Source organism: Agromyces sp. Y782 (genome assembly GCF_059445405.1).
This window is the reverse complement of the sequence record NZ_JCAIUG010000001.1, coordinates 1,134,371-1,359,814: the sequence shown is the minus strand read 5'-3', so window position 1 is coordinate 1,359,814 and position 225,444 is coordinate 1,134,371. Positions and strand designations below refer to the sequence as shown.

208 protein-coding genes, 5 tRNA genes and 2 pseudogenes (1 of these 215 running past the window's edge) are annotated in these 225,444 nt (G+C 69.1%); 134 read left to right on the top strand and 81 right to left on the bottom strand.

The features are described from left to right. From AC1C2S_RS06310 to AC1C2S_RS06300, 3 genes are all read right to left on the bottom strand, one after another. Positions 1-419 carry the 5' portion of a carbohydrate ABC transporter permease gene (locus tag AC1C2S_RS06310; protein ID WP_495351675.1) on the bottom strand. The gene continues 394 nt to the left of window position 1, outside the view, so the window shows 419 of its 813 coding nt (coding positions 1-419); its start codon is at positions 417-419; its stop codon lies off the left edge, out of view. A gap of 2 nt (positions 420-421) precedes the next feature. Next, on the bottom strand, positions 422-1,252 hold the full coding sequence (locus AC1C2S_RS06305) for a carbohydrate ABC transporter permease (RefSeq protein WP_495351674.1): 831 nt from the start codon (positions 1,250-1,252) through the stop codon (positions 422-424). Positions 1,253-1,368: 116 nt separating this feature from the next. Next, positions 1,369-2,670, bottom strand: coding sequence for an ABC transporter substrate-binding protein (locus AC1C2S_RS06300; RefSeq protein ID WP_495351673.1), 1,302 nt, complete (start codon positions 2,668-2,670; stop codon positions 1,369-1,371). A 375-nt stretch (positions 2,671-3,045) separates the two neighbouring features. On the opposite strand from AC1C2S_RS06300, the gene AC1C2S_RS06295 reads away from it, so the two are divergent. Beyond that, on the top strand, positions 3,046-3,504 hold the full coding sequence (locus tag AC1C2S_RS06295) for a hypothetical protein (RefSeq protein ID WP_495351672.1): 459 nt from the start codon (positions 3,046-3,048) through the stop codon (positions 3,502-3,504). A 107-nt stretch (positions 3,505-3,611) separates the two neighbouring features. On the opposite strand, the gene ku is transcribed toward AC1C2S_RS06295, so the two are convergent. Continuing rightward, a complete protein-coding gene (gene ku / locus AC1C2S_RS06290) occupies positions 3,612-4,535 on the bottom strand; it encodes a non-homologous end joining protein Ku (RefSeq protein WP_495351671.1) in 924 nt (307 codons plus the stop codon). 154 nt (positions 4,536-4,689) lie between these two features. On the opposite strand from ku, the gene AC1C2S_RS06285 reads away from it, so the two are divergent. Beyond that, on the top strand, positions 4,690-7,203 hold the full coding sequence (locus AC1C2S_RS06285) for an ATP-dependent DNA ligase (RefSeq protein WP_495351670.1): 2,514 nt from the start codon (positions 4,690-4,692) through the stop codon (positions 7,201-7,203). 46 nt (positions 7,204-7,249) lie between these two features. Here the strand turns inward: AC1C2S_RS06285 and AC1C2S_RS06280 are convergent, their stop codons facing one another. Genes AC1C2S_RS06280 through AC1C2S_RS06270 form a run of 3 tightly spaced genes read right to left on the bottom strand, consistent with a single transcriptional unit; the run spans position 7,250 to position 9,438 of the window. Continuing rightward, positions 7,250-8,233, bottom strand: coding sequence for a DNA topoisomerase IB (locus tag AC1C2S_RS06280; RefSeq protein WP_495351669.1), 984 nt, complete (start codon positions 8,231-8,233; stop codon positions 7,250-7,252). A gap of 13 nt (positions 8,234-8,246) precedes the next feature. After that, positions 8,247-8,513 carry a DUF7218 family protein gene (locus tag AC1C2S_RS06275; protein WP_495351668.1) on the bottom strand — a complete coding sequence of 89 codons (267 nt, stop codon included), beginning with the start codon at positions 8,511-8,513 and terminating at the stop codon, positions 8,247-8,249. 13 nt (positions 8,514-8,526) lie between these two features. After that, entirely contained in the window at positions 8,527-9,438 is a 912-nt protein-coding gene (locus AC1C2S_RS06270; RefSeq protein ID WP_495351667.1) for an SDR family oxidoreductase, read from the bottom strand. Positions 9,439-9,717: 279 nt separating this feature from the next. Between AC1C2S_RS06270 and AC1C2S_RS06265 the strand changes: the two genes are divergently transcribed. The 3 genes and pseudogenes from AC1C2S_RS06265 (at position 9,718) to AC1C2S_RS06255 (ending at position 10,675) form a co-directional block, all read left to right on the top strand. Continuing rightward, positions 9,718-9,882 (top strand): hypothetical protein, encoded by a 165-nt coding sequence (locus tag AC1C2S_RS06265; RefSeq protein WP_495351666.1) that lies wholly within the window; start codon positions 9,718-9,720, stop codon positions 9,880-9,882. A 74-nt stretch (positions 9,883-9,956) separates the two neighbouring features. Then, positions 9,957-10,256, top strand: a pseudogene (locus AC1C2S_RS06260) (DUF7882 family protein); the annotation flags it as partial. Positions 10,257-10,444: 188 nt separating this feature from the next. Then, positions 10,445-10,675 carry a hypothetical protein gene (locus AC1C2S_RS06255; protein ID WP_495351665.1) on the top strand — a complete coding sequence of 77 codons (231 nt, stop codon included), beginning with the start codon at positions 10,445-10,447 and terminating at the stop codon, positions 10,673-10,675. A 43-nt stretch (positions 10,676-10,718) separates the two neighbouring features. On the opposite strand, the gene AC1C2S_RS06250 is transcribed toward AC1C2S_RS06255, so the two are convergent. Both AC1C2S_RS06250 and AC1C2S_RS06245 read right to left on the bottom strand, forming a co-directional pair. After that, a complete protein-coding gene (locus AC1C2S_RS06250) occupies positions 10,719-11,042 on the bottom strand; it encodes a DUF7882 family protein (protein WP_495351664.1) in 324 nt (107 codons plus the stop codon). Between the two features lie 9 nt (positions 11,043-11,051). Further along, positions 11,052-11,192 carry a hypothetical protein gene (locus AC1C2S_RS06245; protein WP_495351663.1) on the bottom strand — a complete coding sequence of 47 codons (141 nt, stop codon included), beginning with the start codon at positions 11,190-11,192 and terminating at the stop codon, positions 11,052-11,054. Between AC1C2S_RS06245 and AC1C2S_RS06240 the strand changes: the two genes are divergently transcribed. The 9 genes from AC1C2S_RS06240 to AC1C2S_RS06200 all read left to right on the top strand — a co-directional run bounded on the left by AC1C2S_RS06240 (position 11,191) and on the right by AC1C2S_RS06200 (position 20,257). After that, positions 11,191-12,198, top strand: a complete 1,008-nt coding sequence (locus AC1C2S_RS06240; protein WP_495351662.1) for a LacI family DNA-binding transcriptional regulator — start codon at positions 11,191-11,193, stop codon at positions 12,196-12,198. The genes AC1C2S_RS06245 and AC1C2S_RS06240 overlap by 2 nt on opposite strands. Positions 12,199-12,389: 191 nt before the next feature. Next, positions 12,390-14,054 carry a glycoside hydrolase family 13 protein gene (locus AC1C2S_RS06235; protein WP_495353204.1) on the top strand — a complete coding sequence of 555 codons (1,665 nt, stop codon included), beginning with the start codon at positions 12,390-12,392 and terminating at the stop codon, positions 14,052-14,054. Positions 14,055-14,132: 78 nt separating this feature from the next. Further along, a complete protein-coding gene (locus AC1C2S_RS06230) occupies positions 14,133-15,491 on the top strand; it encodes an ABC transporter substrate-binding protein (RefSeq protein ID WP_495351661.1) in 1,359 nt (452 codons plus the stop codon). Between the two features lie 111 nt (positions 15,492-15,602). Then, positions 15,603-16,583 carry a carbohydrate ABC transporter permease gene (locus AC1C2S_RS06225; protein ID WP_495351660.1) on the top strand — a complete coding sequence of 327 codons (981 nt, stop codon included), beginning with the start codon at positions 15,603-15,605 and terminating at the stop codon, positions 16,581-16,583. Beyond that, positions 16,580-17,539, top strand: coding sequence for a carbohydrate ABC transporter permease (locus AC1C2S_RS06220; RefSeq protein ID WP_495351659.1), 960 nt, complete (start codon positions 16,580-16,582; stop codon positions 17,537-17,539). Before AC1C2S_RS06225 ends, AC1C2S_RS06220 begins: the two co-directional genes overlap by 4 nt. Positions 17,540-17,602: 63 nt before the next feature. After that, positions 17,603-18,001 carry an MmcQ/YjbR family DNA-binding protein gene (locus tag AC1C2S_RS06215; RefSeq protein ID WP_495351658.1) on the top strand — a complete coding sequence of 133 codons (399 nt, stop codon included), beginning with the start codon at positions 17,603-17,605 and terminating at the stop codon, positions 17,999-18,001. Between the two features lie 157 nt (positions 18,002-18,158). Continuing rightward, positions 18,159-18,231, top strand: a tRNA-Arg gene (locus tag AC1C2S_RS06210). Between the two features lie 372 nt (positions 18,232-18,603). After that, positions 18,604-19,971 carry a hypothetical protein gene (locus AC1C2S_RS06205; protein ID WP_495351657.1) on the top strand — a complete coding sequence of 456 codons (1,368 nt, stop codon included), beginning with the start codon at positions 18,604-18,606 and terminating at the stop codon, positions 19,969-19,971. Beyond that, on the top strand, positions 19,964-20,257 hold the full coding sequence (locus tag AC1C2S_RS06200) for a GNAT family N-acetyltransferase (RefSeq protein WP_495351656.1): 294 nt from the start codon (positions 19,964-19,966) through the stop codon (positions 20,255-20,257). The genes AC1C2S_RS06205 and AC1C2S_RS06200 overlap by 8 nt, the downstream gene beginning before the upstream one ends. A gap of 327 nt (positions 20,258-20,584) precedes the next feature. On the opposite strand, the gene AC1C2S_RS06195 is transcribed toward AC1C2S_RS06200, so the two are convergent. Further along, positions 20,585-21,049 carry a MarR family winged helix-turn-helix transcriptional regulator gene (locus tag AC1C2S_RS06195; RefSeq protein WP_495351655.1) on the bottom strand — a complete coding sequence of 155 codons (465 nt, stop codon included), beginning with the start codon at positions 21,047-21,049 and terminating at the stop codon, positions 20,585-20,587. A gap of 279 nt (positions 21,050-21,328) precedes the next feature. On the opposite strand from AC1C2S_RS06195, the gene AC1C2S_RS06190 reads away from it, so the two are divergent. The 3 genes from AC1C2S_RS06190 to AC1C2S_RS06180 all read left to right on the top strand — a co-directional run bounded on the left by AC1C2S_RS06190 (position 21,329) and on the right by AC1C2S_RS06180 (position 24,144). Continuing rightward, positions 21,329-22,450 (top strand): sensor histidine kinase, encoded by a 1,122-nt coding sequence (locus tag AC1C2S_RS06190; protein ID WP_495351654.1) that lies wholly within the window; start codon positions 21,329-21,331, stop codon positions 22,448-22,450. Then, positions 22,447-23,130, top strand: a complete 684-nt coding sequence (locus AC1C2S_RS06185) for a response regulator (protein ID WP_495351653.1) — start codon at positions 22,447-22,449, stop codon at positions 23,128-23,130. The genes AC1C2S_RS06190 and AC1C2S_RS06185 overlap by 4 nt, the downstream gene beginning before the upstream one ends. A gap of 147 nt (positions 23,131-23,277) precedes the next feature. Next, positions 23,278-24,144 carry a CPBP family intramembrane glutamic endopeptidase gene (locus tag AC1C2S_RS06180; protein ID WP_495351652.1) on the top strand — a complete coding sequence of 289 codons (867 nt, stop codon included), beginning with the start codon at positions 23,278-23,280 and terminating at the stop codon, positions 24,142-24,144. A 107-nt stretch (positions 24,145-24,251) separates the two neighbouring features. Here the strand turns inward: AC1C2S_RS06180 and AC1C2S_RS06175 are convergent, their stop codons facing one another. Next, a complete protein-coding gene (locus AC1C2S_RS06175; RefSeq protein ID WP_495351651.1) occupies positions 24,252-25,157 on the bottom strand; it encodes an oxidoreductase in 906 nt (301 codons plus the stop codon). Between the two features lie 62 nt (positions 25,158-25,219). On the opposite strand from AC1C2S_RS06175, the gene AC1C2S_RS06170 reads away from it, so the two are divergent. After that, positions 25,220-25,804, top strand: coding sequence for a TetR/AcrR family transcriptional regulator (locus AC1C2S_RS06170; protein ID WP_495351650.1), 585 nt, complete (start codon positions 25,220-25,222; stop codon positions 25,802-25,804). A gap of 108 nt (positions 25,805-25,912) precedes the next feature. Here AC1C2S_RS06170 and AC1C2S_RS06165 read toward each other — a convergent pair whose 3' ends face one another. The 3 genes from AC1C2S_RS06165 to AC1C2S_RS06155 all read right to left on the bottom strand — a co-directional run bounded on the left by AC1C2S_RS06165 (position 25,913) and on the right by AC1C2S_RS06155 (position 28,262). Further along, positions 25,913-26,716 (bottom strand): winged helix-turn-helix domain-containing protein, encoded by an 804-nt coding sequence (locus AC1C2S_RS06165; RefSeq protein WP_495351649.1) that lies wholly within the window; start codon positions 26,714-26,716, stop codon positions 25,913-25,915. A 497-nt stretch (positions 26,717-27,213) separates the two neighbouring features. Then, entirely contained in the window at positions 27,214-27,846 is a 633-nt protein-coding gene (gene upp, locus AC1C2S_RS06160; RefSeq protein WP_495351648.1) for a uracil phosphoribosyltransferase, read from the bottom strand. 32 nt (positions 27,847-27,878) lie between these two features. Further along, positions 27,879-28,262 (bottom strand): hypothetical protein, encoded by a 384-nt coding sequence (locus tag AC1C2S_RS06155; protein ID WP_495351647.1) that lies wholly within the window; start codon positions 28,260-28,262, stop codon positions 27,879-27,881. Between the two features lie 147 nt (positions 28,263-28,409). On the opposite strand from AC1C2S_RS06155, the gene tadA reads away from it, so the two are divergent. Next, on the top strand, positions 28,410-28,880 hold the full coding sequence (gene tadA, locus AC1C2S_RS06150; RefSeq protein ID WP_495351646.1) for a tRNA adenosine(34) deaminase TadA: 471 nt from the start codon (positions 28,410-28,412) through the stop codon (positions 28,878-28,880). Between the two features lie 257 nt (positions 28,881-29,137). Here tadA and AC1C2S_RS06145 read toward each other — a convergent pair whose 3' ends face one another. Next, the gene (locus tag AC1C2S_RS06145) at positions 29,138-30,100 is read right to left on the bottom strand and encodes a cation diffusion facilitator family transporter (protein WP_495351645.1); all 963 of its coding nucleotides are present in this window, start codon (positions 30,098-30,100) and stop codon (positions 29,138-29,140) included. A 79-nt stretch (positions 30,101-30,179) separates the two neighbouring features. On the opposite strand from AC1C2S_RS06145, the gene proC reads away from it, so the two are divergent. Further along, entirely contained in the window at positions 30,180-31,031 is an 852-nt protein-coding gene (gene proC / locus AC1C2S_RS06140) for a pyrroline-5-carboxylate reductase (RefSeq protein WP_495351644.1), read from the top strand. Continuing rightward, on the top strand, positions 31,028-32,665 hold the full coding sequence (locus tag AC1C2S_RS06135; protein WP_495351643.1) for a beta-N-acetylhexosaminidase: 1,638 nt from the start codon (positions 31,028-31,030) through the stop codon (positions 32,663-32,665). Before proC ends, AC1C2S_RS06135 begins: the two co-directional genes overlap by 4 nt. A gap of 120 nt (positions 32,666-32,785) precedes the next feature. Here the strand turns inward: AC1C2S_RS06135 and AC1C2S_RS06130 are convergent, their stop codons facing one another. Continuing rightward, entirely contained in the window at positions 32,786-33,040 is a 255-nt protein-coding gene (locus tag AC1C2S_RS06130; protein WP_495351642.1) for a hypothetical protein, read from the bottom strand. 170 nt (positions 33,041-33,210) lie between these two features. Between AC1C2S_RS06130 and AC1C2S_RS06125 the strand changes: the two genes are divergently transcribed. Further along, on the top strand, positions 33,211-33,333 hold the full coding sequence (locus AC1C2S_RS06125) for a hypothetical protein (protein WP_495351641.1): 123 nt from the start codon (positions 33,211-33,213) through the stop codon (positions 33,331-33,333). Between the two features lie 18 nt (positions 33,334-33,351). Here AC1C2S_RS06125 and AC1C2S_RS06120 read toward each other — a convergent pair whose 3' ends face one another. From AC1C2S_RS06120 to AC1C2S_RS06110, 3 genes are read right to left on the bottom strand one after another with little or no spacing between them, the layout of a single operon-like run. After that, the gene (locus tag AC1C2S_RS06120; protein ID WP_495351640.1) at positions 33,352-34,293 is read right to left on the bottom strand and encodes a TAXI family TRAP transporter solute-binding subunit; all 942 of its coding nucleotides are present in this window, start codon (positions 34,291-34,293) and stop codon (positions 33,352-33,354) included. Further along, complete coding sequence (locus tag AC1C2S_RS06115; RefSeq protein WP_495351639.1) at positions 34,290-35,708, bottom strand: sensor histidine kinase; 1,419 nt, start codon at positions 35,706-35,708, stop codon at positions 34,290-34,292. Before AC1C2S_RS06115 ends, AC1C2S_RS06120 begins: the two co-directional genes overlap by 4 nt. 2 nt (positions 35,709-35,710) lie before the next feature. Beyond that, a complete protein-coding gene (locus tag AC1C2S_RS06110) occupies positions 35,711-36,367 on the bottom strand; it encodes a response regulator transcription factor (protein ID WP_495351638.1) in 657 nt (218 codons plus the stop codon). 112 nt (positions 36,368-36,479) lie between these two features. On the opposite strand from AC1C2S_RS06110, the gene AC1C2S_RS06105 reads away from it, so the two are divergent. Continuing rightward, entirely contained in the window at positions 36,480-38,630 is a 2,151-nt protein-coding gene (locus tag AC1C2S_RS06105; protein ID WP_495351637.1) for a TRAP transporter permease, read from the top strand. Positions 38,631-38,675: 45 nt separating this feature from the next. After that, on the top strand, positions 38,676-39,692 hold the full coding sequence (locus AC1C2S_RS06100; protein ID WP_495351636.1) for a TAXI family TRAP transporter solute-binding subunit: 1,017 nt from the start codon (positions 38,676-38,678) through the stop codon (positions 39,690-39,692). Between the two features lie 60 nt (positions 39,693-39,752). Here AC1C2S_RS06100 and rlmC read toward each other — a convergent pair whose 3' ends face one another. From rlmC to AC1C2S_RS06060, 8 genes are all read right to left on the bottom strand, one after another. Then, a complete protein-coding gene (gene rlmC, locus AC1C2S_RS06095; RefSeq protein ID WP_495351635.1) occupies positions 39,753-40,877 on the bottom strand; it encodes a 23S rRNA (uracil(747)-C(5))-methyltransferase RlmC in 1,125 nt (374 codons plus the stop codon). A gap of 77 nt (positions 40,878-40,954) precedes the next feature. After that, complete coding sequence (locus AC1C2S_RS06090) at positions 40,955-41,677, bottom strand: response regulator (RefSeq protein WP_495351634.1); 723 nt, start codon at positions 41,675-41,677, stop codon at positions 40,955-40,957. Next, positions 41,674-44,166, bottom strand: a complete 2,493-nt coding sequence (locus AC1C2S_RS06085; protein WP_495351633.1) for an ATP-binding protein — start codon at positions 44,164-44,166, stop codon at positions 41,674-41,676. The genes AC1C2S_RS06090 and AC1C2S_RS06085 overlap by 4 nt, the downstream gene beginning before the upstream one ends. A gap of 14 nt (positions 44,167-44,180) precedes the next feature. Then, positions 44,181-44,786 carry a potassium-transporting ATPase subunit KdpC gene (kdpC, locus tag AC1C2S_RS06080; RefSeq protein ID WP_495351632.1) on the bottom strand — a complete coding sequence of 202 codons (606 nt, stop codon included), beginning with the start codon at positions 44,784-44,786 and terminating at the stop codon, positions 44,181-44,183. 117 nt (positions 44,787-44,903) lie between these two features. Then, entirely contained in the window at positions 44,904-47,108 is a 2,205-nt protein-coding gene (gene kdpB / locus AC1C2S_RS06075; protein ID WP_495351631.1) for a potassium-transporting ATPase subunit KdpB, read from the bottom strand. A 1-nt stretch (position 47,109) separates the two neighbouring features. Further along, positions 47,110-48,783, bottom strand: a complete 1,674-nt coding sequence (kdpA, locus tag AC1C2S_RS06070) for a potassium-transporting ATPase subunit KdpA (RefSeq protein WP_495351630.1) — start codon at positions 48,781-48,783, stop codon at positions 47,110-47,112. Beyond that, a complete protein-coding gene (locus AC1C2S_RS06065; protein WP_022891167.1) occupies positions 48,783-48,872 on the bottom strand; it encodes a potassium-transporting ATPase subunit F in 90 nt (29 codons plus the stop codon). The genes kdpA and AC1C2S_RS06065 overlap by 1 nt, the downstream gene beginning before the upstream one ends. Continuing rightward, complete coding sequence (locus tag AC1C2S_RS06060) at positions 48,869-49,006, bottom strand: hypothetical protein (RefSeq protein ID WP_495351629.1); 138 nt, start codon at positions 49,004-49,006, stop codon at positions 48,869-48,871. Before AC1C2S_RS06060 ends, AC1C2S_RS06065 begins: the two co-directional genes overlap by 4 nt. A 231-nt stretch (positions 49,007-49,237) precedes the next feature. On the opposite strand from AC1C2S_RS06060, the gene AC1C2S_RS06055 reads away from it, so the two are divergent. Continuing rightward, positions 49,238-49,657: a hypothetical protein gene (locus AC1C2S_RS06055; RefSeq protein ID WP_495351628.1), complete on the top strand. Its 420-nt coding sequence runs from the start codon at positions 49,238-49,240 to the stop codon at positions 49,655-49,657. Positions 49,658-49,712: 55 nt separating this feature from the next. Here AC1C2S_RS06055 and AC1C2S_RS06050 read toward each other — a convergent pair whose 3' ends face one another. After that, a complete protein-coding gene (locus AC1C2S_RS06050) occupies positions 49,713-50,381 on the bottom strand; it encodes a potassium channel family protein (protein ID WP_495351627.1) in 669 nt (222 codons plus the stop codon). After that, positions 50,374-51,816 carry a TrkH family potassium uptake protein gene (locus AC1C2S_RS06045; RefSeq protein ID WP_495351626.1) on the bottom strand — a complete coding sequence of 481 codons (1,443 nt, stop codon included), beginning with the start codon at positions 51,814-51,816 and terminating at the stop codon, positions 50,374-50,376. The genes AC1C2S_RS06050 and AC1C2S_RS06045 overlap by 8 nt, the downstream gene beginning before the upstream one ends. A gap of 72 nt (positions 51,817-51,888) precedes the next feature. Between AC1C2S_RS06045 and AC1C2S_RS06040 the strand changes: the two genes are divergently transcribed. Further along, positions 51,889-52,329 carry an ArsR/SmtB family transcription factor gene (locus AC1C2S_RS06040; RefSeq protein ID WP_495351625.1) on the top strand — a complete coding sequence of 147 codons (441 nt, stop codon included), beginning with the start codon at positions 51,889-51,891 and terminating at the stop codon, positions 52,327-52,329. Positions 52,330-52,385: 56 nt separating this feature from the next. Here the strand turns inward: AC1C2S_RS06040 and AC1C2S_RS06035 are convergent, their stop codons facing one another. Together AC1C2S_RS06035 and AC1C2S_RS06030 are read right to left on the bottom strand one after the other, a co-directional pair. Further along, complete coding sequence (locus AC1C2S_RS06035) at positions 52,386-52,871, bottom strand: anthrone oxygenase family protein (protein WP_495351624.1); 486 nt, start codon at positions 52,869-52,871, stop codon at positions 52,386-52,388. Positions 52,872-52,922: 51 nt separating this feature from the next. Further along, the gene (locus tag AC1C2S_RS06030) at positions 52,923-53,432 is read right to left on the bottom strand and encodes a GNAT family N-acetyltransferase (protein ID WP_495351623.1); all 510 of its coding nucleotides are present in this window, start codon (positions 53,430-53,432) and stop codon (positions 52,923-52,925) included. Positions 53,433-53,550: 118 nt separating this feature from the next. Here AC1C2S_RS06030 and AC1C2S_RS06025 point away from each other — a divergent pair, with 118 nt between their 5' ends. From AC1C2S_RS06025 to AC1C2S_RS06005, 5 genes are all read left to right on the top strand, one after another. Beyond that, a complete protein-coding gene (locus AC1C2S_RS06025) occupies positions 53,551-53,649 on the top strand; it encodes a 30S ribosomal protein bS22 (RefSeq protein WP_003792170.1) in 99 nt (32 codons plus the stop codon). Positions 53,650-53,835: 186 nt separating this feature from the next. Then, positions 53,836-54,105: a glutaredoxin family protein gene (locus tag AC1C2S_RS06020; RefSeq protein ID WP_495351622.1), complete on the top strand. Its 270-nt coding sequence runs from the start codon at positions 53,836-53,838 to the stop codon at positions 54,103-54,105. A 71-nt stretch (positions 54,106-54,176) separates the two neighbouring features. After that, the gene (locus tag AC1C2S_RS06015) at positions 54,177-55,730 is read left to right on the top strand and encodes an FAD-dependent oxidoreductase (protein ID WP_495351621.1); all 1,554 of its coding nucleotides are present in this window, start codon (positions 54,177-54,179) and stop codon (positions 55,728-55,730) included. Between the two features lie 171 nt (positions 55,731-55,901). Then, complete coding sequence (locus tag AC1C2S_RS06010; protein WP_495351620.1) at positions 55,902-56,099, top strand: hypothetical protein; 198 nt, start codon at positions 55,902-55,904, stop codon at positions 56,097-56,099. Next, a complete protein-coding gene (locus AC1C2S_RS06005; RefSeq protein WP_495351619.1) occupies positions 56,096-57,733 on the top strand; it encodes a SulP family inorganic anion transporter in 1,638 nt (545 codons plus the stop codon). Before AC1C2S_RS06010 ends, AC1C2S_RS06005 begins: the two co-directional genes overlap by 4 nt. Before the next feature lie 300 nt (positions 57,734-58,033). Here the strand turns inward: AC1C2S_RS06005 and AC1C2S_RS06000 are convergent, their stop codons facing one another. After that, a complete protein-coding gene (locus tag AC1C2S_RS06000) occupies positions 58,034-58,954 on the bottom strand; it encodes a formylglycine-generating enzyme family protein (RefSeq protein WP_495351618.1) in 921 nt (306 codons plus the stop codon). Positions 58,955-59,215: 261 nt separating this feature from the next. Here AC1C2S_RS06000 and AC1C2S_RS05995 point away from each other — a divergent pair, with 261 nt between their 5' ends. Beyond that, positions 59,216-60,172, top strand: a complete 957-nt coding sequence (locus AC1C2S_RS05995) for a putative endonuclease domain-containing protein (protein WP_495351617.1) — start codon at positions 59,216-59,218, stop codon at positions 60,170-60,172. An 80-nt stretch (positions 60,173-60,252) separates the two neighbouring features. Here the strand turns inward: AC1C2S_RS05995 and aspS are convergent, their stop codons facing one another. Continuing rightward, complete coding sequence (gene aspS / locus AC1C2S_RS05990; RefSeq protein ID WP_495351616.1) at positions 60,253-61,611, bottom strand: aspartate--tRNA(Asn) ligase; 1,359 nt, start codon at positions 61,609-61,611, stop codon at positions 60,253-60,255. 102 nt (positions 61,612-61,713) lie between these two features. On the opposite strand from aspS, the gene AC1C2S_RS05985 reads away from it, so the two are divergent. From AC1C2S_RS05985 to AC1C2S_RS05955, 7 genes are all read left to right on the top strand, one after another. Further along, positions 61,714-62,358 (top strand): histidine phosphatase family protein, encoded by a 645-nt coding sequence (locus tag AC1C2S_RS05985; RefSeq protein WP_495351615.1) that lies wholly within the window; start codon positions 61,714-61,716, stop codon positions 62,356-62,358. Continuing rightward, entirely contained in the window at positions 62,358-62,951 is a 594-nt protein-coding gene (locus AC1C2S_RS05980) for a TlpA family protein disulfide reductase (protein WP_495351614.1), read from the top strand. The genes AC1C2S_RS05985 and AC1C2S_RS05980 overlap by 1 nt, the downstream gene beginning before the upstream one ends. A 3-nt stretch (positions 62,952-62,954) precedes the next feature. After that, positions 62,955-63,707, top strand: coding sequence for a cytochrome c biogenesis CcdA family protein (locus AC1C2S_RS05975; protein ID WP_495351613.1), 753 nt, complete (start codon positions 62,955-62,957; stop codon positions 63,705-63,707). Next, on the top strand, positions 63,691-65,451 hold the full coding sequence (gene resB, locus AC1C2S_RS05970; RefSeq protein WP_495351612.1) for a cytochrome c biogenesis protein ResB: 1,761 nt from the start codon (positions 63,691-63,693) through the stop codon (positions 65,449-65,451). The genes AC1C2S_RS05975 and resB overlap by 17 nt, the downstream gene beginning before the upstream one ends. 57 nt (positions 65,452-65,508) lie before the next feature. Further along, positions 65,509-66,480, top strand: a complete 972-nt coding sequence (gene ccsB, locus AC1C2S_RS05965) for a c-type cytochrome biogenesis protein CcsB (RefSeq protein WP_495353203.1) — start codon at positions 65,509-65,511, stop codon at positions 66,478-66,480. A gap of 270 nt (positions 66,481-66,750) precedes the next feature. Then, positions 66,751-72,807 carry a pullulanase-type alpha-1,6-glucosidase gene (pulA, locus tag AC1C2S_RS05960; protein ID WP_495351611.1) on the top strand — a complete coding sequence of 2,019 codons (6,057 nt, stop codon included), beginning with the start codon at positions 66,751-66,753 and terminating at the stop codon, positions 72,805-72,807. Between the two features lie 280 nt (positions 72,808-73,087). Next, positions 73,088-73,945, top strand: coding sequence for a CPBP family intramembrane glutamic endopeptidase (locus AC1C2S_RS05955; RefSeq protein WP_495351610.1), 858 nt, complete (start codon positions 73,088-73,090; stop codon positions 73,943-73,945). Between the two features lie 10 nt (positions 73,946-73,955). Here the strand turns inward: AC1C2S_RS05955 and AC1C2S_RS05950 are convergent, their stop codons facing one another. Further along, positions 73,956-74,981 (bottom strand): o-succinylbenzoate synthase, encoded by a 1,026-nt coding sequence (locus tag AC1C2S_RS05950; RefSeq protein ID WP_495351609.1) that lies wholly within the window; start codon positions 74,979-74,981, stop codon positions 73,956-73,958. Between the two features lie 64 nt (positions 74,982-75,045). Here AC1C2S_RS05950 and AC1C2S_RS05945 point away from each other — a divergent pair, with 64 nt between their 5' ends. Both AC1C2S_RS05945 and AC1C2S_RS05940 read left to right on the top strand, forming a co-directional pair. Continuing rightward, positions 75,046-75,999 carry a 1,4-dihydroxy-2-naphthoyl-CoA synthase gene (locus AC1C2S_RS05945; protein WP_495351608.1) on the top strand — a complete coding sequence of 318 codons (954 nt, stop codon included), beginning with the start codon at positions 75,046-75,048 and terminating at the stop codon, positions 75,997-75,999. 379 nt (positions 76,000-76,378) lie between these two features. Continuing rightward, positions 76,379-77,536 (top strand): AMP-binding protein, encoded by a 1,158-nt coding sequence (locus AC1C2S_RS05940; RefSeq protein ID WP_495351607.1) that lies wholly within the window; start codon positions 76,379-76,381, stop codon positions 77,534-77,536. A gap of 29 nt (positions 77,537-77,565) precedes the next feature. Here the strand turns inward: AC1C2S_RS05940 and qcrB are convergent, their stop codons facing one another. Further along, entirely contained in the window at positions 77,566-79,218 is a 1,653-nt protein-coding gene (gene qcrB / locus AC1C2S_RS05935; protein WP_495351606.1) for a cytochrome bc1 complex cytochrome b subunit, read from the bottom strand. A 127-nt stretch (positions 79,219-79,345) separates the two neighbouring features. On the opposite strand from qcrB, the gene AC1C2S_RS05930 reads away from it, so the two are divergent. Beyond that, a complete protein-coding gene (locus AC1C2S_RS05930; RefSeq protein ID WP_495351605.1) occupies positions 79,346-80,386 on the top strand; it encodes a 1,4-dihydroxy-2-naphthoate polyprenyltransferase in 1,041 nt (346 codons plus the stop codon). A gap of 152 nt (positions 80,387-80,538) precedes the next feature. On the opposite strand, the gene AC1C2S_RS05925 is transcribed toward AC1C2S_RS05930, so the two are convergent. Further along, a complete protein-coding gene (locus tag AC1C2S_RS05925; RefSeq protein WP_495351604.1) occupies positions 80,539-80,814 on the bottom strand; it encodes a DUF4229 domain-containing protein in 276 nt (91 codons plus the stop codon). Positions 80,815-80,887: 73 nt separating this feature from the next. On the opposite strand from AC1C2S_RS05925, the gene AC1C2S_RS05920 reads away from it, so the two are divergent. From AC1C2S_RS05920 to AC1C2S_RS05910, 3 genes are all read left to right on the top strand, one after another. After that, complete coding sequence (locus AC1C2S_RS05920; RefSeq protein WP_495351603.1) at positions 80,888-81,328, top strand: PLD nuclease N-terminal domain-containing protein; 441 nt, start codon at positions 80,888-80,890, stop codon at positions 81,326-81,328. Beyond that, the gene (gene menD / locus AC1C2S_RS05915) at positions 81,321-83,246 is read left to right on the top strand and encodes a 2-succinyl-5-enolpyruvyl-6-hydroxy-3-cyclohexene-1-carboxylic-acid synthase (protein ID WP_495351602.1); all 1,926 of its coding nucleotides are present in this window, start codon (positions 81,321-81,323) and stop codon (positions 83,244-83,246) included. Before AC1C2S_RS05920 ends, menD begins: the two co-directional genes overlap by 8 nt. A 161-nt stretch (positions 83,247-83,407) precedes the next feature. Further along, positions 83,408-84,262: a PPK2 family polyphosphate kinase gene (locus tag AC1C2S_RS05910; protein ID WP_495351601.1), complete on the top strand. Its 855-nt coding sequence runs from the start codon at positions 83,408-83,410 to the stop codon at positions 84,260-84,262. Between the two features lie 41 nt (positions 84,263-84,303). Here the strand turns inward: AC1C2S_RS05910 and AC1C2S_RS05905 are convergent, their stop codons facing one another. Further along, positions 84,304-85,620, bottom strand: coding sequence for an isochorismate synthase (locus tag AC1C2S_RS05905; protein WP_495351600.1), 1,317 nt, complete (start codon positions 85,618-85,620; stop codon positions 84,304-84,306). Between the two features lie 139 nt (positions 85,621-85,759). On the opposite strand from AC1C2S_RS05905, the gene AC1C2S_RS05900 reads away from it, so the two are divergent. The 6 genes from AC1C2S_RS05900 to AC1C2S_RS05875 all read left to right on the top strand — a co-directional run bounded on the left by AC1C2S_RS05900 (position 85,760) and on the right by AC1C2S_RS05875 (position 92,399). After that, on the top strand, positions 85,760-86,491 hold the full coding sequence (locus tag AC1C2S_RS05900; protein WP_495351599.1) for a class I SAM-dependent methyltransferase: 732 nt from the start codon (positions 85,760-85,762) through the stop codon (positions 86,489-86,491). A 129-nt stretch (positions 86,492-86,620) separates the two neighbouring features. Further along, entirely contained in the window at positions 86,621-87,745 is a 1,125-nt protein-coding gene (locus AC1C2S_RS05895; protein ID WP_495351598.1) for a polyprenyl synthetase family protein, read from the top strand. 34 nt (positions 87,746-87,779) lie between these two features. After that, positions 87,780-89,159 carry an FAD-dependent oxidoreductase gene (locus AC1C2S_RS05890; protein WP_495351597.1) on the top strand — a complete coding sequence of 460 codons (1,380 nt, stop codon included), beginning with the start codon at positions 87,780-87,782 and terminating at the stop codon, positions 89,157-89,159. 118 nt (positions 89,160-89,277) lie between these two features. Next, on the top strand, positions 89,278-89,934 hold the full coding sequence (locus AC1C2S_RS05885; RefSeq protein WP_495351596.1) for a prepilin peptidase: 657 nt from the start codon (positions 89,278-89,280) through the stop codon (positions 89,932-89,934). A 200-nt stretch (positions 89,935-90,134) separates the two neighbouring features. Continuing rightward, positions 90,135-91,187, top strand: coding sequence for an alpha/beta hydrolase (locus tag AC1C2S_RS05880; RefSeq protein WP_495351595.1), 1,053 nt, complete (start codon positions 90,135-90,137; stop codon positions 91,185-91,187). 237 nt (positions 91,188-91,424) lie between these two features. Next, positions 91,425-92,399: a type IV toxin-antitoxin system AbiEi family antitoxin domain-containing protein gene (locus tag AC1C2S_RS05875; protein ID WP_495351594.1), complete on the top strand. Its 975-nt coding sequence runs from the start codon at positions 91,425-91,427 to the stop codon at positions 92,397-92,399. Positions 92,400-92,702: 303 nt separating this feature from the next. Here the strand turns inward: AC1C2S_RS05875 and AC1C2S_RS05870 are convergent, their stop codons facing one another. Both AC1C2S_RS05870 and AC1C2S_RS05865 read right to left on the bottom strand, forming a co-directional pair. Next, complete coding sequence (locus AC1C2S_RS05870) at positions 92,703-93,191, bottom strand: YajQ family cyclic di-GMP-binding protein (RefSeq protein ID WP_495351593.1); 489 nt, start codon at positions 93,189-93,191, stop codon at positions 92,703-92,705. A gap of 73 nt (positions 93,192-93,264) precedes the next feature. Continuing rightward, positions 93,265-94,284, bottom strand: coding sequence for a LacI family DNA-binding transcriptional regulator (locus AC1C2S_RS05865; RefSeq protein WP_495351592.1), 1,020 nt, complete (start codon positions 94,282-94,284; stop codon positions 93,265-93,267). A 202-nt stretch (positions 94,285-94,486) separates the two neighbouring features. Here AC1C2S_RS05865 and AC1C2S_RS05860 point away from each other — a divergent pair, with 202 nt between their 5' ends. The 5 genes from AC1C2S_RS05860 (at position 94,487) to AC1C2S_RS05840 (ending at position 98,783) form a co-directional block, all read left to right on the top strand. After that, the gene (locus AC1C2S_RS05860; RefSeq protein ID WP_495351591.1) at positions 94,487-94,651 is read left to right on the top strand and encodes a hypothetical protein; all 165 of its coding nucleotides are present in this window, start codon (positions 94,487-94,489) and stop codon (positions 94,649-94,651) included. A gap of 4 nt (positions 94,652-94,655) precedes the next feature. After that, the gene (locus AC1C2S_RS05855) at positions 94,656-95,309 is read left to right on the top strand and encodes a PH domain-containing protein (RefSeq protein WP_495351590.1); all 654 of its coding nucleotides are present in this window, start codon (positions 94,656-94,658) and stop codon (positions 95,307-95,309) included. A 172-nt stretch (positions 95,310-95,481) separates the two neighbouring features. Next, positions 95,482-95,566, top strand: a tRNA-Tyr gene (locus tag AC1C2S_RS05850). Positions 95,567-95,625: 59 nt separating this feature from the next. After that, positions 95,626-96,498, top strand: a complete 873-nt coding sequence (locus tag AC1C2S_RS05845; protein WP_495351589.1) for an inositol monophosphatase family protein — start codon at positions 95,626-95,628, stop codon at positions 96,496-96,498. 998 nt (positions 96,499-97,496) lie between these two features. Beyond that, a complete protein-coding gene (locus AC1C2S_RS05840) occupies positions 97,497-98,783 on the top strand; it encodes a M23 family metallopeptidase (RefSeq protein WP_495351588.1) in 1,287 nt (428 codons plus the stop codon). 85 nt (positions 98,784-98,868) lie between these two features. Here AC1C2S_RS05840 and AC1C2S_RS05835 read toward each other — a convergent pair whose 3' ends face one another. Further along, a complete protein-coding gene (locus AC1C2S_RS05835; protein ID WP_495351587.1) occupies positions 98,869-100,551 on the bottom strand; it encodes a glycoside hydrolase family 13 protein in 1,683 nt (560 codons plus the stop codon). 262 nt (positions 100,552-100,813) lie between these two features. Between AC1C2S_RS05835 and AC1C2S_RS05830 the strand changes: the two genes are divergently transcribed. The 4 genes from AC1C2S_RS05830 (at position 100,814) to AC1C2S_RS05815 (ending at position 106,984) form a co-directional block, all read left to right on the top strand. Next, the gene (locus AC1C2S_RS05830) at positions 100,814-102,046 is read left to right on the top strand and encodes a sugar ABC transporter substrate-binding protein (protein ID WP_495351586.1); all 1,233 of its coding nucleotides are present in this window, start codon (positions 100,814-100,816) and stop codon (positions 102,044-102,046) included. 170 nt (positions 102,047-102,216) lie between these two features. Continuing rightward, entirely contained in the window at positions 102,217-103,836 is a 1,620-nt protein-coding gene (locus AC1C2S_RS05825) for an ABC transporter permease subunit (protein WP_495351585.1), read from the top strand. Continuing rightward, positions 103,833-104,831: a sugar ABC transporter permease gene (locus tag AC1C2S_RS05820; protein WP_495353202.1), complete on the top strand. Its 999-nt coding sequence runs from the start codon at positions 103,833-103,835 to the stop codon at positions 104,829-104,831. Before AC1C2S_RS05825 ends, AC1C2S_RS05820 begins: the two co-directional genes overlap by 4 nt. 242 nt (positions 104,832-105,073) lie before the next feature. After that, positions 105,074-106,984: a glycoside hydrolase family 13 protein gene (locus AC1C2S_RS05815; RefSeq protein WP_495351584.1), complete on the top strand. Its 1,911-nt coding sequence runs from the start codon at positions 105,074-105,076 to the stop codon at positions 106,982-106,984. A gap of 28 nt (positions 106,985-107,012) precedes the next feature. Here AC1C2S_RS05815 and AC1C2S_RS05810 read toward each other — a convergent pair whose 3' ends face one another. Further along, positions 107,013-109,073 (bottom strand): COG1470 family protein, encoded by a 2,061-nt coding sequence (locus AC1C2S_RS05810; protein ID WP_495351583.1) that lies wholly within the window; start codon positions 109,071-109,073, stop codon positions 107,013-107,015. An 84-nt stretch (positions 109,074-109,157) separates the two neighbouring features. Next, a complete protein-coding gene (locus AC1C2S_RS05805; protein WP_495351582.1) occupies positions 109,158-109,475 on the bottom strand; it encodes a PAAR domain-containing protein in 318 nt (105 codons plus the stop codon). 172 nt (positions 109,476-109,647) lie between these two features. On the opposite strand from AC1C2S_RS05805, the gene AC1C2S_RS05800 reads away from it, so the two are divergent. The 8 genes from AC1C2S_RS05800 (at position 109,648) to AC1C2S_RS05765 (ending at position 116,782) form a co-directional block, all read left to right on the top strand. Then, positions 109,648-110,271 carry a response regulator transcription factor gene (locus AC1C2S_RS05800; protein WP_495351581.1) on the top strand — a complete coding sequence of 208 codons (624 nt, stop codon included), beginning with the start codon at positions 109,648-109,650 and terminating at the stop codon, positions 110,269-110,271. Positions 110,272-110,409: 138 nt separating this feature from the next. Then, on the top strand, positions 110,410-111,060 hold the full coding sequence (locus AC1C2S_RS05795) for a Pvc16 family protein (protein WP_495351580.1): 651 nt from the start codon (positions 110,410-110,412) through the stop codon (positions 111,058-111,060). A gap of 1 nt (position 111,061) precedes the next feature. Beyond that, entirely contained in the window at positions 111,062-113,113 is a 2,052-nt protein-coding gene (locus tag AC1C2S_RS05790) for an ATP-binding protein (protein ID WP_495351579.1), read from the top strand. Positions 113,114-113,218: 105 nt separating this feature from the next. Beyond that, positions 113,219-113,905 carry an eCIS core domain-containing protein gene (locus AC1C2S_RS05785; protein WP_495351578.1) on the top strand — a complete coding sequence of 229 codons (687 nt, stop codon included), beginning with the start codon at positions 113,219-113,221 and terminating at the stop codon, positions 113,903-113,905. 139 nt (positions 113,906-114,044) lie between these two features. Next, positions 114,045-115,607, top strand: coding sequence for a phage tail sheath family protein (locus tag AC1C2S_RS05780; protein ID WP_495351577.1), 1,563 nt, complete (start codon positions 114,045-114,047; stop codon positions 115,605-115,607). Between the two features lie 85 nt (positions 115,608-115,692). Beyond that, on the top strand, positions 115,693-116,139 hold the full coding sequence (locus AC1C2S_RS05775; RefSeq protein WP_495351576.1) for a phage tail protein: 447 nt from the start codon (positions 115,693-115,695) through the stop codon (positions 116,137-116,139). Then, positions 116,139-116,627 (top strand): hypothetical protein, encoded by a 489-nt coding sequence (locus tag AC1C2S_RS05770; protein WP_495351575.1) that lies wholly within the window; start codon positions 116,139-116,141, stop codon positions 116,625-116,627. Before AC1C2S_RS05775 ends, AC1C2S_RS05770 begins: the two co-directional genes overlap by 1 nt. Beyond that, positions 116,624-116,782, top strand: a complete 159-nt coding sequence (locus AC1C2S_RS05765) for a DUF6760 family protein (protein ID WP_495351574.1) — start codon at positions 116,624-116,626, stop codon at positions 116,780-116,782. The genes AC1C2S_RS05770 and AC1C2S_RS05765 overlap by 4 nt, the downstream gene beginning before the upstream one ends. Positions 116,783-116,910: 128 nt before the next feature. Here AC1C2S_RS05765 and AC1C2S_RS05760 read toward each other — a convergent pair whose 3' ends face one another. Next, positions 116,911-117,036, bottom strand: coding sequence for a hypothetical protein (locus AC1C2S_RS05760; RefSeq protein ID WP_495351573.1), 126 nt, complete (start codon positions 117,034-117,036; stop codon positions 116,911-116,913). A 976-nt stretch (positions 117,037-118,012) separates the two neighbouring features. Between AC1C2S_RS05760 and AC1C2S_RS05755 the strand changes: the two genes are divergently transcribed. From AC1C2S_RS05755 to AC1C2S_RS05725, 7 genes are read left to right on the top strand one after another with little or no spacing between them, the layout of a single operon-like run. After that, a complete protein-coding gene (locus AC1C2S_RS05755) occupies positions 118,013-119,074 on the top strand; it encodes a hypothetical protein (RefSeq protein WP_495351572.1) in 1,062 nt (353 codons plus the stop codon). Positions 119,075-119,105: 31 nt separating this feature from the next. Then, positions 119,106-119,549: a phage tail protein gene (locus AC1C2S_RS05750; RefSeq protein ID WP_495351571.1), complete on the top strand. Its 444-nt coding sequence runs from the start codon at positions 119,106-119,108 to the stop codon at positions 119,547-119,549. A gap of 10 nt (positions 119,550-119,559) precedes the next feature. Continuing rightward, a complete protein-coding gene (locus tag AC1C2S_RS05745) occupies positions 119,560-120,324 on the top strand; it encodes a CIS tube protein (protein WP_495351570.1) in 765 nt (254 codons plus the stop codon). Then, a complete protein-coding gene (locus AC1C2S_RS05740) occupies positions 120,308-122,164 on the top strand; it encodes a VgrG-related protein (protein ID WP_495351569.1) in 1,857 nt (618 codons plus the stop codon). The genes AC1C2S_RS05745 and AC1C2S_RS05740 overlap by 17 nt, the downstream gene beginning before the upstream one ends. A gap of 14 nt (positions 122,165-122,178) precedes the next feature. Continuing rightward, the gene (locus AC1C2S_RS05735; RefSeq protein WP_495351568.1) at positions 122,179-122,634 is read left to right on the top strand and encodes a GPW/gp25 family protein; all 456 of its coding nucleotides are present in this window, start codon (positions 122,179-122,181) and stop codon (positions 122,632-122,634) included. Beyond that, on the top strand, positions 122,631-124,568 hold the full coding sequence (locus AC1C2S_RS05730; protein WP_495351567.1) for a putative baseplate assembly protein: 1,938 nt from the start codon (positions 122,631-122,633) through the stop codon (positions 124,566-124,568). The genes AC1C2S_RS05735 and AC1C2S_RS05730 overlap by 4 nt, the downstream gene beginning before the upstream one ends. 1 nt (position 124,569) lies before the next feature. Then, positions 124,570-125,130, top strand: a complete 561-nt coding sequence (locus AC1C2S_RS05725) for a phage tail protein (protein ID WP_495351566.1) — start codon at positions 124,570-124,572, stop codon at positions 125,128-125,130. 32 nt (positions 125,131-125,162) lie between these two features. Here AC1C2S_RS05725 and AC1C2S_RS05720 read toward each other — a convergent pair whose 3' ends face one another. After that, positions 125,163-127,508, bottom strand: coding sequence for a BTAD domain-containing putative transcriptional regulator (locus AC1C2S_RS05720; RefSeq protein WP_495351565.1), 2,346 nt, complete (start codon positions 127,506-127,508; stop codon positions 125,163-125,165). 322 nt (positions 127,509-127,830) lie between these two features. Between AC1C2S_RS05720 and AC1C2S_RS05715 the strand changes: the two genes are divergently transcribed. The 3 genes from AC1C2S_RS05715 to AC1C2S_RS05705 all read left to right on the top strand — a co-directional run bounded on the left by AC1C2S_RS05715 (position 127,831) and on the right by AC1C2S_RS05705 (position 130,242). Then, complete coding sequence (locus AC1C2S_RS05715; protein WP_495351564.1) at positions 127,831-129,921, top strand: hypothetical protein; 2,091 nt, start codon at positions 127,831-127,833, stop codon at positions 129,919-129,921. 127 nt (positions 129,922-130,048) lie between these two features. After that, positions 130,049-130,120, top strand: a tRNA-Thr gene (locus AC1C2S_RS05710). A gap of 48 nt (positions 130,121-130,168) precedes the next feature. After that, positions 130,169-130,242 (top strand) — tRNA-Met (locus AC1C2S_RS05705). 97 nt (positions 130,243-130,339) lie between these two features. On the opposite strand, the gene AC1C2S_RS05700 is transcribed toward AC1C2S_RS05705, so the two are convergent. The 4 genes from AC1C2S_RS05700 to AC1C2S_RS05685 all read right to left on the bottom strand — a co-directional run bounded on the left by AC1C2S_RS05700 (position 130,340) and on the right by AC1C2S_RS05685 (position 134,416). Beyond that, positions 130,340-131,449: a DUF8462 domain-containing protein gene (locus AC1C2S_RS05700; RefSeq protein WP_495351563.1), complete on the bottom strand. Its 1,110-nt coding sequence runs from the start codon at positions 131,447-131,449 to the stop codon at positions 130,340-130,342. 192 nt (positions 131,450-131,641) lie between these two features. Next, entirely contained in the window at positions 131,642-132,310 is a 669-nt protein-coding gene (locus AC1C2S_RS05695; RefSeq protein ID WP_495351562.1) for a GAP family protein, read from the bottom strand. Positions 132,311-132,599: 289 nt separating this feature from the next. Continuing rightward, on the bottom strand, positions 132,600-133,475 hold the full coding sequence (locus AC1C2S_RS05690; RefSeq protein WP_495351561.1) for an ABC-2 transporter permease: 876 nt from the start codon (positions 133,473-133,475) through the stop codon (positions 132,600-132,602). Beyond that, complete coding sequence (locus AC1C2S_RS05685) at positions 133,472-134,416, bottom strand: ABC transporter ATP-binding protein (protein WP_495351560.1); 945 nt, start codon at positions 134,414-134,416, stop codon at positions 133,472-133,474. The genes AC1C2S_RS05690 and AC1C2S_RS05685 overlap by 4 nt, the downstream gene beginning before the upstream one ends. A gap of 114 nt (positions 134,417-134,530) precedes the next feature. Here AC1C2S_RS05685 and AC1C2S_RS05680 point away from each other — a divergent pair, with 114 nt between their 5' ends. The 4 genes from AC1C2S_RS05680 to AC1C2S_RS05665 all read left to right on the top strand — a co-directional run bounded on the left by AC1C2S_RS05680 (position 134,531) and on the right by AC1C2S_RS05665 (position 137,778). Then, positions 134,531-135,190: a hypothetical protein gene (locus AC1C2S_RS05680; RefSeq protein ID WP_495351559.1), complete on the top strand. Its 660-nt coding sequence runs from the start codon at positions 134,531-134,533 to the stop codon at positions 135,188-135,190. After that, positions 135,183-135,470: a transcriptional regulator gene (locus AC1C2S_RS05675; RefSeq protein WP_495351558.1), complete on the top strand. Its 288-nt coding sequence runs from the start codon at positions 135,183-135,185 to the stop codon at positions 135,468-135,470. Before AC1C2S_RS05680 ends, AC1C2S_RS05675 begins: the two co-directional genes overlap by 8 nt. A 77-nt stretch (positions 135,471-135,547) precedes the next feature. Then, on the top strand, positions 135,548-137,350 hold the full coding sequence (locus AC1C2S_RS05670) for a DEAD/DEAH box helicase (RefSeq protein WP_495351557.1): 1,803 nt from the start codon (positions 135,548-135,550) through the stop codon (positions 137,348-137,350). A 47-nt stretch (positions 137,351-137,397) separates the two neighbouring features. Next, on the top strand, positions 137,398-137,778 hold the full coding sequence (locus AC1C2S_RS05665) for a DUF2809 domain-containing protein (protein WP_495351556.1): 381 nt from the start codon (positions 137,398-137,400) through the stop codon (positions 137,776-137,778). 50 nt (positions 137,779-137,828) lie between these two features. Here AC1C2S_RS05665 and AC1C2S_RS05660 read toward each other — a convergent pair whose 3' ends face one another. Together AC1C2S_RS05660 and AC1C2S_RS05655 are read right to left on the bottom strand one after the other, a co-directional pair. Further along, positions 137,829-139,370: a glycosyltransferase gene (locus AC1C2S_RS05660; protein ID WP_495351555.1), complete on the bottom strand. Its 1,542-nt coding sequence runs from the start codon at positions 139,368-139,370 to the stop codon at positions 137,829-137,831. Positions 139,371-139,459: 89 nt separating this feature from the next. Then, positions 139,460-140,557: an alpha/beta hydrolase gene (locus AC1C2S_RS05655; RefSeq protein WP_495351554.1), complete on the bottom strand. Its 1,098-nt coding sequence runs from the start codon at positions 140,555-140,557 to the stop codon at positions 139,460-139,462. Positions 140,558-140,773: 216 nt separating this feature from the next. Between AC1C2S_RS05655 and AC1C2S_RS05650 the strand changes: the two genes are divergently transcribed. Together AC1C2S_RS05650 and cls are read left to right on the top strand one after the other, a co-directional pair. Next, positions 140,774-141,742 carry a metallophosphoesterase gene (locus AC1C2S_RS05650; protein ID WP_495351553.1) on the top strand — a complete coding sequence of 323 codons (969 nt, stop codon included), beginning with the start codon at positions 140,774-140,776 and terminating at the stop codon, positions 141,740-141,742. A 127-nt stretch (positions 141,743-141,869) separates the two neighbouring features. Continuing rightward, positions 141,870-143,342 carry a cardiolipin synthase gene (cls, locus tag AC1C2S_RS05645; RefSeq protein ID WP_495351552.1) on the top strand — a complete coding sequence of 491 codons (1,473 nt, stop codon included), beginning with the start codon at positions 141,870-141,872 and terminating at the stop codon, positions 143,340-143,342. A 151-nt stretch (positions 143,343-143,493) separates the two neighbouring features. Here the strand turns inward: cls and AC1C2S_RS05640 are convergent, their stop codons facing one another. After that, on the bottom strand, positions 143,494-145,116 hold the full coding sequence (locus AC1C2S_RS05640) for a stealth family protein (RefSeq protein WP_495353201.1): 1,623 nt from the start codon (positions 145,114-145,116) through the stop codon (positions 143,494-143,496). 236 nt (positions 145,117-145,352) lie between these two features. Here AC1C2S_RS05640 and AC1C2S_RS05635 point away from each other — a divergent pair, with 236 nt between their 5' ends. The 16 genes from AC1C2S_RS05635 (at position 145,353) to AC1C2S_RS05560 (ending at position 161,967) form a co-directional block, all read left to right on the top strand. Beyond that, a complete protein-coding gene (locus AC1C2S_RS05635) occupies positions 145,353-145,973 on the top strand; it encodes a DJ-1/PfpI family protein (protein ID WP_495351551.1) in 621 nt (206 codons plus the stop codon). Continuing rightward, a complete protein-coding gene (locus tag AC1C2S_RS05630; protein WP_495351550.1) occupies positions 145,973-146,461 on the top strand; it encodes a MarR family winged helix-turn-helix transcriptional regulator in 489 nt (162 codons plus the stop codon). Before AC1C2S_RS05635 ends, AC1C2S_RS05630 begins: the two co-directional genes overlap by 1 nt. A gap of 98 nt (positions 146,462-146,559) precedes the next feature. Then, complete coding sequence (locus AC1C2S_RS05625) at positions 146,560-148,014, top strand: NtaA/DmoA family FMN-dependent monooxygenase (RefSeq protein ID WP_495351549.1); 1,455 nt, start codon at positions 146,560-146,562, stop codon at positions 148,012-148,014. Between the two features lie 62 nt (positions 148,015-148,076). Further along, positions 148,077-149,714, top strand: coding sequence for a TIGR04028 family ABC transporter substrate-binding protein (locus AC1C2S_RS05620; protein ID WP_495351548.1), 1,638 nt, complete (start codon positions 148,077-148,079; stop codon positions 149,712-149,714). A gap of 106 nt (positions 149,715-149,820) precedes the next feature. Beyond that, positions 149,821-150,759 carry an ABC transporter permease gene (locus tag AC1C2S_RS05615; RefSeq protein ID WP_495351547.1) on the top strand — a complete coding sequence of 313 codons (939 nt, stop codon included), beginning with the start codon at positions 149,821-149,823 and terminating at the stop codon, positions 150,757-150,759. A gap of 449 nt (positions 150,760-151,208) precedes the next feature. Next, positions 151,209-152,015, top strand: a complete 807-nt coding sequence (locus AC1C2S_RS05610) for an ABC transporter permease (RefSeq protein ID WP_495351546.1) — start codon at positions 151,209-151,211, stop codon at positions 152,013-152,015. After that, positions 152,012-153,733 (top strand): dipeptide ABC transporter ATP-binding protein, encoded by a 1,722-nt coding sequence (locus tag AC1C2S_RS05605; protein WP_495351545.1) that lies wholly within the window; start codon positions 152,012-152,014, stop codon positions 153,731-153,733. The genes AC1C2S_RS05610 and AC1C2S_RS05605 overlap by 4 nt, the downstream gene beginning before the upstream one ends. Then, positions 153,730-154,755, top strand: coding sequence for a putative FMN-dependent luciferase-like monooxygenase (locus AC1C2S_RS05600; RefSeq protein ID WP_495351544.1), 1,026 nt, complete (start codon positions 153,730-153,732; stop codon positions 154,753-154,755). The genes AC1C2S_RS05605 and AC1C2S_RS05600 overlap by 4 nt, the downstream gene beginning before the upstream one ends. Positions 154,756-155,000: 245 nt before the next feature. Beyond that, positions 155,001-155,597: a CMD domain protein gene (locus tag AC1C2S_RS05595; RefSeq protein ID WP_495351543.1), complete on the top strand. Its 597-nt coding sequence runs from the start codon at positions 155,001-155,003 to the stop codon at positions 155,595-155,597. Further along, positions 155,594-156,268, top strand: coding sequence for an alkylhydroperoxidase domain protein (locus tag AC1C2S_RS05590; RefSeq protein ID WP_495351542.1), 675 nt, complete (start codon positions 155,594-155,596; stop codon positions 156,266-156,268). The genes AC1C2S_RS05595 and AC1C2S_RS05590 overlap by 4 nt, the downstream gene beginning before the upstream one ends. Positions 156,269-156,426: 158 nt before the next feature. Further along, positions 156,427-157,785 carry an aminotransferase class V-fold PLP-dependent enzyme gene (locus AC1C2S_RS05585; RefSeq protein ID WP_495351541.1) on the top strand — a complete coding sequence of 453 codons (1,359 nt, stop codon included), beginning with the start codon at positions 156,427-156,429 and terminating at the stop codon, positions 157,783-157,785. 102 nt (positions 157,786-157,887) lie between these two features. Further along, positions 157,888-158,739, top strand: coding sequence for a hypothetical protein (locus AC1C2S_RS05580; protein WP_495351540.1), 852 nt, complete (start codon positions 157,888-157,890; stop codon positions 158,737-158,739). Between the two features lie 97 nt (positions 158,740-158,836). Next, positions 158,837-159,580: a hypothetical protein gene (locus tag AC1C2S_RS05575; RefSeq protein ID WP_495351539.1), complete on the top strand. Its 744-nt coding sequence runs from the start codon at positions 158,837-158,839 to the stop codon at positions 159,578-159,580. A gap of 103 nt (positions 159,581-159,683) precedes the next feature. Further along, a complete protein-coding gene (locus tag AC1C2S_RS05570; protein WP_495351538.1) occupies positions 159,684-160,610 on the top strand; it encodes a bile acid:sodium symporter family protein in 927 nt (308 codons plus the stop codon). 47 nt (positions 160,611-160,657) lie between these two features. After that, positions 160,658-161,416, top strand: a complete 759-nt coding sequence (locus AC1C2S_RS05565) for a hypothetical protein (RefSeq protein WP_495351537.1) — start codon at positions 160,658-160,660, stop codon at positions 161,414-161,416. A gap of 50 nt (positions 161,417-161,466) precedes the next feature. Next, positions 161,467-161,967, top strand: coding sequence for an FBP domain-containing protein (locus tag AC1C2S_RS05560; protein WP_495351536.1), 501 nt, complete (start codon positions 161,467-161,469; stop codon positions 161,965-161,967). A gap of 71 nt (positions 161,968-162,038) precedes the next feature. Here the strand turns inward: AC1C2S_RS05560 and AC1C2S_RS05555 are convergent, their stop codons facing one another. Together AC1C2S_RS05555 and AC1C2S_RS05550 are read right to left on the bottom strand one after the other, a co-directional pair. Next, positions 162,039-162,809: an SGNH/GDSL hydrolase family protein gene (locus AC1C2S_RS05555; RefSeq protein ID WP_495351535.1), complete on the bottom strand. Its 771-nt coding sequence runs from the start codon at positions 162,807-162,809 to the stop codon at positions 162,039-162,041. A gap of 112 nt (positions 162,810-162,921) precedes the next feature. Continuing rightward, on the bottom strand, positions 162,922-163,116 hold the full coding sequence (locus AC1C2S_RS05550; RefSeq protein WP_495351534.1) for a DUF1918 domain-containing protein: 195 nt from the start codon (positions 163,114-163,116) through the stop codon (positions 162,922-162,924). A gap of 196 nt (positions 163,117-163,312) precedes the next feature. Here AC1C2S_RS05550 and AC1C2S_RS05545 point away from each other — a divergent pair, with 196 nt between their 5' ends. Continuing rightward, the gene (locus AC1C2S_RS05545; RefSeq protein WP_495351533.1) at positions 163,313-164,785 is read left to right on the top strand and encodes a GH1 family beta-glucosidase; all 1,473 of its coding nucleotides are present in this window, start codon (positions 163,313-163,315) and stop codon (positions 164,783-164,785) included. 52 nt (positions 164,786-164,837) lie between these two features. Here the strand turns inward: AC1C2S_RS05545 and AC1C2S_RS05540 are convergent, their stop codons facing one another. Continuing rightward, the gene (locus tag AC1C2S_RS05540; protein ID WP_495351532.1) at positions 164,838-166,415 is read right to left on the bottom strand and encodes a PucR family transcriptional regulator; all 1,578 of its coding nucleotides are present in this window, start codon (positions 166,413-166,415) and stop codon (positions 164,838-164,840) included. A 273-nt stretch (positions 166,416-166,688) separates the two neighbouring features. Between AC1C2S_RS05540 and gabT the strand changes: the two genes are divergently transcribed. The 9 genes from gabT to AC1C2S_RS05495 all read left to right on the top strand — a co-directional run bounded on the left by gabT (position 166,689) and on the right by AC1C2S_RS05495 (position 177,317). Beyond that, positions 166,689-168,092 carry a 4-aminobutyrate--2-oxoglutarate transaminase gene (gabT, locus tag AC1C2S_RS05535; protein ID WP_495351531.1) on the top strand — a complete coding sequence of 468 codons (1,404 nt, stop codon included), beginning with the start codon at positions 166,689-166,691 and terminating at the stop codon, positions 168,090-168,092. Positions 168,093-168,115: 23 nt separating this feature from the next. Beyond that, positions 168,116-169,429 (top strand): Glu/Leu/Phe/Val family dehydrogenase, encoded by a 1,314-nt coding sequence (locus AC1C2S_RS05530; protein WP_495353200.1) that lies wholly within the window; start codon positions 168,116-168,118, stop codon positions 169,427-169,429. A gap of 64 nt (positions 169,430-169,493) precedes the next feature. Further along, positions 169,494-170,963, top strand: a complete 1,470-nt coding sequence (locus tag AC1C2S_RS05525) for an NAD-dependent succinate-semialdehyde dehydrogenase (RefSeq protein WP_495351530.1) — start codon at positions 169,494-169,496, stop codon at positions 170,961-170,963. A gap of 165 nt (positions 170,964-171,128) precedes the next feature. Next, the gene (locus AC1C2S_RS05520) at positions 171,129-172,493 is read left to right on the top strand and encodes a flavin monoamine oxidase family protein (protein ID WP_495351529.1); all 1,365 of its coding nucleotides are present in this window, start codon (positions 171,129-171,131) and stop codon (positions 172,491-172,493) included. After that, positions 172,493-173,374, top strand: coding sequence for a universal stress protein (locus AC1C2S_RS05515; RefSeq protein ID WP_495351528.1), 882 nt, complete (start codon positions 172,493-172,495; stop codon positions 173,372-173,374). Before AC1C2S_RS05520 ends, AC1C2S_RS05515 begins: the two co-directional genes overlap by 1 nt. 19 nt (positions 173,375-173,393) lie before the next feature. Next, positions 173,394-174,947 carry an APC family permease gene (locus tag AC1C2S_RS05510; protein WP_495351527.1) on the top strand — a complete coding sequence of 518 codons (1,554 nt, stop codon included), beginning with the start codon at positions 173,394-173,396 and terminating at the stop codon, positions 174,945-174,947. 198 nt (positions 174,948-175,145) lie between these two features. Continuing rightward, the gene (locus AC1C2S_RS05505; RefSeq protein ID WP_495351526.1) at positions 175,146-175,592 is read left to right on the top strand and encodes an FAS1-like dehydratase domain-containing protein; all 447 of its coding nucleotides are present in this window, start codon (positions 175,146-175,148) and stop codon (positions 175,590-175,592) included. Beyond that, positions 175,592-176,047 carry a MaoC family dehydratase gene (locus AC1C2S_RS05500; RefSeq protein WP_495351525.1) on the top strand — a complete coding sequence of 152 codons (456 nt, stop codon included), beginning with the start codon at positions 175,592-175,594 and terminating at the stop codon, positions 176,045-176,047. The genes AC1C2S_RS05505 and AC1C2S_RS05500 overlap by 1 nt, the downstream gene beginning before the upstream one ends. Before the next feature lies 1 nt (position 176,048). Continuing rightward, complete coding sequence (locus AC1C2S_RS05495; protein ID WP_495351524.1) at positions 176,049-177,317, top strand: UDP-N-acetylmuramate dehydrogenase; 1,269 nt, start codon at positions 176,049-176,051, stop codon at positions 177,315-177,317. Between the two features lie 105 nt (positions 177,318-177,422). On the opposite strand, the gene AC1C2S_RS05490 is transcribed toward AC1C2S_RS05495, so the two are convergent. Continuing rightward, entirely contained in the window at positions 177,423-177,821 is a 399-nt protein-coding gene (locus tag AC1C2S_RS05490) for a hypothetical protein (protein WP_495351523.1), read from the bottom strand. 2 nt (positions 177,822-177,823) lie between these two features. Continuing rightward, positions 177,824-179,539 carry a PspC domain-containing protein gene (locus tag AC1C2S_RS05485; protein WP_495351522.1) on the bottom strand — a complete coding sequence of 572 codons (1,716 nt, stop codon included), beginning with the start codon at positions 179,537-179,539 and terminating at the stop codon, positions 177,824-177,826. Positions 179,540-179,681: 142 nt separating this feature from the next. On the opposite strand from AC1C2S_RS05485, the gene AC1C2S_RS05480 reads away from it, so the two are divergent. Together AC1C2S_RS05480 and AC1C2S_RS05475 are read left to right on the top strand one after the other, a co-directional pair. Further along, positions 179,682-180,914 carry an ATP-binding protein gene (locus AC1C2S_RS05480; RefSeq protein ID WP_495351521.1) on the top strand — a complete coding sequence of 411 codons (1,233 nt, stop codon included), beginning with the start codon at positions 179,682-179,684 and terminating at the stop codon, positions 180,912-180,914. Then, a complete protein-coding gene (locus AC1C2S_RS05475; protein WP_495351520.1) occupies positions 180,907-181,575 on the top strand; it encodes a LuxR C-terminal-related transcriptional regulator in 669 nt (222 codons plus the stop codon). The genes AC1C2S_RS05480 and AC1C2S_RS05475 overlap by 8 nt, the downstream gene beginning before the upstream one ends. 70 nt (positions 181,576-181,645) lie before the next feature. On the opposite strand, the gene AC1C2S_RS05470 is transcribed toward AC1C2S_RS05475, so the two are convergent. The 9 genes and pseudogenes from AC1C2S_RS05470 to AC1C2S_RS05430 form a co-directional block, all read right to left on the bottom strand. After that, positions 181,646-181,915, bottom strand: a complete 270-nt coding sequence (locus tag AC1C2S_RS05470; protein WP_495351519.1) for a hypothetical protein — start codon at positions 181,913-181,915, stop codon at positions 181,646-181,648. Positions 181,916-181,999: 84 nt separating this feature from the next. Further along, positions 182,000-182,098 (bottom strand): annotated as a pseudogene (locus tag AC1C2S_RS05465) (RNA-binding S4 domain-containing protein); the annotation flags it as partial. A 14-nt stretch (positions 182,099-182,112) separates the two neighbouring features. Further along, positions 182,113-183,816 (bottom strand): long-chain-fatty-acid--CoA ligase, encoded by a 1,704-nt coding sequence (locus tag AC1C2S_RS05460; RefSeq protein WP_495351518.1) that lies wholly within the window; start codon positions 183,814-183,816, stop codon positions 182,113-182,115. A gap of 60 nt (positions 183,817-183,876) precedes the next feature. Then, complete coding sequence (locus tag AC1C2S_RS05455; RefSeq protein ID WP_495351517.1) at positions 183,877-184,515, bottom strand: response regulator; 639 nt, start codon at positions 184,513-184,515, stop codon at positions 183,877-183,879. Beyond that, a complete protein-coding gene (locus tag AC1C2S_RS05450) occupies positions 184,512-185,792 on the bottom strand; it encodes a sensor histidine kinase (RefSeq protein ID WP_495351516.1) in 1,281 nt (426 codons plus the stop codon). The genes AC1C2S_RS05455 and AC1C2S_RS05450 overlap by 4 nt, the downstream gene beginning before the upstream one ends. 21 nt (positions 185,793-185,813) lie before the next feature. Continuing rightward, positions 185,814-186,623 (bottom strand): ABC transporter permease, encoded by an 810-nt coding sequence (locus AC1C2S_RS05445; RefSeq protein WP_495351515.1) that lies wholly within the window; start codon positions 186,621-186,623, stop codon positions 185,814-185,816. Then, positions 186,620-187,537 carry an ABC transporter ATP-binding protein gene (locus AC1C2S_RS05440; RefSeq protein ID WP_495351514.1) on the bottom strand — a complete coding sequence of 306 codons (918 nt, stop codon included), beginning with the start codon at positions 187,535-187,537 and terminating at the stop codon, positions 186,620-186,622. The genes AC1C2S_RS05445 and AC1C2S_RS05440 overlap by 4 nt, the downstream gene beginning before the upstream one ends. A gap of 79 nt (positions 187,538-187,616) precedes the next feature. Further along, positions 187,617-188,903, bottom strand: coding sequence for an RNA polymerase sigma factor (locus AC1C2S_RS05435; protein ID WP_495351513.1), 1,287 nt, complete (start codon positions 188,901-188,903; stop codon positions 187,617-187,619). 30 nt (positions 188,904-188,933) lie between these two features. Further along, on the bottom strand, positions 188,934-189,272 hold the full coding sequence (locus AC1C2S_RS05430) for a YciI family protein (RefSeq protein ID WP_495351512.1): 339 nt from the start codon (positions 189,270-189,272) through the stop codon (positions 188,934-188,936). Between the two features lie 176 nt (positions 189,273-189,448). On the opposite strand from AC1C2S_RS05430, the gene AC1C2S_RS05425 reads away from it, so the two are divergent. After that, positions 189,449-189,790, top strand: a complete 342-nt coding sequence (locus AC1C2S_RS05425) for a YciI family protein (protein WP_495351511.1) — start codon at positions 189,449-189,451, stop codon at positions 189,788-189,790. A gap of 4 nt (positions 189,791-189,794) precedes the next feature. After that, entirely contained in the window at positions 189,795-190,172 is a 378-nt protein-coding gene (locus AC1C2S_RS05420) for a YciI family protein (RefSeq protein ID WP_495351510.1), read from the top strand. Positions 190,173-190,192: 20 nt separating this feature from the next. On the opposite strand, the gene AC1C2S_RS05415 is transcribed toward AC1C2S_RS05420, so the two are convergent. Continuing rightward, the gene (locus tag AC1C2S_RS05415; RefSeq protein ID WP_495353199.1) at positions 190,193-190,939 is read right to left on the bottom strand and encodes a LysE/ArgO family amino acid transporter; all 747 of its coding nucleotides are present in this window, start codon (positions 190,937-190,939) and stop codon (positions 190,193-190,195) included. 78 nt (positions 190,940-191,017) lie between these two features. Between AC1C2S_RS05415 and AC1C2S_RS05410 the strand changes: the two genes are divergently transcribed. Beyond that, positions 191,018-191,962 (top strand): LysR family transcriptional regulator ArgP, encoded by a 945-nt coding sequence (locus AC1C2S_RS05410; RefSeq protein ID WP_495351509.1) that lies wholly within the window; start codon positions 191,018-191,020, stop codon positions 191,960-191,962. Between the two features lie 6 nt (positions 191,963-191,968). Here the strand turns inward: AC1C2S_RS05410 and AC1C2S_RS05405 are convergent, their stop codons facing one another. After that, complete coding sequence (locus AC1C2S_RS05405) at positions 191,969-193,186, bottom strand: pyridoxal phosphate-dependent aminotransferase (RefSeq protein ID WP_495351508.1); 1,218 nt, start codon at positions 193,184-193,186, stop codon at positions 191,969-191,971. A gap of 216 nt (positions 193,187-193,402) precedes the next feature. Continuing rightward, positions 193,403-194,191: a GntR family transcriptional regulator gene (locus tag AC1C2S_RS05400; RefSeq protein WP_495351507.1), complete on the bottom strand. Its 789-nt coding sequence runs from the start codon at positions 194,189-194,191 to the stop codon at positions 193,403-193,405. Positions 194,192-194,230: 39 nt separating this feature from the next. Here AC1C2S_RS05400 and AC1C2S_RS05395 point away from each other — a divergent pair, with 39 nt between their 5' ends. The 7 genes from AC1C2S_RS05395 to AC1C2S_RS05365 all read left to right on the top strand — a co-directional run bounded on the left by AC1C2S_RS05395 (position 194,231) and on the right by AC1C2S_RS05365 (position 201,582). After that, complete coding sequence (locus AC1C2S_RS05395) at positions 194,231-195,454, top strand: MFS transporter (protein WP_495351506.1); 1,224 nt, start codon at positions 194,231-194,233, stop codon at positions 195,452-195,454. A gap of 120 nt (positions 195,455-195,574) precedes the next feature. Continuing rightward, the gene (locus AC1C2S_RS05390) at positions 195,575-195,733 is read left to right on the top strand and encodes a hypothetical protein (protein WP_495351505.1); all 159 of its coding nucleotides are present in this window, start codon (positions 195,575-195,577) and stop codon (positions 195,731-195,733) included. A gap of 27 nt (positions 195,734-195,760) precedes the next feature. Beyond that, positions 195,761-196,333 (top strand): TetR/AcrR family transcriptional regulator, encoded by a 573-nt coding sequence (locus AC1C2S_RS05385; protein WP_495351504.1) that lies wholly within the window; start codon positions 195,761-195,763, stop codon positions 196,331-196,333. Continuing rightward, positions 196,323-197,312 (top strand): SDR family NAD(P)-dependent oxidoreductase, encoded by a 990-nt coding sequence (locus AC1C2S_RS05380; RefSeq protein WP_495351503.1) that lies wholly within the window; start codon positions 196,323-196,325, stop codon positions 197,310-197,312. Before AC1C2S_RS05385 ends, AC1C2S_RS05380 begins: the two co-directional genes overlap by 11 nt. Next, positions 197,309-198,127: an SDR family NAD(P)-dependent oxidoreductase gene (locus AC1C2S_RS05375; RefSeq protein ID WP_495351502.1), complete on the top strand. Its 819-nt coding sequence runs from the start codon at positions 197,309-197,311 to the stop codon at positions 198,125-198,127. The genes AC1C2S_RS05380 and AC1C2S_RS05375 overlap by 4 nt, the downstream gene beginning before the upstream one ends. Before the next feature lie 542 nt (positions 198,128-198,669). Next, complete coding sequence (locus AC1C2S_RS05370; protein WP_495351501.1) at positions 198,670-199,923, top strand: FAD-dependent oxidoreductase; 1,254 nt, start codon at positions 198,670-198,672, stop codon at positions 199,921-199,923. Between the two features lie 525 nt (positions 199,924-200,448). Continuing rightward, positions 200,449-201,582 carry an LPXTG cell wall anchor domain-containing protein gene (locus tag AC1C2S_RS05365; protein ID WP_495351500.1) on the top strand — a complete coding sequence of 378 codons (1,134 nt, stop codon included), beginning with the start codon at positions 200,449-200,451 and terminating at the stop codon, positions 201,580-201,582. Between the two features lie 107 nt (positions 201,583-201,689). On the opposite strand, the gene AC1C2S_RS05360 is transcribed toward AC1C2S_RS05365, so the two are convergent. The 3 genes from AC1C2S_RS05360 to dgt all read right to left on the bottom strand — a co-directional run bounded on the left by AC1C2S_RS05360 (position 201,690) and on the right by dgt (position 206,155). Continuing rightward, a complete protein-coding gene (locus tag AC1C2S_RS05360) occupies positions 201,690-202,106 on the bottom strand; it encodes a DUF7144 family membrane protein (RefSeq protein WP_495351499.1) in 417 nt (138 codons plus the stop codon). Between the two features lie 173 nt (positions 202,107-202,279). Then, on the bottom strand, positions 202,280-204,541 hold the full coding sequence (locus AC1C2S_RS05355) for an esterase-like activity of phytase family protein (protein WP_495351498.1): 2,262 nt from the start codon (positions 204,539-204,541) through the stop codon (positions 202,280-202,282). 96 nt (positions 204,542-204,637) lie between these two features. Beyond that, a complete protein-coding gene (gene dgt, locus AC1C2S_RS05350; protein ID WP_495351497.1) occupies positions 204,638-206,155 on the bottom strand; it encodes a dGTP triphosphohydrolase in 1,518 nt (505 codons plus the stop codon). A gap of 240 nt (positions 206,156-206,395) precedes the next feature. Between dgt and AC1C2S_RS05345 the strand changes: the two genes are divergently transcribed. The 6 genes from AC1C2S_RS05345 (at position 206,396) to AC1C2S_RS05320 (ending at position 209,622) form a co-directional block, all read left to right on the top strand. After that, positions 206,396-206,468 (top strand) — tRNA-Trp (locus AC1C2S_RS05345). 40 nt (positions 206,469-206,508) lie between these two features. After that, positions 206,509-206,784, top strand: coding sequence for a preprotein translocase subunit SecE (gene secE / locus AC1C2S_RS05340; RefSeq protein WP_495351496.1), 276 nt, complete (start codon positions 206,509-206,511; stop codon positions 206,782-206,784). A gap of 66 nt (positions 206,785-206,850) precedes the next feature. Continuing rightward, a complete protein-coding gene (nusG, locus tag AC1C2S_RS05335) occupies positions 206,851-207,801 on the top strand; it encodes a transcription termination/antitermination protein NusG (RefSeq protein WP_495351495.1) in 951 nt (316 codons plus the stop codon). Positions 207,802-208,038: 237 nt separating this feature from the next. Beyond that, entirely contained in the window at positions 208,039-208,467 is a 429-nt protein-coding gene (gene rplK / locus AC1C2S_RS05330) for a 50S ribosomal protein L11 (protein ID WP_495351494.1), read from the top strand. Between the two features lie 135 nt (positions 208,468-208,602). Beyond that, positions 208,603-209,292, top strand: a complete 690-nt coding sequence (gene rplA, locus AC1C2S_RS05325; protein WP_495351493.1) for a 50S ribosomal protein L1 — start codon at positions 208,603-208,605, stop codon at positions 209,290-209,292. Positions 209,293-209,397: 105 nt separating this feature from the next. Further along, positions 209,398-209,622 (top strand): hypothetical protein, encoded by a 225-nt coding sequence (locus tag AC1C2S_RS05320; protein ID WP_495351492.1) that lies wholly within the window; start codon positions 209,398-209,400, stop codon positions 209,620-209,622. Between the two features lie 23 nt (positions 209,623-209,645). Here the strand turns inward: AC1C2S_RS05320 and AC1C2S_RS05315 are convergent, their stop codons facing one another. Then, entirely contained in the window at positions 209,646-209,915 is a 270-nt protein-coding gene (locus AC1C2S_RS05315) for an acylphosphatase (protein WP_495351491.1), read from the bottom strand. A 207-nt stretch (positions 209,916-210,122) separates the two neighbouring features. On the opposite strand from AC1C2S_RS05315, the gene AC1C2S_RS05310 reads away from it, so the two are divergent. Continuing rightward, positions 210,123-210,434, top strand: a complete 312-nt coding sequence (locus AC1C2S_RS05310) for a hypothetical protein (protein WP_495351490.1) — start codon at positions 210,123-210,125, stop codon at positions 210,432-210,434. A 25-nt stretch (positions 210,435-210,459) separates the two neighbouring features. On the opposite strand, the gene AC1C2S_RS05305 is transcribed toward AC1C2S_RS05310, so the two are convergent. After that, positions 210,460-211,989 carry an APC family permease gene (locus tag AC1C2S_RS05305; RefSeq protein ID WP_495351489.1) on the bottom strand — a complete coding sequence of 510 codons (1,530 nt, stop codon included), beginning with the start codon at positions 211,987-211,989 and terminating at the stop codon, positions 210,460-210,462. Positions 211,990-212,168: 179 nt separating this feature from the next. On the opposite strand from AC1C2S_RS05305, the gene AC1C2S_RS05300 reads away from it, so the two are divergent. Continuing rightward, complete coding sequence (locus tag AC1C2S_RS05300) at positions 212,169-212,525, top strand: iron chaperone (RefSeq protein ID WP_495351488.1); 357 nt, start codon at positions 212,169-212,171, stop codon at positions 212,523-212,525. Between the two features lie 47 nt (positions 212,526-212,572). Here AC1C2S_RS05300 and AC1C2S_RS05295 read toward each other — a convergent pair whose 3' ends face one another. Continuing rightward, on the bottom strand, positions 212,573-213,022 hold the full coding sequence (locus tag AC1C2S_RS05295) for a MarR family winged helix-turn-helix transcriptional regulator (protein WP_495351487.1): 450 nt from the start codon (positions 213,020-213,022) through the stop codon (positions 212,573-212,575). A 192-nt stretch (positions 213,023-213,214) separates the two neighbouring features. Here AC1C2S_RS05295 and AC1C2S_RS05290 point away from each other — a divergent pair, with 192 nt between their 5' ends. Then, positions 213,215-215,059: a flavin-containing monooxygenase gene (locus tag AC1C2S_RS05290; RefSeq protein ID WP_495351486.1), complete on the top strand. Its 1,845-nt coding sequence runs from the start codon at positions 213,215-213,217 to the stop codon at positions 215,057-215,059. Between the two features lie 123 nt (positions 215,060-215,182). Further along, on the top strand, positions 215,183-216,772 hold the full coding sequence (locus AC1C2S_RS05285; protein ID WP_495351485.1) for an amidohydrolase: 1,590 nt from the start codon (positions 215,183-215,185) through the stop codon (positions 216,770-216,772). 132 nt (positions 216,773-216,904) lie between these two features. On the opposite strand, the gene AC1C2S_RS05280 is transcribed toward AC1C2S_RS05285, so the two are convergent. From AC1C2S_RS05280 to AC1C2S_RS05265, 4 genes are all read right to left on the bottom strand, one after another. Continuing rightward, positions 216,905-218,269, bottom strand: a complete 1,365-nt coding sequence (locus AC1C2S_RS05280; protein WP_495351484.1) for an NAD-dependent succinate-semialdehyde dehydrogenase — start codon at positions 218,267-218,269, stop codon at positions 216,905-216,907. Positions 218,270-218,407: 138 nt separating this feature from the next. Continuing rightward, positions 218,408-218,833, bottom strand: a complete 426-nt coding sequence (locus AC1C2S_RS05275) for a DUF4143 domain-containing protein (RefSeq protein WP_495351483.1) — start codon at positions 218,831-218,833, stop codon at positions 218,408-218,410. Positions 218,834-218,892: 59 nt separating this feature from the next. Beyond that, the gene (locus tag AC1C2S_RS05270; protein ID WP_495351482.1) at positions 218,893-219,642 is read right to left on the bottom strand and encodes a PDC sensor domain-containing protein; all 750 of its coding nucleotides are present in this window, start codon (positions 219,640-219,642) and stop codon (positions 218,893-218,895) included. Continuing rightward, positions 219,623-220,393, bottom strand: a complete 771-nt coding sequence (locus AC1C2S_RS05265) for a FadR/GntR family transcriptional regulator (protein ID WP_495351481.1) — start codon at positions 220,391-220,393, stop codon at positions 219,623-219,625. The genes AC1C2S_RS05270 and AC1C2S_RS05265 overlap by 20 nt, the downstream gene beginning before the upstream one ends. 166 nt (positions 220,394-220,559) lie before the next feature. Between AC1C2S_RS05265 and AC1C2S_RS05260 the strand changes: the two genes are divergently transcribed. Both AC1C2S_RS05260 and AC1C2S_RS05255 read left to right on the top strand, forming a co-directional pair. Then, positions 220,560-221,846 carry a CaiB/BaiF CoA transferase family protein gene (locus AC1C2S_RS05260; protein ID WP_495353198.1) on the top strand — a complete coding sequence of 429 codons (1,287 nt, stop codon included), beginning with the start codon at positions 220,560-220,562 and terminating at the stop codon, positions 221,844-221,846. Further along, entirely contained in the window at positions 221,843-223,060 is a 1,218-nt protein-coding gene (locus AC1C2S_RS05255; RefSeq protein WP_495351480.1) for an acyl-CoA dehydrogenase family protein, read from the top strand. The genes AC1C2S_RS05260 and AC1C2S_RS05255 overlap by 4 nt, the downstream gene beginning before the upstream one ends. Before the next feature lie 21 nt (positions 223,061-223,081). On the opposite strand, the gene AC1C2S_RS05250 is transcribed toward AC1C2S_RS05255, so the two are convergent. The 3 genes from AC1C2S_RS05250 to AC1C2S_RS05240 are packed head-to-tail and all read right to left on the bottom strand — an operon-like array spanning position 223,082 to position 225,319. After that, entirely contained in the window at positions 223,082-223,696 is a 615-nt protein-coding gene (locus tag AC1C2S_RS05250) for a response regulator (protein WP_495351479.1), read from the bottom strand. Further along, a complete protein-coding gene (locus tag AC1C2S_RS05245; protein ID WP_495351478.1) occupies positions 223,693-224,841 on the bottom strand; it encodes a sensor histidine kinase in 1,149 nt (382 codons plus the stop codon). Before AC1C2S_RS05245 ends, AC1C2S_RS05250 begins: the two co-directional genes overlap by 4 nt. 13 nt (positions 224,842-224,854) lie before the next feature. Further along, a complete protein-coding gene (locus AC1C2S_RS05240) occupies positions 224,855-225,319 on the bottom strand; it encodes a DUF6069 family protein (RefSeq protein ID WP_495351477.1) in 465 nt (154 codons plus the stop codon). Positions 225,320-225,444: the final 125 nt, after the last annotated feature.

Sequence of the window (225,444 nt, the reverse complement as noted above, 5' to 3'; positions counted from 1 at the left end):
ATGAAGATCATGCCGAGGCTCGTGTCGTACAGCTTCGTCGAAACGTAGGCCTTGAACAGCGGTGTGAGGAAGACCTGCAACGGCAGCAAGGTGCCGAGATAGATCAGCCAGAACCAGAGCGTCGGCCGCCTCGTCGGCATGATCACAACGGCGAAGCCGGCGAGGGCGGCGGCGAGCACCGCTGCACCGGCAGAGACGAGTGAATAGATCAAGCTGTTCAGCATGCCGAGGCCGAGGCCCGACTCGTTCCAGGCGATCGCCAGATTGTCGAAGAATCCGAAGCCGCTCGGGAGCCACGTCGGTTCACCGGTGTAATCGCTCGCCGGCACGAACGCATTGACGATCATGAGGTAGACGGGAATCAACCAGAGCACCGCCATGACGGTGATGAAGACGTTTCGACTGATGCGTCCGATCACGGTCAGCTCCTCTTCAATTGGCGGCGCAGGTATACCCACGACGTGGCGACGACGATGACGGCGAGAACGACGGCGACGGCAGCGCCGTAACCGTAGTCGCTGACGATGAACGTTTGGCGATACATCGTGACGGCGAGGGTCTCCGAGACTCCGCCGGGCCCGCCTTTCGTGAGCAGCCAGATCAGGTCGAAAACGCGCAGGCTGTTTGCAATCGAAATGCCGATCACCACGATGGTGACGGGTCGAAGCTGCGGCAGGACAACATGCCAGAACAGGCGCATACCCCTGGCGCCGTCGAGTTGACCGGCTTCAACGGTTTCCGGCGGAATCGCTTGGAGGCCGACGAGAAAGAGAATGACGGTGACCCCGGTGGCCTGCCACGTGTTGGCGATGATCATCACGATCGTGTTCGATGGCCACTCGAGCAACCAGCCCGAAGCCGATGGGGCGAACCCGAAGAACGAGATCGCTTGATTGAGCGCGCCGTCGGATCGAAGGATGAAGCCCCAGATGACGGCGGTCGCCGCGCCGGAGAGCGCGTAGGGGAGCACGAAGGCGAGTCGAATCCATCGACCGCCGCGCATCGAATTGGTGAAAGCGGCGATCAGAAGACCGAGCCCGACGGGGAGGATGAGCGTGCCCACGGTCCACATCACCGTGTTGAGAAGCGACTGGAAGAACGTTGGATCTTGGAACAGGCGTACGTAGTTGTCGAGTCCGATGAAGGACGAGGTGAAACCGTTGTCCGCTGTCAGGCTCTGGTACAGGGTCGCGATGAATGGGATGAGCAGCAGGATGCCCACGAGTGCGAGGGCGGGAAGGAGGAACGGCACCGACCGAATGTGACCGAAAGGGTTCGGGCGGTGGCGCTTCGGCCCGCGCCCGACGGGGCGGGAAGCTTGAATGCTCCCCGCCCCGGTCGTGGTTCGCTCAGCGGTGGAAGTGCTCACTACTCAGCGGCCTTCCATTTCGCCCACTCGGAATCGGCGAGTGTCTGCAGCTTCTCGAGCGTGGGCATGATGTTCTCGTCTGTCGGATTCACCATGAAGCTCGCGAGGTATTGCACGCCACCTTCGATCAGGGGCGGCGGGCTGGCCTCCCAGAATCGCACCAGTTCGGTGGGCTTCTGCGCGGTGACCTGCTCGCTGACGGATGCCAGCACCGGATCGTCGGTCACCACCTCGGGGTTCGCCGAGGTGTCCTTGATCGCGTTCGCCCATACCGACTGCACATCCGGGCTCAGCCAATCGCCCATCGCTTCGACGGCGGCTTCCTTGTTCGCCGACTTCTCGGCCACGGAGATGACGCCGGATTCGGTGATGACAGACGGCTTCACGCCGTCTTTCACGACGGGGAGGAGATAGGCCCCGTAGTCGGCCTCGTTCATGCCGTTCGTCACGAAGATGCCGTTGCGCCAGGTGCCCATGGGCACTTGCGCGACCTTGCCCTCCTGGAAGAGGGCCGGCTCGTTGTCCCAGGCGATGTCGGGCGCCGTGAAGTAGCCCTTCGCGTAGAGATCGCCCCACGTGCGGAGTGCCTCTTGTGCCGGCTCGTCGGTGTACTTCGCTTCGCCGTTCATCAACTTCGCGTAGAACTCGGGGTCGGACTTCGACAGGATCTCCTCGAACCAGATGAACGATGTCCAGCCGGCCTCCTGCGTGGCGAACAACGGGGTCGCACCGGCGGCCTTGATCTTGTCGTTGTTCGACAAGAATTCATCCCACGTCGTGGGCGGCTGGATTCCGACGTCTGCGAAGACGTGCTTGTTGTAGAAGATCACCCAGAAGCTCTTGTACATGGGCATGCCGTAGACCTTGCCGTCGTACGAGAAGTCGGCTTCGGAGTCGGGGTTCACCCACCCCTCGTCGACGGCCTTGTCCCACTCGGCAGAGAGATCGGCGAGTCCGCCCGAGCGAGCGAGGTCTTGCAGGCGGTAGCCGTTCCACCACTTGACAAGATCGGTCGTGCTGTCGGTACGGAGTGACGACCGGATGACCTGTTGGTAGTTTTCCGTCGACGGAACGTTGCGCGGGTCGATGCCGAGATCGCCAAGCGACTCGAGCGCATCGCCCGCGGCCGTGTATGCATCGACGAAGTCGGCCCGGTCACCGTTCAGCGTCAGTGCCGAACCACCTGATGCACCCTGTGGAGTGCTGGCCGAACCCTGCGAACAGGCTCCCAATCCGGCGACGAGTGCGGCGGCTATTGCAAGCGCGCCGAGATGCTTGAGACGTATCTGATTGCGTGTCATGGATGCTGCATCCTCCTTGATGGCCTACGTAACTACCGCTGTGGTGTGTGACTCGAATCCGCCCGCATCTTTCGAAGCGGGCGAAGTTTGGTAACGATATCACATCCGATGTACCCTGGGATGTTTGCGGTGAGCGAGCCAGCGAGGCAGCGCCAGACGGCATCGTGGGGAACAGCGTTGCCGGCGATCTCTCGCAGTCGGTCTCGCAGGCCGCGGTCGTGTGACCATCGACGCTGCGCCACCCGCCAGACCCGCCAGACCCGCCAGACCCGCCAGACCGGCCGGACCGGCCGGACCGGCCGACGCCGTGTCGGAGCCTCTCGCTAGACTCTCCGGGTACCTAGATCAGGGGGAATTGCAACCATGCAACGAATCATGACATCCACAGCGCCGTCGTCCAGACTGCTGAAAACCGCGGCGCTCGTCTTCGCCGGCGCGCTCTTGCTCTCGGGCTGTGCCTCAGGTGGCAATGGCGAAGCCGAGGCGTCGGCAGACCCGTGCGAGGTGGTGCGCGTCGAGGTGCGCGACATCTCCAACGGTGCGCAGAACGCGATCCTCACGGCCACCGACCCGGTCGAGCTGCAGGAGTACCTCGACGGGCTCTCCGAGCGCGTCGATGCACTCGACGAAGAGGCCGCCGACGATTCGGCGCTCGCCGAGTCTCTCGATGCGCTTCAAGAGAAGCTCGACGACGCGAGCGACTGGGCAGCGACGCTGCCGACCGAGGCCGACGTCGAGGCCGGGGCAGAAGTCGACGCCGATGCTCAGGCTGCGCAGACCGAGGGCATCCAGACCGCTGCAGCCGAGGTCACCGAGGTGTGCGCCGCCGAGTGACCCTCGTCGGCTGAATTGTGCCGGCCGAGTCACGCCGCTCACGCGTGCGCGGCTCGCCGGCGCACAACTCGGTCAACCCACGCACGTGATGAGCGCGCGGCATCCGTTCACTCGGAGGCCGCGCGCTTTCGCGTGCCCGATGCCTTCGTGTCGGCCTTCTCCTTCGCGGACTTCGAACCCTTGCTCGAACCCTTGCTCGAACTCGTGCCCGAGCCCTTGCTCGACCCCTTGCTCGACCCGCCGCCGTCGCGCTTCGCCGCGATCGATTGGCGCAGCGCCTCCATGAGGTCGATGACCTCGCCGCCCGTATCCTCTTCGGGCTCTTCGCCGAACGTCGCGGCGGTGTCGACGCCCTCGCCCTGCTCGAGCTTCGCCTCGATGAGCGTGCGCAGCTCCTGCTGGTACTCGTCGACGTACTGCTCGGGGGCGAAGTCGGAGACGAGGCTCTCGACGAGCTGCTTCGAGAGGTCGAGCTCCTTCGCCGAGATCTTCACCGGCTCGTCGAGCGACGCGAATTCGGCCGCGCGCACCTCGTCGCTCCAGAGCAGCGTCTGCACCATGAGCACGTCGCCGTGCACGCGCAGCGCCGCGAGGCGGGTCTTCTGGCGCAGCGCCATCTGCACGATCGCCGTGCGATCGGTCGATTCGAGCGTCTCGCGCAACAGCACGTACGCCTTCGACGAGACCGAGTCGGGTTCGAGGTAGTAACTGCGGTCGAACATGATCGGGTCGATCTGATCGCTCGGCACGAACTCGACGACCTCGATCTCGCGGCTGCGTTCGGCCGGCAGCGACTTCAGGTCTTCGTCGGTGATCACCACCGTCTGCTCACCATCGTCGTAGGCCTTGTCGATGTTCTTGTAATCGACGACCTTGCCGCAGACCTCGCACTTGCGCTGGTAGCGGATGCGCCCACCGTCTTCGTCGTGCACCTGGTGCAGTGACACGTCGTGGTCTTCGGTGGCGCTGTACAACTTGACGGGCACATTGACGAGGCCGAATGTGACCGCCCCCTTCCAGACGGCTCGCATGCCTCCAGTACACACCAGCCGTACGTCCTCGCGATAGCCCCGCATCACCCTCTCGTCAGCGCCGACCGGCATCGAGAGTGCGGAATCTGCTGGAATTCCCGGCTGAGAGCGACATTTCCTGCACTCTCGATGGCGGCTGCGACAGGATGGGGGAATGGCCGATGGCGCGCGGCAGCTCGTCGAGGTCGATGGCCGCCGCCTGCGGCTGACGAACCTCGACAAGGTCATGTATCCCGAGACGGGCATGACGAAGGGCGAGGTGATCTCCTATTACGCGGAGATCGCCGCCGTCATGGTGCCCCTCGTCGCCGGGCGGCCGGTGACACGCAAGCGGTGGGTCCACGGCGTCGGCACCGCGGATGCCCCTGAGCAGCCGTTCTTCGAGAAGAACCTCGCCGAGCACGCCCCCGATTGGGTGCGCCGCGGTGTGCAGCACCATTCCGACGGTGACAAGTCGTACCCGATCGCCGGCGATCGCGCGACGCTCGTGTGGCTCGCGCAGCAGGCGGCGCTCGAGCTGCACGTGCCCCAATGGCGCTTCGACGCCGACGGTGAGCCGGCGAATCCCGATCGCATGGTGTTCGACCTCGACCCCGGCGAAGGCATGGGGCTCGCCGAGTGCGCAGAGGTCGCCCGCCTCGTGCGCGACCTCATCTCGGGCATGGGCCTCGAGGTGATGCCGGTGACGAGCGGGAGCAAGGGCATCCACCTGTATGCGGCGCTCGACGGCTCGCAGAGCTCCGACCAGGTCTCGGCGGTCGCGCACGAACTCGCGAGAGCGCTCGAGGCCGACCACCCCGAACTCGTCGTCTCGAGCATGCGCAAGACTCTCCGCACCGGGCGTGTGCTCATCGACTGGAGCCAGAACAACGGCAAGAAGACCACGATCGCGCCGTACTCGCTTCGCGGACGACCGCGGCCGACGGTCGCGGCGCCGCGCAGCTGGGAAGAGCTCGAGGACTCCGAGCTTCGTCAGCTTGAGGCATCCGAAGTGCTCGCAAGGGTCGCCGAGTCGGGCGACCCGATGCGGGTCGTCGTCGAGCGCTCCCACGACGGCCCGCTTTCGGACTACCTCTCCATGCGCAAGACGGGCGTCACACCCGAGCCCATGCCCGCGTCGGCCTGGGGGAAGCCGCCCGGGGGAGCGCCGCGGTTCGTGATCCAGGAGCACTACGCGAGGCGCCTGCACTTCGACCTGAGGCTCGAGCGCGACGGCGTGCTGAAGAGCTGGGCGGTGCCGAAAGGCGTGCCCGAAGGTTCGGGCACCAACCATCTCGCGGTGCAGACCGAAGACCACCCGATGGAGTACGCGACGTTCGAGGGCACCATCCCCAAGGGCGAGTACGGCGCGGGGTCGATGACGATCTGGGACGCAGGCACCTACGCCACCGAGAAGTGGCGCGACGACGAGATCATCATCGATGTCGACGGGCAACCCGGCGGGCCGCTCGGCGGCGTGGTGCGCCTGGCCCTCATTCGCACCGATGGTCAGGGCGAGAAGAGTTCGTGGCTGCTGCATCGGATGAAGGACCAGACGGCCGCGCGACCGGCCCGGGAGGGCGGTTCGGGGGGTCCCGATGCGCGTCCATCGGTTCCTGAGGCTGTCGAAGGGTCGTCGGGCGCTCCGTCCGCGTCCGCGCCCGCGCCCGGGCCCGCGGTCGCCGAAGCTGCCGCGACCGACGCGCCTCGACCGACGGGCAGGGTCGGCCCGATCACCCAACGCCCGATGCTCGCGACCGCTGCCACCCTCGGCATGCTGGCAGGCGAGGAGTGGGCGCTGGAGTGGAAGTGGGACGGCATCCGCGTGCTCGCGCGCGCCGAGGCGGGAGGCGTGCGACTGCTCAGCCGCAATGGGGTCGATATCACCGCCCGCTACCCCGAACTCGCGTCGCTGCCCGACGTCGTCCGAGGCGACGCGCTCGTCGACGGCGAGATCGTCGCGCTCGACGCGGAAGGCCGCCCCGACTTCGGTCGGTTGCAGCATCGGATGAACCTCACGAAGCCTCGCGAGATCGAACGGGTCGCGGCATCCGTGCCGGTTCGTCTGCTGCTGTTCGACGTGCTCGAGGTCGGCGGCCGACCGGTCATCGACGAGCCGTACCGCGAGCGCCGCGCGCGACTCGCGGGCCTTGTGCGCATGAAACGCGGCGTACCGGTCGAAGTGCCGGCTCCCGCGACCGGCGCACCGGCGGATGCCCTCGAAGAGAGCCGCCGACTCGGTCTCGAGGGGCTCGTCGCGAAACGGCCGGACTCCCGGTATCGCCCGGGAGCCCGCAGCGCCGACTGGCTGAAACTCAAGCTCACCCTCACTCAAGAGGTCGTGATCGGCGGTTACCGCCGCGGGGTCGGCACGCGCACCGGCCGCATCCGCTCGCTGCTCATCGGCATCCCCGGCGACGACGGGCTCGAGTACGCGGGGCGCGTGGGTTCAGGACTCGGCGAGCTCGCCCTCGACCGCCTGCTCGCGGCGCTGCAGCCGCTCGAGCAGGCGGAGTCGCCGTTCGTACAGGTGCCCGCGGCAGACACGCGCGACGCGGTCTGGGTGCGCCCGGCCCTCGTCGGTGAGATCGAACTCGGCGACTGGACGAGCACCGGGGTTGCGCGGCATCCGCGCTGGCGGGGCCTGCGGCCCGACAAGTCGCCGGCCGACGTCGTGCGCGAAGCGTGAGCCGCGGCGGGTCGGCTGGTCACCGACGGCCGCCGTCGTGCATCCGTCAGGCGTCGTCGTCGCCCGCCGGCCCGAGCAGCTCGAGCAGTCGGCGTTCGCGATTCGCCCCGGATGCCACGACAGCCCCCTGCTCATAGGCGACGAGCACCCGCGGGTCGACGTAGCTGCCCCGAGCGATCGCGGGCGTGTTGCCGAGCACGCGTGATGCCTCTTCGATCGCCTCGCGGATCGCGGCGGTGCGAGCCCGGGCGGTCGCCGCCGGCCCGAGCTCGGCGAGGCGGTCCGCCGCCGCGACGGTGCCCCTGAGGGTGCGGAAGTCCTTTGCGGTGAAGTCGCCGCCCGTTCGGTCACGGATGTCGTCGTTCACGTCGACCGGTACTGCGGCGCGCATCGCCCGCCCGGCGGACCAGGCGTAGAGACGGGCGGCGGCCGAGCGTTCGCCCGCTCGCTCGACGAACGCGGCGAGCGAGGCATCCGTCACCCGCAGGTCTTGTGCGAGGCCGCCTTTCGCGCGGAAACGGAACCGCACGGTCTCGCGGTCGTCGAGCACGGCGTTGCGCACGAGCAGGGTCGTGAGGCCGCGGTTGCGGAAGCCGGCGAGCGACTCCTCCGAGCCGATGCGGATGGCGCCGAGGTCGAGGGTGCGGAAGGCAGCGGCGAGCACCCGCTCGCGAGGCAGTCCGTCGAGCGCGAGGTCACGAGCGACTGTTCGCCGGGCCCTGGGCAGCACCTCGGCGAGGGCGGTCATCCGCAGGAACTTCTCGGCGTCCTGACGCTCGCGCCACGCGGGGTGGTAGAGGTACTGCCGCCGGCTCGCCGCATCGACACCGACCGCGAGGATGTGCGCGTTCGGAGCGTCGGAGATCCAGACCTCCTGCCAGGCGGGTGGGATCGCGAGATCGGCGATTCGTGCGCGTTCGGCCCGGCCGGCGGCGCCGCCGTCGCGGTGAACGTAGGCGAAGCCGTGCCCCCGCCTGACCCGAGTGAATCCGGGTGAGACGTAGGGCTCGACCCGCTTGAGGCGCGGCATCGGCGTCGGGCGGTCAGTGGTTGCGCAGCGCCGAGATGAGTTCGGCCTTGCGCTTGCCGCTGTAACCCGTGAGGCCGAGTTCCTTCGCGCGCTTCTTCAGCGCGTCGACGGTCCAATCCTCGTAGTCGCCGCTTTGGCCGCCCTTGCGGCCGACCGCGCTGCGGCCCTGCGCCGCCGCGGCGTTCGAGATGCGAGCGGCCTTCTCCTTCGAGGCGCCGTCGTCGCGAAGCTCCTCGTAGAGCTCGGGATCCTTCAGCGATGCGTTCCTGCGTCCTGGCATGGTGCGTCTCCTCTCACAGCCCACGACCGCCGGTGACGGGCAGTATCGCCCCCGAGACGTACGACGCTTCGTCCGAGGCGAGGTACACGTAGGCGCCGGCGAGTTCCGCAGGCTGCCCTGCCCGACCGAGCGGTGTGTTGTGCCCGAACTCCGGCAGCGCGTCGGGCCAGCCCGTCGCGGGGATGAGCGGCGTCCAGATCGGTCCGGGGGCGACGGCATTGACTCGGATGCCGCGTGGTCCGAGTTCCTCGGCGAGGGCCTTCGTGAACGCCACCAATGCCGCCTTGGTCATCGCGTAGTCTACGAGCGCCGACGACGGATCGAAGCCCTGGATGGACGTCGTCGTGATGATGCTCGACCCGGCGTCCATGAGCGGCACCGCGGCACGTGCGAGGAAGACCGGTGCGAAGAGGTTCACGCGCATCACGGTCTCGAAGTCGTCGGTCGGAATCGTGTCGATGCCGCTGCGTTCGCGCTGGTGGGCGGCATTCAGCACGAGCAGGTCGATGCCATCGAAGGCCTGATGGGTCTGAGCGACGAGCTCTTTGCTGTGGTCCTCGTTCCGGAGGTCGCCCGCCAGCAGCAGCGGGTCGGATCCGGCATCCGAGATCCATTTCGCGGTCTCGTCCGCGTCCTCCTGTTCACTGGGCAGATAGGCGATGGCGACCCTCGCACCCTCTCGAGCGAAGGCGATCGCGACGGCCCGCCCGATGCCGGAGTCACCACCGGTGATGAGCGCCCGCCGCCCCTCGAGCCGTCGATTGCCGCGATAACTCTGCTCACCGTGATCGGGCAGGGGAATCATCCGTTCGGTGAGGCCGGGTGGTTCCTGCTCCTGCTTCGGGAACCGGTCAGTCGTGTGCTTCGTCGTCGGATCGATGAGCAGATCGTTGCTCAGGTGATCGGTCGGGCGATCGTTCGTCATGGGACCTCCTCAGATCACAGCCACCGTACGCGCGCTCCACTGTTTGCGTCAGGGGATTGACAGGCGTGCAGCCGCGGCCAGCACCGACGGGGCCGGCTGCCGCTGGCGGCCTTCAGGTATCACGCGGCGCGAAGGGGGGTCAACCCCTAGCCCCGCCACGTGACACTCCCTAGCGTCGAGAGCACGAGGCGTACCCCCGTCTCGAGGTTCTGCCCGTCGGGCACCGAACCACTCGCCGCGCTCGTCGATCACGAGCGCGGAACATATGAAGGAGAGATCATGAACATCCTCGTCGCCATCATCGCCATCGCCGCAGTCGTGCTGCTCATCACGGGCGGCGTCGTCCCCGCGCTGAACTTCCTCATCTGGGTCGGCATCGCACTGGCGGTCATCGCGGTCATCGTGTTCCTCGTTCGTTACATCAGCGGGAACCGTACGGCCTGACCCGCGACGCACTTCATCAGTACGGGCGGCCTTCGGGTCGCCCGTTCTGCGTGCCGACGTCGTATGCTGGTGGCGTGGGAACCTTGTATTACGGCGACTCCGGTACCCCGATCGGCATCGAGGACCGTGCCCTCGCGCACCTGAAAGTCGCCATCACGACCAAGCTCCGCCGAGGAGAGTCGTTCACGCTTTCGTGGCAGCACAACGATGATCAGCCTCGCGGGCGGAGTACGCTCTGGCTGCACGCCTCGATCCCGCTGCGCTTCGTGTTCGACGAACCCGTGGCGCCCGAGCTCAGCCGCCAGTGGATCGAAGCCCTGATGCGCTCGGCGAACAGCACCGGTGGTGTCCGGCTCGTGCCCGAGAATCTCGACACCGACCCGATCCCGATGAACCCCGACCAGCCGGTGCAGGTCGGCGTCGACGTTCAAGAAGTCGACGTTCAAGAAGTCGACGTGCAAGAGGTCGACGTGCAAGAAGTCGAGTCCGGCAACGAGGAGTCGCAGCCGACCTGAGCGCGCACAGCCGCCCGCTTCACAGGGGCGGAGAACGGGAGGCAACGATGGCCGAGAACACACAGCAGCCGGTAGAGGTGCGGCCGCTCGCACTGATCGAACGATGGTGGCCGCAACTCTCGATCGTGGCGAAGCACCGAGTGCTCGCCGAACTCGACGGCGTGCTCGACGTGCAGACGGCACGCGAGATCGAGGAGCTCACGGAGGCGCCGGCACCGGTTCGGCTGTCACCGGCCGAGCAGGACTACGTGCGCACGCAGATCGAACCGGTCGACTGACGCCGGGTCGTTCGCCCGAACGACCGTGCGCTCGGCGAATCGGCTACTCGCCCTCGACCTGCTCGCTCTCATCGGGTTCGGGCACGAAGTGCAGGCCGGCAGTGCTGTTGGCCGAGAGCAGCAGCTGCTCGATCCACAGCCGGTTCAGCACGGGCGGCCGGTTGCCACTGAAGACGAACTGCAGCGGGATGGACTCGTGCAACCAAATGGTCGTGCGGCCGCTGCCGTTCTCGACCCCGTGCTCCCAGGTCATGGCGAAGCTCTCGGAGCGACGGAGCTTGTTGAGGATCGCCACGCGCAAGTGGGCGAGGGTGCGATCGTCGATCTCGATCTCACGTGACGAGGAGTTGTAGATGAGCTTGCCCATGTTCGCACTCTAGCCGCCGTGCGCCCCGCGGCACAGAAAAGGCGCGGGCGTCAGGTGCCAGATCGCGAGCGAGTTCTCGTAGAGACGGTGTGCCGCGGCATCCGATCGTTTGTCGAGTTCTTGCGCGGCCTCCCGTAGCATGGCGGGCATGTCGAGGAGACTCGCGGATGTCGCGCGCAAGGTCGGAGTCAGCGAAGCCACCGTCAGCCGGGTGCTGAACGGCAAGCCGGGCGTCTCGGCGTCGACACGCGACGCCGTGCTCACCGCGCTGGACGTGCTCGGGTACGAGCGTCCGACGAAGCTCCGCGGCGAGCGGGCGCGGCTGGTGGGACTCGTCATGCCCGAGCTGCAGAACCCGATCTTCCCCGCGCTCGCCGAGGCGATCGGGGGCGGGCTCGCCCAGAACGGCTACACGCCGGTGCTCTGCATCCAGACCGCCGGTGGCATCTCCGAGTCCGACTACGTCGAGCTCCTGCTGCACCAGCAGGTGTCGGGGGTGATCTTCGCGGGCGGGGCATACACCCAGGCCGACGCGAACCACGACCACTACGAGCGCCTGCGCGAGCTGAAGCTGCCGACCGTGCTCGTGAGTGCGCCGGTCGACGGGATCGGCTTCGCGACGGTCTCGTGCGACGACGCGACCTCGATGGAGCAGGCCTTCGGGCACCTCGTGCAGCTCGGGCACGAGCGCATCGGCATCCTGCTCGGGCCGAGCGACCACATTCCCTCGCGGCGCAAGCACGAGGCCGCCCTCCGCATGGCCGAGCGGCACGGCATCGAGCTCGGCGACGACCGTGTCGTGCATTCGCTGTACTCACTGGAGTCGGGGCAGACGGCGGCGACGAAACTGCTCGCGGCCGGGGTCACCGGCATCGTCTGTGCGAGCGACCCGATGGCGCTCGGTGCGATCCGGGCGGTGCGGCGGGCCGGGCTGCGAGTGCCCGACGACGTCTCGGTGATCGGCTACGACGACTCGGCGCTCATGGCGTGCACCGAGCCGCCGCTCACCACGGTCAGGCAGCCGATCGAGGCGATGGGCAAGACGATCATCGATCTGCTGATGCGGCAGATGTCGAGCGAACGGGCGATCGGCGACGAGGTCTTCTTCGCCCCCGAGCTCGTGGTGCGCGGCTCGACGGCGCCCGTGCGGCGCTGAGCCCGCTTCACCCCGCTTGCGTGAATTCGGCAAGTAGGTGCCGCAATTCAACGCAAGGCATCGCAAACTTTTGCTGAATTGTCGAATAGTTGCATCATTCTGTTGCTCTCACTACGTTGACGTGCAAGACGCCGTCGTCTCCTTGACGTCGCGCGCCACCCCGTCGACACGAGGAGACCCGCAGCGTGACCATGCACCTCACGGACGCCACGACGGTTCCGGCAACCGTCGCGCCCGACCCCCTCTGGTGGCGCAGCGCCGTGATCTACCAGGTCTACGTGCGCAGCTTCGCCGACTCCGACGGCGACGGCACGGGTGACCTTCGCGGCGTGCGCAGCCGGCTCGGTTACCTGAAGGAACTCGGCGTCGACGCCCTCTGGTTCAACCCCTGGTACCCATCGCCCCTCGCCGACGGCGGCTACGACGTCTCCGACTACCGCGACATCCACCCGACCTTCGGCAGCCTCGAAGACGCCGAGCTTCTCATCTCGGAGGCACTCGAACTCGGCATCCGCACGATCATCGACGTCGTGCCCAACCACATCTCGAGCGAGCACCCGTGGTTTCAGGCGGCCCTCGATGCCGGCCCGGGCTCGCCCGAGCGCGAGCGCTTCTGGTTCCACCCGGGCAAGGGCACGAACGGCGACGAGATGCCCACGAACTGGGTCTCGAACTTCCAGGGCGACACGTGGACCCGCACGACGAACCCCGACGGCACGCCGGGGGAGTGGTACCTGCACCTCTTCACCCCCGAGCAGCCCGACCTGAACTGGAACCACCCCGACGTACGCCGCGAGCACGAGGACATCCTGCGCTTCTGGTTCGACCGCGGCGTCGCCGGTGTGCGCATCGACTCGGCCGGCCTCCTCATCAAGGACCCGTCACTGCCGGAGGTTCCCGAACAGCCCGCACCGGGGCAGCACCCCACCGAAGACCGCGACGAGGTGCACGAGGTGTACCGCTCATGGCGGCGCATCGCCGATTCCTACGAGGGCACCCGAGTGCTCGTCGGCGAGGTCTGGGTTCCGGATGCCGCCCGCTTCGCGGCCTACCTCCGCCCCGACGAGATGCACACGGCCTTCAACTTCGACTTCATGTCGCGGCAGTGGGACGCCGCGGAGCTGCGCGGCTCGATCGACCTCATGCTCGCCGCGCACGCGCCGGTCGGCGCCCCGAGCACGTGGGTGCTCTCGAACCACGACGTCACCCGCCCGGTCACGCGGTACGGCCGTGAGGACTCGAGCTTCGCGTTCGCGAAGAAGCGCTTCGACACCCCCACCGACCTCGAGCTCGGCACTCGCCGCGCCCGTGCCGCCGCGCTGCTCACCGCAGCTCTGCCCGGCTCGCTCTACCTCTATCAGGGCGACGAGCTCGGCCTTCCCGAGGCCGAGCTGCCCCGCGAGGTGCTCGAGGACCCGATGCACTTCCGCTCAGGCGGTGTCGACCCCGGCCGCGACGGATGCCGCGTGCCCCTGCCCTGGCGCGGCAGAGAGGCGCCCTTCGGGTTCAGCCCCGCCGGTGCATCCGCTCGCCCATGGCTGCCGCAGCCCGCTGACTGGGCCGCGCTGACCGTGCAAGCGCAGGAGGCCGATCCGGGCTCGATGCTCTGGCTCTACCGCCAAGCGCTGCGCATCCGTGGTCGTGAGCGCGCGCTCGGCGACGGTTCGCTCACCTGGCTCGAGAGCGAACCCGACGTGATCGCCTTCCAGCGTGGCGACGACTTCGTGAACGTCACCAACCTCGGCGGCGATGCGGTCGCCCTGCCCGAACACGAGAGCATCCTGCTCTCGAGCACCCCGCTCGTCGGCGGGCTGCTCCCTCCCGACTCCACGGTCTGGCTCCACCGATCCGCCTGACCGTCGAGGCCGCAGCGCTCACCACGTCGCGGCACTGCACCTCACCACACCTGAACACAGCACCGAAAGGACTGGACAATGAAGTCACCAAGAAAGGTCGTGATCGCCGGCATCGCCGCGTTCGCGATGGTGGGCGCACTCGCCGCCTGCAGCTCCGGAGGCACCGACGGCGACAAGACGGAGCTCCGCGTGGCCACGTTCCCGCCCGGCGCCGACGCCGCAGCGTACGAAGCGTTCGAAGCGCAGGAGAAGCAATTCGAGAAGCTCAACCCCGACATCGACATCATCGGCGTCGAGTACGAGTGGGAAGGGCCGACGTTCGCCGTGCAGCTCGCCGGCGGCAGCCTCCCCGACGTGTTCACCGTGCCCTTCACCGACTCGAAGACGCTGCTCGAGAACGGCCAGCTCACCGATGTGACCGACGAGATCGAGGAGCTCGGCTACACCGACAGCTTCAACCCCGTCATCCTCGACGGCGTCACCGACTCCGAGGGGCGCATCTTCGGATTTCCGCGCCAGGCCTACGCCATGGGCCTGCACTACAACCGCACGCTCTTCGAGGAGGCCGGGCTCGACCCCGACAGCCCGCCCACCACGTGGGACGAGGTCCGTGCGGCCGCGAAGACGATCGCCGAGAAGACCGGCAAGGCCGGGTACATGCAGATGACGCAGAACAACACGGGCGGCTGGCAGCTCACGGCCGCCACCGTCGCACGTGGCGGCTCGACGCAGGAGGACAACGGCGACGGCACCTACACGTCGACGATCGCGAACGACGGCACGAAGGCTGCGCTCGAGTTCCTGCAGACGCTGCGCTGGGAGGACAACTCGCTCGGGTCGAACTTCCTGCTCGACTGGGGCTCGATCAACCAGGAGTTCGCGGCCGGCAACATCGGCATGTACACCACGGGTTCCGACATCTACACGGCCCTCGTGCGCGACTTCTCGCTGAACCCCGACGACTACGGCCTCACGGTCATTCCCGTCGAAGACGGCGGCGGCACGCTCGGCGGCGGTGACATCGCGGTCGTGAGCCCCACGGTCGATGACGAGACCAAGGCCGCGGCGGTGACCTGGATCGACTGGTACTACATGCAGAAGCTCCTGACCGAGGATGCAGCGGTGCTCGACGCCGAGACACTCGCCGCGAGCGACCAGGCCGTCGGAACCCCGCTCCTGCCGGTGCTGAACCGCGAGGCCTACGAGCAGTCGCTCGTCTGGATCGAGCCGTTCATCAACGTGCCGCGCGACCAGATGACCCCGTTCATCGACGGCATCTGGGAGCAGACGCCCGTCGGTGAGCCGAAGGGCAAGACGCAGGAGATCTACGCACTGCTCGACCCCGTGGTGCAGGCGGTGCTCACCGACCAGAACGCCGACATCGACGCGCTCCTCGAGACCGCGAACACCGAGGCGCAGGCCCTGCTCGACGAGTGACCCCGACCGCTGGTCGAGGAGCGCCCGACGAAGTCGGACGCGTATCGAGACCCCCGAGTCCCGATACGCGCTTCGCGCTCCTCGACCAGCGACCCTCATGAAGGAATCCACATGACCCTCACCGCGAAACCGCCCACCGCGGCACCGGCCGCCGACAAGGACGCGCCGGCTGCGGCATCCACTCACCGAAAGCGCCCGAGGAACCTACGCACCTGGGTGCGCGGCGGCGGTCTCTCGACCCTCGTCTTCCTCGCGCCGATGCTGTTCGTGTTCGGGATCTTCAGCTGGTCGCCCATCGCGGCGTCGGTCATCATGAGCCTGCAGAAGACGAACCTGCTCGACCCGCCCGTCTGGGTCGGCCTCGACAACTTCGTCAACGTGCTGAGCGACCCACTGCTCGGCACCGCCGTGGCGAACACTCTCTACTTCGCGGGGCTCGCGCTCGTCTTCGGCTTCCCGTTGCCCATCTTCGTCGCCGTGCTGATGAGCGAGGTGCGCCGGGCCAAGGGACTCTACAGTGCGCTCGCATACCTGCCGGTGGTCGTACCGCCGGTCGTCGCAGTGCTGCTCTGGAAGGTCTTCTACGACGCGAGCCCGACCGGGCTCTTCAACACCGTGCTCGGCTGGGTCGGCATCCCGCCGCAGCCGTGGCTGCAGTCCTCGGCGACCGCGATGCCCTCGCTCGTGCTCGAAGCGACGTGGGCGGCGGCCGGTGGATCGATCATCATCTACCTGGCCGCGCTGCTCGCGGTGCCGCCCGAGCTCTACGATGCCGCAGAGGTCGACGGGGCGTCGATCTGGAAGAAGATCTGGCACGTGACCCTGCCGCAACTGCGCGGCATCCTCTTCATCATGCTGATCCTGCAGATCATCGGCACAGCGCAGGTGTTCCTCGAGCCGTACCTCTTCACCGGCGGCGGGCCGAACAACGCGACCGTGACGGTCCTGCTCCTCATCTACCGGTACGCGTTCCAGAACAGTCTCGGCGGTGACTACGGCGAGGCGACGGCGCTCAGCGTGATGCTCGCGATCGTGCTCGCCCTCCTCAGCTGGCTCTACTTCAAGCTCACGAACCGCTGGAGCGCCTCATGACGACGACCGCACGGGACATCCGTCTGCCCCGTCTCTCCCTGAAGCCCCGCGGGCCCAAGCGAACCGACGACGACCAAGGCGACCGCGGAATCGTCTCGGAGTACGAGCGCAAGAAGCGCAGCGTGAAGTTCGGCATGAGCGGCGTGCACCTCGCGCTCTTCGCCGGCCTCGTCATCGTCGGCCTCGGCCCGCTGCTCTGGCTCGCGAAGTCGGCGGTGACACCGACGCAGGACACCCTGCGCCAGCCCCTCGCGCTCTGGCCGAACGGCATCGACTGGGCGAACCTGCAGGCTGCATGGGTCGAGGTGCACATCGACCAGTTCTTCTGGAACACCATCGTGATCGCGGCGGGCTCCTGGTTCTTCCAGTTGCTCGTCGCGACGACCGCCGGGTACGCACTGTCGGTGCTGCGACCGAAGTACGGGCCGATCCTGAACGGTGCGATCCTCGCGACGATGTTCATCCCGGCCGTCGTGCTTCTCGTGCCGCTGTACCTCACGATCGTGAACCCGCCCCTGCTCGGCGACGTGTCGCTGCTCAACAACTACCTCGCGGTCTGGTTGCCGGCCGCGGCGAACGCGTTCAACATCCTGCTCGTCAAGCGCTTCTTCGACGCCCTCCCGCGAGAGGTGTTCGAGGCGGCGCGCACCGATGGCGCTGGCCCGTTCCGGTTGTTCTGGTCGATCGTGCTGCCGATGTCGAAGCCGATCCTCGGCGTCGTCTCGGTCTTCGCGATCATCGCGGCCTGGAAGGACTTCCTGTGGCCGATGCTCGTGCTGCCCGACCCCGCGGTGCAGCCGCTCTCGGTGCGGCTGCCGGCCGTGCAGGGCTCGATCGAGCTCGACGTCTTCCTCGCCGCGCTCGCGATCTCGACGCTCATCCCGGTCGCGCTGTTCCTCGTCTTCCAGGGGGTGTTCCTGCGTTCGGCCGGCCTCGGCGGCGCCGTCAAGGGGTAGTAGGTGCGATGAACGGATGCCGCGGCTCGCGCGCTGTCGGCGGTGCGGCGTAGCGTGGGCGAGGTGGAGCATCCCCGAGTCGTCGACCCGCGGCATCCGCTCGTCGAACGCGTGCGCGCCGTCTGCCTCGAGTTGCCCGAAGCGGTCGAGGTCGAGGCATGGGGTCGGCCGACCTTCAGGGCCGCGAAACCGATCTTCGTGCACGTGAGCGCCTCGATGGAGCGACCCTTCTCGATCGTGCTGAAGACCGACCCCGACGAGCACCTCGCGCTCGTGCAAGACGAGCGGTTCTTCGGGCCGCCCTACTACGACCGCAACCGCTGGGTCGCGGTCGACCTCGACCCGCCGGGCACCGACTGGGGTCTCATCGTCGAGCTCATCGAGACTTCGTATCGGCAGGTCGCGAACCGCCGGCAGGTGAGCGCGCTCGATGTGTTGCGGCCCGAGCACTCGGGCGGCTGAGACGCCCGACGACGGACCTGTTCTTCGTCTGACGGTGTCGTCGTGCAAGCCCGCAGCCGGAGCTTCCGGCATGCGCCGGTCGATTGGCGCGATCCGAACCCGTGCGTTAGAGTTACGTGGTTGCCTGATCGCGAACGAAGCGCAGGCGACATCCCATGCGCCCGTAGCTCAACGGATAGAGCATCTGACTACGGATCAGAAGGTTGGGGGTTCGAATCCCTCCGGGCGCACACTGGTTGAGACAGTATCTCTGTTCGCAGAGGCGTGGCGGCTCGCGAAAGCGGGCCGTTTTCGTTTCCCATCGTGCATCTCCCGAGCGTTTCCCCTCGTGCATCTTGCGAGCTATGGATGTGCTCAGCGCAACCCTGCCATTTGCTGGGACTTCGCTGAGTATCGGTGTGTGCGGCATGTCGATCGGGTGACGGCGGCGCGGCGCGGCGCGTAGGCTCATTGCACATCTGAGTCCCGTGATCGAGAGTTCGGATATGAGGGGTGTGCGCGTCGGGTCCGACCCGGCTTCGTTGTACCGGATGATGCTGATGCGCCAGCGTACGAAGAGTTCCGGCAATGCCGAGCGTGGGGGGCACGTTCGGCCCAGAGGCGTGCGTTCGCGCCGTGTCGCGTCGCTCACGCGTCGTGTCTACGCCCTGCTCATCGCGATGGCCGTGTCGATCGTGCTCTACCGTGCGCTCGACCCGCAATTCTCGCCGACGAGCAGCGAGCACGCGGTCGACATGATCTGGATGATGCCGGCGCTCGCCGGGGGTGCCGCCGTCGGTGCGGCACTGGTCATCGCATCGGCGTCGCGCGCGGGGCTCGCGGGCGTCGCTCACCTGGGCGTGCCGGTATTGACGCCGCAGGGCCGTTCGCTCTCCAACGGGCTCACCTGGGCGGCGATCGCCATGCTCGCCGTGCACTTCACCGCCGCGGCGTTCGACGGGCTTCCCGGTGGACACCGGCTCGCCGGAGTGGTACTCGGCGTCGTGTTCGGTGTCGGAACGTTCCATCTGCACCGCCATGCCATCGAGCACGAGGCCTACCGTACGTTCAACCTCGTCGCCATGCTGCTCGCCGCCGGAAGCCTCGCGAGCATGAGCATCACGCCGACGGGCGAATGGTGGACGCGCAACTTCAGCACCCTCGGTACATCGAACGACCTCGCTGCCGCCTGCTTCAACGTGGCCATCGTCGTGTCGGGACTCGGCATGGCGGGGTTGTCGGCTTCGCTCACCCGTGCACTCGCGCACGGGCCGTTCGGTCTGCGGGCGGGGGCTCGCGCCGCGATGCAGACGCTCATCGCACTCGTCGGCGTGGGGCTCATGGGTGTCGGCCTGGTGCCGATCAACGGTGCCACCGACCTGCACAACGCCTTCGCGCTCGGGGCCGCCGCCTCATTCGCGCTGCTGTGCGTCGGGGTGCAGATCTTTGCGTCGCGCATGCCACGGGTGTTCGTGTGCTTCTCCTACGTCTCGCTCGCGATCGAGGCCGCCGCGATGGTGTCCTACGACCAGCTCGGCATCTTCAACCTCACCGTCTTCGAACTCGTCGCCTTCACCCTGGTGTTCGCGTGGCTCATCGCCCTCGTCGTGGCGACCGCGACCGTGCACGAGCGAGGTCAACGATCAGCGGATGTCGCGGCTCCCGCCCGAGGCATCCGTCGCCGTCACCCGCGACCTGGGCGCCCGGCCGTGCGCACTCGACCGGGCTCCGTTCCTCGCGCCGGACGCCAGTCGACGCTCCAGGTCTCGAGCGCGTCACGAGGAGTCTCCGCGCCGTTGCGGATCAGGTGGAGTGAGAGTCATCGCCCTCGCCCTCGCCGCGCGTCGCGATCTCCTCGACTGTCGTCCGCTCGATCTCTTCGGCCGCCGCCGGGCCCTGCGCGTCGGCGTCGCGGGTTCCGGCGAAGCAGGCGCAACCGTCGGACCGGTCGGACCGGTCGGACCGGTCGAGTAGAGTCGCGCCATGGGTAACGACATCGTCGAAATCGTCCGCAACGACGACCGCCACCGCTACGAACTCACGTTCGGTGGGGAACGCGCCGGGTTCGCACAGTACCGGCGCAGAGACGGCGTGATCGTCTTCACTCACACCGTGGTGCTGCCCGAGTTCGAGGGTCGCGGCCTCGGCGGCAGGCTTGCGAAGTTCGCGCTCGACGACGCCGTCGAGCGGGGTGAGCGCATCGTGCCGGAGTGTCCGTTCATCGCCGCGTACCTTCGACGACACGACGAGTACGAGGCATCCGTCGACTGGCCGTGACTCGTGGGTTCGCCGTCAAGACACGGCATCGACTCGGCGTTGACCCCCCAATCGGGGCAGTATCCGTGCTCCCTTCTGGCAGCTACGATTCGAGCAGACCCGAGTCGGACCCGACCGACCTTCTCGCACTGCAACGGCGAGTCGCGTGATCGAGCGACCGCCCGATCGCCCGGGGAGAATCTCGCCGGGCTCGGTTCGGGTCGCTCGGCGGGAGGGTCTCCCTAGGAGACCGCGGTGGGGCGGGAGGTAGGGTTCCCGCCCCACCGTCATCCTGTCACTCAGCCGCCGAGCTGCGACGCCGGCCGACTCGGCTGCGCCGCCGTATCGTCATCCCGCGGCTTCGGCGGGCTGCTTCTGGTCGATGTCGAGGCGGAGTCGGTTGCAGAGTTCGGCGAGCGCGTGCAGTTCGGTTTCGGTGAGGGTGTCGCCGAACACCCGATTGATCGAGTTCATGTGCGTGATCGCGACCCGTCGGAAGAGGGCGAATCCCTCTTCGGTGATGGTGACGATCGTGCCACGGCCGTCGCTCGGGTCGTGGAGTTTCGCCACGAGTCCGCGTGACGCGAGCCGGTCGACGAGCCGGCTCACGCTCGGCTGGGTGATGAGCACGTTGCTGTTCAGGTTCTTCAGGCGCAGCCGACGGCCGGGTGCGCGCGTGATGTTGAACAGCACGTCGTATTCGTTGAGCGAGATGATCTCGCTCGGGAAGTCGGCCGCGAGTGCACGCATGATCGTGACTTGCGCACGGAACAGCGACTCCCATGCGGCGACGGTGATCGCGCGATCTGCCATGCCCGTTCCCTTCATTGTGGTTCATTCCACAATAGGGAACCGCAGGAGGAAACGGTTGAGGGCCGGTCGTAGAGGCTGACGACCGGCCCTCTCCCTTGCACCAAGAGTGTCCTGCAATCACATTCCACGCCGCCTGCCACAGCAAACAGTCGGCGCACTTCCGAATATATAACGGATCGGTAACAGGCGCTAGTTATCGTTCTGTTATTTTTCGAATTCGTCGGGTTCGGCCGCCGAGAGCTGCCAAGACCCCTCCGAGCATCCGCGTACGATGCAAGGATGTGGGTCGTTCGCTTTCTCCTGACTCATGTCAAGTGGGACGTACTGTCCGCCGTCGTTCTCGTCGGCTTGTCGTTCGTGCCGGGTGTGGCGCAGCAGGGGCTTGAGCTGGCCGGGTCGCCCGATCGACCGCTCGATCTGCTCGGTGCATCGCTCATCGTGATCCAGGGAGGCGCAGTCGCGCTTCTGCGCCGATGGCCGCACTGGTCCTTGGCTCTGACCTTCTCGGCGTTCTCGGCGTACCAATTGCTTGGATTCCCCACGACGTTCGCTGCCCTCGGTCTGCTCGTTGCCCTGGTGGGCGCAGGGGCATTGGTCGAGCGGCACCGGACGCTGACTCCGATGCTCGCCCTGGGCGGTTACGTCGCTCTCGTCGCGGCGCTGATCACGCTCGACGCCGCACTCACCGTGCTGGACGCACTGGTCTTCGGAGCGCTTCTGGCGGCCCTGTGGGTCTTCGGCTCGTGGCTCCGATCGCAGGCCGCTTTGCGTCGCAGCCGCACCGAGAGAGCTGAACGGGAGACGATCACAGCCGAACGGGCGCGCATCGCACACGAGCTGCACGACGTGGTCACTCATCATGTGACGGCGATGGTCGTGCAGGCCGAGGCCGGACAGTTTCGTCAGAAGCTCGATCAGGGGACGCTGGACCTCCTTGCATCCATCGCTGACGGGGGCAGAACGACGCTCGTCGACCTCCGTAGTCTGCTCGGGGCTCTCGAGGGGGATGCTGAGATCACGCGTGCGCCAGCCGAGCAGCAGGTCGGCGACATCGTCGCCCGGACCCGCTCGGCCGGGCAGCTGGTCGAACTCGTGGAGCGTGGCGAGCCTCGACCATTGGCAGGGGCCACAGGACTCGTGGTCGTTCGGGTCGTGCAGGAGAGCCTCACGAATGCGATGAAGCACGCGCGTGACGGTGCGGCAACGGTGGCGATCGAATACGGCGAACGTGAGATCCTGATTGAAGTGGTCAGTTCCGGCCGCAGCCGCAAGAGTGCGGCTTCGATATCGGGGGGTCGGGGGATCATCGGGATGCGTGAGCGCGTGGAACTCGTGGGCGGCGATCTGCAGGCCGAACCGGTCGGCGATCGGTTCGTGGTGCGCGTGCGGCTTCCCATATGAGCGCGGACTCGACGAGGATGCCCATCCGTGTCGTCGTCTGCGACGACCAAGAGCTCGTGCGCACCGGATTCGTCACCATCATCGATGCTCAGCCCGATCTCGTGGTCGTCGGCGAGGCGGCAGACGGCGAAGAAGCCGTCCGGGTCACCCGTCGCGAGCACCCGGACGTCGTTGTGATGGACATCCGTATGCCGGTTCTCGACGGGATCGAAGCGACGAGACGAATAGCGGGGCCGCAGGTCCAGGACGCGGCGCGCGTGCTCGTGGTCACGACGTTCTCGCTGGACTCGCTCGTCTACGACGCCCTGCGCGCGGGCGCGAGCGGCTTCCTGCTGAAAGACGCCAGGCCCGCCGAGCTGACGGCGGGCATTCGGACTGTTGCCGCGGGCAACTCCCTGATCGCGCCGGCAGTGACGCGATCGTTGATCGGACGCTACGGTGACCGGCTGCGGCCCTCGGCGCAGGACCGTTCGACCTTTGAAGCACTCACCGTACGCGAACGCGAAGTGCTGACTCTCATCGCCGATGGACAGTCGAACGCAGAGATCGCTGCACAGCTCGTCATCAGCCACGAGACGGTGAAGACCTACGTGTCACGCATCCTGACGAAGCTCGACGTGCGCGATCGGGTGCAGGCTGTCGTACTCGCGCACAGAACGGGCCTCGCTACCTGGTCCTGATTCTCCGCGCGGATCGCTGATCTCCATGACACTTGGGTCCCCCGAGCGAGGGATCCCAAGTGTCCACCCTCGTGGGATTCGCCGTATTCGCGACCGCCGTAACGTCATGCTCACACCCCGAAATCGAGTAGGGGATAAGGAGCAGGAATGACGAAGTCCACGCAGGATCTCAAGCCATCAGCCAAGCGCAGGAGCGAGGGACCTCGAACTCGATCCTGGATCAAAACGACCATTGTCGTCGTCGGCTTCGCCGTGGCGATGCTCGTCACGAACTCCATCGCCACCGAGCTCCACAACCCTGTGGCGGCGCTCATCATCGGTCCAGCCCTGGCGATTGCGATGGCATCCCTGTACATCTGGACAGGCCGGCGCGTCGAACGTCGCCAGGTGACAGATCTCGCGCCGAAAGGCGCTACCCGTCATCTGCTGATCGGGACGGGGGTCGGGTTGGCCCTGTCAGCGGTGACCGTCGGCATCCTCGCCCTTTTCGGTGCGTACACTATCACCGGCTGGGGGTCGATCGCCGGTGCGCTGGCCGTCGCCGGAACGATGTGCGCGGTCGCCGTTTCGGAAGAAGTGTTCTTCCGGGGAGTCGTGTTCCGCCTCATCCAAGGTCGATGGGGCGCAGTCGTGGCGCTCAGCGCCTCGGCGATCATCTTCGGACTCGTTCATCTGCTCAATCCGGGCGCCTCGCTTTGGGGTGCGGTTGTGATTGCGATCGAAGCCGGACTCATGTTGGGTGCTGCCTACCTCGCCACCGGGTCGCTGTGGTTGGCGATCGGCCTGCACTTCGGCTGGAACTTTGCGACGGTGGGCATCTTCGGCACCGTGACGTCCGGCTCCGAGGCGCGCGACTCCCTTGTCACCGCCGTGACAAGCGGGCCGGCATGGCTCTCAGGGGGAAGTTTCGGACCGGAAGCCAGCATCATCGCCGTCTTGGTGTGCTCGGTGGCGACAGTGCTGCTTCTGATTGTGGCGCGCCGTCGGGGTCGACTTTCGCTTCGTCGCCGCTGATCGCCAGGGCCGGATCATCGAGCCGGGTCAGGGTTCCGTACTCGCGGGCTCCCGCGCTACCGGATCGCGAAGGAAACGAGCGGTGATCCGAGCTGACAGCGTGACTCCTACTCTGAGGCGACCGACCGGGTGCTGAGAGGGAAGCGTGCTCCAGTGAGCTGTTCGGAGACTTCCCAAAGCCGTCTGGCCGTGTCTGGATCCTGTGCGGCAGCGGACGGCGCACCCACCGCGGCCGGTCCGCGGACTCCGCCGAAGCGGCTCGGCCCCGAGAAGCTGCCGCCGCCCACGTCTCCGACCGCCGCCAACAGAGTGGGAAGCGCGCCGCCCTCGGGGCCGTGGGCGAGCAGAGGCGTGCTGATCGCGGACAGGACATCGAACGCCCGGTTGCCGCTCGTGATCCGGAATCCGGTAGACGCCCAGCCGGGATGGGCGGCGGTGGCGATCACCGGTGAGTCGACAGCGGTCAGGCGGCGCTGCAGCTCAACGGTGAACAGCAGGTTCGCCAACTTGGACTGTCCATAGGCGCCGAACGGCTTGAACGCTCGCCGCTCCCACTGCAGATCATCGAAGTCGATCCGCGCGGTGCGGTATGCGGACGACGAGATGGTCACGACTCGGTCCGTGACGCGGTCCAGCAAGAGATTCGTCAGCGCGAAATGCCCGAGGTGATTGACCCCGAACTGGATCTCGAAGCCATCCTTGGTGAGTTGTAGCGAGTCGGTCATCGTGCCGGCGTTGTTGATGAGCACGTCCACACTGCCGTCCACGCCGGCGGCGAAGTCCCGAACCGACGCAAGTGACGCGAGGTCTAGGGGGCGGACTTCGACTTCGCCATCGATCGTGGCGGCTGCCGCTCGGCCCTTGTCCTGGTCCCTGACCGCGAGGACGATCCGTGCTCCTCTGTCTGCCAGCGCGGCAGCCGCAGCGCGGCCGATCCCGCTGTTGGCGCCCGTGATGATGAAGGTGCGGCCGGTCTGATCCGGTATCTGAGAAGGAGAGGTCAATTGAGGCATGACGTTAATGTAACCACTGGATACAATCTTGTCAACGGATACATAGTCGGTAGACTGCACATGTGACTTCTTCTCGTCCGTACCACCACGGCAACCTTCGTCGGGCCGTGTTGGATCAAGCGGCGAAGGTGGTGCGCGAGCGGGGAGTCTCTGAACTGTCGTTACGCGAACTGGCCGCGACGATCGGCGTCACCCACGCTGCCCCGCGCCGGTACTTCACCGGCAGGCAAGAACTTCTCGATGCCCTGGCTGTCGAGGGTTTCGTTCGGCTCGGCTCCCGGCTGAGTGAAGCTGTCGAGACATCGTCCGACTTTCACGAACAGATTCGTTCAATCGCCCGCGTCTACCTCGACTTCGCGACCTCCGAGGCGAACCTCGTCGAGCTGATGTTCGCTCACAAACACGGAGCAGACAGTGAAGCTGTGGGCCAGAATGCCGAGGCCGCATTTGCGCCGATTCTGCAAGTGTTCCAACGCAACGAGACCCAAGAACTGCTGCGGGGCCGGAAACCGGAACGAGTCTCATTGGTATTCCTCGCCACCCTCCAAGGCCTCGCCGGTCTCGTCAACTGCGGCGTCATCCCCGTCGGTCAGCTTGGCGAATTGATCGATGAGGCAGTCGCGCTTTTTCCACCGAATCTCACGTAGCCGACTGACCGTCTCCTGAAGGATCCGTCTCGCGAGTACGAAAGCGACCCGTCGGCCAGCCGCGATATCGCCTTGCCCAGGTACTTGGGTGCGCGTCGGCTGACCCGTTCAGTACAGGTCGGGGGAGGGGGTCGACGCCTGGCGGATCGAGACGTCGGCGTGACGGTCGAAGCGGTACCCGACGCCGCGCACGGTGCGCACGATGTCTTGATAGTGCGCGAGCTTCGAGCGCAGACGCCGCACGTGCACGTCGATCGTGCGCTCGCTCGGCGCTTCGTCGTCGGCGTCCCACAGGTTGTCGATGAGCTCGTGGCGGTCGATCGTGCGGCCCTCACGCAGCACGAGGTACTGCAGCAGCTCGAACTCCTTGTACGTGAGACCGGCAGCCTCGCCGTCGAGCAGCACGCGCTTGCGCGAGATGTCGATGATGACGCCGTTGGGGTGGCGGTCGACGTCGTCGCGGGTGTCCTGATCCTCGCGCTGCTTGGCGAGCGCGGCGGGGTCTTGCAGGGCGAGCCGCACGACGTCGACGTCGCGGCCACCCGCGGCTTCGGGGGCGAGTGCGACCGCGGCGTAGGTCTCGGCCGAGGGTGCGACCTCGGCGGTCAGCGTGCGCAGCGCCTCGACGATGCGGTGCAGGGTCGTGCCGTCGGCGAGTGCCTTGGCCTCATCGATGCCGACGTAGAGCACGAAGCCGCGGGCCTCGGTGCCCTCGGGCACGGCCCGAACCCGCGGTGCGCGGGCGGCGTCGGCCGAGGCATCCGCCGCCGGGGCGGCGGCTCGGGGAGCCGCGGCGACTGAGCGGAGCGGAGCGGAGGGGGTGTGCGACGGAATCGTCGGGGCGGCCGGCAGCGACGGTGCCGTGCGGGCCTGGACGGTGCGGACGGGAGCGGTTGCGAGTGCGAGAGACATGACGAGAATCCTTGTATGAAGGGTGCAGCGACCGGCCCCGAAAGCGGGGTCGGAGCGAATGGCCGTTCGGCCGGGCGAACCTCGAGAGACGGAAGGTTCAGAGGAGTCGGCGTCGATCTGGATGCGGATCGGCTGCGGGACTCGGCGGTCGGGTCGCGGTCAGCGGCACATTCGACAACACATGGGTGCACGTGCCGGCATCATCGTGCCGGTCGTCCTGAGAGCGCCGAGGGCGGTCAGGTTGCGTGCAGTGTCAGTCATGAGCAAAGTCAAACGGATGGCCGGGCGTGTGTCAATTCATGACGGCCAGGTGACGGGGTGTTTCGTCGCACGCGGTGCGCGTTGCGATGCGACATCCGGCAGGATCAGTGACGCCGATGCGTCGCCTGAAAGATTCTGCGATGGATGACGAGTTTCGGAAATCTTCCGCGCGCGATTTCGGCTGCGGCGTGTCGAGGCTCGAAGATCCTTCGGGTAACGGATGCCGCCGGCTGCGCTTATACCGTGCCGTAGAGGCGATCGCCGGCATCGCCGAGACCCGGCACGATGTACCCCAGCTCGTTGAGGCGCTCGTCGACGGCGCCGAGCACGATCGTGACCTCACGGCCGTGCAGGGCCTGCTCGACCGCCGCGAGCCCCTCGGGTGCGGCGAGGATGCAGATCGCCGTGACATCCGTCGCCCCGCGCTTCAGCAGGAACTCGATGGCCGCCGTGAGCGAGCCGCCCGTGGCGAGCATCGGGTCGAGCACGAAGCACTGGCGGTCGCTGAGGTCGTCGGGCAGTCGCTCGGCGTACGTCGTCGGCTCGAGGGTCTCTTCATTGCGCGCCATGCCGAGGAAGCCGACCTCAGCCGTCGGCAGCAGCTTCGTCATGCCCTCGAGCATGCCGAGACCCGCGCGCAGGATCGGCACGATGAGCGGCTTCGGGTCGGCGATGCGCACGCCCGTCGCGGGTGCCACCGGGGTCACGATGTCGACCGGCTCGACGCGCACCCCGCGGGTGCCCTCGTAGGCGAGCAGCGTCATGAGCTCGTCGACGAGTGAACGGAAGACGGGCGACGGGGTCTTCAGGTCGCGGAGCACCGTCAGCTTGTGGGTGATGAGCGGGTGATCGGCAACGTGGACTCGCATGGGCTCGAGTCTACTGAGCGCGGGCCTCGTCGTCAGTGCCAGAACACCGCCACGGCGACGTTGGCGATGGCGGCGATGCCGGCGCTCCAGAGCAACGGGCGCAGCGAGGCATCCGTCTGCTCCGCCCGCTTCAGCGCGCGGCCGCGGACCACGCCGACGATGGCCAGAACCAGCACGACGAGCGCGATACCGAGCTTCACGAACGCCTTCGCGCGATCTATCTCTGTGCCGCCGATCTCGTTGACGGCGATCAGCGCGATGCCCGAGGCGAGCTGCACGATCGAGCCGACCAGCACCGGCGAGAAGTCGAAGCCCGATCGCCTGGGCATCTGCAGGATGTATGCGCCGATGATCGCGGCGAGACCGACGAAGTGCACGACGAGCAAGAGCAGGCGGGTGAGTTCGAGGGGTTCCAAGGTTGCCTCCGATGGGCGGGATCGAGTGGTGAGTAAGTGTTTACTAACCACGATGGTACGATACCGGAAGTCAGGTGTACAGGAGGCCCATGTCGACGCGAGATCGCATCCTCGATGCAGCGATCGAGGTCATGACCCGGCGCGATCATGATTGAGTCCGGCCGCCATCACGAGTGGATGCGACTCGCGCTCGCCGAAGCCGAGCAGGCTCCGGCCACGCGCGACGTGCCCGTCGGCGCCGTGGTCGTGAACGCCGCCGGCGAGGTCGTCGCCGCGCGCCGCAACGAGCGCGAGCTGCTCGGCGACCCGACCGCGCACGCCGAGCTGCTGGCCCTCCGTTCAGCCGCCGAGGTCACCGGCGACTGGCGCCTGACCGACTGCACGCTCGTGGTCACACTCGAGCCGTGCGTCATGTGCGCGGGGGCGATCCTCGCAGCGCGTATCCCGACCGTCGTGTTCGGCGCATGGGACGAGAAGGCCGGCGCGGCGGGCTCCCTCTACGACGTGCTCCGCGATCGGCGGCTCAATCACCGCGTCGAGGTGTTCGCGGGCGTCGAAGCGGATGCCGCGGCGCAGCTGCTGCTCGATTTCTTCGACGATCCTCTGCGCCGGCCCTAGCCCACCTCACGCTGGTCGAGTAGGCCGCCAGCGGGGCGGCCCTCACGCTGGTCGAGTAGGCGCGCCAGCGCGGCAGCCCTCACGCTGGTCGAGTAGGCGCGCCAGCGGGGCAGCCTCACGCTGGTCGAGTAGGCGCGCCAGCGCCGTATCGAGACCCCGGCCGGGGAGGTCTCGATACGCTCCTGCGTCGCTACTCGACCGGCGGGCGGGTCTCGATACGCTCCTGCGTCGCTACTCGACCGGCGGCTGCCTCGTCGTTACTCGAGGCCCTTGATGACGATCGCGTCGGTGGGCGGTGCAGCGAGGTTCGGCTCGACGTAGACGTCGGGCTCGACATAGATGACTCGTGCGGACGGCACGGCATCGCGGATGCGCAGCTCGATCGCGTTCGTCGCCGCCGCGACCTCGAGCAGGCGCTGGTCGGCAGTGAAGCCGACCTTCGCGGCGACGAGCAACTCGTCGGGGCCGAGATAGAGGGTCTTCATGTGGATGATTCGCTCCACCTCGGGGCCGGCGAGGATCGCCTGCTCGATGCGCACGACATCGTCGTCATTGGCGCCCTCGCCTACGAGGAGCGACTTCGTCTCCATGCCGAGCACGACGGCGACGACGATCAGCAGCGTGCCGATGAAGAGGGTGCCGATGGCGTCGAAGAGCGGGTTGTCGGTGATGATCGTGAGCCCGACGCCGATGAACGCGAAGACGAGGCCGAGGAGCGCTGCGACGTCTTCGAGCAGCACGACGGGCAGTTCGGGAGCCTTGGCGCGTCGAACGAACTGCACCCAGCTCAGTTTGCCGCGCACGTGGTTCGACTCCTTCACGGCGGTGCGCAGCGAGAACGACTCCAGCACGATCGCGATCGAGAGCACGAGGATCGGCAGCCACGGCACGTCGAGCGCATGCGGGTGCTGCAGCTTGTCGATGCCCTCGTAGATCGAGAAGAGCCCACCGACCGAGAACAGGATGATCGAGACGACGAACGCGTAGACGTACCGCTCGCGGCCGTAGCCGAACGGATGCTCCTTGTCGGCCGCCCGCTTCGCCTGGCGGCCGCCGAAGATGAGGAGCAGCTGGTTGCCGGCATCGGCCACCGAGTGCACGGCCTCGGCGAGCATCGAGGACGAGCCCGAGAAGAACCAGGCGATGAACTTCGTGATCGCGATTCCCGTGTTGGCGAGGAATGCCGCGATGATGGCTCTGTTGCCGCCCGATGCGCTCATGGAGCAATCCTAAAGGGGGTAGCGGAGCGAAGATGTGCGTTCCAGCCACAGCGTTCGACCCCGAACCTAGGATGGTCGCATGAGTGTCGAGGCCCCTGTCAGACTGCCCGCGATCGCATTCCTCGGGGCGGGGTCGATGGCTCGCGCCGTGCTGACCGGCCTCCTCCAGCCGGGCATCGAGGTCGACGGCGGCATCTGTGCGACGAACCGCAGTGCCGAGAAGGCGGCCGAGCTCGCGGGCCTCGCCGGCGTCACCGCGTACGCGACCGAGACGGATGCCGCAGCGAACCGCACCGCCGTCGCCGGCGCGAAGCTCGTGGTCGTCGCCGTCAAGCCCGCCATGGTGCCGGCGCTGCTCGAGGAGATCGCGGACGCACTCGAGCCCGGCGCAGTCGTCGTGAGCGTCGCCGCCGGGGTCACCGTGGCGACGTTCGAGTCCCTGCTGCCCGCGTCGGTCACGGTGATCCGCTCGATGCCGAACACGCCGGCGGTCGTCGGCCGCGCGGTCACCGGCGTCTCGGCCGGCACGCGCTCGAGCGACGCCGACCTCGCGCTCGCCGTGTCGCTCTTCGAGACCGTCGGCGAAGTGCTCGTCGTGCCCGAGGAGCAGATCGACGCGCTCTCGACGATCTCGGGGTCCGGGCCGGCCTATGTCTTCTACCTGATCGAGCAGCTCACGGCGACGGCGATCGAGAAGGGCTTCACGCCAGAGCAGGCGGCCGTCATGGTCGAGGGCACGTTCCGCGGCGCGAGCGAGTTGCTCGCCGCATCCGATGCCGGCCCCGCCGAACTGCGCCGCCGGGTGACGAGCCCGAAGGGCACCACCGAGCGCGCAGTCGCGGTGCTCGAAGAGGCCTCGCTCAAGCAGACCTTCGACCGGGCGACCGATGCCGCGCTCGCCCGCGCCCGCGAGCTGGCGGCCGGGGCGTGAGCGGCCTGATTCCGAAGCCCTTCTCGTTCGAGGCACGCGACGGCGAGTTCGTGCTCGACGCCGGCACGGCCATCACGGCGACGGATGCCGCGGCATCCGTCGCCCGCCGCCTGCAGGCCGACCTCAGTGCGGCGACGGGCTTCGCGCTGCCCGTGACCCCGCGGCTCCTCGACCAGCGGGGCGCGGCGGGCGTGATCGCGCTCGACATCGACCCGGAGCTGCCCGGCGAGGGCTTCCGGCTCGAGGTCGCGCCGGGCGGCGTGCGCATCACGGGCGGCTCCGAGGCGGGCCTCTTCTACGGAGGTCTCGCGTTCCGGCAACTGCTCGGGCCCGATGCGTTCCGCCGGGCGGCGCTGCCCGAACGGCAGTGGCGCGCCGCGGCATCCGTCACGGTCGATGCACCGCGCTTCGCGTGGCGGGGATTCATGCTCGACGTCGCCCGCAGCTTCCGGCCGAAGCACGAGGTACTGCGGCTCATCGACGTGCTCGCGCTGCACCGGGTCAACGTGCTGCAACTGCACCTCACCGACGACCAGGGCTGGCGCATGGAGATCCGCCGGTATCCGCGGCTCACCGAGGTCGGCTCATGGCGGCCCGAGTCGCAGCTGGGGCACGGGCCCGAATCGACGCTCGACGGGCGCCCGGTCGGCGGCTTCTATACCCAAGACGATCTGCGCGAGATCGTCGCGTACGCCGCCGAACGGCACATCGAGGTCGTGCCCGAGATCGAGACGCCCGGCCACGTGCGGGCAGCGCTCGCCGCGTATCCCGAGCTCGGCGTCACCGGCGGGCCGTACGAGGTGTGGACGCGCTACGGCATCAACGACGACGTGCTGAACACCGAGGAATCGACGGTCGCCTTCTTCCGCAACGTGCTCGACGAGGTCATGGAGGTCTTCCCGTCGCGGTACATCGCGGTGGGCGGTGACGAGGCTCGCAAGACGCAGTGGGCGGTCGACGCGCGCACGCGGCAGCTCATGGCCGAACGCGGTCTCGCGACGCCGAACGAGTTGCAGGCGTGGTTCATCCGCCGGCTCGACGAGCACCTCACCGCGGCCGGCCGACGTCTCTACGGCTGGGACGAAGTGCTCGAGGGCCCGCTCGACCCGGGCGCGACGATCGCGTCGTGGCGAGGCCTCCGCGGTGCCCAGGTCGCCGTGGCCCGAGGTCACGACGTCGTGCTCTGCCCCGACGACTTCGCCTACCTCGACTACCGGCAGTCGGATGCCGCGGACGAGCCGATTCCCGTCGGCACGGTGCAGACGCTGCGTGACGTCTACGACTTCGAGCCGCTGCCGGCGGATGCCTCGGAGGCGATGCGGCGCCATGTGCTCGGCGTGCAGGCCAACGCGTGGAGCGAGCACATGGACACCGTCTCACGGCTCGACTACATGGTGTTCCCGCGGCTCGCGGCGTTCGCCGAGGTCGCATGGAGTGCACCCGGCAAGGACTGGGCGGGCTTCGAGGCGCGCCTCGGCGACCAGCTCGCGATCTACGACGCGATGGGGGTCGCGCACCGGCCGCTCGACGGGCCGCACCCGTGGCAGAGGCGGCCCGGTGTCCCCGGCGTGCCTCGCGACAAGGCTGACCGGCGGGCTGAACTCGCCGCGCTCACGGCCGACCTGCTCGAATAGCACTGCACCTGCCCCGTCCGCAGGATGAGCGCTCGAAGGCAGCCGTTATCGACGGTCGCCGGTGCGCTCATCCTGCATTCAATGGCCCGGCTCTCGCGCCGGTGTTCAGTCGCTCGGTCGCTACGCCGCGGTGCGCGCCGCGCGCGAGCGATGCGCACCGAGCACGGCCCTCGCCAGCAGCACGCACGCCCCCACCAGCAGCACGACGCCGACGGTCGTGGCTCCTCCGACGAGCCCCGCGAGTGCCGCGTCTGGGTGCTCACGGGTGAGCGTCGGGTCGGATGCGATTTCGCCCTCGAAACCGGCGGCGAAGCCGATCATGAACAGCCAGAACGCGACGACGACGGCCGCGGCGATGGGGTTGACCCTCCGCATGTCACTCTCCTTCAGGTGACCTGCCAGCTTAGCCCATGCTGCGGAAAAATACCTGGACATGGCCGAATTCCGAGCGGCAGCGCGGTTCGCTCCGAGCGGACATGACTTCCGTCGCGGAGTGGGCTATGGTCATCGGAAGCCCGCCAGCTGACGAAGGGAAGCGAGCTCGAATGTCTGGAAAGAACACACGTGGCAACGCCACGAAGAAGCAGGCCCAACTCTCGTTGAAAGAGAAGCGAGCGCAGAAGCGCGAGAAGACCGACGAGGGATTCATCAAGACGCGCAAGCGCTGACATCCAGCCGCCGCGCCGTCACCCGTAGCGCTCGAAGTAGCGCCGCTCGGCCGCCGGGTGCAGCGGCATCGACCCGGTGTCGATGAGGCTCGACGGCGTCAGGTACTGCAGCCCGGCCGAGCGTTCCGGAACGAGTCGCACCGCATCGTCGATGAGGATATCGACGAGGGCGGTGGCGATAGGGTCCGGAAGATCCGCCCGCGCCAGGAGGAAGTTCGAGACGCCGATCGTCGGCATCGGCTCGCGGAGCGCGTACACACCCGCGGGCACGACGGTCTGCTGGTACGCGTCGGCATGCACCTCGCCGAGCAGCGGTATCGCGGCGCTCAGATCGACGAGCGTCACCTGGATGAGGCCGTGCAGGCGATCGAGTTCCGGAACCGGGATGCCGCCCGACCACATCAAGGCGTCGATGCCGCCGGTCTCGAGTGCGGTGACGGCATCGGCCAGGTTGAGCTCGACGAGCGACGCGGCACGCGCGCCCGACGTCAGGCCGAGTGCGTCGAACACCCTGCGCGACGTCTCGGCCGTGCCGGATGCCGGTGCGCCGATCGAGACGACGCGGCCGGCGAGATCGTCCGCGTCGGCGATCGGACCGCCGACCGGCACGATGCACTGCAGGTAGTTCTGGTAGACGCGACCGATCGAGACGAGCCCGTGCGGATCGATCGCGGCCGAGTCGGCGAGCGCGATCGCAAGGTCGGCGTCGCCCGAGCGGAGCATCCCGATGTTCTCGATGCTGCCGTCGGTCGGAAGCGCCTTCATCGCGGTCACGACACCCGCGGCGACGGCAGCGTCGCTCAACAGTTGGCCGAAGCGGATGTAGGTGCCCCCGGGCTCCCCGCACGCCATCCGGAGCGTTCCACCGGTGCCGGGTCGCGCACAGCCGCCGAGCGAGAGGGCCGAGAGCCCGGCGAACCCGAGGAGCAGCGCGCGGCGCGAGATCGAGCCGCCCGTCATGAGATCGCTCCGAATCGCACGGCGACGCGGAGGCCCCCCTCGTCGGCACGGTCGATACGCAACGCGCCGCCGTTCGCGCGCACGAGTTGCCCGACGATGGCCAGTCCGAGCCCCGTACCCGTGAGCCCGCGATGCTGCGCCGAGCGCCAGAATCGGGTGCCGGCCTGTGCGAGTTCGTCGTCGTCGAGCCCGGGCCCGTCGTCGCTGATGACGATGCGCACCGCATCGCCCTCGCGTTCGTGCTCGCCCTCGCCCTCGTGGGCGAGCGCGAGCCGCACCGTTGCGCCCTCACCGGCGTACTTCCTGGCATTCTCGAGCAGCGTCGCGACGATCTCCTCGAGATCCGATCGGCGGCAGGCGATCTGCACCTCGGTCGTGCCTTCGGCGACCAGGCTCTGGCCCGCCTCGCGCATGAGGGGCTGGAACGGTTCGGCGAGCGCGGCGGCGGTCGGCACGGTGTGCTCGCGACGAGACGCCTCGGCGAAGCCGTTTCCGCGGCTCACCTCGGCCGTCGCACGATGCTCGGCGTCGGCGAGCACGAGCATCCGTCCGACGGTCGATTCGAGGCGGTCGAGGTCGGCGTCGACGATCTCGAGGGAGTCGTCGCTGGAGCCGTCGCGGTTCAGCGCATCGATGCGCAGGCGGATGGCCGCGAGCGGATTGCGCAGTTGATGCGATGCGTCCGCCACGAAGTCGCGCTGCTGCACGAGAGTGTCCTCGATGCCCTCGGCCATGCGCGAGAACGATGCGGCGAGCCGGCGCAACTCGGGCGGGCCGGTGGCGTCGACGAGCCGCACGTCGCGGTGCTCACTGAACGCGTTCGTCGCGTCGTCGAGCGCGCGCACGGGTCGCAGCACCCAGTTCGTCCACCAGAGCGAGGCCGCGGCGAGGCCCCCGAGTACCAGCAGCCCGACGAACGCGACGAGCAGCCACGACAGCGTGATGTCGCGCCTGGCCGCCGCTGCGTCGATCTGCAGGACGACGACGCCCATACTGAGTTCTCCGGTGCCGAGGACCGGCTCGGAGACGAGTGCCGTGCCGGTGCTCCACGGCCTGATGACGGGCAGCTGCCACTGCGGCAGGTTGCGCGACGAGGCGAGCGCGTGCGCCCGCACCTCCTCGTCGGCCGGGGTGAGGGCGCCGACCTGCGCGATGTCGGTGCCTTCGCCGTCGAGCACGACCACGGACTCGCCGTAGACCTCGCCGAAGCGGTCGAGGTATCGCTCGAGCGCGGCGGTGTCCGACGAGGTGATGGCGTTCTCGGCAAGGCGCACGATGTGGTCCATCGACGATGCGCGGGCCAGTGCGAGTTGCTGCGTTCGCGAGACTGCGATGGACTCGCCCACGGGAATGACGATCGCGAGCACGGCCAGGAGACCGAAGAGCATGAGCGGCAGCAGTACCTGGGCACGCATGCCTACGACGCTTCCAGTCGGTATCCGTAGCCGCGGATCGTGGTGATCGCGTCGCTCGAGGGCAGCTTCTGGCGCAGCTGTGCGAGGTGCACGTCGAAGGCTCGCGAATTCGCAGCGTAGGCGTCGCGCCACACCTCGTCGAGGATCTGCTCTCGGCTCACGGCTGCGCCCACCCTGCGGGCCAGCACCGCGAGGAGCGAGAACTCGGTCGGCGTCAGTGCGAGCTCTTCGCCGTCGCCGCGCACCCGGCGCGCTCCGAGATCGATCTCGAGGCTTCCGGTGCGCACGAGGTCGAGGGACGGGGCGCTGAGACGGCGGCGGGCGACGACCTCGAGTCGGGCGAGCAGTTCACGCATGCGCACGGGCTTCACGAGATAGTCGTCGGCGCCGAGGCGCAGAGCGAGTACCGTCGACCGCTCGTCGCCGCGTGCTGTGACGACGAGCACCGGCAGGTCGGTCACGAGGCGGAGCCGTCTGATGACGTCGAAGCCGTCGGTGTCTTCGAGGCCGAGATCGAGCATGAGCACGTCGAAGTCATGGTGCCGGAGGAGCACGTCGCCGCCCCGGGCCACCTGCTCGGTCTGGTGTCCGCTCTGCGTGAGCACCGATGCGAGGGCAGCAGCGACGGAGGTGTCGTCCTCGGCGATGAGCACACGCATCCTCGCAGTTTAGACATCACGTTCGACATCGCGGTCTCGGTGGATGTAAAGGGGATGTAAGGATTCCGGACGGCTCGGGCGAAGGATGCGGCGGCCACCCTACGGTTGCGCCATGTCCTACACCGAAGTAGAACCGACGGGTCGCGCCGCCTCCACGACGGAGGCCGGCCAGGCCGGCTCGGGCCCGTTGCCACCCGACGACATCATCGCCGAGTTCGACGAAGAGCGCCCGTCGCGCACGCTGCCGATTCGGCTCGAGCGCGTGATCACGGCGTACTGCTTCGTCGTGTCGCTGTTCGTGCTCTACCAGGTGTTCTTCCCGCTGCCCCAGGGCACGCAGTTCTCACTCATCGCCTTCCTGTCGGTCACGCTGCCGCTCACCTTCCTGCTGTACCGCGGCCGGAAGCGCAGGAGAGACCCGCTCCGCTCCGACGCGCCGACGGTGTGGGACTGGACCCTCACGGCTGCCACCGCGTTCGTCTGCACCTATCCGATCCTGCCGATCGTGATCGGCGATGGCGGAGGCGGTTTCGACGCGTTCCTGAACCGACAGGGCACGCTCGGCACGGTCGACGTGATCGCGGGCACCGCGCTCACACTGCTGATTCTCGAGGCGACCCGTCGCACCACGGGCCTCGTGCTTCCGATCTTCTGCGTCGTGTTCTTCCTCTACGCCTACTACGGCGGCTTCCTGCCGATGGACTGGGCGATCAGCCACGCGGGCGTGAACTTCGACCAGATCATCAACGGCTTCTACAACGACCAGTCGGGCTTCTTCGGCACACCACTGGGCGTTGCGGCGACGTACATCGTGCTGTTCATCATCTACGGAGCCGTGTTGTCGGCGACGGGGGCGGGCCGCTTCTTCATCGACTTCTCCTTCTCGCTCTTTCCCGCGTCGAGGTCGGCCTCGGGTCGCACCGTCGTGACGAGCGGGTTCCTGCTCGGCACGGTGTCGGGTTCGGGCACGGCGACGGCGGTGACGCTCGGCTCCCTTGCCTGGCCGATCCTGCAGCGCGCGGGGTATCCGCGGAACAACGCCGGCGGGATGCTCGCCGCAGCCGGCATCGGCGCGATCCTCTCACCGCCGACGCTCGGTGCGGCCGCCTTCATCATCGCGGAGTACCTGCAGGTGTCGTATCTCGAAGTGATGATCTGGGCGATCATCCCCACGATCCTCTACTACGTCGGCATCTTCCTCGCGGTGGAGATCGACGCCCGCCGCTTCGCGACTCGGGCGGTGGATGTACCGAGGAAGCACCTCGGCAAGCTGGTCGCGCGCTTCGGCTACCACTTCCTCTCGCTCGCCGTCATCATCTTCTTCCTCGCGCTCGGGCTGCCCGCGTTCCGTTCGATCGTCTACGCGACACTCGTCGCCGCAGTGTTCGGGCTCGTCGAGCGGATGGTGTCGCGGCGCGACCCGCTCGACGACGCCTCGGTGGCGACGACCCTCCCGAAGGCGGTCGCCGAGTACCTCGGCGAGCTGTACCACGCACTCGCGAGCGGCATCCGAAGCGCGATTCCAGTCGTCGCCGTGTGCGCGGCCGCGGGCATCATCACGAGCGTCATCGTCAAGACCGGCATCGGCCTCACCTTCGCCCGCATGCTCGTCTCGCTCGCCGAAACCGTCAGCGACAACCCCGAAGTCACCCTCACGATCACGTGCCTGCTCGCCGCGGTCGCGATCATCCTGCTCGGCCTGGCGGTGCCGGTGACCGCATCGTTCATCATCTCCTGGGTGATCATCGGCCCCGCGCTCATCGCCCTCGGGGTCGAGCGGCCCGAGGCGGCGATGTTCATCTTCTACTTCGCGGTGCTCTCCGAGGTCTCCCCGCCCACGGCGCTCGCGGCCGTCGCATCCGCGGCGATCACCGGCGGCGACACGATCAAGACGATGTGGCAGGCGACGAAGTACACGCTGCCGGCGTTCCTCGTGCCGCTTGCGTTCGTGCTCACCCCTGCGGGCGGCTCACTGCTGCTGCAGGGCGGACTTCTCACCTCGCTGTGGGCGACCGTCGTGTCGCTCATCGCCGTCGCGGCCCTAGCCGGCGCCACGGGCGGATGGGTGCTCGGCCCGGCGAACTGGCCCGAGCGCATCCTGCTGCTCCTCGGCGCGCTGTGCTGCCTCTACCTCGTGCCGGTCTCGATCGCCATCGGCCTCGTCTGCATCGCTGCTGCGATCGCCGTCAACTGGCTTCGCAGGCGCCGCGCTCGGGGCCCGGCCGACGCGTCAGCGCAGCGCCCCCTCGTCTCAACCCCCTGACCGTGACCAAGAACTCCTGACCGCCACCAAGAGAGGAACACGCACATGACACTCCCCACTTCGAACAGAGGCAAGGTCGGCGCAGCGTTCGCGGTCATAGCCGCATCGGCGCTGCTGCTGACCGGGTGCGGCGGCCAGCAGCCGCAACAACCGGCCGCCGAGGGAAGCGGTGAGGCCTGCGTCGCCTCCCCCCAGCAACTGACCATCGCCACCGGCAACTCGACGGGCGTCTACTACGTGCTCGGCGGAGCAATCTCGGATGTGCTGAGCAGTGAAACCGAGCTGCGCGTCACCGCCGCCGAGACCGGGGCATCCGTGCAGAACATCGAGCAACTCGTGAGCGGCGACTACGACATCGCGTTCTCGCTGGCCGACACCGCTTCCGACGCGGTCAACGGCACCGGCTCGTTCAGCGAGCCGCAGCCCGTCGAAGCACTCGGCATGATCCACTCGAATTACACCCAGGTCATCGTGAGGCAGGACAGCGGCATCACGACCATCGCCGACATGGCCGGCAAGACGGTGTCGACCGGGTCGCCGAAGTCGGGCACCGAGGTGATCGCGCTCCGGCTGCTCGAGGCGGCCGGTCTCACGCCCGACACCGACGTCACCACGCAGCGACTCGACCTCGCGACGAGCGTCGACGGTCTGCGCAACGGCACGGTCGATGCGATCTTCTGGTCTGGCGGATTGCCGACTCCCAACATCACCGAGCTGTTCACTTCGGATGCCGGTGCGGTCGAGTTCATCGACATCACTCCCGAACTCACGGGTCTGCAGGAGATCAGCCCCGTCTACCAGGAGGGCGCGATTCCCGCCGATACGTACGGCCTCGATGCGGATGTGCCGACGATCGTGGTGCCGAACGTGCTGCTCGTGCGCGACGACATGGACGACGCGACGGCGTGCAACATCACCGAGACGATCTGGAGCAACGTCGACAAGCTGGAACAGGTGCACGCGGCCGCGGCCGCGTTCGACCCCGAGGATGCGAAGCAGACCGACCCGATCTCGCTGCACCCGGGCGCAGCGCAGGCGCTGGAGGCCCTCACCGGCAAGTGACCCGCATGGGAGGGGCCCGGCCCGCATGGGTGGAGCCCGGCCCCTCCCATGCGCATCGGTTCAAGCGCGCTCGAGCAGCACCATCACCTCGAAGTGCGTCGTCTGCGGGAACATGTCGAACACCCGGCCGCGCACTGGGCGCAGCGACGGCATCGCCTCGAGGTCGCGCGCGAGCGAGGCGGCGTTGCAGCTCGAATACAGCACATGACGAACAGCGGATGCCTCGAGCCATCCGCTCAGCTCACGGCCGATGCCGCGCCGGGGCGGGTTCACGATCACGAGATCGGGTGGCGTCTCGGCGTCGAGCGCGAAGGCGGTGGCGTCGCCGGCTTCGAACCGCACACGTGAGAGCGCGGCATCCGTTCGGCTGAGCTCTGCGCTCGCGACGGCCTCGACGCTCGTCTCGATGCCGGTGACGGATGCCGCGGCATCCGCGATGTGCAGGGCGAAGCCGCCGACGCCGGAGTAGAGGTCCCAGGCCGAGTCGGGTGCGAGCCCGCGTACCCAGTCGCGTGCTTCGACGTAGAGCGCGGAGGCGATCTCGGTGTTCGTCTGGAAGAAGCTCTGCGGGCGCAGGTGCATCGTCACATCGTTCAGGCGCATGGGCAGGGTGCTTGCCTCGGTGAAGACGATCTCGTGCTCGCCCTCGAGCACGGCCTTGTGCTCGGGCAGTACGTTCGCGGTGACCACGCGGGCGTTCGGCAGCTCGGCGAGGAGCCACGGCAGGTGCTTGCGGATGCGCCCCACCGGCTCGGTCGAGCGCACGACGAAGCGGATCATGAGCTCGCCGTCGGGCGACTCGGTGAGGATGAGGTGCTTGAGCTCGCCCGTGCGGGTCGGCACGTCGTACGGTCTGAGGCCCGCGCGCGTGATGAACGCGGCGATCACGGGAAACGCGGCGCGATGACCGGGGGAGCAGATGCCGCAGGCTTCGAGGTCGATGCCGTGGCCGTCGGCATCGAGGATGCCGATCGTCGGAGCCGCCGTCGTACCGGCGATCACCATCTTCGCCTTGTTGCGGTAGCCCGCCTCGGGGCTTGCGACGGGCGGCAGCCAGTCGAGGCCGTCGTGCGCGGCGAGCAGGTCTTCGGCGTGACGCTGCTTGCCCGCGAGCTGCGCCGAATAGGGCTGCCCCATGAGCGAGCACGAGGTGCAGCGCCCGGCGTCGAAGTAGGTGCAGTCCACGGGGTCCAGCGTAGGCGGGACTCGAGACGCGGATTCGCTGTGGTTCGCCGGCGGGGTCTCGATACGCTCGTTCGTCGCTACTCGACCAACGGAACAGGCTCGGCCGGGGCCGCCCCAGGCTCGAAGCGATAGCCCATGCCGGGCTCTGTGAGGAAGAAGCGCGGCTCCGACGGCGTCGGCTCGAGCTTGCGACGCAGCTGAGCGACATAGAGGCGCAAGTAGCCGGCGTCGTTCGCATGGAACGGCCCCCACACCTCGCTCAGCAGCATCTGCCTGGTGAGCAGCTTGCCCGGGTTCCTGAGGAACAGCTCGAGCAGGCGCCACTCAGTCGGTGTGAGGCGCACGGATGTCGCGTGCCCCGAGGCATCCGTCGCCCTGATGGTCTTCGCGGCGAGGTCGACGGTGAGTGCCCCGACGGTGAACGCCGCGGCATCCGCTTCGCCGGTGGTCGACCGGGCTCGAGCACGGATGCGGGCGAGGAGCTCGTCCATGGCGAACGGCTTCGTCACGTAGTCGTCGGCACCGGCATCGAGAGCATCGACCTTCTCGGCCGAATCGGTGCGGCCCGAGAGCACGAGGATCGGCACCTTCGACCACGCGCGCACCGCGCGGATCACGTCGATGCCATCGACTTTCGGCATGCCGAGATCGAGGAGGATCAGGTCGGGGTGGGCGTTCGCGGCGAGATCGATCGCCTCTGCGCCGTCACGCGCGGCGATCACGTCGTAGCCGCGGGCGGCGAGTGTGATGCGCAGCGCCCGTTGCAACTGATCGTCGTCGTCGGCGAGGAGGATCCTCATCGCGCCTCCTCGGTGGTCGGGGCCGACGGCAGGGTGACGACCATGGTGAGGCCGCCGCCGGGGGTGTCGTCGACTTCCAGTGTGCCGTCCATTCCCTCGACGAACCCCTTCGACAGGGCGAGTCCGAGCCCGAGGCCCGTGTCGTTGTCGGTGTCGCCGAGTCGTTGGAAGGGCGTGAAGACCTCGTCGCGGCGTTCGGCCGGGATGCCCGGTCCGCGGTCGACGACCCGCAGTTCGGTGCGGCCCTGGAAGGAGCTCGCGGCGAGGCGCACCCGTTCGCCGGCCGGACTGTGCCGTACGGCGTTCGCGAGCAGGTTCACGACGACGCGTTGCAGCAGCACCCCATCGGCGAGCACCGGTTCGAGCCCGTCGGCGAGGTCGAGTTCGACCTCGCCGGGGCCGAGCGCGAGCTCATCGAGCGCCGGGAAGACGACATCGGCGACCTCGGTCGGGGCGAGGGTGACGGCGAGCGCGCCGGCCTGCACCCGGCTCACGTCGAGCAGGTTCGTGACGAGTTCGGCGAGGGCGTCGAGACTCTCGGACGCGGTCGCGAGCAGCTCGTCGCGCTCGGCAGCCGGCAACTCGACCTCCCTCGACCGCAGCGCGCTCACCGCGGCCGACGCCGAGGTGAGCGGGCGCCGCAGGTCGTGACCGACCGCGGCGAGGAGCGCCGAGCGCACCTTGTCGGTCTCGGCGAGCGCCGTTGCCGCCGACGCCGCAGAAGACAGCGCGCCGTGCTCGATCGCGGCGTCGATCTGCGAGGCGATGACCTGCAGCAGGCGGCGTTCGGATGCCTCGAGGTCCTGGCCGTGCAGTTCGAGCACGCCGCGCGTTCCGACCGGCACGTTCGTGACCCGGTCGTCGCGGGCCGGCTCGCCATCGGCGACGCGGCTCTCGCCGTCGATGAGCAGGCGCACCCCGGTGAGGCCGAACGCCTCGCGGGTGCGCGTGACCATGGCCTGCAGCGCGTCTTCGCCGCGCAGCACGCTGCCGGCGATGGACGCGAGGAGCTGCGATTCGGCTGCGGCGCGCCGAGCGATGCGCGTGCGTCTGGCCGCCTGGTCGACGACGTAGCTCACGAGCAGCGCGTTCGCGACGTAGAAGAGCAGGGCGAGCAGTTGGCGAGGGTCGGCGATCGTGAGGGTGAAGCGGGGCTCGACGAACAGCACGTTCAGGGTGATTCCCGACAGCACCGCGGCGAAGAGGCCCGGCCAGATGCCGCCGATGAGTGCGACGACGATGACGAGCAGCTGATAGGCGAGCACATCGCTCGTGATCGACGTCTCGGTGTGGAATGTCGCGAGCAGCCAGCTGAGCAGCGGGCCGGCGACGAGGGCGACGGCGAAGCCGACGAGCAGGCGCGTGCGGCTGAGGGCGCCGCCGAGCTTCGGCAGCGAGATGCCCGAGCCGGCCGCTGCGTGGGTGACGATGTGCACGTCGATGTCGCCCGACTCGCGGATGACGGTCGCGCCGATTCCGGGACTCGAGAACGCGGCGGCGAGCCGCGACCTGCGGCTGACGCCGATCACCAGCTGCGTGGCATCCGCTGCTCTCGCAAACTCGACGAGCGCCCGTGGCACGTCTTCGCCGACGACCTGGTGGAAGGTGCCGCCGAGCTGTTCCACGAGCGTGCGCTGGGCATCGAGGGTGCCAGGATGCCGCGCCCGCATGCCATCGGGATTCGTGACGTGCACGGCGATGAGCTCGCCACCAGAGGACCGGGAGGCGATGCGCGCGCCGCGCCGCAGGAGCGTCTCGCCCTCGGGACCACCGGTGAGGGCGACGACGACGCGCTCACGCGCCTCCCACTTGCGGTCGATGCCGTGCTCGGCTCGGTAGGCCTTGAGCGCCGAATCGACCTCGTCGGCGAGCCACAGCAGGGCGAGCTCCCGTAGCGCCGTGAGGTTGCCGAGCCGGAAGTAGTTCGAAAGTGCGGCGTCGATGCGCTCGGCGGGGTAGACGAGCCCGCCCGAGAGACGATCGCGCAGGGCCTGCGGGGCGAGGTCGACGACCTCGATCTGGTCGGCGCTGCGCAGCACCCGGTCGGGGATCGTCTCGCGCTGCGGCACGCCGGTGATCTGCAGCACGACGTCGCCGAGCGATTCGATGTGCTGCGTGTTCACCGTCGAGATGACGTCGATGCCGGCGTCGAGCAGCTCATCGACGTCTTGCCAGCGTTTCGCGTGGCGCGAGCCGGGCGCGTTGGTGTGCGCGAGCTCATCGACGAGGGCGATCTGGGGCTTCCTCGCGAGCACGGCGTCGAGGTCCATCTCGGTGAGGGCCATGCCGCGGTGCGTCACGGTGTGGCGGGGGACGACCTCGAGCCCCTCGACCATCGAGGCCGTCGCGCGGCGCCCGTGGGTCTCCACGAACGCCACGACGACGTCGTTGCCCTCGGCGGCGAGACGCTTGCCCTCTTCGAGCATCGTGTAGGTCTTGCCGACGCCGGGAGCGGCGCCGAGGAGCACTCGCAACCGCCCCCGTCTCATGCGTTCAGCCCTCCTCAGCCGAGCTCGGCGAGCGCGAGGTTCAGCTGCAGCACGTTCACGGTCGGCTCGCCCAGATAACCGAGGTCCCGTGCCTGAATCCTAGACTCCACGAGCGCCTCGACGTCGGCTTCGGCGAGGTCGCGCTCCGCGGCCACGCGCGCCACCTGGAGGCGGGCGTACTCCGGGCTGATGTGCGGGTCGAGACCCGAGGCCGAGGCGGTCACCGCGTCGGCAGGGACATCCGCTTCGGAGACTCCGTTGAACTCGGCGACCTGGGCTCTGCGCGCGCCGATCGCGGCGATGAGGTCTGCGTTCTCGGGTCCCCAGTTGCTGCCGCTCGAGGCGCCGCCGTCGTAACCGTCGCCGGCGGCCGACGGACGCGACTGGAACCATTCGGGCAGCGGTGCGCCCTCGGCATCCGTGAACGACTGGCCGATCAGGCTCGAGCCGACGACTTCGCCGTCGGTCGTGACCTGCGAGCCGTTCGCCTGTGCCGGCAGTACGAGCTGGCCGATGCCCGTGACGACGAGCGTGTAGGCGACGCCGAGCACGGCGGTGAAGATGAGCATCGCGCGAACCGCCACCCAGTGGGTGCGGACCGTGGTGCGAGTGGAGCTCATGGTGTTGGTTTCCTTTCGAAGTTCTCGCTGGTCGAGTAGGCCCGCCAGGGCCGTATCGAGACCGAGTGCCAAGCCTCGATACGCTCGCTGCGCTCGCTACTCGACCAGCGGGTGGGTTCAGAACCCGGGGATGAGGCTGACGACGAGGTCGATCAGCTTGATGCCGATGAAGGGGGCGATGATGCCGCCGAGGCCGTAGATCAGGAGGTTGCGGCTCAGGATCGCGGAGGCTCCGCCCGGCTTGTACTTCACGCCGCGCAGCGCGAGTGGGATGAGCACCACGATCACGAGCGCGTTGAAGATGATCGCCGACAGGATCGCCGAGGCGGGGGAGTGCAGCTGCATGATGTTCAGCACCGCGAGTCCCGGGAAGATCCCGGCGAACATCGCCGGGATGATCGCGAAGTACTTCGCGATGTCGTTGGCGATCGAGAACGTCGTGAGTGCGCCGCGGGTGATGAGCAATTGCTTGCCGATGCGCACGATCTCGATGAGCTTCGTCGGATCGGAGTCGAGGTCGACCATGTTGCCGGCCTCTTTCGCGGCCGACGTGCCCGTGTTCATCGCCACGCCGACGTCGGCCTGCGCGAGCGCCGGGGCGTCGTTCGTGCCGTCACCGGTCATCGCGACGAGGTTGCCGCCCGCCTGCTCGCGCTTGATGAGCGCCATCTTGTCTTCGGGCGTGGCCTCGGCGAGGTAGTCGTCGACGCCGGCCTCGGCAGCGATGGCCTTGGCGGTGAGCGGGTTGTCGCCCGTGATCATCACGGTGCGGATGCCCATCGCGCGGAGCTCGGCGAACCGTTCGGTGAGCCCGTCCTTCACGATGTCCTTGAGGTGCACGACGCCGAGCAGGCGCGCCTCGCCCGAGCTGTCCTTCGCGGCGACGACGAGCGGGGTGCCGCCGCCGTTCGAGATCACCTCGACGCGCTGCTCCAGTTCATCGAGCGTCGACGACTCGATGCGACCGGATGCCTCGACCCACGCGATGACCGCTGAACCGGCGCCCTTGCGAATGCTCGATCCGTCGGGAAGATCCAGCCCGGACATGCGGGTCTGCGCGGTGAACGGCACGACCTCGCCTTCAGGGGCGGTAGTGAAGCGGATGCCCCGTTCCGCCGCGAGCTCGACGATCGAGGCGCCCTCGGGCGTCGGGTCGGCGAGGGACGACAGTGCTGCTGACTGCTCCAGCTCGGTGATGTCGACGCCCGGCATCGGCACGAACTCGCTCGCACGACGGTTGCCGTACGTGATGGTGCCGGTCTTGTCCAGCAGGAGCGTCGTCACGTCGCCGGCCGCTTCGACGGCACGGCCCGACATCGCGAGCACGTTGCGCTGCACGAGCCGGTCCATGCCGGCGATGCCGATCGCCGAGAGCAATGCGCCGATCGTCGTCGGAATCAGGCACACGAGGAGGGCGACGAGCACCGGGATGGAGGCCTTGGTCGCCGCGTACGAGGCGATCGGGTTGAGCGTGAGCGTGACGATCACGAAGATGATCGACAGGCTCGCAAGCAAGATGTTCAGCGCGATCTCGTTCGGCGTCTTCTGGCGTGATGCGCCCTCGACGAGCGCGATCATTCGGTCGACGAAGGTCTCACCCGGCTTCGAGGTGATGCGCACGACGATGCGGTCCGAGAGCACTCGCGTGCCGCCCGTGACGGCCGAGCGGTCGCCACCCGATTCGCGAACGACCGGCGCCGACTCGCCCGTGATGGCGGACTCGTCGACGGAGGCGATGCCCCACACGATGTCGCCGTCGCCCGGCACGAGCTGCCCGGCGGTCACGACGACAACGTCGCCGAGCTTCAGGTCGGCCGAGGAGACCTCGGTGACCGGGGTGCGTTCGGCTGCGGCCGCCGGATCGAGTAGGCGCGCCAGCGCCGTTTCGAGATCATCCGTCGCCTCGTCGTAGTTCGTGATGAGGTGGGCGGTCGTCGACGTGCGGGTCTGCCGCAGGGTGTCGGCCTGCGCCTTGCCGCGGCCCTCGGCCACCGACTCCGCGAGGTTCGCGAAGAGCACGGTGAGCCAGAGCCACACGGCGATGCCCCAGGTGAAGGTGAGCGGTACGGCGGTGCCGCCCGAGGATCCCGGCCCGCCGAGCAGCGGCTCGGCGATCGCGAGCACCGTGGTGAGCACGGCGCCGATCTCGACGATGAACATGACGGGGTTGCGCCACATGAGCCGAGGGTCGAGCTTCTTGAACGCTCCGGGCAGGGCCTGCGCGATCTGGGCGGGGCCGAAGGCGCCGGTTGCGCGTTTCGAGGGTGAACCCATCGGACGCGGGGTGTGCCCGGTCTCGGGTTGTTCGGTGATGGTGGACATTTCAGTTCAGCCCTTCGGCCAGGGGACCCAGCGTGAGAACGGGGAAGAAGGTGAGGGCGGTCACGATGACCGTCACACCGACCAGGAGGCCGACGAACTGCGGCCGGTGGGTGGGGAGGGTGCCGGCGGTCGCGGGTACTTTGTCCTGCGCCGCGAGGGATCCGGCGAGGGCGAGCACGAACACGATCGGGATGAACCGGCCGAGCAGCATCGCGACACCGAGCGCCGTGTTGAACCAGGGCGTGTTCGCCGTGAGTCCGGCGAAGGCCGAGCCGTTGTTGTTCGACGCGCTCGTGAAGGCGTAGAGCACTTCGCTCATGCCGTGGATGCCCGGGTTCCAGATCGACGTCGCTTCGACGTCGGCCCGGATCGCGGGGATCGCGAACGAGAGCGCGGTACCCACGAGCACGAGCGTCGGCGTGACGAGGATGTAGAGGCTCGCGAGCTTGATCTCGCGCGGCCCGATCTTCTTGCCGAGGTACTCGGGCGTGCGACCCACCAACAGGCCCGCGACGAACACCGTGATGACCGCGAGCACGAGCATGCCGTAGAGACCCGAACCGACGCCGCCGGGAGCGACCTCGCCGAGCATCATGTTGAGCATCGGCATCATGCCGCCGATCGCGGTGAACGAGTCGTGCATCGAGTTGACGGCGCCCGTCGAGGTGAGCGTCGAGGTCGAGCCGAACAGGGTCGAGCCGAAGATGCCGAAACGCGCTTCCTTGCCCTCGAGCGCACCGCCGGCGAGCTCGGGGGCGGTGCCGTTGCCGCCCGCCTCGAGCGCGCTGAGCGCCACGAGCGAGACGACGAAGAGCGTCGCCATGACGGCGAGGATCGCGTAACCCTGCTTGTTCGAGCCGACCATCCTGCCGAAGGTGCGCGGCAGGGCGAATGGGATCGCGAGCATGAGCACGTTCTGGAAGAGGCTCGTCCACGCGGTGGGGTTCTCGAACGGGTGCGCGGAGTTCACGTTGAAGAAGCCGCCGCCGTTCGTGCCGAGCAGCTTGATGACCTCTTGCGAGGCGACGGGGCCGCCCGGGACCTTCTGCGAGTTGCCGGCGAGCGTCGTGATCTCGGTGAAGCCGTTGAAGTTCGCCGCGACGCCGCCGATGAGGAGCACGATCGCGCCGATCACCGAGAGCGGGAGCAGCAGTCGGAACGAACCGCGGAACAGGTCGACCCAGAAGTTGCCGATCGTGCCCGAGCCGCGGCGGGCGAAGCCGCGCACGAGGGCGATGGCGACGGCGATGCCGACGGCGGCCGACACGAAGTTCTGCACCGCGAGGCCAGCGAGCTGCACGGTGTAGCCCATCGTGAGTTCGGGGGAGTACGACTGCCAGTTCGTGTTCGCCACGAACGACGCCGCGGTGTTGAACGACAGGCCCTCGGGAACGGCCGGCAGGCCGAGCGAGTACGGCAGCACGGCCTGGGCGCGCTGCAGCACGTAGACGAACAACAGGCCGATGACCGAGAACGCGAGCACGGCGCGCAGGTAGGCGGGCCACGACTGCTCGGCGCGAGGGTCCACGCCGATGAGGCGGTAGAGGCCGCGTTCGATCTTCCAATCGCGGTCGCTCGAGTAGAGGCGAGCCATGTAGTCGCCGAGGGGGCGGTAGATGAGCGTGAGGATCAGGGCGAGGGTGGCCGCCTGCAGCACGGCGAACAGCACGCCCATCAGAACCGCTCAGGTTTCACGAGGGCGTACACGAGGTACACCACAGCGGCGACACCCAACGCGGCAGCGAGGAGTTCGAAGAAGATCACAGCTTCTCGACCCCTCTGGCGATGAGGCCGACGAGTACGAACACGGCGATGATGCCGAGAAGGTAGACGACGTCGAGCACGAAGACTCCAGATTCGGGAGGCCGCGGGCCACAAGCGCGGCGAGCGGGCAGCATTTTCGCTGCACTTGCGATGCAACACCCGGGCGGATGCCCCGGCGCTGATCCTCACGAGTCCCTAACGGGTCGTCCGTCGATCCGAATGCGGCGCTCACGGCCCCGGCAGGTGGCGCACGTTCACGGCGGCGGTCTGGTCACTCGTCACCACCGAAGGACTGAGCGAAGGCCCTCGGCGCGGCGCGAGCCCGCGCGCGCTCGTCGGCGCCCGGCGGGCGCTACGTTTGCCTCATGGATGCGGCGGACACCATCTCGGTCATCAGCGAGGTGATCGGATGGTTCGCGCTCGCCGCAGGGCTCGTGTGCCTGCTGCTGGCGCTGCTCATCCGACTGGCCGACGGTCGTTGGATTCGCACCGAGGCCGTCGTCATCGACAGTGACGGCGACGACAGGAACGGCGGCGAGGTCGGCAGTGTCGTGCGGTGGTTCACCGACGACGGCTTCCAGTCGCGGATGCTCAGCGCAGAGGAGCGGGCGCACGTGACCCGCCCAGAGGAGGAGCCGGCCTACTACAAGGAGCGGGAGCCGTATCGGCTGCGACTCCACGAGCCGCCGACGGGTCGCCGGGTGCTCCGCATCGTCGGCATCGTGCTCATCGGCATCGCCGTGCTCGCGGCGGTCATCGGCCTCGTGCTGATGTTCGTCGGCTGACGAGCGGCCGCCGCGGGCGGCATCCGCTCGACTCGACGCTGACGAGGCCCGCGGGTCACTCGAGCGCGGCGAACCGCTCGATGTCGCCCTCGGTACCCGACACGATGATGAGGTCGTGGTTGGAGACCACGGTGTTCTCGGTCGCGTAGGTGAAGGGCTTGCCGGGGCTCTTCACACCCACGACGGTCACGCGGTATTTCGACCGCACTCCCGACTCGGTGAGGTTCTTGCCGCGGATCGGTTTCGGCGGGTACATCTTCACGAGGGCGAAGTCGTCGTCGAACTCGATGAAGTCGAGCATGCGCCCGCTCACGAGGTGCGCTGTGCGCTCGCCGGCCTCGCGCTCGGGGTAGATCACGTGGTTCGCGCCGATACGCTGCAGGATCTTTCCGTGCGAGGCCGAGATCGCCTTCGCCCAGATCTGCGGGATCTTCAGGTCGACCAGGTTGGCGGTGATGAGCACGGATGCCTCGATCGACGAGCCGACCGCGCAGACCGCGATCGAGAAGTCCTGCGCGCCGATCTGCTTCAGCGCATCGATCGACCTCGCATCGGCGACGACGGCGTGCGTGACCCGCTCCGACCACTTCTGCACGAGCGCTTCGCTCTCGTCGACGGCGAGCACCTCGCGACCGAGCCGGTCGAGCTGGCCCGCGGTGGCGGCGCCGAACCGGCCGAGGCCGATCACGAGCACTGGGGCGTCGTGCCTGATTCGATCAACCAACGATGGGCCTCTCTTCCGGACGCTTGAACAACTGCCGGCGCTGGCTCGCCGCCAGGGCCGCGGCGAGTGTCACTGTACCAACCCGCCCCATGAACATCGTGGCCGCCATGACGTAAACGCCCTCTGGCGGCAGTTCGGCCGTGAGGCCGGTCGACAGGCCGCACGTGGCGAACGCCGAGATGACGTCGAAGAGCACGTAGTCGAACGGCTGCTTCGTGATCTGCAGGATCGCGATCGAGGAGACGGCCACGATCGTCGCACCCCAGAGCACGACACTGACCGACAGCCGCAGCATGTCGCGTGGGATGCGTCGGCCGAACGCCTCCATCGAGGGCGCGCCTCTCGCTTCGGCGAATGCGGCGAGGAAGAGCACGGCGAGCGTCGTGACCTTGATGCCGCCGGCGGTCGACGCCGATCCGCCACCGATGAACATGAGCATGTCGGAGACGAGCAGGCTCGACCCGTTGAGGTCGTGCATGTTGATCGTCGAGAAGCCGCCCGATCTCGTCATCATCGACATGAAGAACGATTGGAAGACCGTCGGTCCGGCGTCGAGCTGCCCGTAGGTCTTGGGATTGCCGTACTCGAGCAGCAGGAACATCGCTGCGCCGAGCACGAAGAGGATCGTGGTCGTCGTGAGCGTGAGCTTGACGTGCACGCTCCAGCGATGCGGATGCCGCCAGGCCCGGGCCAGCGCGAAGATCACGGGGAAGCCGAGGCTGCCGAGGAAGACGCCCAGCATCAGAAGCGATTGGAACCAGTAGTCGCCGATGAGCGGCTCGAGACCGCCGGGGTTCGGGTTGAAGCCCGTGTTCGTGAACGCCATGGCCGAGTAGTAGAAGCTGTACCAGAACGAGTGCCAGGCGTCGTAGCCCGCAGCGAGCATGCTCGGGATCATGCCGATCGCGATCGTCACCTCGATCACGAGGGCGCTGATGGCGACCGTCGCGAGCAGCCCGCCGACCTCGCCGAGGCGAACGGCCTGCCGTTCGGAGACCGGGCCGACGTGGATGCGCGAGGGGTTCGAGTCGCTCGCGGCGATGAGCTTGGCCCGGAGGCCCAGCCGCCGGGAGATGACGAGGCCGAGGATCGACGCGAGGGTCAGCACGCCGACGCCGCCGATGTTGACGCCGATGAACACGAGTGCGTTGCCGAACGGCGACCAGTGGGTGGCCATGTCGACGGTCGCGAGGCCCGTGACGCAGATGACCGACACCGCGGTGAACACGGCATCGTGCAACGGCGTGATCTGGCGGTCGGCGCTCGCGATCGGGAGCGAGAACAACACGGTGAACACGACGATGAGTGCGGCGAAGATGAGAATCGCGAATCGCGACGGGGAGTGCTTCATGAGCCCGTCGACCGCGTCGCGTACTTTGCCGAGCGAGGACCGGCGGTCGACACGACCAAGACGACTCATCGGCTGTGCGCGCATCGAGCCCCCTCTGTGCCGTCACCGAACGCGTGAGTCATGGTACTCCCCGCCGTGAGTGACTAGCCTTGGGGCATGGCGGACATCTTCGACGTGGTGGCGGACTCGACGCGGCGCGACATCCTCGCCGTTCTCCTCGAGCGTGAAGGCGCGGTGCCATCTTCGGGCGGCGAGATCAGTGTGTCCGAGATCGTGACCGCGCTCGGCGCGAGTCAGCCGACGGTCTCCAAGCACCTGAAGGTGCTGCGCGAGTCGGGTCTCGTGGCGGTGCGCGAAGAGGGTCAGCACCGGTACTACAAGCTCGACCGCACGCCGCTCGAGGCACTCGAAGACTGGCTGATTCCATTCGTGTCGACGGATGCCGCGGCTGACGCTGCCACGCTCGCGGGCGTTGGGGCGCACGATGATGTGCCGCTGAACACCGAGCAGTTCGCGTTCGCGGCCGCCATCGGCAAGGCGTTCGCCGAGACCGCTCACCAGGTCACCGCGGTCGTCGGACCGAAGAAACGCCGGTAGCGAGCCCGAGGGGCTCGATACTCTCGCTGCGCTCGCTGCTCGACCAGCGTGGCCGCTCATCCGGCGAGGGTGAGGGCCAGCACGAACGCGAGGCTTGCGGCCGTCGAGGTGAGCGTGCGCACGTGATTCCACGCGAGCCACCCCGGGCGGAAGGCCTGCCATGCCGCCGCGAGCGCCGCGGCATCCGTGTCTGCTGGCGCAGCAAGCCGATTGTTGCGCGGCACGTTCGCGCCGCCAGTGACGCCCACGACGCCGACGAGGTAGAGCGCAGCGCCCGCGACCGACCACCACGTGGCGCCCTCGGGCTCGCCGAGGAAGGCGAGCACGGCGAGCACCGCGACGACGAGGGCGGTGCCGAAGATCGCGAGCATGAGCGGGGCCCGCACCGCGGTCACGTTGATCTCCCGCATGGCCCGTGCGGCATCCGCAGCGGGCAGGCGGCCGATGCCCTGCGTGACGAACCCTGAGAACGCGAAGAAGACGCCGGCGACGAGCCCGGTGCCGACGATCGCGACGATGAGCAAGATGTCGACGAAGTCCATGCCGTCAGTCTGCCGTAATGGGCTTCGGCAGGCTGAACCTGCAGGTCGGCATCATCGCAGCGGCTTGATCATCTCGAGCTCGAGACCGCCGGGGTCCAGATCGTATTCGCGGCTGCGGCCTGTGTGAGTGAACCCGAGCTTCTCGTAGAACCGGATCGCCCGGGGGTTGTCTTCGTGCACCTCGAGCCGAAGGGTGTCGCCGAAGCCGCGCGCCCAGTCCTCGACGGCGTCGAGCAGCCGGCGTGAGACGCCCGCGGCGTCACCCCGGTAGTCGGCAGCGACGTACACGCCGACGAGCAACGGACCCGACGTGGCATCCGGAATATAACCGCCCATGTGCCCGATCCAGCGCTCGCCGTCGATCGCGACGATCGAGGTCTGGCCCGCCGTCGTGCCGCGCGCGCCGCGAAGCCGCCAGACCGATTCCTCGACGTCGAGGGCGGCCGCGAGGGTCTCGCCGTAGGCCAACGGGTAGTCCCGCAGCATCTCGAGACGCAGCGCCCGCACGGCCTGCCAGTCGGATTCCCGGGTGGTGCGAATGACGATGTCGTGGTGCGGCATCCCTCGACGGTAACTCATCGGGCGAGGGCGACCGCGCGAATCCGGTAGACTACCCCGAGGCTTTCTGGCCACCGGCCGCGGCACGCGCGACCGACTTGATCTTTTCTGTGAGGTTCTGATGGGTTCCGTCATCAAGAAGCGCCGCAAGCGCATGGCGAAGAAGAAGCACCGCAAACTGCTTCGCAAGACGCGTCACCAGCGTCGCAACAAGAAGTAGTCCTTCGCACTACAGGCTGAGCGTCAGGCCCTAGGCCTGGCGCTTTTCGCTGTACCCGGGCGGCGCCACGACCTTTCGGCGGGTCACGGCCGATACAGAAGGTCGTGCGAGCGCAAAAGGTCGTGGTGATCGTGCAGATCACGGCGGCACGGCGACGACGTCTCGAGACCCGCATACGATCGAAGCATGGCTCGCGACATCCGCCTCACCCTCATCGGCAAGCCCGGCTGCCACCTCTGCGACGACGCACGAGGAGTCGTGCAGGGCGTGATGGCCAAGATCGAGACGGCGGATGCCGCGCCGCGGATCGACCTCGATGAGCTCTCGATCCTCGACGACGAGGGCCTGCGGGCTCAGTACGCCGAGGACATCCCCGTGCTTCTCATCGACGGCGTCGTGCACAACTACTGGCGCATCGACCCGGTGCGACTGAAGACGGCGCTGCTCGCCGACTGAATCGCCCTACCGTCATTCGGGGATCAGTCAAGCCCGTTGCGGGGCCACCCCACCCGGACTTGACTGGCGGCATGACCTCCTCTTACTGGAAGGCCGCGGCATACGCAGGCGCAGACGCAGAGCCGACGGCGCTCACCGCCGGCCGGTCGATCCCGGCCGGGACCGTCGACGTGGCGGTCGTCGGCGCCGGCATCACTGGCCTCTCGACCGCGCTCATGCTCCAGCGCGCGGGCCGAACCGTGGTGGTCGTCGAGGCGACGGAGGTCGCGGCGCTCGCATCGGGTGCCAACACGGGCAAGGCCAGCGTGCTGCAGGGCGCGAGGCTGCAGCGCATCCGCCGTTCGCACTCGGCGAAGGTCACGCGAGCTTACGTCGAGGCGAACCTCGACGGGCAGGCTTGGATCGCCGAATTCGTCGGAGAACGTGACCTGCCATTCGCCACCGAACCGGCGTACAGCTATGCGCAGTCGGAGCGTGGTCTGAAGACGGTGCTCGCCGAGTTCGATGCGGCGCGCGAAGCCGGGCTGCCGGTCGAGATGATCGAACGGATGCCGGTGCAGTTCCCGTTCGCCGGGGCGGTCGCCCTCGAGAGGCAGCTCGCTTTGGACCCGTACCAGCTCGTGCTCGAGCTGGCTCGCGCGTTCGTCGAGGCCGGAGGCGTGCTCATGACCGGTCTGCGGGTGCGTGACGTGCACGCGTCGGATCCCGTCGTGCTCGAGACCGACGACGGCGCGCTGCGGGCACGCGACGTCGTCGTCGCCACCGCGACGCCCATCCTCGACCGAGGACTCTACTTCGCCAAGACGCGGCACTCGCGCTCGTACATCGCCTCGTTCCGCGTCGGGGATCCGCCGCCGCCCGGGCTCTTCCTCTCCGTCGATGCGCCGACACGCTCGGTGCGAACAGCGCCGACGCATCCGGAGTCCAGCGCCGCGGGGCTGCAGCTCATCGTCAGCGGCAACGAGCACCCGGTCGGGCGCGTCGAGTCGGCGGCCGCACGTGTCGACGATCTGGTGCAGTGGACGCAGCGCCACTTCCCCGGTGCCGAGCTCACCCACCGCTGGTCGGCGCAGGACTACGAATCGCTGAATCTCATTCCCTTCGCCGGGTGGATGCCTCGCGGTCGCGGTCGCGTCTGGCTCGCGACGGGGTACGCGAAGTGGGGCCTGACGAACGGCGTGGCTGCTGCGCTGCGCATCTCCGCCGAGATCCTCGGCGAGCCGTGGCGCGAGCAGCGGCCGTGGATTCGCACGCTCGGCACCCGGCCGACCATGCCCGCCGATCTCGGGCGGGGGATCTCGGAGAACGCGAAGGTCGCGCGCGAACTCGCCGCCGGATGGGCGCATGCGGAGGCGCATGCGACACCGGTGCGGCGGCCGCCCGAAGGCGCGGGGGTCGTGGCCTCGCGCGGCAGGGTGCCCGTCGGGGTGTCGACGGTCGATGGGCAGACGTGCGCGGTACGGGCCATCTGCACGCACCTCGGCGGTGTCGTGCAGTGGAACGACGCAGAGCACACGTGGGACTGCCCCTTGCACGGCTCGCGCTTCGAGGCATCCGGCGGGCTCATCGAGGGACCGGCCACTCGGGACCTGCGTTCGACCGTGCGGCCCGGCGGCCAGCTCTGACCGTCGTGTCATCCGCGTGGCGCCGATGGCTCACTGTCTCGCCATTGTCTTGTCGCGCCTGCTGTGACACGGTGGAGGCGAAGCCGCCGGGGGCGACGGCTTCTGAGCGGGAAGGGTGATCGAGGGGGCATTCGCTGCTCGCCGGCGCCCGGCCAGACGGAGGGGCTGTCTGTGAGCAAGAAGTGCGATGTGCAGCGTTCGTCATTGCCGACTCCCGACCTGGCCTGCACGGGCCCGGTCAAGCCCGTGCGCATCTGGACCCGCATCGGGCGACGTCCGATGCGGGCCGCGGCATCCGATCATGACTTCACGGTCGTGAGCGTGAAGCGCGACTGGTCGACGGTCTTCCCCGAGCCGGCCGGCGGATGACCCGCGCGACCGCGACCGCGGCCCGTCGGCGATGGTGGTTCCCCACGCTGCAGGGTTATCAGCGAGGATGGCTCGGGGCCGACGTTCTCGCGGGGCTCTCCGCCGGAGCCGTCGTCATCCCGCAGGCGATGGCGTACGCGACGATCGCGAACCTGCCCGTGCAGGTCGGGCTCTACTCATGCATGGTGCCGCTGTTCGTCTACGCGATGCTCGGCGGTTCACGGGCGATGAGCGTGTCGACGACGTCGACGATTGCGACGCTGTCTGCCACGACGCTCGTCTCGGCCGGCGTGGCCGCGGGCTCCAACGACCCCGTGCCCGACCTCATGGCGCTGACGCTGCTCGTCGGCGTCATCCTCCTGATCGCCCGGCTCTTCAAGCTCGGCTCCCTCGTCGAGAACATCTCGAAGGCGACGATCGTCGGCATCCAGATCGGCGTCGGGGCGACCGTCGCCGCCGGGCAATTGCCGAAACTGCTCGGTGAGACGACGGATGTCTCGGCGCACGGGTTCATCAGTTCGCTCATCGCCGTCGGCGAATCGGTCGGCGCGGCGAACGGGCCGACGATCGCATTGTCGCTCGGGTCGATCGCGACCCTGGTGGTGTTGAAGCGGTTCGCACCGCGGGTGCCGGGGCCGCTCATCGTGGTTGCGGCGGGCATCCTCCTCATGGCGTTCACCGGTCTTCACGACGCCGGGGTCGAACGCATCGCGACGGTCCCGCAGGGGTTTCCGGCACCAGAGTTGCCATCGTTCGCGAACCTCGGTGCGCTGCTGCCGGGTGCATTGGGCATCGCCGTCATGGCGTTCCTCGAGTCCGCGGCGGTCGCCCGAACCATCCGCAAGCCCGGCGAAGCGCAGGTCGACAGCAACCAGGAGCTCTTCGCAACCGGCGCGGCCAACACCATCGGCTCCTTCTTCCAGGTGCTGCCCGCCGCCGGCGGCTTCTCGCAGAGCGCGGTCAACCAAGGCGCGGGGGCGAAGAGTCAGCTCTCCTCGATCGTGACGGTGCTGCTCGCGCTGCTCGTCGCCCTGTTCCTCGCACCCGTGTTGAGCCTCTTACCGCAAGCGACGCTCGCGGCGATTGTGTTCGTCGCCGTGGCCGGGCTCATCGACATCCGCTCGCTCGTGCGCTTCTGGCGCATCAGTCGAGCCGACTTCTGGATCGCGGTGTCGACCGCCGTCGTCGGGCTCACCGCGGGGCTGCTCATCGCGGTCGCGGTCGGAGTCGTCGCGACCCTCACGGTGGTGCTGCGCGAACTCAACAAGCTGCGCGTCGATGTGGAGGAGCCGGTCGATGGGGTGCTGCCCGTGCGACTCATGGGCCCTCTGTACACGGCGAACGTGCTCGCGAACGAGAACGCGGTGCTCGCCGCGGTGGCTGATCGCGAAGGGATCCGCGTCGTCGCCCTCGAACTCGCACGACTCGTGATCGTCTCGATCACGGTGCTCGACACCCTCGCCGACCTCGAGCGTGAGCTCGCCGACCAAGGGGTGGAGCTCAGGGTCGCGGCCGTGCCTGAGGCCGCGGCCGACCTCGCGCGGCGCGGGGATTGGTTCGCGAACCTCGAGCGCGAGGGCCGCGCCTATCCGACGCTCGACGACGCGGTCGCCGGAAGGCACCAGATCGGCTGAGCGCAGCGCTCGCGCGCGCGTGTTCGCCCATTCCCGTGCCCGCCCGCATGCCGGTCCGCCCGGATGACCGCCCGCATGCCCCTGCCCGCCGGCCCGCCTGCAAGTGTTGTCGCTGATTCGGTATGACAGTTCCCGGGCGTCTCAAGGGGTCAGCGCAACTCTGCTTTGCGGCGGGTTCGAGAGTGGCCGTTCGAGGGCTTCTCGCGGGGGCAAGCCCGCTCAGTTCGAAGGCGCAGCGGGTCCCCGTCATGGCTGGCTCAGCCTGCGTCGCGGGCGCAGCACGTCCCGGTGATGGCTGGCTCAGCCTGCGTCGCGGGCGCAGCGGAACCCGATGTGGGTCGTCGCCGTGTCGTCGGCCTGGGGCGAGCGGGCCGACGGGCGGTAGCGCAGGCAGTAGTCGGGCGAGCACAGGTGCGAGCCGCCCTTGAGCACCCGGCGCGGGATGCGGGAGCCGGGTTCGGCTGATGCCGCGGCGAGCAGGTTGGGGCGCCGTTCGGCGTCGACCGCCTCGACGCCGGGCCGGTTGTGGCGGGCGGTGTAGAAGTCGGTGGTCCATTCCCACACGTTGCCGGTCACATCGAAGAGGCCGTACCCGTTCGCCGGGAACGTCATCACGGGAGAGGTGCCCGCCCAGCCCTCGGCGCCGGTGTTGCGGTACGGGAACGAGCCCTGCCAGCGGTTGACCATGAGCTTGCCGTCGGGGAACTCCTCGTCGCCCCACGCGAACCGCGAACCCTCGAGTCCGCCGCGGGCGGCGAACTCGAACTCGGCCTCGGATGGCAGGCGCTTGCCGGCCCATTCCGCGTACGCCGAGGCATCCGCGAAGCTCACCTGCACGACCGGGTGGGCGGGCCGGTCGTCGACGGATGACTCGGAGCCGAACGGATGACGCCAGCTCGCGCCCTCACCCCACCGCCACCACTGCCGCCAGTCGCGCAGGTCGACCGGCCCATCGGTCGGCGTGAAGACGAGCCCCCCGGGCACGAGGTCGGCCGCGTCGACACCCGGGAAGTCGGCCGGGTCGAGCGGGCGCTCGGCGACCGTGACGTAGCCAGTGGCCTCGACGAACTCGGCGAACTGCCCGTTCGTGACGGGGTGCAGCTCGATCTCGAACGGGCCGACGGTGCGCTCGTGCACGGGACCCTCGTCGGCGTAGAACTCCGCGGAACCCATGCGGAACGTGCCGCCGTCGATGCGGACCATGGCTGTCGTCTCGACCATGCCCCGAGCCTACGACTCGCGTCGGCCCGGCGCCGAGCTGACTGCCTGGCACACGTCATGTCGCGTGAACTGACCGCATCTCGCGGGCGTGGGCGCAGTTCGTGCGACATCACTCGCGCGGGCGGTGGGCGGCGCGCCGACGCGGGGCGCGCCGACGGGCGGGGCGGGCGGGTGCGCCTCCACAGGCTGGGGGTGGGATGGGGTCCGCTCAGATTGGCGTGCACGCCGGGCCTGATGCGCGCACTCGGTCAGGCTGAGCGGATGCGAGCGTACACGCCACTGCCCGATGAGTTCACGTCTCGGGCGTTCACGATCTCCGAGGCGGTCGCCGCAGGCGTCGGCGCGGGCCGGCTCCGCGGCAGCGATCTCGCACGGCCATTCCACGGAGTTCGGGTGCAAGCCGACGCGATCAGCTTCGAAGCGCGATGCCGGGCGAAGCAGCTCATCATGCGGCCGGGGCAAGTGTTCAGCCACGCCACCGCATGTCGGCTCTTCGGCATCGTCGTGCCGGCGAGTCACGAGATCGATGCGGTGGATGTCGCCGACTTCGCGCCGAACCCGATTCCCCGGGCGCGCGGTGTGCGCGGTCATCGACTGCGTACCGGTGGTACGAGGACCGGCACGTGGCACGGATGGCGGATCGTCTCACCAGAAGACGCTTGGTGCCAGCTCGCTTCGACGGCGACCCCCCGCGATCTCGTCGTCGCCGGGGATTCCATGCTCCGTCGGCAACGCCCGATCTCGACAGTCGAGCGGATGCGGGCTGCGGTCATACGTCACGCAGGTCGCCGTGGTCACCGCGCACTGGCCGTGGCGATGCTGCGCGTACGCGCCGGAACGGATTCACCGGAAGAGACGAAGTTGCGACTCGACCTCATCGAGTACGGCCTGCCGGAACCGGTCGTCAACCTGCCGATCTTCGACGAGTCCGGTCGATTGTGTGCGATCGGTGACCTCGCCTACCCGGAGTACCGGGTGCTCGCCGAGTACGACGGGGAACAACACCGCACCGAAGACCGCCAATATTCGCGCGACGTCGATCGGCTCGACGACCTCGCTCGAATCGGTTGGCGCAACGTGCGCTTCACCAAACGCCATCGTGGTCGAGCCCGAAAACTGCGACTCGAGCGAGTACGCCAAGCCCTGATCGCGCGCGGTTGGACGCCCCCATCGCTGACCCTGCCACTGCCCCCATCCCGCCCGGCACCAAGCCCGTGAAGTCGCACGAATCGTCGTCGATGCGGTCACTTGCGAGCAGTTCGTGCGACATCAGCGGCTAGTTCGGGGGGGGGGGGGGGCTAGGGGAGGAGGCGCGTGGGGCCGCGGAAGAGGTAGGTCGTCTCGCGGATCGACTGCTCGCCGAGCATGAGCATCAGCACGCGCGCGAGGCCCATGCCGAAGCCGCCGTGCGGGGGCACGCCGTAGCGGAAGAAGTCGAGGTAGAACTCGAGCTCTTCAGGGTCCATGCCCTTGTCGAGGGCTTGGGCGGTGAGCACGTCGATGCGGTGTTCGCGCTGGGCGCCCGTCGAGATCTCGACGCCGTTGTAGATGAGGTCGTACGAGTTCGTGAGGCTCGGGTCGCCCTCGTGGCGCATGTGATAGAACGGCCGGATGCTCGAGGCGTAGTCGGTGAGGAACACGAAGTCGTGCCCGAACGCCTCTTTGACGTAGGCCGAGATCTGGCGCTCGCCCTCGGGGTCCATGTCGTCGTCGGCGCGGGGGATCACGTAGCCGCGGTCGGCCACGATCTGCTTCGCCTCGGCGAGCGGGATGCGCGGGAACGGCCGCGACGGCACCTGCAGCTCGATGCCGAAGAGCTCGGCGATCTCGGCGCCGTGCTTGGCGACGACGGCCTCGAAGCCCGCGACCATGAGCTCCTCATGCAGCGCCATGACGTCTTCGTGCGAGTCGATCCAGCTGATCTCGGTGTCGATCGAGGTGAACTCGGTCGCGTGCCGCGAGGTGAACGACGGGTCGGCGCGGAACGCGGGCCCGACCTCGAAGACGCCGCCGAAGCCGGCCGCCTGCGCCATCTGCTTGAAGAACTGGGGGCTCTGCGCGAGGTACGCCTTGGTCTCGAAGTACTCGACCTCGAAGAGCTCCGCACGGGACTCCGACGCCGAGGCCATGAGCTTCGGCGTGTGGATCTCGATGAGCCCCTTCTCGACCCACACGCCGCGCAACGCGTGCAGGAACGTCGTCTGGATGCGGAAGATGAGGGCCTGCTTGGGGTTGCGCAGGTCGAGGAAGCGCCAATCCATGCGCTTGTCGAGGCTCGAATCGGGCGCGATCGGCGTCTCGGGGTTGGCTTCGGTGACGACCTCGAGCGAGGCGATCTTCACCTCGAGGCCGCCGAGCTTGACGCGCTCGTCGTGCTTCAGCTCGCCCGTCACGGTGATGAACGAGCCATGCGAGAGCGCCGAGATGGCCTCGGTCGTCGCGAGGCGAGCGGATGCCGCGGACACTTCGGCAGGCTCGGTGAGCGAGGGGTCGACTTCCCGCGTCGCGGGGTTCACGAGCTGCACCGCACCGGTCTCGTCGCGAAGGATGACGAACTGCACCTTCTTCTGATCTCGCACGGTCTCGACCCATCCGGACACGGTGACGGGGCCGTCGGGGAGGGCGGCGAGATTCTTGACGAGGGTGCGGGTGCTCACGATCGACCATCCTACCTGTGGGGGTTTCAGGCGCCCGGCCGGGCAGCGGTCGGTGGATTCACTCGGCGGATTCAAAGGGAACGGCTCTCTAGACTGGAAGCCGTGCCGGCCGAGCAGATCCACCTCGTGCGCCATGGCGAGGTGTTCAACCCCCAGGGCGTGCTCTACGGTCGACTTCCCGGCTACGGCCTCTCCGATCTCGGTCGTCGCATGGCGCAGGCCGCCGCCGACGATCTCGTCGCACGCGATCGCCCGGTGCACGCCCTCGTCTCCTCGCCGCTGCAGCGCACACAGCAGTCGGCCGAACCCGTCGCCGCGGCGTTCGGCCTCGAACCGACGCTCGACGAGCGGGTGATCGAACCTGAGAACCGCTTCGAGGGTAAGCGCATGCACGGACCAGACGGCGCGCTCCGCGACATCCGCAATTGGCCGCTGCTCGTGAACCCGTGGGAGCCCAGCTGGGGCGAGCCGTTCCGTTCGATCGCCGACCGCATGCTCGCCGCGATCGGCGACGCCTGGCAGGCCGCCGACGGCGGAGACGTCGTGATCGTCAGCCACCAGCTGCCGATCTGGATGGTGCACCGACGGCTTGCCGGACTCTCGCTCTCGCACGACCCCCGTCGCCGACGCTGTGCGCTCTCGAGCATCACGTCGTTCGAGCGCCGCGGGGATCGCTTCGTCGAGGTCGGATACGCGGACCCCGCGGCGGGGCTCTCCGCCGAGGCCACGGATGTAGGAGCAGTGTGATGCGCAGGCGTTGGTCGATGACGGCGGTGGTCGTGGCGTCCGCGCTGCTGCTGACGGGGTGCACGAGCGATCCGCTCGCCGACCAGTTCCGCGAGGGCAGCGGCAAGAACTACATCGCGGGCGACGGCACGATCACGGTGTACGACGTCGACGGTCGGGGTGAGCCCATCGAGTTCAGCGGCGAGACCGTCGAGGGCGAGAGCTTCGACTCGGCGGATGCCGCGGGCAAGGTGCAGGTCGTCAACTTCTGGTACGCGGGCTGTGCGCCGTGCCGCGTCGAGGCGCCGATCCTGCAGGAGGTCTACGAAGGCGCCGACGCCGACGCGGTGAGCTTCGTCGGCGTGAACGTGCGCGATCAGCCCGCGAACGCGACATCCTTCGAGCAGGACCACGGCATCACCTACCCGTCGATCCTCGATGTCGGGAGCGGCACGGCGCAGCTCGCCTTCGCCGGCCGCGTGCCCCCGGCCGCAGTGCCCACCACGATCGTGCTCGACCAAGACGGCAAGGTCGCCGCGCGCGTGCTCGGCCAGCTGAAAGACGCCTCGATCCTCGAGACGATCATCGCCGACCTCCTCGCCGAGCAGGCCTAGCGCATGGGCGTGGGCGAGATCGTGCTCGACGGGCAGTTGCTCGCAGCAATGCCGATCGCACTCGCCGCGGGACTCGTCTCATTCCTCTCGCCGTGCGTGCTGCCGCTCGTTCCGGGCTACCTCGGCTACTTGGGCGGGTTCACGGACGCCTCGGCCGACGCCGCGACCGAGCGCAAGAACCGTCGCCGTCTCCTGCTCGGCGTGCTGCTCTTCGTCGCCGGGTTCACGGTGGTGTTCGTCAGCTTCAACCTCGTCGCGGGCGTCGCCGGCGCGTGGCTGCTGCAGTACTCCGACCTGATCGTGCGCGTCGCCGGGGTGCTGCTCATCGTCATGGGGCTCGTCTTCATCGGGCAGTTCACCTTCATGCAGCGCACGATCAAGCCCTCGTGGCGGCCCGCGACCGGGCTCGCCGGCGCCCCCTTGCTCGGCATCGTCTTCGGCCTCGGCTGGACCCCGTGCATCGGCCCGACGCTCGCCGTCGTGCTCGCGCTCAGCGCCGACTCGGCGTCGGCGGGCCGTGGCGTGCTGCTCGGTCTCGCGTACTGCATCGGTCTCGGCATCCCGTTCCTCCTCGTCGCAGCGGGCTTCGGCTGGGTCACGGGTTCGCTCTCCTTCCTCCGCCGCCACATCCGTGCGATCAACATCGCGGGCGGTGCGCTGCTGATCCTCATCGGCGTGCTCATGCTGTCGGGAATCTGGTCCATCTGGATGTACGAACTGCAGGCGGTGATCACGGGTTTTGTCCCCGCAATCTGACCCGGGTGCGCCCTCGCGGCCCGCCGACCACATCGACTCGGTCGAGCAGGATGCCGGCGAGGCATCCGTCGCCCAACCGAAGCTCGGCTTCGTGGGCTGGGTGCGCTTCGCCTGGCGGCAGCTCACGAGCATGCGCACCGCGCTGCTGCTCCTGCTGCTGCTCGCGATCGCCGCGGTGCCCGGCTCGCTCGTGCCGCAGCGCTCGAGCGATCCGAACGGCGTCACCCAGTACTTCAACGACAACCCGAGGCTCGCGCCGATCCTCGACGGCGTGCAGATGTTCGACGTGTACACCTCGGCATGGTTCTCGGCGATCTACCTGCTGCTCTTCGTCTCCCTCATCGGGTGCGTCATCCCGCGCACGAAGCACCACCTCGAGGCGCTGCGGGCACGACCGCCGCGCACGCCCGTGCGGTTGTCGCGGCTTGCGGGGTATACCGAGCGCGAGCTGTTGCCGGCCGGTCCGGATTCGGACGGGGCCACGAGCAGCGAGGCAGCGGATGCCGCGATCGACACCGCCGCGAAGCAGCTGCGCCAAGCCGGGTACCGCGTCGAGCGCTACGAGCTGCGCGGCGAGCCCTCGGTGTCGGCCGAGCGCGGGTACCTGCGCGAGACCGGCAACCTCATCTTCCACACGGCCCTGCTCGGCGTGCTCGTCGCCGTCGGGTTCGGCGGCGGATTCGGCTTCTCGGGCCAGCGCGTGATCGTCGAAGGGCAGACCTTCGTCAACACCCTCGCGGCGTTCGACTCGTTCAACCCCGGTCGCTTCTTCAATGACAACAGGCTGACGCCCTATCGGCTCTCGCTCGACAACCTCGATGCCGTGTACGAGACGCAGAACCAGAACGCGATCGGCCAGCCCATCGACTTCACCGCGCACGTCACCGTGCAGGGCCAGGGCGGCGAGGCCGAAGAGCGCACGGTGAAGGTCAACGAGCCGCTCTACACGCATGGCACCGACGTGTACCTGCTCGGCAACGGCTATGCACCCACGATCACGGTGAAGAACGCCGACGGCGAGGTCGTCTTCACCGACTCCGTGCCGTTCCTGCCGCAAGACGCGAACCTCACCTCGATCGGCGTCGTGAAGGTGCCCGACGGCATGCCTCAGCAACTCGGCATGGTCGGCTTCTTCTACCCGACGCAGAGCGAGCTCACCTCGGGTGCGTACACGTCGAGCTACCCCGACCTGATCCTGCCGGTGCTGACGCTCAACGTCTACGAGGGCGACCTCGGCATCGACGGTGGCACGCCGACCTCGGTGTACACACTCGACCCGTCGACCATGGATCAGCTGACCGGCGGCAAGACCGGCGTCGACTCGATCGAACTGAAGCCGGGCGAGACCGCTGAGCTGCCGAACGGCCTCGGTACGGTCACCTTCGAGGACTCGTCGCCCGATGCCGAGACTGCCGATGGCGCGGAAGCCGACTACTCGCAGAGCGTGCCGCGCTTCGCGAGCTTCGACATCCACCACGACCCGACGCAGATCTGGGTGCTCGTCTTCGCGTCGCTCATTCTCGGCGGCCTGCTCGTCTCCCTCTTCGTGCCCAGGCGGCGCATGTGGGTCAAGGCCGTGTCGAAGCCCGACGGACGGGTCGTGCTCGAGTACGCCGCGCTCGCCCGCGGCGAGGACCCGGGTCTCGAAGAGGCCGTCACGGCCTTCGCCGACAAGCACGCCGGGCACGCCGGCCCGGCCGAGGTCGAAGAATCGACCGATGCCCCCGAGAAGTCTTCGACGTAAGGTAGAACAGTGCAGTTGACGTTCGACGAGATCTCCATCCTCTGCGTGTACTCGGCCATGGTCGTGTACGCGATCGCGTTCATCGCGTTCTCGATCGACCTCGCGAAGCGCTCGGCAGCAGCCACGGCGGCAACGGATGCCGCAGCTCGCGTCGACGTGCACGAGACCGTCGCGGTCGGCGCCTCGGGCAACTCGCGCACCCCGGTCGCAGGCAAGCCCGCGACATCCGCTCGACCGGCTCAAGACGGTGCGGTCGCCTATGGCCGCTCGCCTGCGCTTCGCGTCGGCGTGGCGATGACGGTGCTCGCCTGGCTGCTGCACCTCACGGCCGATGTGCTGCGCGGCCTCGCCGCGGGCCGCGTGCCGTGGGCCAACATGTACGAGTTCGCGCTCACCGGCACACTCATCATCACCACCGTCTTCCTCGTCGTGCTCGTGATCTCCAAGCACGACCTGCGCTTCCTCGGCACGTTCATCACCGGACTGGTGCTCGTGCTGCTGGGCATCGCGGCGCTGAACTTCTACGTCAGCCCGATTCCGCTGCCGCCGGCGCTGCAGTCGGTATGGCTCGTCATCCACGTGTTCGTGGCGAGCACGTCGGTGGGCCTCTTCGCGCTCGGCTTCGCCCTCTCGGTCGTGCAGCTCATGCAGGCGCGTCGAGAGTCGCTCACCGCAACCGCGAAGGCCGCGAAGCTCACGTTCCTCGCGACGCTGCCCGATTCGGTCACGCTCGAGAACCTCGCGTACCGCATCAACATCATCGGCTTCATCCTCTGGACGTTCACGCTCATGGCCGGTTCCATCTGGGCCGAGAAGGCCTGGGGCCGGTATTGGGGCTGGGACACCAAAGAGGTGTGGACCTTCATCATCTGGGTGGTCTACGCCGGTTACATCCACGCGCGCGCGACGCGCGGGTGGCGCGGCTCCCGCTCGGCGTGGCTCGCGATCATCGGCTTCTCGACGGTGTTGTTCAACTTCACCATCGTGAACCTCTTCTTCAAGGGACTGCACGCCTACTCGGGCCTCTGAGCGGCGTCTCGCGCTCTGCGCGGCTCGCCGTGACGACGTTTTGGCGGGCAACGGCCTCTGCATACGGCCGTGACGCGGCAAAAGGTCGTGGCGCGGAGGGGGTCCGCGGCGGGTTCTGGCAACGCTTGCACGACGCATGACGCGGGCTTCGCTCGGGCGGCGTCGGTTCGCGGCATCCACGTTGTAAGCGCTTGCATTAACGCCCCGGCCGCTGCTACCGTCACCTGCAGGTCGGTGGCACGGAGTCGTGCCGGAAATCGGGAGTCAAGGATGACGCAACGCGCTCGCGCTCGCAGCTGGTTCGCCCTCGTGGTTGCGGGGGGCCTCGCGGCATCCGCTCTCTCGGTGATTCCGGGCCTCGCCGCCGCGGCCGCAGACGAGCCACGCACCTTCGCGCTCGTCGGCTCTCTGCAAGACGAGCTCGGATGTCCCGCCGACTGGGCCCCCGAGTGCGCCGAGACCGAGCTCACCGCGACCGGCACGCCCGGCGTCTTCGCGGCAGAGTTCACGATCCCCGCCGGTACGTGGGAGTACAAGGTCGCCGTCAACGACACGTGGGACGAGGCGTATGGCCTCAACGGCGGCGGCGACAACATCCCGCTCACGGTCGCGGGCGACACCCCGGTGCGAGTCGTGTTCGACGACACCCTGAAGCGCGTCGGCCTCGAGGCGACAGAGGCGACCCTGCGCGGCGCCTACGACGAGGCATCCGATGCCGCCCTCGTCGCCGACCCTGTGCGCCAGCCCGGCAGCGACGAGACCTTCTACTTCGTCATGACCGACCGCTTCGAGAACGGCGACACCTCGAACGACGAGGGCGGGCTCACGGGCGACGCGCTCACGACCGGCTACGACCCGACCCACAAGGGCTTCTACAACGGCGGCGACCTCGCGGGCCTGCGCGACCAGCTCGACTACATCGACGGTCTCGGTACGACGGCGATCTGGCTCACGCCGAGCTTCAAGAACCGCGCAGTGCAGGGCGAGGGCGCTGATGCGAGCGCCGGCTACCACGGCTACTGGATCACCGACTTCACCCAGATCGACCCCCACCTCGGCACGAACGCCGAGCTCGAGGCGCTCATCGGCGAGGCGCACGCCAAGGGCATCAAGGTCTACTTCGACATCATCACGAACCACACGGCCGACGTCATCGACTACGCCGAGGGCGAGCACGCCTACATCGACCAGGCGACGAGCCCCTACCTCGACGCCGGCGGCACCGCTTTCGACCCGGCCGACTTCGCCGATGCCGACACGGGCGCCGACTTCCCAGCCCTCGACGCGGCGACGAGCTTCCCGTACACACCGACCCTCACGCCCGAAGACGCAGAGCTCAAGGTGCCGGCCTGGCTCAACGACCCGACGCTGTACCACAACCGCGGCGACTCGACGTGGGAGGGCGAGTCGGTCACCTTCGGCGACTTCGTCGGCCTCGACGACCTCATGACCGAGCACCCCACCGTCGTGAACGGCTTCGTCGACGTCTACGAGCAGTGGATCGACCTCGGCATCGACGGCTTCCGCATCGACACCGCCAAGCACGTGAACTTCGAGTTCTGGGAGCAGTGGTCGACGCAGGTGCTCGACTACGCGCACACCGCCGGTAAGCCCGACTTCTTCATGTTCGGCGAGGTCTACGACGCCGACCCCGTGAAGCTCTCGCCCTACGTGCGCAAGACCGACATGAACTCGGTGCTCGACTTCACGTTCCAGTCGCAGGCCGTGGCATTCTCGGCCGGCAACTCGGCGAAGAACCTGCAGGCCCTCTTCGCGGGCGACGACTACTACACGACGCCCGACTCGTCGGCGACTGCGTTGCCGACCTTCCTCGGCAATCACGACATGGGGCGCATCGGCTACTTCCTGCAGTCGACGGATGCCCCGCTCGAGCGTGACGAGCTCGCCCACGAGCTGCTCTTCCTCACGCGCGGCCAGCCGGTCGTCTACTACGGCGACGAGCAGGGCTTCGCGGGCATCGGCGGCGACCAGAGCGCGCGGCAGACGCTGTTCCCGAGCCAGGTGGCCGAGTTCCAGAACCAGCCGCTCGTCACCGGTGAGACGTTCGGCACCGGTGAGCACTTCGGCACGGATGCCCCGCTCTACGAGCACATCGCCGCCCTCTCGGCGCTGCGCGCTGCGCACCCCGCCCTTTCGACCGGCGCCCAGATCGAGCGCTACGTCGACAACGGCGCCGGCGTCTACGCGTTCTCGCGCGTCGATCGGGCGGAGAAGACCGAGTACCTCGTGGCCGCGAACAACTCGAACGCGCCGAAGACCGCCGAAGTGCCCACGCTCACGAAGGACGGCGTGTTCTCGCCGCTCTACGGCACCGACGGCACGCCGATCGTGGCGAACGCCGAAGGCGTGGCATCTGTCACCGTGCCGGCGCTCGGCACCGTCGTGCTGCGGGCCGACCGTGCGGTGAGCGCGCCCGACGCGGCATCCGCCATCACTGTCTCGACGCCCGCTGCGGGCGCCGGCGTCACCGGAATCACCCCGGTTGCCGCCGACGTCGATGACGCCACCTGGCAGGAGACGAGCTTCGCCTGGCGGGTTGCCGGCGCGACGGGCGACGATGCCTGGCACGAGCTCGGCACTGCCGAAGACACGAGCCCCCGGGTCTTCCACGACACGGCCGGGCTCGCCGGCGGCACGCTCATCGAGTACCGCGCGGTGTCGACGGATGCCGCAGGCCACCGCTCGGCGGCGAGCACCTACGCGAGCGTCGGCAACGCCGTGAACCTCGCCTCCGAGGAGGAGCCCGAGCAGCCGATCGATCTCGTCACGGTGCCGGGTTCGCACAACTCCGAGATGGGCTGCGCCGGTGACTGGACGCCCGGCTGCGAGGTCGCGAAGCTCACGCTGCGCGCCGACGGCATCTACGCCGGCACCTTCGATGTCGCCGCCGGCGACTACGAGTACAAGGTCGCGATCAACGGCAGCTGGGACGTCAACTACGGTGCGAACGGCGAGCTGAACGGCGGCAACGTCAGCTACTCGCACCCGGGCGGCCCGATCACGTTCTTCTGGAACCCGAACACGAAGGTCGTCTCCTCGACCGCCGAGGGCCCCATCGTGACGCTGCCCGGCAGCTTCCAATCGGAGGTCGGATGCCCCGGCGACTGGCAGCCCGAGTGCCTCGCCTCACTCATGCAAGACGGCGATAAGGACGGCGTCTACACGTGGTCGACCTCGTCGATCCCCGACGGCGCGTACGAGACGAAGGTCGCGCACGGGCAGGGCTGGGACGAGAACTACGGCGTCGGCGGCGTGCCCGGGGGCCCGAACTACACGTTCACCGCGACCACGGGCAATCTCGTCGAGTTCCGCTACACGCTCGCAACGCACGTGCTCGAGATCGTCGTGACCGACCCGCCGCTCGCCGGCACGGGGGAGTCGCGCGCCCACTGGGTGAGCGAAGACACGCTCGCCTGGCCGGCCGAACTGCTCGGCGGAGCAGAGGCGACGGATGCCGCGTGGACGCTCGAGCACTCGCCCGACGCGTTGCTTGCAGTCGGCGACGGCGCTGTGACGGGCGGCGGCGAGCCGGTCGTACTCGAGCTCGACCCGAATGGGCTCGACGACGACCAGCTCGCCGCGTTTCCGGCGCTCGAGGGCTTCCTCGCGCTGCGTCCGGTCGGGCTCGACCGCGGCGAGGTGCAGGGGCTCGTCACCGAGCAGCTCGCGGTCGCGCAATCAACGGATGGCGAGCTGAGCGCCTTCACCGGCGTGCAGCTGCCGGGCGTGCTCGATGAGCTCTACGGCGACGCCGTGGCATCCGTGCCCCTCGGTGCCAGCTGGGAGGCAGGCCAGGCGACGCTCGCGCTGTGGGCGCCGACCGCGCGATCGGTCTCGGTCGAGCGGTGGGATGCCGGGGCATCCGGTGACGCCGAGGTGATCGCCGCTGAATTCAACGACGCCGACGGCACGTGGTCGGTGTCGGGTGAGGTCGCCTCGGGCGACGAGTACCGCTGGTCGGTCGAGGTGTACGCGCCGACGACGGGCGCGATCGAGACGAACTCGGTCACAGATCCGTACTCCGTGGCTCTCACGACGAACTCGGTGCGTTCGGTCGTCGTCGACCTCGACGACGAGTCGCTCCGGCCAGACCAGTGGGAGGAGACGCCCGCTCCGGTCGTCGAACGCCCGGTCGACCGTGCGATCTACGAACTGCACGTGCGCGACTTCTCGATCGGCGACGAGTCGGTGCCCGCCGAGGAGCGCGGCACGTACCGCGCCTTCACGCGGGACTCGGCCGGCACTCAGCAGCTCGCGCAGCTCGCCGAAGCAGGCATCAACACCGTGCACCTGCTGCCGACGTTCGACATCGCGACGATCGAGGAGAACCGCGCCGCACAGGCGACTCCCGCATGCGACCTGGCGAGTTTCGGCCCCGCGTCGGCCGAACAGCAGGCGTGTCTCGAATCGATCCGCGACCTCGACGGCTTCAACTGGGGCTACGACCCGTTCCACTTCCAGGCGCCCGAGGGCTCCTACGCGGTGGACCCCGACGGCGGCGCGCGCGTGAGCGAGTTCCGCGAGATGGTCGGAGCGTTGCACGCGACGGGCCTGCAGGTCGTGCTCGACGAAGTGTACAACCACACCGCGGCATCCGGGCAGGGCGAGAAGTCGGTGCTCGACCAGATCGTGCCCGGCTACTACCAGCGCCTGAACGCCGTCGGCAACGTCGAGACCTCGACGTGCTGCCAGAACATCGCCACCGAGCACGACGTCGCCCAGAAGCTCATGGTCGACTCCGTGGTGCTGTGGGCCGAGGAGTACAAGGTCGACGGGTTCCGCTTCGACCTCATGGGTCACCACTCGAAGGCGAATCTGCTCGCCGTGCGGGCCGCGCTCGACGAGCTCACCCTGGAGGAGGACGGCGTCGACGGCTCGGCGGTGTACCTCTACGGCGAGGGCTGGAACTTCGGCGAGGTCGCGAACAACGCCCTCTTCGAGCAGGCCACGCAGGGCCAGCTCGGCGGCACGGGCATCGGAACGTTCAACGACCGGCTGCGTGACGGCGTGCACGGCGGCAGCCCGGTCGACGGGGCGTCGACGTTCGAGCAGGGCTTCGGCACCGGCCTCGGCACCGATCCGAACGGGTCGCCGATCGACCCCGCCGATCGCACGCTCGGGCAGCAGACCGACCTCGTCAAGCTCGGACTCGCGGGCAACCTGCGCGGATTCGAGTTCACCGGGTCCGACGGCGTCGTGAAGCGCGGCGAGCAGTTCGACTACAACGGGTCGCCGGCCGGCTACGCCGACCAGCCCGACGAGGTCATCAACTACGTCGACGCCCACGACAACGAGACGCTCTACGACCTCTCGGTGTTCAAGCTGCCGGCCGACACCGTGATGGCCGATCGCGTGCGCATGAACACGCTGTCGCTCGCGACCGTGACGCTCTCGCAGTCACCCTCGTTCTGGCACGCCGGCACCGAGCTGCTGCGCTCGAAGTCACTCGACCGCAACAGCTACAACTCGGGCGACTGGTTCAACCGCATCGACTGGACCGGCCAGGAGTCGACGTTCGGCTCCGGACTGCCGCCTGCGGCCGACAACGAGGACAAGTGGCCCATCATGGCGCCGCTGCTCGCGAACCCGGCGCTCAAGCCGGGTGCGGCGGACATCGCGGCGGCCGAGGCATCCGCCCTCGACCTGTTGCGGGTGCGTGGCGAGGTCGACCTGCTGCAGCTCGGCTCGGCTGAGCTCATCGACGAGAAGGTGACCTTCCCGAACAGCGGGGCGGATGCCACGCCCGGCGTCATCGCGATGCAGATCGACGATCTCGTGGGTGACGACGTCGACCCCGAGCTCGACGGTGCGTTGGTCGTGTTCAATGCGTCGTCCGAGCCGGTCACCGAGACCATCGCCGGACTCGCCGGGCGCGACTTCGCGCTCGCCGAGGCGCAGGCGAACGGCGCCGACGCCGTCGTGAAGACGACGAGCTGGAACGCCGCGACCGGCGCGGTCACCGTGCCCGCTCGCAGTGTCGCCGTGCTCGTCGACGAGCAGGCGCCGCCGGCCGTCGCGACGTTCACCCTCGCGGCGCCGAACAAGCTGTTCGCGAAGGCCGGCTCGGCCGTGAAGCTGCAGGGCAAGGTGTTCGCCCTCGATGGCAGTGCTGCGGTCGGCACCGTGCGGGTGCTCGACGGTGGCAAGGTCATCGCCGAGGTTGAACTCACGGCCGCCGATCGCGGCCGCATCGACGTCAAGCTGCCGAAGCTGCCGCGCGGCTTGCACCTGGTGCGGGCCGAGTTCGACGGCGGCGAGGGGTTCGCCGACTCGCGCTCGTTCTCGGTGCCGCTGATCCTCTGGTGACCCGAGCTTCGTTGATCGAGTAGCCGACGAAGGGGGCGTATCGAGATCCGGTGCGGGGTCTCGATACGCGTCCTCCTTCGTCGGGCGCTACTCGACCGGCGGGGTTGTCGTTGATCGAGTAGCCGACGAAGGGGGCGTATCGAGATCTGGTGCGGGGTCTCGATACGCGTCCTCCTTTGTCGGGCGCTACTCGACCGGCGGGGTTGAAGGGGGCGTATCGAGATCCGGTGCGGGGGTTAGCCCGATAGCGGCGACGCGAACCGGTTGGCAGGGTGAACGCGTGACCACCACAACGACGCCGCACACCCGGGTTCGCACCGACCTGCTCCTGTTCGCCCTCATCACCGTGCTCATCAGCGGGTCGCTGTGGCTTCTCCTGGCCTGGCAGGGCGGGAATGTGCGCGAAGGCGGTGCGCTCTGGATCTTCGGCATCGCGACGTCGGGTCCGTCGCTCGCGGCGCTGATCCTCTACCTGACCCGCACCCGCCGCGCGCCGGATCGCGGCGGCAGCTCTCGGGTCGCGCCCCCGTGGCTGTGGCTGCCTGCCGCGCTGGTACTCGGCGCCGCCCCGACCGTGATCGCGAACCTGTTGCTCGCACCGCAGGAGTTCAGTGCGCGCCTCGCGGAAGCACCGGCCGTCGTTGCCGACTTCGGAGGCCCGCTGCTCTTCATCCTGCTGTTCATGATCACGGGCCCCATCGCCGAGGAGTTCGGATGGCGCGGCTACGCCCAGCCGCGCCTGCGCCGGTCACTCGGCATCTTCATCACTTCCGTCGTGCTCGGACTCGCGTGGGGGATCTGGCACATCCCCCTGTTCTTCCTGCCGGGAACCGGGCAGGCCGCCATGGGCCTCTTCACCGTCGACGGGCTGCTCTTCGGCCTCTCCTTCATCCCGCTCTCGCTGATCTACCTGTTCGTCAGCGAACGTCTCGGCGGCCGGGTGTGGGCGGCGATCCTGATCCATTTCTCGGGCAATGCGATCGGCACCTTCTTCCCCGATGCGCCCGTGCCGGTCGCCGTGGTGCAGCTGCTGATCACGTGCCTGTTGGCTGCGGGTCTCTACTTCGCTTGGCAGCCTGACGCGCGACGTTCGCTCGGCGTGACGGTTCGCGAACCCGTGCGGTCGGTCGGCGTCTGAACCCGCCGGCTCAGGCGGTGGACGGTGTGCCGGCGCCGGCGCCGGCGCCGGCCCCGGCGTCGGCGAGCACCGCGTGACATCGCACGATGCGCTCGAGCCACCACTCCGTGCGCTCGGGCGACGCGGAGTATCGCTCGAGCAACGCCGGGTCGGGCAGCACACGGCCCACCGGGATCGACCCGTTCTCAGGAATCAACGGCGCCCGCGTGACATCCGCTGCCAGCAATGAGGCGGTGCCGAGCCCGCAGTCGAAATCGAGCACGGGCACGGATGCCGCGAGCTGCGCGCCCATCGCAAGGCCGACGCTCGTGTCGAGGGCGCTCGAGACGACGACGGGCACGCCCGTGCGCCCGATGATCTCGAGGGCGCGGCGGATGCCACCGAGCGGTTGCGCCTTGATGACGAGCAGATCGGCGGCGCCGGCCTCGGCGACGGCGAGCGGGTCGTCGGCGCGGCGCACGCTCTCGTCGGCCGCGATCGGCAGCCCCATGTACTTCGTGCGACGGCGGATCTCGGCGAGCTCCTCGACGCTCGCGCACGGCTGCTCGACGTACTCCAGGTCGAACGGTGCGAGTGCGTGGATCGCATGCTCGGCCTCATCGACGTTCCAGCCGCCGTTGGCGTCGACCCGGATGCGGCCTTCGGGGCCGAGGGCCTCGCGCACGGCGCGAACCCGTGCGACATCCTGTGCGAGTGTCTGGTCGGTGCCGGCGACCTTGACCTTCGCCGTACGACATCCGGGGAATCGTGCGAGCACCGCGGCGACGCTGTCGGGATCGACGGCCGGCACCGTCGCATTGACGGCGATGCGGTCGCGCAGGGCAGGTGGCGGCGCGTTCCAGCCGTAGTCGACGGCAGCGGCCAGCCAGGCGGATGCCTCGGAGTCGTCGTACTCGATGAACGGGGAGAACTCGGTCCACCCCTCGGGGCCCTCGAAGAGCACGGCCTCGCGCACGTCGATGCCGCGGAACCGCGTCACGAGGGGGAGGGCCACGACTCTTGCGGTGGCGAGCAGTTCATTCGGCTCGGGCAGCATGTGCCCAGTCTCGCACCCGCTCCCGTCGAGCGGGTGCATGGTCGTGGCCGAATAGGCTGGGGGCATGAGCGCTGCGGTCTCCGAACTGTTCGATGCGAGCGAGTGGGTCGACGCTGCATCCGCGGTCAGTGGGCCATCGGGCCTCACCGACATCACCTATCACCACTCGCTCGACGGCCGCATCGCGCGTGTCGCGTTCGACCGGCCCGAGGTGCGCAACGCCTTCCGCCCGCACACCGTCGACGAACTGTACCGGGCGCTCGAGGACGCACGCACGAACCCGCGCATCGGCGTGGTGCTCCTCACCGGCAATGGGCCGAGTGCGAAAGACGGCGGCTGGGCGTTCTGTTCTGGCGGCGACCAGCGCATCCGCGGCCGTGACGGCTACAAGTACTCGGATGCCGAGACGGCGATCGTCGACGGGGCCGGCGGCGATGCCGACGCACCGGGAAGTCACGCCGCCGTCGGGCGCCTGCACATCCTCGAGGTGCAGCGGCTCATCCGCTTCATGCCGAAGGTCGTCATCGCCGTCGTGCCCGGTTGGGCGGCCGGCGGCGGGCACTCGCTGCACGTCGTCTGCGACCTCACGATCGCGAGCCGCGAGCACGGTCGCTTCAAGCAGACCGACGCCGACGTGGGCAGCTTCGACGCCGGCTACGGCAGCGCGTACTTCGCTCGTCAGATCGGGCAGAAGTTCGCCCGCGAGGTGTTCTTCCTCGCCGAGGAGTATTCGGCCGACCGAGCTTACGAGATGGGCGCCGTGAACCGCGTCGTGCCGCACGTCGAACTCGAGCGCGAAGCCATCGCGATGGCCCGCACCATCCTCACGAAGTCGCCTACGGCGATCCGCATGCTGAAGTTCGCGTTCAACGCGGTCGACGACGGCATGGTCGGCCAGCAGGTCTTCGCGGGCGAGGCGACGCGTCTCGCCTACGGCACGGACGAAGCCGTCGAGGGTCGCGACGCCTTCCTCGAGAAGCGCGACCCCGATTGGGGCCCGTACCCGTGGCACTACTGACGCGGCGGCCTTCGCGGGACGGAGTGCCAGCCGCCTTCGTCGGACGATCGCCGGTGCGGAGGACACCGACGGCCCAGTTCGTCCTGCCGAGAGCCGAACATCCTTCGAAGCGAACGGTGCGATGCGCATGAAACCACTCGTGCAGGTTTCAGCGATGGATGTCCCGGCACTCACCGAAGCTCTGCGGTCGGCACTCGACGGCGGCCCCGCCGTCTGGCCCGTGCCCGTCGGAACGCGTTTCTCCGCCCCTTTCTCCGCCCCCGCCCCCAGATCTCATTCCGGGGGTGCATTTGCGCCGGAAAGCGTGCTGATCGGTGTGGATTCTGGCGCGAACGCACCCCCGGAACGCTCAGACGGGGTGGAACGCGGGGAGGGCGAGGTGGATGACGACGTCGCACTTGTGGTTGAGACGAGCGGGTCGACGGATGCCCCGAAGCGCGTGATGCTCTCGGCAGACGCCCTCATCGCGAGTGCCGACGCCACCGCCGACCGGCTCGGCGGCCCCGGCCGCTGGCTACTCGCGCTGCCGGGACACTACATCGCGGGCGTGCAGGTGCTCGTGCGCTCGATCGTGGCGGGCACGACCCCGGTGGTGCTGGACGACGGGCCGTTCACGGCCGAGGCGTTCGCCGCGGCATCCGCTCGCCTCACCACTGATGCGCCGCGTTACACCTCGCTCGTGCCGGTGCAGCTCGCCCGCATCGTCGAGCGGGCGCAGCGCGACGCGTTCGTGGCGGCGGCGCTCACCGGATACGACGCCGTGCTCGTCGGCGGGCAGGCGCTCGCGCCGGCGGTGGCCGAGCAGGCGGCGGAGCTCGGCGCCCACATCGTGCGCACCTATGGCTCGAGCGAGACCGCGGGCGGATGCGTCTACGACGGCATGCCGCTCGAGGGCGTCGGCGTGCGGGTCGTCGACCCTTCGACAGGCTCGGGGCAGCGCCTATCGGCAGGCTCAGGGCAGCACCCTTCGACAGGCTCGGGGCAGCGCCCTTCGGCCGGCTCAGGGCAGCGCCTATCGGCCGGCTCAGGGCAGCGCCCTTCGGCCGGCTCAGGGCAGCACGGCCTGGTCGAGCTCAGCGGCCCCGTGCTCGCGAACGGATATCTCGACGACCCGGCCCGCACCGACGCCGCGTTCACGGTCGATGCCCGCGGCACCCGCTGGTACCGCACGGGCGACGTCGGCGAGCTCGACCGCGAGGGCCGGCTCCGCATCCGCGGCCGCGCCGACGACGTCATCATCTCGGGCGGCGTGAAGGTCGCCCTCGGCGAGATCGAGCGGGCGGTGCGCGGCGTCCCCGGTTTCGGTGAGGCCGTGGTGCTCGCCGTCGCCGACGCGGAGTGGGGCCAGCGCGCAGTCGTGGTCGCACCGCAGACGGATGCCGCGGCATCCGCTGCCCTCTCGACCCTCGCCGCGGCGACCGACGAAGCCGGGCTCGCACCCGCGGCCCGGCCCGTGCGCCTCGTGGTCGTCGAACACCTGCCGATGCTCGCGTCGGGCAAGCCCGATCGACGAGCGGTCGCTGCGCTGCTCGCCTGACGGCCGGCTCGGCCGGCTCGCACGGCTGACTAGGCGCCCGGCTCTCCCGTGCCGCTCCCGACGAGCTCGGCCTGCTCCGCCTGACGCTGCGGCGGCGACTCCTGTGCAGGCGGCACGATGCGGTCTTCGAGGAACCAACGAGCGATTGCAGCACGGGTCCGGCGTCGAAGGGTCGGTCGCCCTCCCGCGAAAGGTGAGGGGATGGCCTGCGCGGTCCCGTGGTGGGCGACCAATCGCCATCGGTCATAGACATCCACTCGCTCGTGCACTTCGAGGTATTCGCCCGACGGCAATCGAACGATGCGGCCCGTCTCGTACCCGTGGAGTGCGATCTCCAAGTCCTTCCTCTGGAGGGCGATGCAGACGCGTCGAGTGATGAAGAAGGCGACGGGCGGTGCGGCGAGCAGGGCGATCTGCAGGGTCAGGATGATGCCTTCGATGCTGAGTGCGAAGTGGGTGGCGACGAGGTCCGCGCTCGCCGCAGCCCAGAGGACACCGTAGAACGTGACCCCGGCAACGCCGATCGCGGTGCGGGTCGCGGCATTTCGCGGCCGGTCGAGGATGTGGTGCTCGCGCCGATCCCCGGTGATCCACGACTCGAGGAACGGAAAGAGCATCGCCGTGCCGAGGAACACGCCGATGACGGCGAGCGGAACCAGGACGGCGAGGGTCCAGGTGCGGTCGAGCCAGACGAACTCCCAGCCCGGCGGGACGAGGCGGAGTGCGCCATCGAGGAAGCCCGTGTACCAGTCGGGCTGGCTGCCTGCCGACGCATCGCCGGGCGATGCCGGACCGAACAGCCAGATGGGATTGATCGTGACCGTGGCGGCGATGAGCACGAGGATTCCGGTGACGATGGCGAACAGCCCGGCCGCGCGGGCGGCCGCGTTCGGCAGCATCGGCACTCCCACCACATTGCCTTGGGTTCGTCCGGGGCCGGCGAATTGCGGCGGTCTGTGCACGTACGACGAGCGGACGCGGGCGGCGATGAGCACGACCATGAGCACGGGCACCAGCGCAACGTGCACCGGGTAGAGGTTCTCGATGATCCGGCCGGGAAACTCCCCGCCGAAGATCAGCATGGCCAGCTGGCTTCCAACGAAGGGGATGCCCAAGACGATGCCCTCGACGATGCGAAGGCCCGTGCCGGAGAGCATGTCGTCTGGGAGGGCGTAGCCGCTCCAGCCGCCGAGCAGCGCCACGATGAACAGCAGGAACAGCATCACCCAGCTGGCCTGCCGCGGCCTCCGGAACGCGCCCGTGAAGAACATCACCAGGAGCTGCACCGTCAGGGAGACCGGCAACAGGAGGGCGGCCCAATGGTGGGCCTGCCGCAGCAGCAGTCCGCCGCGCACCTCGAGTGAGACGTGCATCGTCGACGCGAACGCCTTCGACACTTCCGCACCGTGCAGCGGGACGAACGGGCCGTCGTACCGCACCAGCTCACTCGACGGCGTGTAGAAGAACATCAGCACGAGTCCGGTCAGGAAGAGCACGGCTGTGCTCGCGAGCGACACCACCCCGAACAGGTTCGTCCAGTGGAGCGGAACCGCTCGACCGCGCATTTCGCCGGACATCGCCGAGAGTCGGCGGCCGAGCGCGGTCCGCGTCCGGAGGTGGTGCGAGAGGCGGTCGGTGATCGGCGTCCCACGCCGCCGGTCGGCGATCGGGAGTTGGTGCATGCGAGCCTCCAAATGGGTCTTCACTCACAAGACCCCGCCGGGGCCCTGTTTGTGACATTCCATGCCCGTGAATCGGATGTGCTCCCGCGAATCGAACCAGCGGGCGCGGCGAACTAGCATTGACTCCGTGGCGCGCCCGAAACCCCAGAGGATGAACCCCGGCGACGAGATCGCGAAGCGGGAGGCCGCGCGCGATCGACGTGGGAGCAACGCCAAGTCAGACGGCAACGCCAAGTCGAAGGGCAACGCCAAGTCGAAGGGTGCGGCGAAGTCGAACCGCGCTCCTGAGCGCGCGTCGGCCGCCGACTGGGTGTCGGGTGCACGGCTCCGCACCCTGCCACTCGCCGTCGCGCCAGTCGCCCTCGGCACCGGTGCGGGCATCGTCGCGATCCCCGATGGGCCGTGGCACGTCGCCAGGGCGCTGCTCGCCCTCGTCGTCGCCCTCGCCCTGCAGATCGGCGTGAACTACGCCAACGACTACTCCGACGGGGTGCGCGGCACCGACGAGCACCGGGTGGGCCCGGCGCGGCTCACGGGCTCGGGGGTCGCGAAGCCCAGGCAGGTGCTCGCCGTCGCCGTGAGCTTCTTTGCACTCGCCGCGATTGCCGGGCTCGCCCTCACGGTCGTGACCGGGCAGTGGTGGATGCTCGCCGTCGGCGCGGTCGCGATCGTCGCCGCCTGGTTCTACACTGGCGGCAAGCACCCATACGGCTACTACGGGCTCGGTGAGCTCTTCGTGTTCGTCTTCTTCGGCATCGTCGCCACAGCAGGGTCCGCGTACGTGCAGGCGCTCATGGTGAACTTCGAGGCGTGGCTCGGCGGCGTCGGCGTCGGGCTCCTCGCCTGCGCCGTGCTCATGGCCAACAACCTGCGCGACGTCACGCAAGACAAGATCGCCGGAAAGCGCACCCTTGCGGTGCTTGTGGGGCCGCTCGTCGGGCGCATCCTGTTCGTGGTCTTCATGATCGTGCCGTTCGCCATCGTCGCGTTCTTCGCGCTGCTCTACCCCGCTGCGTGGCTCGTGATGTTCGCCCTGCTCGCGGCGCTGCCAGCATGCGCGATCGTACTCACGGCGAAGACACCGCGGGAACTCATCATCGCGCTGCAACTCACGAGCCTCACAGCCCTCGTCTACGGAGTCGGGCTCGGACTGGCGTTCGCGCTCTGAAGCTTCCGTTGGTCGAGCGCCGGATCGAGGAGGCGCGCCAGCGCCGTATCGAGATCTAGCGAGCGTATCGAGACCTGGTGCCCGGTCTCGATACGGCCCTGGCGGGTCTCGATACGGCCCTGGCGGGCCCACTCGACCAGCGGATGGCGGGGCTATTCGGCGGGCGGGCGCCGCTCGACGACTGCGTCTTCGGCTTCGTCGTCTTCGTTCACGAGGGGTGTTTCGCGATGGCGGGCGGCGTAGAGATCACTCGACATCGACTCACGCGGCCGGCGCAGGAAGAGCAGCGACGCGCTGAGACCGAAGACCGCGGCGATCGCGGCGGAGACCCACGGGTCGACCTTGGCGATGAGCAGCACCGCGAGCGGAACGGCGAACAGCAGCACCCGCAACACGGTGTACCAGATCCAGACGGGCACGGACTTCACCCTGACAGTGTAGGTCGCCGCGGCTGGGCGCACTCACAGCCGCGGCGCGCGCTGGCGCGCCTAGACTGAGGTCATGGCCCGGCTGCTCTTCGGACTCGGCGTCGCCGCCGTGATCTTCACGATCTACGCCGTCGCCGATTGCGCGTTCTTCGACCGAACGCGTATTCGTGGTCTCCGGCGCGGCTGGTGGATCGTCATCATCCTCTTCGTGCCGATCATCGGCGCCCTGCTCTGGTTCATCATCGGACGTGGTCGCGCCGAGCGGCTGCCCGGCGGGCGGGCGCGCACCGTCGCCCCCGACGATGACGCCGACTTCCTTCGTCAGCTGGGTAGCGATGCCGCGCAAGACGAGCGGATCCGGCGGCTCGAGCAGGAGCTCGCCGACTTCGACTCCGGCGCCGAGAGTGGCCCGAACGACGGTGAGACCGGCGGCTCGCGCGGCACCGACCGCAAACGACCCGACTCCCCTGAGACGCCGGGCGAGGCCGGTCCGTCCGGCCGTCCGAATGGCTGAGCCGACGCCCCACCGAGCGCCCGGCAGCAGTCCAGCGAGCGACGCTTCGCTGGCATTGCTCACGGCGTTCGTGCGCGATGGAGTCGTCGATCTCGTCGTCGCTCCGGGGTCTCGCTCCCAGGCGCTCGCTCTCGCTGCCGCTGAACTCGAACGCGTCGGAGCCGCGCGTCTGCACGTGCGCATCGACGAGCGCGGTGCAGCGTTTCTCGCACTCGGCCTCGCCGTCGAGTCGGGCCGACCGGTCGCGGTCATCACGACGTCGGGCACGGCAGTCGCGAACCTGCACCCGGCCGTGCTCGAGGCGCACCATTCGGGGGTGCCCCTGATCGTCTTGTCCGCCGATCGGCCGGCAGAGCTCCGCGGCATCCGTTCGAACCAGACCACGATGCAGGCCGGCATCTTCGCCGGCGCGGTGCGTCTCGAGCGCGACGTCGCGCCGCCAGAGGGGGCGGTGGGCGAAGCGGATGCCGCGGCGCACCTCGCGCGCGAGGCCGTCGTCGCCGCGCTCGGCCTCGATGCCGACGGCACGCCGGTGCCCCATCCCGGCCCCGGACCGGTGCACCTGAACCTGCAGTTGCGGGAGCCGTTGTCGGCCGCCGTCGAGCTCGACGTCGCTCCCGCTCCCACGTCCGCCGACGTTGCGCCGGATCTTCCCACTCGATCGAGAGGTGAGGGGGCGGCAGGGGCAGCGCCTGTCGCGCTCATCGCGCCTGGGCCGCGCACGGTCGTCGTCGCCGGGGCGGGTGCCGGGCCGGCTGCCGAGCGTTTCGCTCGCGATGGCGGTTGGCCGCTGCTCGCCGAGGTGACGAGTGGCGCGCATTTCGGGCCGAACCTCGTCGTCGCCTACCGCGAGCTGCTGCGCGAGCCGGGATTCGGCGACGAGATCGAGCGGGTCGTCGTCTTCGGGCATCCGACGCTCGCGCGTGAGCTGCCGGCGCTCGTGCAGCGAGAGGGCGTCGAGACGATCGACGTCGCGCCGTGGGGCATCGAGTGGTTCAACCCCGGGCGCCGGGTCGCACGGTTCGAGCGGGCCGTTCGCGCGGATCCGCACCCGCCGACGCCGGAGGAACGCGCCTGGGTCGGTCGCTGGGTGCACGCGAGCCGCATCCTCGTCGAGTCGGGCCTGCCCGCTGCGTCGGCGCAGCGCAGCGGCATCGACGAGACCGGGCACGTCTCGAACTTCGAAGCGCAGCGGGAGTACATGAAGGCGCAGCTCGCCGCCGTGCGTGCGCCCATCACTCGGCGCATGCTCGTCGACGCCGTCTGGTCGGCGACCTGGCCGCACGATCGACTGGTGTTCGGAGCATCCCGCCTGATCCGCGACGCCGATCGAGTGGTGCCCGGGCGACGCATCCGGGTACATGCCAACCGGGGGCTCGCCGGTATCGACGGCACCGTCGCAACCGCGGTGGGCATCGCGATCGCGAGTCAGTCAGCGTTCCCAGGTGCGGCCGGCAGGGCGGCGAACGCCTCGGGCGACGAGCTCGACGAGCTCGACGAGCTCGGCGGGCTCGATGGGCTCGCCGGGCCGGGCGGGGCGGCGGATGTCGCTGCGCCCGCGTCGGCGGTCGCCCATGCTGCACGGGCGGGCGTCACCCGCGCGGTCATCGGTGATCTGACGCTGCTGCACGACGTCGGCTCGATGCTCATCGGCGAAGGCGAGTCGCGGCCCCGAGTGCAGCTGATCGTCGGCAATGACGGCGGCGGTTCGATCTTCGACTCACTCGAGGTCGCAGCATCCGCCCCCGCCGATGCGTTCGACCGGGTGCAATTCACGCCGCAGCATGTCGATCTGGCAGCGCTCGCCGTGGCCTACGGCTGGGCCTACGTTCGGGCGACCACACGCGGCGAGCTCGACGAAGCGCTCGGCGCCCGCATCGAGGGGCCGTCGATCCTCGAGGTGCCGCTGCCGCGCTGAGTCGCTTTCGTCAGGGTGGCGAGGCGCGGGCGATGTACGGGCGGGCGGTTGCCGCGCGCGACCCGAACCGGCGTCGAGGCGGCTGCAGGCACTTGCCGTGGCATCCGCTCGCTCGGCAGGATGGGACCTGTGCGACGCCGCGTCGCGTGAGGGAGCGTGACATGAGCCGCGAGTCGTATTGGACCGCAGACCCCGCCGAGTTGCTGCGGGTGGGTGCCGGGTTCGAGCTGTCGAAGACCGATTCCCACGCGCACCCGGGCTTCGACGGCGACAAGGAGGCCGGGCAGGCGGCGCTCGCCGAGGGCGCCGAGATCCTCGCCGAGCTGCAGGAGCAGCTCTTCGCGATGAGCCGCCTGGGCGACGAGCGACGCATCCTGCTGGTGCTGCAGGCGATGGACACGGCAGGCAAGGGCGGCATCGTGAAGCACGTCATGGGTGCGGTCGACCCGCAAGGCGTGCAGCTCGCCGCATTCAAGAAGCCGACCGCTGAAGAGCTCGAGCACGACTTTCTGTGGCGCATCCACAAGCGGGTGCCGGGAGCCGGCATGGTCGGCGTGTTCGACCGCTCGCACTACGAAGACGTGCTCATCGGCCGGGTGCGCGAGCTCGCACCGCCCGCCGAGATCGAGCGGCGGTACGGGGCGATCAACGAGTTCGAGGCCGAGCTCGCAGCGACGGGCACGACGATCATCAAGGTCATGCTGCACATCTCGCGAGACGAGCAGAAGGCGCGCCTGACCGAGCGACTCGTCCGCCCCGAGAAGCACTGGAAGTTCAACCCGGGCGACGTCGACGAACGACTCCTCTGGGAGAAGTACGCCGAGGCGTACCAACTCGTCTTCGAGCGTACGGCGGCAGCGGATGCCCCGTGGTTCGTCATTCCCGCCGACCGCAAGTGGTACGCGCGGCTGGCCGTGCAGCACGTGTTGATCGATGCGCTCGAGGCGATGCAGCTCGAGTGGCCGAAGGCCGACTACGACGTCGCAGAGCAGCAGGCGCGTCTCGCCGCGAGTTGAGCGAGGAGCCCTCGCCCCGGCGAGCGGCCCGCCCGGCGAGCTCAGCCGCCGAAGGCCTCGACGATCGGACGGAACTTCATCACCGTCTCGGCGAGTTCGTCGGTCGGCACCGAGTCGTGCACTATGCCGCAACCGGCATATGCGGTGACCGTGCCGTCGGGGTCGACCTGCGCGCAACGCAGCGCGATCGCCCATTCGCCGTCGCCGTCGCCGTCGATCCATCCCACAGGGCCGGCGTAACGGCCTCGGTCGAAGCCCTCGAGCTCGGCGATCACGCGCAGGGCGACGCGCCGGGGCGTCCCGGCCACGGCGGCGGTCGGATGCACCGCCTGCACGAGGTCGAGCGAGCTCGAGCCGTCGCCGAGCGTGCCCTTGAGGTCGGTCGCGAGGTGCCAGAGGTTCGGTAGCTGCAGGGTGAAGGGCTCGGGGCTCGTGTCGAGTCGGGCGGTGTGCGGCGCGAGCCGTGTCACGGCGCTCTGCACGGCGAGCGCATGCTCGGCGCGGTCCTTCTCCGAGGCGGCGAGAGCGATGGCGCGCTCCCGATCCGACGCCTCGCCGGCGCCGCGTGATGCGGTGCCGGCGAGTACCCGCGCCGACACGGTGCCATGATCGACGCGCACGAGCGTCTCGGGGCTCGCCCCGATGAGCCCGTCGACGGCGAAGACCCAGGTGTCGGGGTAGTCCTCGGCGAGACGGTTGATCGTGGCGCGGAGCCCGGCGTCTTCGTGGAGTTCGCCGACGAGTTGCCGGGCGAGCACGACCTTCTCGAACTCGCCCGCGTCGATGCGCCGCACGGCCTCGGCGACGGCTGCCTCATATGCCTCGGGCGGCACCGATCCAGGTGCGAAGGCGACGCGCGGCACCTGACGTTTCGGCGCGGGTTCGGGCAGTGCGTCTTCCGCGTCGGCGATGGAGTCGACGCCGGAGGCGGAGCCGGTGGCATCCCTCGCCTCGTCGTCGCCGGTGTCGAGCGCGATGCGCGTGACCCAGGCGCGGCCGTCACGCCGGCCCATCACGAGCTCGGGCACGATCAGCACGCTCGTCGACTCGGACTCGTCGGCGAACGCGAAAGTACCGAAGGCGACGAGCCCGGTGCCCGGCAGCCCGACGCGGTCGTCGATCTCGGCGATCTCGACGAGAGAAGTCCACGCGGCGGCGGCGTCGGCGACGCGGTGCGGCCCGGTCGTCTCGATGCGCATCGTCTCGCCGAGGCCCACGATGCCCTCGCCGCGGCGCATCCAGACGAGCGGATGCCGCGGATCGGCGCGGGGGATCAGCGGCTCCGTCTCATCGACGGCGACGGTGCGAACGCGGAGGCGTGCACTCGCCGCCTGCGCCGCGCCATCCTTCTGACTCACCGCCTCAGCCTACGCCGCGTTCTCGGACCGCTCGCCGTCGCGTGATCCCATCGATGCGCGGGATGGCGGACCGATCGCCACGCGGCCAGTGAGCTCGCGAGGTCGAACGGCGCGGGCGGCTCCGCCGTAGAATCGGGGGATGACCCGCGCAGACCTCGGCAAGCAGCCCGAACAGGTGTCGGCGATGTTCGATCGCGTCGCCGCGAACTACGACCGCACGAACAACGTGCTCTCGGTGGGCAACGCGCCGCTGTGGCGGGTCGCCACCACGCGCGCGGTCGACCCGAAGCCCGGGCAGCGCATCCTCGACGTCGCGGCGGGCACCGGCACGTCGAGTGCGAGCCTCGCGAAGTCAGGGGCATCCGTCGTCGCCGCCGACTTCTCGCCGGGCATGATCGAGGTCGGCCGTCGTCGCCAGGCCGGCGTGCAGAACCTCGTGTTCGTCGAGGCCGACGCCACGAAGCTGCCCTTCGGCGACGACGAGTTCGATGCCGTGACGATCTCGTTCGGCCTGCGCAACGTCAACGAGCCGAAACAGGCCATCGCCGAGTTCTTCCGCGTGACGAAGCCCGGTGGTCGCCTCGTGATCTGCGAGTTCTCGACCCCGCCCGCCGGCCTCGTGCGCACCGGTTACGGCATCTACCAGCGCTACGTGATGCCGCCGCTCGTGAAGCTCTCGAGCTCGAACGACACGGCATACGACTACCTCAACGAGTCCATCGGCGCGTGGCCCGACCAGCCGACGCTCGCGGGCTGGATCCGCGAGGCCGGGTACACGGATGTCGCGTGGCGCAACCTCACCCTCGGCGTCGTCGCCCTGCACCGTGCCGTGAAGCCACGCACGTCGTCGGTCGAGCGCAGGATCGAGTAGGCGCGCCAGCACCGTATCGAGATCCAGCGAACGACAGCGAGCGTATCGAGACCCATTGGCCGGTCTCGATACCCACCCCTCCTTCGTCGGGCGCTACTCGACCACCGGACCCCCGGTAGGCTAGGCAACGTGAAACCGAGTCACCCGGTCGCCCGTCGAGGCTCATCGCTCGCCGCGAATCTCGGCCTCAGCGAACGCGTCTTCGCCTCCTCCGCCGACAAGGCCATGGCCAAGGCGATCGACGACGGACTCGATCGCGTCGAGGCCGGCCTCCTCGACGAGGTGCGATTCGCCGACACGATCGCGGATGTCTCGACGCGCTACCTGCTCGAAGCGGGCGGCAAGCGTGTGCGACCCATGCTCACCCTGTTGACCGCGCAGCTCGGCGCGGGCGCCACCGACGACGTGGTCACCGCGGCGCAGGCGATCGAGATCACGCATCTCGCGAGCCTGTACCACGACGACGTCATGGACGACGCCGACCGACGCCGCGGGGTGCCCAGCGCGCAAGCGGTGTGGGGCAACTCCGTCGCGATCCTCACCGGCGACCTGCTCTTCGCTCGTGCGAGCCAGCTCATGGCCGGCCTCGGCGAGGGGGCCATCCGCATGCAGGCCACCACGTTCGAGCGACTCGTGCTCGGCCAGCTGCACGAGACGGTCGGCCCGCAGCCGGGCGACGACCCGATCGAGCATTACATCCAGGTGCTCGCCGACAAGACCGGGTCGCTCATCGCAAGCGCGGCCCAGTCGGGCATCATCTTCTCGGGCGCCGACCCCGGCTACGAGGCGCCGATCATCGAGTTCGGCGAGAAGATCGGGGTGGCCTTCCAGCTCGTCGACGACGTCATCGATCTCTCGCCGCAGCCGGCCGAGACCGGCAAGGTGCCCGGCACCGACCTGCGTGCCGGCGTCGTGACGCTGCCGATGCTGTGGCTCGCCGAACAGGCGAAGACCGATGCGACATCCGCTGCCCTGCTCGAACGCATCGAGCGCGACGTGGTCACGATCACCGACCCCGATGCCCTCGGTGACCCGCTCGACACGAACACGCTCGCGTCTCGCATCGTGCCGTCGCGGGCGACCGTCGATGCGATCGTCGCTGAACTGCGGCAGCACGAAGCGACGCGCGCTACGCTCGCTGAGGCCCACCGTTGGGCTCGCGAGGCCGTCACGGCCCTGGCGCCGCTGCCCGGGGGCAGCGTGAAGAAGGCGCTCACACGATTCGCCGAGACGGTCGTGGAGCGCGAGAGCTGATGAAGAGCCCGAAACTGATGGAGAGACCGCGCACGTGACGAAGAACAAGCTGAGACTGGCGATCGTCGGGGCGGGCCCGGCGGGCATCTACGCCGCGGACATCCTGCTGAAGGCCGAACGCAACTTCGACGTCTCGATCGACCTGTTCGATCATCTGCCCGCGCCCTACGGGCTCGTGCGCTACGGCGTCGCGCCCGACCACCCGCGCATCAAGGGAATCGTCACGGCGCTTCGCGAGGTGCTCGACCGCGGCGACATCCGCATCTTCGGCAATGTGCGCTTCGGCGAAGACGTCACTCTCGACGACCTGAAGAAGCACTACAACGCCGTCATCTTCTCGACCGGCGCGGTGAAAGATGCCTCCCTGAACGTGCCCGGGTCCGAGCTCGACGGTTCGTACGGGGCCGCCGAGTTCGTGAGCTGGTTCGACGGGCATCCCGATTTTCCGCGCACGTGGCCGCTCGAGGCCCGCGAGGTCGCCGTCATCGGCAACGGCAACGTCGCACTCGACGTCTCGCGCATCCTCGCGAAGCACGTCGAAGACCTGATGCCCACCGAGATCCCCGCGAACGTGGCCGCCGGTCTCGCCGCGTCGCCGGTGACGGATCTGCACGTGTTCGGCCGCCGCGGCCCGACCTCGGTGAAGTTCACCCCGCTCGAGCTGCGCGAGCTCGGCGAGTTGCGCGACGTCGACATGATCCTGTACGACGAGGACTTCGACTACGACGACGCGGCCCGTGCAGCGGTGTCGGGCAACAAACAGGTCTTCGTCATCGACAAGGTGCTGAACCAGTGGCGCCAGCGCGAGGTCGGCCAGGCCTCTCGCCGCCTGCACCTGCACTTCTTCGCGAAGCCGCTCGAGATCGTCGACGACGGCACCGGCCGGGTCGGCGCGATCCGCTGGGAGCGCACCGCACCCGACGGCGAGGGCGGCGTCGTCGGCACGGGCGAGATCCGCGAGCTGCCCGTGCAGGCCGTGTACCGCGCCGTCGGCTACTTCGGCTCACCGCTGCCCGGCATCCCCTTCGACGAGACGTTCGGCGTCATCCCGAACCACGAGGGGCAGGTGCTGATCCGCGACAAGGAGTCGGGCGAGGCCCGCCAGATGTACGGCGTCTACGCGACCGGCTGGATCAAGCGCGGCCCGGTCGGGCTCATCGGGCACACGAAGTCCGACGCGATGGAGACGATCAAGCACGTCATCAACGACCTCGGCAACTGGTGGACCCCCGAGTCGCCGTCAGAGGAGTCCGTCGTCGAGTTGCTCGAGTCCCGCGGCATCCGATACACCGACCTCGACGGGTGGCACCGCCTCGACGAGCGCGAGCAGGAACTCGGTTCGGCCGAGGGCCGCGTGCGCATCAAAGTCGTGCCCCGCGACGAGATGATCGACATCTCGCGCGACGAAGTGTAGGCACCGGCTCGTCGAGCAGGCCCGCCAAGCCGAGTCGAGACCCGACGCGCGCAACGGTCGCCTCGACCCTGTTGACAGTCGCGAGCCCACGCCGCCGCCGGCCGCTACGCTGCTCACCATGCCTTTCGACTGGTCGACCGTGTTGACGGCGGCCGGTTCGGCCTTCGTCGGCTTCGCTCTCGGCTGGTGGCCGCTGGCGCACTGGGCGAGACGGTCGATGCAGAGCGAGCGGATGTCGCAGCAGACGGTGCGCCTGAGTGCCGCAGTCGTGACCGCCACCGTGTTCGGCACGCTCGCCCTGAGGTTCGGGTCGTCGTGGGTGCTGCCGGCGCTGCTCGCCTTCGCGGCGTGCGCCACCGTGCTGTCGATCGTCGATCTCGCCGAGAAGCGCCTGCCGAATGCCGTCGTCTTTCCGGCCTTCGCCACCGTGGCGGTGCTGCTCGTACCGGCGACGTGGGCGGCCGGCACGTGGATGCCGCTCGTGTGGGCGGTGACCGGGGCCGCGGCGATGTTCGCCCTCTACCTCGTGCTGGCGCTGATCTCGCCCTCCTCGATGGGCATGGGAGACGTCAAGCTCGCGCTCGTCATCGGCGTGCTGCTCGGCTGGTTCGGACTCTCGGCGTGGCTCCTCGGGCTGCTCGCTGCTTTCCTGGTCGGGGGAGTGGTTGCGATCATCGCGCTCGCGCTTCGCCGCGTCACGTTGCGCGGTTCGATCCCGTTCGGGCCGTCGATGCTCGCCGGCACGCTGCTCGCGGTGCTCGTCGTCGGCCCCTGATCGCGCGTCGTCGGGCTGTGCGCTCAAGCGCCTCGCGGGGTCGGCACGAATCGGGGTCGGCCTGAGCCGGGGTCGGCCTGAGTCGGGGTCGGCCTGAGTCGGGGGCAGCCTGAGCCGGGGTCGGCCTGAGTCGGGGTCGGCCTGAGCCGGGGCAGCCTGAGTCGGGGTCAGTATGCTGAGCACAAGCGAGGGGAGGCGCTGTGGCGAACGTCGAGACGAGCACTGAAGGCTGGCGCCCGGACGTACTCGGTGAGCGCTTCGAACAACTCACCCTGCCGCTCGGGCGCGACAATGAGGGAGAGGTGGTGGCCACCCTCGTGCGGTACCGGCCACCGCGGCGCCTGCGGCTGACGCGAGGCGCGGCATCCGGAATCGATGTGCTCTACGTGCACGGCTGGAGCGACTACTTCTTCAATCCCGAGCTGGCCGAGTACTGGGCGAACGCCGGCGCACGCTTCTTCGCGCTCGACCTGCGCAAGTACGGCCGCAGCCTGCGCCGCGGCCAGACTCCTGGTTTCATCACCGATCTCGCCACCTACGACGCCGATATCGGCGCCGCGCTCAGTGCCATGGGGCATGGGGCGACGGATGCCGCGGAGTCGGCCACGCCCGGCACGGCGAGCGATGCCGAGGCATCCGCTCGGCCGCTGATCCTGCTCGGCCATTCGACCGGTGGACTCACCCTCAGCCTCTGGGCCGCCCGCAACCGCGGACGGGCGGCGGCGCTGGTGCTGAACAGCCCGTGGCTCGAGTTCCAGGCGAGTCGTGTCGGGCGCGAGGCGCTCGCACCGGTGATCGGCTGGGGTGCGAAGGTCAACCCGCTCGCGGCGCTGCCGAACGTCGACTTGGGCTTCTACACCCGCACGGTCGCGAAGGAGCAGGATGGCGAGTGGGAGTACAACCATGAGTGGCGGCCCGATCGCGGGTTCACGACGCATCCGGCGTGGCTGACGACCGTGCTCGCCGGGCACGCCACCGTTGCAGCACGCATCGACGTGGGCGTGCCGGTGCTCACGCTGCTGTCGAAGCGGTCGATGCTCCAGGCGCGCTGGGATCCGGGGATGCGCTCGAGCGACGTCGTGCTCGTCGTCGACGAGATCGCCGAGCGCACCCTGCGGCTCGGCCAGTCCGGCACAGTCCTCCGCATCGACGGTGCGTTGCACGACGTGTTCCTCTCCCGCGGGCCCGTGCGGAAGGCCGCGTATGCCGCGATCACGCGCTGGCTGCGCGGCTACGCTCCGCGCGCCCGCTGACGCGCTGCCGGCGCTGCGCCCTGCCGCGCCCGCGCCCGCCGGCGCTCGCTCCCGCTCCCGGCCTGCTCACGCGGGCGAACACGTGACGGCCTTTCGCCAGCTGACGGTCTGCGGAAACCGCCGTTGCCGCGCAAGAGGTCGTGGCGACTGGTCCTCCACACTCGTGCACTCGTGCGATGGTGCACCGGAACAGCGTACGAGGCGGTTTCGTGAGTGCGACGATGCGAGGTTGGCGTCATGCATATGCTTCCAGTCACAGGCCAGGGCTTCGTGCTTGCCAGAGATGCCCGCGCCCTCGGCCGCAGCGCAGAGTTGGCCTCCGCAGCGAAGTCGGGCGAGCTCGAGGTCGTCAGGCGGGGCGTCTATCGTGCTGTGCCTGCTGGTGAAGATCGGCGTACCCCCGCTCGACGTCGGGCGGATCGGTACCTCCTCCAAGTGAAAGCCGCTGCGGAGACCCTTCACGCGCCGATCTTCACCTCGTTTGCGGCAATCGCGCTTCAGGGACTGCCGATCATCGGAGCCTGGCCTGAAGAGGTGTTCGTGCTCGCGCCGGGGTCGCATGGTCACAAGAGTCGAACGACCATCGCCGTTGCGCGTCTCGACGAGGTGCTGACGGGTCGGGTTGCGGGGCTCGCCGTCACAGCTCTCGAGCATTCGCTGATCCAACTCTGCCGACACGCGACGTTGGGCGCTGCGCTGGTCGCGGTCGACGCGGCGCTTGCGGCGATGCCGTGGGAGAACAGGCCACCTCCCACCACACTCGAGGCATTGTGGGCTGAGCATGCCCGGCTGCTGCCCTACCCGGGCAGCCGGAGAGTCGAGGCAGTACTCCGGCGCGCAACGTCACTGTCGGGGACGCCGTTCGAGACCTGCAGCCTTCTGGTGATGGAGGAGTTCGGAATCCCTCGTCCAGTGCAGCAGCATCCGTTCTGGCTCGCCGAACTGGGCCGTTGGGCATTCGTCGACTTCTTCTGGCCGGACTCCGATGCGGTCGGCGAGGCCGACGGGCGCGTGAAGTACCTCCTGACCGAGGGAGCCGAACGTGCGGCCGAACGCGTCATCGACGAGAAGGAGCGCGAAGAAGCCGTACGGCGACAGGTCCGCGCGTTCGATCGTTGGAACTGGCACGAGATGTGGACTCGCGAGCCGATGGTGCAGCGCTTGCGCCGGCTCGGTGTTCAGGGAGAGTCCCGCCGCTTGCGCCTGTTCTGACGCGCATCCGACGCTCGAACGCAGCGCGCGATCGCCCCGCCTCGCCGAGCCACGACCTTTTGACAGGTGGCGCCTGCTTGCACCGACCGTGTCGCGTCATACCACCGTCACGGTGAGTGTGTGAAGTGCGTGAAGTGTGGGGGTGCGTGGGTGCGCGAGGTGCGTGAGGTGCGTGAGGTGCGGGGGTGCGTGAGGTGCGTGAGGTGCGGGGGTGCGCGGGGTGCGCGAGGTGCGTGAGGTGCGTGGGCGCGTGAAGTGTGTGGGCGCGCGAGGTGCGTGGTGGATGTGGCGAGGCGCCAGCGCTCAGCGGAAGTTCACGAACTGCAGCGCGACCTCGAGGTCTTTGCCCTTGAGCAGCGCCATCGTGGCCTGCAGGTCGTCGCGGCTCTTCGACGTGACGCGGATCTCGTCGCCCTGGATCTGGCTCTTCACGCTCTTCGGCGCCTCGTCGCGGATGATCTTCGACACCTTCTTCGCGTTCTCGGAGTCGATACCCGCCTTCATGGTCGTCTCGATGCGGAACTCCTTGCCCGACGCGAACGGCTCGCCCGCATCGAGCGCCCGCAGCGAGATGCCGCGCTTGATGAGCTTCGCCTCGTACACCTCGAGGATCGCCTTCGCGCGCTCTTCACTGTTGGCCTTGATCAGCACCTTCTCGCCGGACTGCTCGATCGACGCACCGATGTTCTTGAAGTCGTAGCGCTGCGCGACCTCCTTCTGCGCCTGGTGGAGGGCGTTGTCGGCCTCCATCTGGTCGACCTTGGAAACGATGTCGAACGTTGCATCTGCCATGCGCGCCAGTTTAGCGATGAGCGGATGCCGCGAGCAGGGGTTTGCGGGTTCGACCCCGAGCAGGCGCGGCGAATCAGGCCGGCGGGCGGGCCGTCGAGGAGCGCACCCGCAACTCGTACGGCAACGGGGTCGCGGCGGGCGTCGCGGCATCCGTCGTGCTGGGTTCGAGCTCGTCCATCAGGATCTCGACCGCCATCTCGCCCTGCACGCGGGGGAACTGCGCGACCGTCGTGAGGCCGAAGAAATCGGAGAGGTCGTGGTCGTCGATGCCGGCGATGGAGACGTCACGCGGCACGACGAGCCCGAGGTCGCGTGCGGCGAGCAGGGATCCCATGGCCATCTCGTCGGAGGCGGCGAAGATCGCCGTCGGCCGGCTGTGAGGGGCGCCGAGGAGCTGCTTGGCGGCGTGATAGCCGCCGCGGATGGTGAAGTCGGCGGGGGCGAAGAGGCGCGGGTCGACGTCGATGCCCGCGTCGCGGAGCGCCGCCTCGTAGCCGATGCGGCGATTGGTGGGCAGGTGGAAGTCCATGTCGAACTCGAGGTCGCCGCCGATGTGCGCAATGCGAGTGTGTCCGAGCCCGATGAGGTGCTCGGTCGCGAGGCGCGCGACGGCGACGTCGTCGATCGTGAGGGTGCGTACACCGGGGATGGGGCCGCCGACACCGACGAGCGGCTTACCGAGGTCGTGCAGTCGCGTGACCTCGCGCTCGGTGAGTTCGAGGGAGACGGCGATCACCGCGTCGACGCGCTGCCGCAGGAGGAAGTGCTCGAAGACGCTCGAACGTTCCTGCCCGTCGCCGGAGAGGTTGTAGAGGGTGAGGTCGTACCCGCTGCGGAGGAGCGACTGCTGCGCGCCCTCGAGCACCGAGGAGAAGAACCACCGGTTCAGGAACGGGATGACGACGCCGATGTTGCGTGTGCGCCCTGATGCGAGGCTCGACGCGTTCGACGAGACGACGTAGCCGAGTCGCGCGGCGGCCTCTTCGACCTTCGCCTTGGACGTAGGGGAGACGTGACCGCGGCCGCTGAGCGCGCGCGACACGGTCGCGGTCGATACGCCCGCGAGTCTCGCGACCTCTTCGATGCCGGCCATGGCTCCTCATTCCCGGCATCGCCGAGTCAGGAGGAATCCTATCGTTCGGCACCGTCCCGGCCATCGAACACGGGTGCGGGAACGGCCGCCGCGCCGCGTGGCGCGTTGTCTCTGCTCACCGGGTGCGGTAGAAATGCCTGTCGGGGCCGGCTCACGGGGGTAGCGGCTTGCCCGCACTCGCCGTCTCGAAGGGAATACGCCCGTGAAGTGGCTCAAAGGCATCGCAGTTGCGTTGGTCGTGATCTTCGCCCTCTTCTACATGATCAGCCGGCCCGAAGACGCCGCGAACGTCGTACAGGGCGCGTTCGGCGCGGTCGTCTCGGCCTCCGAAGCAGTGGGCAGGTTCTTCACCTCGCTCGCCGCGTGACGTCATGAGCGTGTTCGGCTTCGATCCTCGCGTCGAACGGCACCTCATCGCCGACGAGGGAGAGGTGGTCGTCGACGAGGTGCGCAAGCACTGGGCCGCGATCGCCGGCGCGATCCTCGAGGTGCTCGCCGCGGTGCCGGCCTTGCTCCTGTTGGCCTGGGTGCCGCAGCAGCTCTACTGGCTTCCGCTCTTCCTCGCACTCTTCCTCGTGCTGCACGGGCTGTGGCGCATTCTGCAGGCCCGAATGGACCGCTTCGTGATCACCAACATGCGGGTGTTCCGCGTGCACGGCATCCTGTCGCAGCGCATCGCCACCATGCCGATCTCCCGAATCCTCGACATCTCGGTGCACACCCCGCTCATCGGCCGCGTCTTCGGGTACGGGCACTTCGTCTTCGAGTCGGCGGCGCAAGACCAGGGTCTCCGGGAGATCCGGTTCGTCGGTTCCCCCGACCAGCGCGGGGCGACGATCCAGCGGGTCATCCAGCGCTCCGGCCTGCGGGGCCCCGCTCGCCCCATGGACCGCGACGAGCAGCATGAGCATGCTCCGCGAGAGCGCCGCTACGACCCTGCGCCGCAGCCAGATCTCTACGACACGACCCCGCCGAGCGACCAGAACGACACCGCCGAGATGCCCTGGTGGCGCGCGTCGAGCTGAGGTGCATCGCGTCGAACTGAGGCGCTGCGGCATCCGCTTCGTGAATTTCAGGCCGTCGGATGCCTCGCGGAGGGCGGTCCGTCTCCGGGCCGAGCGCCGATTTCTCGCACCGGCCCCCTCCGGGTATCCTTGACAGGCTCCCGGTTGTGTGCAGAACGTGGTCGGGCGCGATGGCGAGTTACCCAAGCGGCCAAAGGGATCTGACTGTAAATCAGACTGCTCAGCATTCGGGGGTTCGAATCCCTCACTCGCCACCAGAGAAGCCCCGGTTCGCCGGGGCTTTCATGGTTCCAGCCGCCGCGAGTAGCGTGAAGGCATGAGCGAATTCGAGTCGGCGACCGGTGACGATGCAACGACGAGCCTCGACCGGGCACCGGATGTCGAGGCATCCGCCGCACTGCTCGACCTCGCCCGACGCATCGCCGTGCAGGCGGCGGAGTTCGCGCTCGAAGAGCGGCGCGGGGGCGTGAGCGTCGCCGCCACGAAATCCTCGCCCGTCGACGTCGTCACCGCGGTCGATCGTGACACCGAAGCACTCATCCGCCGACTCATCCTCGAAGCTCGGCCCGACGACGGAATCCTCGGCGAAGAAGACGCCGGCCACATCGGCACGAGTGGCATCAACTGGGTCGTCGACCCGATCGACGGAACCGTGAACTTCCTCTACGGCATCCCGGCATGGTCGATCAGCATCGCCGTCGTCGACGGACCGCCCGAGCCCCGCACGTGGACCGCGCTCGCCGCCGTCGTCGTCAACCCCGTCACGGGCGAGGTCTTCGAGGCGAGCACCGGGGGCGGGGCACGACTCGGCACGCGCGAGCTCCAGGTGAACGCGGATGTCCCGCTGGGCCTCGCCCTCGTCGGCACCGGCTTCTCGTACTCGGCCGAGAATCGGCGTGCACAGGCCGCGGTGCTGTCGACCGTGCTGCCGGAAGTACGGGACATCCGTCGTGCCGGCTCCGCCGCCCTCGACCTCTGCGCTGTCGCCGCCGGCCGCCTCGACGCGTACTACGAACGCGGCCTGAATCCGTGGGATCACGCGGCCGGCGCGCTGATCGCCCGAGAGGCCGGCGCCCGCGTCGGCGGACCCGACGGCGGGCCCGCGACGGTCGAACTCGTGCTCGCGGCGGCCCCCGGCCTGTACGGCGAAGTCGCAGCGGTGCTGCGTGAGGCGGGCCTGCAGGCGTGATGCGCCGGATGCGACGCGAGCGGTGGGTGGGCGGCGGCGCCACGCTGCGGCGCACGGTCGACCGTCGTTCCCGGGTTCCCGGGTTCCCGGGTTCCCGGGTTCACGCGGATGTCGCGGCTCTCGAGTGCCGAGGCATCCGACGATCTCCATTCCACGTGGCGCGCAGTGCCGTGAGAGGCTAGTCTTTACCAATCCGTTATCTCGGCGTGATGCCGAGATGAGCACCTCCCCAACACACTGTTCGCCCTACGACGCCGAGAGTCCCCCCTTACGTGCTCGAGTCCCCCCTCGTGCCCGACGGTTCATCGCCAGGCACCCAAGTCCCGTCGCTGCCCGAGCGACCCCTGACTCGACGTGAACTGCGTGAACGCGAAGCGGCTGCGGCGAATCGCGCCGGCGCTGCGCAGGAGTTCCTGGCACCGGTGAGCCAGCCGAGCTTCGACGAGCTGTTCGGCCTCGCGGGTGGCGGTGCGCCGTCGCCGTCGGTCACGGGTTCGACCCCTTCCGCTGCGAGCTCGGTGTCGCCCTCGGTTTCGACAGCTGCCCAGTGGCAGGCCGCGCCGGCTGTGGCGCCGGAGGTCTCTTGGCTGCAGGGTCCGGGAGTTCCGCCGGCTGCGGCGCCGGAGGTCTCCTGGCAGCAGGGTCCGGGAGTTCCGCCGGTTGCGGCGCCGGAGGTCTCTTGGCTGCAGGGTCCGGGAGTTCCGCCGGTTGCGGCGCCGGAGGTCTCTTGGCTGCAGGGTCCGGGAGTTCCGCCGGTTGCGGCGCCACCGACATGGCCGGTGAATCCAGCCCTGGTCGTACCGGCCCCCGCGTCGGAACCCGCGTCGCCGCAGCCTCGCCCCTCGACGGATCCCGTCCCTTCCTCTCGTTCCGCTATCGCAGCACCCTCCACTTCCGCTCCGAGACCTCAGGCCGAACCGGTCGACCATCCCGTCGACAGGAACTCGGCCTTCGATGTTTCCGGGCGCGACGCGGCCGCCCGGGGCGGATTCGACGCGTTGTTCGCCGGACTCGGCGACGACGAGCCCGATGCGCCGCACGGCGGCACCCGCCGCGACGACCGTGGTCACGACACGGGCTCTCGTGCGCCGAAGCCGTCGCGAGCCGAGCGCAAGGCTGCCAAGTCCGTGGCGCCCGGCCCTCGCCGGGGTGCTCCCGTCGCCGCTCCCGAGCGTGTTGGTGCGTCAGCGGCCGATGACTTCGCCGCCGTGATCTCGGCGTCCGCGGGTGCGCGGGCCCCGCTCGGTGAGGCCGCAGGCGCCGCCCTGGCAGCGACCGCCGCTGTGCGCTTCGACGGGCCGCCCGTGCCGGCGCCCGCCACGCCCGCCGTGCGGTTCGATGAACCGACGTTCCCATCCGGGCGCGACGAATCCCCGATGACCGCGGACGATCCGCGCGAACACGGCATCCCGTGGCAGCCGACGACCACCGTGCCGGCATCCGCCGACCATCGCCCACGCCGCACGACCGGCGCGGCAGCGACACCCGCAGATGCACGCACTCACGGCTCGGCGCGACGGGCTCCTGCGCCGAGCGCGCCGTCGCATCCTGCTCCCCGGAACCGCGTGAAGCGTGGCAGCCGCGCGGGCCGCATGGCCAGCGCATTCGCGGCGATGGGATTCGTTGCGCTGCTGGCCGTCGCGACATCCGTACCAGCGCTCTCGTTGCTGTCGCCGGCCGAGGTGCAGGCCATGGCGCTCGAACGGGCGACCATCGGCACCGAGCCCGGCCAACAGGTCGAGATCACGGGCGGCACGCTTGCACAGACGATCGATCGCGAAGGCTACGAAACGCAGACGATCGACGAGTATGCGCGTGCAGCCGGCATCCGGGCCGAGGCGACCTTCACGAACAACCCGGCCGGCACCATCCAGTGGCCGTTCGCGGTCGGCGTGCACATCGGCGACCGATTCGGCTACCGCGACTGCGCCGGCTGTTCGAGTGACCATGGCGGCCAGGACTTCAACCCGGGGCTCGGAGCCGAGATTCAGGCCATCGCCGACGGCACGGTCTCGAACTCGACCGACGCAGGCGGATCCCTCGGCGTGGTCATGATGATCGATCACGTGATCGACGGAGACATCGTCACGAGCGTCTACGCGCACATGCAGTACGACTCGCGCCGGTTCGAGACCGGCGACACCGTCAAGGTCGGCGACGTGATCGGCTCGACCGGTGACACGGGCATGTCGACCGGGCCGCACCTGCACTTCGAGATCCGCCTCGGCGGCATCGACGGTGTCAAGGTCGACTCGCTCGAATGGCTCTACGCGAACACCAACTGACGATCGGCGCGGTCGCACGCATTCGGTGCCGCCGGTCGCTCGTTCGGCGGTGCGCGGCGCGGGCCACGTCGCCGCGCGGCGCGAGCTACGCCGTGAGCCAGACCGTGGTGTCGGAGGGCAGTGTGCGCCCGTCGAGCGGCTCGCTCGCGAGCAATACATCGCCCTCGGGCAGCTCGACCGGCGCATCACCCGTGTTCGCAACCACGACGACATCACCGTTGCGGAAGGCCACGACCGGGTCGGCGTATCCGTTCAGCCACTCGAGGGTGCCGGCACCGAGGTCGTGCGCGCGCCGCAGCGCGAGCGCATCACGGTAGAGCGACAGTGTCGAGGATGCGTCGTCGCGCTGGCGATCGCGCGCCAGCTCCGCCCACTGCGCGGGCTGCGGCAGCCACGAGGCATCCGTCGGTCCGAAGCCGTACGAGGGCGCTGCGGATTCCCAGGGCAGCGGCACGCGGCATCCGTCACGGCCGTAGCGCTCGCCGTTCGTGCGGAACCAGGTCGGGTCTTGACGGGCGTTGTCGGGCAGGTCGATGACCTCGGGCAGGCCGAGTTCTTCGCCCTGGTAGAGGTAGACCGAGCCGGGCAGTGCGAGCATGAGGGCGGTCGCGGCGCGGGCGCGGCGCAGGCCCGGCGCATACTCGGGCAGCCCCTTCGAACGCGCGCCGAGGCCGTGACCCTGCGGGTTCGCCTCGGTAACCGAGAGCCGGGTCGCGTGGCGCACGACGTCGTGGTTGGAGAGCACCCAGGTCGAGGGTGCGCCGACGGCGGAGAACGCGTCGAGCGAGGCATCGATGACGTTTCGCAACGCGTCGGCGTTCCACGGTGTCTCGAGGTAGGCGAAGTTGAAGGCCTGGTGCATCTCGTCTGGGCGCACCCACTTCGCGACGCGGGGCAGCGGGTCGACCCATGCCTCGGCCGCGAGGACGCGGTCGCCGGGGTATTCGTCGAGCAGCGCCCGCCAGTCGCGGTAGACCTCGTGCACGCCGTCTTGAGCCCAGTAGGGCGCGCTGTCGCCGGGCTCGACGGAGATCTCGGGTTCGAGGGGCACTCCGGATGCCGCGGCCGCGCCGCCGCCCATGCTGCCGCCCTCGACCGGGGGAGTGTAGTCGGGCAGCCCCTCGGCCTTGATCAGGCCGTGGGCCACGTCGACGCGGAAGCCGTCGACACCGCGATCGAGCCAGAACCGCAGGATGCGGCGGAACTCCTCGCGCACCTCTTCGTTGGTCCAGTCGAAGTCGGGCTGGGAGCTGTCGAAGAGATGCAGGTACCACTGGCCGGGGGTGCCGTCGGCTTCGAGCACGCGCGTCCACGCGGGCCCGCCGAAGACCGACTCCCAGTTGTTCGGCGGCAGCTCGCCGGCGGGGCCGCGGCCGTCGCGGAAGAGGTAGCGAGCGCGCTCGGCGCTGCCGGGCGCCGCGGCGAGCGCCGCCTGGAACCACACATGCCGATCTGACGAGTGGTTGGGCACGAGATCGACGATGACGCGGATGTCGCGGCCGTGCGCCTCGGCGACCATCAGGTCGAAGTCGGCGAGTGTGCCGAAGCGCGGGTCGACGTCGCAGTAGTCGGCGACGTCGTATCCGCCGTCGCGCTGGGGAGAGGTGTAGAACGGCGAGAGCCAGATGGCGTCGATGCCGAGCTCCTGCAGCGCGCCGAGGCGCGACGTGATGCCGGCGAGGTCGCCCATGCCGTCGCCATTCGCATCGGCGAACGACCGGGGGTAGATCTGGTAGATCGCGGCGGTGCGCCACCATTCGGAAGTCATTGTGAAACTGTACGACATCTCATCAGGTGATGGAAACGCTTGCAGCGTCGGCGCTTCACTTGATGGTTACAAACCGGTATCAATGCGGGTCGGGCGGTTTGGTAATGAGCCTCACGCAAGGTATACCTGTAATCGCTTGCACTATGCGGGCATTTCAACGGAAGAACGGCCTTTCGGGCACGGTGCCCGTTCCACATGCGGAACGGGGGTGGATCCACCGGGCGAAGGCGCCGATCTCACGCACACTGAGAAGGGCACACCAATGAGGGTGAACAAGAAGAGCCTCCTCGCTGCCGGGGCCGTCGCAGTCATCGCGACGCTCGGTCTCGCGAGCTGCTCCGCCGGCGACAGCGGCTCCGAAGGCGAGGCCTCGTCGAGCGGCACGCTGACGGTCTGGGTCGACGCCGAGCGCGTCGATGCACTGCAGGCCGCGGCCGACGCCTACTCCGAGGAGAAGGGCGTCGAGGTCGAACTCGTCGGCAAGGACAACGCCGACATCAAGGACGACTTCATCCAGCAGGTGCCGACCGGCAAGGGCCCCGACATCACGATGGGTGCACACGACTGGCTTGGCGAGCTCTCGACCAACGGCGTGGTCGCGCCCATCGAGCTCGGCGACTCGGCCGCCGACTACCTCCCGGTCGCGATCGACGCGTCGACCTACGAGGGCACCGTCTACATGCTCCCCTACGCGGTCGAGAACATCGCGGTGCTCCGCAATGCCGACCTCATCCCCGACGCCGCGACGAGCTTCGACGACATGATCGCCAAGGGCCAGGCCGCAGGCCTCGCGCAGCCGTTCGTCGTCGAGCAGGGCGCCGAGGGCAACCCGTACCACCTCTACCCCTTCCAGACCGCGTTCGGCGCTCCCGTCTTCGGCAGCAACGACGAGGGCTACGACCCGAGCGACCTGCAGATCGGCAACGCGGGCGGCGAGCAGTTCGCCACGTGGCTCGGCAGCCAGGGCAAGAACGGCACGGGCGTCTTCAACACCGACATCGACGGTGACATCGCCAAGCAGGCCTTCATCGACGGCACCGCGGCCTTCTGGCTGACCGGTCCGTGGAACGTCGGCGCTGCGACCGACGCGGGCATCAACGTCGCGATCGACTCCGTGCCGAGCCCGACCGCTGAGGTCGCGTCGCCGTTCGCCGGTGTCAAGGGCTTCTTCGTCTCGTCCGAGTCGAAGAACAAGGTCGCCGCGAACGACTTCCTCGTCAACTACATCGGCACCGAAGACGTGCAGCTCGAGCTCTTCAAGGCCGGCAACGTGCTCCCCGCCCTCTCGGCTGCCGCTGAGACCGCGTCGAAGGACCCGATCGTCGCCGGCTTCGCGGCCGTCGGCGCCGAGGCCGTGCCGATGCCCGCCATCCCGGCCATGGGAGCCGTCTGGCAGTACTGGGGCATCGCCGAGGCCGACATCATCAACGGTGCCGACCCGGTCGCCACGTGGCAGAAGCTTGCCGCCGACGTGCAGGCTGCGATCGGCGAGTAACGACTGATCGGATGCCGGTGGTCGCGTAGCGACGCAGGAGCGTATCGAGACCCGCGGGTCTCGATACGCTCGCTTCTCGGCCACCGGCCGGTCTCGATACGCGCTTCGCGCTACTCGACCAACGAACAGGGCTCCGCGCCACTCGAGCGACGAACAGGATGAGCGAAGGCATGACGACGGGAATCGACGACGAGGTCTCGGCGGCGACGCCGCAGAAGCCGACGAAGAAGCAGCGACGGGCGGCGAACATCGCCGACGCGGCATCCGGTGGGCTGAAGATGCTGCTGCTGAAGCTGTTGATGCTCGGCATCGTCGACGCGATCGCGATCTACGCCGTCATCATCCTCGCGACCGCCGAACAGTGGCTCGTCGCGGCGATCGTCGCCGTCGTGGCCGCGATCGTCAACTGGATCTACTTCTCACGGCGCAAGCTCCCCGCGAAGTACCTCGCACCCGGCGTCATCTTCCTCGTCGTGTTCCAGGTCTTCGTGCTCGTCTACACGGGCTACATCGCCTTCACGAACTACGGCACCGGCCACAACGGCTCGAAAGAACAGGCCGTCTCGTCGCTCATGGCCTCGTCGCTGCAGCGCGTCGAGGACTCGCCGACCTACCCCGTCACCGTCGTCGATCAGGGCGGAACGCTCGGCCTGCTCGTGACGGATCCCGACGGCGAAGCGCTCGTCGGCACGAACGACCAGCCCCTCGCCCCGGTCGACGCCGACGTCGAGGGCGGCAAGGCCGTCGCAGTCGACGGATGGACGACCCTGCAGTTCGCCGACGTGATCGCCCGCACCGACGAGATCACCGCCCTCGCCGTGCCGTTCTCCGACGACCCGAACGACGGAGCGCTGCGCACGCCCGACGGCTCGAGCGCCTACCTCTACCTCTCGAACCTCGAGTACGACGAGGCCGCCGGCACGATGACGAACCTCGAGACCGGCACCGTGTACTCCGACGTCGGTACGGGCGCGTTCACCTCCGACGACGGCGAGCAGTTGCTGCCCGGCTGGCAGATCGTCGTCGGCTTCGACAACTTCGTGCGCGCCGTGACCGACGAGCGCCTTGCGGGTCCGCTCGTCTACGTGACGCTCTGGACCTTCGCGTTCGCGCTCATCTCCGTCGCGTCGACGTTCTTCCTGGGCCTCTTCCTCGCGATCGTGTTCAACGACATGCGGATGAAGGGGCGCAAGTACTACCGAGTGCTCATGATCCTTCCGTACGCGATCCCGTCGTTCCTGTCGGCGCTGATCTGGGCCGGCATGATGAACGAGAGCTTCGGCTTCATCAACCAGGTGCTGTTCGGCGGGGCATCCATACCGTGGTTGACCGACCCGGTGCTCGCCAAGTTCTCGGTGCTCCTCGTGAATCTCTGGCTCGGCTTCCCGTACATGTTCCTCGTGTGCACCGGTGCGCTGCAGTCGATCCCCGAGGAGCTGCAGGAGGCCGCGACCGTCGACGGCGCGAAACCGTGGGCGGTGTTCCGCCTCATCAAGCTGCCGTTGCTGCTCGTCTCGGTCGCTCCGCTCCTGATCGCGTCGTTCGCGTTCAACTTCAACAACTTCAACGTGATCTACATGCTCACCGACGGCGGGCCGCGCGACTCGAATGCGCCGATACCCGTCGGCTTCACCGACATCCTCATTTCGATGGTCTACAAGGTGGCGTTCACCGGGCAGACTCGCGACTACGGTCTGGCGAGCGCCTACTCGATCATCATCTTCATCATCGTGGCCCTGATCGCGGTCATCGCGTTCCGTCGCACCAAGTCGCTCGAGGAGCTGAACTGATGGCCGCCCAGCAGCCCGTTCCCGGAACCCAGACCGGTCTCATCGCCGGCGAGATCGACGAGTTCGCGGATGCCTCGACGCGCGCGAGCGTCGTCGTGCCACGCGGCGGCGGCGGCCGCCCGAGCCTGCCTCGCAAGCCGTTCAACTTCCGTCGCTGGTTCGGCGCGACGGGCTGGCGCCACATCGTCGGCGTCGTGATGGTGATCTTCTCGCTGTTCCCGATCGTGTTCGTGATCTCATCGTCGCTGAACCCGCAGGGCACGCTCACGGGGTCGAACGCGCTCTTCTCGAAGATCGGCCTCGACAGCTACGTTCGCATCCTCACCAACCCGCAGGTGCCGTTCCTGACCTGGTTCGGCAACACGCTCATGATCGCGGGCATCACGGCGGTGCTGACGGTGTTCCTCGGGGCGCTCGCCGCGTATTCCTTCTCGCGCATGCGCTTCAAGGGTCGCCGTTTCGGCCTCATCTCGATCGTCGTCGTGCAGATGTTCCCGCAGTTGCTCGCCGTCGTCGCGATCTTCCTGCTGATGAGTGCGATCGGCGACTGGTTCCCGGCGATCGGCCTGAACACGCACGTCGGCCTCATCATGGTGTACCTCGGCGGCGCGCTCGGCGTGAACACGTACCTCATGTACGGCTTCTTCAACACGGTGCCGGCGTCGATCGACGAGGCGGCGAAGATCGACGGCGCGAGCCACGCGCGCATCTTCTTCACGATCATCCTGCGGCTCGTCGCCCCGATCCTCTCGGTCGTGGCGCTGCTTTCGTTCATCGCTTCGGTGAACGAGTTCGTCGTGGCATCCGTACTGCTCATCGACACCGACAAGCAGACGCTCGCCGTCGGCCTCACGAAGCTCGTCTCCAACCCGCGCTATGCGGACTGGAGCGCGTTCTCGGCCGGCGCGGTGATCGCGGCGCTGCCCGTCGTGGCGCTGTTCCTGTTCCTGCAGAAGTACATCGTCGGCGGCCTCACTGCCGGCGCCGTCAAATAGGCGAGCGGATGCCGCGTGGCGCGGCCTGCTCGTTGCGTGCGGCGCGTCTCTCTCTCCCCCCTCCCCCCCGCAGCAATTCAGGTGCGGAGGCGTGTCGCGCCACCGTATCGACCACCCTGCTCGCGACACGCCGCTCCCGTCCTGAATTGCTGCAGCGGTGGTGGGTGCCTGCAGGGGTGGTGGGTGGGTGATGGGGCTGTGGGTGGGTGATGGACGTGGGTGGGTCATGGAAAGGTGAAGGCATGCTGAAGCCGCACCATGACGGATCCCCGCTGCACGTGTCGAATGCGAGTCCCGCGCTCGGCGAGACGGTGCTCGTGCGCCTGCGGGTGCCCGAGACGTTCGGGCCGCTCTCGTGGGCGGGCACGAGGTCGAACCCGAACCACGAGCCGCGGTTCGACGAGGCATCCGTGGTCGCGACGATCGACGGCTGGCAGTGGTGGGAGGCCGCCGTCGAGGTCGAGAACCCCGTGCACGGCTACCGGTGGCTGCTGGTCGGTGAAGACGGCCGCCAGCACTGGCTGAACCAGCTCGGCCTGTCGTCGATCGAGACGCGCGATGACGACGACTTCAAGCTCGTCTCGCACGAGCCGGCGCCAGAGTGGGCGGCGTCGAGCGTCATGTACCAGGTGTTCCCCGATCGGTTCGCGAAATCCGGCGGGGCGCCCTTCGACGAGCTCAGAGAGCAGGGTGCGCTGCCCGAGTGGGCGATCCCCGCGGCGTGGAACGAGCCCCTCGACCCGGTGTATCCGGGGCGCTCGAAGCAGCTCTTCGGGGGCGACCTCGACGGTGTGCGCGAGAAGCTCGACCACCTCGAGTCGCTCGGCGTCGACCTGCTGTACCTGACGCCGGTGTTCCCGGCGCGATCGAATCACCGTTACGACGCGACGACGTTCAACCTCGTCGACCCGCTGCTCGGCGGCGACGAGGCACTCGTGCGGCTCGTCGAGGCGGCGCACGCCCGTGGCATCCGAGTCATCGGCGACCTCACGTCGAATCACTCGGGTGACGCGCACGAGTGGTTCCGTGCGGCGCAGGCCGATCCGGCCTCGCCCGAGCGCGACTTCTATTTCTTCCACCCCTCGACCGGCTCCGGGCACGAATCGAGCTACGAGTCGTGGCTCGGCGTGCCGAGCTTGCCGAAGTTCGACTGGAGCTCGACCGAGCTGCGTCGCCGTTTCATCGAGGGCCGCGACTCGGTCGTCGCGCGCTTCCTCGCGCCACCGTTCAACCTCGACGGCTGGCGCATCGACGTCGCCAACATGACCGGGCGTCTCGGGGCCGCCGACCTGAACGCCGAGGTGCGGCAGACGATCCGCCGCACCATGCTCGACGTGAACCCCGACACCATCCTGTTGGGCGAGTCGACGAACGACGCCGCAAGCGACTTCCAGGGCGACGCGTGGCATGGCGCGATGACCTACACGCCGTTCACCCGCCCGCTCTGGAGCTGGCTGCTCGAGCCGGGCAGCCACGGCGCCGGCGGCATCGGGTTCGCCCTCGACCGGGTGCCGACGTTCACCGGCGGCGACTTCCACGCTGCGCACACGCGCTTCGCAGCCGGGTTTCCCTGGCGCACCCGGCTCGCGACGATGAACGCGCTCGACACGCACGACACCCCGCGCTTCGCGACGAGCGCGCGGCCCGGCACGGTGCCGGCCGCCTTCGGGCTCGCCGTCACATTGCCCGGCATCCCGGTCGTCTGGGCCGGCGACGAGTTCGGCCTCACGGGTGAAGACGGCGAGGCCTCGCGCACGCCGATGCCGTGGGGGAGCGAAGCTTCGCCCGAGGTCGCTCCCGTGCTCGAGACGTATCGCACGCTGCTGCGCCTTCGGCGTGAGCATCCGGTGCTCGCGAGCGGCGGCATTCGGTGGCTCGCCGTCGGCGATGACGCGGTCGCGTTCGTGCGCGAGTCGGCCGAGGAGTGCGTGCTCGTGTTCGCGGCGCGCGCGGCGGCGACACTCGAGTTCGATGCGGCGGCGCTCGGCGGAGCGGATGCCGCGGTGCGCCGGTACGGCGACGTGCTGCTCGAGGCATCCGACCGTCGGGTCGGTCTCTCGACCGACGGCCCGGCCTTCGCGGTCTGGTCGCTCGCGGGAGTCGAACGTCCGGCGTGGGCGCCGCAGCCGCACACCACCGGTGCCGCCCGGTAGCTCGCGCTCGCCGCTCACCGCTCACTGCTCACAGTGGGAACGTCTCGGCGTCGCTGCCGATCCAGTGCGGCGGGACGCTGATCGCCGGTTGTTCACGGCCATCGCTGCGGTCGGCGCTGGTCGTCGGATCGTAGGTGAGGGTGGCGCCCTTCGCCCCGATCTCCCCGCCGTCGAAGGGGTCGTCGACGGTGAACGACAGCGTGACCGTTGCCTTCTCGCCCGGGTCGGGGCCGGGCAGGGTGCAGAGGCGGCCCACGAACGTGGTGCACCCGGCCGGCTGCCCGTCGAGCACGAGCCCCGAGGGCCACGTGAGTTCCAGTCCGAGCGTCCAGGAGCCGCCGTGATAGGACTCGACGTCGGCCGGAAGGTCCGAGGCGCTGACGTCGATCGTCGCGGTGACGCGCTCTCCCTGTGCTGCGTCGTCATCCGAATCCAACCTGACGTCTACCCCGAAGAGGCTCTCGCTGACGAGCAGGCCATCGGCGTCGCGGATCCACTGGTCGATCTCGGTCGGCGGTACGTCTCGGTCACCGATCGTGAGCGCGACGCCGTGCACGTTCACCGCTCCGACGCCGCGGGCGTCGTTCGGTTCGAACCACACTTCGATCGGCCGGTTGACGTTCTCGGGGTCGTTGGAACCGTCGATCAAGACGGTGCAGGTCGATGCTTCGCGGTCGAGCTGGATATTGCATCCCTGAGTGTCGTCGATGCCCTCGACGAAGGCCGGTGCGACCACCTGGAACGTGATCGTGGCCGGCTCGTCGGTTCCGTCGCCGAGCAGGGTCCGGTGGATGACGACCGCGGCATCCGGCCCCCCTTCGGTGAACTCGGCGTCGACGACTTCCAACCAGAACGGGTAGGGCTCGAGCGCGATGGGAATCGCGACCGCCTCGCCGAAGTCCGATCCGGCGCCGGTTTCGAGGGTCGTCGCCTCGCCGTCCTCGATCGCGACGATGCGCGTCGCTTCGGCGCTCACCTCCCCGGTGACTCCCGACGGCTGGGTCGCGAAGGTCAGCTCCGCGTCGCCGCCCCTGCTCGCGGGATCGATCAGGCACTCGTCGCCCGACTGCGGCCGGCCTTGCAGCGCAGGGTCGGCCTCGCGGCCGTCGGGTGCGACCCATCCCGTGCAGTCGTCATCACTGACGGTGAGGCCTTCCGGCCACTCGACTTCCACGGCGAGCCGGGCGCCATCGGGTGCGCCTTCGACCTCCGGGGCCAGTACGGCGATCACCGGGTCACCGGACTTCGCGCTCTCGTTCTCGAATGCGACGTCCATGGCGACGACATTCACGGGCTCGGGTGTCGGCGTCTCCGTGGCGGACTGAGACGCAGCCTCGGTGGGATTGCCGGTCAAGCCATTCCACGTGATCGCGCCGAGCCACACGACCAGCACGAGCGCCGCAGCCGCGGCGAGGCCGATCGCGGCCGTGAACGTCCATCCCTGAAGGAGGGGAAGCTGCGTGAAGGTCCCGTTCAGCGAGATCGACTGTTCGCCTTGCGGGGTGACCGTCACGACGAACGGATGCTGCGCGGCCTCACCTCGCCACAGCAGGCCCTTGGCGCGAACATCGAGGTCCACGCTCTCCGTGCTGTTGGCAGGCAGAGCCACCCGCGCGTGATCGATCGACACGACGAGTTCACCAGCGGAGACGGCGACGTCTGCGTCGGTGTGCGAGTTGCCGGCGTTGGCGATCGCGATCTCGGCCTCGGCGCTTCGCCGGCCCTGGAGCACCGGCGGCGAGAGCACGGCGGCCACGTCGGTGAACGACTGGATCGTGGCGAGGGCCTCGACGACCACGAACTCGTCGGGCCGCACCGCGGGAACGATGTGGAGCCGCACGACCAGATCTCCGACCGACCACCGGCCGGAGTACGGGAGGGTGATCGTCGCCGTGGCGGTACCGGTCTCACCGGGGTGCACGAGCAGGGTGTCGGGTTCGATCTCGACGAAGTCGGCTGCGTCGTCGACCACCGACAGATGGTAGGCCTCGACCTCATCGCCGTCGTTCCGAACGGTCAGCGTGAAGGCCCCCGCCTGTCCGGGGGTGACGGCGAGCGACGCGGGCTCGATGTCGGCGACCGTGGCCATTCTCCGACGCTACGGCGAGGCACCGGAGCTCGCGTCGGCCCTCCGACCCGCCATCGGGGCAGATCTGCTGCCCTTTGGGCCACGTCACCCCCCGATGATGACGTTCACGGCGCCGGGTCCCGGCGCGATCGGGATCCCGTGCATCGTGAGGTCGCCGACGCGAGCGGCGGGAAAGGCGCCGATCAGCACGGTCAGGCTGCCCTGGGCGATGCCGTTCGGTGCGGGCGACGCGCAGGCGATGCCACCGGGTACGAGGTTCGCGACGGCGGCCGGCATCCCGCCGATGATGACATTGAGCGCGCCCGCTGCCGGCGTGATCGGCCCGCCCACATGCGGGGTGACCCCATCGACGAGCGCGCACAGGGCGACGTCGCCGACGCGGAGGGCAGGACCAGTGGGCATGACTTCACGGTAGCTCCGCTCGATGCGGCGACTCGAGCCCGGACGAGCGTGCGCGCGCGCAGCGATGTTGCCCGTTGAGAGTGCGTTGAGTGCGCGAAGAGCGTGCCCAGACAGACTCGCTTCGTTCCCCTTCGGCGGAGCCGATCACTCCGCCTCGAATCTGGAGGATCTCATGACTCGAACGACGGTGCGCGTGTACGCGCGCGACCCCATCTCCGAAGCCGGTGTCTCGAGCGCCCTGCGACCGCGCCCCGAAGTGCGCGTCGTCGGCCCGGCCGAAGACGAGCCGCCCGACGTCGTGCTCGTCGTCGTCGACACGGTCGACGACGAGGCGCTGAACACCCTTCGCTTCGTGCGCCGCAACGGCGAGGCCCGCGTCATCCTGATCGCCTCGCACCTCGACGATCAGGATCTCGTTCGTGCCGTCGAGAGCGGCGTGGTCGGCCTCGTCAGGCGATCGGATGCCACGACGGAGCGACTGATCTCGGTCATCTCCTCGGCCGCGGCCGGCGAGGGCACCGTTCCGCCCGACCTGCTCGGGCGCCTGCTCGACCAGGTCGGCCGTCTGCAGCGCACCGTGCTCGATCCGCGGGGGATCACCTTCACCGGGCTCGCCTCGCGTGAGATCGAGGTGCTGAAGCTCGTCGCCGAGGGCTGGGATACCGCGCAGATCGCGACCAGGCTCTCGTACTCGGAGCGCACCGTGAAGAACGTGCTCCACGACGTGACCACGCGCCTGCAGCTGCGGAACCGCTCGCACGCCGTGGCGTACGCGATGCGCGAAGGCCTCATCTGATGCGAAGGGCTCCTCCGGCCGGAAGGGCTCCTCCGGCCGGATGCCGTCGCCGGCATGCCCGAGGAGGAACCCACGGCTGCCCCCACGGGTGCCCGGAGCACGGGGTGCGGCGCCCCCGCGGCATCCCACACTGAACGCATGATCGGTGAGATCGACGACGCCATCCGCGCCCTCGTCAAGGCGTCCGACGGCATCGCCGCCGACATCGACATCGCGCTCGATGCTCCGACGAAGGACTGGGCGGCCAGACGCAATGCGCCGACCGTCGACCTCTTCCTCTACGACATCAGGGAGGACACGAAGCGACGCGAATACGGCTTCACGGAGCAGCGCGACGAACGCGGTCTCGTCACGCATCGCACGCCGGCACCGCGATACTTCAAACTCTCCTATCTCGTGACCGCGTGGACGCAACGACCCGACGACGAGCATCGATTGCTCGATGCCCTGCTGCGGTGCTTCCTGCGGTTCGACGCGATACCCGACACCTACGTGCTGACGACGCTCGCCGAGACCGGGCTGCCCTGTTCGCTGAGCGTCGCGCAGCCGCCGCCGGAGGACCGGGCGTTCGCCGATGTCTGGTCGTCGCTCGGCGGCGAGTTGAAACCATCGCTCGATCTGGTGATCACCGCTCCGGTCGCGAGGGGCCTGCAATACCCCGCCGGGCCGCCCGTCACTGCGGGTGTGGAGGCGCAGTTCAGCGCGCCGGGCTTCGGCATCGACGAGAGCGCCGCGCACCGGGCATCCGATCTGCCGCCGATGCCCGGCGGTGAATCGTCGGAGGACTGAGATGATCGGCGACCCCAGCATCGCCCACCTGCTGGGGCGGATCGGAGCGATCGAGGATCGCATCCGCCGGCTCGTGGCGGCTCGGCGTGCGGTCGATCCGCAACCCGACGACCCGTTCAGGGGGCTCTACCTCAGCGACGAGATGATCGACCGGCTGCTGGCCGGTGTTCCCGGCATTCCGGCGTGGTCGGATGCCTCGGCTCGCCTTGCTGCGACGGAACAGAACGCCGACATGGCCGAGGCGGCGGGGCATCCGCTTCGCCTGCGCCGCCTGGCGCAGGCCTTCGGACTCAGCCAGATCGACGTGGACCTGCTCGTGATCGCCCTCGCGGCCGACCTCGACCAACGGTTCGAGCGGTTCTTCGGATACCTCAACGACGATGTGGGCCGACGCCGCCCATCGGTCGGCGTGGCCCTCGAGCTCTGCGGGGTGCCGTTGACGTCGGCGGAGGACCGGGCACGGCTCATCTCGGGGCCGCTCGTGTCGGGCGGGCTCGTCATCGTCGAGGACGAGGACCGCCCGCTGCCCGGGCGTGCCGTACGCGTGCCCGACCGCATCGTCGGGCACCTGTTGGGTGACGACACCGCCGATCGCTCGCTGGAGGGGGTGCTGCGCGAGCCGTCGTCCGTCGACTGGGGCGACTCGAGTCGTGTGACGCAGGCGCTCGCCGCCGGCATCCGGCTCGTCTACCTGCGAGAGTCGGCGACCGGCTCGGGTGAGGCCGTAGCGGTTCGCGGCATCCGTTCGCGGGGGCTCGGCGTCGTGCAACTCGACCTCGCGCGACTGGGCGGCGACCGCGACGCGCTCGCGCTCGCCCGACTCGCGACCCGGGAAGCCCGCCTGCGCGACGTCGGCCTGATCGCGGCGCCGGTGACCGCTGACATTTCGGCGGCCCTCGTCGAAGCCCTCGCCGACTCGCCGCAGCCGACCGTCTTCATCGGCGACTCGACTTGGGACCCGGCTTGGTGTCGCGAGCTGCCGGCGATGGCCGACGTCGAACCGACCACGACCGAGGAGCGTTCGCAGCTGTGGCGCACGTCGCTCGGGCCCGCGGCCGACGGGCTCGACGTCGCCGAGGCGACCGGCCCGTTCAGGTTGGGGCCGGAGCAGGTGCAGCGCGCGGCCGCCACCGCGCGCACGCAGGCAACGCTCACGCCGAGCGGCGTGATCACCGCCGAGCACCTGGCGGCGGGCGCGCGTGCCGAGAATGCTTCGGCACTCGACCGGCTCGCCCGCCGGGTGGCGCCGTGCGTGGGGTGGGATGACCTCGTGCTGCCCAACGGGCCGTTGAACGCGCTGCAGGAGATCGAGCTCCGGGCGCGGCACCGCGAGCAGGTGCTCGGCGACTGGGGCATGCGACCAGGCGGCGGCCGCGGGCACGGCGTCGTCGCCCTGTTCGCGGGCGACTCGGGCACCGGCAAGACGATGTCGGCCGAGGTCGTGGCGGGGGGCCTGGGGCTGGACCTGTACGTCGTCGACCTTTCGACCGTCGTTGACAAGTACATCGGTGAGACGGAGAAGAACCTCGAGCGCATCTTCCGGGCGGCCGCCGGCACGAACGCGGTGCTGCTCTTCGACGAGGCCGACGCCGTGTTCGGCAAGCGCAGCGACGTGAAGGACTCGCACGACCGCTACGCGAACGTCGAGAGCGCCTACCTGTTGCAGCGCATGGAGACCTTCGACGGCCTCGCAGTGCTCGCCACGAACCTGCGCGCCAACATCGACGAGGCGTTCACCCGCCGACTCGACGTGATCGTCGATTTTCCGATGCCGGATGCCTCGCAGCGCACGCGCCTCTGGGATCGCAGCCTCGGCCACCACCTGCGGCGGGCCGACGACATCGACCTGGAGTTCCTCGGGCGGTCGTTCGAGCTCGCGGGCGGCGGCATCCGCTCTGCTGCCGTGACCGCCGCGTATCTGGCCGCCGCCGACCGCGGCACCGTGCTCATGAAGCATTGCGTGATCGCGGTGCACCGCGAGTACCGCAAGCTCGGCCGGCTCGTGGTCGAGAGCGAGTTCGGCGCGTATTGGCCGGAGGTCGTGGGGCGATGACTCCGATTACCCGCATGTGCAGGAGTGGCTGCCCGAACGGGCAGATCCCCCACGACCGTGCCGCGGGCGCGGTGGAATGGAAGCGGTCGATCATGGAGGTGCACCATGCACGCACATGAGATGGACGGCATCGATGTCGAGGCCGGACGGCGTACGCCGGAGGCCGCGCGAGAGCCGGGCGCGGCGATGCCCGGGCTCGCCGAGCGACGGCCCGAGGTGCTGAGCAGCGCAGCCATGCTTCGATTGCAGCGCGAGGCCGGGAACGGCGCCGTCAGCGAACTCGTCGAGGAGCAGCGTTCGCCCGTGCACGACGTGATCACCTCGGGTGGGTCGTCGCTCGCACCGGGGGTGCGCACGGATATGGAGTCCCGACTCGGCCATGATTTCGGCGACGTTCGCGTGCACACGGATGCACCGGCCCACGCCTCGGCGCAGTCGGTCGGTGCGCACGCCTACACCACGGGCAACCACGTCGTCTTCCAGCGGGATGCGTATGACCCGTCGTCGCAGGCCGGGCGCACGACGCTCGCGCACGAGCTGACCCATGTCGTGCAGCAGCGCTCCGGTCCGGTCGCGGGAACACCGACCGGCGGCGGGGTGAGCGTCAGCGACCCCGATGACCGCTTCGAGCGCGCTGCCGCCGACAACGCGGCCCGTGCCATGAGCGCGCCCGCGCCGGTGCAGCGGCAGGAGGCGCCCGACGAGGAGGAAGAGGCGGTGCCGGGCACGTTCGTGCAGGGCACGTTCGTGCAGCGCGAAGAGGACTCCGACGAGGAGGAAGCGGCCGGCTGAGCAGGGGGCGTGCACTCGCTCGCCTGGGCAGTGCCCGATCGCGCAGCCACCGCTACCCACGCGCACGCACCGAAAGACTGCGCCGCGGGCCATCGGCTCGCCGACGCTGGAGAGACGCAATCCAGCGAAGGAGTTCGGGATGCCCACCTACCTTTCACCCGGTGTGTACGTGCAGGAGATCGACGCGGGGACGCGGCCGATCGAGGGCGTCGGCACCGCGGTCGCCGCATTCATCGGCATCGCGCCGAAAGGGCCTGAGAACTCGCCGACCCTCGTGTCGAACTGGACTCAGTTCGTCGACACGTTCGGTGGCCTGTACGAGGGCGCCTACCTGGCCTACGCGGTCTACGGCTATTTCCTGAACGGCGGCGGCAACTGCTATGTCGTGCGCATCGGCACGGCGCCGGTCAGCGGGAAGAGCAGCGGCAAGCGCGAGCCCAAGCAGCTCGCTGCCGGTCCGCAGACCGCCCAGATCGGCAACTACGCGTTCACGGCGAAGAACGCCTCGCCGAATGCGAAGCCGGTCAAGGTCGAGATCGCCGACCCCGAGGGGGAGGCGCCCGAGGAAGGAACGTTCAAGGTCACCGTGACCGCCGAGGGTCGCTCGCCGGAGGTCTACGAGAATGTCTCGGCCAAGCCCAGCAGCCCCGAGTACGTCGTGTCGAAACTCGCCGAATCGAAGCTCGTCACGGTCGAAGAGGTCGACCCGGCATCCGCTGGTCTGAAGCCTCGGACCGGCACGTTCGACCTCGTCGTGCCCGAACCCGAAGAGCAGCCGATCGTGCTCGACGACATCGGCGCGGCGAACTACATCGGCGACTCCGCCGACCGCACGGGCTTCAGCGGCCTCGAAGCGGTCGAGGAGGTCACGATGGTCGCGGTGCCCGACCTCATGGCCGCATACGAGCAGGGCGCCGTCGATATCGAGACGGTGAAGGCCGTGCAGCTGGCCGTCATCGCGCATTGCGAGCTCATGGGCGACCGCATGGCGGTGCTCGACCCGCCGCCGCAGCTGTCCGCGCAGGACGCAGCGAAGTGGCGGCGCCTGGACGCGGGTTACGACTCGAAGTTCGCGGCGCTCTACTACCCGTGGATCAAGGTGCTCGACCCGGTGTCGGGAACCAACCGGTTCATCCCGCCGTCGGGACACATCGCCGGCGTGTGGGCGCGCAACGACAACGAGCGCGGGGTGCACAAGGCGCCGGCCAACGAGGTGATCCGCGGCGCCGTCGAACTGCAGACGCAGCTGACCCGCGCCGAGCAGGAGACCCTCAACCCGATCGGCGTGAACGCCATCCGCAGCTTCCCGGGGCGCGGCGTGCGCGTCTGGGGTGCACGCACCCTCTCGAGCGATCCGGCGTGGCGGTACATTAATATCCGCCGGCTCTTCAACTACCTCGAGAAGTCGATCCTGAACGCGACCCAGTTCGCGGTCTTCGAGCCGAACGACCCGGCGCTCTGGGGCAAGCTCAGCCGTTCGATCTCGAGTTTCCTCATCGGCGAATGGCGCAAGGGCGCGCTCTTCGGGCGCAGCGCAGACGAGGCCTTCTACGTGAAGTGCGACGACGAGACCAATCCGGCCGACGTCATCGACGCGGGCCAGGTCATCTGCCAGATCGGCGTTGCACCCGTGAAGCCCGCCGAGTTCGTGGTGTTCCAGCTCTCGCAGTTCTCGGGCGGCACGAGCCTCGTCACCGAATGACCGACCACGACCGACCACCGACTACCGACCACGACCGACCACCGACTACCGACCACGACCGACCACCAACCACTAGGAGCATGACATGGCACTCGCAGATGCCTTCGATTCCTCACCTGCCTACGCCTTCAAGGTCACGATCGACGGAATCGAGATTCCGAAGGTGACCGAGGTCTCGGGCCTGAAGAACGAAGTCGACAAGATCGAACTGAAACAGCAGCTCGCCGACGGAAAGTACGTCGCGCGGCAGCTCATCGGCCGGGCGAAGACGGGTGAGTTCACCGTGACGCGGGGCCTCACCGAATCCAAGACGATCTCCGACTGGCTCAAGGTCGTCATGAAGGGCGACGTGGCCGGGGCGCGCAAGAATGCGTCGGTCGAGTTGCTCGACTACGAGGGCAGCTCGCTCAAGAAGTACGAGTTCCGCAACTGCTGGGTGCGCGTCGTCGAGGTCAACTCGCTGAAGGCGGGCGCGACCGAGCAGGCGACCGAGAAGTTCACGGTCTGCTTCGACGAGTCCGAGGTGACCTGATGCAGCGCGTGCTCTCCACGAGAGCGAGCGCGTCGGCCGCGTCGGCCGCACCCGGTGCGGATGCGGCATCCGATGGGGCCGGTGCGGGCTCGGGGCCGACCGCCTTCGACGAGGGGGCCATGCGCACCGAGTTCGCGTTCGAGCTTCCGCGCGGCTACGTCACCGCCGACGGCACCGTGCATCGTCGAGGCGTCATGCGGCTGGCGACGGCCCGTGACGAACTGCTGCCGCTCTACGACGCACGCGTGCAGGAGAACCCCGCCTTCACGACGGTCGTGCTGCTCGGCCGGGTGATCACATCGCTCGGAACGCTCGGCACGGTCGACGGCTCGATCATCGAGAACATGTTCGCGTCCGACGTCGCGTTTCTGCAGGACTTCTACCGTCGCATCAACGCCGAGGGTCACACCCGAATCGCGGTGACGTGCCCGGAGTGCTCGCACCGGTTCACCGCCGATCTCGCAGGCGGACGCCTGGGGGAATCATGACGTACTCGTCCGACCGCATCCATGAGGAGGTCGCGTACGTCGCCTATCACTTCCACTGGTCGCTCGACGACATCCTCGACATGGAGCACGCGGCGCGTCTGCGTTACGTGCACGAGATCGCGGCGATCAACACGCGGCTCCGCGAAGGCGGTTGAGGCGTGCGATGGCCGTGGCAGCGATCCGAGGAGCGGACGACGGATGCCGCGCCTCGCGTCGTCGCGCCGTCGATCGCTGATCGCTCCGTGCCGCCAGCGGGCTGGGCGTTCCTGCCGCCGCTGCAACGTCAGGTCTCGGATGCCGCTCCGGCCATCTTGCGGCCGGCGTTCGTCGCGTCGCTGCCGACGCGGGTCGTGCCGGCGTCGCTCGGCACGATGGGCCACCTCGTCGACGACCGGGCTCCGGCGGGCATGTTCGGCCTCGACGGCGGGGCGCTCGGAGCGCCCGTGCAGCGCGCGGCCGCGTCGGAGCTGAGTCTCCGGCAGCGGCCGCAGCAGCCGCCTGGTCGAGCGTCGGCGCCATCCGCGCGTCAGGTGCATGCGGTGACGGATGCCGCGGGGCCCGAGCTGCCCGTTCAACGCCTGGATGCCGACGAGGGGCTGCCGCTCGTGCAACCGGCGGAGGCGGACGACGTCGTTGCCGGGGGCCCGGGCGCCGCGGCGCTGCAAGCATCGAGCGCAGCGGAAACACCGGAGCAGGACTCGTCCGAGGTACCGGCGCAGGTGCAGCCACAGACGCAGGTGCAGCCACAGACGCCGACGCAGGCGCAGGCGGAACCATTCGCGCCCGAGACCCTCGTCGGCTCACCCGACTATCGCCGAAGTCGGGCAACTCGAGGGATCGAGCCGCCTTCTGTGGAGTCCGCGCCTGGGAGTCCCATCGAGTTTCCCGACTTCGGCGATAGTCGGGCAACTCGGGGGGCGGAGCCGCTTCCGAGCTCCGCTCCTGGACCCGCACCGCGAACGACGGCCGCTGAGGCGGCCTCCTCGGCGCCGCCGCGTGTCCAACCGACGTTGCAGCGCACAGCCCTGAACGCTGGGCTCGCGCGGAGCCCCGCCACGACCTTCGATGCATCGCCCCCGCCCGCCTCGACCCGGCGACCGGTCGGCTTGGGCGCGCCGCTCACGTCCGCACCGGTGCAGCGCGAGTCGGATCGTGGCGCGCAGTCCTCGACTGAACCGCCCGACCGATCTCACGCACGGTCCGAGACGTCTCAACCGGCTGCCACGGATGCGCCGGTTGCGCAGCGCTCCTCCGCTGAGGATGCAGCGAGCATCGCCCGAAGGCATCCTTCGGGTCGCGTATCGGTGCACTCGGAGGACACTCGCGGGGCGGCGTTTCCCGCCATCCAACGCGATGTGTCCGGGATCCCTTCGTCATCCGTCGACATGACCCTGCCTGAAGCCGTCCCCGCCGACGACGCATCGGTGCCCGTGGCCCAAGCCGGTTCCGACACGGTTGCCGCTCCCAGCGCGGATGACGCTCCCGGCGTGACGGCGCCCGTGTTCCCGCTGCGCTCAGTTCCCCTCTTCGCCGCACGGACGATCGTGCCGGCGATCACGACTCCCGGCCTCGGACCCGCGGCCGTGCCGCGCCAGAACAGCCGGGTCGTCGCCGCACGGGTGATCGCTCCGGATGCGCCCTTCGTCGCCCACGGCACTGCCTCCAACTCCGGCCCTGCCTCCAACCCCGGCCGTGCCTCCAACTCCGGCCCTGCCCCCACCCCCTCCACCCCCGCCTCCAACCGCGCCGCGGCGTCGGCCCCCGCATCCTCGACCCTGCGCGGCTCGATCCCCGTGCAGCGCTCCGCCGCTCCCGCGCGACCGACGAGCACACCAGCGACCACCGACGGTTCGTTCCACGTCGACGGACCGGCGCGGACGTGGAACGACTCGAACGAGGCATGGCCGAGCGACGATTCCCGGGCGGCCGCGGCCGTAACCGCGGCCGCGGCATCCGTCTCACGGGTCTCAACGCCGAGGTCCGCCGCGATGCACGGCACGACGACGCCCCGCCCTGCCGCGCAGCCGGTCGTCGCGCCCGTGCAGCGCGCCTTCGGCCTCCCGACGTCGGTGCCGCGGGCGCCGGATCTCTCGTCCCTGGCGCCGTCGGTGCCATCGGCGCCTGGCCTCTCGTCGCTGGCGGACCGCGCGCCCGGTCTCCCGTCGGTGCCCGACCTCCCTTCGGCAGACGAGCTCCGTTCGCGCGCCGCCGATGCGGTGCCGGAGGCGGCCGACGCGCTTCGTTCCACCTCCGACACCCTGACGCAGGCCGGCCAGGCGCTGTCGTCCGCGGCACCCGCGACGGCAGCGGCGGCGGCGGCCGCCGCGTCCGGTCCCGAGAACGTGGAGCAACTCGTGCGCAAGTTGTACGGCCCGCTCGTGCGCCGGATCAAGGCCGAACTGCTGCTCGACCGCGAGCGCCGCGGCATCCGCATCGACGGAATCTGAACGAGACGGAATCTGAACGAAGGGGATGACGATGCTGACCGACACCGAGATCGCCGTCGGCGTGCACTACCTCGTGCACCTCGACGAGGAGGACCTCGGCGACTTCGCGAGCTGCGAGGGGCTCGGTGTCGAGGTCGTGCTCGAGTCGCGTGAAGAGGGCGGCAACAACGGGTTCATCTGGCAGTTCCCGACTCGGCTCAAGTATCCGAACATCAAGCTCACCCGGCCAGTGAGCAAGCAGTCCGCCGACAAGATCGTGAACTGGGTCGTCGCCGCCGTCTCGGGCTTCTCGCGCGGCACCGGCCACATCGAGGCGAAGACCGCCGATGGCCAGACCGTCGCGACCTACGACCTCCACGACGTCATCCCCGTTCGCTGGACGGGGCCGTCGCTGAACGCCGACCAGCCGAAGGTGCTCATGGAGACGCTCGAGATCGCCCACAACGGCTTCGTGAATACCGGCTCGAAATACTGAGGAACCCGCGATGCCCGTCACCTCCACCGCCTCCGACACGAAGAGTCTCGTGCACGCCGCCATCGACGTGCACGAGCCCGGCCAGACGCCGGGCAAGGTCGGCGCCCTCCTCGCCACGATCGACTTCCAGCTGAATCCGAAAGAGGTGACCATCGCGAAGTCGGCGAAGTGGGAGAGCAAGAACCAGAAGAAGGCGGCGTCGGCGCCACCCGCGACCTACCAGGGTCCGGAGCCCCAGAAGATGAGCGTCGAGATGTACTTCGACGAGACGCGCTCGCGCGACGGAAGCGTCGTGAAGAACGTCGAGGCGCTCTTCCAGGCGTGCACCCCGACGAGCGCCTCGAAGGACGGCGACACGCCGTCGGCGCCGTGGGTGAAGTTCAAGTGGGGGGTGCTCACCGGATTCGTCGGCTACATCAAGAGTGTCTCGGCGAAGTACACGCTCTTCTCACCCGACGGCAAGCCGCTCCGGGCGGTCTGCACCGTGGCCCTCGAGGAGCTCGCGAACGAACCGAAGAAGCAGAATCCCACGTCGGGGGGCCTGCAGCCACGTCACGCGCACACGCTCCGCGAAGGCGATTCGCTCGCGGGCATCGCCTACCGCGAGTACGGCAACCCGGCGCACTGGCGCTCTCTCGCCGAGGTCAACGGCATCGACGATCCGTTGCGACTGCGGCCGGGGCACATCGTGCTGATCCCCACCCTCGAGGAACTCTCCCGCGCCGACGGCCGCGAGATCGCCCGGAAGGAGGTCGCCCGTGCCCGCCTCCACTGAGACCTACACGAGCCTGCTCCTCGTCTCCGTCGGGGGCACGGCGCTGCCGCCCGCCGTCGCCGGCCTGCTCGAGCGCAGCAGGGTCACGGATGCCGCGAACCTCCCCGATTCGTTCGAACTCGAGTTCGTCGACTCCGCCGGGATCGTGCTCGAGCAGGGCGGGTTCGCCATCGGGGCATCCGTCACCCTCGCCGTCTCGCAGAACGGCGGCGATGGACCGCAGAAGCTGCTCGACGCGGAGGTCACCGCTCTCGACCGCGAAGACGTCGGCGGGGAGCTGCGCACCCGGGTGCGCGGCCTCGATACCTCGCATCGCCTCTTCCGCGGCCGTCGGGTCGCGGCCTACGTCGACATGTCGACCGCCGACATCGTGGCGAAGGTCGCGCAGCGGGCCGGCGTCAAGGTCGGCACCGTCACCGGTCCGGCCACGATCATGGCCCACACGACGCAGGACAACGTCAGCGACTGGGTGTTCCTCAAGCGACTGGCGGATGCCGCGGGGTGCGTGTTCTCCGTCGTCGACCGACAACTGCAGTTCGGCCCGCCGACGAACGCGTCGACGGCGGAATCGGGCTCGGCATCGGCGAACGACGACCCGATCGTGGTCGAGCACGGCCGCAACACGACGTACCTGCACGCCACGATCACGAGCGCCGAGCAGGTCTCCGAGGTCGAGGTGCGAGGGTGGGATGTCGCCGCGAAGGAGAAGGTGGTGTCCACCGCGCCCGCGAAGACGCTGACGACGGAGTTGCCGACGCTCGATCCCGCGAAGGTCGCGAAGGTGTTCTCGAGCCCCCGCTACGTCAGCGGCGCCGGCGCGGGCGCGCAGCAGCCGCAGGACAAGCTCGCCGAGGCGATCGCCTCGCGCATCGCCGGCGGGTTCGCCGAGGTCGAGGCGCAGATCCTCGGCAATCCGCGCATCCGCTCGGGGATCGCCGTGCGGCTGCGGGGATTCGGTGCGCCGTTCGACGGCCGCTACACGGTCACCGAGTCGAGGCACGAGTTCAGCTCCGAGCAGGGGTACACGACGACGCTCACCGTCTGCGACGCCTCGGATCGGTCGCTGCTCGGGGTCGGATCCCGGCCGGAGCACGCCGTGACCGGCTTCGGGATGACCGGGGTCGTCAGTGCACTCGTGAGCGAGATCTCCGGCGCCGGCGCAGCGGGGGAGGACGGCCGCGTCCGGCTGACGTTCCCATCCCTCTCCGACGACTACGTGAGCGGCTGGGCGCGCCTCGCACAGCCGGGTGCCGGCGCCGACCGAGGTGCCGTCGTGCTGCCCGAGGTCGGCGACGAGGTGCTCGTCGCGTTCGAGTCGGCACGATTCGATCGCCCGGTCGTGCTCGGAGGCCTCTACAACGGCAAGGACCTGCCCCAGGGGGGCTGGGGGTCGTTCGTCGAGTCGGGCAGCGTCGTGCGTCGCAGTTTCACCTCGCGCGCGGGGATGGTCGTCGAGTTCGTCGAACGCCAGGGGGAGGAACTGCTGCGCATCTCCACGAACGAGGGTGCGCAGCACGTCACCCTCATGCAGACCTCCGAGAAGGGCATCCAGATCGTGTCCGAGGGGTCCGTCTCGGTCGTCGCCAAGCGCGACGCGACGGTCACCGTCGAGGGCGATGCAACGGTGACCGCGAGCCAGGGCGCCATCTCCCTCGCGGCCAGGAAGATCGCACTCGACGCGTCGTCGGAGCTCGCGATCTCGGCTCCGAAGGTGAAGGTCGACGGCGCAGCATCGCTCGACCTCTCTGGCGCGGCGGTCGCGGTGAAGGCGTCGGGCACGGCCGAGCTCTCGGCGTCGGGCGTGACCGTCGTCAAGGGCAGCGTCGTCAAGATCAACTGACAGGAGGTCACAGGATGTCGCAGGAATTCGTCGGGCGAGGGTGGTCGTTCCCCGTGCACGCCGACGCGAGCGGGCGCATCGCGCTCTCGTCCGACGCGCACGAGATCGAGGAGAGCATCCGGCTGATCCTCGCCACGGCACCCGGCGAGCGGCCGATGCGGCCGGAGTTCGGATGCGCCGTGCACGACTACGTCTTCGCGCCGGCGGACGCCGCGACGGCCGGCGCCATCGGTGACGCCGTGCGCACCGCCCTCATCTTCTGGGAACCCCGCATCGACGTGACCGGCGTCACGGTGACGTTCGACCACGCTGACGAGGGAGTGCTGCTCATCGACGTCGGCTACGCGATCCGCGGCTCGAACGACCCCCGGAACCTCGTGTTCCCGTTCTATGTCATCCCCGATCGAAGCACTGTCATTCCCGATCGAACCTCTGTCATCCCCGATCGAACTTCGGAGCGACTGCCATGACCCTGCCCACGCCGCACCTCGACGACCGCCGATTCCAGGACCTCGTCGACGACGCCAAGCGACTCGTCGCCGCACGCTGCCCCGAGTGGTCGGATCACAACGTCTCCGACCCCGGTGTGACGCTCATCGAGACGTTCGCGTTCATGACGGACGAGCTGTTCTACCGGCTGAACCGCGTGCCCGACAAGCTGTACATCGCCTTCCTGGAGCTCATCGGCACGACCCTCTTCCCGCCGACGGCGGCGCGTTCCGACCTCGTCTTCTGGCTTGCCGCCCCGAGGGAAGACGTCGTGATCGTGCCCGAGCACACCGAGGTCGGCACGCCGCGCACCGAGCAGACCGAGTCGACCGTGTTCCAGACCACCTCCGAGCTCCCGATTCCGCCCAGAAAGCTCGCCCATATCGGGAACCGGTCGGGCAAGGCCGTCACGGTGCGCGGCGCACGGCTGGGCTCCGAGACGCTCGACGCCTTCGCGAACCCGCCGAAGGTCGGCGACGAGTTCCTCATCGGCCTCGACGAGCCGGCACCTGGGCTGGCGATCGGCATCCACCTGGACTGCGCGGTGCGCGGCGTCGGCGTCGATCCTCTCGATCCGCCGACCGTCTGGGAGTCGTGGAACGGCACCGGCTGGTCGCGCTGCGACGTGGTCTCCGACCGCACCGGCGGGCTCAACCAGCCGGGCGACGTCGTCGTCATCGTGACCCGTGACCACGTGGCATCCGTCATCGGAGACGAACGTGCCGGCTGGCTCCGGTGCCGGATCGTCGAGCGCGAGCAGACCGTTCCGAGGTACAAGTCGCCGCCGCTCGTGCGAGAGGCGACGGCGGCGACCGTGGGCGGGGTGGTACAGGCCATGCACGCGCACACGATCGACGACGAGATCCTCGGGCTGTCGGAGGGTGTGCCCGGCCAGGCGTTCGAGCTCCAGGAGCGGCCCGTGGTCGACGACGGCGAACCGTTCGTCGTCGAGGTCGGCACCGGCAAGGGATGGGACGAGTGGACGGAGATCGACTCCTTCGCGGGCTCCGGCGATGGCGGCCGCAGCATCATGGTCGATCGAGCCCGAGCCACCGTGATGTTCCCGCCGGCGGTACGAGAGTCCGACGGTTCGTTCCGCGTCTACGGGTCCACGCCGCCGAAAGGCGTGCCGTTGCGCGTGCCCCGGTATCGCGTCGGCGGCGGCCGCGGCGGCAATGTCGCGGCCGGCACGCTCTCGGTGCTGCGGTCGACCGTGCCGTTCGTGCGTGGTGCGGAGAACCGCTCGGCCGCGCACGACGGCACCGACGGCGAGACCGTCGACGAGGCGAAGGTGCGGGGACCGCTCGCGTTGCGCACTCGCGATCGGGCCGTGACGCTCGAGGACTACGAGCAGCTCGCCAAGCGTGCCGCGCCGGGGGTCGCCCGCACCCACGCCGTCGCGGCGCCGGACACGCTCGGCGTGCGCCTGCTCCTGGTGCCGACCGCGGCGGTCGGGGCCGACGGCCGGATCGAGTTCGACGACCTGATTCCCGGCGATGAGCTCCTCGGCACCATCGCCGCGGATCTCGAGCCGCGGCGGATGGCCGGCACCCGGCTCGTGATCGAACGGCCCGAGTACCAGGGCGTCACGGTCGTCGCGAAGCTCGTCGCACATCCGAGGGTGGCCGTCGATCGGCTCCGCGCCGATGCTCTCGCGACGCTCTACGGGTATTTCGATCCGATCAGGGGCGGTTCGTCGGGCGGGGGATGGCCGTTCGGCCGCCCAGTGCTCGCGGGCGAGGTGTACTCGGTACTGCAGTCGCTGCCCGGCACCGAACTCGTCGACGAGGTGCTGCTCTTCACCGCCGACCCGGCGACGGGCAAACGCGGTGAGCCCGCGCAACGCATCGAGATCGGCGGGAACGCCCTGGTGTTCAGTTTCGAGCACCGTGTGCGCGTGGCGGCGGGAGTCTGACATGCGCGGCCTGGTTCCCGAGCTGCCCAGCCCCGTGCCGCTGATCACCCGTCTGCCCGCGGTGCTGCAGGAGGACGACTTCCTGAATCAGGCGCTGCCCGCCTTCGACGACCTGATCGCCCCGGTCTACTCCACGCTCGACAATCTCGAGGCGTACGTGCGGCCCGAGTACGCCCCCGCCGATTTCCTCGAATGGCTCGCCGGATGGGTCGACGTCGCCGTCGACGAGGAGTGGACCGAGGAGCAGCGCCGCCGCATCGTTGCGGATGCCGCGCGGCTGCACCGTCGCGTCGGCACGGCGGGGGGTATTCGCGATGCCCTGCAATTGGCGGCAGGTCCCGCCGCCACCGTTGAGGTCGAGGAGTCCGGCGGCACCTCGTGGTCGACGGACCCGGGTGGGCCGCTGCCCGGCTCGAGCGACGCCGTGGTCGTCATCACCATCACCGTGCCGGGCGGCGACCCGGAGTCGCTCGCCCGCCGCTTCGAACGCGTGGCCGCCGGCGTCGTACCGGCGTACCTGCCGACTCGCCTGTCGGTCTCGATGGTGGAAGCCGGATCGTGACGGCACGGCACGGCAGGGGTGGCGCTGGTCGGCTACTCGACGCCGAGGGCGACGCGCATGTGGCGGTAGCCGTCTTCCGCTCGCCGTGCCGCGACGACGTCGCCGGAGCTCCGGTGCACCATGACGAGTGTGCGCCACGACTCGTCGAGCCACGGGTCGATCTCGACCGCGCGACTCGCGGCGGCGACCGCGGCGTGCGCGTCGCCGATGCGGAGCTCGAGGTGCGCCAGCGACGCGGCGGCCTCTGCTGCCCGCACCCGGTATCGTTCACGAGCCCCGGCCACCCATTCGGCCGGGCCGTCCTCGGGGAGCACATCGCCGACGTAGAGGGCCAGGGCGCCGCGCAGGCCGTTCGCGGTGGTGACGGCATCCCGCCCGAGCTTGGAAGCGGCCGCCTGAGCGAGCTGATCGTCGAAGTCGGCCAGGTCGCAGTCGTGCCGCTCGGTGATGCCGAGACGGTAGGCCTCCCCGACGCGTTCGACGATGGATGCTCCGGGGCCGATCAACTCCGCGGGGAGCGCTCGGCGCAAGCTGGACACGCTCACGTGCAGTGCGTGCACGGCGGAGTCGATGCCGAGATCGCCCCAGAGGATGTCGGCGATGAGCTCCCGGTGCAGCGGCGAACCCGCGTTGAGGGCGAGCATTCGCAGCAGTGCTCTCGCCTGGGGCCGCACGGCCCTGAGCTCGATCTCGGAGCCGTCGGCGCACAGGTGGAAGCCACCGAAGCACCTGACCGTCACGTGCGGATGCCTCGGCTCGGCATACGCGGCGATTCCGGGCGCCCCGGCTCGCATGACCGCGACGTCCCCGCTGGAGAGAGAAGGGGACAGTCGCGGCAGCCCGGTCTGCAGGGCGCACCGCCGAGCCGAGGCGATGAGGGCGGGCGCACGCGCGCCGGGCCCGACGAGTGCGCGTGCGGCGTCGATGAACGCGCGGGCGCCCTCGACGCCGGTGGCGATCGAGGCGGTCTGAGCTTGGACGATCTGGTCGCGCGCGTCGGCCGCACCGGATGCCGCGGCGAGCAGAGCCCCGGACGCACGCGCCCACGCCGCGACATCCGTGAAGCCCAATCGTTCGAGTCGATCGGCGAGCGAGTTCGCTTGCACGTACGTCGCGCGCCCCCGCCGGAGGCGCATCACGAATTCGATTCCCGCGACGAGAGCAGCGGCCACGTCGTCGCCACGGGTCTCGCACTCCTCGACGACTCCTTCCACGGCCAGAGAGGGAAGGGCGGATGTCGCGGCCACAGCACCGCGAACGACACGCGCTTGCGCATCCAATCGTCGCGCGACGCACTCGCGTTCGAGGGCCGCAAGCGCGTCGAGCGTCGTCTCGCGCGGCGTGACCGGCTCACGGATCATGAGGAGGGCGAGGAGCGCTGCGGGGCGCTCGGGAGCGTCGCCCGGCGTTCGGAGCACGCGCTGCAGCAGGGGCACGGCACCGACCACGTCGCCGCGGCGGAGCCTCGTCATCGCGGCGTCGAACGGCGCGGATCGGGAGACGGCCGGGACTCGGAGGCGCGCGGCGACCGGTGCCGTGTTCGTGCCGTTGATCGTCGCCACGCTGCTCGGACTCGGTGCCGCGGGAAGGCGGACGTCCGCAGGAAGTCCCGCGCGCGCACGGAGATGCCGGCGGAGGATGGGCGGCAACACGCGCGACCCGAACTCGGTGACGTGCATGATCGCACCGCTGTCGACGGCGTCGAGCAGTCTCGTCGCGGCATCCGCCCCCAGCAGTCGGGCGCAATCTGCGAAGCCGAGCGCGGAGAGGCCGCTCGTGAGCTCGAGCGAGCGCACGACGTCGACCGGAAGCGCATGCAGGGCCACCTCGAGGCCGGTCGCCGCGAAGTCGCTCTGCAACAACTCCTCGACCGCCGCGCTGAGCGACTCGCGGCCGACCGATCGCGACGCCAACGCGAGCTGGTGCACGAGGCCCGCCCACCCGCAGGTCTCGGATGCCACATGGGAAGCGCATTCGAAAGGGAGTATCTGCCCGCCGACGACCCGGAATGACTCGGACACCTCATCGATGCGGAGAACGAGCTCCGGTGCGGTCACGATGTCGGGTTCGATCTCCGTGGCGTGGGCGAGGTTCGCGCCCAGGGCGTGCCGCGAGGCGAGGATGACGTGACGTCCGCTGCCGCAGTGCGCGATCATCCGCTCGAGAGCGGTCTCGCCTCGCGTGCCGGCCACGAGCTGCACGTCATCGATCGCGATCGTCGTCGGGTCGCCCGACGTGGCGCCCATGATCAACGCGTCGAGCGCCGCAGGATCCCGGCATTCCCGGCCGAGGGTGACGACGACGACCTGGTCGACTGAGTTGCTCAGCCGACGAAGGAGGGTCGACTTCCCCGATCCGCTCGGGGCCACGATGAACACGCAGGGGGAGTGCAGGCGGCGCGCCAACCGCGCCGGGACGAAGTCCCGGCGTGCAGCCTGATCGTTTCCCGCAACCCCCATGCGACGCACCGCCAAACCTCACGTCGGCGGATGTCGCCGCTCGGTCTGACGGAACTCAATCTATGCCCTCTCGCCCCTCTGCGGGTCCGGGTGAGCACTGGTTCTCGGGCGTGAACGCATCGGTCGCAGGAGGGCAGCGATGGGTGCCTGTTGAGGCATTGGGCTGGTTGCCCGCCCGGCGCTCCGCAATGATCAGCGGTATCGGTCGTTGCTTGTCCGTGTCGCGGCCGGAGGGACAGAGATGGCCGAACGCATCTGTGAGACGTGCGGCGCCAAGAACGACGTCGGCGCGCGGTTCTGCGCGACGTGCGACTCGTACCTCGGCTGGGATATCGGAGGCTCGACGCTCGACGGAGAGGCGCTCACCGGCACGATACCCCGCGTCGTGGGCGCGGTTCCGGCCGAGCCCGCCGGTGCGGCGGAACCCCACGTGACCACGCCGGGCGAGGGGGAGCCGCAGCCCGACGCGACCGCGACCGCGACCGCGCCCGACACCGCACCTGTGACGGCACTCGACGCCGACGCCGCGGCAGGCCCCGCCCAATCGTCGCCCGGCCCCGAGGCGTCGTCGCAGCACGATGCTCCCACCGTGACCGTCGCGACCCCGGAAGTGGTCGTGACCCAGGATGCTCCCGGCGAGGTCGACTTCGCGATCGAGAACACGACGAGCATCGTCGACGGATACGTCATCGAGGCCGTCGATCCTCCGTCGTGGCTCGAGCTCACGCATCCCGACGTTCACCTCATGCCCGGTGAGACGCGCAGCGTCGCGTTGGCCCTCGGGCTGCGAGACGGGGTCATGGTGGTCGCGCAACGCCTCGCGATCACAGTCGTCGTCCGCTCCATGGAAGACGAGGAGCGGAGCGCGACCGTACGCCTCGTCGCGACCGTGCCGCCCTACGGGCCGCGTCCCACACTCGAGGCGCGGCCGACCCTCATCCGGCTCGAGGACGCGGCCTCGGGCTCGTTCCACCTTCGACTCGACAACCGGGCCGCGAACTACCCGCAGACCGTCGGGATGTCGGCCAGCGATCCCGAGGGCGTCGTGCTGTTCGCCTTCGCGCCCGAGGTCGTCGAGGTTCCGGCCGGGTCGATGGTCGAGGTCGCCGCGTCGTTCACCGCTCCGCAGCCTGCGCCGGGCCAGCAGCTGAACCGGCAGCTCTCCGTCGCGGCGACGAACGACGAGGGGCCGATCAGCACGATCGTGACCCTCGTGCAATCGACCGCGGCGGCCCCGGTGAACGCCCCGATCCGGGTACAACTGCAACCCAGCAGCATCCGTCTCGTCGATGCTCACGACGCCGAGTTCGAGGTGCACATCGACAACCGAGGCGGCCACTCCGGTGTCACCGTGGAGCTCTCGGGAAGCGACCCCGAACAGCGGATCGCATTCGCGTTCGTGCCGGCCCGGTTCATCGCCGTGCCGGGCCACGTCACGCTCGCCCACGGGCGCCTCCGCGCGAACCCCCCGCCGCGCGGCACGAGTGCGAAGCATCCGTTCACGGTCATCGCCTCGGACGGGACGAGGGATGTCGAGGCCTCGGCCGTGCTCGAGATGAGCACCTCCGCCGCCGCGATCGCGACCGCCGAGTTGCGGGTCAGTCCCGAGAAGCTGAACATCGGCACGCATCGCGGCGGCGACTACACGATCGAGCTCGACAACCGCCATGGCGCCGAGCCCCTGAACGTGGTGTTCTCGGGGCGATCCGACGACGGGCTCGTTCGCGCAAGCTTCGCGCCGCCCCAAATCGCGGTCGCCCCGGGCGCCGTCGGCCATGCCCGGATGTCGGTGTCGAGCCCGCACCCGCCGGCGAACCAGGTGAGTGCGCGCCGGCTCGAGATCGTGGCATCCGATGGAGTGCAGAATCTCACGGCGAGCGCGGAGCTCAGCCAGACCGGCCCGAATCGTCGGCGCCCGGCGAGCAGGTGGCTGGTCGTCATCGGTGCGTTCCTCGTCATGATCGGTGCGTTGTTCATCCCGTGGTTCATCGGCACCGACGTCGATCTCGCGCTCGACGAGTGGGTCGGGAGCCTTTCCAACGTGCAGTTCTTCCGAGGCATGTCGCCCGACACGGCAGTCGCCACCTTCGAGGCCCCGTTGCGGATCCTCCTCGTCGTCTTGGCCGTGGCGATGCTGTTCGGGATGGCAGGCAAGGCCGGGGGGCTGACCCGCAAGTCCGCCCTGCTCGTCGTGCTACTCACCGTCGGCTTCCTCGTGGCCATCGCATTCGCCGCCGTTTCGATACCGGTGCCCTTCCTCGGCCTCCCCGTCATCTGGCTCGGCGCGGTGCTCGGCTACATCGGTGGAGTCCTCGCCAGACCTCCCTCATGACGACGCCACACGGGCGTTTCGCAGGGGGAAGCGGAGGGGATGCGGACCGGCATTTCGCGGGGTCGTACTGGTTCGAAGCACGCTCCGCGAGATGATATCCTCGTACGGTTGCCGATTGCGGCAGCGCGCCCCGATAGCTCAGTGGTAGAGCACTTCCATGGTAAGGAAGGGGTCGTCAGTTCAATCCTGACTCGGGGCTCTGGTTCTCTTCGGTTCGGCCATTCGGCAGGGCCGGGAAGACCTACCCGGCGGGGTAGCTCAGGTGGTTAGAGCACACGGCTCATAATCGTGGTGTCGCGGGTTCGAGTCCCGCCCTCGCTACATATAAATGCCCTCTGAACAGGAATTTCGTTCAGGCATGGGCTCGCGCTGGCGCCGCAGTCGTCGTACACCCAGGTCCCGCAGGCGGGGCAGCCGCTCATCGCTCAAGCCGGCGGAGGTGCTCGCGCAGGCCGGGTATCGCGAAGTCGAGGCGGCCTCGTCCAGCCGGCTGGATCAGGCCCGCGTCGATGAGTCGGGCGCGGTAGTTGCCGATGGTGTTCTTCTGGTCTCCGAGCCGCCGACCGATGTCCGCGCTAGTCGCGGGCCCGTCGTCTTCTGCCATGGCCCGCAGGAAGTCGAGGTCTTTGGGTGACACGGTCGACAGTGCCGCGTCGATGACGACGCGGGTGTTGCGCCTGTGAGCTGCAGCCAGGGCAAGATCGACAGCCTCTACCGTCAGCGGTGCGTCCGTGGATTCTGCCAGCTGCCAGAGGTGGTAGCCGACCAGTTGGATCAGGAACGGGTAGCCGCCGGTCGACACTGCGGCGGTCCGGAGCAGGGCGGGCTCCAACGGGTGCAGTAGGCCGGCGAACGTCTCCCGGTAGGACGCCTCGACCTCGTCGATGGCCGCGGTGTGCAGGTCAATACGATCAGCGCGGCGCAGGAACGTGGCGACGCCTTCGTTGAGCAGATCAGACACGGCCGCGGGAAGGCCAGCAAAGACTAGGGCGATCGGTAGACCGTCGCGGATGAAGTGCTGCACGGAGGCCGCCAGCTGGGCGAGTTCGTCCCGGTTGGCACCGTGGATCTCATCCAGGGTGATGGCCAGCCCGGTGCTCTGTGCATCCAGCAGCTGCAGCAGTCGTTCGCCCACCTGGCGCCATCCGGCCTGCTGCTCCGGGGGCAGTTCAGTGGTGATGGAGAACCCGGCTGCGCTGATGCCGGTGACTCGTCGAGTGGGCGGCCCGTCACTGAGCTCCTGGGCAGCAGTGCGCATAGCCTCGCCGATCCGCCCCAAGAACCCTCGTGTTGCGGTCTCCGACACCACGACCCAGCCCCGCTCGCGCGCGGCGTCCTCGGCCTCGCCCAGCATGACGGTCTTTCCGATGCCTCGAGCGCCGGTGAAGATGGTCAGCAGGCCCGGTGCTCCGGAGCGGATGTGGAGTCCGTAGACGAACTCGTCCAGCAGGCCGGCGCGGCCGATCAATTGCGGTGGCTCGGCACCGGCCGTGGGGCGGAAAGGGTTCCGCGCCTGTTCGATCGCCATCCGGGCCTCCTGTGAAGTCATGTGTACTCAGTGTACCTCGGTGTACTCGGTGTACCTCGGTGTATTCGGTGTACGTGGGTGTATCCGTGTATTTGGAGCCTCGATGCCCGGACGGCACTCACACCCGTCGCTCTCGCTCTCGCTCTCGAGTCCCGCCCTCGCTACAACACGACGTACGCGAACGCAGCCGGCTCAGAGACGGCCGAGGCCGGTTCCGATGATGACCACGCCGACCATCAGCAGGATGAGTGACGTCACCTCACGGTTGTTTCGGATCATCCACTCCTTCGCCTTCACCAGCCTCGGTTGCATGCCCTTCGCGTCGACGAGGGTCACGATGATCGGCACGGCCACGGTCGACGCCCCCACGACCGTGTAGACCAGTATCGCGAGCGCCGCATCGGCAGCGGCGAGCCCCGCACCGCGCACGGCCAGGCCGGCCGCGATGGCGAGGAGCAGCGCCTTGGGGCGGACGTTCAGGGCGGCCGCAATGCCGAGTGCGCTCCACGGCCCGATCGATTCCACCTTGTCGAGCCAGGCGGGCATGGCCTCCACAGGGTTGTGTCGGGCGCGCCGCCAGACGACGATCGCGATGATGACGAGGGCGACGCCCACGACGATCTCGGCGGCAGCGACCGCCACGTCGGGCTGCCGCGAGGATCGCGGCGTCGGGATGGCCTGGGCCGAGATCGTGCAGATCGAGACCACGAGGGCCATGCCGATGACCCACCCGATGAGGAAGGGTGGGGCGGATGCCCGGCGCTTCGGCGAGAGCAGGATCACGATCGTCGCCATGATCGGAACGGAACTGATCGCGACCGCCAGCGCGATCGGAAGTATGTGCCCTATCGCCTGCAGCATTCCGCCGCGCCCCCTGCCCTGACCGGCGCCGGCACTGCGGAGCAGTACACGCAGCGGCGTTGCTGAGCAACGATATCCGAGGCCGTCCTGCGCGACAACGCCTGCCGCGACGCACGATTTGGCATGTTCTCGAGGATTCTCGGCAACACGGTCGCGCCGGCCTCCCCAGAACCCACTCAGCCGGCTGGGAGGTATACGTTCGCGACCGAATGAGACCCGCGCCGCACTCATCGCCGACGACGGACGAACTCGACTTCGACGAGTCCGAGCAGCCCTGAAACGCTACCGTTCAGACCAGGTCGCGCCTGCGGAACGAAACGAAGGCGAACGACGCGAGCACACCCGCCCAGACGACGAGCACGGCGATCGCGACGCCGGGACCGGTGGACGCGACGACGGCGGGAACGACATCGCGCCCGTCAGGCACGAGCGCTGCGGCAAGCGAGTTGCTGGCGCCGATCGGGAGGAACCCGCGGATCGCGTCGAAGAAGGCGATGGAAGGAGCGAGCATTCCCACGAACAGGGTCTCGATGCCGAGCACCCAGCCCACCCCGATGGCGATCGCGGCGATGACACTTCGCGTCAGCACCCCGAGGGCGAGGCCGAACAGGAGGAAGACCGTCACGATCAGCCAGATGGCGACGGTGGCGACGACCAGATCGTACAGCTCGGGGAAGACGATCTCCCTGCCGGCCACGATGGCGACGACGATGCTCGCGAGCATGCTCGTCACGAGGGTTGCGAGTGCCGTGATCGCTGCGATCACCACGACGCCGGTGAGGCGAGCGAGGATGAGCGGGCCGCGGCGAATGAAACGTGCGGTGATCGCGCGGAGGGTTCCTCTGCCGTAGTCGGATGCTCCGATGATTGCGCCGAGGATCACCATCATCGGCGCGCAGTACAGCGGCAGGGACGCCACGATGTAGTACGCGGTGCCCTCTGGGAGCATGTTCAGGAGTTGGAGTTCCTGCTGCTCGGGCGTGTACCAGTCGGCGCCCATCGTCGAGATGTAGCTCACGAGGTACGCGAAGGCGGCGATGCAGGCCGCCCACACACCGATCACCGTCCAGACCGCGACGCGTCTCGTGCCGAGGCGGAGTTCCCCGCGTACGGCGCTCGCATAGTTCGGCGCGTTCCCGCTGCTCGTGGCGGCCACTGTGCTCATGCTGCGCTCACCCCTGTCGTCTCGGGTTCAGCGGTCAACTCGAAGAAGGCATTCTCGAGCGACTCCGACACCACGGCCAGCGACGAGACCGCGATGCCCGCGCGAACGAGCGCGGCATTCACTTCGTGCGGTGCAGTCTCGCCCAGCTGCACCTCCAATCCCGGTCCGACCTCGTGGATGTCGGACGGAGAGATTCCGAGCGCGCCGATGATCGAGCGTGCGCGCCCCGCGTCGTCGACCTGTACGGCGAGCCGTCTCCGGTGCACGGCGCGATCGCGCAGTTCCCGAAGCGTTCCTTCGGCGATCAACCGTCCCTTGGCGAGCACGCCCACCCGGTCGGCGACCAGCTCGACTTCGCTGAGCAGGTGGCTGGACAACAGCACGGTGCGCCCGTCGTCCCGAACGCTTCGAACCAGCTCTCGAATGCTCACGATTGATTCCGGATCGAGCCCGTTCGTCGGTTCGTCGAGCACGAGCACCTCGGGCTCGCCCAAGAGGGCGGCGGCGACGCCCAGCCGCTGTTTCATGCCGAGCGAGTAGCTCCGGTAGGGCCGCTTCTGATCCTTCGGCAGCAAGCCGACACGAGCAAGCTCTCGACTCGCCGACGCGCGAGGAAGGTTCCAGTACGTCGCCAGGAGTCGAAGGTTCTCGGAGCCCGACAGGTTCGGGTAGAACGCGGGGGATTCGATCAGGGAGCCGACGTCGCCGGAGTTGCGCGCGTGCTCCATGCGGATGACACCGCTGCTCGGCGCGACGAGTCCTGTGAGTACGCGCATGAAGGTGGTCTTGCCCGCGCCGTTGGCGCCGACCAGGCCGTAGACCTCGCCTGGGCGGATGTGCAGGCTCACCGTGTCCAGCGCGCGCACGCCACCGCGGTAGACCTTGGTGACCTCGAACGCCTCGATCACCGCCCCAGGGGCGATCTCGTGTTCGGCCGTCATGTGATGCTCCCGCCCGATGTCTGAGCTCGCGGCATGCAAGCGAGAACTTTCTACCACAAAGTAGCGTTTGCTGGAAAGTACTATGTGGTAGAAATGACGACGGAGGGTGCTGCTGTGAGTGATGACAAGGAATCGGACGCGGTCGACGCTGCGGAGATCCTCCGGTCGATCGAGAGAGACCGCGAGCGCATGGTGAATGCGCTCAGCCCGAACGCTCGGCTCCTCTACGGCACTTGGGGCGTGGCGTGGATCATCGGGTTCGGGGCGTTGTTCCTCGCCCTGTTCCCTGTGGAGGGGCCGGCGCTGCCCTTCCTGGTCAGCGCGATCATCGGTGGCGCGGCACTCGTGGGGGCGATCGTCTTCTCCGCGGTGCATTCGACCCGGAAGAATCTCGGATCGCGGGGCCCGTCGAAGGTTCAGGGCGCCATCTACGGCAACACCTTTGCGATCGCGTTCACGCTCATGGGCGTGCTCGGCGGGCGCATGATGGGCCTCGGCGTCCCCTTCGAGGTGATGCTGGTCTTCTGGGTCGCCGTGCCGTGTCTGATCGTCGGAATCCAGTCCATGGCGGGCGCCGCCATGTGGAACGACAAGTCCCAGCTCGTCTTCGGCCTGTGGACCCTCGTCATCGGATTCGGCTCGGTTCTCGTCCCGGTGCCGTTCAACCTTCTCGTCGGCGTCGTCGGCGGGCTCGGGTTCCTCGCCCTCGCGCTCATCGAAACCATCAAGCCGACCCTCACTTCAGGCCCGATCACGCAGCAGAACCATGGATGAACTCGACCCGGTCATCCACGTCCAGGCTCGGCTTCGAATCGTGACCGTGCTCGATGCGCTCGGCGCCGGGGATGCCCTGTCCTTCCCACGGCTTCAGTCGGTGCTCGGCGTGACGTCCGGAAATCTGGCGACGCACCTGAGAAAGCTCGAAGAGACCGGTTACGCCGAGGTCTCGAAGGTCATCGAGGGGCGATCGCCCGTCACGTACGTGAGCTTGACCGACGATGGCCGGCACGCGTTCCGGCTGTACAAGAAGGCACTTCGGGCCCTCCTGGAGTAGAACGCGCGTCAGAGTCGTCGAGAATCGGCGCCGCGGTGCATCCGGCCGCTTCTCAGCCCGACGGACTACCCTGAAGGGTGACTTCAGGTGATACTCCCGTCGAGACCGAGGCTTCCGCCGAGCCCGCAGCGACGACTTTTTCCGATCTCGGGCTCGATGGCGCGGTGCTGAAGGCACTCGCTGACGTCGGCTACGAGACCCCCTCCGCCATTCAGGCGGCGACGATCCCCACCCTTCTCGCGGGCCGCGATGTCGTGGGCCTCGCGCAGACCGGCACCGGAAAGACGGCCGCCTTCGCGCTGCCGATTCTCGCGCGCCTCGACCTCTCGCAGAAGACCCCGCAGGCGCTCGTGCTGGCACCGACGCGCGAGCTCGCGCTGCAGGTCTGCGAGGCGTTCGAGCGCTACGCCGCACACCTCAAGGGCGTGCACATCCTCCCGGTCTACGGCGGTCAGGGCTACGGCGTGCAGCTCTCTGCGCTGCGCCGCGGGGTGCACATCGTCGTCGGCACCCCCGGGCGCATCATGGACCACCTCGACAAGGGCACGCTCGACCTGTCGGAGCTCAAGTACCTCGTGCTCGACGAAGCCGACGAGATGCTCAAGATGGGCTTCGCCGAAGACGTCGAGACGATTCTCGCCGACACCCCCGACGACAAGCAGGTCGCGCTGTTCTCGGCGACGATGCCCGCCACCATTCGGCGGATGTCGAAGCAGTACCTGCACGACCCCGAAGAGATCACGGTCAAGAACAAGACCACGACGTCGGTCAACACCACGCAGCGCTACCTCGTGGTGTCGTACCAGCAGAAGATGGACGCCCTCACGCGCATCCTCGAGGTCGAGAACTTCGAGGGCATGATCATCTTCGTGCGCACGAAGAGCGTCACCGAAGAGATCGCCGAGAAGCTCCGCGCACGCGGATACTCCGCCGCCGCGATCAACGGCGACGTCCCGCAGGTGCAACGCGAACGCACCGTCAACCAGTTGAAGTCGGGCAAGCTCGACATCCTGGTCGCAACGGATGTCGCTGCGCGCGGCCTCGACGTCGAGCGCATCAGTCACGTGGTGAACTTCGACATCCCGACCGACACCGAGTCGTACGTGCACCGCATCGGTCGCACGGGCCGGGCGGGGCGCAGCGGCGACGCCATCAGCTTCGTGACGCCGCGCGAGCGCAACCTCGTCTCATCGATCGAGCGGGCCACCCGCCAGCCGCTCACGCAGATGCAGCTGCCGAGCGTCGACGACGTCAACGTCACGCGGCTCGCACGGTTCGACGACCGCATCACCGCGGCGCTCGACCAGGCTCCGCGCATCGAGGCGTTCCGCGACATCATCGCGCACTACGTGCGCAACCACGACGTGCCCGAGGTCGACGTCGCGGCCGCGCTCGCGGTCGTGGCGCAAGGCGAATCGCCCCTGCTGCTGGAGCCCGAACCCGAGCGTCCTCGCCGCGCCGACCGGCCCGAGCGTGGCGACCGTCCCGAGCGCGGCGATCGTCGTGACCGAGACGGCGACCGCTTCGACCGCGGCGACCGCGGCGACCGTCCCGAGCGCCGCCATCGGCCGAGCAGCGGCCCCATGGCGACCTACCGCATCGCCGTCGGCAAGCGCCACAAGGTCGAGCCGCGTCAGATCGTCGGCGCGCTCGCGAACGAGGGCGGCCTCAGCCGCGGCGACTTCGGCGCCATCCAGATCCGTCCCGAGTTCTCACTCGTCGAACTGCCGGCCGACCTCTCGCAAGAGACGCTCGAGCGACTCGACGGCACCCGCATCTCGGGCCGGCTGATCGAGCTGCGGCCCGATGCAGGCGGGCCCGCGCGCCGCAGCGACGGCGACGGCGGCAAGCCGTTCCGGAAGCCGCGACACAAGGGCTGAGCGGCGAGCGGATGCCGGTGCGGTCGACGAGCTCGAGCAGCATCCGTGTGCGAAGCGGCCTGGCCGCGGCCGGCTGTCTCGTGCTCGGCATCAGCTTGCAACTGATCGAGCGCACGATGATCGTCGACCTGCTCGGCAGCATGCTCTACGTGGGAGTGATCGCGTTCCTGCTCCGTGCGGCTTCGCCGCAGCTGGGCGCGGTGTGGACTTCGGCGACGGCGTTCGCCTTTGCGGCGGCCGTTGAGCTGCTGCAGCTCACCGGCCTGCCGCAGCGCGTGGTCGACGTCTTTCCGCCGGCGCGACTCCTGCTCGGCAGCTCCTTCGATGCGATCGACCTGCTCGCGTACGCCGGTGGTGCGGTGCTGGCGTTCGCCGTGCAGCTCGCGTTGACAGCCGGGCAGCCCGTCAGCGCGCGCTCCCGCCCGTGACGAGAGCATTCTCGATCTGTTCGTGCTGATGCTGTCCCGACGGCCGAGGTCTACTCGGCGACGCCGGAGGCTCGGCGAACCCGGTCGACGCCCACGATGGCGCGCCGGCCGATCGAGCGCACCGCTCGTGGCAGCGGCAGCTTCGCCGCCGCTGCCCGGGTGCGGCGGAACCGAGCGGAGCCGCGTACCTCGCGCCGGAGTGCTGCCCGTCGAAGTTCGCGCGCCCAACTGCGGGTGACGCGTTCGTCGTCGAAGCGTCGTGCCGTGCGCACCGCACGCGCCCGCATCCGCACGACGCGCCGCGGAGACATCCCCTGCAGGCGGCGGATCGCGCGCGCGAGTCCGTCGATGTCGCCGGCCGGCACGAGGAAGCCGTTGCGACCGTCGCGGATGAGATCGGCCGGTCCGTAGGGGATGTCGTAGGCGATCGGCAGGCAGCCGGCGGCCATCGCCTCGACGAGCACGAGCGGGAATCCCTCGGAGTGCGAAGTCAGCAGCAGGAACGACGCACTGGCGAGGTGCCGCCGCGCATCGGGATCGAATCCGTGGAGCTGCACCGCGGAGGCATCCGTGATGCGCCGTTCGAGTGCGCGGCGACTCTCGCCATCGCCGTAGACGTCGAGGTGCACCGACTCGGCGGATGCACCCGCCGTCGCGTTCACCTTCTGTACCGCATCGATCGCGTGCGACACGCGCTTGCGCCGGGTCAAGGCGGCGAGCACGATGCCGCGCGCGGGGTCGCGAGGCCCCAGCACCACTCGAGCCGGCATCGGCCGGGCGTTCGGAATCACCGCCAAGTACTCGCTCGGGCCGACGATCCGCTCGACGTCGTGGCGCTGACGCTCGGAGAGGAGCACCACGAGGTCGAAGTCGCCGATGCGCTCGAAGACCTCGCGCCGCGAGCGACGAATCGGATGCTCCGCACCGGCCGCGGCCCGGTGCGATGCGTGCACCACATGGGCGGTGGTGACGTGCGGGCGATGGTAGTCGAGCATGAATGGCGCGATCGTCTTGCTGTCGACGATCATGAAGCTCGCGTGATGGTCGGTCAGGGCGTCGAGCCACGCCCGGTACAGGGGCCAGATGTGCCGCCACGACCGCACGGGTCGACCATCAGGGTCGCACAGCACGACCGATCGCCCGCCGAGCACCCCGCGAACCCGCGTGTCGCGCCGGTCGATCAGCAGCAGGGTGCCGTCTTCGCGGTAGTGATCCACCTGGAGTGCGTACCCGTCGGCGTCGAGTCGCTCACGACTCATGACGGCGTCCCCGTGTTGCCGCGTCTCCGACGCCTCGCTCGCCTCGAGCGGAGTGAACAGGTCGCGGTCCAGCTGCAGCGAACCGCCCGGCAGTGGATGCCCCCGCAGCCAGTCGTACAGGTTCGAGATGCGCACCCCGTCGTCAAGTGCACCGCGAGTGCGCAGCTCGCGCTCGAGGTTCGCCGTATCGGGCCGTGCGTCGAAGGTCAGTACGTCGACGGGCACGCCGCCGATGCGGTGGAATGCGGCCGATCGGCGCAGCATCGCGTCGGTCATGCCCCCGAAGGTGTCGGGGATCGACCAGGTGACGGCGAAGTGCCGGCCTTCCGGCATGTGGAGCCGAGCCGCCCGGGGCTCAGGTGAAGTGCGCCCGACAGACATCCGTCGAGCCTAGTCCGCTCGGTTCGCGGGCTCCTGAACGCTCAGCCGGTCACGCCGGCGAGAAACTCGAGCGTCTCGACGAGCGCCGCCTGTGCGTCCTCGGAGTCCAGGTGGAACTGGTACTCGTGCGGGAGTGCGGGTTCGTGGTCGGCCGGCCAGAACAGCGAGGTGACGTCGACACCCAGCTCATCGAGACGGGCGTCCATCGGCAGGGACTGGATCCAGGTGAGCGCGTCGCCGTTGCCTCCCGAGATGTAGGTGGTCGGGAAGTCGGCCGTGACGAAATCGATCGTCGACATCGTCGTGCCCGACGAACGCTGCGACCAGTCTTTGGCTCCCGTGTAGCCCCAGAGGGCGACCTTGAGGCCCCATGCCCCGATGCCGGTGAGCTCCGACATCGCGTCGAGATCGTAGACGCCGCAATTGAGCACGACGCCCACGATCTGGTCGGCGTCGAGCGCTGGGTCGACGCTCATCAGCTGCGCGTAGTCGGGGTTGGTCGACAGTGTGGCAAGCTGGCTCGCCAGCTGCGCACCGGCCGAATCGCCCGCGAGCACGATTCGGTCGGGGTCGATGCGGAACTCGTCGGCGCGAGCGTCGAGGGTCGCCAGTGCATCATTCAGCTGGTGCACGGCGGTGGGATAGGTCCCTTCGGGCCCCAGCGTGTAGTTCAGTCCCACCGTCGTGTACCCCTCGGCGGCGAGGATGCGCAGGTAGGGGTCGACGTTCGTCGAGCTGCCGGCGATCCACGCGCCCCCGTGCACCCAGACGATCGTGGGCAGCGGCTCGTCGCCATCGTCGGGTGAGAAGACGTCGAACGTCATGCCGGCGTCGGCCGCATCGCCGTCGACCGGCACCTCGAGCTGCTCGGTGAGCTTCGTGTCGGGAACGTATTTGTCCATCTCCGCCGCGGTGTCGGTGCCACCCTTCTCGAACACGGCCCGGATCACCATCGCCGACGGCCACGGCGTGAGGGTCAGCACGAAGGTGATCAGGAAGCCGATCACGGCGATGCTCGCGACGATGGCGATGATGCGCCGTTGCCGATCGGTCAGCCAGATCTCGTTGCCCCACGACGGCAGTGTGTTGCGTGTGTTCTTCGACGACACTCGTTCCCCCTCGACATCGGTCTTCGCCATCCTGTCGGCAAATCCGCCGCCCACATGCGTGGCGCACCGGCGCTCAGCCCGTTCGCTTCGTCGAATGCGCAGCGTTCGGCTTCGTCACATGCCGCGTTCGTTCGTGAACGCTGCCCGTTCGGCTTCGTCACATGCCGCGTTCATGAGCCGTTCAGGCGAGCGTGTTCGGCTAGCGTTCAAGCCTGACGCCCGGTGCTGCGCGTCCACCACCGATCGATGGGACGAATCGTGAACACCCGTACGGCCGAGTATCCTCGACCGCACCACTTCCTCCTCCACATCAGCGACACGCACGTGCTCGCTGGGGGCGGCATGCTCTACGACCGGGTCGCGAGCGAGCAGCACCTGCGTTCGCTCTTCGACGAGTTCGAGGCATCCGGCGCCCGGCCCGAGGCGATCGTCTTCACCGGTGACCTCGCAGACAAGGGCGAGCCCGACGCGTACGACCGCATCCGCCGCATCGTCGACCCCGTCACCGAACGGCTCGGCGCCCAGGTGATCTGGGTCATGGGCAATCACGACGAGCGGGGCGCGTTCCGGCGTGGGTTGCTCGGCGAGTCGGGCTCGGGCAGCGGGAGTGGGGTGCGACCCGTCGACCGGGTCGACGATGTCAACGGGCTCCGCGTCATCACCCTCGACTCCACGGTTCCGGGCCACCACCACGGCGAGATCGCACCGGCGCAACTCGACTGGCTCGCCGAAGAGCTCTCGATCCCCGCACCGCACGGCACGATCCTCGCGATGCACCACCCGCCCGTGCCGAGCGTGCTCGACCTCGCCGTCGCGGTCGAGTTGCGCGACCAGGCCGGCCTCGCCGAGGTCGTCGAGGGCAGCGACATCCGCTCGATCATCGCCGGTCATCTGCACTACTCGTCGACCGCGACGTTCGCGGGCGTGCCGGTGTCGGTCGCTTCGGCCAGTTGCTACACGCAAGACCTCAACGTGCCGGTCGGCGGCACTCGCGGCCGCGATGGCGCGAGGGCGTTCAACCTCGTGCATGTGTACCCGGACACGGTGCTGCACTCGGTCGTGCCGCTCGGCTCGTTCCCCGCACTCGACTGGATCGACGCCGGCGAGAGTGCGAGGCGCCTCGACGCGTCGGGCATCGGCATTGCGGATGCCGCGGCCGCGCCGGTGCCGAAGGAGCCGCCGTTCACCATGCCGATCCCGGTGCTCGCCGGCTGAGTCGCACCCGCCGGAATCCCGCGCGACCTTCCGCGCGATCGTGCCGGAGTGTCATACTCGGACCACTTCTCCCGACCGCAGCGGCCCTTCACGTCGCGTGAGGCGAGCCGACCACGGGAGGTGGCGTATGAGCACCGAACTCGCCGCGATCATCGGGGTGGTGCTGATCCTCGCGGATCTCGCCATCCGCATCGCCGCACTGATCATCGTGCCTCGGGGACGCAAGCCCACCGCGGCGATGGCCTGGCTGCTCGCGATCTTCCTGATCCCCTTCGTCGGCATCCTCTTCTTCCTACTCATCGGCAGCTCGAAACTCCCGAAGAAGCGACAGGAGAAGCAGCGCGAGATCAACGCGATGATCGCCGCGAAGGCCGAGGGTCTCGACCTCGCACCCGACCGGGCGACGTGGCCCGACTGGTTCGCCTCGATCACGGAGCAGAACCGGGTGCTCGGCGCCCTGCCGGCGCTCGGCGGCAATACCGCCCAGCTCATCGGCGACTATCGCGGATCGATCGACGCGATGGCTGCCGACATCGACACCGCCACCCGGTTCGTGCACGTCGAGTTCTTCATCGTCTCGTTCGATGAGACGACCAAGGGGTTCTTCGCGGCGATGGAGCGGGCGGTGCAGCGCGGAGTGACGGTTCGCGTGCTGCTCGACTACATCGCCTCGAACAAGGCCGCGGGCCACGATGAGACCTACGCCGAACTCGACCGCATCGGTGCGAAGTGGAGCTTCATGCTGCCCGTTCGCCCGCTGAAGGGCGAGTACCAGCGGCCCGACCTGCGCAACCACCGCAAGCTCGTCGTCGTCGACGGGCTCGTCGGCTTCATGGGTTCGCAGAACCTCATCGACCGCAGCTACAACTCCAAGAAGAACCTGAAGCGCGGCCTGCAGTGGCAGGAACTCGTGGCCCGCGTGACCGGGCCGGTCGTGACGGGAATCAACGTCGTCTTCCTCTCCGACTGGTACCTCGAGACCGACGAGCTGCTCGGCGACGAGGAGAACGTGCCGGCTACCGCGGTGCCGTCCGACCCCTCGACCGATGCCCTCGTCTGCCAGGTGGTGCCGAGCGGACCCGGCTACGACGCGGAGAACAACCTCCGACTGTTCCTCGCGCTCATCAATTCGGCGCAGCAACGAGCCATCATCACGAGTCCGTACTTCGTGCCCGACGAGGCGATGCTGTACGCGATCACTTCGGCGTGCTACCGCGGGCTCGATGTGCAGCTCTTCGTCTCGGAGGTCGGCGACCAGGGCTCCGTCTGGCACGCGCAGCGCTCGTACTATCGAGCGCTGCTGCGGGCGGGCGTGAAGATCTGGCTGTATCCCGGCCCGTACATCCTGCATTCGAAGCACCTGTCGATCGACGACGACATCGCCGTCATCGGGTCGAGCAACATGGACATCCGATCCTTCAGCCTGAACTCCGAGATGATGCTGCTCGTGCGCGGCGCCTCGTTCGTCGACCAGATGCGCGACGTCGAACAGGGCTATCGCGACGCCGGCCGGCAGCTCACCCTCGAGGAATGGGATCGTGAGCCGGCGTCGGCGACGTTCCTCGACGGGGTCGCGCGCCTCACCTCGGCCCTGCAGTAGCCGGGATCGTCGGTCGAGTAGCGACGAAGGAGCGTATCGAGACCCGGTGCGGGATCTCGATACGCTCGCTGGCGCTCGCTACTCGATCAACGGGGGTGGTGCGGGATCTCGATACGTCGCTGGCGCTCGCTACTCGATCAACGGGGGGCCGTCAGGCGGTGAGGTCGGGGGCGATGGATGTCGCGGCATCGACCTGCCCCGAGGCATCCGCCGCCGCCTTCTCCCACGGCGCCGGGAACGGGAAGTAGCGATCGAGGAACTCGATCACGGCGCCCGTGCGCTCCTCGACGGAGATCTCGGGGAAGCTGCCGTCGTTCAGGCAGAACATGTCGTGGTCGCGGCGCTTCAGGAGCTGCTTCATCGCGGGCAGCGCCTGGCGCAGCGTCGTCTCGACGTACTTCACCCGGGCATCGGTCTGCACGACGGCATGCCCGGTGACGAGCGAGTAGTAGTGGTACAGCGAGTTCGTCACCGAGATGTCGGTCGCCGAGCGGAAGCGACTCGCGGCCGTGCGCCGGAACTCCTCGGGGAATGCGGCCTCGAGCTCGGCCATGACGCTCTTGCGGAGCGGCGCGGCACTGTGCTCGAGGTGCCGGGTGGTGACCTTGCCGAAGCGGTCGCGCAGGAGCGCCCGATTCACGCGTGCCGCGTTCTCGAACCCGCTGCGGCCGGGGTGGGTCGAGCCCAGCCCGATGCGGGTGGCCGCTTCGACGAACTTGGTGATGCCGCCGGGCGAGAAGAACAGCGACGGGCTGATGGGCCGGCCGAAGAACATGTCGTCGTTCGAGTAGAGGAAGTGCTCGGCGAGTCCGTCGATGTGGTGCAGCTGGCTCTCGACGGCGTGCGAGTTGTGCGTCGGCAGCACGGAGGTGTCGGCGAACATCTCTTCGCTGCGCACGATCGTGACCTTCGGGTGCTTCGCGAGCCAGGCGGGGGCGGGGGAGTCGGTCGCGATGAAGATGCGCCGTACCCACGGGGCGAAGAGGTGCACCGATCGCAGCGCGTACTTCAGCTCGTCGATCTGCCGGTAGCGCGCCTCGGAATCATCGCCCTCGCCGACGACGTAACTCTGCATGCGCTTCGCACGCTCGCGGATGAACTCGTCGCTCGACCCGTCGACCCACGAGAAGACCATGTCGATCTCGAAGTCGATGTCACTCGCGAGCGACTCGAACATGTGCTCGAGCGTCGGCCAGTCGCGGCCGTGCAGGTGCACGACGTCGTCGGTCGTCTCGGAGCGCTGCAGGGTGCGGCGCATCAGGGCGTTCTCGACGGGCGCCTCGATGGTGTCGTCGCCGAATCGCCAGAACTCGATCTGCACCGCCGTCTCGCTGCCGTAGCGGAGCCGCCCGATCGGCTCGATGCGCGGGCGGTACACCCGCAGCACGGTGGGCTTGCGCCCGGCCGAGAGGCGTCCGTCGGCGAGCAGCACGGGGTGGGTGTCGGCGGCGCGCGCCGGCGCGAGGGTCGCCGCGTAGAACGGCTCGTCGGCGAACGACTCGGCGAAGGCCCGGGCGACCGCCTTGCGCTCGCCGCGGTCGACGGCGATGACAGGCCGGTCGTCGTTGCCGCGCACGAGCAGGAACGGGATCTTCGCGGCATCCAGCGCGTCGCCGACCGCGAGCAGATCTTCGACCATCGACTCCTGAGGGGTCATGTGGCCGTTGCGCAACGCGTACTGTCCCTTGCGCATGACGAGGTCGTCGCGATCGAACCGGGCGACACGATTCGCGGATGCCACGAGCACGAGTTCGGACGCGTCGGAGAGCCGCATCGGCGGGGCGGGCGTCGCTTCCCTCCTCGCGAACGCGTGTCCGTCGTGCAGCTGCCGGTCAGGGGTTCGATCGCGGTCGGGTCTCGTCACGGAGCAGTGGCCTCCAGGGGTCGTGGGGAGTGCGCGATTGCGCGGTGCTCTGATTGTACGCAGCGCGGCGGTGTGCGCCACTCTTCCTGTTCCCGCCCTCATCCCCGCCCTTGACAGCACTCTGTCAAATGGAGGGAAATGACAGCATGCTGACAAAAATTGACGCGAACGAACGGCTCGTGGTGCTCTACGCCACCGACACCATGGCCGACTGGGAGTACGGCTACCTCACCGCCGGTCTGGGCATGACCGGCGGCGCGATCCGGCTCGTCACTGCGGGTGAGACGGGCGATGAAGTCGACACCATGGGCGGGCTCCATGTGAGACCGGATGTCGCGCTCGCCGAACTCGATCCCGACCGCATCGCGATGCTCGTCATCCCCGGCGCCGACACCTGGGCCGAGGGGCACGAGCAGGTGCTCGAGCTCGCCGTGCGCCTTGTCGAGTCGGGCACGCCGGTCGCCGCGATCTGCGGTGGCACGCTCGGTCTCGCCCGCGCGGGGCTGTTGAACGAGCGGCGGCGCACGAGCAACGCTCCCGACTTCCTCGGTCTCGCCGGCGGGTACACCGGGGCCGCGCACTACGCCGATGCCCGTGCCGTCGTCGACGGCGGCGTGATCACCGCGGGTGCAACCGCGCCGATCGAATTCGCCAAGGCGATCTTCGAAGCACTCGACGCCATGCCGCAGTCGGTGATCGACGCCTGGTACGGCCTCTACACGACCGGCGAGCGCCGGTACTACGACGCGCTCGTCGGTGCCGAATGATGGCAGGCCGCAGCCCCGCGGGTGACGCGCTCACTGAGCTCGTGCTGCCGGTGTTCGAACTGAACGGCGAGTTCCTCGACGCCGCCCGCGACATCGCCGGCCCGGCCGGCCTCACCCCCGCGCAATGGCAGGTGCTCGGTGCGACACTCGACGAGGGGATCCCGGTGGCCGAGATCGCCCGCAGGGTCGGTCTCGGCCTCGCCAGGCAGAGCGTGCAGCGCACCGCCGACCTCCTCGTCGAACGCGGCTGGGCCGAGTACACAGAGAATCCGCGGCACCGCCGGGCCAAGCTGCTGCAGCCCACCGCCGATGGGCGCGCGGCCGTCGCGCGCCTCGGCGCAGCTCAGCACGCGTGGGCCGACGCGGTCGGGGCGGTCGTCGGGGTCGAGGAGTTGAGGGCAGCCCTCGCGACACTGCTTCGCGTCATCGCCGCGTCGCGGCAGGTGCGTGGCGCTGTCAGGACTGACGATGCCGATGACGCCGTGTGACCCCCGATTGACGCGTGTGACGGCCGGTTCCCTCGTGTGACAGCGGCCCTCGCGGCATCCGCTCGGCCTCTCTAGCGTCGAGCCCAGGAGGTCGAAACATGACACGACTCATCATCGGCGCAATGGTCAGGGCCATCGGCGCGTACCCCTCGGGCTGGCGGTACCCCGGCGCCCATCGGGATCCCCGCACCGACGCCGCCGTGCTGCGGCGCGCGGCCGAGGTCGCCGAGGCCGCCCGACTCGACTACCTCTTCTTCGGCGATTGGCTCGCCACCGGCCACGACCTCGAGTTCCGCGACCCGTACCTCGTGGCCCGCATCGACCCGATCTCGGCGATCACCTACCTCTCGGGCATCACCTCCCGCATCGGGCTCATCGCCACGGCGAACACGAGCTACTCCGACCCGTACACGCTCGCGCGGGCGACGGCCTCGGTCGACCTGCTCTCGGGCGGGCGCGTCGGCCTCAACCTCGTGACCGGGGCCGAGCCGCGCGCCGCCGGCAATCACGGTCTCGACTTCCACGCGGCGAACGAGTCACGCTACGACCGGGCCGTCGAGTTCGAGATCGTGCTGCGCCGGCTCTGGGATTCCTTCGAAGACGATGCGATCGTCGCGGATGCCGCGCGCGGCGTGTACCTCGACCCGCAGAAGCTGCACGCCACCGACTTCCACGGCCAGCACCTCAGCGTGACGGGTCCGCTGAACGTCGCGCGGCCCGTGCAGGGGCACCTGCCGATCGTGCACGCCGGCACCTCGCCGCGGTCACGGCTGTTCGCCGCGCAGAGCGCCGACCTCGCGCTCGTCGCGGTCAGCGGGCTCGAGCACGCGGTCACGATCCGCGAGGAGTTGCGTTCGCTCGCCTTCGAATCAGGTCGTGACGACCGCACGCTGAAGGTCATCGCGCCGGTGCTGCCGATCGTGGGGGAGACCCGCGAACACGCCCAGTCGATCGCCGATGAGCTCAGCGAGCTCGTGCAGATCGCCGAGGACTGGCCGAGCGGTCCGCCGGCGGCGTTCCCCGCGAACCGATCGCTCGCGCAGCTCTCGACGCTCGTCGGGGTCGACCTCGCCGGTCTCTCACCCGATCGGGCGGTCACGCCCGCGCTCGTCGCCGAGTTCAGCGCCCCCGGGCAGGAACTCGTCGAGATCGTCGCCGAACGCACCGGGCGCAGCCCCAACGGGGAGCGCCCGCCGACGCTACGCCACCTCGTGGTCGCGGCGTCCGTGAACGCCTCGATGATCGTCGGCACCGCCGAAGACATCGCCGCCGAGTTCGAGGCGTGGGGCGACGCCGGAGCCGTCGACGGCTTCAACGTGCTCTCCGCGGTGCAGCCGCAGCAGTTCGAGGCCTTCGCGCTCCAAGTGGTGCCCGAACTGCAGCGACGTGGCGTGTTCCCCACCGAGTACGAGGGCGAGACGCTGCGCGATCACCTCGGACTCGGCCGCCCGGGCAACGTGCACGTGTCGCCCGGTGACGCGGCGTTTCACCTCGTTTCACCCCGTGACCGCGCGGGTCGTGGCCCGGTTGAGGCCGCCCCGCGGCATCCGTAGTTTCGAGCGCACGCCTCACCAACGGAGCACACGATCCGTACCGACCGAAGGAAGACCACCAGATGTCCACCCCACGCACCCGTCGCCTCGCCGTCGCCGGCACCGCCGCGCTCGCCGCAGTGACCCTGCTCGCCTCATGCGCCGCCCAATCCGGCGTGACGGATGCCGCCGCGGGCGGTGACCCCGTCGAGGGCGGCACGCTCACCTACCTCGAGCACCAGGCGCACACGACGCTCTACCCGCCGCAGGCCGGGTTCTACCCGAACGGCGGCATCGTGAACAATCTCACGGCCCGCCTCACCTGGCAGGACCCGGAGTCGCTCGAGATCGAGCCGTGGGTCGCGACCGAGTGGACGGTGAATGCGGATGCCACGGAGTACACCTTCGATCTGCGCGATGACGTGACCTTCTCCGACGGCACCGTGCTCGATGCCGCAGCCGTCGCGAAGAACTTCGACACCTACGGCCTCGGCAACACCGAGCTCGGCCTGACCATCTCGGAGGCGATCAACAACTACGCCTCGAGCGAGGTCGTCGACGACGACACCGTGACGTTCCACTTCTCAGCGCCGGCGCCCGGGTTCCTGCAGGCGACCTCGACGATCAACTCTGGGCTGCTCTCGACCGAGACGCTCGACCGCAAACTCGAAGACTTCGGCGCCGGTTCGTCGACCGAGATCATCGGCTCGGGCCCGTTCGTCATCACCGAGGAGGAGATCGGCACCTCGCTGCACCTCGAGGCGCGTGAGGACTACGACTGGGCCCCGCCCTCGTTCGAGCACCAGGGTCGCGCCCACCTCGACGCGATCGACCTCGTCGTGACGCCCGAAGACAGCGTGCGCATCGGCTCGCTGCTCGCCGGACAGGCCGACGTGATCCGCTACGTGCAGGCCTTCGACGAGGCGCAGGTCTCGGGCGCGGGCTTCGAGATCATCGCCGCGCCCACCCGGGGTGTCAACAACTCGATCGGCCTGCGGTTCACGAACCCGCTGCTCAGCGACCTGCGGGTGCGACAGGCACTCGTGCACGGCGTCGACGCGCAAGAGGTCGTGGACACGATCTTCACCGAGAACTACCCGGTCGCGACCTCGCAGCTCGCTTCGACCGCCGCGGGGTACACGGACGAATCGAAGGAACTCGCGTTCGACCCCGACCTCTCAGAGGAACAGCTCGACGAGGCCGGTTGGAAGGTCGGCGCCGACGGCGTCCGTGCGAAAGACGGCGAGCGGCTCTCGCTCACCGTCTACGAGGCGGCCCCGCAGCCCCTCTCGAAGCAGACCCTCGAACTCGTCAGCCAGCAGCTCGCGAAGATCGGCGTCGAACTGAACGTCAAGGCAGCGGATGCCGGCAGCTACGCAGCCGACATCCTCGACCCGCTGAAGACCCCGCTCTACCACTCGATGGTCGGACGCGCCGATCACGACGTGATCAAGAGCCAGTACTTCACGAAGAACCGCAACACCCTGCTCTCGAACGACGCGAAGCTCGACGAATTGCTTTCGGCCGTGGCATCCGAGCCCGACGTGACGGCACGTGATGCAGCGTCGGCCGCCGTGCAGGACTACCTCACCGAGCAGGCGTACGTCATCCCGCTCTTCGAGGAGCCGCAGGTCTACGGCGCCGCGCCGTACGTGCACGGGTTCACGACCGAAGCCGTCGCCCGCCCGCAGTTCTACGACACCTGGGTCGAGAAGCAGTAGCGCACCCGCTGCTCGAGTCGGCCTTCCAGGGCCGTATCGAGACCCGCTCACCGTCTCGATACGCGCTTCGCGCTACTCGACCAGCGAAACCTCGGAAGGAGCACCCATGCCGTACCTCGCACGTCGCGTCGGGCAGGCGCTCGTGGTGCTCGCACTCGCCTTCACGGTGACGTTCGTGCTGCTGCAGGCGCTGCCCGGCGATGCGATCCTGATCAAGTTCGAGAGCCCCGAACTCGGGTTGTCGCCCGAGCAGATCGCCGACATCCGGTCGAGCTACGGCGCCGACGTGCCGGCGTGGCAGCAGTACCTGCACACGGTGTCGGGGTTCGTCGCGGGCGACTTCGGGTACTCGGTGCAGTACGGCACTCCCGTGCACGAGCTGCTCGCAGCCGCGCTGCCCGAGACGTTCGCGCTCGCGGGTCTCGGCTTCCTCGTCGCGGTGCTCCTCGCGGTCGCGGTCGCGTTCCTCTCGACGCTTGCGCCGTTCGCGTGGCTGCGGCAGGCGCTGCGTTCGCTACCCGGATTGTTCGTGTCGGTGCCGGTGTTCTGGCTCGGCATCGTGCTGATCCAGGTGTTCTCGTTCCAGTTGAAGCTCGTGCCGGTGATCGGGGCCGATCCGGCGCAGGCGCTCATCCTGCCGGTACTCACGCTCGCGATCCCGATCTCGGCGCCGCTCGCCCAAGTGCTCGCCCGCTCGATCGACGAGGTGCAACTGTCGCCGTTCGTCGCGGTCGTGCGGGCGAAGGGAGCCGGCCCGGCGCGCGTGCTGTGGCGGGATGTCGCGCGCAACGCCCTGCTGCCGGCGATCACGATCGCGGGCGTGCTGATCGGCGAGCTCATCGGCGGCGCCGTCGTCACCGAGACGGTCTTCGGCCGGGCGGGCGTCGGCCGATTGACCGAGCAGGCGGTCGCGAATCAGGACGTCGCGGTGCTGCAGGCCATCGTGATCCTCGCCGCCGTCGTGTTCGTCGTCGTGAACCTCGCCGTCGACCTCGTGTACCCCGTGCTCGACCCGAGACTGAAGCGGAAGGCGGTGGCGGCATGAGCACCGATCACGACCTCGCCGGTCGAGTAGGCGCGCCAGCGCCGCATCCCGTGACGGGTCTCGATACGCGTCCTCCTTCGTCGGGCGCTACTCGACCAGCGGATGGGGTGGGCGCGCCAGCGCCGCAGGATCCCGTTGGTCGAGTAGGCGCGCCAGCGCCGCATCCCGTGACGGGTCTCGATACGCGTCCTCCTTCGTCGGGCGCTACTCGACCAGCGGATGGGGTGGGCGCGCCAGCGCCGCAGGCCGCGAGCGGTCTCGATACGCGTCCTCCTTCGTCGGGCGCTACTCGACCAGCGGATGGGGTGGGCGCGCCAGCGCCGCAGGATCCCGTTGGTCGAGTAGGCGCGCCAGCGCCGTATCGAGACCCCGCGAGCGGTCTCGATACGCGCCCTCCTTCGTCGGGCGCTACCCGACCAGCGGAGGGGACGGTCGAGACTCGACGTGGGGTGCTGCACCGGCTCCGCGGCATCCGACCCGGGCTCGTGTTCGCCTGGCTGGTGATCGCCGTCGTGATCGCGTGGGCGATCGTGCCGTGGCTCTTCACCGGGCAGGATCCGATCAGTGGCGTGCCGGCCGAGAAGCTGCAGGGGCCGAGCGCGGCGCATCTCTTCGGCACCGACGCGATCGGGCGCGACCTCTTCACCCGGGTCGTCTACGGGGCGGTGCACTCGTTGTCGGGCGCCTTCGTCGCGGTGACGGTCGGTCTCGTCGTCGGCACCCTGCTGGGCGTGCTCGCGGGTTCGCTCGGCGGCGCGGTCGATGCGGTCGTCATGCGCATCGTCGACGTGCTGCTCTCGATCCCGGGCTTGCTGCTCGCGCTCTCGATCATCATCCTGCTCGGCTTCGGCACCGTGAATGCGGCGATCGCCGTCGGCGTCGGCTCGATCGCGGCATTCGCGCGTCTCTCGAGGTCAGAGGTGGTGCGGGTGCGGCAGAGCGACTTCGTCGAGGCGGCGTTCGGCTCGGGGGCGCGGTTGCACACCGTGCTGTTCCGGCACGTGCTGCCCAACTCGCTGACGGCCGTCATCGGGCTCGCCGCGCTGCAGTTCGGCACGGCGATCCTCGCGATCTCCACGCTCGGCTTCCTCGGCTACGGCGCTCCGCCGCCGACGCCCGAGTGGGGTCTGGCCATCGCCGAGGGCCGCAATTACGTCGCGACCTCGTGGTGGCTCACGGTGCTGCCGGGGCTCGTGGTCGTCGCCGTCGTGCTCTCGGCCAATCGCATCAGCCATGCCCTCGGGAGGAACCGATGACCGGACCGCTGCTCGTGATCGAGCACCTCGACGTCGCGTACCGCACCTCCGCCGGGCCGCGCCGCGTCGTGCACGACGTCTCGTTCGACGTGCGGCCCGGCGAAGTCGTCGCGCTCGTCGGCGAATCGGGTTCGGGCAAGACGACGACCTCGAGCGCGGTGCTCGGGCTGCTGCCCGGCGGCGGACGCATCGAATCGGGGGCGGTCCGCCTCTCGGGCACCGACATCTCGGGGTGGAGCGACCGACGCCTGCAGAGCGTGCGCGGCTCCCGCATCGGCTACATCCCGCAGGACCCGGTGTCGTCGCTGAACCCCGTGCGACCCATCGGCGTGCAACTGGCCGACACCTTCCGCATCCACGGTCGCGGCGACCGGCGCGACGTACGCGGGCGGGTGCTCGAGCTGCTCGAGCGCGTCGGCCTCGACGACCCGGCACTTCGGGCGAAGCAGTATCCGCACGAACTCTCGGGCGGCATGCGGCAGCGCGTGCTCATCGCCAATGCGGTCGCCCTCGAGCCCGAACTCGTGATCGCCGACGAGCCCACGAGCGCGCTCGACGTGACCGTGCAGCGGCGCATCCTCGACCTCATCGACGAACTGCGCCGCGAGCACGGCACCGCGGTGCTGCTCGTCACGCACGACCTGGGCGTCGCGGCCGAACGTGCCGAGCGGGTCGTCGTCATGCAGCACGGGCGCATCGTCGAGCAGGGCGAGACCGAGTCGGTGCTCGACGCGCCCGCCGAGACGTACACGAGGCAATTGCTGGCGGATGCCCCTGGGCTCGCCGAGCACGCGTTCCGCCACCCCCGCCCGCCGCTGTACCTGCGCGACGCGGGCGTCGCAGCCGCTGAGAATCCGTTCGTGCTCGAGGCGTCCGGGCTCGTGAAGGAGTTCTCGCTCGGCCGGGGCCGGGGCCGGGGCCGTGAGCCGTTCCGCGCCGTCGACGACGTTTCGTTCAGCGTGCTGCGCGGCACCAGCCACGCGATCGTGGGGGAGTCTGGCTCGGGCAAGACGACGACGGCGCGCATCATCGCCCGGTTCGTGACGCCCGAAGCCGGCGAGGTGTCACTCGGCGGCGAACCGGTCACGGCGCTCGCCGGGGGCGCCAAGCGTGCATTCCGTCGGCGCGTACAGCTCGTCTATCAGAACCCCTTCGCTTCGCTCGACCCGCGTCAGTCGGTCGAGGAGATCATCGCCGAGCCGTTGCGCAACTTCGGCGTCGGCGATCGACGGTCGCGCGCGGCATCCGCTCGGCAACTCATCGATCGCGTGTCGTTGCCGGCGCAGCTCGCCTCGCACCGGCCGGGCGAACTCTCGGGCGGGCAGCGCCAGCGGGTGGCGATCGCACGGGCACTCGCGCTCGAACCCGAACTCGTCATCCTCGACGAGGCCGTGTCGGCGCTCGACGTCACCGTGCAAGCGCGCATTCTCGAACTGCTCGAGCAGCTCCAGGGCGAACTCGGGCTCAGCTACCTGTTCATCTCGCACGACCTCTCGGTCGTCGCCCGGCTCAGCCACTCGGTCTCGGTCATGCGCCGCGGCCGGATCGTCGAGAGCGGGCCGACCGAGCAGGTCTTCCGTGCCCCGCAGCACGAGTACACGCGGGAGTTGCTCGACGCGGTTCCCCGGCGAGCAACAGCAGCTGTACCGCCTCCAGCAGTATCGGCGCCTCCAGCACCAGCAACGTCAGCAGTCCCCATCGGAAAGGCACTCGCATGACCCGCATCGGATTCTTCACCAGGTTGCTCGACGACGCCGGGCCCGCTGAGCGCTACCGCATCGCGACCGAGCAGATCGTCGCTGCGGAGCGCCACGGGTTCGACTCGGCGTGGGTCGCGCAGCACCACTTCCACGCCGCCGAGGGCGGGCTGCCGTCGCCGTTCGTGTTCCTCGCGAATGTGGCCGCGTCGACCTCGCGCATCCGGCTCGGCACGGCCGTCGTGACGCTGCCGCTCGAGGACCCGGTGCGGGTCGCCGAAGATGCGGTCGTGCTCGACCTGCTCTCGAGCGGTCGCGCCGAGCTCGGCCTCGGCTCGGGCGCGAACCCGGCATCGTTCCTCGCGTTCGGAGCGCGCTCGGAGGATCGCGCACGGGTCTTCTCGGAGAAGGTCGACACGCTCGTCGCCGCGCTCGCCGGCGGCGCACTCGGCGACGAACGCAACCGCCTGCAGCCGCCGGGCCGGGACCTGCTCGGCCACGTCTGGCAGGCGACGTTCTCGGCCTCGGGCGGCACTCGCGCCGGCCGCGCCGGCCACGGGCTCATGCTCTCGCGTACGCAACCCAGGCAAGCGGATGCTTCGCGGGCCTCGATCTCGGAACTGCAGCAGCCGATCGTCGACGCGTACCTCGAGTCGCTCCCGCACGGCGTGCCCCCGCGGATCCTCGCGTCGCGCACGCTCTTCGTCGCAGACTCGCGCGAGGAGGCGCGTCGCCACGCCGAGGTCGGGCTGCGCCGGGCGGCCGCCGGCTTCACGCGCACCGGGCAGCCACCGTTCGGCGACACGCTCGACGAGCTCATCGCCTCGTACGACACGCACGTGGGCACCGTCGACGAGGTCGTCGAGTCGCTCGCCGCCGACACCGTGGCCGCGCAGGCGAGCGAGGTGGCATTCCAGGTGCACTCCGTCGATCCGCCGCACGAGCTCGTGCTGCGGTCGATCGAACTCATCGCCCGCGAGGTCGCCCCCGCGCTCGGGTGGGGGAGCGCCCGGGAGGCACGTACACCCCAACTCGTCGAGTAGGGCCCGCCCGCCGGTCGAGTAGCGCCCGACGGAGGAGGAAGCGTATCGAGACCTCGCGAGGGATCTCGATACGGCCCTGGCGGGCCTACTCGATCAGCGAAGAACGGACCAGCGGCGAGGGATCTCGATACGGCCCTGGCGGGCCTACTCGATCAGCGAAGAACGGACCAGCGGCGAGGGATCTCGATACGGCCCTGGCGGGCCTACTCGATCAGCGAAGAACGAACCATCGAAGGGAAGACCACATGACCGACATCATCGACCGGCTCGCAGGGGTGGCACCAGGAGGCGCCGTCGACGCGCTCCGCCGGCACCGGCCCGCCACCCGCGACAATGCGCAGGCGAGCTACGACGCACTGTTCTCGACGATCGACGAGACGCACGCGAGCCTCGCCGAACGCGCGGCCGTCGCGCAGTTCGTCGCGATCCTGCACGACGACGAGGTGGCGACCGGCCACTACGACGCGCTCACGCGACAGGCCGGCGGCCGAGTGCTCGCCGCCGCGATCACCGACCTCGCCGAGGCGGCCCGCACGACAGGTCCGTACGGCGACTATCCAGCCGAGGGCCCGCTCGCGGGCGAGAGCGTGGCCGGGCGCCGCTTCGCCGTCGACGACCACGCGCGAGCAGCACTCGGCGAGCGGCTCGCCGGCGCTCTCGAGCACACGCACCTCCTCATCTTCCGGCCGCGCGAGTCGTCGGTCACCGCCCTCGCCGCACTCGGCGACGCGGGCTGGTCGACCGATGGCATCGTCACCCTCTCCCAGCTCGTCTCGTTCCTCGCGTTCCAACTGCGCGTCGCGGCCGGGCTCCGCCTGCTCACCACGGAGGACGCAGCATGACCGAACAGACGATCGACCGCACCGAGGGTGCACCGGCAGGTTCGACGGATGCCGCGACCGGCGAGCCCGTGCGCATCATCACCCACCCCGAGGCATCCGTACCCCTGGCCTTCACGCAATCCGAGCTCGGCTGGCTGCCGTGGCTCGAGCCTGCTGACGAGGAGACGCTCACCGAGCGCCAGTACGACGGACTCGTCGACCGTTCGCGCGCGAAGAGCGATTACTTCCGGCTGCTCGCGCGCGACCCCGACATTCTGAAAGCGCGCACGCTCACCGACAAGGACATCTTCTACAACGCGAAAGACGGTTTGCCTCGTGCCGAGCGCGAACTCGCCGCCGCCGCGACGAGCCGGTTCAACGGATGCATCTTCTGCGCCTCGGTGCACGCGCGGTTCGCGACGCACCACTCCAAGCGTCACGACGACGTGCAGCGCCTGCTCGACGAGGGCATCGCGGGCGAGCAGGATGCCGCGTGGCGCGCGGTCATCGATGCGGCCGTCGCCCTCGCCGCCACACCCTCGCGGCTCGAGCGCCGTCACCTCGACGCGCTGCGCGCTGCCGGGTTCGACGAGCAGGCGGTCTCCGACGTCATCCACTCCGCGGCGTTCTTCAACTGGGCGAATCGGCTCATGCTCTCGCTCGGCGAGCCCGAGAACCCGCCCGGCGAGTAGCCGTCTCGCACGCCCGCACGTTCGGACTCGTCGCTCCCCGACTCGCGAGGTGCGGCATGTTTCCGAATGTGTCGCACCGTGACGGTTCGCGTCGGCGAGGGTTGAGGCACGGCGCGGGGCGTCCGTAGCCTCGACGAAACCACGCCTTGAGGAGCCCCGTGATCGCCAACGTGACCGCCGCCGCCCGCGTTTCGCGCGCCCAGGCGACGGCGGCGACGGAGGTCCCTCCGCCCGCGCCACTCGGCCCGCTCGCGGTGCTCGCCGACGCCGGACTCGAGGTTCCCGTGCTCGGCGGCGGGCGGGTGCGTCACGTGAACCTCGATGTCGCGGCATCCGCCCCCGCGTTCGAGGTCGTGGCGAAGCACGTGACGCGGGTGCTGCCGTACTACGCGAGCGTGCACCGCGGTTCGGGCTACCCGTCGCAGTTGTCGACCTCGCTCGTCGATGACGCCCGCGTCACGGTCGCCCGGCACGTCGGTGCCCGCGACGACGACCTCGTCGTCTTCACCCGCAACACGACCGATGCACTCAACCTGCTCGCCTCGGCGGTGCCGGGCGACACCGTGGTGCTCGACCTCGAGCACCACGCGAACCTCCTGCCGTGGCGATCGCGCCGGGTCGTCGTCGGGCAGTCGACGATCGACGCGACGGTCGACAGGCTCGAGGCCGAACTCGCACGATGTCCGGCGGCACTGCTCTCGGTGACGGGCGCGTCGAACGTGACGGGCGAAGTGCTGCCCATCGCGCGGCTCGCCGCGATCGCCCACGCGCACGGCGCCCGCCTCGCCGTCGACGCCGCGCAACTGCTGCCGCACCGCAGGGTCGACCTCGCGGCATCCGGCATCGACTATCTCGCCTTCTCAGGGCACAAGGCCTACGCACCGTTCGGTGCGGGTGCCCTCATCGGCCGCGGCGACTGGCTCGACGAAGCCGCCCCTCATCTCGCCGGCGGGGGAGCGGTCGAGGCCGTGCGACTCGACGGGGTCGAGTGGAAGCGCGGCGCCGAACGCCACGAAGCCGGCACCCCGAACGTCGTCGGCGTCGCGGCACTGGCCCGCGCGCTCACCGAGTTCGAGCGAATCGGCGAGCCGGCCCGCCACGAGCACGAGGCCGCGCTCACTGCTCGCCTGCACGACGGGCTCGCCGCGCAGCGCGGCATCCGGGTCATCCGCGGTTTCGATGACTCCGCCGCTTCGCCCGTCGACCGGCTCGGCATCGCGACCCTCGAACTCGAACGCGGTTCGGTCGGCCTCCTGGCCGCTGCATTGGGCGCCGAATACGGCATCTCGGTGCGCGCCGGTCGCTTCTGCGCCCACCCCTTCTTCGAGCGCGTGGCGACGCGCACCAACGGCCTGCGCGCGAGCCTCGGCGCCGGCACCTCAGCCGACGACATCGAACGTCTTCTCGACGCGCTCGCACGGCTCATCGCCGACGGGCCCGCGCACGTCTACGACTCGTCGCCTGCAGGCTGGTGTCCTCGGGTCGACGACCGGCCGCGGCCGAACTTCGCCGACTGACTCTTCGGGCGGGGCGTGCCCCGCGACCATGCGCCGCAGGCGTTCGGCATCGCCGCGTGCGGCTCTCGGTTCGGCGGCGTACGGTTGAAGCGGGAGCTGTCGATGGACCGCGATCGCGCACGCCTTTCCGCCCGCCGCGACGAGTTGCGGCGAGTCGTCTACGGCGCGCCCGGTGGGCACGAGTCGGGCGCCGTGACCGAGCTGCTCGCCGTCGAAGAGACGCTCGCGCAGCTTCGAGCGATGCAGGCGCAAGAGGAGGCCGCGACCGGGGCCGCGACCGAGGCAGCGGCGGGCACCCGAGCGGTGACGGCGACGCCGCCGGTTGCGACCGCGGTCGCGATCGACTCGAAGGCGTCGCAGCGGCTCCACGGTTGGCGGCGGCCTGCGCTCGCCGTCGCGGCCGCCGTCGGTGTCGCCGTGGCTCTCGTCATCGCATTCCGCCCGGCGATGGACCCCACCTCCCCGCCGCGGGGGCTCGAGGTGTTCGACCAGGCCCGCGACGAGGTCGATGCGGGCCCGCGGGCCTTCGTGGCGGTGCTCGGAGCGGACGCCGTGTCGAGCTTCCGCAGCATCGGACGTGCCGTCGACCACGACGTGTGGGTCTTCCGCGACGGCAACGAGGTCTGCATGATCGCGCAGACGCAGCACCGGAGCAGTTGGGGCGCGAACTGCGTGAGCGAGACGGAGTTCGCGCGCTCGGGCATCCGTCAGTTGATCAGCTACGACGAGCTCGGCGCTGAGGCGCGGCCCGCAGGGCTCGATCCGGCGAGCGCCGTCGCACTGATCTGGACCGACCGATCCGCAACCGTCGAGTGGTCGATCGTGCCGCGCTCGACGGCGTCGACCGACGACGCCTGGGTCTGGGTGCCGATCACGCGAGACGGAGGATCGGTGCCCATGACGTACGAGGAGTGGTCGTCGTCCGGCAGCGCCGCCCGGTCGGGCGATTCGTAGGGCTCGCACCGCGTTCGACGTCGACCTCGTTTTGCGACCCGAGCGGGGGCTTCCGCGCGTCGCCGAGCCTTCGGTAGCGTCGGACCGGAGGGCGCCGATGACCGACCACGAGCAGGAACTCGAGGCTCGCGCGGTCGCATTGCGTCGGGTCGTCTACGGCACGCCCGATGGGTACCGAACGGATGCCGCGGCAGAGCTGGCCTCGGTGGAACGCGAGTTGGCGGCGCGACGTGCCACGCGCGGCGGCGCGGAGTCGATCACCGGTCCGTTGTCTGCATCCGGACTCTCGGATGCGGGCGTCTCGGGCGCCGGAGTCTCGGGCGCAGGAGTCTCGGACACCGGGGCGGGGCCGGTGCATGAGCCGGTCGCCCCTGCGCGCCCGGCCGGTCGCCTCGCGACCGTCGCCGCGTTCGCCGCTGTGCTCGCCGTGGCCGCTGGACTCGGCGCGAGTGCCGCGATCGGCGTTTCGCAGGCGCCGCACGGGCTCGCCGTGTTCGACCGGCCGCAACGTTCGAGCGATGAGAGCCTCACCGTCGTGCTCGGCAGCCAGGCCGACACGGTGCGCAACCTCGGCGTGCTCTTCGGCCGCGGATTCTGGGCGTACCGAAACGGCGAGGACCGCGTGTGCCTCTCGGTGGTGCCGATCGGCACCGGCACGGTCGAGCGCGGCGAGTGCGCCTCGACGAGCCGGTTCGAGGAGCACGGCATCGCCGTGCAGTACTCGGTCGCCGAGCTCGGCCCGCACCGGCCCGACGGTTCCGACGAGTCCGACGTGGTGCAGGTGACGTGGAGCCCGGATGCCGCCGAACTCGAATGGGTGCTGCTGACCATCGCGCGGTGACGGTGACAGTGACGGTGACGGTGCACTCGATCGCGGAACAATGCCCCTGAGACGAGCGCGATTCGGTGTTCCGCCCGAGCCCGCTTTGCGGCACACTGAGCGCATGGGATCAGCGTTGACCACCATCGGATTACCCGTCGCCCTCGGCATCATCATGTTCGGGCTCGGCCTCTCACTCACGCCGGGCGACTTCGCGCGTGTCGCGAAGCATCCGAAGGCGGTGATCGTCGCGCTGCTCTGCCAGCTGTTGCTGCTGCCGGGCATCTGCCTCGCACTCGTGCTGGCGTTCCGCCTGCCGCCGGTGCTCGCGGTCGGCATGATGCTGCTCGCCGCCTCCCCCGGAGGGACGACCGCGAACCTCTACAGCCATCTGTTCCGTGGCGACGTCGCCCTGAACATCTCGCTCACCGCGATCAACTCGGTGCTCGCCGTCTTCACGCTGCCGCTCATCACGAATCTCGCGATCGCATACTTCCTGCCGGGCGACGACACCCTCGGCCTGCAACTGGCCAAGACCGTGGAGGTGTTCGCGATCGTGCTGCTGCCGGTGGTGCTCGGCATGCTCGTGCGCTGGTGGCGTCCGACTTTCGCCGACCGCATGGACAAGCCGGTGCGCATCGCCTCGGTCGTGATCCTCGTGATCGTCATCGCGGGCGCGATCGTCTCGAACCTCGAGCTGCTGCTCGAGAACTTCGGCAGCCTCGCGGCCATCACCGTGCTCTTCTGCCTCGTCAGCCTGACGGTCGGCTTCCTGGTGCCGCGGATGCTGCGGGTCGACCGAGCCCAATCGATCGCGAGTTCGTTCGAGATCGGCATCCACAACGCCACCCTCGCGATCGTGATCGCGCAGACCGTCATCGGCAGCGTCGAGATGAGCCTGCCCGCCGCGGTGTACGGCGTACTGATGTTCTTCGTGGCGCTCGCGTTCGGCTTCCTGATCCGGGGGCGAGCCGCGGCGCCCGATCGAGCGGATGCCGCGGCCGACGCGGCGCCCGCGACACGGGTGGGCGGGCAGCCACCGGTGAACTGAGTCGCGACGGCGGAAGTGCGCTCCGCCGCCGCACCGCGAGGCGGGAGATGGCGGGCGAGGACGAGCTGGAACGTCGCCGGGACGAACTGCAGCGGATCGTCTACGGCACCTCGGTTGAGCCGCCCGCCGACCTCGTGAACGAACTCGCCGAGGTGGAGCGCGAGCTGACGAGTCGTGGGCACCATGGCTCCTCCGTTGCGTCGGGGTCGCCCGTTGCGTCGGGTCCACCCGTTGTGTCGGGTTCACAGGACGTACCGGATGGCGCCGAGACGCCGGGCGTCACCGTCATCCCGACGCCGACTCGGCCCGATGGTCGTGCGGCGACGCGGGTGCGGCTCCGGGTGCTCGCGGTCGCGGCCGGAGTGCTCCTGGTCGTCGCCGGCGGCTGGGCACTGCTCGCTCCCGTTCGGGAGTCGCTCTCACCCGCAGGGGGGCTCGGAGTGTTCGACCGGCCGCAGACGGTCGATGAGCAGGAACTCGCCGGTGAAGTCGTCGCGGGTACGGAGCTCAACGAGCGCGATCGCGGCGGGCTCCGCACCGTCGGCGTCGCCGTCGGACACGAGTTCTGGGTCGCGCGTCGCGACGACCGGGTCTGTCTGCTCTCGCGCCGTGAGTTCTTCTTCGACTGGGTCACGACGTGCACGTCGCTCGAGAGCTTTGCGGAACACGGCCTCGAACGGCGCATCTCGGGCGATGACATCCGCGACGGGGCCAGGCCTCGCGAGGTGCGACGAGACGACGTCGTCGTCGTGACCTGGGGGCCGCGATCCGTCGAGATCGCCTGGCACGTCGCCCCCGATTCGTAGCCACGTCGCCCCCGATTCGTAGACTGGGACGCACGCACTGAAGGGGATGCATGCAACCGCTGATCGAGAACGAAGTCCGCTCGTCGCTCGGGAACGCGAATGCCGCCGAGCTCGAACAGCTCTCGCTCCCCGTGCGGTTCTTCGTCACCGAGTGGGCGCCGCTCGATGCGTTCGCCTGGCGCGACCCGCGCATCTCGTCGCGCGGCTACCTCGTCACGGAGCTCGGCGGCGAAGCGGCGGGCGTCGTGCTCCGGGCGGCGGAACGCACGGGTTCGCACCACCGTGCAGCGATCTGCAATCTCTGCCACACGCAGCAGCCCGGCGACCAGGTCGAGTTGTTCTCGGCTCGGCGAGCAGGCTCGGCCGGGGAGCGCGGCGACAGCGTCGCCACCTACATCTGCGCCGACCTCGGCTGTCAAGAGACGGTTCGCCTGGGCCGGCCTCCGGCGCCGTCCGAGGTGCAGCCGAGTGCGCATGAGCTCGAGCGCATCGAGGGGCTGGCCCGACGCACGAGGGCGTTCGTCGCCGACGTGCTCGGGGCGGTTCGCTGAGTTCGACGAGGTTCACTGAGCTCGACGAGGTTCGCTCGGCTCGACGGGCTCAGGGAGCGAAGGGGCAGGCGTCAGCGCGCGGCATCCGGAGTCACCGGCTCGAGCGTCGGCCGCTTGGCGGTGCGCCCATCGCCCGATGAGCGGCCGGTGAGGCGGCGGCCGATCCAGGGCAGCACGAACTCGCGGTAGTAGGCCGCGGTGTTGCGACTCTTCGGGCCGGCTGGGGCGGCCGCGACCTCGTCGACACCCCACTCGGCAGGCACCGCCACGCCGAGGCCGGTCAGCACATTGCTGGCCACGCGTGCGTGGCCCAGTGGATTGAGGTGCAGCTTGTCGGGCGACCAGTAACGGATGTCGCGGAGCCCGCGATCGTTGAAATTGTCGACGAAGGTGACGCCGGGCTCGTCGGCGAGGTCGACGAGGGCCGCGGTGAGCCGGGCACCGCGGGCATCGAACACGCGGCCCATCGGGAGGTGCTCGGTTGGGTTCGCGCCGCTCAACATGAGCACGTGGATGCCCGCCGCGCGGATGCGCTGGATCGCATCGCGGAACCTCGACGCGGTGACTTGCTCGTCCATGCGAGGGCGCAGCATGTCGTTGCCGCCGCCGTTGAAGCTCAGCAGTTCGGGGCGGAGTGCGATGGCGCGGTCGAGCTGTTCGTCGATGATCGGGCCGAGCTTGCGCCCGCGGATCGCGAGGTTCGCGTAGCCGATCGGTTCGCGGGCCGCGGCCGCCAGGCCGAGCGCGACGAAGTCGGCCCAGCCGCGAGTGGAGCCGTCGGGCAGTTCGTCGCCGACGCCCTCGGTGAAGCTGTCACCGATCGCCGCATAGGAGTGGAACATGGGTCAACGCTAGCGTGCGTGCCTGCCCGCGGAGCTGGTCGAAGCGGGCGAGTGGAGCTGGTCGAAGCGGGCGAGTGGGCCCCGCCTGTCGACGAGCTCCGGGAGTGCCTCTTCAGTGCGCCTCGTGCTCGCGCTCGAGTTCGCAGTCGGCGCCGGGGTAGAGCAGTGTCTCGTGTCCGTCGTCGAAGCGCACGAGGTAGGGCGGCCCGCCGTCTTCGCCGCGGACCTCGAGGATCTCGCCGTGGCGGTCGGCCTGGCCGACCTGCTTGCCGTGAATGATGAGGTGTGCTCCGACCGCTGCCTGCATCGTGTCCCCTCCCGCTCGCTCCAGAGTACGCCGGGCGCGCGCGGGGCGGAAGTGGCGCGAGGCGATGGCCGCTCTGTGCGCGCGTCGCCGCGATCGCGCTGAAGTGGCCCGACCTCGCTGAAATGCCGCCGCCACCCGGTTGATGGGTCGATGACGACTCTTCCCTGATCGGGCTCGCGGGCCTAACGTTGCCAGAGTGGGTCGAGCGTCCCACTTCGGGCGAACGGATGCCGCGGCATCCGCTGACCGTGAACTGCCGACGAACAGCGAGGTTCCCATGGGCGTTGCCGCCTCCTCCCATCTCACGGCCGAGCTGGCGCCGTTCCCCCAGGGATTCCGGTGGGGCGCCGCCACGGCCGCGTTCCAGATCGAGGGCTCGACGAGTGCCGACGCACGCGGCGAGTCGATCTGGGATGTGTTCACGCGCACCCCGGGCCGCGTGCTCGAGGGGGCGAACGCCGAGGTCGCCGCCGACAGCTACCGGCGTTTCCGTGACGACGTCGCGCTGCTCGCAGGGCTCGGCGTCGACGACTACCGCTTCTCGATCGCGTGGCCGCGCGTGCAACCCGGCGGCACCGGCCCGGCCAACGAGGCAGGGCTCGACTACTACGAACGACTGGTCGACGCGCTGCTCGCCGCCGGCATCGCACCCGTGCCGACCCTCTACCACTGGGACCTGCCGCAGCCCCTCGAAGACGCCGGCGGCTGGCTCGACCGCGACACCGCTCGACACTTCGCCGACTACACCGAGCTCGTCGTCGACCGGCTCGGCGATCGCGTCGGCCGTTGGATCACCCTCAACGAGCCCGCGATGACGACCCTGCAGGGGTACGCCCTCGGCACTCAAGCGCCTGGACACGCCCTCATGATGGGCGCGCTGCCGACCGCGCACCACCAGTTGCTCGCGCACGGGCTCGCCGTCGCCGCGATCCGCGCGCGCGGCGACGCCGAGGTCGGCATCACGAACAATCACACCCTCGTGGTGCCGGCGACGGATGCCCCGGGCGACCGTCTCGCCGCAGGTGCGTTCGACCTCGTGTACAACCGGGTCTTCGCCGACCCCGTGCTCACCGGCACCTACCCCGACCTCTCGGGACTCGGACTGGAATCCATGCCGGGCCTCGAAGACGGCGACCTCGAGGTGATCGGCGCACCGCTCGACTTCTACGGGGTCAACTTCTACAACCCGACGCGTGTCGCCGCGGCATCCGAGGGCTCGGAGTTCGCCGCCGCCGGACTGCCGTTCGAACCCGTCGACTTCGATGACGTGCCGGTCACCGGGTTCGACTGGCCGATCGTGCCGGCCGCCTTCACCGACCTGCTGGTCTCATTGCAAGACGACTACGGCGACCGGCTGCCGCCGATCGTGATCACCGAGAACGGTGCCTCTTTCCCCGACGAGCTCGTCGACGGCGCCGTGCACGACGAACGGCGAATCGCGTATCTCGACGAGCACATCGCCGCGGTGCGCCGCGCGATCGAGTTCGGCGTCGACGTGCGCGGCTACTACCTCTGGTCGCTCGTCGACAACTTCGAGTGGGCCGAGGGCTACACGCAGCGGTTCGGGCTCGTGCACGTCGACTTCGCGACAGGCGTGCGCACGCCGAAGGACTCCTACGCCTGGTACCGCGAGCTGATCGCGCGCGAGCGCGGGCATCACCTGCCCTGACGCGCTGACGCGCTGACGCGCTGACGCCCTGACGCGCTCGCGCGAGGCGACGTCAGTCGACGGCGAGGAGCGCCGCCCAGAGGTCGGCGCGCGCATGGAAGCCCGAGAGGTCACGGCCGAGCAGCCGCTCGGCGTGCGCGATGCGGCTGCGCACCGTGTGCCGGTGCACCCCCAGCGCCTGCGCTGTGGCGTCGTACTGGCCGCCGTGCTCGAGCCATGCCCGCGCCGTGGCGAGCAGGGCGGTGCCGTTCGCGGCGTCGTGCTCGGCGAGTGGGGCGAGCGTCGCGAGGGCGACGGCTCGGGCATCGGTGCGCGCGAGGAACGCGAGCACGCCCTGACGACTGATCTCGTCGAACAGCACGACGCCCGAGACCGACTCGCGCGCACGCTCGAGCGCCCGCATCGCCTGCTCGTGGGCGAGTGCGATGCCACCCGTGCCGACGGGATCGGAGAGCCCGACCGGCAGTTCGAACTCTGCCGCGAGCTCATCGGCGAGGCCGGTGTCGGACTCCTCGAGTACGAGCACGAACTGCTCGTCGGCTCGGCCGAAGAAGAGCCGGCCGCCCCGCTCTTCGACACGCAGCTCGAGCAGCTCGGTCAGGCGGTCGGCGCCCGCGAGCGGGGCATCCGTCACTGCGATGCGCACCGGCGCCGCCGGAAGCGGACCCCACATCTCGGTCGCGACGCGCTCGGCGAGCGCGGTGTCGCCAGCGAGGATGCCGCGGAGCAGGCCTGAGCGCAAGTGGCCGCGCGCCCGGTCGAGGTCTCGGTTCTGCTCGAGCGCGAGCCCGGCGAGCGCGATCACCGACGTGACGACCTCACGGCCGGCCTGGTCGAGCTCGGCCGAGTCGCCGATCGCGAGCACCCCGCGGAGCGCTCCGCCGCTGCCGAGCGTCTGCAGCGTCATCCGCTGGGGTGAATCCGTGGACCCGCCCGCCTGCAGGGTGCGGCTGGCGCGTTGCCCGCGCCGCAGCATCGAACGGGCCTCGCCGATGACCTCGCCGAGCAGCGGCTGGTCGAGCCCGCCCGACGGCGCCTCGCGGTCGAGCGACCCGGTCGCGTCGATGAGTCCGACCCAGGCGCCGATGCGGTGCGACAACTCGGCGAGCGTCGCGGAGAGTCCGTCGGGTCGCAGGGCCGCGAGCGAGATGGCGCGCTGCGCGGCGAATGCCCAGGTGCGGCGCGCGTAGGCGTCCTCCGCGATCAGGTCGGCGACCGTGCGGACGATCGCGATGAACGGCACCCGGTAGGGCACCTCGAAGAGCGGCAGGCCTTGTCGCGTGCAGGCGTCGATGAGCGATTCCGGCGTGCCGGCGCGAATCACCTCGGTGCCGAAGCCGAGGGCCGCGACGCCCACCTCGCGCAGGCGCCGCACGTAGGCTGCGGCGAAGTCGTCGTCGGATGACCCGTCAGGGGGGCCTGCGCCGTCGGGCGTCGCGTCGCCGAACTGCGTGCCGGTCGTGAGCAGCAGGTGGCCTGCGTCGAGGAACGGCGTCGGGTCGGGCAGGTCGGAGCTGTGCGCCCACACGACCGGGGCCTGGAGTGCGCCCGGTGCGATCGCGTCGGCAGGGGTGAGCAGCCCGAGCCCGAGCTCGCTTCGGTCGAGCAGGGTCTGCACGGTGGGCTTCATTGCGCCTTTACCTTCTCTTCCTCGATGCTCACTCCGTTCCCGGGGTTGTTCTGCGACAGATAGTGCGCCCCGAAGGCCCATTCGTGGCGGGAAATCACCCCCGGAATGGAGCGGACGTCGGGAGAGGTGCGCGCGGTGAATGGATGCCTCGAGCGCGGTGTACCTCGTGTCGATGAACCAGTGCACGAGTGTACACAGTGGCGCTGGGGCATCCGCGGGCCGCGACCTAGCATGGCCGCAAAGCCACCGTCGTCACCTCGAATCGGAGCATCCATGACTCTCGTCGACACCCCGGCCACCCCGGCCCACCCGGCCACCCCGGCCCACCCGGCCACCCCGGCCACCATCGCCGGAGGACCCGCGCTCCCACAAGAGCGCCGTCTCGTCACCGCCATCCCCGGCCCACGCTCGCAGGACCTCATGGCACGCAAGGCCGAGGCCGTTGCCGCGGGCGTCGGCACGACCATCCCCGTCTCCGTGGTCGCCGCGGGCGGCGGCGTCATCATCGACGCCGACGGCAACTCGCTCATCGACCTCGGCTCGGGTATCGCCGTCACCGGCGTGGGAAACGCGAACCCCCGCGTCGTCGAGGCGGTCACCGCCCAGCTGAACGCCTTCACCCACACGTGCTTCACGGTCGCGCCGTATGAGGGCTACGTCGCCGTCGCCGAGAAGCTCAACGCGCTCACCCCGGGCGACCACGTCAAGCGCTCGGCGCTCTTCAACTCGGGCGCCGAGGCCGTCGAGAACGCGGTGAAGATCGCCCGCCACTTCACGAAGAAGCAGGCCGTCGTCGCGTTCGACCACGCCTACCACGGCCGCACGAACCTCACGATGGGCCTCACCGCGAAGAACATCCCGTACAAGAGCGGCTTCGGACCGTTCGCCTCCGAGGTGTACCGCGCCCCGCTCAGCTACCCGTTCCGCGACGGCGGGCTGAGCGGTGCGGATGCCGCGGCCCGCGCCATCTCGGTCATCGAGAAGCAGGTCGGCGCCGAGAACCTCGCCGCGATCATCATCGAGCCGATCCAGGGCGAGGGTGGCTTCATCGTGCCCGCCGCGGGCTTCCTCCCGGCCCTCGTCGAGTGGGCCGCGACCAACGACGTGGTCTTCATCGCCGACGAGGTGCAGACCGGGTTCGCCCGCACCGGGGCCTGGTTCGCGAGCCAGCACGAGGGCATCGTGCCCGACCTCGTCGTCACGGCGAAGGGCATCGCCGGCGGCCTGCCGCTCTCGGCGGTCACGGGCCGCGCCGAGATCATGGACTCCGCGGCGGCCGGCGGCCTCGGCGGCACCTACGGCGGCAACCCGCTCGCCTGCGCCGCGGCGCTCGCGACGATCGAGTCCTACGAAGAAGACAGCCTCATCGTGCGTGCCCGCGAGATCGGCGCCGTGCTCATCGGCCGGCTCAACGCACTGCGCACCGCCGACCCCCGTATCGGCGACGTTCGCGGTCGCGGCGCGATGGTCGCGATCGAACTCGTCGACCCAGAGACCGGCGCGCCCGATGCCGCGCTCACGAATGCGGTCGCCACGTACGCTCACGCGAACGGCGTCGTCGTGCTCACGTGCGGCACCTACGGCAACGTCATCCGCTTCCTGCCGCCGCTCACCATCTCCGACGAACTGCTCGTCGACGGCCTCGGCGTCGTCGCGGAAGGACTGAAGACCGCATGACCGACCTCCTCGCGGCGACGACGATGTCGACCGCATCGGATGCCGCGCCAGATCCGGCGAGCACCGGCGCTCGCTCGGATGCTGCGGCCCCGCACATCGCCACCCCGCTGGCCGACGCGCGCTCGCAGCTCGCCGAGGCGATCGGGCTGCTCGGCTACACCGACGGACTGCACCAGATGCTCGCGACTCCGCGCCGCGAGCTGAGCGTCGCCGTGCCGCTGCGCATGGACTCGGGCGAGAGCCGCCTCTACCTTGGCTACCGCGTGCAGCACAACTTCTCGCGCGGCCCCGCCAAGGGCGGCCTGCGCTACGCGCCGAGCGTGAACCTCGACGAGGTGCGGGCGCTCGCGATGTGGATGACGTGGAAGTGCGCCCTGCTCGACGTGCCGTACGGCGGCGCGAAGGGCGGCGTCGCGATCGACCCCCGCGAGCACTCCATGGCCGAGCTCGAGCGCGTGACCCGCCGCTACACGAGCGAGATCCTGCCGATCATCGGCCCGGAGCGCGACATCCCCGCGCCCGACATCGGCACCGACGAGCAGACCATGGCCTGGATCATGGACACGTACTCGGTGAACATGGGCTACACGGTGCCCGGCATCGTGACAGGCAAGCCCATCTCGCTCGGCGGATCGCAAGGGCGGGCTTCGGCGACGAGCCGAGGGGTGACCCACATCGCGCTCGCGGCGCTGCGGCATACCGGCATCGAGCCGTCGCGGGCGACCGCCGCGGTGCAGGGCTTCGGCAAGGTCGGTGCGGATGCCGCGCGGTTCCTCTCCGAGGCCGGCGTCTCCATCACCGGGGTGAGCGACCAGTACGGCGCCGTGTTCAATGCGAGCGGCCTCGACATCGAGGCGCTGACCGACCACGTGCGGACGACCGGATCGGTTGTGGGCTTCCCGGGCGCCGAGGCGCTCGACGGCGCAGGGCTGCTCACCCTCGAGGTCGACCTGCTCGTGCCGGCCGCCGTGGAGGGTGTGCTGCACGAGGGCAATGCCGGGGGAGTGCGCGCGAAGGTCGTCGTCGAGGGCGCGAACGGCCCAACGACCCCTGCCGCCGACCGCATCCTGCGCGAGGGCGGCGTGCTCGTCGTACCCGACATCCTCGCGAACGCCGGCGGCGTCATCGTCTCGTACTTCGAGTGGGTGCAGGCGAACCAGGCGTACTGGTGGCGCGCCGACGAGGTGGAGTCCAGACTGGAGGAGCGGATGCTCAGCGCATGGCAGCATGTGCTGGGCTACGCCGAGGCGCGCGGGCTCTCGCTTCGCACCGCGGCAACGGCGCTCGCCGTCGAACGCGTCGCTGAAGCGCACAAGCTGCGCGGGCTCTACCCCTGACCGACCGACAGACCGACCGGATCCCGCACCGCCACTCACGGAACATCGAACGGAAAGCACACGAATGACGAACGCCACACTGGAAGCCACCGTGCTCGACAAGGTCAAGGGCGGGCTCTTCATCGGCGGCAAGTGGGTCGACGCCGAGGGCGGCAAGACCCTCGCCGTCGCCGACCCGTCGACCGGCGAGACCATCAAGGAAATCGCGGATGCCTCCGTCGCCGACGGCATCCGTGCGCTCGACGCCGCGGTGGCCGCACAAGACGCGTGGGCTGCGACCGCTCCGCGTGAGCGCGGCGAGCTGCTGCGCCGCGCCTTCGACCTGCTTCAGGAGCGCAAGGAGGAGTTCGCGCTCCTCATGACGCTCGAGATGGGCAAGCCACTCGCCGAGGCGCGCGGCGAGGTCGCCTACGGCGGCGAATTCCTGCGCTGGTTCAGCGAAGAGGCCGTGCGCATCTCGGGCCGCTACGGCCTGAACCCCGAGGGCACCGGCCGCATGATCGTCTCGCAGCGGCCCGTCGGCCCGTCGTTCTTCATCACGCCGTGGAACTTCCCGCTCGCGATGGCCACGCGCAAGATCGCCCCGGCATTGGCGGCCGGATGCACCGTGGTGATCAAGCCCCCGGCCCTCACGCCGCTCACGACCCTCGCATTCGTGCAACTGCTCGAAGAAGCGGGCCTGCCGGCCGGAGTCGTCAACGTCATCGCGACGTCGACGTCGTCCAAGGTCTCGGGCCCGATCATCGCCGACCCGCGCCTGCGCAAACTGAGCTTCACGGGCTCGACCGAGGTCGGCCGCAGCCTGATGGCGCAGGCGGCCCAGGGCATCCTCCGCACCTCGATGGAACTCGGCGGCAACGCGCCGTTCGTCATCTTCGACGACGCCGACCTCGACAAGGCCGTCGACGGCGCGATGCTCGCGAAGTTCCGCAACATCGGGCAGGCGTGCACCGCGGCGAACCGCTTCATCGTGCACGAGTCGATCGCCGAGGAGTTCGGCACCCGGGTCGCCGAGCGGGTGCGGGCGATGCGCGTCGGCCGCGGCACGGAAGACGGCGTCGCGATCGGCCCGCTCATCGACGCGAAGGCGGTCGCCTCGACCGACGAGCTCGTGAGCGACGCGGTCGGCAAGGGCGCCACGGTGCTCGTCGGCGGCAGCCCGATCGAAGGCGAGGGCACGTTCTACGCCCCGACCGTGCTCGGCTCGGTGCCGGCCGACGCGCGCCTCTTGCGTGAGGAGATCTTCGGCCCGGTGCTCGGCATCACGACCTTCTCGACCGAAGACGAGGCCGTGCGCCTCGCGAACGACACCGAGTTCGGTCTCGTCTCCTACGTGTTCACGCAAGACCTCGCGCGCGGTCACCGCATGATCGACCGTCTCGCCACGGGCATGATGGGCCTGAACACGGGCCTCGTCTCCAACGCCGCAGCGCCGTTCGGCGGCATCAAGCAGTCGGGCATCGGCCGTGAGGGCGGGCTCGAGGGCATCCACGAGTACCTCGACACGAAGTACACGCTCATCCCGGTGAGCTGAGCCAGGCACCATCCGTTGATCGAGTAGTGAGCGAAGCGAGCGTATCGAGATCCGTGACGGGGTCTCGATACGGCCCTGGCGGGCCTACTCGACCAGCGGGTGGACGGCCCTGACGGGCCTACTCGAACGACGAACGCAGTTCGCGCAGAGACAGGAGCAGGAACCATGGAACGCATCGATTGCGACGTCGTCATCGTCGGCGCCGGGGCATCCGGACTCACCGCCGCCAACCGGCTGAAGGACGCCGGCAAGTCCGTCGTCGTGCTCGAGGCCCGTGACCGCATCGGCGGCCGCCTCTGGACCGACGACATCGACGGCGCGATGCTCGAGATCGGCGGCCAGTGGGTCTCGCCCGACCAGGACGCGCTCATCGAGACACTGGGTGAACTCGGGCTCGAGATGTACTCGCGCTACCGCGAGGGCGAGAACGTCTACATCGGGCCCGACGGCGTGCTGAAGAGGTTCGAGGGCGACATCTTCCCGGTGCCGGTGAAGACCGAGAACGAGATCGTCGGCCTCATCGAGAAGCTCGACGCCCTCGTCGCCGAGATCGACCCCGACCGGCCGTGGGCGCACCCGCGCGCGAAAGAGCTCGACGAGATCTCGTTCGCGCACTGGCTCGAGACCCAGACCGATGACCTCGAGGCGCGCCTGAACGTCGCCATGTTCATCGCCGGTGCCATGCTCACGAAGCCCGCGCACGCGTTCTCGGCGCTGCAGGCGCTGCTGATGGCGGCATCCGCGGGCTCGTTCTCGAACCTCGTCGACGCCGACTTCATCCTCGACAAGCGGGTCGTCGGCGGCCTCCAGCAGGTGCCGCTGCGTCTCGCCGAGCGACTCGGCAACGCGGTGCGCCTCGGCCAACCCGTGCGCACCGTTCGCTGGAGCCCGGGTGCTCCGGCTTCGGGCGTCGTCGCGGTGACGGACTCCCTCGAGGTGCACGCGAAGCACCTCGTGCTCGCGCTGCCGCCGATTCTGATCAGCCGCATCTCATATGAGCCGCCGCTGCCGCGTCGCCAGCAGCAGCTGCACCAGCACCTCTCGATGGGCTTCGTCATCAAGGTGCACGCCGTCTACGAGACGCCGTTCTGGCGAGATGCGGGACTCAGCGGCACGGCGTTCAGCCCGTACGAGCTGTGCCACGAGGCCTACGACAACACGAACCACGGCGACCCGCGCGGCACCCTCGTGGGCTTCGTCTCCGACGAGGAGGCCGACGGCGTCTTCTCGCTCACGGCAGCGGAGCGAAAGACCAAGATCCTCGAGTCGATGTCGCACTACTACGGGCCCGAGACGCTGGACCCGGTCGTCTACTACGAGAGCGACTGGGGTTCCGAGGAATGGACCCGCGGCGCCTACGCCGCGAGCTTCGACATGGGCGGTCTCGCGCGCTACGGCGCCGACCTCCGCACGCCGGTCGGGCCGATCCACTTCTCGTGCTCCGACATGGCAGGCAAGGGCTACCAGCACGTCGACGGTGCCATTCGCGTCGGCCGCGAGGTCGCCGCCGAGATCCTCGGGGGGCAGTGATGCCCACCCGCATCGTCGTCGGCTACATCGCCAACGACAGCGGCGCCGACGCGCTCGCGCTCGCGACGCGCATCGCACGAGCGAGCGAGGCCGTGCTCGAGGTCGTCATCGTGCTGCCGAGCGAAGCCCGAAACAGCGTCGTGCCGACGGATGCCGGATACGAACGATTCCTCAGGGAACGCTCGCGCACGTGGTTGGCCGAGGCCTCCGCCGCGCTCGGCGACGATGTCGCCCAGTCGCTGCACATCCGCTACGCGGAGTCGTTCGCCGAAGGGCTGATCGCGGCCGCGCACGAGTTCGAGGCGATGCTCGTCGTCGTCGGCGCGGCGCGCGGCGGCATCCTCGGGCGTTCGCGCATCGGCTCGGTCGCGAACGAACTGCTGCACTCCTCCGACGTGCCGGTGGCGCTCGCGCCCGCGGGTTCGCGCGAGGTGTCGCCCGGGCAGGGCGTCACCCGCATCACCGCCGCGGTCGGCACGCGTCCCGGCGCCGAGGGGCTGCTCGAGGCATCCGTTCGCCTTGCACGCCTGACCCATGCGCCGCTGCGACTGCTCTCGCTCGTCTCCATCGACCTGCCCGCAGGCCTGGACGAGGAACTCGCCGACCTCACGAGCACCGTGCACGCCGACGAGGTGCTGCTCGCCGCCCGGCGCGCGCTACCCTCCAGCGTGGAGGCCACCGCCGTCACGGCGAAAGGCGCCACCATCGAGGCCGCCGTGCAATCACTCGACTGGCATGCGGGCGAGCTCGTGCTCGTCGGCTCCAACCGGCTCGCGACACCGAGCCGCCTGTTCCTCGGCTCGACGGCGGCGAAGATGCTGCGCGAGCTGCCGGTGCCGATGATCGTGGTGCCGCGCACCGCGAACGCCAGCGCACACTGACCCACTGAAAGAGACCGCAATGACGCATCCCTCAGAATCGACAGCCCCGCTCACGGAGGCATCCCGCGCCATCGACGGCTCCGAGCACGGCATCTCGAAGAAGGGGCTCTCAGCGGGATCGGTCGGCCTCATCGGCGCGATCGTCATCGGCATCTCGTGCATTGCGCCCGCGTACACGCTGACGGCTGCGCTCGGCCCGACGGTGTCGGAGGTCGGCGTGCAGGTGCCGGCGATCATCCTCGTCGGGTTCATCCCGATGCTGCTCGTCGCCTTCGGCTATCGCGAGCTGAACCGCCGCATGCCCGACTCGGGCACCTCGTTCACGTGGGCGACGCGCGCGTTCGGGCCATGGGTCGGCTGGCTCGCCGGGTGGGGGCTCGTCGCTGCGACGATCCTCGTGCTGTCGAACCTCGCGGGCATCGCCGTCGACTTCCTCTTCCTGTTGATCTCGCAGATCGCGGGCAATCCCGAGATCGCCGACATCGCCGCGAACCCGCTCGTCAACGTCGTGACGTGCCTGCTGTTCATGCTCGGTGCGACCTGGATCTCGTACCGCGACATGCAGACGACGCAGAAGCTGCAGTACTGGCTCGTCGGCTTCCAGGTGCTCGTGCTCGTGATCTTCTCCGTCGCGGCGCTCGTCGAGGTCGCGAACGGCGATGCGTTCGATGCGACTGCGATCGACTGGTCGTGGTTCAACCCGTTCGCCATCGACTCGTTCTCGGCGTTCGCGGCAGGCCTCTCGCTCTCGATCTTCATCTTCTGGGGCTGGGACGTCACACTCACGATGAACGAGGAGACCCGCGGGTCGGAGAAGACGCCCGGCCGCGCGGCGACCATCACGGTCGTCACGATCGTGGTGCTCTACCTGCTCATCGCGGTCTCGCTCATCGCCTTCGCGGGCGTCGGCACCGGCGAGTTCGGTCTCGGCAACCCCGACATCCAGGACAACGTGTTCTTCCATCTCGCCGGCCCCATTCTCGGACCGCTCGCGGTGCTCGTCTCGCTCGCGGTGCTCACGAGCTCGGCGTCTTCACTCCAGTCGACCTTCGTCTCACCGGCGCGCACCCTGCTCGCGATGGGGCACTACGGCGCCCTGCCCGAGAAGTTCGCGAAGGTCAGCCCGCGCTTCTTCACGCCCGGGTACGCGACGATCGTCTCGGCGATCGTGGCATCGGCCTTCTACGCGGTCATGCGCTTCGTGAGCGAGAACGTGTTGTGGGACACGATCACCGCCCTCGGCATGATGATCTGCTTCTACTACGGCATCACGGCGTTCGCGTGCGTCTGGTTCTTCCGCTCGGTGTGGTTCCGCTCCGTGCGGAACTTCTTCTTCACGCTCCTGTTCCCGCTCGTCGGCGGCGTGATCCTCGGAGTGCTGTTCTTCACGACCCTGATTGACAGCATGGACCCCGACTACGGATCGGGTTCGTCGGTCTTCGGCCTCGGGCTCGTCTTCGTGCTCGGCATGGTGGTGTTGCTCTCGGGCGCCGTCATCATGCTCTGGCAGTGGCGCAAGCGCCCAGCGTTCTTCCGTGGCGAGACGCTCTCGCGGGCGGTCGCAGAGGACTGAGCGGTCGCGAGGTGGCTCGGCGTCGGCAAGCGCTGACTCACCCGTTGGTCATGTGGCGAGCGAAGCGAGACCTCGCGAGGGGTCTCGATACGCGTCCTCCTTCGTCGGGCGCTACTCGACCGGCGGCTACTCGACGGGTGGCTACTCGACCGGCGCTACTCGACCGGCGATTTCTGGCCCACTGCATAGACTGGCGGGGTGCCAGTGAACCCCGAGCTGCAGGGGCGGGTCCTCCCGCCGACCGAGCCCTACCTCGTCGGTCGTGAGAAGGTGCGCGAGTTCGCCCGCGCCGTCTTCGCGACGAACCCGATCAACCTCGACCCCGAAGCGGCGCGTGCTGCCGGGTACGCCGATGTCGTCGCGCCGCCGACGTTCCCGATCGTCGTGCAGGAGCGCACGCTCGCCCAGCTGCTCGCCGAGCCCGACGCCGGCATCGACTTCTCCCGCGTCGTGCACGGCGACCAGCGCTTCACCTACACCCGCCCGGTGGTCGCGGGCGACCTGCTCACCGCGACCCTCACCGTCTCGAGCGTGAAGTCGCTCGGCGCCCACTCGATCGTCGTCGCCGAGTCCGTCATCGTCGATGCCGATGGCGCCCACGTGGTCACCGCCCTGTCGCAGCTCGTCGTGCGAGGAGAAGACTGATGCCGACTCCCGATTTCGCATCCCTCACCGTCGGTGACATCGTCGCCGAGGAGTCGTTCCCGCTCACCCGTGACTCGCTCGTGCGGTACGCCGGCGCCTCGGGCGACTTCAACCCGATCCACTACCGCGACGACGTCGCAGCCGAGGTCGGCCTGCCCGGCGTGCTCGCCCACGGCATGCTCACCATGGGCTTCGCCGTGCAGCCCGTCGTCGACTGGGCCGGCGATCCCGGCCGCATCGCCGACTACCAGGTGCGGTTCACTCGCCCCGTCGTGGTCGACCCCGAGACCGGTGCGACTGTCACGGTCACCGCGAAGGTCGGCCTGCTCGATGAGGCAGCGACCGTCGCCCGCATCGACCTCACCGTCAAGCTCGGCGACGACACCGTGCTCGGCAAGGCGCAAGTGCGCGTCGATCTCGACACGCGCTCCGCGCTACTCGATCCAAGCGCCTGACATGAGCGGCGACATCCGCTTCTCGGAGCTCACGACCCTGCGGGTCGGCGGGCCGATCGACCGACTCGTCACGGCGACGACGCAGCGCGACCTCGTCGACGTCGCGAACGAGGCATGGGCGACGGATGCCCCGTGGCTCGCGCTCGGCGGCGGCTCGAATCTGCTCGTCGGCGACGAGGGCTTCGATGGCACGGTGATCCGCGTCGCGACGCGCGGCATCGAGGTGCTGCCTCCGCATGAGTCGAGCCTGGGGTCGAGGCTCGGGTCGAGTAGCGACGAAGGAGCGTATCGAGACCAAGACGACGCAGCGTCTCGAGACCGCGAGCACTCAGCTCGACTGCGCGTGCAGGCGGGCGAGTCGTGGGACGACCTCGTGGCGTGGACCGTCGAGCACGGCTACTCGGGCATCGAGGCACTTTCGGGCATTCCCGGCTCAGTCGGTGCGGCGCCCGTGCAGAACATCGGCGCCTACGGGCAGGAGCTCGAGTCGACGCTCGTCGCGATCGAGTTCCTCGACGAGGGAGCCGACGCTCCCCGTCGCATGACCGCCGCCGAGCTCGAGCTCGGGTATCGCACCTCGGTGCTGAAGCAGGGCCTCCGCGGCATCGTCGTCACAGTCGAGCTCGAACTGCACGACACCGCCGCCGAGCGGGCGGTGCTCGGAGAGGCCCTCGGTCGGCCGATCGCCTACGGGCAGCTCGCCGACGCGCTGCACGTGCAGCAGGGCGACCGGGTGCCCATCGCCAAGGTTCGCGAGAGCGTGCTCGCGCTGCGTGCTTCGAAGGGCATGGTGCTCGACCCCGCCGACCCCGACTCGGTGAGCGCCGGCTCGTTCTTCACGAACCCGATCGTCTCCGAGCACGTCGCCCGGTCGTTGCCCGCCGGCGCTCCGCGGTGGTACGTCGAACCCGAGGCGGCCGACGAGGTGACCCCGCTCGGCGCGCTCGCGTCGGAGTCGCCACTCGACGCGTTTCTCGCGCACCAGGCCGAGCTCGAGACATCCGTGACCGTCACGGATGCCCCGGCCGACGAACCGCTCGTGAAGCTCTCGGCCGCATGGTTGATCGAGCAGTCCGGTGTGCGCCGCGGGTTCGCCCTGCCCGGCTCGCGGGCGGCGATCTCGTCGAAGCACACGCTCGCGCTCACGAACCGCGGCGACGCGACCGCCGATGAGATAGCGGCACTCGCACGGTTCGTGCAGAGCCGAGTGCAGGCCGAGTTCGGCATCCTGCTGCGGCCGGAGCCGGTGCTCGTCGGCGTCGAGCTGTAGCGCCCTCCGACGGTTCCGACGGCGAAGCGACGCGGATCGAGCCCCGCCGGGCAGGCAGAGGTCGATTCGCGTCACTTCAGCGTGCGGATGTCGCGGGGCGACGGGTCAGCTGCGGCGCTGGCGCTCGCCGCGTCGGATGAGGCCGACGATGCCGAACAACGCCACGATGACACCCACGGCGGCGACCGCGTAGAGGGCGGCGGCGAGCGGGCTCAGTGTCGTGAGCCACTCGCCGACCGCATCTCGGCGCGAGGGATCGACGATGACCCAGAGGGTCGTCGCGGCCATTGCCCCGAAGAGCAACGCCCAGACGAGGGCCCCCCATCGCACCGTCGGGCGGGCGGCGGCAGCGCTCGCGTCGGAGTCACTGCTCGCGGGCGGCGTGGCCGCCGGTGGGGAGAGTGCAGGGTCGCCCCAGTCGGCGAGGATCGCGGTGACGGCGGCATCCGCGTCACTCGGAGCGGTTGGCGCCTGCTCGCCGGAATTCGGGGTGCTCGTGGTCATGGTCATGCTCCTTCGCGGATCTCGATGTACACCATGCCGGATCCCTGTTCGAGCACGATCTTCGCGTCGGCGGGGGTATCGCCCGGGCGGTACTCGCTGACCCCCGTCTCGCCGCCGAGCATCAGGGCACCGCGGTCGAGCCCTTCGAGCTGCGGGGTCGTGCTCACCGAGCCATCGGCAGGGTAGACGAAGAGCTGAATCGGGCCGGCCTCGCTCGCATCGAGCAGGATCTGCGAGTCCGCCTCGATCGTGATCCACGAGTTGCCGGTGCCTTGTCGGAGCTCGATGACGGGTGCATAGGCGCCGAAGAGGGAGGGTGTCGCATAGAAGGACGCGTCGCCGAACGGCTGCACGAGTTGCTGCGAGTGGCCGAGCGAGATGCCGTACCCGGGCGGCACGAGTGATCCCTGCGGAACGATCGAGGCGACGAGCACGGCGATGGACATCGACACCGTGGCGATGGTCGTCGTGAAGGCGAGAGCTCCGCTGCGTCGTCTCCGGAGCGCCGCCACGACCATTCCGACCGCGAGGAGGAGCGTCGCGACCGCGAAGGCGATCGGGATCGCGTACCCGGCCACATTCGGTGTGCCGAGCGACCAGATCGCCGCGATCGACCCGGCGACGACGGCGAGACCGAGGAACGCGAAGACGAACGCGGCACTCGCGCGAGGCCGGCAGGCGCGTCGCGCCGCTCGCGCCTCATCGGCCTGTGCCGTGAGCAGGCGGGCCTTCTCCTTGTTCTCCGCGGCAGCGAGGGCTCGTGCGGCGCGTTCGGCGTCGTCGTGGCCCGCCTTCCACTCGGCGTGCGAGACGCGCCACGCCTCGTGCTGCGCGCGCCACTCGGCGATCGCGGCGGCATCGGCGCCCTCGGCGGGAACGGCGGGTTCGACGTTCGGCACGGTTGCGGCGGTACCGAGTGCGGCGGAGGCAGGCGGAGGGGTCAGCCCGTCGACGGGGTCGGTGCCGATGTCAGGGTAGGCGGTGCTGGTCGGTGACGCGGAGGAACCGGCGGTTCCCGGCCCGGTCGTCGCCGAGGCATCCGTCGCGAACGCTGTCGTCGAGTGGTACCCCGGAGCGGCGGCGGTCGCCGCGGAAGCCATTCGCGGCCCACCGCCGCCCGGGGAGTTCTGGGAGGCTCGCCGTGCGAGCCAGATGACGAACGTGACGATCGCGCCGACGACGATGAGCACCCACAGCACGCGCAGCGGCCAGGCGATGTCGATGCCGGCGACCGAGCCCCACGAGTACGGTGTCCAGTCGGGCCACCAGCGCCAGCCGAGCCATCCGCCCTGAACGAGCGGGATGAGCCCGATGACGCCCATGACGGCGATGCCGACGATCGCCGGGTCGACGACGCCCCGGGTCAGTCGCTCGAAGTGGATCTCGCCGTCGGTGTCGGGCAGCAGCAGCCAGGCGATCGCGTACAGCAGCACGAACGGCGCACCGAGCACCGCGATGACCACGACGATGCCGCGCACGATGATCGGGTCGATGCCGAGGCGAGCGGCGACGCCCGCGCAGGCCCCGCCGAGCCACCCCGCACGCCGCGGCACGCCGAGTCGGCGCAGCCACGGGTAGAAGCCGGTGCCGGTGCCCGGCGCGGGTGTCCCCGGCGCGGGTGTCGCCGCGCCGGGTGCACCGGAGGATGGAGCCGACCCGGCCGCCCCATCGGCAGACGTGCCGGGCGCCGCGGAGTCCCCATTCGCGTCGTCCGGCATTGGGTCCGCCTCTGGGGCAGTCGGGTTCGTCTCCATGCTTCGATGCTGGCAGCGATGACGGATGCTCCGCCATGGGGTGAATCCCTGATTCGACCCTGACCGTGGGGCCGGGGCCGGGGGCGAAGCGGCTCAGTCTGATTGGATGGCACTCATGCAGTCGAGCGCGGAATCGGTGACGCATGCCGCTGCGACCCACGAGTCGGCGCCCCGCATGACGCGCCCGCGCTCGTGCGTCGCGACCGGCGTCGCGGCGGGGCTCGCGACCCACCTCGGCTGGCCGGTCTGGGTCGTGCGCGCCGCGTTCGTGGTGACGAGCCTCGCCGGCGGTGCCGGACTCCTGCTCTACGTGTGGCTCTGGGTGTTCACGCCATGGGCGCCGGGCGATGAGCGTCCGACCCGGCGCGCGCCCGTCGCCTGGCTGCTCGTCGTCGCCTCGACCGTGTCGCTCCTCACCGCTTGGGTCATGAGCTGGCGCGTCGCCCAAGCGGGCGGCAACGGGCTCGAGTGGTGGATCGGCGCGGTGCTCGCCGGGGTTGGCTTCGCCGCGGCATCCGGGGCATGGGCGACCTTCATCGACCGGCCCGACCCCGAACGCGGCCCTCGCAACGAACTCGCCATCCGGATCGTCGCGACGGCGCTGCTCGCGATCACCGCGCTCGCACTCGTCTTCGGCCCGAATGCAGCCTGGTATCCCGTGCCGACCTTCGCGGCAGCGCTCGCCGCGGTGCTCGGTATCGGGCTCGTCTATGCGCCGACGCTCGTGACCGCGTGGCGAGACCTCACCGCCGAGCGCACGAAGCGCATCCGCGAGGAGCAGCGCAGCGAGATCGCCGCGCACCTGCACGACTCGGTGCTGCAGACGCTCGCCCTCATCCAGAACCGGGCCGGGGCGACGAGCGAGGTCGCACGCATCGCACGTGCACAGGAGCGGGAGTTGCGCGACTGGCTCTTCGAGGGCGACACTCCGGCCGACAGCGATCTCGGCACCGACCTGCGCGACTTCGCGGCAGCGCTCGAGATCGACTACGCGGTGACGGTCGATGTCGTCGTCGTGGGGGAGTCGCGCGAGAGCGCGAGCGGCGAAGTCGCGGCAGCCGCGCGTGAAGCGATGCTGAATGCCGCGCGACACGCCGGCGGGGAGGTGTCGGTGTACGTCGAGTCGACGCCCGACACGGTAGAGGTGTTCGTGCGCGATCGCGGGCCCGGGTTCGCGATCGCCGAGGTGCCGGGCGACCGGCTCGGCGTGCGCGAGTCGATCATCGGCCGCATGCGCCGTTCGGGTGGCTCCGGCGAAGTGCGCACGGGCGTCGGTGGTGTCGGCACCGAGGTGCGCCTGCGGTTCCCGGCCGAATGGACGGAGACGGTTCGTGGCTGAGCGCGTGCGGGTCGTCATCATCGACGACCATTCGATCTTCCGGTCGGGTCTGAAGGCCGACCTCGACGATTCCATCGAGGTCGTCGGCGAGGCGCACGATGTCGAGTCCGCCGTCGCGGCCGTGACGGATGCCGCGCCCGACGTCGTGCTCCTCGACGTGCACTTGCCCGGGGTGGCCGTGCCGGCGGGCACGAGCGGCGGTGCCGAAGTGATCCGGCGCGCCGCGGCATCCGTGCCCTCGACTCGATTTCTCGCGCTCTCGGTCTCGGACAAGGCCGAAGACGTCGTCGGCGTCATCCGTGCCGGGGCCAGGGGCTACATCACGAAGGGCTCGTCGGGGGCAGACGTCAGTCGCGCCGTGCACGCCGTCGCGGGAGGTGACGCCGTGTTCTCACCGAAGCTCGCGGGTTTCGTGCTCGATGCCTTCGGCGCCGCGGTCGGCGAGACGGCCTCGGCGAGCGATGAGCTCGACCGGCTCTCGGCCCGCGAGCAGGAGGTCATGCGGCTGATCGCTCGCGGCTACGCCTACAAAGAGGTCGCGGCCGAGCTCTTCATCTCGACGAAGACGGTCGAGACGCACGTTTCCGCGGTGCTGCGCAAGCTCCAGCTCTCGAGCCGCCACGAGCTCACGGCATGGGCGAATGCGCGGCGGTTGCTGTAGTCGCGCTCGCCGGGAACGTCGGTTCGCAGACCGAATGACACCACGATCAGGAAACCGCCGGCCGGTCGACCTACCAGATAGTGCCGCCGCCGACCGAGATGCCGCCCCACGTGAGCGCGATGAAGATCGCGGCGAACACGACGGGCGCGATGCCCGTGCCGCTGCGCGCGAGTCCCTTGAGGAGGGCGATCACGGCGAGGATCGCGGCGACGATCGAGAGGCCGCCGCCGAGGATCAGCCCGATGAACAGCGGGATGGGCATGAGCACGAGGCCGGCCAGCGCGAACCAGAACGCGGCCCAGGCAGCCGGATTGGAACGGCGTTCGACGGAAGAGGACATGCTTCATTATCTCGTGTCCGCAGCCCGCAGCCCGCAGCCCGCAGCCCGTGAGACCCGTGCTGTCTCCCGTCCGCATCGGTACCCTCACGGGCAGACGCGAACCGTGCGTCCATCGAAGCTGACGATGTCTCCGAGCTGCAGCTGTCGTCCGCGTCGGCGATCAACCTCGCCGTTCACGGGCACAGCCCGCGGCGAGACTACCGAGCCGTGTCGCGCGCGAGCAGCACGTCGCGCACTTCGCGGCGCAGCACCTTGCCGATGAGCGAGCGCGGCAGTTCGTCGAACTCCTCGATGCGGCGCGGCACCTTGTACGGTGTCAGGCTCGTGCGGCAGAAGTCGCGGAGCGCGGCCTCGTCGAACACCGCTCCCTCGCGAAGTTCCACGCCCGCGGCGACGGCTTCGCCGCCCGAGGCGCGGGGCAGGCCGACGACCGCGGCGCCGCGCACGTCGGGGTGCGCGAGCAGTGCCGCCTCGACCTCCGACGGCGAGACGTTGAACCCGCCCGTGATGATGAGCTCCTTCAACCGGTCGACGATCGTGACGAAGCCGTCGTCGGAGACGTGCACGATGTCGCCGGTGCGGAGCCACTCGCCCGGTAGCAACGTCTCGGCCGTCTCCGACGGTCGGCGCCAATACCCCTGGAAGACCTGCGGGCCGCGCACGAGCAGTTCACCGGACTCGCCGGCCGGCCGGTCGACATCTGGGTCGTCGGGGTCGACCACTCGGATCTCGGTGCTCGGGAACGGCACTCCGACGGTGCCGGGGCGACGGGTCGGCCCCATCGGGTTGCCGAGCGAGATCGGCGACGACTCGGTCATGCCGTAGCCCTCGACGAGCAGCCCGCCGGTGGCGCTCTCCCAGCGATCGACCGTCGCGATCGGCAGGCTCATCGCGCCCGAGATGGCGTACCGGATGCTCCGGAGTGCACGCGGGCGGTGCTGGGTGGCACGCACGAGCTGATCGTAGATCGGCGGCACCGCGGGCAGGAACGTCGGCGGCGAGTGCCGTGCTGCGTCGAGCACGAGACCCGAGTCGAATTTCGGGAACAGCACGAGTCTGGCGCCGATGCTCATCGCGACCGTCAGGCAGAGGGTCATGCCGTAGGCGTGGAAGAGCGGCAGCACTCCGTAGAAGACCTCCTCGCCCTCGAGGAGGCCCGGCACCCATGCGCGACCCTGCATCGCGTTGGCGCGCAGGTTGCGGTGGCTGAGCACGGCGCCCTTCGGGCTTCCCGTGGTGCCGCTCGTGTACTGCAGCACCGCCGTGTCGTCGAGCGAGGGCCGCGGATGCCGCGTGGCCAGTGCCCGCCGGGAGGTGAGACGCTCCCACGGCACGAGCCCCCGCGCGCGCGGCTTCGAGGTGAGCGCGGCACGGGAGCGCCGCGCCTTCGGGATCGGCAGGCGCAGCGCCATCCGCTTGCCCAGCGGGAGCGCCCGCGTGAGGTCGACGGCCACCGTGTGCTCCGGCCGGATGTCGCTGGGGAACTCCGCGACCGTGTCGGCGATGCTGTCCCAGACGATCGCGACGCGGGCGCCGTGGTCTTCGAACTGGTGCCGCAGCTCGGGGGGCGTATAGAGCGGGTTGTGCTCGACGACGATGGCGCCGAGCCGCAGCACCGCGTAGAACGCCACGACGTGCTGCGGGCAGTTCGGCAGGACGAGTGCGACCCGGTCGCCCGGACCGACGCCGAGCCGGCGCAGCCCCTCGGCGGCCGAAGCGATCTGCGCCCCGAGCTCGCGGTAGCTGGTCTCGGCCCCGAAGAACTCGAGCGCCGTGCGGCGACGGAATCGGCCGACGGCATCGTCGATCATGTCGACGAGGGTCTGCGTCGGCTCTTCGATCGTCGGCGGCACGCCCTCGGCGTAGTGGTCGAGCCATGGCCGGTGTTCATACGGGTTCATGCGTGCCTCCGCTTCAAGCGTAGGCGGCATCCGCTGTGCCCGATCCGAGTCGGCCGCGGCTCAGATGAGCCCGAGCTCCATCGCGCGCGTCACGGCGCGAGTGCGGTCGCTCACCTCGAGCTTCTCGAACACGTGCAGGAGGTGCGTCTTCACGGTCGCCTCCCCGATGAAGAGCGCACGGGCGATCTCGGGATTCGAGCGGCCGTCGGCCACGAGTCGCAACACGTCGAGCTCGCGCGGCGAGAGCGACGGCAGGTCGACGGATGCCGCATCCGCACGCACTCGCGAGACGAGCTTCGCCGCGATCGACGGCGCGAGCACCGTCTCCCCGGCGGCGACCGCACGGATGCCCGCGACGATCTCCGCCTGAGGCGCCGCCTTCAGCAGGTACCCGCTCGCGCCCGCCTCGATCGCGGCGAGGATGTGGTCGTCGGTCTCGTAGGTCGTGAGCACGAGCACGCGGGTGCCGGGCACCTCCGCGACGATGCGCGCGGTGGCGGCGGCGCCGTCGAGCTCGGGCATGCGCAGGTCCATCAGCACGAGATCGGGGCGTTCGGATGCCGCGACTGCAACCGCATCGGCGCCGTCGGCGGCCTCCCCGACGACCTCGAGGCCGGGCTCGGATTCGAGCAGGCCCACGATGCCCGCGCGCACGATCGGGTGGTCGTCGGCGACGACGATGCGGATCGCGGCGGTCATGGGGTCTCCTCGGTGGTGGGTCTCGATACGCGTCCTCCTACGTCGGGCGCTACTCGACCAGCGGGAGTGTTCGTTGGTCGAGTAGCGAGCGAAGCGAGAGTATCGAGACCGGGCGCGGAGGCGGGCGCGCGGGGAATGCCGACGCGCAGCACGGTGCCGCCCGCCTCACCGGGTTCGATCGAGAACGACCCGCCGACGAGGGCGGCCCGGTCGCGGATGCCGGCGAGCCCGAAGCCCGACTCGCCGGGCACCGCGGCCCCCGGCCCGACACCGTCGTCGGCGACGGTGAGCACGACCTCGCCGTCGCCGGCCTCGACGGTCACGGTCGCGTGCCGGGCCCGGGCGTGCTTGCGCACGTTCCCGAGCCCCTCTTGAGCTGACCGCAGCAGCACGACTTCGGTGTCGCGACTGAGCTCGGAGTCATCCGTCGTCACGGTGACCCGAACTCCCGTCTCGCGCTCGAAGCCCGCGGCGAGCCGCCGAAGTGCATCGGGGAGCCCTGCGGACGAATCCACCGGTGCCAGTGAGGCGACGAGCCCACGTGCCTCGGTGAGGGTGTCGCGCGCCATCTGCTCGATGAGTTCGACGTCGGCGCGAGCGGATGCCGCGGCGACGCCTTCGACCGGAGCGAGTCGGTTGCCCGTGCGCTGGGCCACCATCACGAGTCCGGTCAGGCTCTGCGCGATCGTGTCGTGGATCTCGCGCGCGAGCCGCCCGCGCTCCTCGACGACTCCGGCGTCGCGGTGCATCGCGGCGAGCTGACCCTGCGCCGCCTGCAGTTCGTCGAGCAGTGCAGCGCGTTCGACACCGTAGGCGGCGATGCGCGTGATCCACAAGCCGAGCGCGATGCTGAAGCCGACCGAGATCGCCGCACTGACGACCCCCGTGACGATGCCCTCCGGGCCGAGCTGCACGGAGTACCCGATCATGAGGGCGACACCGATGAGCAGGTTCGCTGCGATCGCGGCACGAGTCGATGGCGCCGTCGTCCAGATGAACGGGTAGACGAACACCTGGATGATCGCGAACGACGGTTCGAACGAGCTGCCGATGCCGACGAGCACAGCGAACCCGATCGAGACCGCGAGGTGCGGCCCGAGGCGATCAACCCCGAGATGGCGGCGAGCGTAGGCGAAGTAGAAGGCGAGGAATGCGGCGCTGGTCGCCCAGACTCCCCAGTCGTTCGGGCCGTACGGCGGCGGGTCCATCAGGCTGAACAGCACGATGACGGATGCCACGGCGATCGCCGCGACATCCCACCATCGTCTGTTCAGCACAGAGCTACCTTCGCACGCCCACTACGAATCACGTCGGATCCACCGGAAGGTGACTCGCGTCAGCACGAACCCGACCACGAGCCAGACGCCGAGTGCGATCGCGATGCCGCCGAGATTCCACTCGCCGCCCTGCTCCAGGGCCTCCCACCCTTCGGGCAGGAACACCGAGCGCATGCCCTGGGCGATCCACTTGAGCGGGAACAGGCTCGCGATGTTCTGCAGCCACTCTGGCAGCATGTTCCATTGCAGGTAGACGCCCGAGATGAACTGCAGCAGCAGCACGATCGGCACGACGACGGCACTCGCGCTCTTGCCCGAGCGCGGCAGCGCCGACAGGGCGATGCCGATGAGCGAGCACGTCGTGAGACCGAGCAGGAACACCCACGCGAACGTGAGCCACTTCGCCGGGTCCGTCGGCAGATCGACGCCGAGCACGAGCCACCCGGCGAGGATCAGCAGCGCCGCTTGCAGCACTCCGGTCACGAACACCTGGCCGATTTTGCCGAGGAAGTAGGCGACCGGTGAGAGCGGGGTGCCGCCGAGGCGTTTCAGCGTGCCGTTCGACTTCTCACCGGCGATGTCGACCGCGAGGTTCTGCACCCCCGAGAGGAGGATGCCGGCGGCGAGCATGCCGGGCAGGTACAGGGCGCCGATCGAGATCTCCGCGCCGGGAGGGCCGACCTCGCCCGAGGCGCTGAAGGCCGCGCTGAAGATCGCGAGCATCACGAACGGGAAGAAGAAGGTGAAGAACAGCGAGTCAGGTGCGCGGAAGTACGCCTTCGTCTCGACGCCGAGGCGCGAGGCGCCCTGGGCCAGCAGGTTGGTGGTCATGCGAATGCCTCCTCGGCGATGGTGTCGGGAATCGCGCTCTTCACGAGCCCCAGGTAGATGTCTTCGAGAGTGGGGCGGATCACCTCGAGGCCGGCCGGCTCACGGCCGAGTTCACCGACGACGGATGCCACGAGCAGGCCGGGCTCGTCGGTGCGCATCTCGCGCGTGGCGCCTGCGGCATCCCGCCACCGCACGATGGGCACACGGGCCTCGACGCCGCCGATCTCGTCGATGCCGCCGACGTCGACGAGTCGCCCGTCGGCGATGACGCCGGCGCGGTCGGCGAGCTGTGCGGCCTCGTCGAGGTAGTGGGTGGTGAGCACGATGGTCGTGCCGTCGGATTTCAGTGAACGGATGAGGTCCCAGAACTGTCGGCGTGCCTCGGGGTCGAACCCGGTGGTGGGTTCGTCGAGGAAGAGCAATTCGGGTCGACCGACGATGCCGAGTGCGACATCGACGCGTCGCTGCTGGCCGCCCGAGAGCTTGGCGATGCGCGTGTTCGCCTTCGCCTCGAGTCCGACGGCGGCGATCACCTCGGTAACGTCACGCGGGTTCGGGTAGAGCGAGGCGATGTGACGCAGCATCTCGGTCACGGTGAGAACTCCGGTCTCACCGCTCGACTGCAGCACGATACCGAGCCTCGCCTTCCAGTCGAGGCCGCCGCGAGCCGGGTCGACGCCGAGCACGCTCACCTCGCCCGAGGTGCGCAGCCGATACCCCTCGAGGATCTCGACGGTCGTCGACTTGCCCGCCCCGTTCGGGCCGAGCAGGGCGAAGGTCTCGCCGTGCGCGATGTCGAGATCGAGGCCGTCGACGGCGGCGAACCCGCCGTAGTTCTTTCGGAGCCCGCGGATCCGCACTGCGGCTTCCGTGCGCTGTGCCGTGGTGCCCGTTGCGGGAGCTGTTGTTTCCATGCTCCGAGACTGCCCGCTCGGCGATCTCCGCGATAGCGTCCGGCCGGTCGATTCGCGCATCCACCGGTCGGTGGATGCCTCAGTCGCGGCGGGGTTCTGGCAGCTCCGCGAGTCTCCGTTCGAGGAAGCGTCGTTCAGGCCCGGTGGGCGCGAGCCGGATCGCATCGCGGTAGCGCATCGTCGCCTCGTCGGTTCGGCCGCTCCGACGGAGGAAATCAGCCTGGGTGGCGGCGAAGAGGTGGTAGTCGGCGAGGCGGCCGGATGCCTCGAGCTCGCCGAGCGCGTCGAGTGCGCCGGCGAGGTCGCCGGCAAGGCCGAGCGCGACCGCGTGATTGAGGTCGACGATCGGCGATGGCGAGACCGCACGGAGTCGGTCGTAACATCCGACGATCGCCGTCCAGTCGGTCTCGTCGGCGGTGCGCGCTCGGCTGTGCACCGCTTGGATCTCGGCCTGCAGCCGGTAGGCGCCCGATGCCGCGTGGGGCGGCTCGCCTGCCGGTGCGTCGATCAGTGCGAGTCCCTCGTCGATCTCGGCGGCGTTCCATACTGAGCGGTCCTGCTCGTGCAGCGGCACGAGCTCGCCGCCGGCATCGACGCGGGCGGCCGAACGCGCGTGCTGCAGGAGGAGCAGGGCGAGCAGGCCGCGCGCCTCGCTCGAGTCGGGCAGCAGGCCGGCGACGAGCCGGGCGAGTCGGATCGCCTCCTCCTGCAGATCGAGGCGCAGCAGTCGATCACCCGACGAGGCGAGATAGCCCTCGTTGTGCACGAGCATGAGCACGGCGAGCACCCCGCCGAGCCGCTCGGGGAGGTCTTCGGGCCCAGGGACCCGATAGGGGATGCCGGCGTTCTTGATCTTGCGCTTGGCGCGCACGAGCCGCTGCGCCATCGTCGCCTCGGGCACGAAGAACGCCCGGGCGATCTCGCCGGTTTCGAGGCCGCCGACGGTGCGGAGCGTGAGCGCCACACGGGCCTCGAGTGGCAGGGCAGGGTGCGCGCACGTGAAGACGAGCCGCAACCGGTCGTCCCACTCGGGCGAGGCGGCCGCGATTTCGGCCGGATCGGTCGGCGCCTTGCCCCCTCTCATGTCGTCCATCGCGATCCACTCCCTGACCTTGCCCGACTCGACTCCGCGCCGGCGCAGCACGTCGAGCGCCCGATTGCGCGCCACCGTCGTGAGCCAGGCGCCGGGGTTGCGCGGGATGCCCTCGACCGGCCACCGCCGTGCCGCTCGCTCGAACGCGTCGGCGGCCGCCTCCTCCGCCACATCCCAGTCGCCGGTCGCCCTGATGAGCGTCGCGACGATGCGCGTCCACTCCTCGCGGTACACGAGGGCGACCGCGTCGGTGACCTCGGCGGCGCTGCTCATCCGGCTCCGGACGCCGTATTGCGGCCCACGTCAGTCCTGGTCGTCCGGGTGGAACGGCCGCAGCTCGATGCGGCCACCGCGGGCCATCGGATGCCTCGACGCGACCTCGATGGCCTGATCGAGGTCGTCGCACTCGAGGATGTCGAATCCGGCGATCCACTCCTTGGATTCGGTGAAGGGGCCGTCGGTGATGAGCACCTCGCCGTTCCGCACCCGCACGAGCGTGGCATCAGCCGGCGGGCGCAGACGCTCGCCGAGAACCCGCACTCCGCTCCCGTCGTTCTCGGCGACCCAGTCCTCGATGTCGATGCCTTCGTCGCCTGAACGGTCGGGGTCGAGGTCGGTGGCGACGAACATCATGTAGCGCATGAGTACTCCTTCGGTTCGGTATCACGGTATGCCCATGCGACGAACGGGAGGTCCTGGAATCGACACGTTGACGGATGCCTCGCCGAATCGGTTCGGCGGAGAGTCTCCGACAGGTGTCGATCGCAGCCGCCGCCGTTCGTCGCATGGGCATACCGTGAACGCAGAAGGAGCGTGCGATGGAAATCATGATGTTCGTGGTCGCCGACCCAGAGGTCGACGCCGGCGAGGTCGACCAGGTGGCATCCGCCGAATGGGATCGCGTGATGGCCGAGCGCGGGGTGTTCAAGCGCGCGATGCGCCTGCGTCCCGTCGACGAGGCGGTGACCGTGCGGGTGCGCGGCGGCGAGGTGCTCGTCACCGACGGCCCCTTCACCGAGTCGAAGGAGTGGATCGCGGGCTACGACCTGCTCGAGGTCGCCGACCTCGATGAGACGATCGAGATCGCGAAGAGCGACGAGCTGGCCCGCCATGGCGCCCTCGAGTTGCGGCCGGTCTGGCCGATCGGGTCGGGGGAGTGACGCGATGGAGTTCATGATGTTCGTCGCGACCGACCCCGACGCCGAACCGTACCGGCCCGAGGAGGACAACATCGGCGATTGGGTCGAGGAGATGACGGAGCGAGGCGTCGCGGTCGCGGGCGATCGGCTGCGGCCGCCCGAGTTCGCGAAGACCGTGAGGGTTCGCGGCGAGGACGCCCTCGTCACCGACGGCCCGTTCACCGAGTCGAAGGAGTGGATCGCCGGGTTCGACGTCATCGAGGTGCGCGATCTCGACGAGGCCATCGAGGTCGCGTCGAAGCATCCGATGGCCCGTTTCGGGCGGATCGAGCTGCGTCGTGCCTGGCCGCTCGGCTCAGCGGAGCCCGAGTCGATGTCGCAGGCGCGACCTGACGCCGGATAGCGCGCTGGCCGCCCGATCGCTCAGTGCGGCAGCACGAGCAGCACGCCGAGCACGACCATGACGACCGCGATCACCGCGTCGAGCACGCGCCAGGCGCGGGGGCTGCCGAGCACGCCGCCGAGCAGTCGCGCGCCATAGGCGAGGCCGAAGAACCAGAGGATGCTCGCGACACCAGCACCCGCGGCGAAGGCCCACCGGCCGTCGCCGTGGGTGTTCGCGACCGAGCCGAGCAGGAACACCGTGTCGAGGTAGACGTGCGGATTCAGCCAGGTCAGGGCGAGGCAGGTGAGCACCGCGGCCGCGAGTCCGGTGTTGCGCCGCGCGAGCGTCGCGACGGGCGAACCGGATGCCGCGGGGCCGGCGGTTGCCGAAGGCGCCCCGCCCTCGGCATCCGTCGGCCCCCCGGCATCCGTCGCCCTCGTGCCGGTGCCGGCGCGACTCGTGCTCGCTTCCATCTCGCTCGGGTTCACGTCGAGTGCCGCTCCGCTCGGGCGCAGCGCCCGACGGGCGGCGAGCAGGCCGTAGCCGACGAGGAACGCGGCACCTGCCCACCGGATCACGTCGACGAGCCACGGCACCGCCGTCAGCACGGCGCCGATGCCCGAGACACCCACGACGATCAGCACGAAGTCGCTCAGCGCGCAGATCGCCGCGACCACGAAGACGTGCTCGCGCCGGATGCCTTGTCGCAGCACGAAGACGTTCTGCGCGCCGATGGCGACGATGAGCGAGAGGCCGAGGCCGAGACCGGCGAGCGCAGGGGACAGGAGCACGAGATCGAACGTACGGCCTCGCGGTGCATCATTCCAGCTCAAGATTCTTCAGTCGCATTAGCATGGCTACAGATGGAGATTCCACTCGACCTCGCCCGCACACTCGCCGTCGTCATCGACGAGGGCACGTTCGATGCGGCCGCGCGCCGGCTCCGCATCACGCCGTCGGCGGTCTCGCAGCGGGTGAAGGCACTCGAGCAGCAACTCGGCCGGGTGCTCATCGTGCGCTCGAAGCCCGCGCGCGCCACCGCCGCAGGTGCGCCGATCGTGCGCCTCGCCCGCCAGATCGCTCTGCTCGAGCACGACGCGCTCGCCGAGTTCGGCCTCGACGAGGCATCCGCTCGCCCGATCTCGGTGCCGCTCGCCGTCAACGCGGATTCGCTCGCCACCTGGTTCCTGCCCGCCCTTGCGCGCGTCGCCGAGCGGTTTCCCGTCGTCTTCGACCTGCACCGCGACGACCAGGACTTCACGGCGGGCCTGCTCGAATCGGGGGCGGTCATGGGTGCGGTCACCTCGCAGGCGACGCCGGTGGCCGGATGCCTCGTGCGACCACTCGGGGTCATGCGCTACGAGGCCGTGGCGACGCCGGGCTTCGTCGCACGCTGGTCGGGTGCGTCGGGTGCGTCGGGTGCGTCGGGTGCGTCGGGTGCGTCGGGTGCGTCGCTCACGTCGGGCGCTTTGGCAGCGGCGCTCGCGTCGGCGCCGCTCGTCGACTTCGACCGGCGCGACGACCTGCAGCGCGGGTTCCTCTCGGCGGCCGGCATCGACCCCGACACCCCGCCGCGCCATTACGTGCCGGCATCGAACGACTTCGCAACGGCGGTCAAGCTGGGCCTGGGCTGGGGCATGCTGCCGGCATTCCAGTCAACCGAGGAACTCGACCGCGGCGAGCTCATGCGACTCGGCGGCGCTCCGATCGACGTGCCCCTCTACTGGCAGCAGTGGAACCTGCGCTCGCCCCTCCTCGACGCGATCGCCGACGAGCTCGCCGCAGAGGCGCAGCGGGCACTGCGCTGACGCGCGTCAGCCGAAGAGGCGCTGCAACCGCTGCACGCCCTCGAGCAGGGGTGCGTCGCCGAGCGCGTAGCTGAAGCGCAGGTAGCCGCTCGGGCCGAAGGCCTCGCCCGGCACCGCCGCGACGTCGGCCTGCTCGAGCATGAGGTCGGCGAGCTCGAGCGACGTGGTCGGCGTGACCCCGCCCCACTCGCGGCCGAGCAGCCCCGAGACTTCGGGGTAGACGTAGAAGGCCCCCTGGGGCACGGGAACCGTGACGCCCCCGATCTTCGAGAGCTCGGCGACGATCGTGCGGCGGCGACGGTCGAACGCCTGCCGCATCTCTTCGACCGCGTCCTGCGGGCCGTTGAGCGCGGCGATCGCGGCGCGCTGCGAGATGTTCGACACGTTCGACGAGAGGTGCGACTGCAGGTTCGCGGCGCCCTTGATGATGTCGGCGGGACCGACCATCCAGCCGAGTCGCCATCCCGTCATCGCATAGGTCTTCGCGACGCCGTTGACGAGGATCGTCTGGTTCGCGATCTCGGGCACGGCTTCGACGATCGACACCGCGCGGGGCGGCACCCCGTCAGGCGCGTCGGCGTACGTGAGGTTCTGGTAGATCTCGTCGGAGACGACCCAGATGCCGTGCTCGAGGGCCCATTCGCCGATCTCGCGCACCTGGTCGGGCGGGTAGACCGCGCCGGTCGGATTCGACGGCGAGACGAAGAGCAGCACCTTCGTGCGATCGGTGCGGGCGGCTTCGAGCTGGTCGACCGTGACGAGGTAGCCCTGGTCGGCGCCCGCGAAGACGTCGACCTGCACGCCGCCGGCGAGCTTGATCGCCTCGGGGTAGGTGGTCCAATACGGCGTCGGCACGAGCACCTCGTCGCCCGGGTCGAGCAGCGCCTGGAACGACTGGTAGACCGCTTGCTTGCCGCCGTTCGTGACGACGACCTGCCCCGGGGAGATCTCGAGGCCCGAGTCGCGCAGGGTCTTCGCGGCGACCGCCTCCCGCAGGTCGGGCAGGCCGGCCGCGGGCGTGTAGCGGTAGTTCTTCGGGTCGTGCGTGGCCGCGAGTGCCGCCTCGACGATGTACTCGGGCGTCGCGAAGTCGGGCTCGCCCGCCGCGTACGAGATCACCGGGCGCCCCCCGGCCTGCAGGGCCTTCGCCTTCGCATCGACCTTGAGGGTCGCGGACTCGGCGATGGCGGCGATGCGGGCGGAAAGACGGGGCTTCTCGGTCACCGTTCCAGCCTACGGGTTGCGCGTCGCGTGCGCCTGGTTGTGAATCGCATCGATAAGTGGCGGCACTTTCGCGGCGCTATCTGTCACCCCCGCCGCCCGTAGGAGGATCCTCCTGCGGGCACATTGTTCTGACCACGAGGCACTGCCCGTACGACCTCCGCCGTTTGAGAGCCATGCACCGATCTCAACGACCCCTGTAGCTTCAGGAGCCCGACGTCAGGCCGACAGGTGCCCTCGTGCCGCGAAGTGGCTGATCTCCAGCGGTCCCGCCTCCGGGCGGAGGATGACCTTGGACAGGTAGAGCGGTCGAGGGCCCAGGTGAACGGTCTGGGTCACGATCAGAACAGGCGAGGTGGGCCGGATCTCCAGCAGCTTCGCGCGGACCGCCCCCGGCGTGCCGGCGGTCAGTTCCGAACGGCCTGTGCCGAAGGCCGGTCCGAGCTCGGCCGTCAGAGAGCCGAGGCAGGTGCGCTCTCGATCGATGTTCTCGACGAGCTGCTGCACCTGCGTGCCGAATGTGTGGAGATTTTCTCCCGCTGGGAGGTGTTCCTGGACCAGCGCGACGGCGTCGCCATTGCTGGACAGCACGGACTCGATGAACAGACTCGGTGACGTCGACGCGATGCCCAGACCCTCGGCGATGAACGACGCCGACTCCCGCTGCAACGTCACCTCAGTCCGGCTGACCGAGAGATCATGGAACCGGTCCGAGAGAATCTGTTCCATCGGGCGCAGGCGCTCGAAGCCGGCAGCCGGCTGAGCTGCGGAGACGATCCGGCCGATTCCTCGGCGTGATCGGAGGAGACCGTCCTCCTCCAGCAACAGCAGCGCTTCTCGCACGACTGTGCGGCTGACCTCCATCGCCTCGCCCAGCTCGCTCTCGCTGGGGAGCAACGAGTCAGGTGGCAGGGCACCTGCGCGGATGGCGCTCGCGATCCGGTCGTAGACCTCGACCCGAAGCGGAACTCCCGGCCGTGGAGTGATGGGGCCCTGCAGAACTGTCACGGAACAATCAAATCATATGCATATGTCAGACTTGCCTGTATGACAGGCTCGTCCTACCCGGTAGTCTCCGTGCTCCGAACCCGGCACACCGGGTATCTGCTGTTCACTTCCCTGCTCGGACGGCTGCCCGGCGCGATGGCGGCTCTCGCGATCGTGCAGCTCGTCCGATCGACGAGCGGGGATTTCGCTTTCGCCGGGCTGATCACGGCCGTCTACGTCGTAGCCGGCGCCGCGGGACAACCACTTCTCAGCAGGGTCATCGACCGGATCGGGCAGGTCGCTGTTCTCGCCGTCAGCGGCATCCTGAGTTTTCTGGCGTTCACCGGTATGGCGTTGACGCTCGACCCGGCGCCGGGTGCGGCGCTTGCATTTGCAGCAGCCGCAGGAATCTTCACGCCGCCGCTCGAGCCGGCGCTTCGTGCACTTTGGCCACGCCTGGTGGGCCCCGGCCCCCAATTGAAGGCTGCCTTCAGTCTGGACGCCGGCGCCCAGGAGATCATCTTCATCATCGGCCCCCTGCTAACCGTCGCCGGTATCACCGCCTTCGGCCCGATCGGCAACCTGTTGTTCGCCGGCGGGCTCGGCCTGATCGGTGCGCTCGCGTTCATCATCAACCCCGCCCCACGAGCTGCCTCGATGAAGCGGCGCAGCGACGTCGCCGAGCAACCCGTCGTGCGATCTCCCATTCTCATGCCCGCCGTTTCGCGGGTGGCCGCATTCACGTTCGGAATCGGCGTTCCCGTCGGAGCGCTCACAATCGTTGCGACCGCCTCTGAGGCTGCTCGAGCCGACGCTGGACTGGCCGGGTGGATCCTGGCCGTGAACGCCCTCGGCGCTCTGACGGGCGCAACTGTCGTCGGCCTGCGGCCACTGGGCTCCACTCCAGAGCGTCTGCTCACCCTGTGCGGCATCCTTCTCGCTGCCGGGTATCTCCCGCTCGCCGTCACAGCTCTTCCGACCTGGGCCTACGTCGTCGCCGCAGGAATCTCAGGGCTGATGCTCCCACCGACGCTCGGTCAGGTCTTCGAACGCATCTCTCAGCTCAGTCCGCCCGATGCTCTCACTGAGGCGAATGGCTGGGTCGTCAGCGCCATGACGCTCGGAGTGGGCGCCGGCACGCTCGTGGCGGGTGTGATCGTCGGCGTGTCCGGCACATCGGCGGTGATGTGGATCGTTCTCGGCGCATCCGCACTCACGACGCTGCTGGCGCTGATCGCTCTGCCAACCAGCTCGCCCCCTCTCGGTGAGCCCCGGACGGCATGAGTCTCAGCGACTTCGTACTGGATTGTCTGGAGGACGTGACCTAGCTGTTCTTAAGGTGGTCCTTCAACGAACGTCCGCAAGCGGATCCATTTTGCGTGTGAAGTTTGTCGCTTTTTGGCGGTGTTCTTTGATCGCTTTGTGTCGGTAGTTACCGATGACGAGCAGGTCGAGCGGGTTGATCTTGAGCACTCGACCGAACTGAAGGAAGAAGCGCTGGAGGAGGCGGAAGTCGCCACGGATGATCGAGCCGAGGCGGGCGATGAACTTATCGTTGACTGACTGATCACTCTCTTATAGACTCTGGACATGGCCCGACCCCGCAGTGACGAACGACGTATCGCGATCCTCGATGCAGCGACTTCCGTGATTGCCGCGCACGGGCTGACTTCGTCAGCGACGTCGGCTATCGCGAAGGAGGCCGGTGTCTCTAACGGCTCTCTTTTTGTGTACTTCGACTCGAAGGGGACTCTGCTCAACGAGCTCTACGTGCTGCTGAAGACCGAGATGGGGCAGGCCGCGTTTGCGAACTCCTCTGAACTCGCGTCCCCTCGGGAGCAACTGCACCACATGTGGGTGCAGTGGCTGGCGTGGGCGACAAGCAACCCGGACAAGCGGCGCACGCTCGCGCAGCTCGAGGTCGCTGACGACATCACACCCAAGACCCACACGCTGGTACGCGACGCCCAACGTGACATGGCTGCGCTTCTCGAACGCTGCCGCGAAGGCGGCCCGTTGGCATCGGGGCCGATCGGCTTTGTTCTGGTGATCATTGGCGGGATCGCCGACGCAACCATGGACCTTCTCATTCGGTCTCCGTCGGCTGACAGCGATCGCGGCGAGGCGGCTTTTGAAGCCGTCTGGCGCGTGCTTGCCGGCTGACCACCCCATCCATATCAACTCATTCAGCACGACAAGGAGCATCATCATGCCTAAAAACACACCTCAGAAGAAAGCCTGGGTCATCACCGGACCCACCTCCGGGATCGGACGCCGCGCGGCCATGGAACTAGTCGACCGTGGCACCCTCGTGCTGGTCGGTCGCGATCTGGGCAAACTGCGCGAGCTCGAGAAAGAGATTAACGCCCTCCCGGGAGGCGACGCGGTCTCAGTGGTCGCGGACTTCGCGGATGTGCGGAGCGTCCGTCGTGCCGCCAAACAGATCGCAGGCCTCGGTCTGAACATCGCGGGCGTCGCCAACAACGCCGGAGGTATGCAGACGAAGGGCGGCACGAGCAAGGATGGCTGGGACATCGCCTTCGCGACCAACCACCTCGGCCCGTTCGCGTTCACCGAAGCCCTCATCCCTCATCTCGTGGACGGCACGAACGTCGTGTTCACCGCCTCGGGCGTTGAAGACCCGGAGCGCAAACCCGCTACCCAGTCCGGATTCCGCGGTTCCCGCTATATCTCAGCTGAGGCGAGCGCTCGCGGTGAATTCCTCGAGGGCGGGTCGAAGAACGCTGGCTTCGACGCCTATGCGACGTCGAAGCAGGGCAACCTCGCAACCGTCTTTTCGCTGGCTCGCCAGTACCCGCGCCTGCGCTTCCGCGCGGTCGAGCCCGGATTCAACCCGGGTACGGGACTCTCGCGCGATGCCAGCCTGTTCCTGCAATGGGTGGCCCGCTACGTGATGCAGCCCCTTGCACCGCTCATCCCGTACTGGAGTACCCCGGAACGTGCTGGCCGTCTTATCGTCGACACGCTCACCGATCCGTCGGCCGCCACGGGCATCTACTACGACGAGAACGGCAAGCCGATGAACGCGTCGAAGCAGATCAGCGAGCCCGCCTACGCTGACCGGTACATCGCCGAGAGCCGTGCACTCCTCGCGACCGTCCCCGAGGCTTCGGAGCGATGAACGTCAAACGGCCAGTCGCTCTGATCACCGGCGCCTCTTCCGGTATCGGACGGGCGTTCGCCGAGCGGTTGGCTGACGACGGTTACGACCTCATCGTCGTGGGACGCCGCACCCCCCGGCTTCACGAACTCGCTGAAAGCCTTCATGCCGCGGATGTCACGATCGTGACAGCCGACCTCGGGACCGACGAGGGGATGGACGCTGTCGCTACCCTCTGCGAGTCGCGGGAGATCGCCCTGCTTGTGAACAACGCGGGACTTGCGCACTACATGCCACTCGCCGAACTCCCGGCCGTCAAGGTTCGGGAGCTCATCCAGGTGAAAGTGATGGCCCCGGCACTGCTCACTCGCGCTGCGCTTCCTGGCATGCTCGCGCGGGGAGAGGGCACCATCCTCAATATTGCTGGCATGCTCGCATTTTCAGGCCCCGCACCCGCGGCACCGGCAGTAAGTCAGCGTGCGCTCTACACCGGCACGCTTGCCGCCGCGGTGGCGACCACGCAGACCCTCCACGCTGAACTCGTCGGCACCGGCGTGAGCGCACACGTGGTCTGCCCGGGCATTGTGGCGACCGAGTTTCACGAAGTGCAGGGAATGGACCTGTCTTTCCTTCCCCGGATGAGCGCGGCGGATGTCGTTACCGCAGCACTTACCGGTATCGGCCTCAACGAGGTCGTCATCGCTCCCGGGGTCGAAGACGCCCGCGTGCTCAACGACGTGTTCGAAGCGGACATCACGGCATTCGGCGCCCAGAGCGCCCAGCTCGCGTCCCGCTATTCGGCGGCCACGCATGTCCCTGAAAGGACAGATTCATGAACACATCTCGTCTCGCCGTCGGATTCATCGGTCTTGGCGACCAAGGACTGGCCTCGGTCTCGTCAAGCGAGATCACCCCAACGGTCAGCTTTAGCAACTTCTCCACCCCAATAGAGAGCATCGTCATAATCGGGTCGCGCGTCGTCTCGATGAACCTCGCTCCGCGGAGGACTTTGACTCCGTAGCCGAGAAGGTTCCGGGTCGACGTCATCTCGCCGATGAGCGCAAATGCCTTTTGGTTGTCAAGATGCTCGATCGGCATTGGTACTCGATTCGATTCGGGGGTTGTGTGTGACTGAACTATTGCGACGGCGGGCAAAATTGTTCTCTATCTGTATTGCAATGTTGGACGTCTGCATCGTTTGGAGGCGTCCCGTGTCGACGTCCAGACGCCTGGTCTGGCATGGTTAGGCTCGGGACAAAGCGCTTGGTCTTCTGCGACTTCGATGGCACCTCGGCGTATCGAGGGGCTCTGGTCCTCGACCTGAGAAACGGCTTTGCAGCCGATCGCTCCGGCGGCTCAGAGAGAACGGTGCACACACATGCGGATAGGCATCATCGGGGGTGGCGCGGCCGGCCTGGCGACGGCCTGGCTGTTGGAGCAGCATCACGACGTCACCCTGTTCGAGAAGGACGACCGCCTCGGCGGTCACGCCCACACCGTCGACATCGAGATCGATGGGCAGACTCTCGCCGTGGACGCGGGATTCCAGTTCTTCGGGCGGAGCGCCGCGTATTCGACGTTCAACCGACTGCTCGACGCGCTCGACGTGCCGCGCACCACGTATCCGGCGACGCTCACCGTCGCTCGCGGCGACGGCAGCCGACCGGTCGTGATGCCGCCGCTGAACAGCGGCCGCCCGGTGTGGGCGTCGCTGACACCGCGCGCTATCATGCATCTGCTGCGCTTCCGGGCGTTCCTTTCGGGCATCCCCGCGTTCCTCGCCGAGCATGACACGACGATCACGATCGCCGATTATGTCGAGCGCTGCCGGCTGCCGAAGTCGTTCGTCGATGACTTCCTGTTCCCGCTGCTGCTCGCATTCTGGTGCGTCGACCTCGCCGCTTTCCGCCGGTTCGCTGCATACAACGCGCTGTACTACCTGGGCGCGAATCTACCGAAGGGTTTCGCGCCGCCGGAGCAGAGCGAGGTTCCCGGCGGCCTCCGGGTCTACGTCGACGCCCTCGTCTCCTCGCTCGAGCGCGCGCAGCTGTTCCCTGGTGCGCCGGCCGATTCCCTCACTCGGGATGCGGACGGCTCATTACTCGTCGAGGCGGCAGGCGTGCGGCATCCCTTCGATCATGTCGTGCTGGCCTGCGATGCCCGCACCGCGCTTGACCTGCTCTCGCCGCTGCCGGAGCTGTCCGAAACCCGCGAGCAACTGGCGCGCTTCGGATACTTCGACACGACCATCGCGATCCACGGTGACCGGCGGCTCATGCCCCGCGACGAGACTGCGTGGTCGGTCGTGAACGTGCGCACAGACGGGGCGCACAGCTCGCTGTCGGTGTGGAGCCCTGCGCGCGGAATGCCCATCTTCAAGAGCTGGGTGACGTTCGACGACGAACTGCCGCAGCCGCTGTACGCGACCGCGACCTATCGGCACGGGCTCATCGACACCGCGTACTTCGACGCGCAGCGGCGGCTGCGCCCGCTGCAGGGCGCGCACGGCGTGTCGCTGGCAGGGCTGTACACCGCCGACGCCGATTCGCACGAGAGCGCGATCCTGTCGGCGGTCGCCGTCGCCGCGCGCCTCGCGCCCGACGCGCCGCGCCTCGCGCGCCTGCGCGCTTGACCCGTCGCGGTTGCCGGTCAGCCCGGCTGCCTGGTCGTCCCCGGTCGCTGAGCTTGTCGAAGCGCCCCGATCCAGGGAGTTGAACCGTACCGAGCAACGATGCCGCCCGGTGAAGAACATGCACCCCCTGTTCTAGAACATGCCTCGGCAGCGCCGGAAGCCGGTCGGTCAACGGCCTGCGGGTATCCCCGACCAGGCGGTGCACAGCCTGGGTCATCCCGGTGCCCGGATGACCCGCCCGGTGATCCTGCCCGCGCGGGCGCCGTATCTGCGACACCGTAGGTGCCTTGCAACCCTTGGGATACGAGACGTCTCACGCGTCGCTCCCCGCGCTTGACTGTTGGCGAGGTGGTGGTTCGTCGCCGTCCGCGACCCGCGAACGGGGGGGTATCCATACAGGAATGGGACAGCGTAACTTCGAACTCAACCGTATTCACACGCATCGAGCCACGCCGTAACAGTGTGGCTCGATGCGTGCTGCGCGCGCGACTGCATCACATCCTCCCCACAGAACAGGAACCCACAGTGGCACTTGAACGACGCCCGATCCGCCTCGCGGCGCTCGGCACGGCCCTCACCCTCGGCGGCGGGCTCGTACTCGCCGGCGCCGCACCGGCACAGGCTGAGGAGCTCCCACCGACCTCTGTTGCATTTGTCGGCGCGGCCGACATCCGCCCCGACGAATCGAGCTATGTCGGCTGGCACAACGGTGGTGCCGGCGCCTTCGTCGACGGTGACGATGGTCTCGCCCTGACGGGAAAGGTGCAGATCCTCAACGGATTCGACGAGCGCGCCGACAACGGCGACCTCCGCCACCTGATCGACGGCGGCATCGCGTGGAGCAGCGACAACGCCTACTTCCAGATTCCGCTCTTCTTCGACAACGACGCCAGCGAGCGGCAGTTCACGACGCTGCGCCCGGCAGACGCCGCCACGGAGTCTGCCGAGCTCGATGACCAGTGGACGACGAGCCAGGCCATCTCCGACAGCTTCGGGGCGAACAGCACCGACACCCTCGAGAATCTCCTCGCGGCGATCGAGGGCTCCGCACCGGACGATGCGGACGACATCGTGCTCCTGGGATACGGCCTGCTCGTCGACGCCGGCGCAACCGGAACCGCCTCGGGTATCAAGTGGGGCAGCCAGATCACCCTCCTTCGGCCGGCACCCGTGGCGCTGCCGATCGGTGAAGCTCCAGTCGCGGACTCGGCCGAACTCGCGGCCTTCCTCGAAGATTGGGGCGTTGTGGTCGCCGACGGCGGCTCCGCCACCCAGGGCGACAGCCTCGAGCTCGTCGTCGACACGTCGATCGACTACGGCCTCACGCACTTCGACGCGTTCGCCTACTCGGCTCCTGTCGGAGTCGGCGTGTTCCAGGCCGATGCGAACGGTCAGCTCACGGTGACGCTCTCGCCCGAAACGCTCGCCGGGCTCGCACCCGGTCAGCACACCCTGGTGCTCCTGTCCCAGGAGAGCGGTGAGCCGTTCGCGGTGACGTTCACGGTGGTCGCTGCTGCTGCGGGAGGCAACGCGACGACCACGGGCGCTACCCTCGCTGCGACCGGCACCGACGCGACGCTGCCGATCGTCGGCGGCATGCTGCTGCTGCTCGCGGGCGCGATGCTCATGTTCCGGCGTCGCGCCGGCGCTTCGGCGTAGTCAGCGCTGACGGCCGACGGGGCCGTGCGAATGCCTCCAGGCACTCGCACGGCCCCGTTCTGCGCGAGCCGAAATCTCGTGGTGGGGATCTCGGCGTTTCGGGTGGTTCAGGTGCGGGTCTTGAGCTCCCGGCCGTGCACCGTGAGTGCGTAGATCACGAGGAAGTCGAGCGTGAGAACGATGAGCGACCACCAGGGCTGTACGGGCAGCAGGAACAGTTGCCCGATGGCGTTGATGATCACGAGGATCACAGCCACCACACGTGCCCACGTCGCGCCCGAGAAGAGGGCGGCGCCGACCAGCACGAGCAGAGCGCCGCTGATCACGTGCCACCAGCCCCAGCCCTGCACGTCGAAGAGGAAGAGCGCTCCGCCGCCGGTGGTGAGGTACGCGCTGTCGGGCATGGCGAGGGCGATGAATCCGTAGAGGATGTCGAAGCCGCCCGCGATGATGAGCATGATCGCCGCGAACACTCCCCAGCCGACCCAGCCGGTTACCTGCGTATTTCCTTGCGTACTACTCATAGTGCTACTCCCTTTCGCATCGAAGCAGCGTCGGCGCGAATCTGCGACGGCGCAGATGGTGCTGGCGTCACGTTAGCGCGCGGCGGCGGAGCAGGAATGAATGGCGCCCGGCGCGCCGTCGGGGCGAGGGCCGCCGCTCACCCGGTGCCTCGCCCCGCACTTGCCTCGGCGGTTCAGCCGATCGTGACGGCGACGTCGGGCTGGTCGCTGAAGGCTCCGTCCATGCCGGCGTCCACGAACACCCGGAGCTCGCCGAGCAGGTCGCCGGGCGCGTTCGGGTCGACGCTCGAGCGGAACTCGAGGGGGAGGAACTGGTTCTCGAGCCGGAACGTCCAGCCGTGGACCGTGAGGCCGACCGCGTGCGCGCGGGCGATGGCCGCGGTCGGCGTGCCGAGCGTGCCGGCGGCGGTGCGCGGGATCATCACCGACTTCTCGAGGCCGACGCCGTCGGCATAGCCCGCGATCTCGGCGAGACCGGCGGGCGTGACCAGGTCGGCGTACGTGCGGGGGTCGCCCGCGGCCGTGAAGTCGTAGGGGCGGCCCGACGGGCTGATGAGCTGCGCGAGGTGCACGTCGGTCATCCCGTCGAGCTCCCTGAGGTTGCCGACCTCGAAGCTCTGCACGATGACCGGGGCATCGGCGCGGTCCACGTCGTCGGCCTGCAGCGCTGCGACGAGCGGCTCCTCGAGCGAGAGGCCGATCGAGTCGAAGTACGTGGGGTGCTTGGTCTCGGGGTAGACGCCGACCTGGCGGCCGTCGCAGCTCACCGAGTGGCGGGCGAGGTCGATGACCTCGTCGAGCGTGGGCACCTGGTAGAGCCCGTCGAACGCGGTGTTCGCGGGGCGCGTGAGCGGCAGGCGCTCCTTGGCGCGCAGCGTGCGGAGCTCGGTGAGCGTGAAGTCCTCCGTGAACCAGCCCGTGACATTCACTCCGTCGATGACCTTCGTCGCGCGCCGGTCGGCGAACTCGGGCCTCGCCGCGACATCCGTGGTGCCGCTGATCTCGTTCTCGTGGCGGGCGACGAGCACGCCGTCCTTCGTGGCGACCACGTCGGGTTCGATATAGTCGGCGCACTGCACGATGGCCGTCTCGTACGCGGCCAGCGTGTGCTCGGGGCGGTGCCCGCTCGCGCCGCGGTGGCCGATGATGGTCACGTCCGACGGCTCGATCTTGACCTTGTCGAGGTCGATCACGTCGAACTCGGTGTCGTCGGGCGTGCCGGGGATGCGTGCGTCGTTGCCGGGGTAGTTGTTGTCGTTGCCGATGAGCAGGCGACCGCCCTTCAGCTGCACCACTGTCTCGAACGACTGCACCGGAAGCGAGAAGACCTCGCCGGTGCCGTAGCCGTCGCCCGCACCGATGCCGTCGGGGTTGGCGATGCGGAGCGCGTCGAGCACGAGCGTCTTCTCGAGGTGGCCCTGCGCATCGGTGCGACGGAGGTTCACCTCGTAGATGCGCTTGGTCACCGACTGGTCACCCTCGAAGTCGTCGCGCTCGACGAGCAGCAGCACGTCGTTCTTCACCGTGAAGGCATCGCCGATGACGTTCGCCTCCTGATCGGTCTGGTAGCTCCACGTGCGGCCGGTGTACTCGCCGCGCCGCGTGTCGAACTCGTGGATCTCACGGCGACGCAGATCGGTCTCGTCGGCGTAGGAGCCCTCGATCACCGGGTAGAGGTAGCGGCCGTTCTTCGAGGCCGCGAGCGCCTCGAACCCTCGGCTGGCACGCACGCGCGGCGTCTCGCCGGGCTGGAGGTACGGGTTCTGCGGCGACTTCGCGCCGGTGATCGAGTACGGCTTCTCGAGCAGCGTGCCGGCGGCGTCGAAGTGCAGCAGGAACGGCCCGAACTCCTCGCCCACCCAGAACGTGCCGTCCTTCGCGAGCACGACGGATTCGATGTCGAAGTCGGCGCCCGTGAGCAGGCGCTCGGCGGAGTCGCCATTCACGATGGGGAAGTCGAGCACCCGGTTGCGGTCGTTGTAGCTGATGAAGCGCTCGACGGCGATCGAACCGTCGCCGCCGTCGGCGGTCTGCCAGTTCGGGCGCACGAGGTAATTACGCAGGAGGAAGTCCGCCGAGTTCGCCTTGGTGCCGAATCCGTTGTCGGGCTGGGCCCAGAACGTTCCGTCGCCGTTGTCGATCGCCGCGGAGAAGCCCGGGATGACCTGCCCGGCCCACGGGCCGACGCGCCCGTTGCCCGGGGACGCGAGCGCACCCGACGCAGGGCCCGACTCGAGATGATCGGCGGAGAGGGTCGCGCGGGCGACGAGCGTGGGCTCGAGCGCGTGGACGAACGGCGCCCGAGGGGTGCCCGGGCCATTGCCGCCTGGGGCGGCGATGGCGGATGCAGGGACGAGAACGGCCGCAGTGGCGGCCACTGCGGCGGTCAGGGCGATGAGGCGCGGTAGCGCGCGTCGCGTGAGGATTCGGCTCATGCCGCGAGCCAATCGTCACTGGCCTGCCCTGCGCGTGGCCGGATGAGGAAGCTTGGAAGAACGGCATGGAACGGCTCGGTGGACCGTGGCCGCTGCTCAGAGGTTCTGGCCGATGCCCCACAGTCGATCGGGTCGCCCGTCGATCGCCTCCGACACCGCGAGCGCTTGGTCGTCGGAGAGGGAGGCGACGTAGTCGATCACGCCGCGGCCGACCCCGAACCGCCGCACATCGCCGGCCGCGGGGATCGGGTGCCCGTCGGGACGCGAGTAGCGAACCCGCGCATAGCCGTCGGTCGCGATCTCGATGAGCTCCTTCAGCCGTTGCGGCAGACGGTCGCGGTCGTGCTGGTCGGTCGCCCAGGCGGTGAGGCCCTTGACGGCCCGGGTGAGCGCCCGGCTGAGCCCGCGCTGGTACATCACGATGTCGGCCCGGTCGAGGATGAAGTGCCGGTGCACGAACTTCAGGACCTCCACCTCGTGCCAGGCGCGCCGATCGAGGGTGACGAGACCGGCGCGCACCACATCGGTCGGCGCCGGCACGACGGAGGACTGCAGGTGACTGATCCAGCGGTTCGTGAACGACGACAATGCCCGCTCCGAGGCGATCGAGCCGTCGAACGGGATGGCGAGCAGTCCATCGACGAGGTCGTCGGCCACGACGTCGACGGCGGCGGCGAACGCGTCGTCGTCGGCGACCCACGCATCGCTGCGCCGGATCTTGCGGCGGAGGCGCTCGAGGGAGCCTCCCGGCGGAGCGGTGCGCTCGACGAGCGCGTCGTCGTCGAGCCCGCGAAGCTCCGCGCTGTTCTCCATCCAGCCGCGGAACTCGCGTGCGACGGCGCCCTGGCTGAGCACGCCCGCACGGTAGAAGTCGTCGACGTCGTGAATCGAGTAGGCGATGTCGTCGGCGATGTCCATGATCGAGCACTCGAGTGATTGCTGCATCGGCGGTTGCCCGGCGCGAGCCTGGTCGAGATCGACGGCGTCGATGCCGTACGCGGAGAACTTCAGCACCTCCACGCCGTCTTCCGAGCGGCGGAGCCCGCGCGGCAGCGGGCCGTCGCCGAGCGCGGCGGCGTCGACGAAGCGTGTCCACGGGTACTTCGCGACGGCGGTTCGCACCGCCGCCGTGAGATTGAGCCCGCGCGGGGCCGCCTCGCTGACGTCGAGCGCCGTCAGGATTCGGTAGCTCTGCGCGTTGCCCTCGAAGCCGTCGACGAGCCCGAGCGTGTCGCGCGCGAGGCGGTCGAGCACGCGCTCGCCGAGGTGGCCGAACGGCGGATGCCCGAGATCGTGCGCGCTCGCCGCGGCCTGCACGACGACGGCGTCGCAGCCGTGCTCGAGTGCGAATGCACGGGCCGGCGACCCGGTAGTCGTCAGCTTCACGGCGATCGCGCGCGCCACCGCCGTCACCTTGATCGAGTGGGTGAGGCGATTGTGGATGAGCGGGCCGGCGCCGGGCTGCGCGATCACCTGGGTGACGGCCGAGAGGCGTGAGAAGTACGGGGAGAACCGGATGCGCTCGAGGTCGAGCCGGAACTGCGAGTGCTCGCCGGTGACCTCGGCGCTGCTGCGCGGCTCTGGGACGAGGCGCGACGCGCGATCGATGGGCATGCGCCCAATCTATGCCGATCGACTCGCGGACGCCCGCTTCACGGACGCTGCGGGCACGGGTGCGCCGGCGGCATCCGCTCGGCTTTACTCTCCCTCCGGCGTCGCATACACTTGGTGAGGTTGTTGAAGTCAGCCAAGATTTTCTGCGCCTATTTTCGGGCTTTCACCTGGTGAGAAACGTAGTGAATCGTGGTGCCTCGACAGTCGAGTGGAACAGCCCCGGTCACCCGGTCGTTCCATAGGGCGGTGGCTCAATTGGTAGAGCAGCGGTCTCCAAAACCGCAGGTTGCAGGTTCGAGTCCTGTCCGCCCTGCGAGCCGGCAGTGATTGCCGGCCCACGAAAGGTGTACGAGGTGGCACGGAAGATCATCGAAGAGCCCAGCGAAGACGTTGTTGCCAACGCGAAGCGCGATCGCGCAGCGCGTCGGAATCCGTTCTCGCGCTTGGCCCTGTTCGTTCGCCAGGTCATCTCCGAGCTGAAGAAGGTCGTCACCCCGACCCGTAAAGAGCTCGTCAGTTTCACGTCTGTCGTGCTCGTGTTCGTCATCATCATGATGGCGATCGTGTGGGCGTTCGACCAGGTGTTCGGCTGGCTTGTGCTGTACGTCTTCGGAACACCGGGGGGCTGATCGAGCCTTCGGGGTTCGACTGATCCGGTTCGCCGCTGGCGCACAGGAGAAAAGGATTTGAGAGAAGTGTCAAGGACTGAGCGCGACGACGTCGACTGGGCCACGGCTGCAGAGCAGTCGGCCGAAGACGATGAGGCGCAGACGGGCAGCATGCTCGAGCGCGAAGAGGAATCGGTCGAGCCGGCCGAGCACCGTGCCGTGCACGTCGTCGACGACGAGGGCAACGACGTCGACCTCGACGCCGTGCTCGACGCGATGGCCGAGTCGATCGACCCCGAGGCCGACGCCGTGATCGACGACGCCCTCGACATCGACTCCGCCGACGAGGCCGAGGCCGCCGTCGAAGCCGTCATCGAAGAAGAAGCCGTCACCGAAGAAGAGGAAGAGGAAGAGGAGGCCGACCCGTACGCGGAGTTCCGCGCCGAGCTGCGCTTCCTTCCCGGCAAGTGGTACGTCATCCACTCCTACGCGGGCTTCGAGCGTCGCGTGAAGGCGAACATCGAGCAGCGCCGTGAGTCGATGGCGATGGCCGACTACATCTACCAGGTCGAAGTGCCGATGGAAGACGTGGTCGAGATCAAGAACGGCCAGCGCAAGATGGTCACGCGCGTCCGCATCCCCGGCTACGTGCTCGTGCGCATGGACCTCAACGAAGAGAGCTGGTCGGTCATCCGCCACACTCCCGGGGTCACCGGCTTCGTCGGCAACGCGCACAACCCCACCCCGCTTCGCTTCGAAGAGGCCTTCGGCATGCTGAAGAGCCTCGTCGAGATCAAGGATGTCGCTCCCGTCAAGGGTGCGAAGGCCGGCGGCGCAACCGGTGCCGCACGTGCGATTCCCGCCGAGGTCGACTTCGAGGTCGGCGAGACGATCACCATCAAAGACGGCTCGTTCGCGGGCCTGCCCGGCACGATCAACGAGATCAAGCCCGAGAGCGGCAAGCTCACCGTGCTCGTCTCGCTCTTCGAGCGCGAGACCCCGGTCGAGCTCAGCTTCGACCAGGTCACCAAGCTTTGACGCGAGCCGGATCAATGTCGCGAAGCGGCGTTGATCCGGCTCGGGGCAAGGTCGAGCGCCGGATCGAGACCCGCTCACGAGGTCTCGATACGCTTCGCTACTCGACCAGCGACTTTCCGTTACAATTGACAGGTTGTGCGCTCGCGCGCAGCCGCACAGATCACCGCATCCCGGAACGGCCGGGTGTGCGGGAGAGTGCCCCGGCATCCGGGGCGTTCGAACAGAAAGAGAGAAATCATGGCACCGAAGAAGAAGGTCACCGGTCTGATCAAGCTTCAGATCAAGGCCGGCGCTGCGAACCCGGCCCCGCCCATCGGCCCGGCCCTGGGTCAGCACGGCGTGAACATCATGGAGTTCTGCAAGGCCTACAACGCGGCGACCGAAGCCCAGCGCGGCAACGTCATCCCCGTTGAGATCACGGTTTACGAAGACCGTTCGTTCACCTTCGTCCTGAAGACCCCGCCCGCCGCCGAGCTCATCAAGAAGGCTGCCGGCGTCGCAAAGGGGTCTGGCGTTCCGCACACCACCAAGGTCGGCAAGCTGACCCAGGCGCAGGTGCGCGAGATCGCCGAGTCGAAGATGGTCGACCTCAACGCCAACGACCTCGACGCCGCGTCGAAGATCATCGCGGGCACCGCTCGCTCGATGGGCATCACGGTCGAATAGGCCTCAGTTCCCTGAGCTCGTCGAAGGGAACGCACGCTCGCCCGCTTCGACAAGCTCGGCGAGCTCACCAGAACTCAGCATCCGTGGCAGCGCCCGCCAGGCGCAGATGACCACACTCTCTCAAGGAGAAACAACATGGCACAGAAGTCCAAGGCCTACCGCGCCGCGGCCGAGAAGATCGAAGACGGCAAGTTCTACACCCCGAGCGAGGCAGTCGCCATCGCGAAGGAGACCGGTTCGGCGAAGTTCGACTCGACCGTCGAGGTCGCGCTGAAGCTCGGCGTCGACCCTCGCAAGGCAGACCAGATGGTGCGCGGCACCGTCATCCTTCCGCACGGCACCGGCAAGACCGCTCGCGTCATCGTGTTCGCAACCGGCCCCGCGGCCGAGGCTGCGATCGCGGCAGGCGCCGATGAGGTCGGCGGCGCCGAGCTCATCGAGAAGGTCGCCGGCGGTTACACCGCGTTCGACTCGGCGGTCTCGACCCCCGAGCTCATGGGCCAGGTCGGCCGTCTCGGCAAGGTGCTCGGCCCCCGTGGTCTCATGCCGAACCCGAAGACCGGCACCGTGACCCCTGACGTCGCCAAGGCCGTCTCCGACATCAAGGGCGGCAAGATCGAGTTCCGCGTCGACAAGCACTCCAACGTGCACTTCGTCGTGGGCAAGGCCTCCTTCACCAAGGAGCAGCTCGAAGAGAACGCCAACGCCGCTCTCGAAGAGATCGTGCGTCTGAAGCCGTCGAGCTCCAAGGGCCGCTACATCCAGAAGGGCGCCGTGTCGACCACGTTCGGCCCCGGCATCCCCCTCGACGTCAACGCCATCTAGGGTCGCCCACGCTCGAAGGGCTCGCCGGTTCGCCGGCGGGCCCTTCGTCGTACGCGGCCCGACGCCGCCCCTTGCGGCGTCGGTGGTGAGGCGTACGCTGGCGGCATGAGCGAACGAACCACTGCAGTGCTCGCGTCGGTGGCCACGATCGTGGTCGCCGCAGCCGCCGCATATTGGATGACTCTCATCGGTGCTTTCGGCCCGGCCGTCTACACTGTCGTGCTGGCGCTCATCATCGTCTGGCTGCTCATTGCGGCCGAACGCCACCGCACCCTCGATCGCGTCGACGACGAGTCGTTGCGTCGCGGCGAAGTGGTGCACTGGCTCTGACCGACGACGGCGCTGAGGTGTCGTCACCCCGCGATGACGAACGCCCGCTCGCCGAGCGGCACACGCTCCGAGACATCCGTGCGCTCGACGACCGCCCCGGGCGGACCGTTCGCAAACCATTCGAGCACGGCATCGACGGATGCCGCTTCCCCCTCGATCTCGGCTTCCACCGTGTTGTCGGCCGTGTTGCGCACCCAACCGGTCACACGCAGCCGTCGGGCCTCGAGCTGTGCGGAGTAGCGGAAGCCGACGCCCTGCACGATTCCGTGCACGACGATGTGTCTGCGGATCATGCGATTCAGCGTAGGCCGTGGGGCGGGCAGCAGGCGCGCTGGGGCATGCCGCCGATCGTCTCGCAGCCGTGGCCCAGGCGACACACGAACCGAATCCGGGCGACTCGAGCGTGCGAGTCTGAAATGATCGAGACATGACCTGCACCACCCCGCTCCAGCACGATGTCCTGCGGGGCGCCGCGTTTTCCCGCAGCGACAGGACTCCGCGTGGCTGAGGGCACACTCGCGCGGATCCTCGAAGCGCTCGAGGGACCCGGATTCCAGCACGGCGTCATCGGGTCAGCGGCGCATCGCCGGCTCGCCCCGGTGTGCGCCGAGATCGACGAAGAGCTCGCCGAAGGCAGGGCCGAGCGCGTCGACCGCTCGCCGACCACCGCGCGTCTCATCGGGTCGGCCCGGGACTGGGCCGACCGGGTCGGGGCCGGTGACGTGCCAGAAGGGGCGGACGCTCGCGCGCTGGTGGCCCTGCTTCGAGAACTCGCCGACTCGCTCGACCCGATCGACACACGACCGCGCTGAGTCGCCGATCGACTGAGCTCGTCGGTCAGGCGACCGGCTCTTCGGTGCGTTCGCTCGGCTCGGCGCGGTGCGATCGAAGCCGCTCCGCCACCGCGATCGCGTCGCCCGAAGGTGCGTCGGATTTGCGATCGGGGCGGGCGATGAAGAGGTACGCCAGCCCGGTGATCGCGACGACGCCGAGGCCGATCAGCACGACGAAATCGGTGAAGAAGTCGCCCGACGTGCCTGGCAGTGAGAGCAGCACGATCGCGAAGATCCCGTAGGCGAGCGCAACGATGTTGATGACGAAGCCCCACGAGCCGAGCGAGAAGGGTCCGGCCGGCCGCCATCCCTTGAACCGCTGCCGGAGCGAGGCGAGCACGACCATCTGGAAGGCGACGTAGATGCCGAGCACCGCGAACGCCGTGACCGGAACCAGCAGGTCGTTGTTCGCCCAGATGAGCACGGCGATGAGGGCGGGCGCGGTGCACGCCACGATGAGTGCGTTCGTCGGCACTTTGGTGTTCGGCGAGACCCTCGAGAGCCAGCGGTGCCCAGGGATCATGCCGTCGCGGGCAAAGGAGAACAGCAGGCGGCTTGCCGCGGCCTGCAGGCTCAACACGCACGAGAGGAACGCCGTGATCGCGACGACGAGGAAGAGCTTCGCGCCAACCGATCCGAGGGTCGCCTCGAGGATGCCGGGGATGGGATCGGCATCCGCTCCGTCGACGATCGATGCGAGATCGGGCGCTGCGAGCACGTACCCGCCGAACGAGAACAGGGCGGAGACTCCGCCGACGAGGATCGTCAGCATCATCGCCTTGGGAATGCGCCGGGCCGGGTTCTCGACCTCCTCGGCGACGTCGCCGCACGCCTCGAAGCCGTAGAACAGGAAGAGTCCAGCGAGAGCGGCGCCCATGAAGGCCGCCGCGTAGCTGCCATCGCCCTCGACGCCCATCGTGTCGAAGAACACGCTGAACTCCTGCTTGCGCTGGAAGATCAGCAGGTAGAGGCCGAGGCCGATGACGCCGATCAGCTCGGCGGCGAGGCCGATGCGCGCGACGCGGGCGAGCCATTTGGTGCCCGTGAAGTTGATGGCGAGGGCGACGAGGAGGAACGCGAGCGTGATCAACAGCGTCGACTCGTTCGTGTGGTCGATGCCGAAGAGGCTCGCTGCGAAGCCGGATCCGAACTCCGCGACCGCGGTGATCGTGACGATCATCGCCCAGATGTAGACCCATGCCGCCATCCAGGCGTAGCGACGGCCCCACAGGCGCCGGGCCCACGGGTAGATGCCGCCGTGGATCGGGTACTGCGAGACGACCTCGCCGAACACGAGCGAGACGAGCAGCTGGCCGGCGCCGACGATGACGATCCACCAGATCGACGGCGGCCCGCCGATGGCGAGGGCGACCGCGAACAGCGAGTACACGCCGACGAGGGGGGAGAGGTAGGTGAAGCCGAGGGCGAAGTTCGCCCAGAGGCTCATCGAGCGGTTGAACGAATCCTCGTAGCCGAGCACGCTCAGGTGCTCGCCGTCGGAGAGGCTCGCTGCGGGTTGGCGGTCTTCGGACATCGCTGCCTTCCAGGGTGATCAGGCGTCGGCCGCCCCCGCCGACGACACCACGCCGTCGTGGTGTCGCGCCAGCTTAGCCAGACATCCGGTCATAAAGCTATAGTTCCGGATGATTAGATTCCAGGGCGACTCGCGGGTGAGCGGATGCCGCGGCATCCGCTCGGCGTAGCATGGCCGCCATGGGGGAGATGAGCGACTACATCGCCGGGCTCGAGGAGCCCGATCGTGACGTCATCGAGCGCATCAGGGCCCGTGCGGTCGCGCTCGTGCCCGATGCCGAAGAGGGGGTGAGCTACGGCATGCCCGCGCTGCGCTACCGGGATTCACCGCTCCTGAGCATCATGAAGGCGAAGGAGCACATCGGCCTCTACCCGTACAGCCCGCCGGTGATCGAGGCGATCTCGTCGGAGCTCGACGGGTATTCGTGGGCCAAGGGCACGATCAGGTTCACGCCGGAGCATCCGCTGCCCGACTCGCTCGTCGACCGCATCATCCTGCTGCGCCGTGACGAGATCGACGAGAGGAAGAAGCGCTAGCGGTCGCATCGTGCGCCGGTGCGACAGCTGAGCCGAGGAAGGACGCATCATCCGCGGAGCGCATGCAACTCCCGGCTGATCGCCCGCAGGCCTTTTTCGAGCGCCCTGAGCTCTTCGACGGTCAGGCCCCGCAGCACGTCGTTGCCGAGCTCCGGGCGGGCGCCCAGGATCTCGGCGACGACGGTGCGTCCGAGTTTCGTGGGGCGCAGTCGGCGCACGCGATGATCAGCCGGAGTGGTGACGCGTTCGACCAGGCCTTGGCCGACGAGCCGGTCGACGAGCTTCGACACCGTCGCCATCGACACCGAGAAACGTTGTGCGACCTCGGTCGTCGTCATCCCGTCTGCCACGACGAGAGAGGTCAGCGTCTTGAGCTGTTGGATGGTCAGATCGGTCTGCAGCAGCGACCCCAGGATCCGCGGAATGGAGCGCACGGTGATCGCGATCGTCAGCGACTCGATGCGTCGCTGGACCTCGTCTCTCTCGTCCCCACCCACGTCTTCACGGTAGTGGCTTGCCAGTCGATACCCAGTTACATTTCCTTAGCTTGCGACTAACCTTTATCCAGGAGAAGTTCCGATCCGGAGTCGTGTCGGGCCCGGATCGGAGCGCGCCCACCCTTGGTGGGCGCCCGCGCGTGCGCCCTCGATTCCGCTCTCGACTCGACGACGGGCGAAAGGAGAAACAGTATGAACCGATTCGCAGCAGAGGCAACCGCCTCGATCGACATCGACGCGATCCGCGAGAAGTACGCCGCGGAGCGCGACCGCCGCATCCGCCCCGACGGGGCCCGCCAGTACCGCCGCGCCGCGGGCGAGTTCGGCTACTACGCGGTCGACCCGTATACCCCGCGCGTCGACCGCGAACCCGTCACCGACCGCGTCGAGGTGCTCGTCATCGGCGCCGGCTTCGGCGGTTTGCTCACCGCCGCGTTCCTGCGGGATGCGGGAGCCGACTCCGTCCGCGTCATGGACGAGGGGGGCGACGTTGGCGGCACCTGGTATTGGAACCGCTACCCCGGCGTGCGCTGCGACATCGAGTCGTACGTCTACATGCCGCTCCTCGAGGAGACGGGGTATCTGCCGAAGGAGCGCTACGCGCCAGGCGAAGAGATCCGGCAGCACGCCGTGCGCATCGCCGAGCACTACGACCTGTACCGCGACTTCGTGCCGCACACTCGTGCGACCGCACTCACCTGGCATGACGACTCGTCGGAGTGGCTCATCGAGACCGACAGGGGCGATCGCTTCCGCGCCCGGTACGTCATCACTTCGTCGGGCACGCTGACGCAGCCGAAGCTGCCGGGCATCCCGGGCATCGAGTCGTTCCGCGGCCACACCTTCCACACCAGCCGATGGGACTACGCGTATACGGGTGGCAGCGCTGACGGCGACCTCACAGGCCTCACAGGCAGGCGCGTCGCCGTCGTCGGAACCGGCGCGACGGGTCTGCAGGTCATTCCCCATCTCGCCGAGAGCGCGAAAGAGCTCATCGTCTTCCAGCGCACACCTTCCACGGTCGACGTGCGAGACAACCGACCGACCGATCCTGCGTGGGCGGCCTCGCTGCAGCCGGGCTGGCAGCGCGAGCGGATGGAGAACTTCCTCTCCGTTCTGGCCGGAGAGCCGGTGCCGGAGTCCCTCGTGACCGACGGGTGGACGGCCACGACGAGCCTGCAGCGACACATCCTCTCGGGCTCCCTCGATGAGACCCTCGACCCAGCTGAACGCGAACGCCAGGACGAGCTCGACGACGCCGCGACCATGGACCGTATCCGCGCCCGCGTCGACGAGGTCGTCGACGACCCTGCGACCGCCGAGGCACTCAAGCCCTGGTACCGCTACATGTGCAAGCGCCCGGGATTCAGCGATCTCTATCTGCAGTCGTTCAACCGCCCGAACGTCACCCTGGTCGACACTGCCAGCTTCCACGGCATCACGGCGATGACCGAGAACGCGGTGGTGGTCGGCGATACCGCATACGAGGTCGACTGCGTCGTGTTCGCGACCGGATTCGAGACCGGTGTCTCCGGCGTCATGTCGGGGACGCTGCCCGTCGTCGGTCGGAATGGGCGTGCGCTGCTGGAGGCGTGGGCGCGTGGCCCCCGCACGCTCCACGGCTACTCCACACACGGGTTCCCGAACCTGTTCCAGCTCGGCGCGCTCCAGAACGCCAACTCGGTGAACTTCACGCACATCCTCCAGGAGCAGGCCGAGCATATCGCCGCCGTCATCACTCGCGCCGACGTCGAGGGTGCCATACGCGTCGAACCCACCGCAGAGGCGGAAGCCGACTGGCTGCGCACGGTTCACGACACCGCACGTGACGTGTCGGCATTCCAGGCCGCGTGCACTCCCGGCTACTACAACGCCGAGGGCACGCAGGCCATCACGGGATTCACCTACTCACCCGGCCCCGTGGCATTCCATCGGCTGCTGCGCGCCCAACGCGACGGCGACCTGAGCGAGCTCCTCGTCCGCGACGAAGACGAGCTGCGTGCGCGCGACAGCAGCCTCGCGGAGGCCGCCTCGTGAGCTGATCAGCTCGCGGGCATCTTGCATGCTGCGGGGGCGGATGTCGCCAGACACCGCCCCCGCACCGGCCCGGTCGGCTCGCTAGCCTTGAAGGAACATCCGATCCCGACGCAAGGACGACAGTTGCCCTCGACGCTCTTCCGGCATGCCCGCATCCACACGCTCCACGGGAGCGCCGCGCCCGCCGAGGCGTTGCTCGCCGTCGACGGGGTGATCGCCGCGATCGGCGAAGATGCAGAACTCCGGCGGCTCGCTGCTCCGGGCACGGTCGAGGTCGACCTCGACGGTCTCGCGGTCGTGCCGGGATTCATCGACGCGCACATCCACACGGCGTTGCTCGCGAGCGAGCGTGGCGAGCTCGACCTGCGTGGGGTGCACGGCCTCGATGAGGCGCTCTCCGCCGTTCGTGCCCGCGCGGCAGGACTTCCGGTGGGCCAGGGCATCTTCTGGGGCAGCTGGGACTCGAACACCTGGGTTGTGCCGGTGCAACCCGACCGCTACCGCCTCGACCGGGTCTGCCCCGATCGCCCGGTCGTGCTGCCGAGCGTCGACGGGCACACCGTCTGGGCCAACAGTTTCGCCCTCGCGGCGGCCGGGATCACCGCGGCCACCCCCGACCCCATCGGCGGCGAGATCGTGCGCGATGCGCATGGCGAGCCCACCGGCATCCTTCGGGAGGAGGCGCAGCGTCTGTTCGACGCGCTCATCGGTGGGCCCTCCGTCGTCGATCTCGTCGAACTGCTGGCGGCCGAGCAAGAGCACCTGCTCGCCGTCGGGCTCACCGGGCTGCACGACATCGACGGCGAAGACGCCCGTGCGGCGTACCTCGAGCTGCAGCGAAACGGGCGACTGAAGCTCCGCGTCCACAAGGCCATCCCCGCCGAGCATCTCGATGCGGCGATCGCCGAGGGCCGGTACACGGGCCAGGGCGACGACTGGTTCCAGACCGGGCCGGTCAAGCTCTTCTCCGACGGCGCGCTCGGCTCGCACACCTCGCACATGGGTGAGGCATTCATCGGCGAGGCGGGCAATCGCGGCATCGAGGTGATTCCCTACCCTCGCTTGCGCGAACTCGTGCGGAAGGCCGCCGCGGCGGGTATCGCCGTGGCAACGCACGCGATCGGCGACGAGGCGAACCACCTCGTGCTGAACGCCTACGAGGAGGTCACCGAGCTCAGCCGAGCCGCGGGCCTCCGGCATCGCATCGAACACGCCCAGCACATCCGCTGGGACGATGTACCGCGCTTCGCGGAGCTCGGCGTGATCCCCTCACTGCAGCCGACCCACTGCACCTCGGACATCGCACTCGCGTCGACCCTCCTCGCCGGCCGCAGCCTCGCGAACTACGCGTGGCGCGCGCTCGCCGACTCCGGCGCGCACCTGGCCTTCGGCTCCGATGCGCCGGTCGAGAGCCCCAACCCGATGTACGCCGTGCATGCGGCGGTCACCCGCGAGAATGCCGAAGGTGCCCCGACCGGCGGCTGGGAGCCCGAGCAGCGGATCACCGTCGCCGAGGCCCTCGCCGCCCACTCGGCGGGCAGCGCCTACGCCGCGCACCGCGAGGGGCGCCAGGGAAGCCTCGAAGTCGGCAAGCTCGCGGACTTCGTCGCCCTCGAGCGCGATCCGTTCGAGGTGGAGCCGGTCGAACTCCGCGAGCTGCGCGTCGCGACGACGGTGGTCGGCGGCGAGGTGCGATTCAGGCGGGAGCAGTAGGCGCGCGGCCGACGGGCGGGCGGGGCCGCGGTCCGGGTGTGGTTACGGCACCACTGCTTGTGTTCGCGAGCGCCCTGAGACGACGGATGCCCCGGGGCGCCGGCCCCGGGGCATCCGCTCATGTTCCGGTGATCAGCCGATGCGGATCATCTTCTTGTTGACGAACTCGTCGGCACCGAAGCGACCGAGCTCGCGGCCGGAGCCCGAGCGCTTGATGCCGCCGAAGGGCAGTTCGGCGCCGTCGGCGCCCACGACGTTCACGAAGACCATGCCGGCCTCGATCGAGTCGGCCACGCGCAGGGCCTGCTCGGCGTCGGTCGTGAACACGTAGGAGCCGAGCCCGAACGGGGTGTCGTTCGCGAGCTGCACGGCCTCGGCTTCGCCCGCGACCTTGAAGATCTGCGCCACGGGGCCGAAGAACTCCTCGTGGAACGCGTCGGAGCCGGGCTTCACATCGGTGAGCACGGTGCCGGCGAAGAAGTTGCCGTCAGCGGTGCCGCCCGCGACGAGCGTGGCGCCCTGCGCGACGGCGCGCTCGACCTGCTCGGCGAGGGTCTCGGTCGCCTTCGCCGAAGAGAGCGGGCCGAGGCCGGTGCCCTCCTTCGCCGGGTCGCCCGGTTCGACCGAGGTGATCGCAGCGGTGAACTTGTCGAGGAAGGGCTCGTACAGCTCATCGACGACGATGAAGCGCTTCGCGGCGTTGCAGGATTGACCGTTGTTGTCGAGGCGTGCCGCGACGGCCGCTTCGACGGTCGCATCGAGGTCGTCGGTCGACAGCAGGATGAAGGGGTCGCTGCCGCCGAGCTCGAGCACGACCTTCTTCAGATGACGGCCGGCGATCTCGGCGATCGCGGCGCCCGCACGCTCGGACCCGGTGAGCGAGACGCCCTGTACACGCTTGTCGGCGATGACCGTGGCGATCTGGTCGTGCGACGCGTAGATGTTGACGTAGGCGCCCTCGGGGAAGCCCGCGTCGCGGATGATCTGCTCGATCGCGGCGGCCGACTCGGGGCATTGCTCGGCGTGCTTCAAGAGGATCGTGTTGCCGATCACGAGGTTCGGGCCCGCGAAGCGGGCGACCTGGTAATACGGGAAGTTCCACGGCATGACGCCGAGCAGCACACCGAGCGAATCGCGGCGAATGAGCGCCGAGCCCTCGCCCGCGAGCAGCTCGATCGGCTCGTCTTTCAGCAGCGACTCGGCGTTGTCGGCGTAGTACGCGTAGATGTCGGCGCTGTAATCGACCTCGGCGTAGGCCTGCTCGATGGGCTTGCCCATCTCGCGCACGATGATCGCGGCGAGTTCGTCGCGGCGCTCGAGGTGCAGCTCGCCGACGCGGCGGACGAGTGCGGCGCGCTCGGAGACGGTGGTCGAGCGCGACCAGGTGCGGTGCGTCTCGTCGGCCGAGGCGATGGCGGCCTCGAGCTCGGCGTCGGTGATCGTCGGGTAGGTCTTGACGGTCTCACCGGTTGCAGGATTGGTCACGGCATAGCTCATGGGGTTCTCCTTCTCGGGTGCACCCGCGCCAGCCAGTCCTCGACCTGATGAAGGGGTTCGTCTGCCGCGATGCATACGCTCCCGTCAAAGATATAACAGCGGATGATTCATTTCGACCCGGATGCCGCGGCTTCTCGGTTAGGCGCCGAGGAGGGCTGCGGGTACCACGGCGATGCCGTCTCGGCGCCGATACGCATGGGGGCCGGTGGTGACGACCACGGCATCGACGAGTGCGTCGCCCAACTTTTCACGTAACCAATGCAAGTGGCGCACGTCGGCGTCTTCGATCGTCGGGGAGAGTTTCACCTCGACCGCCACGACGGTGTGATCTCCGCGGTGCACGATGAAGTCGACTTCGCGGTCGCCGTTCTTGCTGCGGAAGTGGCTGAGTCGAGCCTCGTTCGATTGGGCATAGGTCTGGAGGCTGAGAGCGACAAGCGACTCGAACAAGCGGCCGAGCAGCGACCCGTGCTGTGGGCCGAGTGGGGCCGGGGCCGTCGCCCCGAGCAGATCGCTGCGCTCGAGCCCGAGAAGGCGGGCTGCGAGTGCCGGATCTACAACCAACCGGACTTTTACGCTACATCTAGCACGAGTTCTACGCTGCAACTAGCCAGGTTTCTACGCTACAACTGGCCGAGAATGGACGTGACGAGCACCCGGAACGGCGTGCCGGGGCACGGCTCGGTGTGCGCCGCACGGCCGGCGAGCTGCCCGACCTGCAGCGCCGGATCGGTCGAGAGCACGACGCGCCCGGCCTCGTTCACGAGCGCGAGCGGCTCTGGCACGTCGAGGAACGCCGCGAGCAGTTCGTGTTCGAGGCGGCGCACCGTGATGTCGGCCCCGACGACTCCGACCATGCGCGCGACCTCGTCGCCGGGCGCTGCGTCGACCGCCGCGGCGTGCACGGGCATCGTCAGCGTGAGGATGTAATCGCACGTGCACAAGTGGTCGACGTACGGGCCGGTGACGTGCGCGTGCCGTGTCGTCGCCGGGATCGAATACCACTCGAGCGCGCGGAAGTCCCGCAAGTACTCGGTGTACCCGCGCGTCGACAGGTCGAGCCGCGTCGGCTCGGTCGTCGAGCCGAGCACGGGGTTCGCGTCGAGCGGTCCGAGCCACCACGCGAAGTGCACGTCGCGGCCCCGCACGATCTCGCCGTCGGCGATGAAGCCGGCGCCGACGAGCAGCGGGTCGGGCTCGGTGAGGCGGGGCAGCACGAGTTCGGAGACCACGGTGTCGAGCTCGGCGGGCCGCACCTCGGGCGAGGCGTCGATGACGGCTTCGATGGGTCGTCGCCATTCGGCGAGCTGCTCGAACACGCCCGCGAACACCTCGCCGACGCCGGCGGCCACGTCATGCGCTGATCGGCTCATCGAGACCACCTCCCCGTTCGATGCGGGCCTTCGCCGCGAGCAGGTGTTGCGACAGCCCGCGCACGAGAGCGCCGGCCGCTTCACGTGCATCGGCCGGGCGGTGCGACACGACGGCGTGCATGATCGCCGCGTCGTGCGCCGCGACATCCACTCGGGCCTGCTCGTCGTCGAGGCCGAGCAGCAGCAAGGGGCCGAACTCGGCCTGCAGGCGGATCTGCTCGCGCACGAGCCTGGCCGATTGACTGAGCACCGCGAGCTCGAGGAAGAAGCCGCCCTGATTGGTACGAGCGGATGCCGCTGCGCCGAAGTCGGCCGCGGTGAGCCATGCGGTGAGGCGCTCGGCATCGGCGGCTGTGGCCCGCTCGGCGGCGCGTTCGGCGACCGCCGCGAGAATGGCGCCGAAGTACACGGCCATGTCGCTGAGTTCGACCTGGGCGAGGCCTCGGAGACGTGTCGTGATGAGGGAACGGTGGTCGGCGTCGTCGGCGACGACGAAGCTGCCGCCGTCGCGACCGCGGCGGGTCTCGACGAGACCGGCCTCGCGGAGGATGCCGAGTCCCTCGCGCACGGTGATGAGCGCGACGCCGAAGCGGCGGGCGAGGTCGGGTTCGCTCGGCAGTCGTTCGCCGGCACCGAGGACTCCGAGCACGATGCCGTCGGTGAGCCGCTGCGCGACCTGCTCGGCGCGGCCCGTGTCGGCGAGCTGGGCGAAGACGGCTTCGCGTGCGCCCGGTCCCACCCTCGACTCCATGCGTTCAGGCTAGCCGAGCAGACCTCGCCCGGATGCCCGCGCGCACAGAAATCATTCAAGATAGGATGAATTAGGGTGGCCGGGCAGCCACTGACATGCGAAGGCGGATGGGATGCACGAGCGACGCACCGACGACGAGACCCGTGTGCCGCCGGGCGATGCGCCGATGGATGTGCCGATCGAACCTGCGGGCGTGCTCGCGGGCGTTCGCGTCGCCGACTTCTCCCGCGTGCTGGCCGGGCCGTACGCCACGATGATGCTCGCCGACTTCGGCGCCGACGTCGTGAAGATCGAGTCCCCGGCCGGTGACGACACCCGGCACTGGCGCCCGCCCGTGGACGCCGACGGACAAGCCACCTACTTCGGCAGCGTCAACCGCAACAAGCGCTCGGTCGCCCTCGACCTGACGGATGCCGCGGGGCTCGCCGAGGCCCGGCGGCTCGCGGCATCCGCCGATGTCGTCATCGAGAACTTCCGGCCCGGCGTCATGGATCGCTTCGGGCTGTCGTACGACGAGGTACGAGCGTCGAACCCCGGTGTCGTCTACTGCTCGATCACGGGCTTCGGCACAGGGGAGGGCGCTGCGCTCGCCGGGTACGACCTGCTCGTGCAGGCCGTCGGCGGGCTCATGTCGATCACCGGCGCACCCGACGGTGAACCCGCGAAGGCAGGCGTCGCCCTCGTCGACGTGCTCACCGGGCAGAACGCGGTGGCCGGCATCCTGCTCGCGCTGCGCGAGCGGGACCGCACGGGCGTTGGTCAGCTCGTCGAGGTGAACCTCATGCAGGGCCTGCTCTCGGCGCTCACGAACCAGGCCGCATCGACCCTCGCGACGGGTGCTCCGCCGCGACGCCTTGGCAACGCGCACCCGAGCATCGCGCCCTACGCGGTGTTCCACGCGGCCGATCGCGAGCTCGTCATCGCCGTCGGCAACGACAAGCAGTTCCGCGCGCTCGCCGCCGTGCTCGAGTCGTCGTCGGGGGATCTCGATACGCGTCCTCCTTCGTCGGGCGCTACTCGATCAGCGGATTCCGTTGGTCGAGGAGTGAGCGCCAGCGAGCGTATCGGGACCCGCGGCGCTACTCGAGCAGCGTTGACCGACGACCCGCGATTCGCGAGCAACAGCGATCGCGTCGCCCATCGCGCCGAGCTCACGGCGCTCATCGAGGCGCGGCTCGCCGCGGCATCCGCTGCGCAGTGGGTCGAAGTGCTGAACGGAGCCGGCGTGCCCGCGGGCCTCGTGAACGACGTCGCCGAGGCGATCGCGTTCGGCGAATCGCTCGGCCTCGATCCCGTGGCGGAAATCGCCGATGGCGCGTTCGCGAGCCGCACCATCGCGAACCCGATCGGACTCTCGGCGAGCCCCGCCGCCTACCGAACCCCGCCGCCCGTGCTCGACGAGCACGCGGGCGCCGACTGGCATCCGACCCCTTCGAAAGGACCGCACCTGTGACCTCCGCCCCCTCGATCGACGCCGTGTTCGACCTCGACGCGCTGCTCAGCGCGGAGGAGCGCGAGTGGCAGCTGAAGGCCCGCGCGTTCGCGCAGGAGCGCATCCTGCCGGTCATCGAGGAGGACTTCGAGGCCAAGCACTTCCGCCGCGAGTTGGTGAAGGAGCTCGGCGACGCCGGCTTCCTCGGCATGCACCTGCAGGGCTACGGATGCGCCGGCGCGGGCGCGGTCTCGTACGGGCTCGTGTGCCTCGAGCTCGAGGCCGCCGACTCGGGCTGGCGCACCTTCGTGTCGGTGCAGGGCTCGCTCGCGATGAGCGCCATTCACAAGTACGGCTCGGAGGAGCAGAAACAGCGGTGGCTGCCGGGCATGGCTGCCGGCGACCTGGTCGGATGCTTCGCACTCACCGAGCCCCAGGGCGGTTCCGACCCTGCAAGCATGACGACGACCGCCCGTCGTGACGGCGACGGCTGGGTGATCGACGGCGCGAAGCGGTGGATCGGGCTCGCCTCCGTCGCCGACGTCGCCGTCGTCTGGGCGAAGGTCGACGACCCGCCGGCTCCTGGAAGCGGGAGCGCAGCCGAGGGTGGCGACGGCGGTCGCGCGGTGCGCGGATTCGTCGTGCCGACCTCGACTCCGGGCTTCACGGCGACGCCCATCGACGGCAAGCTCTCGATGCGCGCCTCGGTGCAGTGCGACATCGAACTCGACGGCGTGCGGGTCGGCGACGATGCGATCCTGCCGGGTGCGAAGGGGCTCTCCGGCCCGTTCGGCTGCCTGAACGAAGCGCGCTACGGCATCGTTTGGGGCGCAATGGGGGCGGCCCGTTCATGCCTCGAGGCGGCGATCTCGCGTTCGACCTCCCGCGAGGTGTTCGGCAAGCCGATCGGCGCGAACCAGCTCATCCAGGCGAAACTCGCCGACATGTTCCTCGAGGTCGAGAAGGGCATCCTGCTCGCGCTGCACCTCGGCCGGCTGAAAGAGCGCGGCGCGCTCACGCCCGCACAGATCTCGGTCGGCAAGCTCAACAGCGTGCGCGAGGCGCTGCACATCGCGCACGAGGCTCGCGCGATCCTCGCGGGCGACGGCATCACGAACGCCTGGCCAGTCATGCGGCACGCGGCCAACCTCGAGTCGGTGCGAACCTACGAGGGCACCGACGAGATCCACCAGCTGATCCTCGGGCGCGAGCTCACGGGCCTGAGCGCGTTCTGACGAGTGTGCAAGCTCGACGGGTCAGAGCCACCCGTTGTCGCGGGCGACGCTGAGCGCCTCCGAACGGTTGCGGGCCGCCGTCTTGCCGATCGCCGACGACAGGTAGTTGCGCACCGTACTCGGCGAGAGATTGACCTCGCTCGCGATGTCGGCGATGGTGGCGCCGTCGACGGATGCCCCGAGCACCTCGCGTTCGCGATCACTCAGCGGATTCGGGCTGATGCTGAGGGCCTGGGTCGCCAGCTTCGGGTCGACCACGACCTCACCGGCCCTGACACGCCGGATGGCGGTGGCGAGTTGTTCGACGGGATCGTCCTTCATGAGGAATGCGCGCGCGCCTGCCTGCATCGCCCGCTGCAGATACCCCGGCCGGCCGAACGTCGTCACGATCACGATGACGCACTCGGGCAGCGCGGCCCGCAGCTCGGCGATGACGTCGAGACCGCTGCGACCGGGCAGTTCGATGTCGAGGAGTGCGACATCGGGCATCGTGCGACGCGCCGCGGCCATGATCTCATCGCCGCGGGCGACCTCCGCGACGACCGTCATGTCCGGCTCGAGTTCGAGGAGGCCGGCCAAGGCCGAGCGCATCATGCCCTGGTCCTCGGCGATCAGGATGGTCGTGAGCTCACTCATCGTCGTCGCCCCGCCATCGCCGCGTCGGTGATCATCGCGGTCAGGCGGAAGCCGTCGGAGGTCGTGCCCGCCGAGAGCTCGCCGTCGAACGCCTGAAGCCGCTCCCGCAGGCCGGTGAGTCCGCCGCCTTCCGGTGCGCCGCCCCCGCCGCGCCCGTCGTCGGTGATCTCGATGCGTGCGACGCCGCGCTCCGCGGTGACCACGATCCGGCATCGCCGTGCCCCTGAGTGGCGCAGCACATTCGTTGCACCCTCCCGCACCACCCAGCCGAGGACGGCGTCGGCCTGCGCAGCGAGCCCATCGGGCGGAACCGCGACCTCCAACTCGATGTCGGCCGCCGCGAGCGCCGTGCGCGCTGCGTCGAGTTCGTCGCCGAGCCGGACCGAGCGATAGCCCGTGACGGCATCTCGCACGTCGGCGAGGGCGCGGCGGCCGATCGTCTCGACGTCTGCCGCGTGGGCCCGGGCGGCGTCGGGTTGCGTGTCGATGACGCGCCGGATCGCCTCGGCCTTCACGACGATGACCGAGAGCGTGTGACCGAGCAGGTCGTGAAGGTCACGCGAGAAGCGCAGGCGTTCCTCGGTGACCGCGGTGTTCGCGAGTCGCTCCTGGGTGCGCCGAAGTTCGGCGACGACCTCCACGAGGTATTGCACGATGAAGGTCGCTGCTCCAGCGATGTATGAGGAGAAGCCGAGCAAGAGCGCCGCGTCAAGGGATTCACGCTCGATGCCCGTTGCGATGGCCCCACTGATCGCAGCGGCGCCCACGACGCCGAGCGCCCAACGGCGGCGCACGGCGACGGCCGCTGCAATCGCGATGAGTGGGAAGAGGAACTCCTGATCGGTGTGCCAGATGTAGATGTATGCCGTCACCAGCGCCATGAAGAGCACGAACACGGCTTCGGATCGCCACCGGGGCCGGCCGATGCTCTGGAACGGCAGGCACGCGGTGATCGCGAATACCGCCGCCAGGACGGCGAGGGCGGCGACGCGCGCGGGGTCGGCCGTGGCGATGGCGTCGACCACAGGCCCGAGGAGGAGCAACGGCGCCCAGACGAGCGCGAACAAGGGCCCCGGGCGGCGGGCGATTCGGGAGAGCAGAGGATCGAACTCGTTGCAGAGCTCGGTTCGTTCGTCGATCTGCATGGAAACCACCCGATCAGTTCGTGACACGACGATCACTCCACGTGGTGAGCCCGAGAATCAGCGTCACCCCGACCGCGAGGTGCATCGCGACCAGACTCACCAGGGTTGCACCCGCCGCCCCCATCGAGAACGGCCCGGTCAGCGACAGGAGCAGCACGACCCAGCCTACGACTCGCCACGCGAGTCGCCCACGGCGGAAGAGCCGCTCGAAGAGCGCGAGGAGCCCCCACGCGATGGCGCCCGCGAACATCGAAGCGAGCACGATCGGGATCGGAGCGATCGTCTGCGCGGCAGGCCCGGCTCCGACGGAGAGGTCGATGCCGAGGAGCGGCGCACTCACCACCCAGACGGCCAGTCCCGCCAGGGCCGCGGCCACGAGCATCAGCGCCCGGATGCCCCTGCGGTGCGGTGTCGGACGATGCGGCGCCGCGGCATCCGGAGTCGTCGTGTTCATCGTGCCTGCAACTGTCTTGTTCATGCCTTCGACGCTACGGATGCGCCCGGCGCCTCCGGCAGGTGCCGTCGTCCCGAGATCGGGAGGACGAATGTCACATCCGCCGTCATGGACGCAAAGGGACGGCGCCGCGGGGCCGCCCCTTCGCG

What these genes read in the sequence shown, in the direction of transcription:
- AC1C2S_RS06300 (WP_495351673.1), bottom strand. Translation starts at nt 2,670, where the DNA reads ATGACACGCAATCAGATACGTCTCAAGCATCTCGGCGCGCTTGCAATA.
- AC1C2S_RS06295 (WP_495351672.1), top strand. Translation starts at nt 3,046, where the DNA reads ATGACATCCACAGCGCCGTCGTCCAGACTGCTGAAAACCGCGGCGCTC.
- ku (WP_495351671.1), bottom strand. Translation starts at nt 4,535, where the DNA reads ATGCGAGCCGTCTGGAAGGGGGCGGTCACATTCGGCCTCGTCAATGTG.
- AC1C2S_RS06285 (WP_495351670.1), top strand. Translation starts at nt 4,690, where the DNA reads ATGGCCGATGGCGCGCGGCAGCTCGTCGAGGTCGATGGCCGCCGCCTG.
- AC1C2S_RS06280 (WP_495351669.1), bottom strand. Translation starts at nt 8,233, where the DNA reads ATGCCGCGCCTCAAGCGGGTCGAGCCCTACGTCTCACCCGGATTCACT.
- AC1C2S_RS06275 (WP_495351668.1), bottom strand. Translation starts at nt 8,513, where the DNA reads ATGCCAGGACGCAGGAACGCATCGCTGAAGGATCCCGAGCTCTACGAG.
- AC1C2S_RS06270 (WP_495351667.1), bottom strand. Translation starts at nt 9,438, where the DNA reads ATGACGAACGATCGCCCGACCGATCACCTGAGCAACGATCTGCTCATC.
- AC1C2S_RS06265 (WP_495351666.1), top strand. Translation starts at nt 9,718, where the DNA reads ATGAACATCCTCGTCGCCATCATCGCCATCGCCGCAGTCGTGCTGCTC.
- AC1C2S_RS06255 (WP_495351665.1), top strand. Translation starts at nt 10,445, where the DNA reads ATGGCCGAGAACACACAGCAGCCGGTAGAGGTGCGGCCGCTCGCACTG.
- AC1C2S_RS06250 (WP_495351664.1), bottom strand. Translation starts at nt 11,042, where the DNA reads ATGGGCAAGCTCATCTACAACTCCTCGTCACGTGAGATCGAGATCGAC.
- AC1C2S_RS06240 (WP_495351662.1), top strand. Translation starts at nt 11,191, where the DNA reads ATGTCGAGGAGACTCGCGGATGTCGCGCGCAAGGTCGGAGTCAGCGAA.
- AC1C2S_RS06245 (WP_495351663.1), bottom strand. Translation starts at nt 11,192, where the DNA reads ATGCCCGCCATGCTACGGGAGGCCGCGCAAGAACTCGACAAACGATCG.
- AC1C2S_RS06235 (WP_495353204.1), top strand. Translation starts at nt 12,390, where the DNA reads ATGCACCTCACGGACGCCACGACGGTTCCGGCAACCGTCGCGCCCGAC.
- AC1C2S_RS06230 (WP_495351661.1), top strand. Translation starts at nt 14,133, where the DNA reads ATGAAGTCACCAAGAAAGGTCGTGATCGCCGGCATCGCCGCGTTCGCG.
- AC1C2S_RS06225 (WP_495351660.1), top strand. Translation starts at nt 15,603, where the DNA reads ATGACCCTCACCGCGAAACCGCCCACCGCGGCACCGGCCGCCGACAAG.
- AC1C2S_RS06220 (WP_495351659.1), top strand. Translation starts at nt 16,580, where the DNA reads ATGACGACGACCGCACGGGACATCCGTCTGCCCCGTCTCTCCCTGAAG.
- AC1C2S_RS06200 (WP_495351656.1), top strand. Translation starts at nt 19,964, where the DNA reads ATGGGTAACGACATCGTCGAAATCGTCCGCAACGACGACCGCCACCGC.
- AC1C2S_RS06195 (WP_495351655.1), bottom strand. Translation starts at nt 21,049, where the DNA reads ATGGCAGATCGCGCGATCACCGTCGCCGCATGGGAGTCGCTGTTCCGT.
- AC1C2S_RS06190 (WP_495351654.1), top strand. Translation starts at nt 21,329, where the DNA reads ATGTGGGTCGTTCGCTTTCTCCTGACTCATGTCAAGTGGGACGTACTG.
- AC1C2S_RS06185 (WP_495351653.1), top strand. Translation starts at nt 22,447, where the DNA reads ATGAGCGCGGACTCGACGAGGATGCCCATCCGTGTCGTCGTCTGCGAC.
- AC1C2S_RS06180 (WP_495351652.1), top strand. Translation starts at nt 23,278, where the DNA reads ATGACGAAGTCCACGCAGGATCTCAAGCCATCAGCCAAGCGCAGGAGC.
- AC1C2S_RS06175 (WP_495351651.1), bottom strand. Translation starts at nt 25,157, where the DNA reads ATGCCTCAATTGACCTCTCCTTCTCAGATACCGGATCAGACCGGCCGC.
- AC1C2S_RS06165 (WP_495351649.1), bottom strand. Translation starts at nt 26,716, where the DNA reads ATGTCTCTCGCACTCGCAACCGCTCCCGTCCGCACCGTCCAGGCCCGC.
- upp (WP_495351648.1), bottom strand. Translation starts at nt 27,846, where the DNA reads ATGCGAGTCCACGTTGCCGATCACCCGCTCATCACCCACAAGCTGACG.
- tadA (WP_495351646.1), top strand. Translation starts at nt 28,410, where the DNA reads ATGATTGAGTCCGGCCGCCATCACGAGTGGATGCGACTCGCGCTCGCC.
- AC1C2S_RS06145 (WP_495351645.1), bottom strand. Translation starts at nt 30,100, where the DNA reads ATGAGCGCATCGGGCGGCAACAGAGCCATCATCGCGGCATTCCTCGCC.
- proC (WP_495351644.1), top strand. Translation starts at nt 30,180, where the DNA reads ATGAGTGTCGAGGCCCCTGTCAGACTGCCCGCGATCGCATTCCTCGGG.
- AC1C2S_RS06130 (WP_495351642.1), bottom strand. Translation starts at nt 33,040, where the DNA reads ATGCGGAGGGTCAACCCCATCGCCGCGGCCGTCGTCGTCGCGTTCTGG.
- AC1C2S_RS06125 (WP_495351641.1), top strand. Translation starts at nt 33,211, where the DNA reads ATGTCTGGAAAGAACACACGTGGCAACGCCACGAAGAAGCAGGCCCAA.
- AC1C2S_RS06120 (WP_495351640.1), bottom strand. Translation starts at nt 34,293, where the DNA reads ATGACGGGCGGCTCGATCTCGCGCCGCGCGCTGCTCCTCGGGTTCGCC.
- AC1C2S_RS06115 (WP_495351639.1), bottom strand. Translation starts at nt 35,708, where the DNA reads ATGCGTGCCCAGGTACTGCTGCCGCTCATGCTCTTCGGTCTCCTGGCC.
- AC1C2S_RS06110 (WP_495351638.1), bottom strand. Translation starts at nt 36,367, where the DNA reads ATGCGTGTGCTCATCGCCGAGGACGACACCTCCGTCGCTGCTGCCCTC.
- AC1C2S_RS06105 (WP_495351637.1), top strand. Translation starts at nt 36,480, where the DNA reads ATGTCCTACACCGAAGTAGAACCGACGGGTCGCGCCGCCTCCACGACG.
- AC1C2S_RS06100 (WP_495351636.1), top strand. Translation starts at nt 38,676, where the DNA reads ATGACACTCCCCACTTCGAACAGAGGCAAGGTCGGCGCAGCGTTCGCG.
- AC1C2S_RS06090 (WP_495351634.1), bottom strand. Translation starts at nt 41,677, where the DNA reads ATGAGGATCCTCCTCGCCGACGACGACGATCAGTTGCAACGGGCGCTG.
- AC1C2S_RS06085 (WP_495351633.1), bottom strand. Translation starts at nt 44,166, where the DNA reads ATGAGACGGGGGCGGTTGCGAGTGCTCCTCGGCGCCGCTCCCGGCGTC.
- kdpC (WP_495351632.1), bottom strand. Translation starts at nt 44,786, where the DNA reads ATGAGCTCCACTCGCACCACGGTCCGCACCCACTGGGTGGCGGTTCGC.
- kdpB (WP_495351631.1), bottom strand. Translation starts at nt 47,108, where the DNA reads ATGTCCACCATCACCGAACAACCCGAGACCGGGCACACCCCGCGTCCG.
- kdpA (WP_495351630.1), bottom strand. Translation starts at nt 48,783, where the DNA reads ATGGGCGTGCTGTTCGCCGTGCTGCAGGCGGCCACCCTCGCCCTGATC.
- AC1C2S_RS06060 (WP_495351629.1), bottom strand. Translation starts at nt 49,006, where the DNA reads ATGCTGCCCGCTCGCCGCGCTTGTGGCCCGCGGCCTCCCGAATCTGGA.
- AC1C2S_RS06055 (WP_495351628.1), top strand. Translation starts at nt 49,238, where the DNA reads ATGGATGCGGCGGACACCATCTCGGTCATCAGCGAGGTGATCGGATGG.
- AC1C2S_RS06045 (WP_495351626.1), bottom strand. Translation starts at nt 51,816, where the DNA reads ATGCGCGCACAGCCGATGAGTCGTCTTGGTCGTGTCGACCGCCGGTCC.
- AC1C2S_RS06040 (WP_495351625.1), top strand. Translation starts at nt 51,889, where the DNA reads ATGGCGGACATCTTCGACGTGGTGGCGGACTCGACGCGGCGCGACATC.
- AC1C2S_RS06035 (WP_495351624.1), bottom strand. Translation starts at nt 52,871, where the DNA reads ATGGACTTCGTCGACATCTTGCTCATCGTCGCGATCGTCGGCACCGGG.
- AC1C2S_RS06030 (WP_495351623.1), bottom strand. Translation starts at nt 53,432, where the DNA reads ATGCCGCACCACGACATCGTCATTCGCACCACCCGGGAATCCGACTGG.
- AC1C2S_RS06025 (WP_003792170.1), top strand. Translation starts at nt 53,551, where the DNA reads ATGGGTTCCGTCATCAAGAAGCGCCGCAAGCGCATGGCGAAGAAGAAG.
- AC1C2S_RS06020 (WP_495351622.1), top strand. Translation starts at nt 53,836, where the DNA reads ATGGCTCGCGACATCCGCCTCACCCTCATCGGCAAGCCCGGCTGCCAC.
- AC1C2S_RS06015 (WP_495351621.1), top strand. Translation starts at nt 54,177, where the DNA reads ATGACCTCCTCTTACTGGAAGGCCGCGGCATACGCAGGCGCAGACGCA.
- AC1C2S_RS06005 (WP_495351619.1), top strand. Translation starts at nt 56,096, where the DNA reads ATGACCCGCGCGACCGCGACCGCGGCCCGTCGGCGATGGTGGTTCCCC.
- AC1C2S_RS06000 (WP_495351618.1), bottom strand. Translation starts at nt 58,954, where the DNA reads ATGGTCGAGACGACAGCCATGGTCCGCATCGACGGCGGCACGTTCCGC.
- AC1C2S_RS05995 (WP_495351617.1), top strand. Translation starts at nt 59,216, where the DNA reads ATGCGAGCGTACACGCCACTGCCCGATGAGTTCACGTCTCGGGCGTTC.
- AC1C2S_RS05980 (WP_495351614.1), top strand. Translation starts at nt 62,358, where the DNA reads ATGCGCAGGCGTTGGTCGATGACGGCGGTGGTCGTGGCGTCCGCGCTG.
- AC1C2S_RS05975 (WP_495351613.1), top strand. Translation starts at nt 62,955, where the DNA reads ATGGGCGTGGGCGAGATCGTGCTCGACGGGCAGTTGCTCGCAGCAATG.
- ccsB (WP_495353203.1), top strand. Translation starts at nt 65,509, where the DNA reads ATGGTCGTGTACGCGATCGCGTTCATCGCGTTCTCGATCGACCTCGCG.
- pulA (WP_495351611.1), top strand. Translation starts at nt 66,751, where the DNA reads ATGACGCAACGCGCTCGCGCTCGCAGCTGGTTCGCCCTCGTGGTTGCG.
- AC1C2S_RS05950 (WP_495351609.1), bottom strand. Translation starts at nt 74,981, where the DNA reads ATGCTGCCCGAGCCGAATGAACTGCTCGCCACCGCAAGAGTCGTGGCC.
- AC1C2S_RS05945 (WP_495351608.1), top strand. Translation starts at nt 75,046, where the DNA reads ATGAGCGCTGCGGTCTCCGAACTGTTCGATGCGAGCGAGTGGGTCGAC.
- qcrB (WP_495351606.1), bottom strand. Translation starts at nt 79,218, where the DNA reads ATGCACCAACTCCCGATCGCCGACCGGCGGCGTGGGACGCCGATCACC.
- AC1C2S_RS05920 (WP_495351603.1), top strand. Translation starts at nt 80,888, where the DNA reads ATGGCCCGGCTGCTCTTCGGACTCGGCGTCGCCGCCGTGATCTTCACG.
- menD (WP_495351602.1), top strand. Translation starts at nt 81,321, where the DNA reads ATGGCTGAGCCGACGCCCCACCGAGCGCCCGGCAGCAGTCCAGCGAGC.
- AC1C2S_RS05910 (WP_495351601.1), top strand. Translation starts at nt 83,408, where the DNA reads ATGAGCCGCGAGTCGTATTGGACCGCAGACCCCGCCGAGTTGCTGCGG.
- AC1C2S_RS05900 (WP_495351599.1), top strand. Translation starts at nt 85,760, where the DNA reads ATGACCCGCGCAGACCTCGGCAAGCAGCCCGAACAGGTGTCGGCGATG.
- AC1C2S_RS05885 (WP_495351596.1), top strand. Translation starts at nt 89,278, where the DNA reads ATGCCTTTCGACTGGTCGACCGTGTTGACGGCGGCCGGTTCGGCCTTC.
- AC1C2S_RS05875 (WP_495351594.1), top strand. Translation starts at nt 91,425, where the DNA reads ATGCATATGCTTCCAGTCACAGGCCAGGGCTTCGTGCTTGCCAGAGAT.
- AC1C2S_RS05870 (WP_495351593.1), bottom strand. Translation starts at nt 93,191, where the DNA reads ATGGCAGATGCAACGTTCGACATCGTTTCCAAGGTCGACCAGATGGAG.
- AC1C2S_RS05865 (WP_495351592.1), bottom strand. Translation starts at nt 94,284, where the DNA reads ATGGCCGGCATCGAAGAGGTCGCGAGACTCGCGGGCGTATCGACCGCG.
- AC1C2S_RS05855 (WP_495351590.1), top strand. Translation starts at nt 94,656, where the DNA reads ATGAGCGTGTTCGGCTTCGATCCTCGCGTCGAACGGCACCTCATCGCC.
- AC1C2S_RS05845 (WP_495351589.1), top strand. Translation starts at nt 95,626, where the DNA reads ATGAGCGAATTCGAGTCGGCGACCGGTGACGATGCAACGACGAGCCTC.
- AC1C2S_RS05835 (WP_495351587.1), bottom strand. Translation starts at nt 100,551, where the DNA reads ATGACTTCCGAATGGTGGCGCACCGCCGCGATCTACCAGATCTACCCC.
- AC1C2S_RS05830 (WP_495351586.1), top strand. Translation starts at nt 100,814, where the DNA reads ATGAGGGTGAACAAGAAGAGCCTCCTCGCTGCCGGGGCCGTCGCAGTC.
- AC1C2S_RS05825 (WP_495351585.1), top strand. Translation starts at nt 102,217, where the DNA reads ATGACGACGGGAATCGACGACGAGGTCTCGGCGGCGACGCCGCAGAAG.
- AC1C2S_RS05815 (WP_495351584.1), top strand. Translation starts at nt 105,074, where the DNA reads ATGCTGAAGCCGCACCATGACGGATCCCCGCTGCACGTGTCGAATGCG.
- AC1C2S_RS05810 (WP_495351583.1), bottom strand. Translation starts at nt 109,073, where the DNA reads ATGGCCACGGTCGCCGACATCGAGCCCGCGTCGCTCGCCGTCACCCCC.
- AC1C2S_RS05805 (WP_495351582.1), bottom strand. Translation starts at nt 109,475, where the DNA reads ATGCCCACTGGTCCTGCCCTCCGCGTCGGCGACGTCGCCCTGTGCGCG.
- AC1C2S_RS05800 (WP_495351581.1), top strand. Translation starts at nt 109,648, where the DNA reads ATGACTCGAACGACGGTGCGCGTGTACGCGCGCGACCCCATCTCCGAA.
- AC1C2S_RS05795 (WP_495351580.1), top strand. Translation starts at nt 110,410, where the DNA reads ATGATCGGTGAGATCGACGACGCCATCCGCGCCCTCGTCAAGGCGTCC.
- AC1C2S_RS05790 (WP_495351579.1), top strand. Translation starts at nt 111,062, where the DNA reads ATGATCGGCGACCCCAGCATCGCCCACCTGCTGGGGCGGATCGGAGCG.
- AC1C2S_RS05785 (WP_495351578.1), top strand. Translation starts at nt 113,219, where the DNA reads ATGCACGCACATGAGATGGACGGCATCGATGTCGAGGCCGGACGGCGT.
- AC1C2S_RS05780 (WP_495351577.1), top strand. Translation starts at nt 114,045, where the DNA reads ATGCCCACCTACCTTTCACCCGGTGTGTACGTGCAGGAGATCGACGCG.
- AC1C2S_RS05775 (WP_495351576.1), top strand. Translation starts at nt 115,693, where the DNA reads ATGGCACTCGCAGATGCCTTCGATTCCTCACCTGCCTACGCCTTCAAG.
- AC1C2S_RS05770 (WP_495351575.1), top strand. Translation starts at nt 116,139, where the DNA reads ATGCAGCGCGTGCTCTCCACGAGAGCGAGCGCGTCGGCCGCGTCGGCC.
- AC1C2S_RS05765 (WP_495351574.1), top strand. Translation starts at nt 116,624, where the DNA reads ATGACGTACTCGTCCGACCGCATCCATGAGGAGGTCGCGTACGTCGCC.
- AC1C2S_RS05760 (WP_495351573.1), bottom strand. Translation starts at nt 117,036, where the DNA reads ATGCCCGCCGGAGCCCGGTCGTCGACGAGGTGGCCCATCGTGCCGAGC.
- AC1C2S_RS05755 (WP_495351572.1), top strand. Translation starts at nt 118,013, where the DNA reads ATGACCCTGCCTGAAGCCGTCCCCGCCGACGACGCATCGGTGCCCGTG.
- AC1C2S_RS05750 (WP_495351571.1), top strand. Translation starts at nt 119,106, where the DNA reads ATGCTGACCGACACCGAGATCGCCGTCGGCGTGCACTACCTCGTGCAC.
- AC1C2S_RS05745 (WP_495351570.1), top strand. Translation starts at nt 119,560, where the DNA reads ATGCCCGTCACCTCCACCGCCTCCGACACGAAGAGTCTCGTGCACGCC.
- AC1C2S_RS05735 (WP_495351568.1), top strand. Translation starts at nt 122,179, where the DNA reads ATGTCGCAGGAATTCGTCGGGCGAGGGTGGTCGTTCCCCGTGCACGCC.
- AC1C2S_RS05730 (WP_495351567.1), top strand. Translation starts at nt 122,631, where the DNA reads ATGACCCTGCCCACGCCGCACCTCGACGACCGCCGATTCCAGGACCTC.
- AC1C2S_RS05725 (WP_495351566.1), top strand. Translation starts at nt 124,570, where the DNA reads ATGCGCGGCCTGGTTCCCGAGCTGCCCAGCCCCGTGCCGCTGATCACC.
- AC1C2S_RS05715 (WP_495351564.1), top strand. Translation starts at nt 127,831, where the DNA reads ATGGCCGAACGCATCTGTGAGACGTGCGGCGCCAAGAACGACGTCGGC.
- AC1C2S_RS05700 (WP_495351563.1), bottom strand. Translation starts at nt 131,449, where the DNA reads ATGGCGATCGAACAGGCGCGGAACCCTTTCCGCCCCACGGCCGGTGCC.
- AC1C2S_RS05695 (WP_495351562.1), bottom strand. Translation starts at nt 132,310, where the DNA reads ATGCTGCAGGCGATAGGGCACATACTTCCGATCGCGCTGGCGGTCGCG.
- AC1C2S_RS05690 (WP_495351561.1), bottom strand. Translation starts at nt 133,475, where the DNA reads ATGAGCACAGTGGCCGCCACGAGCAGCGGGAACGCGCCGAACTATGCG.
- AC1C2S_RS05685 (WP_495351560.1), bottom strand. Translation starts at nt 134,416, where the DNA reads ATGACGGCCGAACACGAGATCGCCCCTGGGGCGGTGATCGAGGCGTTC.
- AC1C2S_RS05675 (WP_495351558.1), top strand. Translation starts at nt 135,183, where the DNA reads ATGGATGAACTCGACCCGGTCATCCACGTCCAGGCTCGGCTTCGAATC.
- AC1C2S_RS05660 (WP_495351555.1), bottom strand. Translation starts at nt 139,370, where the DNA reads ATGCCGGAAGGCCGGCACTTCGCCGTCACCTGGTCGATCCCCGACACC.
- AC1C2S_RS05655 (WP_495351554.1), bottom strand. Translation starts at nt 140,557, where the DNA reads ATGGCGAAGACCGATGTCGAGGGGGAACGAGTGTCGTCGAAGAACACA.
- AC1C2S_RS05650 (WP_495351553.1), top strand. Translation starts at nt 140,774, where the DNA reads ATGGGACGAATCGTGAACACCCGTACGGCCGAGTATCCTCGACCGCAC.
- cls (WP_495351552.1), top strand. Translation starts at nt 141,870, where the DNA reads ATGAGCACCGAACTCGCCGCGATCATCGGGGTGGTGCTGATCCTCGCG.
- AC1C2S_RS05640 (WP_495353201.1), bottom strand. Translation starts at nt 145,116, where the DNA reads ATGCGGCTCTCCGACGCGTCCGAACTCGTGCTCGTGGCATCCGCGAAT.
- AC1C2S_RS05635 (WP_495351551.1), top strand. Translation starts at nt 145,353, where the DNA reads ATGCTGACAAAAATTGACGCGAACGAACGGCTCGTGGTGCTCTACGCC.
- AC1C2S_RS05630 (WP_495351550.1), top strand. Translation starts at nt 145,973, where the DNA reads ATGGCAGGCCGCAGCCCCGCGGGTGACGCGCTCACTGAGCTCGTGCTG.
- AC1C2S_RS05625 (WP_495351549.1), top strand. Translation starts at nt 146,560, where the DNA reads ATGACACGACTCATCATCGGCGCAATGGTCAGGGCCATCGGCGCGTAC.
- AC1C2S_RS05620 (WP_495351548.1), top strand. Translation starts at nt 148,077, where the DNA reads ATGTCCACCCCACGCACCCGTCGCCTCGCCGTCGCCGGCACCGCCGCG.
- AC1C2S_RS05615 (WP_495351547.1), top strand. Translation starts at nt 149,821, where the DNA reads ATGCCGTACCTCGCACGTCGCGTCGGGCAGGCGCTCGTGGTGCTCGCA.
- AC1C2S_RS05605 (WP_495351545.1), top strand. Translation starts at nt 152,012, where the DNA reads ATGACCGGACCGCTGCTCGTGATCGAGCACCTCGACGTCGCGTACCGC.
- AC1C2S_RS05600 (WP_495351544.1), top strand. Translation starts at nt 153,730, where the DNA reads ATGACCCGCATCGGATTCTTCACCAGGTTGCTCGACGACGCCGGGCCC.
- AC1C2S_RS05595 (WP_495351543.1), top strand. Translation starts at nt 155,001, where the DNA reads ATGACCGACATCATCGACCGGCTCGCAGGGGTGGCACCAGGAGGCGCC.
- AC1C2S_RS05590 (WP_495351542.1), top strand. Translation starts at nt 155,594, where the DNA reads ATGACCGAACAGACGATCGACCGCACCGAGGGTGCACCGGCAGGTTCG.
- AC1C2S_RS05580 (WP_495351540.1), top strand. Translation starts at nt 157,888, where the DNA reads ATGGACCGCGATCGCGCACGCCTTTCCGCCCGCCGCGACGAGTTGCGG.
- AC1C2S_RS05575 (WP_495351539.1), top strand. Translation starts at nt 158,837, where the DNA reads ATGACCGACCACGAGCAGGAACTCGAGGCTCGCGCGGTCGCATTGCGT.
- AC1C2S_RS05570 (WP_495351538.1), top strand. Translation starts at nt 159,684, where the DNA reads ATGGGATCAGCGTTGACCACCATCGGATTACCCGTCGCCCTCGGCATC.
- AC1C2S_RS05565 (WP_495351537.1), top strand. Translation starts at nt 160,658, where the DNA reads ATGGCGGGCGAGGACGAGCTGGAACGTCGCCGGGACGAACTGCAGCGG.
- AC1C2S_RS05560 (WP_495351536.1), top strand. Translation starts at nt 161,467, where the DNA reads ATGCAACCGCTGATCGAGAACGAAGTCCGCTCGTCGCTCGGGAACGCG.
- AC1C2S_RS05555 (WP_495351535.1), bottom strand. Translation starts at nt 162,809, where the DNA reads ATGTTCCACTCCTATGCGGCGATCGGTGACAGCTTCACCGAGGGCGTC.
- AC1C2S_RS05550 (WP_495351534.1), bottom strand. Translation starts at nt 163,116, where the DNA reads ATGCAGGCAGCGGTCGGAGCACACCTCATCATTCACGGCAAGCAGGTC.
- AC1C2S_RS05540 (WP_495351532.1), bottom strand. Translation starts at nt 166,415, where the DNA reads ATGAAGCCCACCGTGCAGACCCTGCTCGACCGAAGCGAGCTCGGGCTC.
- gabT (WP_495351531.1), top strand. Translation starts at nt 166,689, where the DNA reads ATGACTCTCGTCGACACCCCGGCCACCCCGGCCCACCCGGCCACCCCG.
- AC1C2S_RS05530 (WP_495353200.1), top strand. Translation starts at nt 168,116, where the DNA reads ATGTCGACCGCATCGGATGCCGCGCCAGATCCGGCGAGCACCGGCGCT.
- AC1C2S_RS05525 (WP_495351530.1), top strand. Translation starts at nt 169,494, where the DNA reads ATGACGAACGCCACACTGGAAGCCACCGTGCTCGACAAGGTCAAGGGC.
- AC1C2S_RS05520 (WP_495351529.1), top strand. Translation starts at nt 171,129, where the DNA reads ATGGAACGCATCGATTGCGACGTCGTCATCGTCGGCGCCGGGGCATCC.
- AC1C2S_RS05515 (WP_495351528.1), top strand. Translation starts at nt 172,493, where the DNA reads ATGCCCACCCGCATCGTCGTCGGCTACATCGCCAACGACAGCGGCGCC.
- AC1C2S_RS05510 (WP_495351527.1), top strand. Translation starts at nt 173,394, where the DNA reads ATGACGCATCCCTCAGAATCGACAGCCCCGCTCACGGAGGCATCCCGC.
- AC1C2S_RS05500 (WP_495351525.1), top strand. Translation starts at nt 175,592, where the DNA reads ATGCCGACTCCCGATTTCGCATCCCTCACCGTCGGTGACATCGTCGCC.
- AC1C2S_RS05495 (WP_495351524.1), top strand. Translation starts at nt 176,049, where the DNA reads ATGAGCGGCGACATCCGCTTCTCGGAGCTCACGACCCTGCGGGTCGGC.
- AC1C2S_RS05490 (WP_495351523.1), bottom strand. Translation starts at nt 177,821, where the DNA reads ATGACCACGAGCACCCCGAATTCCGGCGAGCAGGCGCCAACCGCTCCG.
- AC1C2S_RS05485 (WP_495351522.1), bottom strand. Translation starts at nt 179,539, where the DNA reads ATGCCGGACGACGCGAATGGGGACTCCGCGGCGCCCGGCACGTCTGCC.
- AC1C2S_RS05480 (WP_495351521.1), top strand. Translation starts at nt 179,682, where the DNA reads ATGGCACTCATGCAGTCGAGCGCGGAATCGGTGACGCATGCCGCTGCG.
- AC1C2S_RS05470 (WP_495351519.1), bottom strand. Translation starts at nt 181,915, where the DNA reads ATGTCCTCTTCCGTCGAACGCCGTTCCAATCCGGCTGCCTGGGCCGCG.
- AC1C2S_RS05460 (WP_495351518.1), bottom strand. Translation starts at nt 183,816, where the DNA reads ATGAACCCGTATGAACACCGGCCATGGCTCGACCACTACGCCGAGGGC.
- AC1C2S_RS05455 (WP_495351517.1), bottom strand. Translation starts at nt 184,515, where the DNA reads ATGACCGCCGCGATCCGCATCGTCGTCGCCGACGACCACCCGATCGTG.
- AC1C2S_RS05445 (WP_495351515.1), bottom strand. Translation starts at nt 186,623, where the DNA reads ATGACCACCAACCTGCTGGCCCAGGGCGCCTCGCGCCTCGGCGTCGAG.
- AC1C2S_RS05440 (WP_495351514.1), bottom strand. Translation starts at nt 187,537, where the DNA reads ATGGAAACAACAGCTCCCGCAACGGGCACCACGGCACAGCGCACGGAA.
- AC1C2S_RS05435 (WP_495351513.1), bottom strand. Translation starts at nt 188,903, where the DNA reads ATGAGCAGCGCCGCCGAGGTCACCGACGCGGTCGCCCTCGTGTACCGC.
- AC1C2S_RS05430 (WP_495351512.1), bottom strand. Translation starts at nt 189,272, where the DNA reads ATGCGCTACATGATGTTCGTCGCCACCGACCTCGACCCCGACCGTTCA.
- AC1C2S_RS05425 (WP_495351511.1), top strand. Translation starts at nt 189,449, where the DNA reads ATGGAAATCATGATGTTCGTGGTCGCCGACCCAGAGGTCGACGCCGGC.
- AC1C2S_RS05420 (WP_495351510.1), top strand. Translation starts at nt 189,795, where the DNA reads ATGGAGTTCATGATGTTCGTCGCGACCGACCCCGACGCCGAACCGTAC.
- AC1C2S_RS05410 (WP_495351509.1), top strand. Translation starts at nt 191,018, where the DNA reads ATGGAGATTCCACTCGACCTCGCCCGCACACTCGCCGTCGTCATCGAC.
- AC1C2S_RS05395 (WP_495351506.1), top strand. Translation starts at nt 194,231, where the DNA reads ATGACAGGCTCGTCCTACCCGGTAGTCTCCGTGCTCCGAACCCGGCAC.
- AC1C2S_RS05385 (WP_495351504.1), top strand. Translation starts at nt 195,761, where the DNA reads ATGGCCCGACCCCGCAGTGACGAACGACGTATCGCGATCCTCGATGCA.
- AC1C2S_RS05375 (WP_495351502.1), top strand. Translation starts at nt 197,309, where the DNA reads ATGAACGTCAAACGGCCAGTCGCTCTGATCACCGGCGCCTCTTCCGGT.
- AC1C2S_RS05370 (WP_495351501.1), top strand. Translation starts at nt 198,670, where the DNA reads ATGCGGATAGGCATCATCGGGGGTGGCGCGGCCGGCCTGGCGACGGCC.
- AC1C2S_RS05360 (WP_495351499.1), bottom strand. Translation starts at nt 202,106, where the DNA reads ATGAGTAGTACGCAAGGAAATACGCAGGTAACCGGCTGGGTCGGCTGG.
- AC1C2S_RS05355 (WP_495351498.1), bottom strand. Translation starts at nt 204,541, where the DNA reads ATGAGCCGAATCCTCACGCGACGCGCGCTACCGCGCCTCATCGCCCTG.
- dgt (WP_495351497.1), bottom strand. Translation starts at nt 206,155, where the DNA reads ATGCCCATCGATCGCGCGTCGCGCCTCGTCCCAGAGCCGCGCAGCAGC.
- rplK (WP_495351494.1), top strand. Translation starts at nt 208,039, where the DNA reads ATGGCACCGAAGAAGAAGGTCACCGGTCTGATCAAGCTTCAGATCAAG.
- rplA (WP_495351493.1), top strand. Translation starts at nt 208,603, where the DNA reads ATGGCACAGAAGTCCAAGGCCTACCGCGCCGCGGCCGAGAAGATCGAA.
- AC1C2S_RS05320 (WP_495351492.1), top strand. Translation starts at nt 209,398, where the DNA reads ATGAGCGAACGAACCACTGCAGTGCTCGCGTCGGTGGCCACGATCGTG.
- AC1C2S_RS05315 (WP_495351491.1), bottom strand. Translation starts at nt 209,915, where the DNA reads ATGATCCGCAGACACATCGTCGTGCACGGAATCGTGCAGGGCGTCGGC.
- AC1C2S_RS05305 (WP_495351489.1), bottom strand. Translation starts at nt 211,989, where the DNA reads ATGTCCGAAGACCGCCAACCCGCAGCGAGCCTCTCCGACGGCGAGCAC.
- AC1C2S_RS05300 (WP_495351488.1), top strand. Translation starts at nt 212,169, where the DNA reads ATGGGGGAGATGAGCGACTACATCGCCGGGCTCGAGGAGCCCGATCGT.
- AC1C2S_RS05290 (WP_495351486.1), top strand. Translation starts at nt 213,215, where the DNA reads ATGAACCGATTCGCAGCAGAGGCAACCGCCTCGATCGACATCGACGCG.
- AC1C2S_RS05280 (WP_495351484.1), bottom strand. Translation starts at nt 218,269, where the DNA reads ATGAGCTATGCCGTGACCAATCCTGCAACCGGTGAGACCGTCAAGACC.
- AC1C2S_RS05270 (WP_495351482.1), bottom strand. Translation starts at nt 219,642, where the DNA reads ATGAGCCGATCAGCGCATGACGTGGCCGCCGGCGTCGGCGAGGTGTTC.
- AC1C2S_RS05265 (WP_495351481.1), bottom strand. Translation starts at nt 220,393, where the DNA reads ATGGAGTCGAGGGTGGGACCGGGCGCACGCGAAGCCGTCTTCGCCCAG.
- AC1C2S_RS05260 (WP_495353198.1), top strand. Translation starts at nt 220,560, where the DNA reads ATGGATGTGCCGATCGAACCTGCGGGCGTGCTCGCGGGCGTTCGCGTC.
- AC1C2S_RS05250 (WP_495351479.1), bottom strand. Translation starts at nt 223,696, where the DNA reads ATGAGTGAGCTCACGACCATCCTGATCGCCGAGGACCAGGGCATGATG.
- AC1C2S_RS05245 (WP_495351478.1), bottom strand. Translation starts at nt 224,841, where the DNA reads ATGCAGATCGACGAACGAACCGAGCTCTGCAACGAGTTCGATCCTCTG.
- AC1C2S_RS05240 (WP_495351477.1), bottom strand. Translation starts at nt 225,319, where the DNA reads ATGAACAAGACAGTTGCAGGCACGATGAACACGACGACTCCGGATGCC.